The 172,302-nt window shown below is 51.2% G+C and carries 171 protein-coding genes, 1 other RNA gene, 4 pseudogenes and 2 other annotated features; of the genes and pseudogenes, 153 read left to right on the top strand and 23 right to left on the bottom strand.

Features of this window, described 5'->3' with window-relative positions; translation table 11 throughout:
- From EDM60_RS29130 to EDM60_RS12640, 3 genes are all read left to right on the top strand, one after another.
- On the top strand, positions 1-853 hold an 853-nt coding region (locus tag EDM60_RS29130; RefSeq protein WP_244226803.1), incomplete at its 5' end, for an RHS repeat-associated core domain-containing protein.
- A 501-nt stretch (positions 854-1,354) separates the two neighbouring features.
- Complete coding sequence (locus EDM60_RS12645) at positions 1,355-2,311, top strand: phage lytic cycle repressor MrpR family protein (protein WP_122964296.1); 957 nt, start codon at positions 1,355-1,357, stop codon at positions 2,309-2,311.
- A 163-nt stretch (positions 2,312-2,474) separates the two neighbouring features.
- Positions 2,475-3,389: a phage/plasmid replication domain-containing protein gene (locus EDM60_RS12640; protein WP_122964295.1), complete on the top strand. Its 915-nt coding sequence runs from the start codon at positions 2,475-2,477 to the stop codon at positions 3,387-3,389.
- Between the two features lie 283 nt (positions 3,390-3,672).
- Here EDM60_RS12640 and EDM60_RS12635 read toward each other — a convergent pair whose 3' ends face one another.
- A complete protein-coding gene (locus EDM60_RS12635) occupies positions 3,673-3,879 on the bottom strand; it encodes a helix-turn-helix domain-containing protein (protein WP_047071214.1) in 207 nt (68 codons plus the stop codon).
- Between the two features lie 159 nt (positions 3,880-4,038).
- On the opposite strand from EDM60_RS12635, the gene EDM60_RS12630 reads away from it, so the two are divergent.
- From EDM60_RS12630 to EDM60_RS29585, 9 genes and pseudogenes are all read left to right on the top strand, one after another.
- A complete protein-coding gene (locus tag EDM60_RS12630) occupies positions 4,039-4,824 on the top strand; it encodes a recombinase family protein (protein WP_122964294.1) in 786 nt (261 codons plus the stop codon).
- Between the two features lie 14 nt (positions 4,825-4,838).
- Entirely contained in the window at positions 4,839-5,072 is a 234-nt protein-coding gene (locus EDM60_RS12625; protein WP_122964293.1) for a hypothetical protein, read from the top strand.
- Between the two features lie 145 nt (positions 5,073-5,217).
- Entirely contained in the window at positions 5,218-6,441 is a 1,224-nt protein-coding gene (locus EDM60_RS12620) for an IS110 family RNA-guided transposase (protein ID WP_122964292.1), read from the top strand.
- 51 nt (positions 6,442-6,492) lie between these two features.
- Positions 6,493-6,603 (top strand): annotated as a pseudogene (locus tag EDM60_RS29590) (RHS repeat-associated core domain-containing protein); the annotation flags it as partial.
- A gap of 132 nt (positions 6,604-6,735) precedes the next feature.
- The gene (locus EDM60_RS12615; protein ID WP_425266755.1) at positions 6,736-7,242 is read left to right on the top strand and encodes a TreTu family toxin; all 507 of its coding nucleotides are present in this window, start codon (positions 6,736-6,738) and stop codon (positions 7,240-7,242) included.
- Positions 7,242-7,544: an immunity protein TriTu family protein gene (locus EDM60_RS12610; RefSeq protein ID WP_122964290.1), complete on the top strand. Its 303-nt coding sequence runs from the start codon at positions 7,242-7,244 to the stop codon at positions 7,542-7,544. The genes EDM60_RS12615 and EDM60_RS12610 overlap by 1 nt, the downstream gene beginning before the upstream one ends.
- A gap of 148 nt (positions 7,545-7,692) precedes the next feature.
- Positions 7,693-8,737, top strand: a pseudogene (locus EDM60_RS29660) (RHS repeat-associated core domain-containing protein); the annotation flags it as partial.
- 276 nt (positions 8,738-9,013) lie between these two features.
- Complete coding sequence (locus EDM60_RS28385; protein WP_141254306.1) at positions 9,014-9,505, top strand: hypothetical protein; 492 nt, start codon at positions 9,014-9,016, stop codon at positions 9,503-9,505.
- A gap of 241 nt (positions 9,506-9,746) precedes the next feature.
- The gene (locus EDM60_RS29585) at positions 9,747-10,118 is read left to right on the top strand and encodes a hypothetical protein (RefSeq protein WP_371736957.1); all 372 of its coding nucleotides are present in this window, start codon (positions 9,747-9,749) and stop codon (positions 10,116-10,118) included.
- A gap of 117 nt (positions 10,119-10,235) precedes the next feature.
- Here EDM60_RS29585 and EDM60_RS12595 read toward each other — a convergent pair whose 3' ends face one another.
- The gene (locus EDM60_RS12595; protein ID WP_122964288.1) at positions 10,236-10,700 is read right to left on the bottom strand and encodes a VOC family protein; all 465 of its coding nucleotides are present in this window, start codon (positions 10,698-10,700) and stop codon (positions 10,236-10,238) included.
- 129 nt (positions 10,701-10,829) lie between these two features.
- On the opposite strand from EDM60_RS12595, the gene EDM60_RS12590 reads away from it, so the two are divergent.
- The 15 genes and pseudogenes from EDM60_RS12590 to EDM60_RS12525 all read left to right on the top strand — a co-directional run bounded on the left by EDM60_RS12590 (position 10,830) and on the right by EDM60_RS12525 (position 20,043).
- Positions 10,830-11,741 carry a helix-turn-helix transcriptional regulator gene (locus EDM60_RS12590; protein ID WP_122964287.1) on the top strand — a complete coding sequence of 304 codons (912 nt, stop codon included), beginning with the start codon at positions 10,830-10,832 and terminating at the stop codon, positions 11,739-11,741.
- A 221-nt stretch (positions 11,742-11,962) separates the two neighbouring features.
- Positions 11,963-12,175, top strand: coding sequence for a hypothetical protein (locus EDM60_RS28585; protein ID WP_167470279.1), 213 nt, complete (start codon positions 11,963-11,965; stop codon positions 12,173-12,175).
- Positions 12,150-12,260 (top strand): annotated as a pseudogene (locus EDM60_RS29580) (RHS repeat-associated core domain-containing protein); the annotation flags it as partial. The gene EDM60_RS28585 and the pseudogene EDM60_RS29580, both read left to right, overlap by 26 nt.
- A 254-nt stretch (positions 12,261-12,514) precedes the next feature.
- Complete coding sequence (locus tag EDM60_RS12575; protein WP_122964284.1) at positions 12,515-12,919, top strand: DUF4279 domain-containing protein; 405 nt, start codon at positions 12,515-12,517, stop codon at positions 12,917-12,919.
- A gap of 425 nt (positions 12,920-13,344) precedes the next feature.
- Positions 13,345-13,920, top strand: a complete 576-nt coding sequence (locus EDM60_RS12570; protein ID WP_122964283.1) for a hypothetical protein — start codon at positions 13,345-13,347, stop codon at positions 13,918-13,920.
- Positions 13,890-14,276: a hypothetical protein gene (locus EDM60_RS12565; RefSeq protein ID WP_122964282.1), complete on the top strand. Its 387-nt coding sequence runs from the start codon at positions 13,890-13,892 to the stop codon at positions 14,274-14,276. Before EDM60_RS12570 ends, EDM60_RS12565 begins: the two co-directional genes overlap by 31 nt.
- A 150-nt stretch (positions 14,277-14,426) precedes the next feature.
- Positions 14,427-14,672 (top strand): hypothetical protein, encoded by a 246-nt coding sequence (locus EDM60_RS29115; protein ID WP_233454070.1) that lies wholly within the window; start codon positions 14,427-14,429, stop codon positions 14,670-14,672.
- Between the two features lie 42 nt (positions 14,673-14,714).
- Positions 14,715-14,951 carry an RHS repeat-associated core domain-containing protein gene (locus EDM60_RS29110; protein WP_233454071.1) on the top strand — a complete coding sequence of 79 codons (237 nt, stop codon included), beginning with the start codon at positions 14,715-14,717 and terminating at the stop codon, positions 14,949-14,951.
- 399 nt (positions 14,952-15,350) lie between these two features.
- Complete coding sequence (locus tag EDM60_RS12555) at positions 15,351-15,908, top strand: hypothetical protein (RefSeq protein ID WP_122964281.1); 558 nt, start codon at positions 15,351-15,353, stop codon at positions 15,906-15,908.
- Positions 15,909-16,202: 294 nt separating this feature from the next.
- A complete protein-coding gene (locus EDM60_RS12550) occupies positions 16,203-16,892 on the top strand; it encodes a hypothetical protein (RefSeq protein ID WP_122964280.1) in 690 nt (229 codons plus the stop codon).
- A 172-nt stretch (positions 16,893-17,064) separates the two neighbouring features.
- A complete protein-coding gene (locus tag EDM60_RS12545) occupies positions 17,065-17,355 on the top strand; it encodes a DUF3349 domain-containing protein (protein WP_167470287.1) in 291 nt (96 codons plus the stop codon).
- Positions 17,356-17,535: 180 nt separating this feature from the next.
- On the top strand, positions 17,536-17,844 hold the full coding sequence (locus EDM60_RS12540; protein WP_122964278.1) for a hypothetical protein: 309 nt from the start codon (positions 17,536-17,538) through the stop codon (positions 17,842-17,844).
- 339 nt (positions 17,845-18,183) lie between these two features.
- Complete coding sequence (locus EDM60_RS12535; RefSeq protein WP_122964277.1) at positions 18,184-18,438, top strand: hypothetical protein; 255 nt, start codon at positions 18,184-18,186, stop codon at positions 18,436-18,438.
- Positions 18,439-18,561: 123 nt separating this feature from the next.
- The gene (locus tag EDM60_RS12530; protein WP_122964276.1) at positions 18,562-19,188 is read left to right on the top strand and encodes a hypothetical protein; all 627 of its coding nucleotides are present in this window, start codon (positions 18,562-18,564) and stop codon (positions 19,186-19,188) included.
- A gap of 111 nt (positions 19,189-19,299) precedes the next feature.
- A complete protein-coding gene (locus tag EDM60_RS12525) occupies positions 19,300-20,043 on the top strand; it encodes a suppressor of fused domain protein (protein ID WP_122964275.1) in 744 nt (247 codons plus the stop codon).
- A 52-nt stretch (positions 20,044-20,095) separates the two neighbouring features.
- Here EDM60_RS12525 and EDM60_RS12520 read toward each other — a convergent pair whose 3' ends face one another.
- On the bottom strand, positions 20,096-21,166 hold the full coding sequence (locus EDM60_RS12520) for a hypothetical protein (protein ID WP_122964274.1): 1,071 nt from the start codon (positions 21,164-21,166) through the stop codon (positions 20,096-20,098).
- Positions 21,150-21,683, bottom strand: a complete 534-nt coding sequence (locus EDM60_RS12515; protein ID WP_122964273.1) for an RNA polymerase sigma factor — start codon at positions 21,681-21,683, stop codon at positions 21,150-21,152. The genes EDM60_RS12520 and EDM60_RS12515 overlap by 17 nt, the downstream gene beginning before the upstream one ends.
- Before the next feature lie 250 nt (positions 21,684-21,933).
- Here EDM60_RS12515 and EDM60_RS12510 point away from each other — a divergent pair, with 250 nt between their 5' ends.
- Positions 21,934-23,043, top strand: coding sequence for a peptidylprolyl isomerase (locus tag EDM60_RS12510; RefSeq protein WP_122964272.1), 1,110 nt, complete (start codon positions 21,934-21,936; stop codon positions 23,041-23,043).
- A gap of 88 nt (positions 23,044-23,131) precedes the next feature.
- Here EDM60_RS12510 and EDM60_RS12505 read toward each other — a convergent pair whose 3' ends face one another.
- Complete coding sequence (locus tag EDM60_RS12505; RefSeq protein ID WP_122964271.1) at positions 23,132-24,169, bottom strand: superoxide dismutase; 1,038 nt, start codon at positions 24,167-24,169, stop codon at positions 23,132-23,134.
- Between the two features lie 169 nt (positions 24,170-24,338).
- Here EDM60_RS12505 and racE point away from each other — a divergent pair, with 169 nt between their 5' ends.
- Positions 24,339-25,151, top strand: coding sequence for a glutamate racemase (gene racE / locus EDM60_RS12500; protein WP_063231179.1), 813 nt, complete (start codon positions 24,339-24,341; stop codon positions 25,149-25,151).
- A gap of 103 nt (positions 25,152-25,254) precedes the next feature.
- Positions 25,255-26,307: a GerMN domain-containing protein gene (locus EDM60_RS12495; RefSeq protein ID WP_122964270.1), complete on the top strand. Its 1,053-nt coding sequence runs from the start codon at positions 25,255-25,257 to the stop codon at positions 26,305-26,307.
- Positions 26,308-26,376: 69 nt separating this feature from the next.
- Here the strand turns inward: EDM60_RS12495 and EDM60_RS12490 are convergent, their stop codons facing one another.
- On the bottom strand, positions 26,377-27,648 hold the full coding sequence (locus EDM60_RS12490) for an MFS transporter (RefSeq protein WP_122964269.1): 1,272 nt from the start codon (positions 27,646-27,648) through the stop codon (positions 26,377-26,379).
- 237 nt (positions 27,649-27,885) lie between these two features.
- Here EDM60_RS12490 and rph point away from each other — a divergent pair, with 237 nt between their 5' ends.
- The 10 genes from rph (at position 27,886) to EDM60_RS12440 (ending at position 39,809) form a co-directional block, all read left to right on the top strand.
- Positions 27,886-28,647, top strand: coding sequence for a ribonuclease PH (gene rph / locus EDM60_RS12485; protein WP_063231181.1), 762 nt, complete (start codon positions 27,886-27,888; stop codon positions 28,645-28,647).
- 1 nt (position 28,648) lies between these two features.
- A complete protein-coding gene (locus tag EDM60_RS12480; protein ID WP_173597505.1) occupies positions 28,649-29,233 on the top strand; it encodes an XTP/dITP diphosphatase in 585 nt (194 codons plus the stop codon).
- Between the two features lie 46 nt (positions 29,234-29,279).
- Positions 29,280-29,804 (top strand): metallophosphoesterase family protein, encoded by a 525-nt coding sequence (locus EDM60_RS12475; protein WP_122964267.1) that lies wholly within the window; start codon positions 29,280-29,282, stop codon positions 29,802-29,804.
- 142 nt (positions 29,805-29,946) lie between these two features.
- Positions 29,947-31,239 (top strand): trigger factor, encoded by a 1,293-nt coding sequence (gene tig / locus EDM60_RS12470; RefSeq protein WP_063231184.1) that lies wholly within the window; start codon positions 29,947-29,949, stop codon positions 31,237-31,239.
- A 168-nt stretch (positions 31,240-31,407) separates the two neighbouring features.
- Positions 31,408-31,989 carry an ATP-dependent Clp endopeptidase proteolytic subunit ClpP gene (gene clpP, locus EDM60_RS12465; protein ID WP_122964266.1) on the top strand — a complete coding sequence of 194 codons (582 nt, stop codon included), beginning with the start codon at positions 31,408-31,410 and terminating at the stop codon, positions 31,987-31,989.
- 20 nt (positions 31,990-32,009) lie between these two features.
- Positions 32,010-33,275, top strand: coding sequence for an ATP-dependent protease ATP-binding subunit ClpX (gene clpX, locus EDM60_RS12460; RefSeq protein WP_063231186.1), 1,266 nt, complete (start codon positions 32,010-32,012; stop codon positions 33,273-33,275).
- Between the two features lie 176 nt (positions 33,276-33,451).
- Positions 33,452-35,149, top strand: a complete 1,698-nt coding sequence (gene lonB, locus EDM60_RS12455; RefSeq protein WP_122964265.1) for an ATP-dependent protease LonB — start codon at positions 33,452-33,454, stop codon at positions 35,147-35,149.
- A gap of 257 nt (positions 35,150-35,406) precedes the next feature.
- The gene (gene lon, locus EDM60_RS12450; RefSeq protein WP_122964264.1) at positions 35,407-37,749 is read left to right on the top strand and encodes an endopeptidase La; all 2,343 of its coding nucleotides are present in this window, start codon (positions 35,407-35,409) and stop codon (positions 37,747-37,749) included.
- Complete coding sequence (gene yihA / locus EDM60_RS12445) at positions 37,746-38,402, top strand: ribosome biogenesis GTP-binding protein YihA/YsxC (protein WP_122964263.1); 657 nt, start codon at positions 37,746-37,748, stop codon at positions 38,400-38,402. Before lon ends, yihA begins: the two co-directional genes overlap by 4 nt.
- 54 nt (positions 38,403-38,456) lie before the next feature.
- Positions 38,457-39,809 (top strand): protein O-GlcNAcase, encoded by a 1,353-nt coding sequence (locus tag EDM60_RS12440; protein ID WP_122964262.1) that lies wholly within the window; start codon positions 38,457-38,459, stop codon positions 39,807-39,809.
- Between the two features lie 119 nt (positions 39,810-39,928).
- Here the strand turns inward: EDM60_RS12440 and EDM60_RS12435 are convergent, their stop codons facing one another.
- A complete protein-coding gene (locus EDM60_RS12435) occupies positions 39,929-40,870 on the bottom strand; it encodes a DMT family transporter (protein WP_305852251.1) in 942 nt (313 codons plus the stop codon).
- A 281-nt stretch (positions 40,871-41,151) separates the two neighbouring features.
- On the opposite strand from EDM60_RS12435, the gene hemA reads away from it, so the two are divergent.
- The 19 genes from hemA (at position 41,152) to EDM60_RS12340 (ending at position 60,861) form a co-directional block, all read left to right on the top strand.
- A complete protein-coding gene (hemA, locus tag EDM60_RS12430) occupies positions 41,152-42,513 on the top strand; it encodes a glutamyl-tRNA reductase (protein WP_122964260.1) in 1,362 nt (453 codons plus the stop codon).
- Positions 42,514-42,579: 66 nt separating this feature from the next.
- Positions 42,580-43,398: a cytochrome C assembly family protein gene (locus tag EDM60_RS12425; protein ID WP_063230139.1), complete on the top strand. Its 819-nt coding sequence runs from the start codon at positions 42,580-42,582 to the stop codon at positions 43,396-43,398.
- 24 nt (positions 43,399-43,422) lie between these two features.
- The gene (gene hemC / locus EDM60_RS12420; protein ID WP_122964259.1) at positions 43,423-44,352 is read left to right on the top strand and encodes a hydroxymethylbilane synthase; all 930 of its coding nucleotides are present in this window, start codon (positions 43,423-43,425) and stop codon (positions 44,350-44,352) included.
- Complete coding sequence (locus EDM60_RS12415; protein WP_122964258.1) at positions 44,349-45,143, top strand: uroporphyrinogen-III synthase; 795 nt, start codon at positions 44,349-44,351, stop codon at positions 45,141-45,143. Before hemC ends, EDM60_RS12415 begins: the two co-directional genes overlap by 4 nt.
- A 1-nt stretch (position 45,144) precedes the next feature.
- The gene (hemB, locus tag EDM60_RS12410) at positions 45,145-46,119 is read left to right on the top strand and encodes a porphobilinogen synthase (RefSeq protein ID WP_063230142.1); all 975 of its coding nucleotides are present in this window, start codon (positions 45,145-45,147) and stop codon (positions 46,117-46,119) included.
- Positions 46,120-46,126: 7 nt separating this feature from the next.
- Positions 46,127-47,422: a glutamate-1-semialdehyde 2,1-aminomutase gene (gene hemL, locus EDM60_RS12405; protein WP_122964257.1), complete on the top strand. Its 1,296-nt coding sequence runs from the start codon at positions 46,127-46,129 to the stop codon at positions 47,420-47,422.
- 134 nt (positions 47,423-47,556) lie between these two features.
- Positions 47,557-48,033, top strand: a complete 477-nt coding sequence (locus EDM60_RS12400; RefSeq protein WP_122964256.1) for a GyrI-like domain-containing protein — start codon at positions 47,557-47,559, stop codon at positions 48,031-48,033.
- Between the two features lie 116 nt (positions 48,034-48,149).
- Positions 48,150-48,959: a HipA family kinase gene (locus EDM60_RS12395; RefSeq protein ID WP_233454072.1), complete on the top strand. Its 810-nt coding sequence runs from the start codon at positions 48,150-48,152 to the stop codon at positions 48,957-48,959.
- Between the two features lie 134 nt (positions 48,960-49,093).
- Positions 49,094-49,906 carry an alpha/beta fold hydrolase gene (locus tag EDM60_RS12390; protein ID WP_122964254.1) on the top strand — a complete coding sequence of 271 codons (813 nt, stop codon included), beginning with the start codon at positions 49,094-49,096 and terminating at the stop codon, positions 49,904-49,906.
- 66 nt (positions 49,907-49,972) lie between these two features.
- Positions 49,973-51,847, top strand: a complete 1,875-nt coding sequence (locus EDM60_RS12385; RefSeq protein WP_122964253.1) for a bifunctional metallophosphatase/5'-nucleotidase — start codon at positions 49,973-49,975, stop codon at positions 51,845-51,847.
- Positions 51,848-51,958: 111 nt separating this feature from the next.
- Complete coding sequence (locus EDM60_RS12380; protein WP_122964252.1) at positions 51,959-52,288, top strand: PadR family transcriptional regulator; 330 nt, start codon at positions 51,959-51,961, stop codon at positions 52,286-52,288.
- Positions 52,275-52,826, top strand: a complete 552-nt coding sequence (locus tag EDM60_RS12375) for an HAAS signaling domain-containing protein (RefSeq protein ID WP_122964251.1) — start codon at positions 52,275-52,277, stop codon at positions 52,824-52,826. The genes EDM60_RS12380 and EDM60_RS12375 overlap by 14 nt, the downstream gene beginning before the upstream one ends.
- Position 52,827: 1 nt before the next feature.
- Positions 52,828-53,676 carry a DUF4097 family beta strand repeat-containing protein gene (locus EDM60_RS12370; RefSeq protein WP_122964250.1) on the top strand — a complete coding sequence of 283 codons (849 nt, stop codon included), beginning with the start codon at positions 52,828-52,830 and terminating at the stop codon, positions 53,674-53,676.
- A gap of 138 nt (positions 53,677-53,814) precedes the next feature.
- Positions 53,815-54,852 carry a uroporphyrinogen decarboxylase gene (gene hemE / locus EDM60_RS12365; protein ID WP_122964249.1) on the top strand — a complete coding sequence of 346 codons (1,038 nt, stop codon included), beginning with the start codon at positions 53,815-53,817 and terminating at the stop codon, positions 54,850-54,852.
- 16 nt (positions 54,853-54,868) lie between these two features.
- A complete protein-coding gene (gene hemH, locus EDM60_RS12360) occupies positions 54,869-55,801 on the top strand; it encodes a ferrochelatase (RefSeq protein ID WP_122964248.1) in 933 nt (310 codons plus the stop codon).
- A 12-nt stretch (positions 55,802-55,813) separates the two neighbouring features.
- On the top strand, positions 55,814-57,223 hold the full coding sequence (hemY, locus tag EDM60_RS12355) for a protoporphyrinogen oxidase (RefSeq protein WP_122964247.1): 1,410 nt from the start codon (positions 55,814-55,816) through the stop codon (positions 57,221-57,223).
- A 176-nt stretch (positions 57,224-57,399) separates the two neighbouring features.
- Positions 57,400-58,866 carry a LysM peptidoglycan-binding domain-containing protein gene (locus tag EDM60_RS12350; protein ID WP_122964246.1) on the top strand — a complete coding sequence of 489 codons (1,467 nt, stop codon included), beginning with the start codon at positions 57,400-57,402 and terminating at the stop codon, positions 58,864-58,866.
- Between the two features lie 14 nt (positions 58,867-58,880).
- Complete coding sequence (locus EDM60_RS12345) at positions 58,881-59,879, top strand: phosphotransferase (RefSeq protein ID WP_122964245.1); 999 nt, start codon at positions 58,881-58,883, stop codon at positions 59,877-59,879.
- Positions 59,866-60,861, top strand: a complete 996-nt coding sequence (locus EDM60_RS12340) for a protein kinase family protein (RefSeq protein ID WP_122964244.1) — start codon at positions 59,866-59,868, stop codon at positions 60,859-60,861. Before EDM60_RS12345 ends, EDM60_RS12340 begins: the two co-directional genes overlap by 14 nt.
- Before the next feature lie 40 nt (positions 60,862-60,901).
- Here EDM60_RS12340 and EDM60_RS12335 read toward each other — a convergent pair whose 3' ends face one another.
- Positions 60,902-61,087, bottom strand: a complete 186-nt coding sequence (locus EDM60_RS12335) for a hypothetical protein (protein WP_063230156.1) — start codon at positions 61,085-61,087, stop codon at positions 60,902-60,904.
- A 176-nt stretch (positions 61,088-61,263) separates the two neighbouring features.
- Between EDM60_RS12335 and EDM60_RS12330 the strand changes: the two genes are divergently transcribed.
- The 21 genes from EDM60_RS12330 to EDM60_RS12230 all read left to right on the top strand — a co-directional run bounded on the left by EDM60_RS12330 (position 61,264) and on the right by EDM60_RS12230 (position 85,060).
- A complete protein-coding gene (locus EDM60_RS12330) occupies positions 61,264-63,078 on the top strand; it encodes a PP2C family protein-serine/threonine phosphatase (protein ID WP_233454073.1) in 1,815 nt (604 codons plus the stop codon).
- Between the two features lie 15 nt (positions 63,079-63,093).
- Positions 63,094-64,338: an ATP-binding protein gene (locus EDM60_RS12325; protein ID WP_122964243.1), complete on the top strand. Its 1,245-nt coding sequence runs from the start codon at positions 63,094-63,096 to the stop codon at positions 64,336-64,338.
- A gap of 105 nt (positions 64,339-64,443) precedes the next feature.
- A complete protein-coding gene (locus EDM60_RS12320) occupies positions 64,444-64,794 on the top strand; it encodes an STAS domain-containing protein (RefSeq protein WP_063230159.1) in 351 nt (116 codons plus the stop codon).
- A gap of 33 nt (positions 64,795-64,827) precedes the next feature.
- Positions 64,828-65,074 (top strand) — a binding site (T-box leader).
- 40 nt (positions 65,075-65,114) lie between these two features.
- Entirely contained in the window at positions 65,115-67,787 is a 2,673-nt protein-coding gene (locus EDM60_RS12315; RefSeq protein ID WP_122964242.1) for a valine--tRNA ligase, read from the top strand.
- A gap of 43 nt (positions 67,788-67,830) precedes the next feature.
- On the top strand, positions 67,831-69,204 hold the full coding sequence (locus EDM60_RS12310; protein WP_122964241.1) for a bifunctional folylpolyglutamate synthase/dihydrofolate synthase: 1,374 nt from the start codon (positions 67,831-67,833) through the stop codon (positions 69,202-69,204).
- Between the two features lies 1 nt (position 69,205).
- A complete protein-coding gene (gene murC / locus EDM60_RS12305) occupies positions 69,206-70,588 on the top strand; it encodes a UDP-N-acetylmuramate--L-alanine ligase (protein ID WP_122964240.1) in 1,383 nt (460 codons plus the stop codon).
- A 135-nt stretch (positions 70,589-70,723) separates the two neighbouring features.
- The gene (locus EDM60_RS12300) at positions 70,724-71,725 is read left to right on the top strand and encodes a ketoacyl-ACP synthase III (RefSeq protein WP_122964239.1); all 1,002 of its coding nucleotides are present in this window, start codon (positions 70,724-70,726) and stop codon (positions 71,723-71,725) included.
- Positions 71,726-71,869: 144 nt separating this feature from the next.
- Positions 71,870-73,153: a hypothetical protein gene (locus EDM60_RS12295; RefSeq protein ID WP_122964238.1), complete on the top strand. Its 1,284-nt coding sequence runs from the start codon at positions 71,870-71,872 to the stop codon at positions 73,151-73,153.
- Between the two features lie 170 nt (positions 73,154-73,323).
- Positions 73,324-73,563 carry a DUF4321 domain-containing protein gene (locus tag EDM60_RS29520; protein WP_122964237.1) on the top strand — a complete coding sequence of 80 codons (240 nt, stop codon included), beginning with the start codon at positions 73,324-73,326 and terminating at the stop codon, positions 73,561-73,563.
- Positions 73,564-73,571: 8 nt separating this feature from the next.
- Positions 73,572-74,162 (top strand): Maf family protein, encoded by a 591-nt coding sequence (locus tag EDM60_RS12285; RefSeq protein ID WP_122964236.1) that lies wholly within the window; start codon positions 73,572-73,574, stop codon positions 74,160-74,162.
- Positions 74,163-74,263: 101 nt separating this feature from the next.
- The gene (radC, locus tag EDM60_RS12280; protein WP_122964235.1) at positions 74,264-74,962 is read left to right on the top strand and encodes a RadC family protein; all 699 of its coding nucleotides are present in this window, start codon (positions 74,264-74,266) and stop codon (positions 74,960-74,962) included.
- Positions 74,963-75,009: 47 nt separating this feature from the next.
- A complete protein-coding gene (locus EDM60_RS12275) occupies positions 75,010-76,053 on the top strand; it encodes a rod shape-determining protein (protein WP_063230168.1) in 1,044 nt (347 codons plus the stop codon).
- Between the two features lie 15 nt (positions 76,054-76,068).
- Positions 76,069-77,055: a rod shape-determining protein MreC gene (mreC, locus tag EDM60_RS12270; RefSeq protein ID WP_122964234.1), complete on the top strand. Its 987-nt coding sequence runs from the start codon at positions 76,069-76,071 to the stop codon at positions 77,053-77,055.
- Complete coding sequence (mreD, locus tag EDM60_RS12265) at positions 77,056-77,580, top strand: rod shape-determining protein MreD (RefSeq protein ID WP_122964233.1); 525 nt, start codon at positions 77,056-77,058, stop codon at positions 77,578-77,580. It begins immediately after the preceding gene.
- Positions 77,581-77,620: 40 nt separating this feature from the next.
- A complete protein-coding gene (locus tag EDM60_RS12260) occupies positions 77,621-80,062 on the top strand; it encodes a peptidoglycan D,D-transpeptidase FtsI family protein (protein WP_122964232.1) in 2,442 nt (813 codons plus the stop codon).
- Between the two features lie 113 nt (positions 80,063-80,175).
- On the top strand, positions 80,176-80,853 hold the full coding sequence (gene minC / locus EDM60_RS12255) for a septum site-determining protein MinC (RefSeq protein WP_122964231.1): 678 nt from the start codon (positions 80,176-80,178) through the stop codon (positions 80,851-80,853).
- A 20-nt stretch (positions 80,854-80,873) separates the two neighbouring features.
- A complete protein-coding gene (gene minD, locus EDM60_RS12250) occupies positions 80,874-81,668 on the top strand; it encodes a septum site-determining protein MinD (RefSeq protein ID WP_122964230.1) in 795 nt (264 codons plus the stop codon).
- A gap of 58 nt (positions 81,669-81,726) precedes the next feature.
- Positions 81,727-82,857 (top strand): FtsW/RodA/SpoVE family cell cycle protein, encoded by a 1,131-nt coding sequence (locus tag EDM60_RS12245; protein WP_122964229.1) that lies wholly within the window; start codon positions 81,727-81,729, stop codon positions 82,855-82,857.
- Between the two features lie 234 nt (positions 82,858-83,091).
- Entirely contained in the window at positions 83,092-83,292 is a 201-nt protein-coding gene (locus tag EDM60_RS12240; RefSeq protein ID WP_005832370.1) for a cold-shock protein, read from the top strand.
- A 159-nt stretch (positions 83,293-83,451) separates the two neighbouring features.
- Positions 83,452-84,231 (top strand): M23 family metallopeptidase, encoded by a 780-nt coding sequence (locus tag EDM60_RS12235; RefSeq protein WP_122964228.1) that lies wholly within the window; start codon positions 83,452-83,454, stop codon positions 84,229-84,231.
- Positions 84,224-85,060, top strand: a complete 837-nt coding sequence (locus EDM60_RS12230) for a M50 family metallopeptidase (protein ID WP_122964227.1) — start codon at positions 84,224-84,226, stop codon at positions 85,058-85,060. The genes EDM60_RS12235 and EDM60_RS12230 overlap by 8 nt, the downstream gene beginning before the upstream one ends.
- A 28-nt stretch (positions 85,061-85,088) precedes the next feature.
- Here the strand turns inward: EDM60_RS12230 and EDM60_RS12225 are convergent, their stop codons facing one another.
- The gene (locus EDM60_RS12225) at positions 85,089-85,547 is read right to left on the bottom strand and encodes a GNAT family N-acetyltransferase (protein ID WP_307723369.1); all 459 of its coding nucleotides are present in this window, start codon (positions 85,545-85,547) and stop codon (positions 85,089-85,091) included.
- Between the two features lie 151 nt (positions 85,548-85,698).
- Here EDM60_RS12225 and EDM60_RS12220 point away from each other — a divergent pair, with 151 nt between their 5' ends.
- The 9 genes from EDM60_RS12220 (at position 85,699) to EDM60_RS12180 (ending at position 92,998) form a co-directional block, all read left to right on the top strand.
- Positions 85,699-87,189, top strand: a complete 1,491-nt coding sequence (locus EDM60_RS12220) for an Rne/Rng family ribonuclease (RefSeq protein WP_122964226.1) — start codon at positions 85,699-85,701, stop codon at positions 87,187-87,189.
- 52 nt (positions 87,190-87,241) lie between these two features.
- Positions 87,242-87,320: a sequence feature (ribosomal protein L21 leader region), on the top strand.
- A 10-nt stretch (positions 87,321-87,330) separates the two neighbouring features.
- A complete protein-coding gene (gene rplU, locus EDM60_RS12215; RefSeq protein ID WP_063230179.1) occupies positions 87,331-87,642 on the top strand; it encodes a 50S ribosomal protein L21 in 312 nt (103 codons plus the stop codon).
- Positions 87,643-87,657: 15 nt separating this feature from the next.
- Complete coding sequence (locus EDM60_RS12210; RefSeq protein ID WP_122964225.1) at positions 87,658-88,008, top strand: ribosomal-processing cysteine protease Prp; 351 nt, start codon at positions 87,658-87,660, stop codon at positions 88,006-88,008.
- 7 nt (positions 88,009-88,015) lie between these two features.
- Positions 88,016-88,309, top strand: coding sequence for a 50S ribosomal protein L27 (gene rpmA / locus EDM60_RS12205; RefSeq protein ID WP_063230242.1), 294 nt, complete (start codon positions 88,016-88,018; stop codon positions 88,307-88,309).
- Between the two features lie 181 nt (positions 88,310-88,490).
- Positions 88,491-89,075, top strand: a complete 585-nt coding sequence (locus EDM60_RS12200; RefSeq protein ID WP_122964224.1) for a Spo0B C-terminal domain-containing protein — start codon at positions 88,491-88,493, stop codon at positions 89,073-89,075.
- A 13-nt stretch (positions 89,076-89,088) separates the two neighbouring features.
- Positions 89,089-90,366, top strand: coding sequence for a GTPase ObgE (gene obgE / locus EDM60_RS12195; protein ID WP_122964223.1), 1,278 nt, complete (start codon positions 89,089-89,091; stop codon positions 90,364-90,366).
- A gap of 8 nt (positions 90,367-90,374) precedes the next feature.
- Positions 90,375-91,040: a PilZ domain-containing protein gene (locus tag EDM60_RS12190; RefSeq protein ID WP_122964222.1), complete on the top strand. Its 666-nt coding sequence runs from the start codon at positions 90,375-90,377 to the stop codon at positions 91,038-91,040.
- Positions 91,041-91,330: 290 nt separating this feature from the next.
- Positions 91,331-91,780 (top strand): DUF1641 domain-containing protein, encoded by a 450-nt coding sequence (locus EDM60_RS12185; RefSeq protein WP_122964221.1) that lies wholly within the window; start codon positions 91,331-91,333, stop codon positions 91,778-91,780.
- 39 nt (positions 91,781-91,819) lie between these two features.
- A complete protein-coding gene (locus tag EDM60_RS12180; protein ID WP_122964220.1) occupies positions 91,820-92,998 on the top strand; it encodes an NAD(P)/FAD-dependent oxidoreductase in 1,179 nt (392 codons plus the stop codon).
- 163 nt (positions 92,999-93,161) lie between these two features.
- On the opposite strand, the gene EDM60_RS28580 is transcribed toward EDM60_RS12180, so the two are convergent.
- Complete coding sequence (locus tag EDM60_RS28580) at positions 93,162-93,314, bottom strand: hypothetical protein (RefSeq protein ID WP_167470286.1); 153 nt, start codon at positions 93,312-93,314, stop codon at positions 93,162-93,164.
- 187 nt (positions 93,315-93,501) lie between these two features.
- On the opposite strand from EDM60_RS28580, the gene EDM60_RS12175 reads away from it, so the two are divergent.
- The 7 genes from EDM60_RS12175 to EDM60_RS12145 all read left to right on the top strand — a co-directional run bounded on the left by EDM60_RS12175 (position 93,502) and on the right by EDM60_RS12145 (position 100,783).
- A complete protein-coding gene (locus tag EDM60_RS12175) occupies positions 93,502-93,945 on the top strand; it encodes an ACT domain-containing protein (RefSeq protein WP_122964219.1) in 444 nt (147 codons plus the stop codon).
- Positions 93,946-93,969: 24 nt separating this feature from the next.
- The gene (locus EDM60_RS12170) at positions 93,970-95,271 is read left to right on the top strand and encodes a homoserine dehydrogenase (protein WP_122964218.1); all 1,302 of its coding nucleotides are present in this window, start codon (positions 93,970-93,972) and stop codon (positions 95,269-95,271) included.
- Positions 95,271-96,353: a threonine synthase gene (thrC, locus tag EDM60_RS12165; RefSeq protein WP_122964217.1), complete on the top strand. Its 1,083-nt coding sequence runs from the start codon at positions 95,271-95,273 to the stop codon at positions 96,351-96,353. The genes EDM60_RS12170 and thrC overlap by 1 nt, the downstream gene beginning before the upstream one ends.
- Positions 96,350-97,279 (top strand): homoserine kinase, encoded by a 930-nt coding sequence (thrB, locus tag EDM60_RS12160; RefSeq protein ID WP_122964216.1) that lies wholly within the window; start codon positions 96,350-96,352, stop codon positions 97,277-97,279. The genes thrC and thrB overlap by 4 nt, the downstream gene beginning before the upstream one ends.
- Positions 97,280-97,302: 23 nt before the next feature.
- Entirely contained in the window at positions 97,303-98,178 is an 876-nt protein-coding gene (gene pheA, locus EDM60_RS12155; RefSeq protein WP_122964215.1) for a prephenate dehydratase, read from the top strand.
- Positions 98,179-98,294: 116 nt separating this feature from the next.
- Positions 98,295-99,743 (top strand): SafA/ExsA family spore coat assembly protein, encoded by a 1,449-nt coding sequence (gene safA / locus EDM60_RS12150; RefSeq protein WP_122964302.1) that lies wholly within the window; start codon positions 98,295-98,297, stop codon positions 99,741-99,743.
- Between the two features lie 11 nt (positions 99,744-99,754).
- Positions 99,755-100,783 carry a phosphotransferase gene (locus EDM60_RS12145; protein WP_122964214.1) on the top strand — a complete coding sequence of 343 codons (1,029 nt, stop codon included), beginning with the start codon at positions 99,755-99,757 and terminating at the stop codon, positions 100,781-100,783.
- Between the two features lie 60 nt (positions 100,784-100,843).
- Here the strand turns inward: EDM60_RS12145 and EDM60_RS12140 are convergent, their stop codons facing one another.
- Positions 100,844-102,832, bottom strand: a complete 1,989-nt coding sequence (locus EDM60_RS12140; RefSeq protein ID WP_122964213.1) for a bifunctional 2',3'-cyclic-nucleotide 2'-phosphodiesterase/3'-nucleotidase — start codon at positions 102,830-102,832, stop codon at positions 100,844-100,846.
- A 256-nt stretch (positions 102,833-103,088) separates the two neighbouring features.
- On the opposite strand from EDM60_RS12140, the gene EDM60_RS12135 reads away from it, so the two are divergent.
- Entirely contained in the window at positions 103,089-103,658 is a 570-nt protein-coding gene (locus EDM60_RS12135; protein ID WP_122964212.1) for a BofC C-terminal domain-containing protein, read from the top strand.
- 57 nt (positions 103,659-103,715) lie between these two features.
- Here the strand turns inward: EDM60_RS12135 and EDM60_RS12130 are convergent, their stop codons facing one another.
- Complete coding sequence (locus EDM60_RS12130; protein WP_122964211.1) at positions 103,716-104,807, bottom strand: hypothetical protein; 1,092 nt, start codon at positions 104,805-104,807, stop codon at positions 103,716-103,718.
- Between the two features lie 134 nt (positions 104,808-104,941).
- Here EDM60_RS12130 and EDM60_RS12125 point away from each other — a divergent pair, with 134 nt between their 5' ends.
- The 9 genes from EDM60_RS12125 to yajC all read left to right on the top strand — a co-directional run bounded on the left by EDM60_RS12125 (position 104,942) and on the right by yajC (position 112,358).
- Positions 104,942-105,133 carry a hypothetical protein gene (locus tag EDM60_RS12125; protein ID WP_063230197.1) on the top strand — a complete coding sequence of 64 codons (192 nt, stop codon included), beginning with the start codon at positions 104,942-104,944 and terminating at the stop codon, positions 105,131-105,133.
- 124 nt (positions 105,134-105,257) lie between these two features.
- Positions 105,258-105,758, top strand: coding sequence for a crossover junction endodeoxyribonuclease RuvC (gene ruvC / locus EDM60_RS12120; protein WP_063230198.1), 501 nt, complete (start codon positions 105,258-105,260; stop codon positions 105,756-105,758).
- A complete protein-coding gene (gene ruvA / locus EDM60_RS12115) occupies positions 105,755-106,372 on the top strand; it encodes a Holliday junction branch migration protein RuvA (RefSeq protein ID WP_122964210.1) in 618 nt (205 codons plus the stop codon). Before ruvC ends, ruvA begins: the two co-directional genes overlap by 4 nt.
- 4 nt (positions 106,373-106,376) lie before the next feature.
- Positions 106,377-107,375: a Holliday junction branch migration DNA helicase RuvB gene (gene ruvB, locus EDM60_RS12110; protein ID WP_122964209.1), complete on the top strand. Its 999-nt coding sequence runs from the start codon at positions 106,377-106,379 to the stop codon at positions 107,373-107,375.
- Positions 107,372-107,590, top strand: coding sequence for a DUF2905 domain-containing protein (locus tag EDM60_RS12105; RefSeq protein ID WP_063230201.1), 219 nt, complete (start codon positions 107,372-107,374; stop codon positions 107,588-107,590). Before ruvB ends, EDM60_RS12105 begins: the two co-directional genes overlap by 4 nt.
- A gap of 183 nt (positions 107,591-107,773) precedes the next feature.
- A complete protein-coding gene (locus EDM60_RS12100; RefSeq protein ID WP_122964301.1) occupies positions 107,774-109,702 on the top strand; it encodes a SpoIID/LytB domain-containing protein in 1,929 nt (642 codons plus the stop codon).
- 43 nt (positions 109,703-109,745) lie between these two features.
- Complete coding sequence (gene queA / locus EDM60_RS12095) at positions 109,746-110,774, top strand: tRNA preQ1(34) S-adenosylmethionine ribosyltransferase-isomerase QueA (protein WP_122964208.1); 1,029 nt, start codon at positions 109,746-109,748, stop codon at positions 110,772-110,774.
- Between the two features lie 117 nt (positions 110,775-110,891).
- Positions 110,892-112,022 (top strand): tRNA guanosine(34) transglycosylase Tgt, encoded by a 1,131-nt coding sequence (tgt, locus tag EDM60_RS12090; protein ID WP_063230203.1) that lies wholly within the window; start codon positions 110,892-110,894, stop codon positions 112,020-112,022.
- 15 nt (positions 112,023-112,037) lie between these two features.
- The gene (gene yajC / locus EDM60_RS12085) at positions 112,038-112,358 is read left to right on the top strand and encodes a preprotein translocase subunit YajC (RefSeq protein WP_063230204.1); all 321 of its coding nucleotides are present in this window, start codon (positions 112,038-112,040) and stop codon (positions 112,356-112,358) included.
- 60 nt (positions 112,359-112,418) lie between these two features.
- Here the strand turns inward: yajC and EDM60_RS12080 are convergent, their stop codons facing one another.
- Complete coding sequence (locus tag EDM60_RS12080) at positions 112,419-112,820, bottom strand: TIGR04086 family membrane protein (protein ID WP_122964207.1); 402 nt, start codon at positions 112,818-112,820, stop codon at positions 112,419-112,421.
- Positions 112,821-112,953: 133 nt separating this feature from the next.
- On the opposite strand from EDM60_RS12080, the gene corA reads away from it, so the two are divergent.
- On the top strand, positions 112,954-113,931 hold the full coding sequence (gene corA / locus EDM60_RS12075; protein WP_063230206.1) for a magnesium/cobalt transporter CorA: 978 nt from the start codon (positions 112,954-112,956) through the stop codon (positions 113,929-113,931).
- Positions 113,932-114,020: 89 nt separating this feature from the next.
- A complete protein-coding gene (locus EDM60_RS12070) occupies positions 114,021-114,713 on the top strand; it encodes a DUF421 domain-containing protein (protein WP_254456891.1) in 693 nt (230 codons plus the stop codon).
- A gap of 3 nt (positions 114,714-114,716) precedes the next feature.
- Here EDM60_RS12070 and spoVB read toward each other — a convergent pair whose 3' ends face one another.
- Complete coding sequence (spoVB, locus tag EDM60_RS12065) at positions 114,717-116,303, bottom strand: stage V sporulation protein B (RefSeq protein WP_122964205.1); 1,587 nt, start codon at positions 116,301-116,303, stop codon at positions 114,717-114,719.
- Between the two features lie 87 nt (positions 116,304-116,390).
- Here spoVB and EDM60_RS12060 point away from each other — a divergent pair, with 87 nt between their 5' ends.
- From EDM60_RS12060 to EDM60_RS12020, 9 genes are all read left to right on the top strand, one after another.
- The gene (locus tag EDM60_RS12060; protein ID WP_122964204.1) at positions 116,391-116,627 is read left to right on the top strand and encodes a post-transcriptional regulator; all 237 of its coding nucleotides are present in this window, start codon (positions 116,391-116,393) and stop codon (positions 116,625-116,627) included.
- Positions 116,628-116,805: 178 nt separating this feature from the next.
- Positions 116,806-118,044, top strand: a complete 1,239-nt coding sequence (gene secD, locus EDM60_RS12055; RefSeq protein ID WP_122964203.1) for a protein translocase subunit SecD — start codon at positions 116,806-116,808, stop codon at positions 118,042-118,044.
- Positions 118,034-118,948, top strand: a complete 915-nt coding sequence (gene secF, locus EDM60_RS12050) for a protein translocase subunit SecF (protein ID WP_122964202.1) — start codon at positions 118,034-118,036, stop codon at positions 118,946-118,948. The genes secD and secF overlap by 11 nt, the downstream gene beginning before the upstream one ends.
- Before the next feature lie 113 nt (positions 118,949-119,061).
- Complete coding sequence (locus EDM60_RS12045; protein ID WP_122964201.1) at positions 119,062-119,970, top strand: cation diffusion facilitator family transporter; 909 nt, start codon at positions 119,062-119,064, stop codon at positions 119,968-119,970.
- Positions 119,971-120,043: 73 nt separating this feature from the next.
- Positions 120,044-122,398 carry a single-stranded-DNA-specific exonuclease RecJ gene (gene recJ / locus EDM60_RS12040; protein WP_122964200.1) on the top strand — a complete coding sequence of 785 codons (2,355 nt, stop codon included), beginning with the start codon at positions 120,044-120,046 and terminating at the stop codon, positions 122,396-122,398.
- Between the two features lie 12 nt (positions 122,399-122,410).
- The gene (locus EDM60_RS12035) at positions 122,411-122,923 is read left to right on the top strand and encodes an adenine phosphoribosyltransferase (protein WP_063230212.1); all 513 of its coding nucleotides are present in this window, start codon (positions 122,411-122,413) and stop codon (positions 122,921-122,923) included.
- 358 nt (positions 122,924-123,281) lie between these two features.
- Positions 123,282-125,453: a RelA/SpoT family protein gene (locus EDM60_RS12030; protein ID WP_063230213.1), complete on the top strand. Its 2,172-nt coding sequence runs from the start codon at positions 123,282-123,284 to the stop codon at positions 125,451-125,453.
- A gap of 84 nt (positions 125,454-125,537) precedes the next feature.
- Complete coding sequence (gene dtd / locus EDM60_RS12025; protein WP_122964199.1) at positions 125,538-125,975, top strand: D-aminoacyl-tRNA deacylase; 438 nt, start codon at positions 125,538-125,540, stop codon at positions 125,973-125,975.
- Positions 125,976-126,000: 25 nt separating this feature from the next.
- Positions 126,001-126,180 (top strand): Rossmann-fold NAD(P)-binding domain-containing protein, encoded by a 180-nt coding sequence (locus EDM60_RS12020; protein WP_233454075.1) that lies wholly within the window; start codon positions 126,001-126,003, stop codon positions 126,178-126,180.
- 223 nt (positions 126,181-126,403) lie between these two features.
- Here the strand turns inward: EDM60_RS12020 and EDM60_RS12015 are convergent, their stop codons facing one another.
- On the bottom strand, positions 126,404-128,260 hold the full coding sequence (locus EDM60_RS12015) for an N-acetylmuramoyl-L-alanine amidase family protein (protein WP_122964198.1): 1,857 nt from the start codon (positions 128,258-128,260) through the stop codon (positions 126,404-126,406).
- Between the two features lie 202 nt (positions 128,261-128,462).
- Here EDM60_RS12015 and EDM60_RS28575 point away from each other — a divergent pair, with 202 nt between their 5' ends.
- The 7 genes from EDM60_RS28575 to EDM60_RS11985 all read left to right on the top strand — a co-directional run bounded on the left by EDM60_RS28575 (position 128,463) and on the right by EDM60_RS11985 (position 136,267).
- A complete protein-coding gene (locus EDM60_RS28575) occupies positions 128,463-128,633 on the top strand; it encodes a hypothetical protein (RefSeq protein WP_167470285.1) in 171 nt (56 codons plus the stop codon).
- Positions 128,634-128,726: 93 nt separating this feature from the next.
- A complete protein-coding gene (locus tag EDM60_RS12010) occupies positions 128,727-130,232 on the top strand; it encodes a coproporphyrinogen III oxidase (protein ID WP_122964197.1) in 1,506 nt (501 codons plus the stop codon).
- Between the two features lie 507 nt (positions 130,233-130,739).
- Entirely contained in the window at positions 130,740-132,020 is a 1,281-nt protein-coding gene (hisS, locus tag EDM60_RS12005) for a histidine--tRNA ligase (RefSeq protein ID WP_122964196.1), read from the top strand.
- A gap of 34 nt (positions 132,021-132,054) precedes the next feature.
- The gene (gene aspS, locus EDM60_RS12000; protein WP_122964300.1) at positions 132,055-133,845 is read left to right on the top strand and encodes an aspartate--tRNA ligase; all 1,791 of its coding nucleotides are present in this window, start codon (positions 132,055-132,057) and stop codon (positions 133,843-133,845) included.
- Between the two features lie 50 nt (positions 133,846-133,895).
- Positions 133,896-134,077: non-coding RNA, 6S RNA (ssrS, locus tag EDM60_RS11995), on the top strand.
- Between the two features lie 69 nt (positions 134,078-134,146).
- Positions 134,147-134,902 carry a tRNA threonylcarbamoyladenosine dehydratase gene (locus tag EDM60_RS11990; RefSeq protein ID WP_122964195.1) on the top strand — a complete coding sequence of 252 codons (756 nt, stop codon included), beginning with the start codon at positions 134,147-134,149 and terminating at the stop codon, positions 134,900-134,902.
- Positions 134,903-134,908: 6 nt separating this feature from the next.
- On the top strand, positions 134,909-136,267 hold the full coding sequence (locus tag EDM60_RS11985) for an AAA family ATPase (protein WP_122964194.1): 1,359 nt from the start codon (positions 134,909-134,911) through the stop codon (positions 136,265-136,267).
- 15 nt (positions 136,268-136,282) lie between these two features.
- Here EDM60_RS11985 and EDM60_RS28570 read toward each other — a convergent pair whose 3' ends face one another.
- A complete protein-coding gene (locus tag EDM60_RS28570; protein ID WP_167470284.1) occupies positions 136,283-136,456 on the bottom strand; it encodes a hypothetical protein in 174 nt (57 codons plus the stop codon).
- A gap of 98 nt (positions 136,457-136,554) precedes the next feature.
- Here EDM60_RS28570 and cymR point away from each other — a divergent pair, with 98 nt between their 5' ends.
- The 9 genes from cymR (at position 136,555) to EDM60_RS11940 (ending at position 144,442) form a co-directional block, all read left to right on the top strand.
- The gene (gene cymR / locus EDM60_RS11980) at positions 136,555-136,974 is read left to right on the top strand and encodes a cysteine metabolism transcriptional regulator CymR (RefSeq protein WP_063230222.1); all 420 of its coding nucleotides are present in this window, start codon (positions 136,555-136,557) and stop codon (positions 136,972-136,974) included.
- Between the two features lie 33 nt (positions 136,975-137,007).
- Complete coding sequence (locus tag EDM60_RS11975; RefSeq protein WP_122964193.1) at positions 137,008-138,156, top strand: cysteine desulfurase family protein; 1,149 nt, start codon at positions 137,008-137,010, stop codon at positions 138,154-138,156.
- A 136-nt stretch (positions 138,157-138,292) separates the two neighbouring features.
- Positions 138,293-138,673, top strand: a complete 381-nt coding sequence (locus EDM60_RS11970) for a DUF4183 domain-containing protein (RefSeq protein WP_167470283.1) — start codon at positions 138,293-138,295, stop codon at positions 138,671-138,673.
- Between the two features lie 105 nt (positions 138,674-138,778).
- Positions 138,779-139,156, top strand: coding sequence for a DUF4183 domain-containing protein (locus EDM60_RS11965; RefSeq protein WP_122964191.1), 378 nt, complete (start codon positions 138,779-138,781; stop codon positions 139,154-139,156).
- Positions 139,157-139,390: 234 nt separating this feature from the next.
- Complete coding sequence (locus EDM60_RS11960) at positions 139,391-141,055, top strand: methyl-accepting chemotaxis protein (protein WP_122964190.1); 1,665 nt, start codon at positions 139,391-139,393, stop codon at positions 141,053-141,055.
- 102 nt (positions 141,056-141,157) lie between these two features.
- On the top strand, positions 141,158-143,419 hold the full coding sequence (recD2, locus tag EDM60_RS11955) for an SF1B family DNA helicase RecD2 (RefSeq protein ID WP_122964189.1): 2,262 nt from the start codon (positions 141,158-141,160) through the stop codon (positions 143,417-143,419).
- 75 nt (positions 143,420-143,494) lie between these two features.
- Entirely contained in the window at positions 143,495-143,992 is a 498-nt protein-coding gene (locus EDM60_RS11950; RefSeq protein ID WP_122964188.1) for a PRC-barrel domain-containing protein, read from the top strand.
- An 18-nt stretch (positions 143,993-144,010) separates the two neighbouring features.
- Complete coding sequence (locus tag EDM60_RS11945; protein ID WP_005832479.1) at positions 144,011-144,217, top strand: hypothetical protein; 207 nt, start codon at positions 144,011-144,013, stop codon at positions 144,215-144,217.
- A 30-nt stretch (positions 144,218-144,247) separates the two neighbouring features.
- Complete coding sequence (locus tag EDM60_RS11940) at positions 144,248-144,442, top strand: hypothetical protein (RefSeq protein WP_229049892.1); 195 nt, start codon at positions 144,248-144,250, stop codon at positions 144,440-144,442.
- A gap of 120 nt (positions 144,443-144,562) precedes the next feature.
- Here the strand turns inward: EDM60_RS11940 and EDM60_RS11935 are convergent, their stop codons facing one another.
- Positions 144,563-145,249, bottom strand: a complete 687-nt coding sequence (locus EDM60_RS11935; RefSeq protein ID WP_122964299.1) for a TerC family protein — start codon at positions 145,247-145,249, stop codon at positions 144,563-144,565.
- Between the two features lie 372 nt (positions 145,250-145,621).
- Here EDM60_RS11935 and EDM60_RS11930 point away from each other — a divergent pair, with 372 nt between their 5' ends.
- From EDM60_RS11930 to udk, 11 genes are all read left to right on the top strand, one after another.
- The gene (locus tag EDM60_RS11930) at positions 145,622-146,686 is read left to right on the top strand and encodes an AI-2E family transporter (protein ID WP_122964186.1); all 1,065 of its coding nucleotides are present in this window, start codon (positions 145,622-145,624) and stop codon (positions 146,684-146,686) included.
- Between the two features lie 321 nt (positions 146,687-147,007).
- The gene (gene alaS / locus EDM60_RS11925; protein ID WP_122964185.1) at positions 147,008-149,656 is read left to right on the top strand and encodes an alanine--tRNA ligase; all 2,649 of its coding nucleotides are present in this window, start codon (positions 147,008-147,010) and stop codon (positions 149,654-149,656) included.
- 123 nt (positions 149,657-149,779) lie between these two features.
- The gene (locus EDM60_RS11920) at positions 149,780-150,040 is read left to right on the top strand and encodes an IreB family regulatory phosphoprotein (protein WP_063230247.1); all 261 of its coding nucleotides are present in this window, start codon (positions 149,780-149,782) and stop codon (positions 150,038-150,040) included.
- A 9-nt stretch (positions 150,041-150,049) separates the two neighbouring features.
- Complete coding sequence (ruvX, locus tag EDM60_RS11915) at positions 150,050-150,466, top strand: Holliday junction resolvase RuvX (protein WP_122964184.1); 417 nt, start codon at positions 150,050-150,052, stop codon at positions 150,464-150,466.
- A gap of 6 nt (positions 150,467-150,472) precedes the next feature.
- On the top strand, positions 150,473-150,763 hold the full coding sequence (locus tag EDM60_RS11910) for a DUF1292 domain-containing protein (RefSeq protein WP_005832492.1): 291 nt from the start codon (positions 150,473-150,475) through the stop codon (positions 150,761-150,763).
- A gap of 82 nt (positions 150,764-150,845) precedes the next feature.
- Positions 150,846-152,324, top strand: a complete 1,479-nt coding sequence (locus tag EDM60_RS11905) for a sigma-54 interaction domain-containing protein (protein ID WP_122964183.1) — start codon at positions 150,846-150,848, stop codon at positions 152,322-152,324.
- Positions 152,325-152,854: 530 nt separating this feature from the next.
- The gene (locus EDM60_RS11900; RefSeq protein ID WP_167470288.1) at positions 152,855-153,745 is read left to right on the top strand and encodes an NAD(P)-dependent oxidoreductase; all 891 of its coding nucleotides are present in this window, start codon (positions 152,855-152,857) and stop codon (positions 153,743-153,745) included.
- A gap of 24 nt (positions 153,746-153,769) precedes the next feature.
- The gene (locus EDM60_RS11895; protein ID WP_122964181.1) at positions 153,770-155,227 is read left to right on the top strand and encodes a CoA-acylating methylmalonate-semialdehyde dehydrogenase; all 1,458 of its coding nucleotides are present in this window, start codon (positions 153,770-153,772) and stop codon (positions 155,225-155,227) included.
- Between the two features lie 130 nt (positions 155,228-155,357).
- Positions 155,358-156,458, top strand: coding sequence for an endolytic transglycosylase MltG (gene mltG, locus EDM60_RS11890; protein ID WP_173597451.1), 1,101 nt, complete (start codon positions 155,358-155,360; stop codon positions 156,456-156,458).
- Positions 156,459-156,529: 71 nt separating this feature from the next.
- On the top strand, positions 156,530-157,174 hold the full coding sequence (locus EDM60_RS11885; RefSeq protein WP_122964179.1) for an O-methyltransferase: 645 nt from the start codon (positions 156,530-156,532) through the stop codon (positions 157,172-157,174).
- A gap of 43 nt (positions 157,175-157,217) precedes the next feature.
- The gene (udk, locus tag EDM60_RS11880; RefSeq protein WP_122964178.1) at positions 157,218-157,859 is read left to right on the top strand and encodes a uridine kinase; all 642 of its coding nucleotides are present in this window, start codon (positions 157,218-157,220) and stop codon (positions 157,857-157,859) included.
- A 196-nt stretch (positions 157,860-158,055) separates the two neighbouring features.
- Here the strand turns inward: udk and EDM60_RS11875 are convergent, their stop codons facing one another.
- Positions 158,056-158,619, bottom strand: coding sequence for a DUF3221 domain-containing protein (locus tag EDM60_RS11875; protein WP_167470282.1), 564 nt, complete (start codon positions 158,617-158,619; stop codon positions 158,056-158,058).
- Positions 158,620-158,650: 31 nt separating this feature from the next.
- Entirely contained in the window at positions 158,651-160,012 is a 1,362-nt protein-coding gene (locus tag EDM60_RS11870) for a S1 family peptidase (protein WP_122964176.1), read from the bottom strand.
- A 353-nt stretch (positions 160,013-160,365) separates the two neighbouring features.
- Here EDM60_RS11870 and EDM60_RS11865 point away from each other — a divergent pair, with 353 nt between their 5' ends.
- Positions 160,366-162,195, top strand: a complete 1,830-nt coding sequence (locus EDM60_RS11865) for a peptidoglycan D,D-transpeptidase FtsI family protein (protein ID WP_122964175.1) — start codon at positions 160,366-160,368, stop codon at positions 162,193-162,195.
- Positions 162,196-162,286: 91 nt separating this feature from the next.
- Here EDM60_RS11865 and EDM60_RS29100 read toward each other — a convergent pair.
- Positions 162,287-162,511, bottom strand: a pseudogene (locus EDM60_RS29100) (Mov34/MPN/PAD-1 family protein); the annotation flags it as partial.
- 257 nt (positions 162,512-162,768) lie between these two features.
- Between EDM60_RS29100 and EDM60_RS11855 the strand changes: the two are divergent.
- The 7 genes from EDM60_RS11855 to sigK all read left to right on the top strand — a co-directional run bounded on the left by EDM60_RS11855 (position 162,769) and on the right by sigK (position 168,521).
- The gene (locus EDM60_RS11855) at positions 162,769-163,833 is read left to right on the top strand and encodes an HD-GYP domain-containing protein (RefSeq protein WP_122964174.1); all 1,065 of its coding nucleotides are present in this window, start codon (positions 162,769-162,771) and stop codon (positions 163,831-163,833) included.
- A gap of 212 nt (positions 163,834-164,045) precedes the next feature.
- Positions 164,046-164,612, top strand: coding sequence for a GNAT family N-acetyltransferase (locus tag EDM60_RS11850; RefSeq protein ID WP_122964173.1), 567 nt, complete (start codon positions 164,046-164,048; stop codon positions 164,610-164,612).
- A gap of 240 nt (positions 164,613-164,852) precedes the next feature.
- Positions 164,853-166,169, top strand: a complete 1,317-nt coding sequence (locus tag EDM60_RS11845; protein ID WP_122964172.1) for an SMI1/KNR4 family protein — start codon at positions 164,853-164,855, stop codon at positions 166,167-166,169.
- A 36-nt stretch (positions 166,170-166,205) separates the two neighbouring features.
- Positions 166,206-166,625, top strand: a complete 420-nt coding sequence (locus tag EDM60_RS11840; RefSeq protein ID WP_122964171.1) for an immunity 22 family protein — start codon at positions 166,206-166,208, stop codon at positions 166,623-166,625.
- 277 nt (positions 166,626-166,902) lie between these two features.
- Positions 166,903-167,187: a DUF4183 domain-containing protein gene (locus EDM60_RS11835; protein ID WP_122964170.1), complete on the top strand. Its 285-nt coding sequence runs from the start codon at positions 166,903-166,905 to the stop codon at positions 167,185-167,187.
- 86 nt (positions 167,188-167,273) lie between these two features.
- Positions 167,274-167,681, top strand: coding sequence for a DUF4183 domain-containing protein (locus EDM60_RS11830; protein ID WP_122964169.1), 408 nt, complete (start codon positions 167,274-167,276; stop codon positions 167,679-167,681).
- A gap of 129 nt (positions 167,682-167,810) precedes the next feature.
- On the top strand, positions 167,811-168,521 hold the full coding sequence (gene sigK, locus EDM60_RS11825; protein WP_122964168.1) for an RNA polymerase sporulation sigma factor SigK: 711 nt from the start codon (positions 167,811-167,813) through the stop codon (positions 168,519-168,521).
- 461 nt (positions 168,522-168,982) lie between these two features.
- Here sigK and EDM60_RS11820 read toward each other — a convergent pair whose 3' ends face one another.
- Entirely contained in the window at positions 168,983-169,582 is a 600-nt protein-coding gene (locus EDM60_RS11820) for a hypothetical protein (RefSeq protein ID WP_122964167.1), read from the bottom strand.
- 391 nt (positions 169,583-169,973) lie between these two features.
- On the opposite strand from EDM60_RS11820, the gene EDM60_RS11810 reads away from it, so the two are divergent.
- Entirely contained in the window at positions 169,974-170,387 is a 414-nt protein-coding gene (locus EDM60_RS11810; protein ID WP_122964166.1) for a hypothetical protein, read from the top strand.
- A gap of 108 nt (positions 170,388-170,495) precedes the next feature.
- Here the strand turns inward: EDM60_RS11810 and EDM60_RS11805 are convergent, their stop codons facing one another.
- Complete coding sequence (locus tag EDM60_RS11805) at positions 170,496-171,347, bottom strand: hypothetical protein (protein WP_122964165.1); 852 nt, start codon at positions 171,345-171,347, stop codon at positions 170,496-170,498.
- A 91-nt stretch (positions 171,348-171,438) separates the two neighbouring features.
- Entirely contained in the window at positions 171,439-171,819 is a 381-nt protein-coding gene (locus EDM60_RS11800) for a hypothetical protein (RefSeq protein WP_233454076.1), read from the bottom strand.
- Between the last annotated feature and the right edge of the window lie 483 nt (positions 171,820-172,302).

The raw sequence follows: 172,302 nt of genomic DNA, 5'->3' as shown, positions 1-172,302 counted from the left end.
CCTGAATACGTATGAGTACGACATCTGGGGCAACCTGCTCGCGGACAAGGTCAAGGAAGCGATGCCCAACCCGTTTACGTATGCGGGGGAGATGTACGACAAGGAGAGCGGGTTTTACTACTTGCGGGCGCGGTACTATGATCCGAAGATGGGAAGGTTTGTGTCGGAGGATACGTATAAGGGGCAGGTGGATAATCCGTTGACGTTGAATCGATATACGTATGTGCATAATAATCCGTTGAGGTTCATTGATCCAAGTGGACAAAAACCACAATATGTTTATGATAAAACGGATGGTAGATACTATTATTCATCTTCTATTGAATTTTTTGATGGAACTTTAACTGCATTTGGATATGTTCCATTTGGTTCATTAGTAGCTGAAGGTACGAAACAATTCCATGAAGAAATGAGAAATTATTCAAGAGGGGATATTAAAGTCTTAAGCTTATCTGAAAGCGAAGAGTTCATAAGAGGTTATGAGTTTGCTACACTCTTGGACCTGACTGGGGATAAGGGCAAGTATGTTTCACCATTCCTTAAGAATTTTACGGGTTATTTAGGAATGGCAATTACTACAGGCAATTTATTTGAGCTTTGGGCTAATGAGACCGAAATGGACGATTTAGTTGGAGACCTTTTCATGAAAGAATTGATTAGCGCTAAATCAGAAGAGATTATTTCAGAAAAATACTATATAGCTACTGCGTATCTTCAATCACAAATTCATTCAGGGAAGCTAGTTTATAAGTATGAGGGGACACTAAAGCATAACTTATCAAAGAATGACCTGATCCAAATGCACGCGGATTTAATACAAATATTTGATAAGATGGGCATTTTAGATAAGTAATGGTAATTGGTATTGGAAGAATGTTTTTATTAAATTGAGTGAGTGTATTTTAGTCAAATATACTCACTCTGATAGAAGTATAAAGTTCCATTACTTATAGAGGAGTGAGATATTATTGAATTATTTTACCGAGAATCTTCGTACAGTAATTGGCTTCCTATTTGGCTTATACATGATTTATTCAGGGATAGTTGGTCTAATTTCAGGAGAAGTATACATTGGGGGAAGAGGGATTTCTTCTGGAGCGATATTTACTCACCCAGAATCTATGTATGCGTCTATTGCCTTTATTCTAATTGGATGTTTTGCTGTTCTCTTGTTCATTAAAAGTATTCTTGAATATAAAAAAGGAAGGTAAATAAGTATAAGTTGGTAATGCCCTAAACGAGTAATCAACAACTCTCGTCTAGGGTTTCTTTTTTTACTCATAAAAGATGTAAATAACTCTTGATTTAAAATGCAAATTTATAGTATGCGTGTTTCAAAGAAAGGTGTGTAACCATGTTTAACCCCGAAACAAAAACAGCCTTTCTTCAAGGATACAAAGAAAATACCCAAAAAGCTTATTCAAGAGTTTTCAACCTGACGATGAAGTTCGAAGTGGAAAAGGATAAGGATTTGCTCCACTTTACACTAGATGAGATTGAAACTGCCCTACACAGCTTCCATGCTTCTACAGGAGACTCTCTTAATACGGCTGGGAGAACGATATCTGCTTACTTGAATTGGGCAAGGGCAGAGGGGCTTAGAGAGGACACCAATCCACTGGAGTCCGTTTCAAAAGAATGGTTTAAGAACATGGTAGGAAACACCCATCAACAATTTACTACGAAGCAAGAAATCGATGCAATTATTGACCAATGTAATAACGATCAGGATTCTGTGATTCTCTCCCTGTTATTTGAAGGTGCGGGTGGAAAAGAGGTAAGTGAACTACGCAATCTAAAACGTGAACAAGTCAATGTTGAGAAACGAACCGTGATATTGATCAACGATATAGAAGAAACAAGAGAAATTTCAATATCGGAACAGTGTCTGAAATTAATAAATGGTGCAATCAAGCAAAAGGATTATCTCAAAGGTAATGGGGAGATGAGACGAGATCATCTCAAAGAAACAAGTGAATTAATTGAAACAGGCTTTGTAATCAGGCCAGCCAAGACAAGAAATGTTCATATGGAACAAGTCAGTCCTCATCTGATTTATGGGAGATTACATGCATTAGAAGAATACTTTGGTTTGGACAATTTACGAGTGAAAACGATTCAACGTAGCGGGATGATCTGGATGGGAAAACAACTGCTAGAACGTGATGGTCAACTCAGAAAAGAGCAGTATTATGAGATCTGTGCACGGTTCGGCGTAAGCAAAGTAACGAATGGCAACAAGCTAGAGTATATGTGGTGGGGATTAAAAGACTTTATAAATCCAGACATGATTGCTGCATTGTACGAGTAACGCACCTAGAGGATTTAATTCCTCTGGGGAAACAAGATAAAACTAAAAATTTATTGTAAATCGATAAGGGAGGTGATCAAACGTATGAGTTGCTATCTTTTGTTATAACATGCCAAATTATATTCAATATATTAAAATTTATAGTAAAAAGGAGAGAATATAATTGTTTGATTCCATCAAAATGAAAGTAAGTTCCGTATTTATTCAACCTGAAATATTACGAGAATATAACCTTGCATCTTTTTCATACCGTAATCAGAAAACAGGTGTCATAACCACATATAAAATGCAAGACGAGATCATTCCATATATGAAATATCAGGATGGGAGCAGAACCCTAACGATTCAAGTTTCCATTCCTAAGCTGCTTTATGGAAATAATGTCAAAGCAATCAACGAATCAGATATTCCTATCTTCTTTCAACGAGTACAAGAACGATTACAGCAATTATTCGGTATCCATATTGCCTATGAAGATTGGAGAATTACCCGTTTAGATGTATGCTGCAATTTCCATGTTGGGAATCGAACAGGGGAGTATGTTCGTCAGTTGAGCAAAGGGAAAATGCCCTATAAAGATACACGAAATTTTAATCATGACGAAACAGTAGAATTTTATAACAAGAGTAGCAGAGTCATTCTGTATGATAAATACAAGCAATGTAAGCGAGCTAAGGAACCGAAGGAGATCGTTGAACAGTCCAAGGGAATTTTACGATTAGAAATTAGACCGAGCGACAATGACATGAAGAGATATACCAAAGAGAAGAGAGCCATTCATCTCGTCACTCATTCCTTTTTTACCTACATAACCCAAAAGACACTGGAGGGATTGCCATACACAGAAAATGTGGAAACGATTGACTATGAATGGCTTTTGGAAAACAAGGAGGAAATATCAAAGATTGAGACCTATCTAGGTTTCACTATGATCAAAAACTTGTTCCAAGAAAGTGGAATAAGAGCAATTTATACAACATCCACTCTTCCTAATCGTAGGAGTTTGGCAAAGCAAATAACCATCCCGAAAAAGGAAGGGTTAAAAAGGTTAGAGATTATTGATTCAGTTCAGGGATGAAGACATCCACTCATACCGTATTGTTGTTAACACGATAACGATAAAAATTATAGAACTTTGGATAAATTTTAAATGGACAGAGCCTACTAATAAAGAAAAATAAGCAAATAGAGCAGTCCTTACAAAGAATATGTGTCTCCCTACGATACCGTATCGATACAACCTGCTGCCATTCGGGGGTATTTTACATCTCTATATAGTGAATGGACATGGAATAGGGGCATTACACATCTAGTCCCGTAGGTAGGTTGGATTTTAGGCGATTAAGTTTTGAGGTGGAAAATTACTCCCCCTCCAACACCAGCAATTCATGCAACTCAATATCTAATGTCTTACAGATCGTTTCAAATGTACTAAGGTGAACCCTATCTACTTGGCTGGAACAGAGATGGCTGATTGTATTCGGTCTAAGACCAGTGAGTCTTGCCAATTCTCGTTGAGACATATTTCTCTGATCAAGAATTTCTTTTAACTTTACAATTATAGGCATTTTGAGTCCTTCTTTCCCGTGAACATTCTTTATCCATTATACGTGCAATTTTAGCACGAGGAAAAGGTCGTTGATTGTATCTGCTAAGCGATATATAATTATTTTGTATCTACTAGGCGTTGCAATGATTCAAATTCCTGTAACGGGAAGGGGAATAGTATGGAAAAAGTAGTGGGATATGTCAGAGTATCGACAAAAGGACAAGTTAAAGATGGGTATAGTCTAGCCTACCAAGTAGAGGAGATTCAGTGTTATTGTCAGGATAATAATCTAGAATTACTGAACATCTACAAGGATGAGGGGATAAGTGGAGCAAAAGTGGATGAGGATGGATTGACCATTGAACGGGAAGGTTTACAAGAACTGTTATCCAGTTTTACTTATCAAAAAGTAAGCCATATTATCGTTCTCAACACTTCCCGATTGTGGAGAGCCGACATGGTGAAAGTCCTCATTCAAAGAGAATTAAAACGGCACAGCGTAGACGTAAAAGCAATTGAACAGCCCAACTATAGTATTTACGCCCATGACCCGAATGATTTTCTGATCAATGGCATGATGGAATTACTCGATCAATACCAACGTTTGGAAATCGCACTCAAACTAGGGAGGGGGAGAAAAAAGAAAGCGCAACAAGGAGGATATGCAGGAGGTGGCGTTGCTTTCGGATATACGGCAACGAAAGGACAAAAAGCCATTCAGATAGATGAGAGACAGGCGGAGATTGTGCGGAGATTGTTTTCCTTACGTGAAACGCATCCCACTTGGTCACTCTCCCAATTGGCTGTCCAACTGAATACAGAGGGGTATACTACGACACACGATAAATCCTTTACCAATACCAAGGTACAGGTCAAACGAATCATTGATCGTGAAGCATTCTACAAGGGTGCCTACCGCTATGGTCAGATTGAAGCAAATGGACTTCACGAAGCCATTATGTAGCGGGAGGAACGAACGTGGAAGCGCAATTCACTCACTATCAACAGGAAGAGATACGCTCTCTTGAAAAGATTCAGACGTGTGAAATAGGTACGCAATTAATTTTTGACTATGTTCAACAGGAAAACGCTGTATTTAACGTCGCTACGCTAGAGGAAATCATCAAAGTCATTTTTCAGGTGGAAGTGGATCAACGAGAATATTTGCTGCAAATCCGTTTAGCGAAGGCATTGTCTAGCACGAAATTATAACCGTAATGATAGAACGATAATGACATGAAAAGAATGTACGAGCTAACGTATCCGTGCGTGTTCATCCTTGAATAATGCTTGTTCGGAGGGTGCTGGCATTCTTTTCTCTACATCATTACTCATCAAAGATAGGGGTGAAGTCTTTTTGCATCATAAACTGAAGTACCTGTACATCGGCATAGACTTACATAAACGTCATCATACAGCGGTGATGATGACCTGTTTCCATGAAAAGAGAGACGAAATCCAATTCGAAAACAAGCCGTCAGCGTTTCCTAAGTTTCTGCACCAAGTAGAAAAACTAGCCAAGAAGGAAGGCTTGACCCCTATGTTTGGCTTAGAAGATGTGGGGGGCTACGGAAGAGGATTGGCTATGTTTCTAATTGAAAATAAATATGAAGTAAAAGCAGTTAATCCTGCCCTTACGGTATCCATGCGCAGAAGCAGTCCGAACAACAAGAAAACAGATGCGTGGGATGCAGAGTCTGTGGCTCGCATTCTGATTTCCAACTTGGATACACTGCCGACTGCGAATCCACATGACCTTTATTATGCAATCTCACAGCTTGTCACAAGAAGAGAGAACATTGTGAGTGTTGTAACAGGAATCAAGTTACAGCTTCATCAATTGCTAGGTTATCACTATCCAAGTTACAAGAAATTCTTCTCACAAGTAGATGGGAAAACAGCATTAGCTTTCTGGCTGAAGTATCCTTCTCCAAGTTGTTTGAGCGGGGTGAATGTGGGTGAATTGGCTAACTTCTTATACAAGAAGAGCAATCGCTACATGTCTACCAAGAAGGCAGAGGACATTCTATCTCTCGTACAGCAAGATGGAGACACATCGAAAGACTATCAAGGAGTCAATGATTTTCTTGTTAAAAATGTGGTTCGGGACTTGATCGCCAGAGACCATCAGCTTGAGCAAATTGATACAGAGTTGGCGAAGCATCTTGCATTATTGGATTACAAATTAGAGACCATGCACGGAATTAGTACGGTCACTGCGGCGGAATTAATTGCGGAGATTGGCGATGTTTCACGTTTTTCCAGTGCTGACAAGTTAGCTAATTTCGCTGGAATTGCACCCGTTCAGCATAGTTCAGGGAACAAGCAAAAGAGCAAGTTAGGCAACCGTAGCCTGTATGATATCTTCTATAACCTTGCCATTCGTCAACTGGGTGTATCAAGGGCAAAGAAACCCAATCATCCTGTTTACCATGCATACTACGAAAAAAAGCTGGCAGAAGGGAAAACCAAGTGGCAAGCGATTATTTGCGTCATGCGTAAATTGGTCAATGTCATATACAGCATGATGAAGAACAAGACGGAATATAAAATGCCAGTCCTTACAGAACAGGCGGCGTAGTAGCAGGGTGGTAGCGGAAATGTTGCCACCTAACCTTTATCCATTGAGTGCTTTATCATGGAGGATACGTATAAGGGGCAAGTGGAGAATCCGCTGAGTTTGAATCGGTATACGTATGTGAGTAATAATCCAATAAAGTACATTGATCCAAGTGGACATATCAATGTAGGAGTTGGTGAAGGAAATTCTGGAACCTATTATTATTTTGATAATGAGGGAGTCCGGAGAATACATGGAACAAAGGAAATTGATTGGCAGTATTATCGTGAGTGGTTCGAAAAAGATCAAGCCGGCATGCAAGATGCACTGAGAGGTACAAACAAAATTAAAAATAGCATAGCAGCTCAGGTTACATGGGACTGGGCAATGGAAAATGGCGTTCCCATGGATGGTGGAGGTGCAGGCTATTCAGTAAAAGCTCCCGGAGTTAAGTTAGGCACTAAAAATACAATTACCAATACTATTAAGGGGACAGGAAATGTTGCGACTACTCGAGTAGGTCGATGGATGTCCAGAGAAGAATACGATACCATGGTCAAAACAGGTAAAGTACCTGAAAGTTATACCGGGACGACCCATGTTGCTAATCCTGCGGATGCTAATGCCTTTGGGAAGCAAGCAAAGCCGGGATCAATATATGTCGAATTTGATGTTCCCACGTCGTCGCTAAAGCAAACAAATGAGTGTTGGGCCAAGAGTGTTGGGCCAAATTCACTTGAAGGTAGACTGGCAGCTAAAAAAGGTCAACAAATACCTCAGATGCCATCTGCCACTAACATAAGAATAGTAGGTGAAAAATAATGCTTGATAATTTTCAAATTTGGACTAGAGAGATAAAGGGGTGGTTACAAGCTAAGGGAGTTGAGACGGAAGAAATAAATATTGTAGACTCAATCATTTCTGATAATCCTAGTATCACTGTACATCACTATTCTCCTGAAAAATTCATTGGTTTGATTACACTATGGGAAACTAATGCCGCTTATGTTGAGATACTCGAATATTCAAGTGGCGAAACGGTGATATCCGAACATCTACAGATACAAGCAAATTCGGATTTTAATGAGGTTTTCAAAGGTTATCTTTCTACAATTTCACAATAAGTTTAATACCATATTCCCTGATTAAAAATATCAGGGATTTCTTTTATGGCGGGACAGTCAGTGAAATTGCCCGCTGGTAGAAAGCGAGTTTACCCCGGACGGCATGCAGATCAGCCGCACGATCCCATACGGGAACCAGGCGCAGAGCACCACCTATGCCTACGACTGGGACGGCTTTGTCTACCAAACGACGAACGCTCTCGGAACCACCCGCTCCCATCGCAACAACGCCTACCGCGACGGCAGCAGCTACTTGCCGCGCCTGACCGAACAAACGGTGGCACCAAACGGCTACATCGTCACGACCTACCGCGACCTGTACGGCCAGGTAGAGAGCACCGAGGAAACCGCGCAACAAGACGGAAAGCGCCGTGTCACGAATATCCAGACAGACCGTTTCGGAAAAGTGACAGACAAAGAAGTAACCGACGGCAGCACCTCCCAACGCTGGACCTTGCGCTACGATGCCAACGGCCAACTCGTCTACCTGCGCGACCCGGAGAACAACGTCAACGAATACGGCTACGACGGACTCGGCAACCTCGTCACCGTTGTCGAAAACGGCACGACCTCCGCCGTGTACACGTATCATGCGCTGTCCTGGAAGCTATCAGAAAAGAACCTGGAAACCCAAGCCGAGCAGTAGCACGACTTGTTTAACCGCCTGACCGAATACAAGGACAACAAAGGCACGCCGACCTATACGTACTACCCAGCGGATTGCGTGCTACCAAACAGCAGACCGGAACGGTAACCGACACTACCTACTACGTGTACCTGAACGGACCAGTGATTGAGGAACTAAACCAGGATGATCGCGTCAAGGCCCGCAACGTCTTCGGCAACCAACTGATCTGGCGCAAAGACTACACGACGAACCAGGAAGGCACCTACTACTACAACAGCCACGGCGATGTCGTGAAGATCAAGGGGTCAAGCGGCAACGTCCTGAATACGTATGAGTACGACATCTGGGGCAACCTGCTCGCGGACAAGGTCAAGGAAAGGAAACGATGCCCAACCCGTTTGCGTATGCGGGGGAGATGTACGACAAGGAGAGCGGGTTTTACTACCTGCGGGCGAGGTACTATGATCCGAAGATGGGAAGGTTTATTTCGGAGGATACGGTTAAGGGGCAAGTGGATAATCCACTGAGTTTGAATCGGTATACGTATGTACATAATAATCCGTTGTTAGCCCTTTTGAATATAACCCGTTAACATCTGATGCATTCAGAATCTTAAAAGAAGGGGGCACATTTACTATTGTGGGTACCTATAATAACAAGTATTTTAAGAATGTATTTAACGCATCAGAGCAAGAACTTAGTAGTGCGGGTTTTGGATTGTTATATAAAGGTAAACCAGTTGAAGGTTTATGAACTAGTTTTCAAACTAATGGTCAACCAATCAAATCAGATACATTAAAACAGATTACACTGTATAAATTACATTTTGACTAAGAAATGGGTGAGTAAAATTAGAAACGTCCTTGATGTTACTGGTAAGCTATTTGATCAAGTAGATTTTACAGAAGCGACATTATTTTTCCACGGTCATAGAGAATTACCCGAATCAATAGCAATCGAAGTATGGGGTCTTTCATTTATAGAAACACAACAGACAAAAGATTACTATGTATCAGGAATTGCGACTATCAGCTTTGAAGGAGTGACATCGGGTCTATTAGAGGTTTCGTTATACCAAACAAATGAAGATGATTTCATTAAAATCAAAAATGAGAAATATTTAACGTTAACAAAAAGCTGGGGGAAGCCTCTAGGTTTTGAAGAGTATCAATATCATCTAGGGGGAGTATTAGACTGGCCAAGAGGTTATTCTCAATTAGGTATTAACGCAACTGGAAAAGTGACAGTGTCATTTGAAACAAATAATTGTGTATTAACTAGCGACTATGTAAGAAATCCAGAGAAATATACGTACAAGGGGAATAGAGACTAATCTACGCAAAAAGCGTAACACCCCAAACGAGTAACCAACTACTGGGACTGACCCCGTAACGTGAGACAAATCAAAACACCTTCAAGAGAACACGCCCATGTCGTAAGTAGGGGGACAACCTTGGAGGTGTTTTTGTGTTGGCAACTAGAGTTAGTTATCCCATAGAAATTAAAATGAAAGCAATTGAAATGCGCCTTGCAGGCGTCACCATTGAGATCATCTCAAAGAAACAAGTGAATTAATTGAAACAGGCTATGTAATCAGGCCAGCCAAGACAAGAAATGTTCATAGGAAACAAGTCAGTCCTCATCTGATTTATGAGAGATTACATGCATTAGAAGAATACTTTGGTTTGGACAATTTACGAGTGAAAACGATTCAACGTAGCGGGATGATCTGGATGGGAAAACAACTGCTAGAACGTGATGGTCAACTCGGAAAAGAGCAGTATTATGAGATCTGTGCACGGTTCGGCGTAAACAAAGTCATGAATGGCAACAAGCTAGAGTATATGTGGTGGGGATTAAAAGACTTCGTAAATCCAGACATGATTGCTGCATTGTACAAGAGTAACGAACCTAGGGGATGTAATTCCTCTGGGGAAGCAATATAAAACTAAAAATTTATTGTAAATTGATGGAGAAGGTGAACAAACAAACGATTCCCGTTCTTAGCGGGAAAATAAAAAATGGTCTTCTCTTCGGTAGCAAGACCATTTTTTTGAATGATTTTACCGCTTGTCTGCAATTACCCTGTCCAGGAAAATATCCGCGTCGCTGTTGAACTTCCAGGCTACCCCGAATTTGTCAACCAGCATCCCGAAACACGATGACCAAGGCATATTGCCTAACGGTATGATCACATGGCCGCCAACGGACAAAGCGGTGAAGTATTCCTGCAGTTTTGATTTGTCGTTCATGACGAGCGTAATCAGCATGTTATTGCCTTGAACGACTTCCCCCGTTACCTTCTTCATCGAAGGCAGGACATCCGACATCATGATTTTTCCACCTTCGAAGGCTATAGACGACTCCATAATCATGTTCAACTCATTTTCCGGCAACGGGTAGTTCGGGTCTTGAGGAATATCCTTGAACTTCACTGCTTTCACTTCACTTGCGCTCAAAGCCTCTGCATAAAACGCAATGGCTTGCTCTGCAACCCCATCGAAATTCATATACACAACTGCCGCCATAAAATGAATACCTCCTCCTTGTTCTAGCTACATATTAAGCTATAATAGGTGACATCTTATGTGTCGCTTATTCGTATTGCGTTAAAAAGAAATTTCATTGTTGAGCGCAAGGCAAACGGGAGGCTTTAAATGAACAAAGTGGAGCGGCTGATTTCGATTGTGATGATTTTGTTGCAAAAAGAGGTCATGTCGGCGGGAGCCTTCGCCAGCCTGTTTGGCGTCAGCAAAAGAACCATTCTGCGCGACATGGAAACGCTGGGACTTTCCAACATTCCGATCTATGCGGTTCACGGGGTTCATGGCGGCTATGCGATAATGAATACGTACAAATTGGACAAGCGTCTTTTGAATCAAACGGATCTGGAAAATGTGTTGACGGCGCTGAACGGGCTGGGGCAGTTGATGGTGAGCAAAGAAGTGGAAGCCACTATTCAAAAGATCGCGTCCATGGTCGGCACCGCATCTCGCAATAGCATGATTCAACTCTCCTTTTACGATTGGGAAGGACGCTCGGATCTCCTCCCCATCTTGAACGAATGCCAGCAAGCCATTGTACAAAACAGGCTGGTTGCCTTCGACTATCTGGATCGCAAGGGGATTGCCACGCACCGAAGGGTGGAACCGCATCGCCTTCATTTTAGTGAAAGAAGCTGGTATCTCAGAGGGTTCTGTTTGGAGCGCCAGACTTTTCGAACCTTCAAGCTGTCCAGGACAGACCGGTTCAGGATGGAAGAGGCCCGATTTGTGCCTAGAGACGATAGCGAGGACCACATAACGGAACTTGATTATCAAAGCCCGCTTGTTGCGATTAAAGCACGGATCTCTCCCCGCGTGAAGGAACAATTCATTGAGCGCTATGGACGAAAATGCATGGATGCCTCTGATCCGGAATACCTGATTGCCTCGATCAGCATTCCTCAAAACGAGGACGGTTTTCGCTTTTTAGCCGGTTTTGGTACGGACGTGAGGATCATGGAGCCTTCGTCGTATGTCGAACAATTCAAAGCATTTTTAGCTGCCATGAAGGACGCCTACTCGTAATATTGTATCTTCCATTACATCAGCTATGTAGATATTTATGAAATGCTATTGGCGGACATTCAGCGCCATGCGCGGACAGCCGAGGAAAAGCTCTTTTGTGGAGATGCTGGTCGACGTAAGCCAGAAGCAACAAGAGAAAGAATGGGGGGCAGCTCTCAAGGAACGGGACAAGCTGACCAAGCGGGAGAGCGAACTGCAAACGATTCAGCGCAAGCAATGCATTGGGGCGAATTACAGATCAGCATTATGTGGCGCTGTTACGAGATTTTACAGCAGAGCAAGCGCAAATCAAAGAGCGCTTAAAGCTGCTGGAAGAACTGCTTAGCCAGGCAGAAAGCAAATGTGGGCCTCTTTTCACCGTAAAGATGGTTGCAGCAGAACTGTTGTCACGTTTCTCTTTCCATCTTCCGCTTTATCATGGAGGATACGTATAAAGGGCAAGTGGATAATTCGCTTAGTTTGAATCGGTATACGTATGCGGAGAATAATCCAATTATGTTCATTGACCCTACGGGAAATATAACGTTTAAGGAAGGATGGGGCACTTTTACTGATCCTGCCAGTTATGAAAAAGCCATTAATACCGTTACGAGTATTGAGAACTACAAGCCTGCACTGGAAGCACTCGCAGACTACTAAGTCTTGGACAATAAAGACTTTAGAAGATTTTTGGATTAGCAACACTTAAACTGGTCAAAGTATTTTTTTGAAAAGAGAGGGTTAGGCAATGGTATACCTACTGAGGAATTTATTGATAATTAGGGAGGGGAAGAATGAATAAGACTAGCGTAATGGTAGAGTTTACTCTAACTGGAGACCAGTTTAACCCAGACTTTATTGCAGAGAGATTGGAAATTAAACCAAATGAAATCTATTATAAAGGCGAGCAAGCAAAGCATAGAAAAGCTGTGAGAAAGGAGACTTGCTGGTCAATTAATACGGGATATCAAGAGTCTCTTGATGTTAATATTCAACTTAGAGATGTTATTGAAAAAATAAGGCCCAAAAAAAATGATCTTAAAGAGTTGCAGGTAGAGAACAACCTCGAAATCAAATTTTGTATCGTTATTAAAATTGAGGAAAATCAAACACCTGCTATATATTTAGATAGTGATATAATAGCATTTGCGCATGAAATAAAAGCAGAATTTGACTTTGATTTGTACATCTACTCATAAGTAGTTCACGAAGGTATTTCAGTAATTTCGTGTAAATTATGCTCAGTTTATATTGTTTAAAGAGATGGCTTCTTACTTAATTATAGAGGTCATCTTTTTTGTTTCCCATTGTATGAGCATACCATTGAGAAATAGAATGTGGCTCAGCACAGAGTGTCACAATGTTTAGGGGTAGCATCATCAGTTGCTTATCGCACTTATTTGAACAAAATTCGGTGCCAAAAAGCTATAGTGTGTACCTGTACGAATGGGTAAAAAAGACTGTGATTAACCTAGATACTACGCAAGGCAGCTACTGCCGCATATCGAATTTCTAAACAGATCGTTTGGGACGAAAAAGTTTCTGGCAAGGCACTGGATCGCTCGCTTCGATATCAACGATCAGGGAAGTCACTAAGTGATTTTTAGAGGAAGGACTAAAATAAATGAGAGTGATTACATCTGTTATCATACTCCTTGTAGCCCTAGTTATCTGCACAGCTTGCGAAGAACAAAACAACATCTTTACCCCAAATTATAATAATGAACCTACTTCCAGTGTAAATTCAGAAGAGCTCCATACTAGGGTTACTAATTCAAACCATGAGGCGATACTACCAGATTCCATTAAAAACATATTGGGTGAATGGAAGAGTGAGCGTATATTTGCTCTTGGTAAAGTGACAAAGTATACGGATAAGGAAATTAAAGATTTGTTTTTAGGAAAGACTGTCATATTATCAATAGATTCAATGAAACTGGGTGAGGAAGAGACCTTGAAACCGATTTACTATCGTGTATCAGAACATCTAAAGTTGCACAATCAGATAAGTAATTATGAATATTTAGACCTTCCTGCTATAGATAATGATACTTTGAAATTGATTACGATGCATAAATATGATGAAGAACAAGAAGGAATACAAGGCAATGGGGGCTCTACTAGTAGTAAAAGCAATCGATTCACTAGACAAAAGGGCGAAATGAACAGATGCTTTATGAACAACCTAAGCTCAAATTAATCGATTCATTTAATAGCATCGAGAGCATTCTAAATGATAAGTCTTTAACAATACATGAGAAGTTCACATTTATTAAGAAAATAAATGACGAGAACATAAAAGAATTTTCAGATAGTAACATTGTTTTTCAAAAAATTTATTACTTTTATGTTGTGAAACACATGATTAATGCTGAGATAGAGCTATTTGAAAATATTAAGGTGACATTAGATCTTGATGCCGCAATATTAGAATATGTAAGTGATAGAAACAGGCGCATTGAAATTTGGTTTTTGGATCAAAAAATTAGTGAATATTGGGGAGAGGAGAAGGATTATAACAATATAAAAGCGTTAATTCTGGATTCTTTTATATAGTCCTTGACGTCCAGATGAGAACGTAATACTCGTTTAAAACGGAAATGTTTCAGATAGCTAACCATGAATGGCCTCTATCCTAGCCAATCGAAGCGATGTAGAAAACGATTAGCTCTTTATCGGGGCCACCGGGATGAGTCACAACAATGGATGAAAGCAACCAACGGCTACGATTTGTTCGGCAGCATTCCGCGGGGAAGCTACTTACGACAAGCAGAAAGAAACGGTCCAGAACAACACAGCTCAATATGGCTTAGGCCCCATGGAACCGCCAAGTCTGTCAATGTGCCAGCAGAATCGACGAGCTCGTACAAACTGAATGATTTGCTCAACCGCCTGACTGAATACAAGGATGACAAAGGAACCACGACCTACAAGCGGATTGGGTGCTACTAAACAGCAGACCGGAACGGTAACCGACACCACCGGAACGGGCAAGTGATTGAGGAACTAACCCAAGACGGCCAGGTCAAAGCCCGCAACGCGTCTTCGGCAACAACTGATCTGGAGCAAAGACTACAAGAAGAACCAGAAAGGTACCTACTATTACAACGGCCATGGCGAGGTGGTGAAGATCAAGGGGAGATACATGACAAGGAGAGCGGTTTTTACTACCTGCGGGCGCGGTACTATGATCCGAAGATGGGAAGGTTTGTGTCGGAGGATGCGCATTAAAGGACAAGTGGATAATCCGTTGAAGTTTGTTGACCTAGATGGTCATAAGTCGAGAGGATTAGATTTTTCATGGGCGGGTTTTTTACTACGTTATAGCAAAGATATGTGTCTAGCAAATTCGTTAGAAGACAGATGGAACGATGTGATGATTGAAAACGATAAGAAAGAGAGTAAAGCCGCACATACCTAATGATGATGGGACAAGATGTTACTACATTGAATACTAAAAATAATCTCGGTTAAAACAGTACAAGAACGTCTGATTTTTTTGTTGATGGAGTGCTTACTGAATTAAAGATACTCTTTGGAGCTGAGTTAAATCGCAATACCGCACCTGGGCAAATGAGTAGTGGTTTAAGACAAGGAGCACAAGCAGTTATATGAGGAGTGAGGAGTATAATGGGGAGTGATTTTACTGCCGTATTCGGACATAAATTCAAAGATTATGAAGATATTGTTTTTTTTAAAAAAGAATTGGATGATTCGGTACATTTAAAAAAATTACTCGTTTCTCTTACTGGGGGAAATATAAATGCGATAAACCATCTTAAGTGGAAATGGGGTTATACAAATGGGCACTTTCATTCAAACGCTGAACTAACTCCGGGCTTATTTGTCACACTAATGTTTGATAATAGGTATAAATTAATTATAGGGAAATGCCTTTGTGAATTCAGTTGCTTAATTGGGTGGTTGGCTTTTTTGGAAGACGACTCTATACAAAAAGCACTCAGGAAAATTTGTTTGGAGTTATCGAAATACTTAGGCAATCCCGTTTATTTACCGGATAGTTACAGTTACACGGATTATGTTTATGAAGGTAGCTGTATCCATGATGTCCTACAATCATTAAAAAAGAAATATGGATTACCAAATTTAAATATAGCGTCTATGTATGACGAACAAGGGACTTCATGGGAGTCGAAAGGATACTATATTGATCTTTTTAATGACTGAAACACAAAATAAACCTAGAACTCTGGTTAGTTCGCGGTATTAACCAAAAGCTTTTCGGTATCAATTGAGTAAGGGAGCGTGAACATGGGATGCATGTATTGTAGAAGGAGTAGCGATTAGTTATGGTGTGTACTTAGCAGCGGCAGGAATAGGCGTAACTGCTGCGGGTATCTATGAATTTTTCGTTGGCAGTGACAAGTTGCCCAGCATCAGAAAATTATGGGATCCCCACCAGTGCTGCTCAAGCTAACAAACTTGCTGATACAATGACTGCTGAATTAGCTGGTGATTATGATGAAAAGAGCATTTAAACTAAAAAAGATCAAGGTGTTTCATATGTATACTGAGAAAACTACATTGCGTAAATTAGTTACTTTTGATGAGGAAAATCTGAGCGATTATTTAGGAATGTTTGATGCTCTAAAATATCACTTCAACGCTCATGATCCTTGCGTCGATAAAATTGTAGTTTTTCTAACTGCTAAGAATGAAAAGCTACTAAATCCACTTGCAACTTACTTTACTGCAAAGTTTGATTGTAATGATAATCATGAGTATATTCCTTTTCTTTTTTACCACATGGACAATGAACAATTGAACATGTTTGAAGAAGCACTTATTGAAACAGCGATGAATGCAACCGAAAAATACCATCTAAATCTTGAAGTTGTTAGACAATTATTAGAGAAAGGTACCACCAAAAGAGAAGAATGGATCGAATTGTTGCAAAATGCCAAAAACTGGGTTGGTTCTTGGGTTGAGGCTTTCTTGAATGGTGATACAAAAATGGATTATCAAACTTTTATAAACTTCACAAGTTTAGCTTTAATGGCTATGCCGGCGTATTTAAATGATAAATACTCAGTTGATTCTACAAATTTTTATAAGTGGAGTTCAGAAAACGAAGAATATGTAAATCTGATAGGAAAAGCGAAAAATAGTTATTTTAGGACAATTGATCAATTCATTAGTTTCATAAAATAGGTTTTCAAAAAGGATTCTATTCTTTGCTGGACAAAGGGTAACATCTTTCCGTCTGTTTTTTGAGAATCTGACCCACAAGCTGTAAAAAAACGACGTCCTGACCTTCTCGCTGGATAACGATGAGCAAAGCCAGGTCAAAAGTCAAATGTAGCCGATCCAAAGGAGAATAACGGTGAGCGAGAAACACGCATCGTCTCTGAAAAGTACATATATATTGCTAGACAAAGCTTTTCCAAATGGCATTGATGAAAGGCACTACTTTTCTTTGCTGAAAGTACTATACGAACACCTTTCAGATCGGAATTTAGCAGAAGTTATTTCAAAAGTATCGGGTAAAGCAGAGAGTATTGTTCTAAATGATATTTATAAAGTTGCTGCTAACATTGTTACCTGTGAAGAAGTGCCAACAGTAATTGAAATGCTTAACTTTTGCGGGTTCAGTAAATGGATTGAAGAGGAATAAGGAAGGAACAAGCATGCTATCAAAGGGAATCTTAGAGGGTATCAAAAAATTCTGTGTAAATGTGCTCAAGTAATAGTGTTAAAAAGATGCCTTCTTTATCTGTATCAGAAGTCATCTTTTACTGTTCCAGGAAAAAATGAGTCAAGTTATCAATCTAACAAATAGGAAGGTGAGGGGGGAATGGAATCACTCGGGCAATATTTCTTGGAAGAGGAAATTGAAGAAATATCGTTATTAAAAGAATTGTGCGATGGGATGCTGATAGATGGCAAGCAAGTGGTGTGTTTTGAGATTTTGGACGATATTCTTAATTCGCGATGTGAAATTAAAAAATTGTCAGAAGCAGATTTACTGGTAACGCTTGAGCAATTAAAGGGATTTCATGCATTCTGGGAAGATATAGAGTGGTACGATAATGAGAAACTTAGAACTTTATTACCAAAGTTCAAAAAAATCATCAAACAAGAATGGAAAGCAAGAAAAAGATAAAAGCTGGAGACGGGTATGCAACAACAATGCAGATCCTTTGCGAAGGATGGATTTTGTCCGTCACATTTTAAAAGTCGCTGGAGGAGATATAGTGGGAATGGAGTTACTGCCTATTTGGGCATGAATCAGGTTAATGTCTAAAATTATGATTTTGAAGTAAACGGGTGGCTACGGAGGTGCTTCATTATGAGGAGTTTTGGAGATAAAAACATATTTGCAATGCAGTATGAGTTCGGGGTCAATCCTTTTAATGAAGCCAGTTTGACTGGTGAAACATGGGGCAGCTTAAGTTATTTGTTCACGGTATAGATGTTTGTCGATTTAAAAGAGGGGGATCGCGTGACTGCCTTTGAATGGAATTTGATATACATGGTTGAATGGCTCAGCGAAAATGTAAAGTATATTTTGAGAGACGAACCTTTCCCCCTTCCTGTTAAAGGACAACATTCACTTGAACTGTTGAAACATTGTCTGTTGTTTGAATCAGACGATGATGTGGATGTGATGCGTGGTTTGATGCAAAGCAAGAAGGGGAGTTTAAGCACTCATGGTTTTCAAATAGAGCAGGCTTTTTTTGCCGGATGTATTTTTTAGAAGAGTTGGCGGTGACATCGAGATAGCTTGGAATAATGAATCAACGTACTCTTCAAAGGGAATCTCATTTATGAATCCATCTTCCCGCGAAACCTGATTAATTAGCAAGAGGGGGAACACCCAGTGCGACTGTGGTTGAAAGTAATGTGGGTCATCACTATACTCGTTAATTTATCAGGTGTTATCTGGTTTGTACTGGGTTCGACTGCAAATTTTCAACGGGGTATAGACTTAATTTCCACAGTAATACTTGTGTATCTAGGTATACCCTCCATTTTATTGATAGTCGTTTCTAGTTTTCTATTATTGAAAAAGTGGAGTCCATCTAGGTGGTGGGAGGTCATTGGGGTTTTCATGATCATGACTGCCATGCTTGTACTGACTCCACATTTGTATAAAAACGTAGAGACGAGCGGATGGTTAACAGAGAAACTAGAGACGGATTCCATCCAGCAAACCTCAGATCAGCGCTATATGTACTGTTTAGAACTTATTAATTTGTTTCAGCAAAATGGCTCAGCTCGTTTGTATTTAAAAAATGCGAATACACGGGAGGAACTTAGAATCGCTGTAGACCTACCGTTAACCAAGATTCAAGGAATATCTTGGGGTGAAGTGCCCCGCTTTATTAAGCTTGAGCCAACAAACGACGCAAATATATACATCCTGCATACAACCGAGAGCTTTCCTATTCCAAATGAAAAGTTTGAAATTCATATACAAGAGAAAACATCAGTAAAAATAGGCTAAGAGCATGTCATAAATGAGAGCGATTCAAATTTTAACCTCTATCCCCCACCTAAAACAACCGATGTAATAAAAGGATAAAAAATCCAAAGTCCAAGAAAGCGAGGCACCACCATGAACTTTTTCAAGAAATTGTTTGGCGGCGTGGAAACCGACGAAAAAGCAAAGGACGGCACTGCGATTTATACCTACAACCAGCAAGCTGGCTTTGAACCGCCGGCTCCGATGAAATATGTAGACGATGTCGTGAACCACTTCCAAACGGTTTTTGCCGGGAGAGAGAGCAGCGTTTTCCATGAGATCATTTCCGATACCATCCATATTGATGTCAACGTCATGAGCCCGACAGAAGAAGAGCCATTCTGGGTGCTGTACACAAACGGGATGAGCGATTTGCCGATGACGATTCCGGATGAAGTGCAGGAGCAGATGGAGGAAGTGATCGATCGGGCGGAAGTGATGATATTTTTGCCAGCCTCCTGGGAGCTGACGGAAGAGTCGCTGAAGGATGAAAATCTGTACTGGCCGATCCGGCTGATGAAGCAGATGGCGCGTTTTCCGCACCAGTACAATACGTGGCTCGGTTACGGACATACGATTCCGAATTATGCGGAATATGAGCCGTATGCGGATGGGACTGGACTGAATGGTGTCATTATGTTCCAGCTCTCTGAGGAACTCAGCGTCATTTCTGCCAAGGACGGAACGCAGATTCACGCCTACTTCTTGCTTCCACTGTATAAAGAAGAGATGGACTACAAGCTGGAGCACGGCATGGATGCCTTGTTGGACAAATTGTTTGAACTGGGCGATGAGGCGCTCATTTTAAATCCGAACAGAAAAAATACGTGCAAGTAAAATGCGAAAAAGCTGCTGACCATGACCTGAGTCAAGTCGGCAGCTTTTCCTTTTATTTTTCCATGCGGATGCTGTAAATATTGCCGACGTCCAAATTGTAAAGGTGGATGGAAAAGCTTGGTTTCCCTGGGCTTCTCAGCACGTAGCCGCCCCAATCTTTGCCGCCGTGCGCTGTATATCCGCTGATGTCCATGCCAAAAATGTCTTGAATGAGCGGCTTGGTAACAGGAATGACTTCATCCAGTGCTTTGATTTTGTACATATCTGTTACATAGTCCACCTTGTACACTTGACCTGTCGTTGCTCCGACTGTCACCGCATAGTTCGCTTGTTTGTTGTCGAGCTGCCAAGTAGCTTCGCCCGTCTCTTTCCTTTTTTTGGCTTCGGTAAAGGCAAACTGTTTTTCGTGGGAGAGGCGCGTCAAGGCTGTTTGTGCGATGGAGATTGCCTTTTGATCCACGTCTTTTGGGTTGTAATTCAATGCGAAACCAGCGACTTTGTTTGTGGCAAAATCGACTTGGACGTGCTGATTGCCCGCAAGCTCGAAGGAAAAATAGTGTTCGCCCATGCCTTTAAAAAACCAGCTTTTCTGGAAGGCAACCTGCTGGGAAGCCTCCTTGAAGGCGTTCTGCGCCGTTTCTACATATTTTTGATAGGGCGGGATCAGTTCGTTTGTGGCAAATTCAGCGGCAACACTGCGAACTTCTGTCGTGCCAGGCTTGAACGTTACGATGGCTTGGTAATCTTTTGCCCGGACAATCGTGTATTCCGCGTCTTTTTCGATCTCGTCAAAAGGAAAGGTTTTCTGAATGCCGCTCGCTGCTTGTACGGCTTTTTGGGCAGCGGCAAAATACGTCTGCTCCTCAGGAGTCAAAGCTGCCTGACTCGTTGTTTCTGCCGGAACAGCAAATGGTTTCAGCCAGAAAAAGCCGAGCAACAAGCCGCAGGTGATCAGTCCTTTGGCCATCCAGCCGTAATACGCTTTTCGTTTGTTCACTTTTTGCAGTCTGCCTCCTTCTTTTCGTACGCCTTCCAAGATCGCCTGGCTGCGTTCCCGGGAAAGGCTTTGCTGCGGGAATTGGTTCAATTCCTCCAGGATGATCTGCTCATCTTGTGATGGCATCGTGCATCACCTCCGCAATCGAAACATGCATTTTGTTTTGAATCGCCTTCATCGCTCTGTGCAACGTGAGATTGACCTTGGCTTCCGTCCAGCCCAAAACCTCCGCCGTCTCCTTGCTCGATAACCCCTTGATTCCGCGCAGGATCAAAACGTCCCGATACGAACGCTTCAACTGATTGATCAGCTCGTACAGCATGCGCTTGTTTTCGCTTAACTCCAGCGACTCCTCGGGTGTTTTATCGCGCGAAACGAGATGCTGCAAAAACACATCCGGCAGCCAGTTGATCAGCTTGGCTCGGCGCTTTTCATCAATGGCTACGTTTCGCGCAATGGCAAACAGCCACGTTTTTGGATTCTCGATCTCTGTTTGCTGTGCAGCTCTCAGGGCACGAATAAAGGTCTCTTGAACCAGATCGTCGATATCTTTTCGCCCGGTGTAATAGACGAGAAACCGATAGACATCCTGGCTGTATAAATGAAACCATTGCTCGATTCGCGAGCCAGTATCTTGATTCAAAAGGGTTTCACCTCCTTGTCCCTGTAAAGACGAATAAGGGCTTGGCAATCTTTCACTTGTCCGAATAAAAATATGAACCTTTCAAAAGGAGCAGTCAAATGCTTTCAGCCAGAAAAACTTGCTCCCGGCGAGAGCAAGAGTGGCGGATGAAAAGTAGAAATATTCCAAAAACAACTACCTTCCAGACAAGCTTTACGCTATACTACCTTCATGGAAATATTTTCAAAAGCACATTTAGGGGGCGAATCTATTGAAAAAGCTTGTTTCCTTCCTGGTAGTCGCAAGTATGGCTATCCCGCTGTTCAGTCCGGTTGCTGTCCAACAAGCAGCTGCGAGCACCACTCATAATTATCGAACAGAAGTCCAGACACACCAATTTCGCCCGCATGGTGGAGACAAGCAGGAAGTGGCGGATTTCGCCCAGGCTTTGGTGAAGCATCGCACCAATCCGGCCGAGCTGGACAAGCTGTTGGCAAAAGACTCCCTGAATTACTATGCGATGCAGGAGTATGTAAAAACGTTGGCCCAGTTCCAGAAGATTGAAGTGGTGGAAGCGGTGCCGCAAAAGCTGTACACCGTGGAAAAAGAGGACGCTTACAACAGCTATCGTTCCATTGTGAAATTTAAATATATCGGGTACACAGCGGACAATAAGGCAATCGAAAAAACAGATTTGATCGGCCTCGTCAAACGCGGCAACAAAGACGGGGCCGTCTGGCAGGCGTGGGGCACGGTGTGGCAGGATACAGGCATCGACGTCTCCAACGTGAAGCTGTTTCAGCTTGAAAAGCCGCGCAAAGGGGAAGAAATCGTCGTCATGACTACCGATGCGGGAGTGATCAAGCTGAGGCTGTTCCCGGACAAAGCTCCGAAAGCGGTCGAGAACTTCAAGGGGCTCGCCAAAAAAGGCGTCTACAACAACATGATTTTCCACCGCGTCATCAACGACTTCATGATTCAGGCGGGAGAGCTTACTGGCCCGGATGGCAAGGAGCTGCCGAGCATTTACGGCAAAGATTTTGCAGATGAGTTCAACCACGACTTGTTCAACTTCCGCGGGGCGCTGTCCATGGGCAACGCAGGACCGAACACGAACAGCACGCATTTTTATATCGTCCAAAGTCCGAATGTAGATCAGGAGTACCTCGATCTGTCCGCGCTCCCGCTGAATGCAGAAGCCAAGTACAAGGAAATTGGTGGGCGGGCGTACCTGGACAACCGCCATACCGTTTTTGGTCAAGTGTTTGAGGGGATGGAAGTCGTAGACAAGATTGCCGCCCAAAAAACCGATGAAAACGCCAAGCCGCTCACAAATCCGGTCAAGGTGAAAAAGATCGAGTTCGTCATTTACAATCCGTAACGAACAGGAAACAGGACCCAGAAGCCTTATACCCCCTTTCATCCCGACGTCTTGGGAGAACAGGGGGTTTTTTTGCGGGGAAAATGGCTCAAAACGGCTCCCAGCGCAGCTTGCGCGCTTGCTGAAAACGCTCCTGGACATAGGGCCAATGGACGATGTTCCACCAGTTTTCCACGTATTTGTCGCGCTGGTTTTGATAAGACAGGAAGTACGCGTGTTCCCAGACGTCCAGAGCGAGGAGCGGAATCGCATCCCATTGGGCGAGATTTTGGTGTTTTTCCGCCGTCAGTATTTCCAGGTGGTGCGCCCGGGGAGACCAGACGAGGATCGCCCAGCCAGGGCCTTCCACTTTGACAGCGGCCTGGGAAAATTGCTGCTGGAATGCGCCAAAAGACCCGAAATACCGCTGGATCGCTTCGGCCAGCTCTCCCGTAGGAGCACCACCGCCCTCTGGACTCATGGACGGCCAGAAAATGGTATGCAAATAATGGCCAGCCCCATTGAAGGCAAGCTCGCGTTCCCAGTGGCGAACCAGATCGTAGTTGCCGCTTTGCCGGGCTTCGACCAGTTTTTTCTCCGCCGTGTTCAGGTCGTCGACATATTTTTGATGCAGCTTTTCGTGGTGAATGCGCATCGTATGTTCGTCAATGTATGGCTCAAGAGCGTTGTGCGCGTATGGCAGCGGGGGCAGAGTGTGGCGTCCGGCAGCGACAGGGCGGGTTGCGCGAACAGGTTCCCGGGCTGTTGGATACGACACGGGCGTGGGGGCGCCGACAGGATCGACCTCTGCGAGAGTTGCTGTGTGGACCAACTGAGTTTCGGGGAAATCTTCCTGAATGGTGATTGCCTCGTCTTGCTGCTCCTCTTCGGTCAGTTGCGCCAGTCGCAAAAAGTGGTGGAATTGCTCCTGAACTTGTTCGGCCCGCGCAATTAACGTCGGCAATGTCTCCTCGGCAGCCAACTTATCCAGGCGCGAAGCCTGTCTTCCTATTTTCGTAAAAGACTCTTCGAATTTGTGCAGATGCCGTTCCAGCTCGCGGTTTATTGGTTTTTGTTTTCGCAGATGGTCGATCCACTGACGGCCCCACTGACTCCAATCCAGCAGTTGCTTGGCTTGCTCCTCCACAAACATTCCTCCTCACATGGGCGCATCTCTCCCACAGATTATGAACGCAGCCCAGAGAAGGTGCGACATTCGCGGAGTACAAGAAAATTAAACTCAGCATATGGTAGTAGCACAAATGTTTGAGTGGTATGCTGTACTATATTCATTTCAACAGGGGAGACACATTTGCATGAGTAGAGATGGAGCGATTGCTGTCATTGATTCAGGAGTGGGAGGGTTGACTGTAGCCAAAGAGATCATGCGTCAACTGCCCGAAGAAAGGATCATATACGTAGGAGACAACGCGCGGTGCCCGTACGGCTCCAAGTCCCCGGAAGAGATTCGGACATACAGTTTTCAAATGATTGATTATGTAATGACCACACCGCTTAAAGCGCTGGTGATTGCTTGCAATACAGCAACTGCTGTCGTTTTGGAAGAAGCGATCTCTTATTTGCCGCTGCCGGTAATCGGGGTGATTGAGCCGGGAGCGCGTGCTGCCGTTTCAGTGACGAAAAATGGACGGGTCGGAGTGATCGGTACGGAGACGACGATTCGCACGAAGGCGTATGAGCGCGCTCTGCTGCGGGCGGAGCCGGATTTATACGTGGTGGGAAAGGCTTGTCCTGCGTTTGTGCCATTGGTGGAAAGTCATCAGGCAAGCTCGGAAGAGGCACGCCAAGTCGTCAAAGAATCACTGGCGTCGTTGCAGGGCGAGAATCTGGATACGTTGATTCTCGGCTGTACGCATTATCCGTTGCTTGCGCCCGTGATCCAGGAAGTCATGGGAGATGGCGTCCGGCTGATCAACTCAGCGGAGGAAACCGCCCGTGAGCTGTCGCTGCAAATCGTCTCCACAGAAGCTGGCAAGAAGCTGGAACAAGTACAGCATCTGTTTGTCACAAGCGGCGAGACAGAGCGTTTCCGGCTGATTGCGGAGGAATGGCTGGGCAGCAAGGTGGACGTCATTCACCACACGCTGGAAAAATCTGTGCAGCCTTAAAACGGCGGAAGGCCGTCCATTTTGCCAGACAAACTTTCAACGCATAAACCCAAGCCCTGCTCGTATACATGGTAGTACAAAGTGTCTGGAGGAGGCTGGGGAAATGAAGATGCGACACATAGGCAAAATGACGGCTGTCCTGGGGGTAAGCGCCGTGCTTTTGTCGGGCTGCGGTCTTTTTGGCCCGGAACAGGAAACGAGCAGTATCGACGCACCGCCACAGTCACAGGTGTCGGCCAATCAGCCAAATGGCACCGTGTCACCGGATGTCGCGGTGCAAGGAAAAGAGCAGGCGGTTCAAGAGACAAACGAGAAGACCGTTTATTTGCTCGATGCAAACGGCTATGTCGTGCCCGTGTCCTTGACGATTCCCAAATCGGAGGGGCCTGCCAAGCAAGTCTTGAACTACATGGTCAAAGGCGGTCCTGTGGAAAGCTTGCTGCAAGGAGGGTTCACGGCTGTGCTGCCAACCGGGACAGAAGTGAAAGGACTCGTAATCAAAGACGGCGTGGCGACGGTGGACTTTTCCAAAGAGTTCAAAGCGTATGAGGAAAAGGACGAGAAAAAAATTCTCGACGCTGTGACGCGGGCGCTGACGGAATTTCCCAATGTCAAAACGGTGCAAATCTGGGTGAACGGAACACCGTTGACCGAGATGCCGACAGCAAGTACGCCGATTACGCAGCTGGACCGCAATCATGGGGTGAATCTGGAGCTGGCAGACGGAGCCGTGCCGGGCAACACGTCAGCGGTCACCGTGTACTTTCAGGGGCAACTGAATGACACCCGTACGTATTACGTTCCGGTCACGCGACTCGTTCCAGAGACAGCCGACATCGCCAAGGCGACAGTGGAAGAGCTGATCAAGGGGCCGAAGCAAGGCTCGCAGCTATTCAGCTCGCTGCTCAGAACGACCCGCGTACTGGACGTGAAGCAGGAAAAAGACTTGGTCACCGTCAATTTGAGCAGCGATATTCTCAAATACGACGATGGCAAGGAAGCCAGTCCCGAGGCGCTGCAATCCCTTGTGCTTTCCTTGACCGATTCGACCGGAGCCAAGCAGGTGCAGCTTCTCGTCGAGGGCAAACCGCTTGCCAGCGGAGATTTCACCAAGCCGGTATCCCGGCCGTTGCAGCTCAACCCGCTCGCTTTTTAAATCAACCAGCGCAATGCCACGCCCGCCAGTTTTCGAGCGTGGTTTTTTCTTTTGCACGACAGTTCACGGCTATATGCTGCGGGATGGCGCTGGCTGGTCGTCAGCCGTTTCAGCCATCTCAGCTGTTCGCGCTGCTCGCCAGATCAGAAGGCCGAGACAAATCGAGCAAGTGGTGACGAACGCCCCAGCGGCAAAACCGACAATCCGCGGATCGGCAAAAGTCAAAATCCAGCCGCCAGCGAGCATGGACAGGCCGAGCAGGACGTTTGAGAGCGTGGCTTCCAGAGCGAAGACCCGGCCCAAATAATCAGGTTTGACGTACTTCATCAGCAAGGTGTTCAGGCTGGCATTCCCCATTCCGCCTGCTACAGTCGAGCAAGCGTAGCATGCGGCTGTGACAAAAATCGACGGCGACACGCTCGTCAGCAGGACGAAAAATCCTTCGAAAGCGAAGCTGACCGAAGCGATCGCCCGCGTATGCCGCTGGAACTGCTGGGCTACGATCCCGCCAGCGATGAAGCCTACCCCGATTGCCCCGTACAAAAGCCCGATGCCCCATTGCCCCGCAGCGAATACTTGATAGGCGTAGACGGAAATCAGCACATTGATCAAGCCGCCGCCAATCGGCCACAGCGCTGTCAGCAACAAAATCACCAGCACAACCGGAGTTGCTTTGATCTGTTGCCAAGCTTTTTTGTAGGAAGCGCTGTCTGTTGCCTGTGATTCCACTTGTCGCTGCTTGGCGGGTGCAGTCGTGCCGTCGGTCGTAGTAGCGACAGTCAACCGCTGCAAAAGGAGAGCGGAGACGAAAAACGACAGCGAATTGAACCAAAAAGCCACTTCGCTCCCCCAGAGCGCGACGAAAAATCCGCCGACAAGCGAGCCGATCGCCATCACAACTCCGAAGACGCTCTGATCGAGGGCGTTGGCGGAAGCAAGCCCGCTTTTGTCCACGATGTCGGGGAGAATAGCCAGGCGGGACGGATTGTAGAGCGAAGAAAACGCGACGAGCAAAAAAGTGCCCGCATACACGAGCCATACGTCGGCATCACTTGCGACGAATAAAAAACAGAGCGCGATGAGTCCGCGAGCGAGATCGCAAACGATCATCACTGATTTGCGGGAAAAACGATCCGCCAAGTATCCGCCCAGCGGCCCGAACAGCAAGTGCGGCAACGTCCGCAGGGCAAGCGTAATTCCGACTGCCAGCGCTTCGCCCGTTATTTGCAAAAGCAGGCTGAGAACCGCGACGCTGTTGAACCAGTCGCCGATTCCGCTGAGCAGATTGGCTGATACGAGCCGCCGCATGTTCGGATTTTTCAACAAGAAAAGAAAGTTCATTTTTCACCATCCTCTAATTAATTAAATATCTAATTAGGTGTCATTCTAATTTAAGGCATCTGTTTTTCGCAAGCGCTTTTTCTTGCTTCGCGGGGGAAGAAAGCATCCCGTCGCGCAAGTCATTGGAAAATTGCCAATTGAGGCAAATAGCCCAGAGCGGTTTGGGCAGTGGCAGATCGTTTCGTGCCTCTGGTATAATGAGCGGAGTGTAACAAAGCGATTTAGGAGGAACTTGGAATGAGAGTGGATGGCCGTGCCCATGACCAGTTGCGCCCAGTAACGATTACGCGCAATTACATTAAACACGCAGAAGGATCATGCCTGATCGAAGTCGGAGATACGAAGGTGATTTGTACGGCGACTCTGGAGGATCGGGTACCGCCTTTCATGCGTGGCGGCGGGAAGGGCTGGATCACAGCCGAGTATTCCATGCTTCCCCGAGCGACAGCGACCCGCAACGCGCGTGAGTCTTCCAAAGGAAAAGTCGGAGGACGGACGATGGAAATCCAGCGGCTGATCGGCCGTGCGCTTCGTTCGGTGGTGCATCTCGAAGCGATGGGAGAACGTACAATCTGGCTGGATTGCGACGTGATCCAGGCGGACGGAGGGACGCGCACAGCTTCCATTACGGGAGCGTACGTGGCGATGGTCGATGCCATGCATAAGCTGGTGGAGAACGGCGTATGGAAGCAACTGCCGCTCAACGATTTTCTGGCGGCGACATCCGTTGGCGTGATCGGCGAGGAGACCGTGCTCGATTTGAACTACAAGGAAGACTCGACTGCAACGGTTGACATGAACGTTGTCATGACAGGCAAAGGCAAATTCGTCGAGCTGCAAGGCACAGGCGAGGACGCACCGTTTTCTCCTGAGCAACTGCAAGAGATGATCGCCTTGGCGAAAATCGGGATCGGCAATCTGATTCAAAACCAGAAGCAGGCGCTCTCGGATGTTCCCCTGACATTTGCAGAATCGGTAGCGGAGGAAAGTCATGTCTGATCTGAAAAAAGTCGTGCTTGCGACGCGCAACCAAGGGAAAGTAAAAGAATTTAACCGACTGTTTGCCGAGTACGGCTGGGAAGGAATCAGCCTGGCCGAGTATGAAGGCGTTCCGGAAGTGGTGGAGGACGGAGAGACGTTTGAAGCCAATGCCCTGAAAAAGGCAATCGAAATTTCTACATACTTGAATCTGCCGGCTCTCGGTGACGATTCCGGACTGGAAGTAGACGCGCTGGATGGCCGTCCAGGCGTCTACTCCGCCAGATACGCCGGAGAGGAAGCGACTGACGAACAAAACTGGCGCAAGCTTTTGACCGAGCTTGACAGTGTGCCGATGGAGCAGCGCACGGCGCGTTTTCGCTGCACGCTGGCGCTGGTGATTCCGGGCGAAGAGCCGATCATCGCGACAGGCGCCTGCGAAGGCATGATCGCGCGCGAGCCAAAAGGCGCAAACGGTTTTGGCTACGATCCGGTCTTCTACATCCCTGAGCTGAACAAACAGATGGCAGAGCTTTTGCCGGAAGAAAAAAATCAGATCAGCCACCGGGCGAAAGCGATGCAGAAGCTTTTGGAGCTGCTGAAATAACGGGCCGTACAGCCTGACAGAAAGACAACACGGGAGAGTGAGTGCGATGGGAATCCTCGTCGTAAGTGACAGCCACGGCCTGGTCAGAGAAGTCGCTCAGGTGGTCAAGAGACACCCTGTCGACAAAATTTTGCACTGCGGCGATTTTTGTGTCGATCACAAGCGTGAGCCGTTCGCCGGGATGACTTTGGTGAGAGGAAACTGCGATGCGACATCAGAGGTTCCGACCGAGCAACAGACCAAATGGCGCGATCTCCACATCCTGCAAACCCACGGACACCTGTTCGGAGTAAAAAGCTCGCTGCTTCGCCTGCACTACCGGGCAGAGGAAGTCGGTGCGAATGTAGTCGTTTTCGGTCATTCGCACGTCCCGGCCTGTGGCGTGGAACGGGATATTTTGTTTGTAAATCCTGGCAGCCTTCAGATGCCCCGCGGCTTCGCTGTGCCGACCTATGCGATCATCGAGGAGACAGGAGTCACCCCGCAAACGGTCCAGGTGGCAGTTGCGTTTTACGACTATCAGGGCAATCCGGTAAGGGAGCTGGGAGGAAGCTATTCGATTCGGCGCTGAAGCGAGTGGCTTCTTGTAAAATAAAAGATTTATGCTATACTAGAATGGTTATAATGGCTAGAATATTATCATCCGAGCCTGCGAAGATACCATGGCGCGGCTGGCGATGTTCTGTTGATTCGATTTAGGAGGGGAAGTTTACGTGGCAGCAAATTGGGAAAAGGTAGAGAATAACCAGGGAGTCCTGACGGTTGAAGTAGATGCTTCGCAAGTAGACGCAGCATTGGATCAAGCGTTTAAAAAAGTTGTGCAAAAGGTTCAAGTTCCAGGATTCCGCAAAGGAAAAGTACCTCGCAAAATGTTCGAATCCCGTTTTGGTGTAGAATCTCTGTACCAAGACGCACTCGATATTCTGCTTCCAACCGCTTACGGACAGGCTGTTCGTGAAGCTGGCATCGAGCCGGTAGATCGTCCAGAAGTAGACGTTGAGCAAATGGAAAAAGGGAAAAACCTGATCTTCAAAGCTACGGTAACCGTTAAGCCTGAAGTGAAACTCGGCGACTACAAAGGTCTGGCTATCGAAGAAAAAGACTTCGCAGTGACTGACGAGAGCGTGGATGCTGAACTGAAGCGCATGCAAGAGCGTCACGCTGAGCTGGTATCCGTAGAAGAAGGCGCTGCACAAGAAGGCGACATCGCGGTTATCGATTTCGAAGGCTTCCAAGACGGTGTTGCATTCGAAGGCGGAAAAGCAGAAGACTACTCTCTGGAACTGGGTTCCGGCACTTTCATCGCTGGTTTCGAAGAGCAACTCGTAGGTCTTGCAATCGGCGAAGAAAAAGAAATCAAGGTTACCTTCCCAGAAGAGTACCACTCTCCTAACCTCGCTGGTAAAGAAGCGGTATTCCAAGTGAAATTGAACAGCCTGAAGCGCAAAAACCTGCCAGTTCTGGACGACGAGTTCGCAAAAGACGTAAGCGAGTTCGACACACTGGAAGAGCTGAAAGCTGACACCAAGAAAAAGCTCGAAGAAAAATCCGCGCAAGAAAAAGAACAGTATGTTCGTGAACAACTGGTTCTGAAAGCTGCGGAAAACGCGGAAATCGATTTGCCAGCAGTAATGGTTGAGCATGAGCTGGACCAAATGGTGAACGAGTTTGGCCAACGCCTCCAATACCAAGGAATGACTCTGGAGCTGTACTACCAGTTCTCCGGTATGGATGAAAGCCAACTGCGCGACCAACTGCGTGCAGACGCTACTTCCCGCGTTCGCACATCCTTGACTTTGGAAGCAATCGGCAAAGCGGAAAAAATCGAAGTGACAGAAGAAGATGTAACAGAAGAGCTGAACAAGCTGGCTGGCGTATACGGCCGTCCTGCTGACGAGCTGCGCAAAATCTTCACTGCTCAAGACAACCTCTTGGCACTGTACCGCGACGTTCAAATTCGCAAAACGGTTGATTTCCTGGTTGCAGAAAGCAAAGTAAGCGCATAAGCTTAGGAAGACGCATGATTGGTTAGTGGTCAGGCTCTCTTGACCACTGGCTGTACCAACCACAAGGCACGATGCACTCGTGCCTTGTTTTTCCACCATCGACTTTTTGGTAAAATCCTTCTCACTTAAAGGGCCATCCCTTTTACCGCAAAGGAGGAAAGATACATAATGCTGATCCCTATGGTCATCGAGCAAACCAGCAGAGGCGAGCGTTCCTACGATATTTACTCGCGCCTCTTGAAAGACCGGATTATTCTGCTCGGCACCGAGATTGACGACGAGGTAGCCAATCTGGTGGTCGCGCAACTGCTCTTTTTGCAGGCAGAAGATCCGGACAAAGACATTTCGCTATACATAAACTCTCCAGGCGGTTCTGTTACAGCAGGTATGGCTATCTATGACACCATGCAGTACATCAAGCCGGATGTGTCCACGATTTGCGTGGGCATGGCTGCCAGCATGGGAGCATTTCTCCTGGCTGCTGGCGCAAAAGGCAAGCGCTTTGCTTTGCCAAACAGCGAAGTGATGATCCATCAGCCGCTCGGCGGCGTGCGCGGACAGGCAGAAGACATTCGCATTCATGCCGAATGGATTTTGAAAACGAAGCGCCAGCTGAACCAGATTTTGTCTGAGCGTACAGGCCAGCCGTACGAACGTGTTGAGCTTGATACGGATCGCGACAACTTCATGAGTGCAGAAGAAGCCAAGGCTTACGGATTGATTGACACGATTATCGAACGCAAAAACTGACCCGTTGTGAGGTGAAGCGCATGTTTAAGTTTAACGACGACAAAGGCCAACTGAAGTGCTCCTTCTGCGGCAAGTCCCAGGAACAGGTGCGCAAGCTGGTAGCCGGTCCTGGCGTTTACATTTGTGACGAGTGTATCGAACTGTGCAACGAAATTGTGCAGGAAGAGCTGGGCACGGAAGAAGAAATTGACATGAAGGAAATTCCAAAGCCTGTGGAAATCCGCAAAATCCTGGACGACTATGTCATCGGTCAGGACCTGGCGAAGAAATCTTTGTCGGTAGCGGTGTACAACCACTACAAGCGGATTAATTCCGGAGCGAAGATCGAAGATGTGGAGCTGCAAAAATCCAACATTTTGCTGATCGGACCTACAGGTAGCGGGAAAACGTTGCTCGCCCAAACGCTGGCGCGTATCTTGAACGTGCCGTTTGCGATCGCAGATGCCACCTCGCTGACTGAGGCTGGTTATGTGGGCGAAGACGTGGAAAACATTTTGCTCAAACTGATCCAGGCTGCTGACTACGATGTAGAAAAAGCCGAAAAAGGCATCATCTACATCGATGAGATCGATAAAGTTGCGCGCAAATCGGAAAACCCTTCGATCACACGCGATGTTTCCGGTGAAGGTGTGCAGCAGGCTCTCCTGAAAATTTTGGAGGGAACTGTTGCCAGCGTGCCACCGCAAGGCGGACGCAAGCATCCTCATCAAGAATTTATCCAGATCGACACGTCGAACATCCTGTTCATCTGTGGCGGTGCTTTCGATGGCGTAGAGCAAATCATCAAGCGCCGTTTGGGTAAAAAAGTGATTGGCTTCGGCGCTGATTTTGGCGATGGAGTCAAAGGCGATCTGAAAGCAGGCGAGTACCTGAAGTACATCCTGCCGGAAGACTTGCTGAAATTCGGTCTGATTCCGGAGTTCGTCGGCCGTTTGCCAGTTCTGGCGACATTGGAGCCTTTGGACGAGGAAACATTGGTGCGCATCCTGACAGAACCGAAAAACTCCCTGGTGAAGCAGTATCAAAAACTGCTCAGCCTGGACGGTGTTGAACTGGAGTTCGACGCTGGCGCCCTCTTGCAAATTGCCAAAGAGGCAATCAAGCGCAATACAGGGGCTCGCGGACTGCGTGCGATCATCGAGCAAATCATGCTCGATATGATGTATGAGCTGCCTTCCCGTGAAGACGTGACCAAATGCGTCATCACAGAAGAAACGGTGCGCGACAAAGTGAAGCCGCGTCTCATGACCAAAGAAGGTCAAGAGCTGCACGGCGAAACGGCATAAAGACGCTTCAAGCAAAACCATCCCGTTTTTCGGGGTGGTTTTTTTCCATATTCATCCTGTGCGCTTTGCGGGTTTATGGTTTACGTATACGGATGCGGGGCAATACTACTTGATATCGCTGAAGAGATTTTACATATGCGTAAATAAGCTGCATGGACGCATGGGAGGGACTGCATATGGACTATACCACACTGGTCATTGCTGTCATTGAAGTGGTCGTTGGGATTGTCATCGGCACCTACTTCTGGAATTTGCTGCGAGCGCAGAGAAACACGAAAACTTCCACGGAAAAAGAATCGCGAAAAGATCTGGACTCGATTCGCAAAATGAGAATGATTGCATTGACGGAGCCTTTGTCGGAAAAAACACGTCCGGCTACTTTGGAAGAAATCGTCGGCCAAGAAGACGGACTGCGCGCTTTACGAGCCGCGCTGTGCGGGCCGAATCCGCAGCACGTCATCATTTACGGTCCGCCGGGAGTGGGCAAAACGGCTGCTGCCCGGGTCGTGCTGGAAGAAGCGAAGAAAAACCAACTGTCGCCTTTTAATGCAGACGCCAAGTTTATCGAGATTGACGCCACGATCGCCCGGTTTGACGAGCGCGGCATCGCCGACCCGCTCATCGGCTCTGTTCACGATCCGATTTACCAGGGGGCAGGTTCGCTCGGGCAGGCGGGTATCCCGCAACCGAAGCCGGGTGCTGTCACGAAAGCACATGGCGGGATGCTGTTCCTTGACGAGATCGGGGAGTTGCATCCTGTACAGATGAACAAACTGTTAAAAGTGCTCGAAGACCGCAAAGTCATGCTGGAAAGCGCTTATTACAGCGAGGAAAACAACCAGATTCCTTCGCATATTCATGATGTATTCAAGTATGGACTGCCAGCGGATTTCCGCTTGGTCGGGGCAACGACGCGGCTGCCGGATGAATTGCCAGCGGCTTTGCGCTCCCGCTGCCTGGAAATTTTCTTTCGCCCGTTGAAAGGGGCGGAAATCGGCAGCATCGTGCGCACAGCCGTTCCGAAAATGCATATGAACATTGATGAGGACGCGGTGTCCGTCATCGAGCGGTATGCCACCAACGGCCGCGAAGCGATCAATACATTGCAAATCGCCGCCGGAATTGCCTTGACCGAGGAACGCAAAAACATCATCGCGCAAGATGTGGAGTGGGTCGTGCACAGCAGCCAGAAGTCGCCGCGCCCTGAAAAACAGGTGCATGATACGCCACAAGTCGGTCTGGTGAACGGGCTTGCCGTTTACGGGCCGAACATGGGCAGCGTCATGGAGCTGGAAGTGACCGCTACGCCTGCTGCTGTGCCCGGACAAGGCCGGATGGCCATGACAGGGATGGCAGAGGAAGAGGAGATGGGCAGCCGCAGTCGCACCATCCGCAGGAAGTCGATGGCAAAAGGTTCGATTGAAAACGTCCTGACCGTCCTCAGCCGCATGGGTGTTCGCCCGTACGATTACGATCTGCACATCAATTTTCCGGGCGGTGTTCCGGTCGACGGGCCATCAGCGGGAATTACCATCGCGACCGCCATTTACTCCGCGATCACGGAAGTGCCGGTCGACAATTTGCTCGCCATGACTGGAGAGGTAAGCATTCACGGCAAAGTGAAGCCTGTCGGCGGAGTCGTCGCCAAAGTAGAGGCAGCCAAACAAGCGGGAGCCACACGCGTGTTGATCCCCGAGGAAAATTGGCAGAGCATTTTTGCCGACATGAAAGGCATTGAGGTCATTCCTGTCTCAACGGTGTCGCAAGTCATTGAACTGGCTGTTCCGCAAGTCGCTGTACAGGAGGAAGAAGCGCCCGGCTTTACGCTCCAGCTTCCGGCGGAGGATCTGGCTTCCTCGCCTATGACCCTGTAGCAGTCGCGTGCGCCCGCAGATTAGACATCGGATTGTGTTTGCGCTACAATGGTAAAAAGCTTCTGCTTGCAAAGAGCCCGGGGCCCTACCCGGCCTGTTACGGGCTCCCCAAATGGCGGGAAGATCAGTTTTTCTCGCGCTTGCTTTTGGGGTGATTCGGATATGCCGGGTGGGCAAAAAACGGCTTTGGGAGCCGTTTTTGTCTGTTATCAGGCTCTTGGTAAGAGGGATAGATCAACAAGGAGAGGTGCATCCGCTTGGGCGAACGTTCCGGTAAACGAGAATTACCGCTTCTCCCGTTGCGAGGATTGCTTGTGTATCCGACCATGGTACTCCACCTGGACGTTGGACGGGAAAAGTCCATCCGCGCGCTGGAGCAAGCCATGGTGGACGACAACAAGATTTTGCTTGCAACACAGGAAGAAGTCCACATAGAGGAGCCAGATGCAGAGCAAATCTACAGCATCGGTACCGTTGCGCGTGTCAAACAAATGCTAAAGCTGCCAAACGGCACAATCCGTGTATTGGTGGAAGGGCTGCAACGCGCGAAGATTGAGGAATATCTTCAACAGGAAGATTATTTCGTCGTGTCTATTACATACTTGCAAGAAGAAAAAACGGAGGAAAACGAAGTAGAAGCCTTGATGCGCTCGCTGTTGAACCATTTCGAGCAATACATCAAGCTTTCCAAAAAGGTTTCTCCCGAGACGCTGACATCCGTGACAGACATTGAAGAGCCAGGCCGACTGGCTGACGTGATTGCTTCCCATTTGCCGCTGAAAATGAAGGACAAACAGGAAATTTTGGAGACGGTCAACATCAAGGAGCGGCTCGAAATTTTGCTGGATATCCTGAACAACGAGCGCGAGGTTCTGGAGCTGGAGCGCAAGATCGGCAACCGGGTGAAAAAGCAGATGGAGCGCACGCAAAAGGAATACTACTTGCGTGAGCAAATGAAAGCGATCCAGAAAGAACTGGGCGACAAGGACGGCCGTCAGGGAGAAGTGGATGAGTTGCGCTCGCAGTTGGAGAAGTCCGACGCTCCCGAGCGAATCAAGACGAAAATCGAAAAAGAGCTGGAGCGCCTGGAAAAAATGCCGGCGACTTCCGCAGAAGGCTCTGTCATTCGCACGTATATCGACACCCTTTTGGCGCTGCCATGGACGAAAACGACCGAGGACAATTTGGATATCCATCACGCGCAGGAAGTTCTGGACGAGGATCACTACGGACTGGAAAAGCCGAAAGAACGCGTGCTGGAGTATTTGGCTGTGCAAAAGCTGGTCAATTCCATGCGCGGGCCGATTCTCTGTCTGGTTGGACCTCCGGGGGTAGGGAAAACTTCCCTCGCCCGTTCGATCGCACGCGCACTGGAGCGCAACTTCGTGCGGATTTCGCTCGGAGGCGTGCGCGATGAAGCGGAAATTCGCGGTCATCGCCGCACGTATGTAGGTGCTCTGCCAGGGCGAATCATCCAGGGAATGAAGCAGGCTGGCACGATCAATCCGGTCTTTTTGCTCGATGAGATCGACAAGCTGGCATCCGATTTCCGCGGAGATCCTGCTTCCGCGCTTCTCGAAGTGCTGGACCCGAACCAGAACGACAAGTTCAGCGACCACTATATTGAAGAGACGTACGATCTGACGAATGTCATGTTCATCACGACGGCGAACAGTCTCGATACGATTCCGCGTCCGCTTCTCGACCGGATGGAGGTCATCTCGATCTCCGGCTACACCGAGCTGGAAAAGCTCAACATCATGCGCGGGTACTTGCTGCCCAAACAGATGGAGGAGCACGGTCTTGGCAAGGATAAGCTGCAAGTGCACGAAGATGCCATGCTGAAGCTCATCCGCCTGTATACGCGTGAAGCAGGCGTGCGCAACTTGAACCGGGAATCCGCCAATGTATGCCGCAAAGCAGCGAAGCTGATCGTCAGCGGAGAAAAGAAGCGTGTCGTGGTCACGGCCAAAACATTGGAGACGCTGCTCGGAAAACCGCGCTTCCGCTACGGATTGGCAGAGCAAAAAGACCAGATCGGCTCCGTAACAGGTCTTGCCTGGACACAGGCAGGCGGGGATACGTTGAACGTAGAGGTCAGCATTTTGCCTGGAAAAGGCAAGCTCACCCTGACCGGAAAACTCGGCGATGTGATGAAGGAATCGGCGCAGGCTGCGTTCAGCTACATTCGCTCGCGCGCGGACCAGTGGGGAATTGATCCGGCCTTCCATGAGAAGAACGACATTCACATTCACGTTCCAGAAGGCGCGATTCCGAAAGACGGTCCGTCCGCAGGGATTACGATGGCGACCGCGCTTGTCTCGGCTCTGACCCAGGTTCCTGTGAAAAAAGAAGTGGGCATGACCGGGGAAATCACGCTCCGCGGCAAAGTGCTGCCGATTGGCGGCCTGAAAGAAAAGTGCATGTCAGCCCATCGCGCTGGCTTGACGACGATTATTTTGCCAAAAGACAACGAGAAAGACATTGAAGATATTCCGGAGAGCGTGCGAAAAGAACTGACTTTTTATCCGGTCGAGCACCTGGATGAAGTATTGCGCCACGCTCTGACCAAACAGCCGACAGCAGGTGACAAAGCATGAAAGTAACATCATCCGAGTTCGTCATCAGCGCTGTCGGACCGAAACAATACCCGGAGGACGGCCTGCACGAGATTGCGCTGGTAGGCCGCTCCAACGTGGGCAAGTCTTCCTTGCTCAACAAAATGATGAACCGCAAAGGGCTTGCCCGCATCAGCTCGCGGCCCGGCAAGACCCAGACGCTGAACTACTTCCGCGTCAATCAGATGCTCTATTTCGTCGATTTCCCCGGCTACGGCTACGCCAAGGTCGCGAAGACGATCAAGGAACAATGGGGAAAAATGATCGAAGGCTACCTGAAAAACCGCGAACAGCTGCGGTTTGTCATCCAGCTGGTTGACATTCGCCACGCACCGTCCAAGGACGACGTGGCGATGTACGACTGGTGCAAACAGATCGGCATTCCTACAGTGATCGTGGCGACCAAGGGCGACAAAATTGCCCGTGGACGCTGGCTGCAACATACAAAAATCATTCGTCAGACTTTGAACATGCGTGGCGGCGATACGATCATCGTGTTTTCTTCGGAAACAGGACAAGGCAAAGATGAGCTGTGGGGAGAAATCATGCGCCGTCTGCGCGAAAGCAACGAGTCTGCACAGGAAGCGGGAGCAGCAGCTTCGGTTCCGGCAGCGACCTCAAGCGAGTCAGAGTAAGGGAAGAGAAAAAGTCCAAGACCCAATCCGCAACTGGGAAGGGGAGGCATTCTTGTGAGCAAACTGGCTTGCTTTGCCGTACGCGGTGTGATCGAAGGCTTCTACGGAACGCCCTGGACGCATGCAGAGCGGCTGGACATGATTGATTTTTTGCATCGGCACGATTACAATGCCTATTTCTACTCGCCAAAAGACGATCTGTTTTTGCGGGAGCGCTGGATGGAGCCGCACCCGACAGAAGCGATGCGTCAGCTGGACGAACTGATTGACAGCACAAGGCAGCGCCAGATGCAGTTCGTCTACTGTTTAAGCCCCGGCCTTAGCATGGAATATGCGAATCCGGTCCATATCAAGCAGCTTGTTCAAAAATATCGGACGATGTACGACAAAGGCGTCCGGTATTTTTCCTTGTTGTTTGACGACATTCCCATGCACTTGCTGCATGAGCAAGACATTGCGCAGTTCGCTCACCTGGCAGACGCTCACGTGCAAACGGCCAGCCGGGTATGGGAGATGATGCAAGGATGGGGCGAGCCGGTCAGGCTGTTTGTTTGTCCGACCCAGTACAAAGGGATTGGCAAAGAGCCGTATATCCAGCATCTCGGCCAGCATTTGTCCGAAGAGATGGATTTGTTCTGGACGGGACGCTTCGTCTGTTCTCCGTACTTGACAGATGGGGATGCTGTACGCTTTGCCGAGTACACGCGCCACAAGCCGTTTTACTGGGACAACTACCCAGTGAACGATCTGGCTATGGCAAACGAGCTGCACATCGGCCCCTTGCGCCATCGCGACCCCGACTTGTGGCAACACGCCTCGGGTTATGTGGCGAATGCGATGTCGCTGCCGGAGTGTTCCAAGATTCCGTTGATGACGACGGCTGCGTATTTGCGCGATCCGTACGGCTACGATCCGCACATCGCCTGGAAACAGGCGGTGGCAGAGGTAGCGGGTGATGCCGATGCCGATGCTTTTTTCGCGTTTGCCGATAATGTGCAAAGCTCGTTTTTGTGTGAAGTCGAGTCGCCGCGTCTGCTCGAAGCGTTTCTGTCCTTTCGCTTTCAGTTTTTGCAGGGGGATCGGAACAAAGCAGTCTCTGAGCTGAACTTGCTTTTCCGCGAGATGGAGCAGACCGCCCACCAGCTGCTGGGAGGAATGAGCAACTACAAGCTCGCGAAGGAAGCGCGGCCGTGGATTGAAAAATACCGCCATTGGGCAAAAGTGGGGCAATCGGCTGTCGCCTTGATCGACCACGGAACGAGCGGTCGAGTGCCGCATGCGGCTTTCCACCTGATGCGGCTGCGGCAGTGGCTCAAGCGGACGGAGCGATTGCCGCAAAAAGTGTGCGGGCAAGTCATGCAGCTGTTTGTCGATGCCATTTTGCAGGAAGTGAAAAAAAGCTCCTGACGCGCGATCCAGGCGCGTCGGAGCTTGTTGGCCGCAAGCGGTCACAGCCAATTTCATGGAAAAAGGTTCCTTTTCCAGCGGGGAGAAGGAACCTTTTTTCTGTCATTTTTGCCACTCAGTCAGGCCGATTCGCGGCCTGCTTTTGTTTTGTCTTTTCGCTCGCGAGCTTGCTGGAGCCATTGGGCGATCGGCAGCTCTGCCAGGATCATTCCGGTAAAAATCATCAAGCAGCCAGTCAGCTGTCGTCCGTTCAATACTTCATGAATGAAGATGTACGAAGTAAGGGCGGCAAACACAGGCTCAAGGGCGAAAATGAGTGCCACTCGCGTCGAGCTGGTTTGCTTTTGCAAAGCCGTCTGGGCCAAAAAGGCAAGCGCGGTCGCAAAGATCGACGTGACGATCAGGCCCATTGCCACTTCGGGGATGAACAAGATCGCCGGATCAAACGCACGGCTCCAGTCTTCGAAGAAAAAAGCGTAGAGCCAGCTCATGACCGCGACGGTGCCCAGTTGAACGATGGCGAGCGGCAAGGCCGAGAAGTGTGGCGCGTACTTTCCGGTAAAAACGATCTGCATGGCGAAGCAAATCGCACAGCCGAACACGAGCGCATCACCCAGGTTGAACGAAAACTCCTGATTTTGGGTCAGCAAATACAAGCCTGCTGCTGCGAGAATCACGCCAATGACGGCGACAACCTTGATTCTGTCGCGCAAAAGCAAAAAAGAGAACAGCGGCACGAGCACGACAGACAAGCCTGTAATAAATCCGGCTTTGGAAGGCGTCGTGTAAAGCAGGCCGACTGTTTGCAGAGCGTAGCCAAGACAGAGCCAGAAGCCGAGAATGATGCCAGCGCGAATGATCGGACCGCGGAACTCGGTAAGCTGGCGACGATTGCGAATCAATAGAATGACGAGCAAAAACAGAGCGGCTACTGTGAAGCGCACAGCATTGAACGTGTTGGGGGGCAGTGAGGCGATCGCCTGCTGTACGATTAAAAATGTGGTTCCCCAGACCAAAGCGATAAGAAGCAGCGTTATGTCTGCCATCCATGGTTTTCTCAATGCTTCTTTTCTCTCCTCCCGGCTTGTTTACGAAATTTTATATTTATAGACGTATAGCCAGCATCATACGGTATCGGCAATGGGATTTCAAGCGGATTTATGCGCCATTTGTCGCTTTTTGCCGCGGTTTGCACCCTAGCGATTCGACTCTATGAGCGCCCAAAAGTGCGTTCAGTTAATAAACTTTTCACAATTACTCATGTCCGTTTACGGGCATAATGTTATAATAATAGTGCATTTTACATATGGCGTATGCAAGTATGTCATTCTGGGAGGACATTATGGATATTCTTTTGCTGGGCTTAAATTATAAAACGGCACCTGTCGAAGTTCGCGAAAAGTTTACATTCAGCGATGATGGGACTGTGCGCGCTCTTCATCTTCTCTCCCAGACGAAGAGTATTGCAGAATGTGTCATCTTGGGGACATGCAACCGTACGGAAATTTACGTCGTTTGCGATCAGGCGAATATCGGCCGGGACTATTCGCGTCGTTTTTTGGCGGAATGGTTCGGTGTGGAAAAAGAACGATTCAAGGATCACCTCTATATAAAAGAGAACGAACAGGCAATCGACCATCTGTTTAGAGTGTCTGCTGGTCTTGATTCGATGGTGATGGGAGAGACGCAAATTCTCGGTCAGGTGCGCGATGCCTTTTTGATGGCGCAAGAGCAGAAAACGACGGGAACCGTGTTCAACACGCTGTTCAAGCAAGCGATTACGTTCGCGAAGCGTGCCCATACGGAGACGGCTATCGGACAAAACGCCGTTTCGGTCAGCTATGCGGCGGTTGAACTGGGCAAAAAAATATTCGGCTCTTTCGCCGGGAAGTCCGTCCTGATTGTCGGAGCGGGCAAAATGAGCGAGCTGACTGCCAAACATTTGCACGCCAACGGTTCCGAACGCGTCACGGTAGCAAACCGCACGCTGGAGAGAGCGCAGCTTTTGGCGGAAAAATTCAAAGGGGATTCCTGTACGATGGAGCAGTTGCCTGAGGCGCTGCTCACCGCAGACATCGTCATCAGCTCGACGGGAGCGACCGGGTACGTCCTCGGCAAGCAAGATTTGGCGCCGATCATGAAGCAGCGGAAGCACCGCCCGCTGTTCATGGTGGATATTGCGGTTCCCCGTGACCTGAACCCTGATCTGCACGATCTGGATAACGTCTTTTTGTACGATATCGATGATCTGGAAGGCATCGTCGCAAGCAACGTCGCAGAGCGCTCGCGGGAAGCGGAGCGACTGGAGGCTATGATCGAAGAGGAAATCATGGCGTTTACCGCCTGGTACCAGACGCTCGGAGTAGCGCCGCTGATCGCTGCCCTGCGTGAAAAAACGCTCACCATTCAAGGCGAAGCGATGCGCAAGATTGAAAACAAGCTGCCAAACTTGACGGAGCGCGAGATGCACATCATCCGCAAGACGACAAAAGGGATCGTCAATCAGCTAATGCATGATCCGGTTGTCCGTCTGAAGGAGATGGCAGCTACCAAATCCGGAGAAGAAGTGCTGGACATTTTCACCAAGATGTTTGCTCTGGAAGAAATCCTGGAACGCAAAGAGCAGGAGGCGATCTGGGCAGACGATAAAACAAAACAACCAGCAGCTCGTGAAAAGGTATTGGCTTCCCGCCTGCCGGACTAACAACCTTCTTTGCAAAAACGATACTGCCATCGATAGAAACCGATAGGGAAAGAGGGGAGAGAGTGCATGGCCGAGGTGAGATGGATCTACGACCTGACGATCTTTCTCTACGCTGCAAGTGTTCTCTTCTATTTTAACGACTTCTTGCAAAGCAACCGGAAAGTCAATCGTTTGGCTTTCGGGTTGCTTATTGTCGTTTGGGCCTTGCAAACCGCTTTTTTTGTGTCGCAAACGGTGATGAAAGCTTATTTTCCTGTCATTACACTGTTTGAGACGCTGTTTTTTTACTCATGGGTGCTGGTAAGTCTGTCGCTTGCCATTCACTATTTTTTTCGCATTGATTTACTGGTTTTTTTTACAAATATCATCGGATTTGTCGTCCTGGTCATGTCGATGTTTTTGCCAGAGACGCCCATCGTCGCTGTATCCAGTGTGCTGACCTCTGAGCTTCTGTTGACACATGTGACGCTGGCGATGTTCAGCTACGGAGCTTTCTCTCTGTCGATGATCTTTTCAGCGATGTACCTGTTGCAGCATAAGATGCTCAAGGAGCGCCGCTGGACTCCGCTTTTGCGCAGATTGCCCAGTCTCGATCAATTGGAGGGCTACGCTTACCGGATGAATATGCTCGGTGTGCCGATGCTGCTGCTCTCGATTGTGCTGGGGATCATTTGGGGAAAAATGGTACTGCCGGAGAAATTTTTGCTGGATTCCAAAGTCGTGCTCTCTTTGCTCGTCTTGGCCAGCTATTCGTTCTGGCTGTACAAGCGATTTCGCGATACGATGCAAATGCGCAGGATGGCGCAATGGAACGTCTTGGCGTTTTTGCTTTTGCTCATCAATTTCTTAGGAATCACGACATCTACATTTCACAGCTGGTGGTAGCGGCTGTTCATCAAGGAGGCTGTCATGGGAAAATGGAAAGTGGGTACGCGGCGCAGCAAGCTGGCGCTCACCCAGACGAAGTGGGTTGTAGCGAAACTGCAGGAAATCGCGCCGGAAGCTGATTTTGAACTGCATGAGATTGTGACAAAAGGCGACCGGATTCTCGATGTTACTCTGTCCAAGGTGGGCGGAAAAGGCTTGTTCGTCAAAGAAATCGAACAGTCTTTGTACGACAAGGAAACGGATTTGGCGGTGCACAGCTTGAAAGACATGCCAGCCGAATTGCCGGAAGGACTCGTGATCGGAGCGATTCCGAAGCGCGTTGACCCGCGGGACGTTCTGCTTTCCCTGGATGGAAAAACGCTTGATGAGCTGCGGGAGGGGGCGCTGGTCGGAACCAGCAGCCTGCGCCGCAGTGCGCAAATTCTCGCGCATCGCCCGGACATTCAGATCGAGTCGCTGCGTGGAAACATTGATACGCGCATCCGCAAGCTGGAAGAAGGCAACTTCGATGCGATCATTTTGGCGGCAGCGGGTCTGGAGCGCGTCCAGTATGCGGGAAACATTTCGCAATATTTGCCCGTGGAAATCAGCCTGCCAGCTGTCGGACAGGGTGCGCTCGCCATCGAATGCCGCGCAGATGATGAAGAGACGCTGGCCCTGTTGAAACAGCTTGATGATGAGCCTACGCGTCTGGCTGTTACAGCCGAGCGCAGCTTCCTGCACAAGCTGCAAGGCGGCTGTCAAGTTCCGATCGGGGCGTATGCGACCGTGGATGAGGCGAAGCAGATCACTTTGACAGGCATGGTCGGCTCGCCGGATGGAAAACAGCTGTTCAAAAACACGGCGACAGGCACGGATGCGCTGGCGCTCGGCGTTCAGGTGGCGGAAGCGCTGCTCGCGCAAGGAGCGGGCGAGGTGCTCGCACAAGTTTTGCGGGAGAACCAGGAATGACAGCCGTCGGATCGCGCGGGCCGCTGACAGGCAAGCAGATCATGGTGACGCGCGCCAAAAGCCAGGTTCAGGAACTGGTGGACAAAATCGAACATTTGGGCGGAGAGGCTTATGCCTTTCCGCTTCTGAAAATGATCCCGCCTGCGGACAATGCGAGGCTGGATGAAGCCATCGCCGAGTTGTCCAGCTATGAGTGGGTCATTTTTACGAGTGTCAATGGCGTGCGTTTTTTTCTGGATCGGATGCAGCAGCTGGAAGTCGGTCTTCAAGCATTCGCAGGGAGGATTGCCGCAGTCGGTCCCAAGACGGCTCAGGCTCTGACCAGCCACGGTCTTGAGGTTGCCGTGATCCCTTCCGACTACGTAGCCGAGGGATTGCTCGCCAGTTTGCACGAACAGCTGCGTCCTGGCCAGCGTGTTTTGCTGCCGCGAGCGGACATTGCCCGCAAAGCGCTGCCAGCCGAATTGCAAGAACGGGGACTTGCGGTGACAGAGGTGGACGTTTATCATACGGTCATCGACGCATCGCTTGCGCCGGAAGCGGCAAAAGAGTTGCAGCAAGGTCGCATTGATGTCATCTTGTTTACCAGCTCGTCTACCGTGACTCACTTCATCCAGGCGATGTCGCCTTATGCGACGCCAGGCTGGCTCGATCAGGTGCGGATCGCCTGCATCGGTCCGATCACAGCTGATACAGCCAGACAGAACGGGCTTGTTGTCGATGTGGTCGCGAGCGAGTACACGGTGGATGGACTGTTAGAAGCTTTACTAGAGAATCTGGGAGGGAATTGACATGGCACTTACATTTGACCGTCATCGCCGTCTGCGCCAAAGCGCGGCTATGCGCAATCTGGTACGAGAAAATCACATTCACCTGGAAGATCTGATTTATCCTTTGTTTGTCGTGGAAGGAACCGGCATCAAAAATGAAATTGCTTCGATGCCAGGCGTGTACCAGTTCTCTCTGGATGTTTTGGCGGAAGAAATGAAAGAGATTGTGGCGCTGGGAATCCAGTCCGTGCTGATGTTCGGGGTGCCGGAGCACAAGGATGCTTGCGGGACAGAGGCGTACAACGACGATGCGGTTACGCAGCAAGCCATCCGTCAGATCAAGGAAGCCCACCCGGAAATGATCGTGATTGCCGATACGTGCCTGTGTGAGTACACGGACCACGGTCATTGCGGCGTCATTCACAATGGCGAAGTCGTCAACGACGAGACGCTTGAGCTTTTGGCAAAAACAGCGGTCTCCCAGGCAAAAGCGGGCGCTGACATCATCGCTCCGTCCAACATGATGGACGGATTTGTCGTTGCGATCCGCGAAGCTTTGGATGAAGCAGGCTTTTCCCATATTCCGATCATGTCCTACGCAGTGAAATACGCTTCCGCCTTCTACGGCCCATTCCGCGATGCCGCTGGTTCGACACCGCAATTCGGCGATCGCAAAAGCTACCAGATGGACGCGGCAAACGCACGGGAAGGACTGCGGGAAGCGGCTTCTGATGTAAAAGAAGGGGCAGACTTTTTGATCGTGAAGCCAGGTCTGGCTTTCATGGACATGGTGCTGCGCCTGCGCGAGAACTTCAACCTGCCGATCGTCGCCTACAACGTGAGTGCCGAATACTCCATGGTCAAAGCGGCAGCCCTCAACGGCTGGATTGATGAAGAGCGCATCGTAATGGAGGCGCTGCTTGGCTTCAAACGGGCTGGTGCAGACTTGATTATTACGTATCATGCCAAAGATGTAGCAAAATGGCTGGCGAGGTGAGCAAAAGATGATGAGAGAAAAATCGACTCAGTTGTTTGCAGAAGCACAGCATTACATACCTGGTGGAGTGAACAGCCCGGTGCGGGCGTTCAAGAGTGTGGGCGGCAATCCTGTCTACATTGAAAAAGGGGAAGGCTCCCGCATTTTTGATGTGGACGGCAACACCTACATCGACTATATCGGCTCGTGGGGACCGCTGATTCTCGGTCATGCGCATCCGCGCGTGCTGGCGGCGATTACGGAAGTCGCTGCGCTCGGAACCAGCTTCGGTGCTCCGACAGAGCGCGAAACCGAGATGGCGAAGCTCGTATGTGAGCTGGTTCCATCCGTGGAAGTTGTGCGCATGGTCAACTCGGGTACAGAAGCGACGATGAGCGCTCTGCGTCTCGCCCGCGGCTACACGAAGCGCAACAAAATCATGAAGTTCGAAGGCTGTTACCACGGCCATGCCGACAGTCTGCTGATCAAAGCCGGTTCTGGCGTAGCGACGCTCGGTTTGCCGGATAGTCCGGGCGTGCCAGAAGGAACCGCTGTGAATACAATCACAGTGCCATACAACGATTTGGACAGCGTCAAGCTCGCTTTCGAGCACTTTGGCGACGATCTGGCTGCGGTCATTGTCGAGCCAATCGGAGGCAACATGGGCGTAGTGCCGCCACAGCCCGGTTTTTTGGAGGGGCTGCGTGAAATCACCAAGCAATACGGCGCGTTGCTCATTTTCGATGAAGTCATGACAGGCTTCCGTGTAGCGCTTGGCGGCGCTCAACAACTGTACGGCATCACGCCTGACCTGACCACGATGGGCAAAGTCATCGGCGGCGGTCTTCCGGTGGGAGCGTACGGCGGCAAACGGGAAATCATGCAGCAGATTGCCCCGGCAGGACCGATCTATCAGGCGGGAACGCTGTCCGGCAACCCGCTGGCAATGGCGGCAGGCTTGACTACCTTGCAAGAGCTGAGCAAGCCAGGTGCTTACGAGTATTTGGAAAAGCTGTCTGTGCGACTGGGTGAGGGACTGGCAGAAAATGCTCGCAAGCTGGGTATCCCGCACACGCTCAACCGGGTTGGCTCCATGGTATGCCTGTTCTTTACCGATACGCCAGTCATCAACTACGAGACGGCGAAAACAGCTGATTTGGACCGTTTCTCGGCTTACTTCAGCTATTTGCTGGAAGAAGGCGTCATGATCCCGCCGTCCCAGTTTGAAGGGATGTTCGTTTCCTTGGCACATACGGAAGAGGACATTGAACGGACGATTGAAGCGAGCTACCGCGCTATGAAAAAGGCGCTGGAAGCTGAATAAACAAGAGAGCGACACCTTCTGCAACTGCGCAGGAGGTGTTTTTTTAGTTTTTTTGTAAAGATCGGCTGGAAGAAGCAGGATATTGCCGTAACGGATGAGAATACGAGGGGAGCAAAAAAGAGCGAGGTGGAGTCATGGAAGGAACAATTGTACAGGTGCCAGAAAAACACGTGGTAGGACTCAGCTTTTCCGGCTCGTTTTCCATGTTGATCGAGCACATGCCCAAGCTGTGGGAAACGTTTTTGCAGCGACAAGGGGAGATTCCGCTTATGGTGCAGCCCGACGTGCGCTATGACATCAGTGACGAGAACCAGACGTACCAAATGTATACCGAGTATATCGTGGTAGAGGTAGAAGGCTTTGAAAAAATTCCTCCTGGCATGGTCGGGTTCACGCTTCCAGCCAGAACGTACGCCCGCTTCACCCATGCAGGACCGATGGAGACGGTGCAGGACACGTACCGTCAGTTGTTTGGCTGGCTTGACGCACACGGCCACCAGGTCGATCCGCAAGCTTTGCGCATGGAACGGTACGACCAGCGCTTCATTCCTTCCGTGCATCCCCGGCAAAGAGCGGAGAACACGTACGAAATTTTCATTCCGCTCCGCTAAGCGACAAGGGAACAACACCTCTTTTTGCTTTTTGGCGAGGAGATGTTCCTTTTGATTTCACCATTCTGCACCCAAATTCGTATACTGTTAAAAAACAGGGACGAGGTGTACAGGTGGTGAGATTGAGATGGCGTTATCGGAAGCGCCTGCGTAAACGGTACGGCCGACTGATCTGGAAGGTCAAAAGCCGCAAAGGACGCAAGGGATACTTCAAATCGACGGTATATCGGCATCATCGCAAAAATTACCGCATTCTCGTAGCAAACGAGTACATCGCCGCGCATTTGGCGAAAAGCCTCGGGGTGCCTGTCGCAAAAGTGATGCAAGCCCAAGTGCGCGGGCCAAACGGCCGGATCAAGCGTGGAATTATTTCCATCAAGGGCAAAGGCAGCAAAGTGATCCACTGGAAAAAAGTCAAAAAGAAATGGCTGAAAAAACCGCACAAGCACATCAAAGGGGCCAAAAAGCTGGCGCGGCTCGTCGCTTTTGACGCCTGGATTCTCAACCCGGATCGCTCCAACCGCAACCTGATTCTGCACAAGAAAAAGTCGTGGAAGAAGTACAAATGGTACGGAATCGATCATGGGATTTCCTTGTTTGGTAATCCTACTAAATGGAATCTGCGCCGCGCCAGGAAAAAGTTTTCCTGCAAAAAAGCCTACAAGTTTTGCCTGCATTCCGGCGAAAAGAAAAAACAGCGCATTCCCAAAGGGCTGAAGCGCTTTACCCGCGACAACCGCAAGCAACTGGAAAAAATGGTCAAGAAAATCCAGTCCTTGCCCAAAGGAAAGCTCAAAAAAGCGATTCGCCGAGTACCCAAGGGCTTGTTGACACGGGCAGAAAAACGGTTTATCGAAAAAGTGCTGCTGTGTCGTCGCAAGCATTTGAAAAAGGCATTGAAGCGGATTTCCAAGCATTTCGGGTAGCGTTGGAGTGCTTGACCCATCTAGTAAATGAAGTGGAACAGATGGCCTGGAGGAGGCTGTTTTTTCAAGCGTTGCAGTCAGCGCTGGCAACTGGCACGCGGGCAGGCTGAACCAATCACCAAGGAGCGATGCACATGCGAAAAGAAATTCAACTGACAAACGGAGTCAAGCTCGCCTATGTAGAGGAGGGCACAGGGGAAGCGGTCGTTCTCTTGCACGGCTTCTGCGGCAGCTCGCGCTACTGGGACAAGCTGATCCCGTTGTTGTCCCGCACTCACCGTGTATTGGCTGTTGATTTGCGGGGACACGGCCACAGCGCTGCTCCGGACGAGCCTTATTCCATGGAACGGTTTGCCGAGGACATCGCGCTTTGGGCGGAAGCAGCAGGGCTTGCGAAATTCCATCTGTTCGGCCATTCGCTCGGCGGCTATGTGACACTCGCTTTTGCTGAAAAGCACGCGGACAAGCTGGCAAGCTTCGGGCTGATTCACTCCACGCCGTTCCCGGATGACGAAGCGGCCAAGGCGAATCGCAACAAAGGAGCCGACAGCATTCGCGAAAACGGGATGGAGCCGTTTATCAAAGCGCTTGTGCCCAAGCTGTTTGCACCTGATCACGTCGCTTCACTCACGCAAGAGGTCCAAACCGCAAAAGACATCGGGTTCGCCACCAGTCCGGTTGGCGCGATTCAAACGCTTTATGCGATGCGAGATCGCCCGGACCGCAATCACGTTTTGCAAGAGACAGCGCTGCCTGTGCTTTTGGTTGCAGGGGCAAAAGACCAGATCATTCCGGTAGAAAAAACGTTCACTGTGGAACGAAGTCATGTGGTTCATAGGTTGTTGCCTGATGCCGGACACATGGGGATGCTGGAAGCGCCGGAGCAACTGTCAGAAGCCATAGCCGATTTTGTCGGAAAAAACAGCAAATCTGCACCATCAGCCTAGCAAATTTTGCTATAATGGAAGCGTTATCCTATCTTTTTGCATACATAGATGAGAGGGGAATTTCCTATGAAAAAAGCACGTCGCATTACCATGATGGCGTTTGCATCGGTTGTCTTCGCATCGTTGCTGTCGTCCTCCGCACTCGCAGCTCCACTGCATCCTGTCAAACACGTGGACTGGATGGTGAAAAAAGCGATCGTAACAGCAGGCCAAAACGGCGACCTGGCTCTGGATCGTACCGTAACGCTCGCAGAGGCAACCGTTGTATTCTCCAAACTCAAAGGCGCTCAAATCGGTGCGGCAGCAAAAGGCGCGCACTGGGCAACTCCTTACCTGGACTGGGCAAAAGGCCAAGGGGCAGTATCCCAGGACGACTTCAAAAATCCGACGCAAGTGGTCACTTCTGCAAAACTGACGCAAATGGCTGAAAAGCTGGGCTACAAAGTCACTTTCGGAAACAAGGCGAACGTGACGCGCGGAGAGTTTTTCCAGGCGTTGGGTGACGCTGCGACGACACACGTAACCATCGCTCACACAAACGATACGCACGGACACATTCAGGAAGACAAAAGCCAAAAAGAATTTGGCTTCGCTAAAATCGCCACCTTGCTGAAAGAATGGCGTGCGGAAAACAACAACTTCCTTTTGCTGGATGCAGGTGATACGTTCCAAGGAACCGTATTCGTCAACCAGTTCAAGGGCGAATCCGTCGTTCCAATCCTGAACAGCCTCGACTACAATGTGATGGCAGCGGGCAACCACGAGTTTGACTTCGGCTACGAGCAATTGCTGAAACTGCGCGACATGCTGGAACATCCGGTCATTTCCGCGAACGTGTTCAAAGCGGATGGCAAAGAGCTGTTGCTGCCAACCTTCAAGGCTGAAATCGGCGGCAAAAAATTCGCGTTTGTCGGCTTTGTGGCTGAAGACACTCCTGTTTTGACTCACCCTGACAACGTGAAGGGTCTGACCTTCAAGAACCCGGTTGAAGTGGCAAAAGCAGTTGTGCCGCAACTGAAAAAAGAAGTCGATCACGTCATCGTCGTCTCCCATATCGGGGTAGATGTGGACCGCGAAATCGCGAAAAACGTTCCTGGCATCGACCTGATCGTCGGCGGCCACTCCCATACGCCACTGAAAGAGCCTGAGCTGGTCAACGGCACATACATCGTTCAGGACTGGGAATACGGCAAGTCTTTGGGACGCGCTGACCTGTACTACCTGGGCAAAGAGCTGGTTGCATTCAGCGGCGGCTTGAAAGAATACGATGAAACTGTCGTTGCCGATCCGGAAGTTGACAAAATGGTTCAGGAAATTGTGAAGAAAATTGATTCCGTCATGAATGTGGTCATTGCAAAATCCGAGGTTCCACTGGACGGCGACCGCACGCTTGTACGCGCGAAGGAAACCAACGTAGGTAACCTGATTACCGATATCATGCTGGAGCGCACGAAGTCGATCAAAGGACATGAAGCGGATGTAGCGCTGGCAAACGGCGGCGGTATCCGTACACAGCTTCCGGCTGGAGACATTACAAAGAAAAACCTGTACACGCTGCTCCCGTTTGAAAACAACACACTGTCTGTTGTGGAAGTGACGGGAGAAGAGCTGAAGCAGGCGCTGGAAAACGGCGTGAGCCAAGTGGGCACAGGAGCAGGACGCTTCCCGCAAATCAGCGGCATGAGCTTTACTTACAACCCGACAAAACCGGTTGGCGAGCGCGTCCTGGAAGTGAAGGTAGGCGACAAGCCGCTTGACCTGACCAAAACTTACAAAGTAGCGACCATCGACTTCCTGGCAGCTGGCGGCGATGGCTACGAGTCCTTTAAAAAGCCGTTCTTCAACACAGGCTTGTCCATGTACAGCATCGTGGAAGAAGGATTGATGAAGCGCAAAGTGGTCAATCCGAAAGTAGAAGGACGTATTGTCGAAGTAAAATAAAGGTTGTGACGGATCAGACAGGGAAGATGTTCACTTCCCTGTCTTTTCTATCATAAAGTACCTTGCAATATACAGTAGCAATTTGGTAAGCTTTGACATGGGTGATGGACAATGAACGTACAGTTTAAAAAAGGTGTCCTGGAGCTGTGTGTTCTCGTGTTGACCGCCAAACGCGACAGATACGGATATGAACTGGTCGCGAGCATCTCCGAGAAGTTTCATATTGCGGAAGGGACCGTCTACCCTTTGCTGCGCCGATTGACCCTGGAAGGCTTTTTTGAAACCTATCTGACAGAATCGCAAGAAGGGCCGCCACGAAAATATTATCGGCTGACCGAGCAGGGAAGACGCTACATGAATGATCTCGTGCTGGAGTGGCGCATATTCAACCGCGGGGTCAACGAAATGATAGAGGAGGGACTGGGGTATGACAAGACGTGAGTTTATGGATGAGCTGGGCGCGTTGCTTGGCGATTTGCCTGACAAAGAGCGTCTGGACATCCTGGCTGATTATACCGAACATTTTTTGATCGGGATCAAGCAAGGAAAAAGTGAGCATGAAATTGCGGAAAGCCTGGGCAGCCCAAAAACGATTGCCAGAGAGCTTTTGGCCGGCTACCGGATTGATCAGGCGCAGTCCAACGCATCGGTAAGCAATATGTCCAGAGCCATTCTCGCCACGATCAGTCTGGGCTTTTTCAATCTGCTGTTTGTCCTCGGGCCGTTTTTTGGCTTGATCGGCGTGCTGATCGCCTGCTATGCCGTCTCCTTCTCGCTTCTGGTGGCACCGTTTGGCATTTTGATGGAATACGGGTATCCCGAACCGTCGCAGGAACGGCTCTTGCTCTTGTTTGGCAGCCTTGTATCGGTCGGACTGGGAGGAATGCTCACGGTAGGCTTGCTGCGCTTCACCAAGTGGATTTACAGCATGTTCCTAAAGTATCTGCAATTTAACGTGCAGATGATCAGGGGGAAATAAGATGAAAAATTGGGGAAAAAAGCTGTTCGGCATCAGCTTTCTGCTGTTTATCATCGGGGTGTGCGGGCTTGTTTGGCTGTTTTCCAAGCAAGAATATTTCGCCTTCTCGCTAAAAAAAGTCGAGCAGCAGCAAACGATTGAGCAAGATTTCAAGGCAGTGGATGTGAGCACAGGAACCGCAGATTTGGTCATTACGCCGGCAAAAGTAGAGAAAGCGACTGTGCGGCTCGTCGGAGAAGTTGCCGAGATGCAAAAAGATCGCCTGCAATTTACGAGCGAAGTAAGGCCGGACGGGACGCTTGTGGTGTACGTTCAGGAAAAGCTGCGCGTGAGCCTTTTCTATATAGGCAACGACGACTTGAAGCTGGAAGTGACGTTGCCGGAAAAGCAGTATGAGAGCATTCGCTTGAAAACCGACACAGGCAATATCACCAGCGGGGCGTTGACTGCGAGAAAAGCCGACATCGCGTCTCACACGGGTGATTTGGAGTTGAACGGCTTCGCGGGTGAGCGGCTGGACATACAGACCGACACGGGGGATATGCAGCTTGCCGGAATCCGCGCCGCTGTAACGATCGACACGGCCACAGGAGACATCGACAAGCTGATTTTGCCTGAGTTGACGCAAAATACGACAATTCGGACCGATACGGGCGATGTGCGGATGGAAGTGGAAAAGCAGCCGGAAAAGGCGCAACTGGAACTTTCCACAGATACGGGAACGATCGAGGCTGGCTGGCAAGGGATGTCCTACGAGGAAAAAGACAGGTATTACATGAAAGGAACGCTCGGAACAGCGGGGCCGAAGGTGTATGTCAAGACTTCTACGGGAGATATCCGCATTCAATAGAAGAAGTTTGGCAACAATGGTGGATAGGATTGGAAAGCGCGAAACGAAAAGATTTTGACACAAAAGAGTCATTACTTGTCGAATGCCCAGTGGTATCATATTGATGGGACAGATTATTGTGCAAAGAGAGGATTATTCATGACTTCAAAACCATTTAACGATACGTTTTTGAAAGCATGCCGCGGGGAGGCGACAGAGCATGTCCCTGTCTGGTACATGCGCCAGGCGGGACGATACCAGCCCGAATACCGCGCAATTCGCGCGAAGTATACCTTTTTTGAGATGAATTACATACCGGAAGTGTGCGCAGAAGTGACACGCCTGCCTGTAGACCAGTTGGGCGTAGATGCCGCCATTTTGTTCGCGGACATCATGACCCCGCTAAAACCGATTGGTGTCGACGTGAACATCGAGTCGGGAATTGGCCCGGTGATTGCCAATCCGATTGAGTCATTGGCGGATGTGCAGCGCCTGCTCGACCTGGAGCCGGAAACGCACGTGCCGTATATTTTGGAATCGATCAAGCTGTTGCGCGAGCAGTTGTCTGTTCCGCTGATCGGTTTTGCGGGAGCGCCGTTCACCCTTGCCAGCTACATGATCGAGGGCGGCCCTTCCAAGCATTACCACAAGACCAAAGCTTTCATGTACACGGAACCAGCAGCTTGGCAGGCGCTGATGGAGAAGCTCGGCGACTTGACGATCACGTACCTGAAGGCGCAAATCAAGGCCGGGGCGCAAGCGGTTCAAGTGTTTGACTCATGGGTAGGCGCGTTGAACGACGAAGATTATCGCGAGTACATAACGCCTGTCATGACCCGGATTTTTCAAGCGCTGAAAGAAACAGGAGTGCCGACCATCTACTTCGGAATCGGTGCGGGTCATCTTTTGCTGGATTGGAACCGCTTGCCTGTGGATGTCGTCGGTCTGGACTGGCGCACTTCCATCACGACAGCGCGCAATATGGGTGTGACCAAAACGCTCCAGGGCAACCTCGACCCGACGCTGCTGCTTGCTCCTTGGGAGAAGCTCGAAGCAAAAGCGAAAGAGATTCTCGACGAAGGTACAAAACAGCCAGGTTTCATTTTCAATCTGGGGCACGGTGTATTCCCTGACGCCAAGGTAGAAACGCTGCAAAAATTGACCGCGTTCATTCATAGCTACAAACGGGACGTGTGACCAGGAGGGGTTGGAAATGTCGAAGCCAAAAACAGGGCTTTTGCTGATGGCGTATGGAACGCCGCGCAGCCCTGAGCAAATCGAACCATACTACACGCACATTCGCCGCGGCCGCAAACCGCCGCAAGAACTGCTTGACGACTTGAGAGCCCGCTATGAGGCGGTAGATGGGCTGAACCGTTTTGCGGATATTACGGACGAGCAGGTGCGAGCGCTGACTGCGGAACTGAACAAGCGTTATCCCGATCGGGAGTTTGTCGGATACTTGGGGTTGAAGCATATTGCCCCGTTCATCGAGGATGCTGTCGAGCAGATGAAGCGAGACGGTATTGAAGAGGCGGTAAGTCTGGTTCTCGCTCCGCATTACTCCAGCTACAGCGTAAAAGAGTACAACGGCAGAGCGCAGGAGCATTCCGAATCGATCCAAGGCCCGAAAATCGAGAGCATCGAGAGCTGGTATTTGGAACCGGGCTTCATTGAATACTGGGCGAAAGCGATTGCGGGTACGTTTGCCTCGATGCCGGAAGAAGAACGCGGACAAGCCGTCGTCATCTTCTCTGCCCACAGTCTCCCGGAAAAAATCTTGAAGTCTGGCGATCCTTATCCGCAGCAACTGGAGGATACAGCCAAGCTGATTGCCGAGCAGGCCGGAATTTCCCGCTATGCTATCGGCTGGCAGAGTGCGGGCAACACGCCAGAGCCGTGGCTTGGGCCAGACGTTCAAGATTTGACGAGAGACTTGTACAAAGAGCACGGCTACCAGTCGTTCGTCTATTGTCCGGTCGGGTTCGTAGCCGAGCACCTCGAAGTGTTGTTTGACAATGATATGGAATGCAAGGCAGTAACGGAAGAGCTGGGTGTTCACTACCATCGCCCTCCGATGCCTAACGCCAGGCCTGCGTTTATTTCCTGTCTGGCTGATGCGATCGGGAAAAAGCTGGCGAACTAGGGGATTGATCACATGAGCGAGAAATCTTATCATGTAACGATTGTTGGCGGCGGCATCACCGGATTGACCGCTGCTTTTTACTTGCAAAAAGAGATCGAAGCAAAAGGGCTGCCGATTTCCTATCAGCTGCTCGAACAGCAGGATCACCTGGGCGGAAAGATCAAGACGTGGCGGCACGAAGGCTTTGTCATCGAGCTGGGACCGGATTCGTTTTTGGAGCGGAAAACGAGCGCAGGCGAGCTGGCAGCCGATTTGGGGCTTGCGCATGAACTGGTGCGCAACAGCACCGGACAGGCTTACATTTGGCACAAAAATCGCTTGCAGCCGATTCCGGAAGGCGCCGTGATGGGGGTGCCGACCAAGCTGATGCCGTTTGTGACGACAGACCTGATCTCGTGGCCAGGCAAAATCCGCGCAGCAGCCGACTTGATTTTGCCTGCCTCCAAAGGCGATGCGGATATTTCCGTAGGCGAATTTTTCCGGCGCAGGCTGGGGGATGAAGTGATCGACAACCTCATTTCTCCGCTTCTGTCAGGCGTCTACTCCGGGGATCTCGACCACCTCAGCTTGCTGGCGAGCTTTCCGCAGTTCGCGCAAATGGAAAAGCAGCACCGCAGCCTGATTCTCGCGATGAAGCATTCGCGCCCGCAGTCGAAAGCACCTGGCAAGCCAAAAGGCATTTTCCTGACGCTTGCGAACGGATTGCAATCGTTGGTGGAAGGCATTGAAAAAAGCTTGCCTAGTGAAGTGTTGCTGAAAGGCACAGGGGTCACCAAGCTGGAAAAACGGCCAGACGGCAAGTATGCGCTCGCTTTGACAAACGGTCAGCTGCTTGAGACGGACGCCGTTTTGTTCACCGTACCCCACGCTGTCTCGGAGCCTTTGCTGCGGCCTTTTGCCAATGTTGCGACACTGGAGAACGCCAAGCCGCACATGGTAGCGACGATTGCCATGGCTTTTCCGGAGAGCGGGATCGAGCTGGGGATGGAAGGGACAGGCTTCATCGTGCCGCGCCACTCCGGTGCGACGATTACGGCGTGTACGTGGGCGCATCGGAAATGGCCGCACATGGTGCCGAACAACAAGGCGCTCTTGAGAAGCTTCGTCGGGCGAGCGACAGAGCAAGCCTTTATGCAGATGACCGACGAAGAGATTCTGGACGTTGTGCTGCGCGATTTGCGCAAGATCATGACCATCCGTCAAGAGCCGGAGTTTTACAGTGTCACCCGTCTGCAAAACGCGATTCCATATGTGGTCGGACATCAGGCGTGGGTGCGGGACGTGAAACAAAAGCTGAAAGCCAGCCTGCCGGGGGTCATGGTGGCAGGGGCATCCTACAACGGTGTAGGTGTGCCGGATTGTATTGCCCAAGGAAAAAAAGCCATATTGGAATGGATCGCATCTGTGCAACCGGGGAGCTAACCCCGGTTTTTCCTTTTTTCGGTGCTAAACGGCTCGTCCTGTCCATATAGTATAGGGAAATGTCCTGCACTCGGTCGATCGGATGCCTGTACAACTCGTATCGACCTTGGCGCATCAAAGGCATCGCCCAAAAAAAAGCTTGGCGGAGCCCAAGTTTTCGAAAAGGAGGAGCACGAATGGCGTTACAGGATGGGCTGCTTTCGTTTGCCATCAAGGAGACCATTTTCCTCTCATCCGATAGAGCCGGAATCGGCGAATTGCAAGAGCTGGAACTGGTGCCTGATGTCGAGGTTCTGGAAAACGATTCGTATGTCTCGATCACGGGTTGCTTGCAATTGGTAGGAAAATACGAGCCGATCAGGGAGGCCGCAGAAGCGAACAGCGGCGGAACGGAAACTCTGGTTGAGGCAGTAACTTTTCCGCCGTTTCGTCAGGAAGCGTCGGAAGAGGTGCAGTACGGCTGGGAGGAGCAAATCGGCCATCGCATCCCGTTGAACATTACGATTCCGTTGGACCGGATTGCGGAAATTGGCGACATTTACGCGATTGTAGACAGCTTTGATTACAAGCTGGAATCTCCGCATCAAATGCTGATTGATGCAGATTTGAAAATCATGGGGATTCTTTTGGGCGAACAACAGGCTGCCCAGCCAGCGTCAGCCGATCAGGAACCGGCTGCAGAGGAAGCGAGAGCCTGGGAATACGCCCATGCGACGGACGAATCGTATCAGGAGTACGCTTCACCTGCCTCTCTGGACGAAATCGAGGAAAAGCTGAGTGCGCTCGAAGCAGAACTGGAACGGCAGGCATTGCCAGCTTCTTATGACTCGACTGAATCGCCGTCCGTTTTCGACGCTCCCGCGATTGCCTACAGCGATCCTGAGGATATCCCGTCGCAATACGGGGAAGTGCAGGAACATTATGGCGAGGTGCAGGAGGTGGCGCAAAGTGAGCCGCAAAAAGCGTGGATGGCCGATCCTGCCGCTTACGAAACGCACGGTCAGGCTGAGGCTCAGTACGACTCCCCTGCGTACGATGTGCTTGCCTATCAGGATGTTCAGGCCCGCGAGCAGGAGAGAAAACAGCATGACGCGGATGAACCTGTGCTTGCCATCCACGAACAGAACGAGATTGATTACGCTCCGGTAGCGAGTGAGCCTGACGAGTCTGCCTACGATGCGAATGCCGTACAAGAAGTGCATGCCGACCTCGAGGAAGAGGAAGCAGAGCCAGTGATTGCGCAGCCAGAAGTGGTGGAAGAGACAGAGCTGAAAGTAGCCATTTCCGGCAAGGCTTCCCGCGAAGAGAAGGCCAATGTCAACATCACCACCATCTTTTCGCAAGCCAGTCGCGCCAAACAGGAAGCGCAAGCCAGCGAAGCGGAGTCCTCGTCCAGCACCTCCCGCCACGGCTCTTCAGTGGGGGCGAGTCCCGGGACGATGGAGGCGATGCATAATCTCACCTCGTTCGTGCGGCGCAAGGAAGAGAGCACAAGTCAGTTGAAGATGTGCATCATTCAGCGTGACGAGACGCTGGAGCATATTTCCCAGCGCTATTCGTTGCCAGTGTCCAAAATCGTGGAAGTGAACAGGCTCGCTTCCGAACAGGTTGTCGCGGGACAAATTTTGTACATCCCGCAATAAAGGAGTGGGGGACCGTGGATAAGATCGATCTCTCCGAAGTTTGCCAGCATTATCGGGCGCGCGTGATTCGAATCACGCCGCTCGATGACTGCTATTTACTGGAGACTAACCGGGGCCCCAAGGAACTCCACGTCTGGCCGCGTGTGGATGTGATGCGCTGGTCGTTTGCCTGGCGCGAGCGATTGGCTCGTCAGGGGTTTCGCGTAGTGGAAAGGTTCATACGTACGCGAGAGACTAAGCCGTTTCTGGTTGTAGGCAAGCGTGGCGTCACCATGACCGACCACGCCCGGCACATCGAAGCGTGCGAGCCTGGGACGGAATGGGCTTACAGGTGTGGCCGAGTCATTGGCATGATGCACTTGTCTCAACAGGAAAGTCCCATCTTGTCGGGGATCGATTACTTGAAGCAAGAACAAATCGGTGCAGATGCCAAATGGACGAAGGCCAAGGCGTTCGCAGAAGCGTTTCGGAACAAGCACGGACGCGAGCCGGGAGAAAAAAGATGGGTAGCAGAGTTGATGCAGCCGATGCTTCAGCGAATGGAGCGCTCTTCGGCCATGCTCACTCATCCGAGTATTACGCCGGAAACCGTCAGTGTGTCGCATCGGGAGCTGCTGCGGGACAATTGGGGCATGGTGAAAGGAGAGCTGTACCTGAGGGGCTTTTTCCGGCCAGCCTTGTCCGTTCAGCAAAGAGACGTGGCGAGTTTTCTGCGGGATCATTACTTGACGCATAAAGATCTGGGGCAAATTGACGCTTTTCTCGACGGATACGAGGAGGTCAAGCCGCTCACCTACGGAGATTACACCGTCATGCTCGCTTTTATGGCTCGTCCTCGCGAAGTGTACAAAAGCATGGAAGCCTACACCAGACGGATTGCGAACAGGGAAGAAGCATCGGTAAAAGCGATCGAGCAGGCGCTGCGCATTCAAGAGTCGGTAGACCAGTTGCTTCAGCACATTGCGTATCGGGCTGAGCAGACGAGGAGGGAGGGAGTAGATGAGCCGATATGACGATGTTTATCCGTTGTTTCAAGAGTACGATATGTACGCGCAGAGCATCGATCTTCTAAAAGAACCAAACGTATTCAAGGCGACGACTCCCTACGGCTCTTACGTCTGCAAGCGGGCGAACGTGTCTGCCAAGCGGCTCGTTTTCGTAAGCGACATGCTGCGCCAGCTGCAGCAGCGAGGCTGGGATGGAGCGGTTCCTTTTACGTATACGAAATTCGATGATCCGTTTATTGTGCTGGGGGATGCGGTGTACTATGTGACGCCCTGGCAGCCGGGGAGCGAGGAGTGGACAGAGCAGCCGCTGGCGTGGGCAACTCCAGCCATCGAGCGGCTGGCCGAGCTTCATCATCTGACGCAAAACTATCGCTTCGATGATCCGAGACAGGTAGAGCCGCTGATCGACTCGCTGCTGAATCGCTGGCAGTATTGGCAAGGCCAGATGGAAAAGGCGGCGGAAGTGGCGGGAGGGCGGCAGTATCCTTCTCCGTTCGACCTCGTCTTTTTGGCAAACAAAGCGTTTGTGACGGAGATGAGCCAGACAGCCACCGACCTTTTGACCGACTGGAAAGAACGGCATGAGACACACGCGCATTTTCGCCTGTCGCTGATTCACGGCTATCCGCACCCCGCGCATATCGTGCCGGATCGCTCGGGGAAGGGAAAGCTGCTCAATTTTGACCGAGCCAGCTTTGACACGCCTGTGCGCGACCTCACCCTGTTTTACCGGACGTATTTCCAACTGGCGGGAGATGAAGCAGGCGCCTCCCAGCTGTACCATCGCTACGCAGCCATTTTTCCCTTGCGACCGGAAGAAATCGAGCTGTTGGCAGCGTTCCTGTCGTACCCGGAACGAATCATGAGGGACATCGACGTCTATTACCACAATCGCAAAGATTGGAGTGAGCTGTACGCGGTGAAGCGCCTGGAAAAAGATATGGACCGTCTGATGCGATTGCACCGTTGGGTCCAGCAAGCTTTTTGACGAGCAACGTCTCACAAAGGTGGGGCGTTGCTTTTTGCATTTACAGCCACTCCAGTACGATCGCCACGTACAAAAGGGCGAGCAGGCCGAGAAGGATCACGTCAAACGAGGTGGGAAACAGGACGGTGCGGATGAACTGAAAAATCATCAAGGGAATCAACACTTGCTTGCATCCATATTTGATTCGCAGGTAGGTAGGGTTGTACTTCCAGCGAAAATTCATCATCGTTATCACCTCATTTCAGCATATGCGAGGTGGGCTGGGTCAGTGCCTAGATTTCCGCGACGAAAAAACGAGATTTCTTTCTTGTTTACGTATATTTGAACATATGGGTTTGAGAATGGGAGGAAACGGGAACGTATAGGGCAGGAAGGCTAGGACGAACGTGTAAAGGTGAGCGAATGATCTGGAAAATAGCACTCTACTTGTCAGGGATAGGTATAGGTGTGTATTTGATTTTCTTATCGTGCGGCTTGCAGCGGCAACCGCATAGATGGTTTGACATTTCTTTTTTGCAAGGGATCGGACTGATTGCCTGGGGACTTGGCAGTTTGCTCGTTCTTGCTTTCGCCTGGATCGGTCACGGGCTAGGGGTGCCGTTTTGTTCAGGGACTTATCTGGCGGGCATCGTTTCCTTGCTCTTTTTGCTTTTGACGCACAGACCGCTGCGCGCGAAAACGCAAATCAAGGGTGCCCAGCTTTTAATGGACTGGCAAATGAGCACAAGGCAGCACACAGGCATCGTGCAGGTGATTCTTCTGGTCATCACCGCTTCCTTGCTTGCGCTGCCGGAAATGCCGTTTTATGCTAAAGTAGGGTTGGCTATAGCTGTTGGCTATACGAGCGTTCGGACATACTTAAACAATAGGGACAACCAGCATCTCATGTCGGAGACGCTATCGTCGGTCAGCTCTCTGGAATCGAGGCTTACCCAGCAACTCGCCCATACGGAGTGGATGAACAATCAGCTGTCTCTCGTTGAGGAACTCAAGCAAAATTACGAGGAATTGCTGATTGCGAGCAACAAAATCAGCGTGAGCGACGTCCATTACGATAGCATTCACCGCATAACGACTGAGCTTGTAGATGTCTGGTTTCATCAAATCAAAACACTTGCTTACATTGGCATCAGTTGGGAGTCCGAGCACGGGGATGTTTATTTTCACATGGAGCGGGGCAGACGCGACGACCGTGGCGCTGCGCACTTCGTCGAGGAGCGGATTGTCGTCTCGGAGCAGTGGGACACCGCCAAGACACCCCGCTATGTCAGGCTGTTGGCTCAGACTGTATGCAACGAGTACGATATGGAAACAAAAGAGCTGGAGCAATCGTTTTTCCAACTGCTGCTCGTGACCGTGCGGGGATTGATCTTGCGCTGCCTGCATGAGCACCAGTCGTCAGAGCTGAAAGAGCTTGAGCTGGAGATGGGCTTGGCTCGCAGAATCCAGTCTATGCTGATTCCGAAAGAGGAATGGCGGGTGGACGGATTGCGCGCCAGAACCGTTTTTGTTCCGGTCACTTACGTAGGCGGAGATTACATTGATTTTGTCCCGATTGATGAACGCTACACTTGTTTTATTGTAGCGGACGTATCCGGGCACGGTCTGCCTGCGAGCATTTGGGCGACAGGCATTCGCATTGCCGTAAGGGCGGTGCTGCAAAACAACGCGTCGCCGGACGACATTTTGCAGCGGTTGAATCAGCTGCTGTATACCGATTTGGCCAAAACGCGCTCGTACATTACCATGCTGGTCGCCGTCTACGACTCTGTCCAGCACAAAATTTTGCTTGCCAGGGCAGGCCATCCGCAGCCGCTCTATTTGTCGGCGACGAAAAAAGCGGTTCTGCGCTGCAACGGGGGCGTAGGACTAGGGCTTTTGGCGGATAGCACCTATCAGCTTGAGGAAGTACCCTTGAAAGAAGAGGGTATACTACTACTATACACAGATGGATTATTGGATACGGGAAGAAAAGATGTGCTGCGAAGCTCTCACGGTTTGCTCGAAGAACTTGCTGTTCTTTTGGACGAGCACGAGCCGGGCAGTGAAGAGACGATTGAGCGTGTGGAATCGTACCTGTGGGCGATGATGCGCCAAGGCCAGCAAACCGATGACATATCCGTTTTGATTTTGCAGTTTCAGTCCGGCTCTTCTGCCGGACATAGAGGAAAGGAAACTCCTGTACTGTTGGGAGTACCCGAGCTGAAGCGCCCGTGAATAGGAGGATGAACGGTGATTCTGTGTGAACAGTGTCCGGACAATCCCTCTTGTCGCAACTGTCTTCTGGAGCTCCGTTCTGGCGGGTCCGCTCAAAAAGTGCTGCCGCCGCGCAAGGTAAAAGTGACGGAGCTTGCGACAATGGAAACAAGTCAAGCGCAATTGATAGCAGTCAGCCGGACAGCTATCGGCCTGCTTAGTCCGTCCAAACAATTGCATGGACGCATGGAGGTCGAGCTCGCTTTCGATTTTCGCATTATCGGCAGCGGGCTGCAGGGAATCAACGGTGTTCCTTACTATGTCGTTGATATCGAGAAGGTTTTGCGCAAAGAAGAAGTTCTGGAGCGATTGCTTCTGGAAGAATTTCACACCTGGCATTTGCGTGGCGAATTGGACCCTACAGACGTATTAACTAATTGGAAAGATCGCGACGACGAGCGAGGACGGCTGATTAAACAGGAGCTGCAAAAGCTGTCGATCCTGCGGCAAATCGAATCGATCTTCCTCTATCTTTTTGATGACGGAAACATCCGCCCGCTTGGATCGAGTCGGGCAGATCCGGATGTCGAGACACAGATGCAGCGTCTGATCAACGAAGCGGCTGTTCGTGGCGCAGGCGAATCGCTGCGGGAGCAGATCGTCAGCGGCGACGGGAAAAAAGTATTCGAGATGTATGTTTCCGATCTCCCGGACCGTACCTGTGGGATTGCCCTGATCGATGTCACGGCAGCTATCGCGGAAGAACGGATGAGAAAGCGGCGCGAATGGGAGATTTACCGCGATATTTTAGGGGTGGTTACCGCCGGAAAGCTGCTGCTGCTAAGCGACGAAGAGCTGTTTTTTTTGCTGCGGGAGGGCCGGAAATCGCTGGCGATGGACATCAAGGAGCCAGGCGATCTGGCTTTGCTCAGGCGAGCGTTCAAGCGTGCTCTTGAGCCGTTGGGGCTTGTTGCCAACCGATTGCTGCAATTTTTGGTGGCGGTTAACGAAGCGGCTTCGAATACACTCAAGCATGGAAGCGGTGGAACGATTACTTTGTACATAGCAAACGATCTTGGGCTTTGCCGGGTTGTCATTCACGACCAGGGGCAGGGGATTTTGCTGGAGGACTTGCCGCGAGCGACGCTGCAGCAAGGATTTTCGACGCGAAATTCCCTCGGTGCGGGCTTTCATGTCATGCTGCAATACTGCGATCGTATTTATTTGAGCAGCACAGCACAAGGGACCAAGCTTATTTTGGAGAGTGCGTTGCCAAGCTGATGAACATTGGGGAAAATACCAAATGTTTGCAAGTGGAGTGAACCGGGTAACATGAGAGAGAGAAAAGAATCAGGTGTACCGATACCTATTGAGAGGAGTTTGAGCATGGACTACCGAGCAACAGAGACGAACGGACAGGCTACGCTGTTTTTCGCTGGAGAGCTGGACATGGCGGTGGGAGATCGAGTGGGTGAACTGCTCCAGCAATACGGAGGGCGAAACCATTCCGTGACTGTCGATTTTCATGGTGTATCCTTTGTAGATTCTTCCGGTATTGGCAGTCTGTATTTCACAACGAAAGAATTGCTTGCCTCTGGCAAACAGGTAGAGATTGTCAATGTCCGGGAAGAAATTTTGGACATTTTAAGTGTACTGGGCTTTACCGAGGCGCTGGGCATTACGGTCGGAAAAGTAGGCGAAACCGGGTTTGACGCCAAACAGCGTGATTGTATATAATAAGCAAAGGCAATGATCCCACAACTACATATCGTATCAATGATGATCGGGAAGAGTAGGTCAGGAGCCCTTTTACAGAGAGGAGAATCAGTTGCTGGAAGATTCTCTAAGGAGACAATGGACTGAAGGTCGCCCGGGAGTTGTTTTTGGTGAACACGATGTGTCTAGCCGAAAGCGGTTCGCAGCCGTTATCTTGTTTGAGGGAACTTGCGATGGGCAGTTTTGCCTGTCGTCTGTTAACAAAGGTGGTACCGCGAAATGAAATCCTTTCGTCCTTTGGATGAAGGGTTTTTTTATTTTTTCTAGAGGAGGACCTAACTATGTCAAATCAGCCAACAACCGACATCGACCAATTGCTGCCGAAGAACTACGATCCGAAGGCAGCAGAGAGCAAATGGTATCCGTACTGGATCGAAAAGCAGTTTTTCAAGGCGGAACGCGACCCGGCGAAGCGTCCGTTCACAATCGTCATCCCGCCTCCGAACGTAACAGGCAAGCTGCATTTGGGCCACGCGCTTGATACGACGCTTCAAGATATCATCACGCGCGCCAAACGGATGCAAGGGTACAGCACGCTGTTCTTGCCAGGGATGGACCACGCAGGGATCGCCACACAAGCCCGTGTAGAAGCGACTTTGCGCGAAGAAGGAATCTCCCGCCACGACCTCGGCCGTGACAAGTTCATCGAAAAAGTATGGGAATGGAAGCATATTTACGCTTCGCACATTCGCGAGCAGTGGGAAAAGCTCGGTCTTGCCCTGGATTACTCCCGCGAGCGTTTCACGATGGATGAAGGCTTGTCCAAAGCGGTGCGCGAAGTATTCGTCCGCCTGTACGAAAAAGGGCTGATCTACCGCGGCAACCGCATCATCAACTGGGACCCGGCTGCCCGTACGGCTCTGTCCGATATCGAAGTTATTTACAAAGAAGTAAAAGGCGCGCTTCACCACATGCGTTATCCGCTGGCTGACGGTACTGGCTACATCGAAGTAGCGACCACTCGTCCGGAAACGATGCTCGGTGATACGGCAGTCGCTGTCCATCCGGAAGACGAGCGCTACAAGCATTTGATCGGAAAAATGGTCATTTTGCCGATTGTCGGCCGGGAAATCCCGATCGTAGCAGACACGTATGTCGATCCCGAGTTCGGTTCCGGCGCGGTAAAAATCACGCCTGCGCACGATCCGAACGACTTTGAACTGGGACTTCGCCATCAGTTGCCGCAAATCGTCGTCATGGACGAAACCGGAACGATGAACGAACAGGCAGGCATTTACAAAGGTCTGGACCGTTTTGCGTGCCGCAAGCAAATCATTAAAGATTTGACAGAGCAAGGCGTAATGTTCAAGGTAGAGGAGCACATTCACCAGGTAGGTCACAGTGAGCGCAGCGATGCTGTCGTGGAACCGTACCTGTCTACCCAGTGGTTTGTAAAAATGCAGCCATTGGCTGACCTGGCGCTTGCCAACTCCAACAGCGAAGAAAGCGTCAAGTTCGTTCCGGAGCGTTTCAAAACGAACTACTTGCGCTGGATCGAAAACATTCGCGACTGGTGCATTTCCCGCCAGCTCTGGTGGGGTCACCGCATTCCTGCCTGGTATTGCGCAGATTGCGGAGAAACCGTCGTATCTCGTGACGATGTAAGCGAATGTCCGAGCTGCCACAGCCACAAGCTGGAGCAAGACAACGACGTTCTCGATACGTGGTTCTCGTCAGGTCTGTGGCCGTTCTCCACGCTCGGCTGGCCGGAAGAATCCGAGGACATGAAGTATTTCTACCCGACCAATGTACTGGTTACCGGATATGACATCATTTTCTTCTGGGTAGCGCGCATGATGTTCTCCGGTCTTGAATTTACCGGAAAAAGTCCGTTTGAATCTGTGCTGATTCACGGCATTATCCGCGACTCCGAAGGCCGCAAAATGTCCAAGTCGCTCGGAAACGGTGTCGATCCGATGGAAGTGATCGAAAAATACGGCGCGGACGCTCTGCGTTTCACACTGGCAACAGGAAACTCGCCAGGGAACGACCAGCGCTTTTACTGGGAAAAGGTGGAGGCAAACCGCAACTTCGCGAACAAGATTTGGAACGCCTCCCGTTTTGCCCTGATGAACTTGACCGGATTCACTTACGACGATATTGATCTCAGCGGCGAGCTGTCGACGCCAGACAAGTGGATTCTCTCCCGTCTGCAAGCGACGATTACTGATGTGACGCGCCTGTCCGACGCATTTGAGTTTGGCGAAGCGGGCCGCGTGCTGTACAACTTCATCTGGGATGACCTGTGCGACTGGTACATCGAGATGGCGAAGCTGCCGCTCTACGGAAACGACGAAGCAGCGAAGAAAACGACCCAATCGGTACTCGTTACCGTGCTGGATCAAACACTCAAACTGCTGCACCCGTTCATGCCGTTCATCACCGAGGAAATTTGGCAGGCGTTGCCGCACCAAGGCGAGAGCATTACCGTAGCTCCTTGGCCTGCGGTCAATGAGCAGTGGATTTTCGCTGAGGCAGAGGGCGAAATGAACTTGCTGATGGAAATTATCCGCAGCGTGCGCAACATCCGTGCGGAAGTAAACGTGCCGATGTCCAAGAAAATCGAGCTGATGATCAAGCCGAGCGATGCGATCTCGGCAGAGCGTCTGGCTCGCGGCGAGGAGTATATCGCGCGTTTCTGCAACCCGGAGACATTGACGATCAGTCAGGACCTGGCGACGCCGGAGAAGGCAATGTCTGCGGTTGTGACAGGAGCAGAGCTGTTCTTGCCGCTGGCTGGGCTGATTGACATCGAGCAGGAGCTGAAGCGCCTCGACAAAGAGGTGGCTACCTTGAACGGTGAAGTGGAGCGAATCGAGAAAAAGCTGAACAACGCTGGCTTCATGGCGAAAGCGCCGGAAAAAGTAGTGGAAGAGGAAAAGGCGAAGATGGCCGACTACATGGAGAAGCGCGATAAGGTCATTGCGCGACTTGCCGAACTGAAAGGCGAATGATCCGCCGTACCAACGCATATTTTTGAGAATGGAGCATTGTAGTATGCATGCAGAAGCATCATTTGTTGAATACAAAGAAGCGCTCGACTGGCTGCATGGACTGCTTCGCTTCGGCCAGCGGCCGGGGCTTGAGAGAATGCAGTGGGTACTTGAGCAACTGGGTCATCCGGAACGGAGAATCCCGTTTATTCATGTGGCAGGCACCAACGGAAAAGGCTCGACATGCGCATTCCTGACGCAAATGCTGATGGAGGCGGGTTACAGTGTCGGGACGTTCACTTCGCCGTATTTGCTAGATTTCCGCGAGCGCATTCGCTACAACGGGAGCATGATCAGCGAGGCTGATCTGCTCTCGCTGGTGAATGAAGTGAAAGTCTTGAGCGAGCGCTGCGAGCAGGAGACGGACTTTGGCTCGCCTACCGAATTTGAAGTCATTACGCTGATCGCCATTCTCTATTTTTCGAGAGTGGCGAGACCAGCTGTCGTCGTATGGGAAACAGGGCTTGGCGGTCGGCTCGATTCGACCAATGTCGTCCTGCCGCTCGTTTCTGTCATCACGAATATCGGCATGGATCATACACAAGTTTTGGGCGATACGCTGCAGGACATCGCCCGTGAAAAAGCTGGCATCATCAAGCCGGGCGTGCCTGTTATCACTGGCGAGACACGAGAGGAAATTCTCGCTGTGTTCAAGGAGCGGGCTCGCGAGACGCGAAGCACGCTGTACAGCCTGCACGAGCATTTTTTTGCCGAACAGGTAGAAGAAGAGCTGGGACAGCAGCGTTTCCGCTACGGCAGCATCCATCGGCGCGATGAATCTATCTATCGTTTGACGATGAACGGCATTCACCAGACGACGAATGCAGCGATTGCTCTGATGACCATTGATGTCTTGCGCAACTATTTTTCGTTCTTGCTGGAAGAAGAAGAAATATCGCGTGGCTTGCAACAAACACGCTGGCCTGGTCGTCTAGAAGTCGTCTCGCCAAGACCGCTTGTGATTTTGGACGGGGCGCACAATCAGGAGGGAATGGAAGCGCTGGCCAAAAGTCTGGAGCGGCTTTTGCCGAACGATGCGGGTCTGCACCTGCTCTTTTCCGGCTTGGCTGATAAACCGCTATCCGAGATGGCGAAAGCACTCGCTCCCCTCAAGGAGCGAATCCAATCCTTATACGTAACGGAATTTGACTTTCCGCGTGCAGCAGATGCAAGCACGCTGCGCGAGGCGTTTTTGCAAGGCGGATGGGCAGAGGAAAACCTCGAAGCCGTCCCGGACTGGCAAACGTTTCTCCTTTCTTGGATGCGGGAGAAGCAATCAGCGAAAGCGGATGACTGGCTGGTCGTCTGCGGTTCGCTCTACTTCATCGCCCAAGTGCGCGCATTCTTTCCCACTACAGTAGAAGAGGCAGGTGAATAGGGTGGATCAGGCTAGGCACGTCCACTTTGTGGGCATCGGCGGATATGGCATGAGTGCCATTGCCCGCGTCTTGATCGACCTTGGATACAAGGTAACCGGCTCCGATGTCGCCATGAACGATTTGGCGAAGAAGCTGGAAGCGAGAGGGGCGGTCGTTCATATTGGCCACAATGCTGCCCATGTAGAGGGAGCAGACAGTATTGTTTACTCTACCAGCATATCCCCGGATAATCCGGAGGTAGTCGCTGCGGAAGCGCTGGGGATTCCGGTCATGCACCGCTCCCAAATGCTTGCCCAGATTTTAAATGAACGAACAGGCGTAGCTGTTGCAGGCGCGCACGGGAAAACGACTACGACGTCCATGATTTCGCATGTACTGGAAGAGTGCGGCGTCGATCCGACCTTTATTATCGGCGGCGAGCTGATGAACGCAGGCACGAACGCCAAGGCTGGCACGAGTGATTTTGTCATTGCGGAAGCGGATGAAAGCGACGGTTCTTTTCTGGAATACCGACCGATGTACGAGATTGTGACCAGCATCGAACCGGATCACCTTGAGCACTTCGGTGGCGATTTCAACAACTTGAAAAAGGCGTACGTCCAGTTTTTGAGCCATCTCAAGCCGGGCGGCAAAGCCATTTTGTGCATCGACGACGCGCATGTGCGCGAGGTGCTGCCTTCCGTTGCAGGTACAGTGGTAACGTATGCAATTGATCCGTCGTTTGCAACGCAAGCCGAGTTTCGTGCCGAGGCAATCGAGTGCGGAGATCGCTGCAGCACATGCCAGGTGTACCACCAGGAAAAGCTGCTCGGCACGCTCTCGCTTACCGTACCGGGCAAACACAATATCGCCAATGCGCTCGCTGCCATCATCGTCTGCCTGGACGCCGGGCTTTCGTTTGAGCAGATCGCAGGAGCTTTGACATCTTTTCGCGGGGCGAAGCGGCGGTTCCAGATCATCGGGGAAGCGCGCGACATTTTGGTAGTCGATGACTATGCGCACCATCCGACAGAGATCATCGCGACACTGAATGGGGCGAAAGCATCCGGCCGTCGGGTCATTGCGGTGTTCCAGCCGCAGCGCTACACGCGAACGTATTTCCTCATGGATGAGTTCAGTCGCGCTTTTGCCCAGGCTGATGAAGTAATTGTCACAGACATCTACTCTCCGGCCGGAGAAGCCAAAATCGAAGGGGTAACTTCCGAGGTGCTCGTCCAAAAAATCAGGACCAACAGCCATCCGCGCGCGCAATATATTCCGACCAAGGAACAGATGCAGGAAAAACTGTTCAAGGAATTGCAAGCAGGTGACCTGGTGCTGACCATGGGAGCGGGAGATATTTGGAAGTCTGCCTACTGGTTGGCGGAAAAGCTGGAAAAATAAGAAGCATACGCAGTGAAAGACCTGGTTTCGCAAAGAGCCAGGTCTTTTTTTTGTGGACAAAAACATAAAAATTAGTACCAGATAATAATATCTAGTGTTATGATGTGATTATAATAAACCGAGGTGATGATCGATATGATGAACACAAGTGTTGTACCATCCCGTCTCACAGCGATTGGAACTTATGTGCCAAGCCGTGTGCTTCGCAATGCCGATCTGGAAAAAATGGTCGAGACTTCGGACGAGTGGATTTTGCAGCGCACCGGAATACATGAGCGGCGAATGGCGGCAGACGATGAATTTACGAGCGACTTGGCGATCGCCGCTGTGCAAAATATGGCGGACACCTATCAAAAAGAGCTGACGGACGTCGATCTGATTCTGGTTGCGACCAGCACCCCGGACTATCCGTTCCCCAGCGTCGCGAGCCAAATCCAGGCTCATTTTGGCATCGCCCAGGCGGGGGCCATGGATCTTGCCGCTACGTGCGCAGGCTTTACTTATGCACTGCACACAGCGAATGCCATGATCAGCTCCGGACTGCATCGCAAAGTGCTGGTAGTAGCTGCCGAAACATTGACCAAAGTGACGGATTACACTGACCGGACGACTTGCATCCTGTTTGGCGACGGTGCAGGCGCTGTCCTCGTGGAGGCGGACGAGGAGGCTCCCGGTTTCCATGCAGCTTATTTAGGCTCCAAAGGAGATGGCGGAATCCACGTGTACCGCTCCGGGCTGTCGACAAACATGGATGGCAAACAACTGACGGGCGGGGGCTGCATCGTCCAAAACGGCAGGGAAGTGTACAAGTGGGCAGTCACGACAGTGCCAGTCGGCATGCAAGTCGTCGTTGACCGCGCGGGAATCACGCTGGACGAGGTGGACTGGTTCATTCCGCACAGCGCCAATCTGCGCATGATCGAATCGATTTGCGAGCGCAGCGGCTTTTCGATCGAGAAAACGTTGTACAGTCTGTCCTATTACGGCAATACATCGGCGGCTACCATTCCGCTGGCGCTCGGGCTTGGCATTCAGGAGGGCAAGGTAAAAGCGGGAGACAAAATTTTGCTGTACGGATTTGGCGGAGGGCTTGTCCACGCCGGGCTGTTGCTGACCTGGGACCCGAAAAAGGCGTAACTGCCGAGCAGCTTTTCCGCTTTTTGGAAAGAGCTAGATTTTAAACTGCTAGAGAATTTGCTAGATTTGCTAGATCATAGTCATAACCCGTCCCGCCCAGACGTAAGCTAGTACAAAGAGCCTGCAAGCTGGGAGGGCATGAGCGTGAACGGAGAAAAGAAAAATCATGTAACCGTCAAGATGAATGGAAGGTTTTGGGACGAAAAACGCGAGACACAAAAGCAGGAAGCAAGCGCAAAACGTACGCCAAAAGACGACACGCCGCGCGTGAAAATTCAGGGTCCAACCGTGATTCCGCCACAGAAAAAGGAAAACGACGCCTGGGAACGAATGATGCAGCTCAGAGGCGCAGCCCAGCGGGAGACGAGCAGGGATGTGACGCCAATTGCAGTCGAGTCATCGGAAGAGATCCCGTGGCAGGAAGAGGTTACAGAAACAACAGAAACATACGGCAGCTACAGTCACACGCCTGCCAAACGGCTCCTGTCGTTCTGGCCCAAGGCACCGATCTGGCGCACGGCTTTGACGACGGGCGGGGCTGTCGCAATCGGACTTCTTTTCGGATTTTTGGTGCTGAACATTTTTTCGCAGGAACAATTTTCGCAATCGTATGGAAGTGTGTTGAGCGATACCGTGCAAACGTTGACGGCCCAAGACACCGAAAGCGATTCGAGCGAGGAGCAGAAGCCGCCTGCTTCGTCTGAGGAGGCAGGTACAGGTGCAAAAACGTCTGGCGAGAATGCGCCTGCTGGCGAACAGCGCGATGTTTCGTTACAGGTGCCGCAAATCAGCATGTTCGTCGCACAGGCAGGTGTCTTCCAACCGGACGCCTCCAAGCAATCCGCAGTGGAGCCGCTGGCCAAGGCGGGGATTCCGCACCTGCTGTACAAAGATACAGACGGAGGCAAACAGTATATGTTCGCTGCTGCTGCCCCCACCAGAGACGCCGTACTGGGCTTTGCCAGCAGTTTGAAAAACAAAGGAATGGATGTATACGTCAAAGAATTTGCGTTTCCCGCTTTTCAGGGAGCAGTTCCGGTGAGCAAATCTGCTGCTGATGCAGAAGGACAGAAAGTGCAGGCGTTTTTTGACAACGGCGTGAAGCTCGCCAAGACGCTTTCGGCGCAATCGGGAATGATCATTACGTCGGGACAACTGTCTGCCACTCCGCAGGAAACAGCCGATCTGAAAGAGTGGCATCGCCAATTTTTGGAGGACAGCCGACTGATTCAGGTGCAGACTGCGTGGAAGCCGCTTTTTGAAGGAATGGTAAACGGGATCAATCAGGCACTGGCAGCCCGCGACAAGATGGCGGAAGCGAGTGCGGGAAAAAAAGGAGAAAGCGCCGAATCGTATGCGTGGCAAGTGCAGGCGGGCGTGCTCGGTTATTTGGAAAACTACGCGAGTTGGGTGCAATTGGCGCGTTGAGAGAAACGATGAGGTGGCGATCAGGCTTTCGCAAGATTTCTTGCAGGAGGCCTTTTCTTTTTATACAGTAACTACCAAGAGCAATCAGGGATTGTTTCACCCCTTCCCATTTGCTAAACTTATGGTTGGCAAAAAGAGAATCCCTTCTAAAAAGGGAGTTGGGAAAAGGAATGGGGAAAGAAACGCTTACACTCGTGTTTCTACTGGTAAGTGGTCTACTGTTTGGCAGCATCGTCGGGGAAATTCTCGGTCCCTGGGTGCCTTTTTTGACCAAAAGCAAGATGATCACATGGTCACCTGCGGCAGATTTAGAAATTTTGAAGTACGACCTGAACTTTCAGGTAAAACTAAATCTAGCCAGTATCGGGGGACTTGCCCTCGCGTTTTGGATACATCGACGGATAAAGTAGGTTGAAAAATGACGACGAAAAAACAGGATACTCTCATTCTTGCTTCATCATCGCCTCGCCGCAGAGAGCTGTTGCAGGCGCTGGGGATTCCGTTTACGGTAATGACGAGCGATGTCGACGAGACGACTGCGCCAGGCTTGTCTCCAAAAGAAGTAGTGGAAGAACTGTCTCTGCGCAAGGCAAATGCAGTGGCCGATCGCTTGACAGAAGGCGTCGTTCTCGGGTCCGACACGATTGTCGTCCTGGATGGACAAATACTGGGCAAGCCAGAAGACGAAGCGGACGCGTTTCGCATGCTGTCCATGCTTCAGGGGCGAGAACATACCGTTTACAGCGGAGTGGCCCTGATTGACGCAGCGATTGGACGCTCTGAGGTGGCGCATAGCCATACCCAAGTGAAGATTCGCCCGTTGAGCGAAGCAGAGATCAAGTCGTACATTGCAACGAAGGAGCCGATGGACAAGGCAGGCTCCTATGCGATTCAAGGAATCGGAGCCACGATTGTGGAGGGGATCACCGGAGATTACTTTACGGTAGTCGGATTGCCGCTGTGCTTGACCTCCAATCTGCTTGCGCGTTTCGGGATGTCCATTTTGTAAAGTTGTTTCGCTTTATTGAAAAGTGACAACGGCCAACCGCCCCATGACCTTCATCAGAGTCAGCCGTTGACGAATTTGAAAGAGGCTGGAGGCGGCGAAAAATGGCAGCAAATACCTGTAACAAAACAGACGTCAAAAACGTCCCTTACTATGACCGTCCACGTGAACGACTGCTTCGCGAAGGAGCGGTCCATCTGTCTGATACAGAACTTCTTGCCATTTTGCTGAGGACAGGCAGCGAGCGGGAGACAGCCTATCAGTTGGCGCAGCGCTTGTTAGCCAAATTTGGTGACTTGCGTGGATTGGCGCAAGCCTCTCACGCTGAGCTGAGAGAACTGAAGGGGATCGGCCAGGTAAAAGCGGTTGAACTGCATGCCGCTTTTGAACTCGGACGCCGCTTGGTGGGCATACCGCGGATAAGCCGTGCCTCCATCCGTTTGCCGCGCGATGTAGCTGACCTGATGTCGCCTGAGCTTGCTCATCTGACACAGGAGCACTTTGTCTGCCTCTTTCTAAATACGAAGAACCACGTGATTGGCAAGCAGACTATTTTTGTAGGCAGTCTGGACGCTTCCATCGTACACCCTAGAGAAGTCTTTAAAGAAGCGATCCGTCGTAGCAGCGCATCGGTGATTTGCCTACATAACCATCCGAGTGGAGATCCGACACCTAGCAGGGAAGATATCGCGATTACGCACACATTGCGTGAAGCGGGCGAACTGGTAGGGATTTCATTGTTGGATCATGTGATTATCGGGGATGGCAGGTACGTCAGCTTAAAAGAGCAAGGGTACTTGTAGGAGTTAATAATGCTTGTCATTTGTATATTATTGGAAGGAGTTTTTTTATGTTTGGTGGATTTACACGTGACTTGGGGATTGACCTCGGCACTGCCAATACACTTGTTTTCGTCAAGGGAAAAGGAATTGTCGTGCGTGAACCTTCTGTAGTAGCGATTCGCACGAACAACAATTCTATTGAAGCGGTGGGAAATGCGGCCAAAAGCATGATCGGCCGTACACCTGGAAACATCGTGGCTGTTCGTCCGATGAAGGACGGAGTGATCGCAGATTTTGACACGACAGCAACGATGATGCGTTATTTCATTAATCAGGCTCAAAAAAACCAGGGCCTGTTCAGCCGTCGCCCGAATGTAATGGTTTGTGTGCCTTCTGGCATTACCGCTGTAGAGAAGCGCGCCGTTGAGGATGCGACGAAGCAGGCTGGTGCGCGCGAGGCTTACACGATTGAAGAACCGTTCGCAGCGGCTATCGGAGCTGATCTGCCTGTTTGGGAGCCTACTGGAAGCATGGTTGTCGACATCGGTGGGGGTACGACAGAAGTAGCGATCATTTCTTTGGGCGGGATTGTTACTTCCCGTTCCATCCGCGTGGCTGGAGATGAGATGGACGAGGCGATCATCCAGTACATCAAGCGTCGCTACAACCTGATGATCGGGGAGCGCACAGCAGAGACCTTGAAGCTGGAGATTGGCTCCGCCATCGCACCGGAAGAACCGGAGAACGTCGATATTCGCGGTCGCGACCTCGTAACAGGCTTGCCTAAGACGCTCTCTGTCAGCAGCACGGAAATTGCCGAAGCCCTGGCAGAGACAGTCGCAGCGATTATCGAAGCCGTGAAGGTGACTTTGGAGAAGAGTCCGCCGGAACTTGCGGCAGATATTATGGATCGCGGGATCGTGTTGACAGGTGGTGGCGCGCTTCTGCGCAACATGGATCGTCTGCTCAGCAAGGAAACAGGTATGCCCGTGCACGTTGCGGAAAATGCGCTGGATTGCGTAGCGATCGGAACAGGTCGGGCATTGGAAAATATCCACCTGTTCAAATCGAAACAAGGCATCACCTCTTCCCGACAAAAACGGGGTAAATAAACGGAGGTTTCGGGCATGTCGTTTTTCGGGAATAAGCGGCTAATTATTGTACTTGTAGGCTTGGTCCTCTTAATCTCCGTCGTTGGCTTCACTTCTCGTGAACGGGATAACCTGACATGGCCAGAAATGTTTTTCAAAGATACGTTCAGCGTGGTGCAGGGCTTGTTTTATCGCCCTGCCCAAGCTGTTTCTGGCTTTTTTCAGGAAATTGAAGAAGCGTACAGTGTATATGAGGAAAATAAGGCATTGAAGGCGGGACTGGATCAATACGCCCGTTTGACAGCAGAGTTGCACGACCTCAAAGCGCAAAATGAACGTCTGCGCAAAGACCTGGAAGCGAAAAATACGCTGAAATCTTCGTATAATCTCCGGTTTGCGGAAGTCGTGGCTCGCAATCCCGATACGTGGAACAACGTGATTACGATCGATCTGGGACTGAAGAGCGGCATTAAAAAAGATATGGCGGTCATTACGGCAAAAGGGATGATCGGGCGTGTACAAAGTGTTGCCAACTTTTCCGCTACGGTTGAACTGTTGACAAGCTATGAGCGGCGCGATCACATTTCAGCGGATATTCAAGCCACGCAGGTTGTGGACGGCAAAACGATTTATGAGCCTATCAGCGGCGTCATCGAGGAATACGACCCGCAGGAGCGCTTGCTCGTCATGCGCAAAATTCCTTGGGGCAAAAAAATCGAACCGAAGCAACAAGTCATCACCTCTGGGCGCGGGGGAGTCGTTCCGCGGAATTTGCCGCTTGGCTATATTGTTCGGATCGTCCCGGATGACTACGGGCTGACTCAAACGGCTTACATACAGCCAAGCGCAGATTTTTCGCAATTGAGCGAAGTGATGGTGGTAGAGCGTGACTTTACCATTTCCCCGAACGGAGAGCTGATTCCGAAGCAGCCAACTGGAGAGGCGCCTGCGACAGGAGGAAAAACGGCAACGCCCAATTCGACGGGAACACCTTCCACTGGAACTGGCGGAGGTGGACAGTAGATGGCGAGGTTTTTATTGACACTGGGTGTCGTGGTCTTGTTTGTTCTGGAAGGGACAGTCATGCAGGTCCTCTCACCTGATCTATGGGGACTGTCATGGATGACAGTCCCTCGCTTCGCGCTCGTATGCTGTATTTTCATTTCCATGTATCTCGGCAGACGGGAAGGGCTGTACTACGGGTTGGCATTCGGATTTTTGCAGGATGTTTTGTTTGGACAAGTCATCGGCATTTATACGATGTCGATGATGGTTGCCAGCTATTTTGCCGGCTTGATTGTCTTGCTGTTCCAAAGGGGCATCGGAATGGTGTTCGTGACAAGCTTTTTGATTTTGTTTGGACACGAGTGGCTCTTGTACTCTCTGTACCGTCTGTTCTCGGTCGCTCCTTACGATGTGCAGTGGATTCTCACTCATCAAATTTTGCCAAGTGTATTGTTGAATCTCGTTTTTGGCCTGATTGTGTACGTGCCGATCAAGAACGGATGCAACAAGGTACTCGCCAAAAAGGAAATGCACATGGACTGAAATGGAGACGGGGAATTTCCCGGAAAGGAGAGGATCACTCGTGGAAGAAACCAAAGAACCCAAATCGCACATACCCGTGCGTCTTAATATTTTGTTTCTGATCGTCTTCCTGTTTTTTGCTGCGATCATTTTGCGGCTCGCTTTCGTCCAACTGGTTGAAGGGGAGCAGTATCGGCATGAACTGGAAAAATTCAGTATCCGCGAGTTGCCAATTCCTGCTCCGCGCGGACGAATCATGGACAAAAACGGCGAGGTGCTCGTATCCAACAAGCCTGTTTACACTGTTCAATACGTCGAAGAGCAAGGACAAGACATCGATGAAGAAAAAGTCGCTGACCGACTCGCGAAAATCCTGATTCCTGATATCGGAAAAACGGGAACGGACAAAGAGTTGCTCAAAAAGACGATCGACTTGGGCTCCACTTTGCCGATTGCTTTTAACAATGAGGAAACAAACGCGTTGAAAAGCAGAGTAGCTGCCAAGCTGCAAGCTGTTCCCAAGCAGGAAGCGGTGGACAGCATGTCCGATTTCGAGCTGGTGAAGACGGCTCTGTATGTAGGGTTGCGCGTACGTTCGCCATTTGATGACAAGCAGCGAAAAGACGTGATCAAAAAGCTCAATGCCAACAACAAGAGCGCAGAGAAAGCCTTGACGGAAGACAACGTTTCCGATTTTGAGCTGCTGAAGATGGCGATCAGCGCCAACATGCAGCTGACGCTCACGTTGGACAAGGAAGATCGCGATGCCCTCAGCAAGGAAGTGAAGGCGCAAATTCGCAAACTGCCTGCCCCCAACGGACTGTCTGACAAATCCGACATGGAGCTGTTGCGTTACGCCTCGCTGTTTGAACTGGATGTACAACTTCCGCTCAAACCGGAGCAGCGGCAATTTCAATGGCACAAGCTCTCACTTTTGCAGGAGATGCGCTCGCCGCAGATGGCGAGCTATATCCCGCGGCGTGTGAAGGTAAACATCACAGACAATGAGATGTTTCAAATCGAAGAACGCCGTACAGAGCTGCCTGGGATTAGCGTTGTGCTGGAGCCTGTCCGGCAAATTTTCCGGGACCCGGATGGCTCTGCTTTCGGAACGCACTTTCTCGGCTACATCAACGCGATTCGCCCCGAGAGCCTGAAAGAGTATCAGGCGCAAGGCTACAATGCGATTGACCGCGTTGGTGTCACCGGACTGGAAAGCTCCTATGAGAGATATTTGCGCGGCAAGGACGGCGTCATGGATGTCTTCGTAAACAAAAACTCGGAGACGGTGAAAAAGGAAATGCGGCCGGGAAGAGAGCCGGAGCCGGGCAACGACCTCGTGCTCGCGATGGACTGGCGCTACCAGAGCAAGGTGGAAGCGATCCTGAAAGAAGAGGTAGAGGCGTTTAAAAAGCGGCCTACTACACCAAAAGAGTTCAAGGATGCGCACGTTTTGGTAATGAATCCGAATACGGGCGAGATTTTGGCGATGGCCAGCTACCCGGATTACGATTTGAACCTGTACTACGATCGCAAGGCGTTCAACGAAAACTACACCTCGCTCATTTTGCCGAACGAGTCCAACCGGTTCATTTATACACCGTACCCTCCTGCCTCTACTTACAAGCCGTTGTCAGTCATGATCGCGTTGCAGGAAGGGCTGACGACGCCAAGCGAACCGATTAATGACCGTGGGGGCTTGAATGTCGGTACTTCTTACAAGCGCAACTGGAAGGCTGGCGGACACGGTATCGTCAACGCGCGCCGCGCTTTGCAAGTTTCGAACAATACGTACATGTACGAAATGGCGATCCGCTTGGCGAGAAAAGGTAAAGAAGGCTGGGAGAAACAATTTTCCGTGCTGGATTACTACAATGCCCAGTTCGGACTTGGCGTCAAAACAGGCATTGACCTGCCGGGCGAGAAGACAGGCTGGGAAAACCCGAACCTGTACTACGGGAACTTGGCTGACGCGATGATCGGTCAGTACGATTTGTTTACACCGATACAGATCGGGCAATATGTCTCGACGATTGCCAATGGCGGGTACCGGGTTCGTCCGCACCTGGTCAAGGAAATACGCAAAGGCACGACCGATCCGAAGCAAAAAGGACAGACGCTTGCACAAATTGAGCCGCAAGTTTTGAATCGGGTCAACATCGATCCCAAGTACATCCAGGTCGTAAAAGAAGGGATGCGCATGGTTACGCAGCCAGGCGGTACGGTTCAGCGTTTTAACGGGTTGCCGTTTGCCGTGGCGGCGAAATCCGGTACAGCGCAGACCGGAAAAAGTGCGGAAAACGCGCTGGTTGTAGGCTTTGCGCCGTATGAGAAGCCTCAGCTCGTGTTTGTCGTCGTCGCACCAAACAGTTTGCGGGACGGGACATCCAGTTCGGATGCGACTGGTCCGATCGCGCGCCGTTTGCTGGAAGCTTACAACGAATTGAATCCGGGAGTTTTGACAAACGGAGTACCGATTCCAAATCCGCCCTCCTCTAAATAAATAACGGGACGAGACCTTCGCCCAGCAGCATTTGACCCGATTCGGCAAATTTTTCATGCAGAGCAGGAGAAATCTTTCTGTATGGCGAATGGTATCGGTCGAGGTGAAACCGGGTGACGACTGTGAAAAGCAAGGTCACAATCAAAGGGACTAAAGAAGGTCTCGTCTTCTTTATGGATGATGCCTGTTCCTTCGACGAACTGCTGGCCGATGTGCGTGAAAAAATAGAGCATAGCCACCAACAGATATTGTCGGGGCCACTGATACGGGTATCCATAAAATTGGGGAAACGTTACTGCACTCCTGAACAACAGGAGCAGTTGACACAAATTATCCGGCAAAAAGGAAACCTGGTGATTCACACGATCGAAGCCGACGTGATCACACGGGAGGAAGCTTTTGCTGAACGCCTAAAAACCCATTTTTCCATACAGGTAAACACCGTTCGCTCTGGTCAAGTATTGGAGTTTGACGGAGATTTGCTTTTATTGGGGGATGTCAATCCCGGGGGAACGGTTCGCAGTACAGGAAGCATTTATGTGCTAGGTCATCTGCGTGGTTACGCCCATGCAGGTATTTCCGGCGATGCACAGGTGATTATAGCGGCTGCGGTCATGAGTCCTACCCAGTTGCGGATTGCCGATGTGATCAGCAAGCCTGGAGAAGAATGGACGAATCATTCCGGAGGGACAGAGTTTGCCTATCTGGACAATGAGACCATGCTCGTAGCAAAAATGAACTACTTGTCGCGAATACGCCCGGATCTTGGCGCGAACAAGCGTGAGGGTTGAGGGAAAGAGGAGGAACGGACGTGGGTATTGGAATAGTCGTAACTTCAGGAAAAGGCGGCGTGGGCAAGACGACCACATCCGCGAATTTGGGAACAGCACTTGCATTGCTGGGCCAAAAGGTGTGCATGGTAGATACTGATATCGGTTTGCGCAATCTCGACGTGGTCATGGGTCTTGAGAACCGGATCATCTACGATCTGGTGGACGTGGCAGAAGGCGCTTGCCGACTTCCGCAAGCGCTGATCAAGGACAAGCGCTTCGAGAACCTTTCCCTGCTGCCTGCTGCCCAGACAAAGGACAAATCGGCAGTCTCGCCTGAGCAGATGGAGGAAATCATCACGCAGCTCAAGCGTGAATTTGATTACGTGATTATCGACTGCCCGGCAGGCATCGAGCAAGGTTTCCGCAACGCAGTAGCGGGAGCCGATCAGGCCATCGTCGTGACGACTCCAGAAAAGGCGGCTGTCCGTGACGCGGACCGCATTATCGGCCTTTTGGAGCGGGAAAAAGTGGGGATGCCAAAGCTCGTCATCAATCGCGTGCGCTCTCACATGGTAAAAAACGGCGACATGCTTGACGTGGAAGATATTTTGGATTTGCTTGCCATTGACTTGATCGGTGTCGTGCCTGATGATGATCATGTCATCAAATCGGCCAATCAGGGCGAGCCTGCTGTCATGAATCATGAATCGCGTGCGTCGATCGCGTATCGCAATGTGGCGCGCCGCTTGCTCGGAGAAGCCGTTCCTCTGCAACCGCTGGAGGAAAAGGCTGGGGTCTTCACGAAAATGCGCAAATTTTTTGGGTTAAAATAGGGTATACTTGGCTCCCCTTCTGTTAAAGAGGGGAGTCACGTTTTCTAGGAGGAAAAACATGGACCTGGAAAAACGACATTTAAAATCGATTGACTGGACCATTATCTTGATTTTGGCCGGGCTTGGCATCTTCAGTTACTTGGGCATTTCCGGATCAGCTGCCGGATTGGACACGGCCCATCGACAGGTGATGTGGTACGTCATCGGATTTATCGTGCTCGGAGGGGTATTGCTTTTTGACTATCGGCTCTTTCACAACTTCTCCTACGTCTTGTACACGTTGGGGCTGATTTTGCTGATCGGAGTCTTTAAGACAACGCCGATCAACAACACGACGAGCTGGTATAACTTGGGGCCTGTGTTGTTCCAGCCTTCAGAACCGATGAAGCTGTTTACGATTTTGACGGTCGCCCGCTTCATGTCCAAACGGGCGGAGGACCCGGATCGTTTTTACTATTTTTACAAGCTGATTCCGGTAGCGGCTCTCGTAGGCGTTCCTTTGCTTTTGATTTTGGTGCAGCCTGACCTGGGAACAGCGATGGTCTTTACAGGGATGCTTGCTACCATGCTGATCGTCGGTGGAATCCGGATGAAGCATGTATTGTACTTGGGCGGCATTATCGGTAGCTTTTTTGCGGCGATGACGCTTTTGTACGAGTACAAGCAAGATGTTTTTTTCAAGATCATCAAGCCGTACCAGTGGGATCGCGTCGTCTTTTGGATGGACCCCGATCTGGACCCGATGGGAAAAGGCTTTCAGTTGAAGCAGGCACTGATCTCGATTGGTTCGGGCCAACTGTTCGGAAAAGGTATTAACACGCCGACACAGGCGAGCTTTGGCTGGGTGCCTGTCGGGGAAAGCGATTTTATTTTCACGGTCATTGCCGAAAAGCTCGGCTTCATGGGCGCAGGGCTGTTGATGATTTTGTTCTTCGCCTTGATTTACCGCATGATTCGCATCGCGATGGAAGCGAAAGATCCGTTCGGCTCCTACGTGGTGGCGGGCGTGGTGGGGATGCTCACCTTCCAGATTTTTGAGAATATCGGCATGACGATCCAGTTGATGCCGATTACAGGGATTCCGTTGCCCTTTATCAGTTACGGGGGGAGCTCGTTGATCACCAACTTTTTGATCATCGGGGTTGTCCTCAATATTGGCATGCGCAAGGATAAGTTGCGATTTGACTAAATGCGTGACAAATCGGAAAGTATATGATAAAATCATCCTAAGTTAACCATTTTTACAAGTTATAGTGGTTTGGATGATTGGTTATGGAGTCGTACGGTTGTGAGAGACGTCACCATTGGTCAATCGCAATTTGTCCGACTTTTTTCCTTGACGCAAAAGGCTTATCTGTAAAAAAGGGGTTAACGCTACACTCTTTCGCCTCATGGGGCGTAATGTTCAGGGAGGTTTTGTTTCATGCAACAAGGTATCGTAAAATGGTTTAACGCAGAAAAAGGATACGGTTTCATCCAAGTTGAAGGTGGAGACGACGTATTCGTTCACTACAGCGCGATCCAGTCTGAAGGTTTCAAATCTCTGGACGAAGGTCAAAAAGTTGAGTTCGAAATCGTTCAAGGTAGCCGTGGACCACAAGCTGCTAGTGTAACTAAACTGTAAACTTCGACAGATTCAGAGACAGTCTCTCAACAGGGAGACTGTCTTTTTTGCATTTTCGCCATACGCGAGAGCAACGAAGAACGCACGAGGAGACGACGGCATAAAGCGGGTAGACAAGTCATAAGATGGAACAAAGGCTTGGCCTGCGGAGGGATGGACATGTTTGGTGGAGCAAATCGTGTAAAAGAAAGACGGCGGGAGCGACTGGAGCGAATCCGTACACAATCACGAGACAGTTTCTCTCCTTACGTGGATGATTGGAAAGATCCCATTGATGTGCAGTCTGATCCATACGATTTTCCCCTCAGGGAAAATGATGAGGAAAACAAGCCGCCTTCTCACGAAAAATGGGGGCTGCAAGTGTTTGCTTCCATTCTTTTGCTGGGAACGGCCTATTTATTGTTCCAGACGTCCTTGATTCCTGCCAACTGGAAAGACTCTGCGCGCGAGGTCATGACCCGGGATTTCAATTTCACTGGCGTAGCGGATTGGTACGAGGCGCGTTTTGGACCGATCCCCACCTTGTTGCCTGCGATGCAGGGACCGAGTGCGGTTCCTGCAACCAGCACAGCCAAAGATGTCGCTGTCTGGCGGCTGCCGGCAAGCTGGAAAATCGTGAAGCCGTTTGAACTGCAAAACGCCAAGGTCGTATTGGATACGGGCTTAGGGGAGCAAGTGAAGATCGGGGAGGCCGGGTGGGTTACGTACGTCGGAGAGCAGTCTGGCTTTGGAACGACTGTGATCGTCCGGCTGACAAAAGGCCGGGAAGTGTGGCTCGGCAATCTGGACAGCGTCGGGGTGACAAAAGACGAGGTGCTATCACCCGGTCAAGTGATCGGCACAGCGCGGGTGGTGAACGGAAAAGAGCGTCACCTGTACTTTGCGGCCAGGGCAGAGGAAGAGTTCGTCGATCCGCTGGAAGTGATCCCGTTTGAATAGAGGGGGATGGCTGGACATACGCTTTCGCATTCACCTGCTCTTCTGGGCGGTAATCGGTGTGTCTGTGCTGACAGGCCACTTTTTGGAAGTAATTACGCTGTTCGTGATCGTGCTCATACACGAATTGGGACATGTGGCAATGGCTCGGGAGTTGGGGTGGAGAGTGCATGAAGTCCAGCTGCTCCCTTTTGGCGGAGTGGCGACAGTAGAAAACAGCTATGCGACAGACCCGATGGATGAGATTGTCGTAGCGTTGGCCGGGCCGTTCATGAATGTAGTGATGATGGCGGCATCGTACCTGTTTTGGTATACAGGTGTCTGGACGGAGGACTGGTCCCGGTTTTTTCTCGTCAGCAACGCCACGATTGCTTTGTTCAATCTGCTGCCGATTTGGCCGCTGGATGGCGGGAGGATCGTGCTTGGGGTGCTGTGCTGTTTTTTGTCTTATCGGCAGGCAGCGATCGTCTCCATGACGGGCAGCACCCTTTTGGCTGGCATCCTGGTCGGAGTGTCCGGCTTTGATCTGAAGCTCAACCTGATCATCATCGGGCTGTATTTGCTGGCGATGAACATTCAGGCATTCGTCCGCTTTCCTTACCAGTTTTTTCGCTTTCTGGTGGAAAAGTACGGGCGCAGGCAAGAGGAAACAAACGTACAGGCTATCCGCGTCCGTCCAGAGGAGACGGTGTTGGCTGTATCCCACAAGCTGCGGCGTGGCCGCTCTCACCTTTTTTACGTACAGGGGGCGGGGCTGTTGGCAGAGGAGCAGCTGCTGCACGCCTTGTTATTCGAACAGAAACACGATGCTGCGGTCGGCAAGCTCCTCTAGTTTTCAGCGGGAGATGGGCGCCACTCCATCAGCAGGCAATCGCGCAAGCTTCCTTCGTGCCACTCGTGCCGGGGAAGCTTTTTCTTTTGGCGAAAACCGCATTTTTCATAGCAGCGGATCGCCCGTTTGTTCCATTCTTGCGGTCCATGACAACGACCGCTGCTCCCAACTGGTGAACATAGCGGATTACAGCCTGTACCAAGTCAGCACCTATCCCGCGATTCCAGTAGGCCGGCTCGCCGATAAACTGATCCATGCCGTAGACGATCGTGTATTTGGCGTAACCGTAGGCTTCCTTGGTCGCAGGATCGAGCGGATAAAACTGGAGGTAGCCGACAGGGACCGCTTCATGGCAGACGAGACAGCGCGTCACGCCTTCATCATCGTCTGTGGAATAAAAATGCTCCTGGACAAGTGCGGCGTCATGGGGGCGGTCACGGCCTTCGTAAAAAGCGAGAACCTGCTCGTCCGAGAGCCATTTGAGCAAATGGACGGCATCGTCAGGCACAAGCTGTCTGATGGATTACTCCGCTGCGATGACTTTTCTTTTACGGCAGGCTATGATAGATTACTTCCTGTATGTCCGGCAATCCTGCCTGGGTGCCGGAAAAAGGACGGAAGTGCGGAGAGTGAGCGTAATGAGACAATTGGCAATCAGCGGCAGAAGCGGCGTGCAGATCGCGTATTTGGCAGACGGACAGCTGATCGAATGGCGGACGCAGGAGACGGACGGGCTTGTCAGCGCCGGGGAGATTTACTACGGGCGGATCGCGGACGTAAAACCGGGCATCCAGTCTGCCTTTGTCGACATCGGCTGTGGACAAAACGCGTATTTGTACGTAGATGATACGCTGAACAAAGGAACGGCGGGAAAAGGGAAGCCGAACATTTCCGAGCGGGTGCAAGTTGGTCAAGCGGTTATTTGTCAGGTGACAAAAGAAGCCTCTGAATGGAAGGCTCCAAAAATCTCGTTGAAAGTCAGTCTCCAGGGACGTTACCTCGTGTATCTGCCACAAGAAGCGGGGATATCTATATCGCGAAAAATCAGCCAGCCGGAAGAACGGGCACGACTGGGAGAAACCATCGCGCCGCTGCTCGTTGAAGGGGAAGGCGTCATTGTGCGGACGGAAGCGGCTGGCGTGGACGGACAGCAGCTGACAAACGAACTGGCCTATTTGCGCAAGCGCTGGGAAGGCATCTGCCAGCAAGCGGAGGCGAAAAAGACGCCGGGTCGGGTCGGTCATGACCTCGATGGAATCGAAGCGATATTGCGCGAAGCTTTGGCGGAAGGGCTTGATGAGGTGATCGTGGAGGATGCTGCCACGTATCGGCAAATCAAAGACATGCTGACGGTCTTTTCTGCCGACGCGGAAAGTCTGCTGCGCAAGCATACAGGCAAGGAGCCGCTGTTTGACGCGCTGCGCTTGGAGGCCAAGCTGGAACAGGCGCTCAGGCGTCAGGTGCCGCTGGCAAACGGCGGACATCTGGTGTTTGACAAGACAGAAGCCATGACCGTGATCGATGTCAATACCGGCTCTTTTACCGGAGCGGGCGGCCAGCAAAGGGAGCAGGCAGTCACGGCAACCAACGTGGAGGCGGCCAAAGAAATAGCCAGACAGCTCAGATTGCGCGACATTGGCGGGATCGTTGTCATCGATTTTATCGATATGAAAGAGCCGGCCAACAAAGAACGCGTGCTGTCGACGCTGAAAAGAGAGCTTGCCCGCGATGCGACACCTTCTACAGTCCATGGCATGACAGCGCTTGGACTGGTCGAATTGACGCGCAAGCGGGTGAGAGCGAGTCTCTCTGAGCGGCTGATGGAAACGTGCGCGGTGTGTGATGGGCGCGGGCGAATTTTGCGCGGGGATGAGAGCATCCGGCGGTTGCAAAACGAACTTGCAGGATTGGCCCGTTCGCAGCAAGCGGAGGCAGCTGTGGTGGAGCTTTCCGGCAGATTGTTCCAACTCGTTGAGCAGTTGGAGACGACAGGGGATGAAAAAAGCTGGCCGCTACGCGTCTTCAAGCGTGAGGAGCTGCGGCTCGCTCCGGACGAGTACCGGATTGCATATGCGGGAAATACAGCGGAAGCAAAGCGTCTGTACGAAAAACAGTGGAAAATAACTTGACTGGGCAATTGCAGCTATGATAACCTAATGGTTGTCATGCAGCTATGCCCCGTGCATACTGTAACCGCACGAATCGGGTACATAAGTCGCCGCCAGACGGCGCACCTGTAGAGGCGAGTCTGAGTATAGGAGGTGCACACAGTGTACGCAATTATCGAAACCGGTGGAAAGCAATACAAAGTTGAAGAGGGTTCCGTTCTCTTCATCGAGAAATTGGCTGGCAACGAAGGAGAAGCTGTTACTTTTGACAAAGTTCTCTTCGTAAGCAAAGACGGCAAAGTTACTGCAGGAGCTCCTACAGTAGCTGGTGCAACGGTAACTGGTAAAGTAGAAAAACACGGTAAAGCTGCAAAAATTATCGTGTACAAATACAAAGCCAAGAAAAACTACCGTCGCAAACAAGGTCACCGTCAACCGTTCACCAAAGTTGTGATCGAAAAGATCAACGCTTAATTTTGGTGACCTGATATGATTGAAGTGATCGTGAGCCGTGCGCAGCACGGTATCCATGAAATTTGTATTTCCGGACATGCCAATGCGGGTGCCTATGGGGCGGACATCGTTTGTTCTGCCGTGTCAGGCATCAGCTTTGGTATATTAAACAGCGTGCAGCCGTTGACAGGACTGACACCGCAAGTATCAGTCGCCCAAGAAGGCGGCGGCTTTCTAAAATGGACGCTGGCTTCGCAAGAAGCGGCGGACATACTAGAAAAGCAGCAGCTTTTGGCTGAGAGCATGGTGATCGCTCTGTTATCGGTAGAAGCGCAGTACGGGAAATACGTAAAAGTGAATGACCATAAATGGCAGGGAGGTGTCTGATATGAACATGCTGTTTAATTTGGACCTTCAGTTTTTCGCATCGAAAAAAGGGGTAGGTTCCACTAAAAACGGACGCGATTCCATTTCCAAACGTCTGGGCGTGAAACGTGGTGACGGTCAATTCGTTACTGCCGGAAACATCCTCGTTCGCCAACGCGGAACGAAGATCTACCCAGGTACGAACGTAATGAAAGGCGGAGACGACACTCTGTTTGCAACTGCAGATGGTGTTGTTCGTTTCAAGCGTCTGGGCCGCGATCGCAAACAAGTTGTGATCGAGCCAGTTGCTTCCGAAGCGTAAATATTTTTCCAAAAGAAAACCCAGCATCGGTGCTGGGTTTTCTTTTTGGTTTCGGGTAGGCGGATTTTGGGAATAAGACTTGTGTCAAAATAGTTGGGCGCAGCCAAGTTTTCTCATTGTCTGGCCCCCTTTTATGGTACAATAGTTAAGAAAGAAATTCTTATCGACTTGGGTGAATGTGATGGGGGACGAGCGGAGACTGCTTACGCATCAGACAGACCAGCTGTTGGCCGTACTGAACCGGCAGCGGCATGACTGGTTGAACCACGTTCAGGTTCTGCTCGGCTATTTGCATATGAACCGTACTGAGCAGGGAGAGGCGCATTTGAAGCGCATCGCGCAGATGGCGATGCAGGAATCGATGGTCGCCCGTTTGAACAACTCCCTGTTGTCCGTCTTCTTCTTGACATTCAATGCGCTGAACAAGGAAATGCTTTTGGAAGTAGACGTGTGCAATGACGTGGATCTCACGCGAATAGCATTAGGCGAGCAGCACTTGTTTCAGTTGGTGTCAGAGATATTATGCACAGTGAACGATCATGTAGACCAAAGCGGCTACGAACCAGCCAGTATGCAAGTAAGCTTGCAGGCGGATCAACGAGGCGTTCATTTTCGTTTTGACCTGGCCGGAGAGCTGAATGCATCCGGAATGGAAAAATTGGAAAAGCTGATACGGAATAGCGAGCAAAGTACGGTGGAGGTCACCGAGTGGATACATACGGAAGACGAATGGGTCCTGGATTTGCTGGTTCCATTCGCGCAATGAAAGAGGTGGCACCATGTTTGTCGATCAGGTAAAAGTTTATGTCAAAGGTGGAGACGGCGGTAACGGAGCCGTTTCTTTCCGCAGAGAGAAGTACGTGCCACTGGGCGGGCCAGCAGGTGGCGATGGTGGAAAAGGCGGAGATGTCATATTCGAGGTGGACGAAGGACTGCGCACGCTCGTAGACTTCCGCTACCAAAGACACTTCAAGGCGACACGCGGCGAGCACGGCCGCAACAAGTCGCAGCACGGAGCAGGCGCGGAGGATATGGTTGTTCGCGTACCGCCGGGAACGACTGTGATCGATGACGATACAAAAGAAGTCATCGCCGATCTGATCGAGCATGGTCAGCGTGCTGTGATCGCCAAAGGCGGACGCGGTGGACGGGGTAATATCCGTTTTGCCAATTCGTCGAATCCGGCGCCGCATATTTCCGAGAACGGCGAGCCTGGCCAAGAGCGCTACATCGTCATGGAGCTGAAGCTGATTGCCGACGTCGGTCTGGTTGGTTATCCGAGCGTAGGGAAGTCTACGCTGCTCTCCAGTGTGACCGCAGCGAAGCCAAAAATTGCTGCCTATCACTTTACTACATTGACTCCGAATCTCGGTGTCGTGGATTTGGGCGAACAGAGCTTCGTCATGGCTGACTTGCCAGGGCTGATTGAGGGAGCGCACGAAGGTGTGGGGCTTGGTCATCAATTCCTGCGCCACGTAGAGCGCACTCGTCTGATTGTCCATGTCATTGACATGGCGGGAGTGGATGGACGCGATCCGTACGAAGACTATTTGCAGATCAACCGCGAGCTGAAGCTGTACAACCTGAAGCTCGAAGATCGTCCGCAAATCGTTGCTGCCAACAAGATGGACGTGCCGGAAGCGGCCGAAAATTTGCAGCGCTTCAAAGAAAAAGTGCCAGGTGTTCAAGTTTTCGAAATCTCGGCAGCGACCCAGCAAGGTGTCAAGGAACTGATGTACGCAGTAGGCGAGACATTGTCCACAATTCCGGACAAGCCGACAGTCGAAGAAGTACAAGAAGTGGAAGAGCGCGTGATGTTCCGTGCGGAGAAAGAGCCGGAGCCGTTTGAAATCACTCGCGACAACGAAGTATTCGTGATCAGCGGGGAAAAAATCGAGAAGCTGGTGCGCATGACGAACCTCAACAGCTATGACGCAGCTCAGCGCTTCGCGAGACAGATGCGCAGCATGGGTGTGGACGAGGCATTGCGCAAACACGGTGCAAGAGACGGGGATACCGTTCGGATTGGCAAATTAGAGTTTGACTTTGTGGAGTGACAAATAGAATGATTGATATCCCATCCCTCACCCCTTTTATGGCGGACAAACGCCTTCAACGCGGTGCTTCATTGCCGATGATGATCTCTAGACAGGTCAAATCGCCCATTCAAGTAATGGTTGAGCATGTCAAAAGTAGTTATCTCGTCGTTTCTCTTGAGATGAAGGCCGATGCAAAGGCCGAGCTGCTCGGATCAACGGTGCGTGTTCGGTGGGAATCGGATGCGGCGATTAACACGATTGATCTGGAAGTGATTTCGGAAGAAACGATATGGCCTATCAAGCTGTTGGCGATGGTTCCGGTCAGCGTCGGCGTCGAGATTGCCACAGGCCGCAAGCAGGAACCCATTCCGCCCGGGATTGACATTCGCGTCCCGTACAAGGTGATGGGCGCAAGACCGATCGAGGAAAAAGGGGAGGCTGTGCTGCTGAAATTTTCCCCTACACGACTGATACTCGCAACAGAAGGTTATGTGGCAAAAGGGGAGTTTCTCCACCTTTCTTTCACGGTTCCTTCGACTGGGCAAGAAATCGTCATGATGGCAAAAATCGTGGAAAAGACCTTCGAAGACAAGCAGACAGTAATCGAGTTAATTTTTACGGATATCAATGAAAAACATCACCAAGTCATCAAAGATTACTATAAAAAGCTCTCAACTGCCGCTTCTTCCTAAGGAAGCGGTTTTTTTCCTTTGCTGTTCCCGCGAAGAAGGTATATAGTAGAGTACATAGAGTTCTAAATCGAGCCTGTTCACCTGATGGATTTGTTCTGTGCTTTTTCCTGAATATCACTTTGTGAAATCATGCACTTTTGATCATTCGACGTAGCTGTATCATTCGCTTTGTGAAAAATATTACAAGCACACGTGCTTTTCGGTATTTTGGGAGAATAGCGGCCGTAACTCGTATGAACAGGCATCGAGAATGAAGGCCTCTATTCCAAAGCAAAGGAGGACGTTTTTCCATGTCTCAAACAACCACGCAACAAGCTCAAGCAGAAGTAGCAAGCACAGCTACTCTGGCACCTGAGCAACAAATGGATGTACTCGATCAGTTGATGAAACCAGAAATTCAAGAATCCCTGAATGTATTGGTGGCAAACTTGCCAAAACTGGCCGAGATGACAACTATCCTCACCAAAACGTACGACCTGGTAAACACCGTAGCTAACGATCATGTACTCATCGACGACATCAAGGGCGGTATGGAAGAGTTCGTCAAACCGATTTCCGACAAGGCAAAAGGCATCGCGCAAGCGGCTATTGAAGCAAACGACCGCGCGCACACTGAGGAAACGACCGTTGGCTTGTTTGGCATGCTCAAAATGCTGAAAGATCCGCAAGTGCAAAAAACATTGCGTTTTGCACAAGCATTCCTCGAAGTTTTGGCTGAGCGCCAACAACAAAAACGCTAATTACGATAACCTACGAGAGACAAGGACGGAGGATTAGGCATGGCGAAGCATATTCTCATTCTGGGCGGCGGCTACGGCGGTTTGCTGTCCGCTTTGACTGCACGCAAATACATGACGGCGGAAGAGGCGACGATCACGGTTGTGAACCGTTTCCCTACGCACCAAATCATCACGGAGCTGCACCGTTTGGCAGTAGGCAACCTGTCTGAACAAAACGTGGCACTGCCATTGGAAAGACTGCTGCGTGGAAAAGACATCAACCTGGTGATCGACACTGTTGAAAAAATCGGTCTGGAATCGCAACGCGTCACTTTGACGAGCGGCGAGAGCATCAAATACGATGCACTCGTAGTTGCTCTGGGCAGCGAAACCGCATTCTTCGGTATCCCTGGCTTGCAAGAGTACAGCTTTACGCTGAAATCCGTAGAGGAAGCAAACCGTCTGCGCGCGCACCTCGAAGAGCGCGTAGTGGAATACAGCAAGAGCAAAAACAAAGCCGATGCAACCTTCGTGGTCGGTGGCGGCGGTCTGACCGGAATCGAGCTGATTGGCGAATTTGCTGACATGCTGCCTGATCTTTGCCGCAAGTACGGCGTAGATTTTGCAGACCTGTCCATCTATTGCGTAGAGGCAGGACCATCGATCCTCGCGGGCTTTGCTCCTGACCTGGTAGAGCGTGCAAAAACTAGCCTGGAAAAACGTGGCGTTCAGTTCCTGACTGGCGTTCCTGTAACCGAAATGAAAGAAACAACCGTTTGCCTGAAAGACGGCAACACCATCGAAACCAAAACAATGGTTTGGACTGGTGGCGTTCAAGGAAATCGCGTAGTGGCTGAGTGCGGCATCGAAGTAAACCGCGGTCGCGCAACTGTGACTGAGTTCCTGCAATCCACTTCTCATCCGGAAGTATTCCTCGCGGGAGACAGTGCAGTGGTTATGGGGCCAGAAGGCCGTCCATACCCGCCAACTGCTCAATTGGCATGGCAAATGGGTGAAGTGGTTGGCTACAACTTGTTCGCTCACTTCAACGGCTCCAAAATGGACACGTTCAAGCCAGTCTTTTCCGGTACTCTCGGAAGCTTGGGCCGCAAAGATGCCATCGGAACCATCGGTGCAAGCCAGTTGAAGCTGAAAGGCTTGCCAGCTACGCTGATGAAGGAAGCGAGCAACGTGCGCTACCTGACTCACATCAACGGCTTGTCTTCGCTCGCGTACTAAACCAAAAACAACCATACGAACAAGCGTCAAACCCCGGGATACACAAATCCCGGGGTTTTTTTCTTTACAAAACAGCTCGCTCGCTTTTAGCAAGGGAAATGCGCCTGCTTGCGCCTGACCATACGCCTGTGGCCGTTTGCTGAAAAAGCTTGGCCGTTGACGGCTATTTATTGCCGCTCGGGTCCTCGATGATGTTAGGCGATTGCGCCATTTTTTTGCCCCGAAGATCAGAACCGAACTGCTCCAGGCTGCTCGGTTTTCCAGCCGGATGATTGTTGCGGCGCTCCGATTTGTCTGACTTTCCGCGTCCTGCCATTCGTGCTTCACCTCCTCTTTTTCTTGCCGCTTTTAGTGTGTACGAAGATCGACATAGCCATGTAACCCAGGTGAACCGAATATGGTTCCATGAAAAAAGTTGGCGATGAAGGATTGTCACAGCGAGTACTATCCGTTATAATGTCCTCTATGAAGAAACAACTGTTTTTCTCAGGAGGACACAACACGTGAAACGGGAAGAGAAGTTCTACTTGATACGATCTGACATCTTACCAGAATCAATCGTCAAGACGATCGAAGCGAAAAAGATGCTGGAATCCGGCGAAGTGGACACCGTGAATGAGGCAGTAGATCGAGTGGGACTGAGCCGGAGTGCATTTTACAAATACAAGGACGGGATATTTCCCTTCAATGCCATGATGAGCGAAAAGATCATGACGATCACGTTTTCGCTGGAGCACATGTCCGGTTATTTGTCGAAGGTGCTCACGTATGTTGCAGAACAAGGCGGGAACGTCCTGACGATCAATCAGACGATTCCGCTGCAAGGGATTGCCAATATTTCCATGTCTGTCGATATGGCCAATCTGCGCGTATCCAGCACGGAATTTCTGGAAAGCTTGCAAGAAATCCCCGGCGTTCGCAAAGCGATGATCGTCGGTAGAGGGTAAAAGAAGGGTAGGAGGAGAGAAACAATGGAGAAGCAAAGCATCAAGCTGGGGTTAATGGGGTTTGGAACAGTCGGGACTGGGGTTGTCCGCATCATTTCTGCTCATCAGGACGATTTGCAAAAGCAGACCGGACTGGGGATTGAGATCACGAAGATTCTCGTGCAGGATGCCGAGAAGTCGCGCAATATCGCCGCCATGGAAAATTTGCTGACGACAGAGCCTGCCGAGCTTCTGGATGATCCGGACATCGAGGTAATCGTCGAGGTGATTGGCGGCATCCACCCGGCCAAAGAATACATCCTCCAGGCGCTGGAGCGCGGCAAGCACGTAGTCACTGCCAACAAAGATTTGATGGCCTTGCATGGGGCTGAAATCTTGAACAAGGCGCAAGAAAAAGGCTGTGACGTGTTTTATGAAGCGAGCGTAGCGGGCGGGATTCCGATTTTGCGCGCTTTGGTGGAAGGCTTTTCCTCCGATCGCATTACGAAAATGATGGGGATCGTCAACGGGACGACCAACTATATTTTGACCAAAATGAGCCAAGAGGGCGCAGACTACAGCGACGTCCTCAAAGAAGCGCAAGCGCTGGGCTACGCGGAAGCGAATCCTACCTCCGATGTCGAAGGTTTTGACGCAGCCCGCAAGATGGCGATTCTCGCCACACTAGGTTTCCGCGTGCCGATGAAGCTGGAAGATGTGGACGTCAAAGGAATCAGTGCGGTAAGCAAGCAAGACATCGCATACGGCAAGCAGTTGGGCTATGAGATCAAGCTGTTGGGTCTGGCCCGCCGCGACGAGGAAGCGATTGAGGTAAGCGTACAGCCGACGATGGTGCCGAAATCGCATCCGCTTGCTTCTGTCAACGGCGTGTTCAATGCGGTGTACGTACACGGGGAAGCCGTAGGTGAGACGATGTTTTACGGCCCGGGCGCAGGCGAGCTTCCGACCGCAACCGCAGTCGTGTCCGATCTGGTCACGGTTGTGAAAAACCGAAAGCTCGGCGTAAACGGACGCGGGATGGTTGCGCCGTACAAGGAAAAAGTGCTTAAAGACGACAGCCAAAAGCTGTCCAAATATTTCCTGCGAATCGTGGTGGCGGACAAACGCGGCGTTTTGGCAAAGATTACCCAGTTGCTGGCGGACAAAAACATTTCGCTGGAGCAAGTCATTCAGCAGCCGTACAACAATGGCGGCGAAGCGGAGATCATCATGGTGACGCACCAATCGTCCAAGAGCGACATGGATGGGGTCATCGCCTATATGGAACAAATGGACATCATCTCCAAAGTGGAGAGCTGCTACCGTGTAGAAGGGGGAGACAAGTAATGAGTTTTGATCGTCAATCTGGCATTATTGCGCGCTACCGGGAGTTTCTTCCGGTTACGGACAAGACACCGTTGGTCAGTCTGCACGAAGGAAACACTCCGCTGATCCATGCGGCGAACTTGTCCAAGAAGCTGGGAGTCGAGCTGTATGTAAAATATGAAGGACTGAATCCGACAGGCTCGTTCAAAGACAGAGGCATGGTCATGGCTGTTGCCAAAGCAGTGGAGGAAGGCAGCAAAACGATCATGTGCGCTTCCACCGGAAATACGTCTGCGGCAGCAGCGGCGTATGCAGCGCGTTCCGGTCTGCGCTGCATCGTCCTGATTCCGAGCGGCAACATCGCGCTGGGCAAGCTGGCGCAAGCGATCGCATACGGTGCCGAGGTCATCGCCATCGACGGCAACTTTGACGAAGCGCTGAATATCGTGCGCGACATTACGGCGAAAGAGCCGATTACGCTGGTGAACTCCGTCAACCCTTACCGGATCGAAGGACAAAAGACAGCAGCGTTTGAAGTGTGCGACGCTCTGGCCGATGCACCGGACATTTTGGCGATTCCCGTAGGAAATGCCGGAAACATCACCGCCTACTGGAAAGGCTTCAAGGAGTATAAGGAAGCAGGCAAATCAAGCCGTTTGCCGCACATGTACGGCTTCCAGGCGGCGGGGGCCGCTCCGCTGGTGCTCGGACAGCCTGTACCCAATCCGGAAACAATCGCGACTGCGATCCGCATCGGAAACCCTGCGAGCAAGGACGGCGCTTTACATGCGATTTCTGAATCGAACGGTCTTGTTGACAGCGTGACAGACGATGAAATTTTGCAGGCATACCAGCTGCTGGCCAAAGAAGAGGGCGTTTTCTGCGAACCGGCTTCTGCTGCCTCCCTGGCCGGAATTATCAAGTTGCATCGAGCAAACAAACTGCCGCAAGGTGTCAAGGTTGCGTGCGTTTTGACAGGAAACGGCTTGAAAGATCCAAACATCGCCCTGAAGCTCGTTGGAGAAGAGCCACGCTCAGTGCCTGCGACACATGAAGCCGTCATGGAGCTGGTTCGCCAGAGCGGGAGAGAAGTCGTCTCATGAGCAGTCAGCGTGTAAAAGTAACGATTCCCGCAAGCACAGCCAATCTGGGGCCAGGCTTTGATGCTTTAGGAATGGCATTTCAATTGTATTCCGTAGTAGAAATGGAAATCAGTGACCGGACCACCGTCGAGCTGGTTGGCAAAGAGCTGGAAGGCACACCTGCGGACAAAAGCAACTTGTTGTATCAAGTAGCAGCGAGTCTGTTTCAGGAAGCAGGGCTTGCCGTGCCGGAGCTTGCCATACGCGCATCGAGTGAAGCTCCCCTGACCCGCGGGCTGGGGAGCAGTGCGGCTGCGATTGTCGGAGCATTGGTGGCGGCCAATCAACTCGCTGGCGAGCCATTTAGCCACGAGCAGCTTTTCGCCCGCGCCACAGCACTGGAAGGACATCCAGACAACGTCGGAGCCTCCCTGTTTGGCGGGATCATCGTGGCGACTATGCCAGAGACGATCGAAGAACCTGTTCCTTACGTTCGATTTTCCCCTCCCGCCGGATTGCAGACACTCGTCGTGATCCCGGATTTCATGCTGGAGACGACAAAAGCGCGGAACGTCCTGCCACAGGTGTACAGCAAAGAAGATGTTGTATATAATGTGGGACATAGCAGTTTGCTTGTTGCCGCTTTGGCACAAGGCAGACTAGACCTGATGGGACGGGCCATGTCAGATCGGCTGCATCAGCCGTACCGCGCTAAACTTGTACCTGGCTTGAACGAAATCCTGGACAAAGCGACTGAGCACGGTGCCGTAGGCGCTGCCTTGAGCGGCGCGGGACCAACCATCCTGTGCTTCTTTTCTTCCGCGGAAGAGGAGGGGCAACTGCGCGCATTCGTGGACAGAGTGATGAAAGGACACGGCATTGCCTACCGTGTAATGATTTTGCAGCCGGACGAAAATGGCGTACAAGTAGAAATCCATCAGAGATAGAGCATAGTGGATAGGAGAACGCCATGGAGAAGAAACTTGCTTTTCTCGGACCACGCGGAACATTCACAGAAGAGGCGGCGCGGACTTTGACGCAACGCCAGCCGCTCTCGCTCGTTCCGTATCCGAGCATCATCGATGTGCTTGATGCTGTTTCCAACAAGGAAGTGGCATTCGGGGTCGTGCCGATGGAAAATTCCATCGAGGGTACCGTCAACTCGACTTTGGACTGGCTCATTCACGAGGTCGATTTGCCGATCCTGGCTGAGCTGGCGCTGCCGATTGCGCAAAACTTGCTGGTAGCCAAAAGAGAGCAAGCCTTGCCTTTGTCTGCAATCACAAAAGTGTTGTCACACCCGCAAGCGATTGCCCAGAGCCACAATTTCTTGCGGGAAAACTTGCCGCACGCCAAGATCGAGTACATGAACAGCACGGCACTGGCTGCAAAAACGGTGAGCGAGCATCCCGAGGAGCCGTGGGCTGCTGTTGGCACGAAGCTGAATGTGGAGATTTACCCGCTGGAGTTCGCCCGCGAACAAATTCAAGATTATTCGAATAACTACACGCGTTTTGTGCTGGTCGGCACGGAGCCGTTGGAGTTGCAGGCGTCCTCACGCGAGAAAACGACGATACTTGTCACGCTGCCGGAAGATTTCCCTGGTGCGCTGTATCAAGTGTTGGCCGCGTTTGCCTGGAGAAAGGTCAACCTGTCGCGGATTGAGTCCCGGCCGACGAAAAAAGCGCTGGGAAGCTACTATTTTGTCATCGATATCGAGCAAAAGATGGACGATGTCCTCTTGCCGGGCGCATTTGCCGAGATTGAAGCTATCGGTTGTCAGGTGCGTCAGCTGGGAACGTATCCGTTTTATATGCAAGGAGCCAAGCTGGAAGCCAATTTGTAAAAATTGGCTTCTTTCTTTTTTCTCCCCTGCAAGCGTAAAAGCGAAGGCCGCCAAGGAGCAAAAAGCCCATGGGTGCATACCATGGTAGGGAGTTTTTACGCAAGGGAGGAGAAACATTGAGGATTCACATCGTACAAAAGGGCGACAGCATGTGGAAGATCGCCAAAAGATATGGCGTCGATTACAAGGAACTGCTTCGCTTAAACAGCCAGGTCAAAACTCCCGACACGCTCTATCCAGGAGCAAGAATCAAAATTCCGACGAAGAGCGTTCCTGTCAGGCCCCAGCCACGAACAACGCCTCATCCGATGAGTGAGGCAGCTCCATATGTAAAAGAACGTCCGCGGACAGAAGCAGAGTCGGAGGAAGTGCCGAGACAAATTGAGCGGCGGCCGATTGAGCCTGAGGAAGAAGTGCAAATCGAATCGGAAACGAGAATCACGCAGGAAGCGCCGTCTACACCTCCGGCAAAAGAGCGGCCGCCAGCGTCTCCAGGCCCACTCGTGTCTCCGGAGACGATCCAGCCCACACCAACGCCTGCACCTACACCTACACCTACACCTACACCTACACCTGTGCCGACTTTGCAGCCGCAAAGGGTGCTTCCGCCTGCGCCTTCAGCGCCGAATATCATGTCGGAGCCTACGAGTCCACCGGCACTGCCGACACCTACACGGCCGTTCGTTCCGCCTGCGCCGCCAACACAGGTCAGTCCGTACATTTACCAGCCGCCTAGTCCGCCAAACATCGGGATGCCGAACATACCGCCGATGCCGCCAACACAGATCAGCCCATTTCAGCCGCAAACACCGCCAGCTATCATGTGCCCGCCATGCCCGCCTGTGCAGGTGCAACCAACCCGACCGCCAGCCCAAGTGAGGCCGTTTACACAAATGCCGCCCGCACAGGTTCGTCCGATGCAACCAATGCCGCCCATGCAGCAGCGTCCTATGCCGCCATTCATGCCGCCTGCGCCGCAGCTTAGGCCATGCCCGCCCGTGCGACCATGCCCACCGTGTGCCGCACCGAGGATGCAACAGCCAATGCCTCCTGGCAGGCAGCAGCAGCTACTAAGCCCTCAACAGATGGGGCCAATGCCATCCCAAAGACCGTTTGGCGGCCCTGGTCAGCCGATGTTTCCTTATCGGCCATTTATGGGTCCGGGGCAAATGATGCCGCCATTTCCGGGGATGGGCATGATGCCATTCGGACCGCCACCACCAATGCCACCAATGATGCCGCCGATGATGCGACCAATGCCGTTCCCTATGCCGCTCTATCCGATGCCCATGCCGTTTCCGCCGCCACCGCCACCGCATCCGCCAAGACGGCCGCATCCGCAGTTGCCTGTATGCCCAGAACCAGTGGAATCATCGTCTTCATCATGTGAGTGTTCCTCGGACAGCCCGGAATTGAGAAGGCGCAGAAGCGCGAAAAGCAGCCGTGGCCCGCAGCCGTTTCACAACAACATGATGTTCCCTCCTTCCCAATGTGTCGCTTCCATGCCGGAACAAGGCGCATGGCCTAACTGGGGAGACGGACTCGATGAATCCTCTTCGTACTGAGAGGGACGGTTATGAACAAAGGACTCATACCAGCGATCGAAAAAGCTTTTCGTTGTGAGGTGCACGGGGTTAAGCCTAAGAGGAATGTCAATCTGCTCAAAACAGACCGGGGACACTGGATCATCAAAGGGTATAAGCAGTTGGAAAAAGCAGTATGGGTCACGGAGTTAGCCGACGCCTTGAGGCAAAAAGGCTTTGTTCACACAGTTCACTACGTATCAACTACCGAGGGTGCCAAAATATTTCCTTTCGAGGATCGCTATTACACCATCATGAAGCTGATTGATGGCGAGGAAGCGGATAACGCGTCACTCTTTGATGTGAAAAAGACAGCAGAGACGTTGGCGCGGTTTCATGTCGCGGCTCAAGGCTTCCCTGTCGTTCATTCCTATGCCTACGAGGGCAAGCCAGCCTTGCTCGACAAGTGGGAGAGTCGGATGGAATACTTTGAACGACTGACGTGGATGATTGAGCAAAACGGCCCGCAAAACAAACTGGAGCAAGTCATTGCCCACGCTGCCGATGAGGTGCTGCGTGACGGTCAGCAACTGCTGCAATCCGCCCACAAGCTTCCGCTGATTCCGGAAATGTATATGGCGATGGAAAGAGGCACATTGGCGCATCGCGACGTCGCCAGCCACAATTTTTTGCTGACGCAGCGAGGGAATTGCTATCTGATCGATCTGGATACGGTCGGACACGACATCCAGCTTGTCGATCTCGTCCAGCTGATGTCGCGCATGCTGTTGATGCAGGAATATCGGATGGAATCGTTCGTAGAGGCGATGGAGGCATACAGTAAAATCAATTACTTGAGCGACACCCAGATTTGGGCGGTTCATCAATTGCTCCGTTATCCGGACAATTTTTTGCGCGAGGTGACCGGGCTGTATAGCAGGCGTCCCGGTTATCATATGCGCGGCGTTTTGCAGCTGGTGATGCTGGAGGGAAGACTTGCCCAAAATCGCCAACAATTTTTGAACGATGGGGAGCGCATCTTCCAGCGTTCGCCCTGGGGTGAATATCATTTTGTCGGATAACCGATTTTGGCAAGAAAAAACATCCCTCGATCATGAGGGATGTTTGTCTTGCGTCGAAGCTTATTTGGAAGCTGGTTTGGACAAGTCGATGGAGAATTTGGCGAAACCGGATTCCAGTTGGCTGATGAATTTCAGGTTGGAGATTTTTTCTGCAAATGGCTTCGCATCTGGCGAAGAAGTGAAGGTTACGTTCACTTTTTCTTTGATTGGCGCAAATGTCCAGTTGTTGTCAGCCGCAGGGTTGATGTCTTTTTGGCTCAAGATGTAGTCGATGACAACTTGACGGTTTTCGTCTGGAGAATCGATGATGATGTTTTTGCCGTCCAGACCTGGGAAGCTTCCGCCGCCGCTTGCACGGTAGTTGTTCGTTACGACGATGAACTTGTCTTCCGGTTTGACAGGCTTGCCGTTGTAGGACAGGTTTTTGATGCGGTTGGCATCTTTGTTAGCCAGCTTGCCGTCTACAGCGTATTTGGATGGTTGAGTCACATCGATTTGATAGGTTACGCCATCGATTACATCGTAGTTGTAAGTTGGGAATGCTTCGTTTACGAGCGGTTGCTCTTCTGTTTTCTTCACATCGATCTGGTTGAATTGGCCAGCGGAGCGCTCCAGCCATTCTTGCAGCTGGGAACCGTTGATCAGGACAGCTTTCAACGTGTTTGGATAGATGTACAGGTCAGATACGTTTTTGATGGCGATTGTGCCGGCAGGGATGTTCGTGTAGTAAGTTGCGCCGTTGCGGCCGCCCGCTTTGAACGGTGCTCCTGCGGACAGCACTGGAATGCCGTCGTATTCGGTACCTTTCACGTTTTTCTCAACGAACCATTTTTGTGCATTGGTCACGATCTGGATGGATGGGTCATCTTGCACCAGCGCGAAGTAGCTGAAGATAGGGGAAGATGTTTTCCCTACTGCGGAACGCACCCATTCCACTGTGTGATCATGATCTTCTTTTACAGCGTCCAGTACGGCCTTGTCTGCATCAGCCAGGGACGCTTTGTTTGTTTTGTCGTAGATTGGAACGGTTTTGGTAACGGATTCCGTTACTTTCCATTTGCCGTTTTCTTGGGTGAGTGTCAGGTCGATCACGCCCAGGTTGTTGCCCCAGTAGCCAGGCATTACAGCCGGTTTGCCGTTGATGGTGCCTTTTGTACCGTCAACGCCAGGGATGTTTTCAAAGCCAGGACCCGGGAATACCAGGTGGGAGTGGCCGAACAGGATGGCGTCGATGCCATCGATTTTGCTCAATTGGTAGCTGGCGTTCTCCAGGTTCGCTCCGCCTTCAACAGGACCGATGCCAGAGTGAGGAACCGCGACGATGATGTCTGCTCCCTTTTTCTTCATTTCAGGGATGAATTTGTTGGCGCTTTCCACGATGTCTTTGGCGATGACTTTGCCTTCCAGGTTCGCTTTGTCCCACTGCATGATTTGCGGAGGTACAAATCCGATTACGCCGACTTTCAGCGTCACTTCTTTTCCGCTCTCATCCTTGAATTTGCGCTCCAGGATTTGGTAAGGGGTGAACATGTTTTTATCGTTGTCCGGATTTTTATCCTTGTCGTCAATGTAGACGTTGGAGTTGATGTAAGGGAATTTTGCACCTTTCAGGCTGCGATCGAGGTGCTCCAAACCGAAGTTGAACTCGTGGTTTCCGATGTTGCCCAGATCGTAGTTCAACAGGTTCATCGCTTTGTAAACCGGGTGAGTTTCTCCGTCTTTCAAAGGATCGATTTTAGCAACATAGTCGCCGAGCGGGTTTCCTTGCAACAGGTCGCCGTTGTCGATGAGAATGCTGTTTTTCGCTTCGTCTCTCGCTTTTTTGATCAACGTCGCTGTTTTGGCGAAACCAAATTCATCTGTGGACTTGTCTTGATAGTAGTCGTAGTTCACGATGTTGGTGTGGATGTCAGTTGTTTCGAGCAAGCGGAGTTTCAGGGTGGAACTAGCTGCGGCGCTCACAGGCGTAGTAGAGAAAGTGAGAGCGCTGACAACTAAAGAAGTGCTGAGGAGAAAAGCGGTCAGCATTTTTTTGTTTGCCTTTTTCATGTTTTGATTGACCTCCATAAGTTCACAATGAATACCAAGCAAAAATAGTTTATCACTAGAATCAATAGATTGGTAGATAATTGCAGGTTAAGATTATTAAATTTTGGCTATTGACAAAAATCATAAAATGTTTCCTCGTTTTGTCGTTTCGTGGAAGTGAATTTCTAGCCAATTACGAATGTTGAGTGATTCATGTATGGCCCCGATCCAACATGGCGACACTAGAAAAAAAGCTTGTGAAGGGGTTCATCGAACAATGCGAAAAAAATGGATGGTGTACGCATCGTGGAGCGCGGCGCTTCTCACAGGTGTCGTATTGGGCATCCTGCTGGCAGGCAGCGGAAGCAAAGGGACGGGGCTTTCGCAGTTGATGTACACGGGCATAGGCAGGACGGCCGAGGTGACAGGGAAGCCATATGAGCTTGTATTGACGCGAAGCTATTTGTGTGGTGTCCGAGACGAAGAGCGGCGTCCTGTCGGCACGGGATATCTCCCTCAAGCGATGGGAGAATACAAAGGCTGGGAGATCGTGACTTCCGATGCCGCCAAGATGATCCTGATGAAAAGGGAGCAGGACATTTCTCCTGCCTGCAAAGAAAACGGTCATTTCGGACTGTCAGCGGACGGCATGCTGACTTTGTTTCACGGTGTGCCAACGGAACAGGACGTCATCCAGACTTTTTACCGGATCAATACGGAGAAAATGGAAGCGAATCTGCCCAAAGAAGAGCTGGAGAACTTAAAGCGGGGCATTCGCATCCGCAATCTGGCGGAGTACAACAGCATTCTTTCCACGTATGGGGAGTTTCAACTGGATGCGCCATGATCATCAGGGAAGGGAAAAGCCGGAGAGCGATTCCGGCTTTTTTCTATATTTATAGCCTTATAGCTCTACCGCGATGACGCGCCATCTGTCCCACGGAACCGGGCGATGGAGGACAAACGTCCACTTTTCCTTGCGCTCGTCGTTGTTCCGCGTGAAGTAGGTCAGATGAACGGGCACTTCTAACAGCAAGGGACCTTTTTCATCGGAAGGGATGACCATCTCGGTTTTGCGAATCGATGCTACTTGCGCCAGGCGATCTGGCAGCGGAAAGCCGTCTGTCGTCATCCGCAGCGAATGAATGTCCTGTTCGTGCAGGGCGGTCAAAAAATAGCCGACCAGCTCTTCGGCAGATGCCCCGATCAAGTTCGCGGCCAGAGAGCCGGAAGCTTTTTGGATCATCAGGCTGTGGCTCGGGTCAGGCTCCTTGCGTTTGTGGGTAGAGCTGCCAAAAAAGTGGATGCAAAAGTGTCCGGGAAAGTCGTTTCCGGCGATAGCCCCCGCACCGTGAGGCATGCCGTGCATCGAGGCGGCGAAATAAACGCCGTTGACCTCCACGAGAATCGCCCTGCGCTTCCAGCTCCATTTGCCCTGATAAATTTTTTTCATCGTTTGGGTATCCGTACGTGTCAATGGCTGCACATCGGCATGGCGACTGCCCGCCCGGCGCTGGACGTGAAACCGTTCCCCTGTTTCCAGGTCGATGACGGTTGCGTATTCCATGCGCCCGAAAGTCTGCTTGACTTGTTCCCACGGAGTTGCTTTGGCGTAGTGCACACTTTCCACTTTTGCTACCAGATCTTCGATTTTTTGTTTCAAGTTTGCGCCCAGCATGTATTGCAGCGGGCGTTCCTTTTCAAACAAATTCCCGTCGTGATCGTACAAGAAATAGCGATTGTGCACGACAAGAGTCGCGCGGACCCAGTATGGATTCACATAGGCCGCGACTGTCTTTGCACGCAGCAGCTGCTTCACAAACGAGTGCTGGGCGCGAAACGTCAACGTGGAGTGAAAGGAAGAAGCGGGTGAGACCGAGACAGATACCGTGATTTCTTCTTTGCTTTTGGCATGGGCAGATTGGGCGGATGGCTCCGGGATCAACAGCGTCAGGAGAAGACAGATGAATACGAAAGCAAATCGTAAGTGTCGCACCGGATGAAAGCACCTCCACCAGTTATGTTGTCTTGACAAAAGCAGGGCAATGAGGTGTAAATCTTGGCATCATAAGCGTTGTGGTCGCACGCCATACTGTAGGCATACGGTGATCGAAGGAGGAGTCTTTTCATATGTCTACCATGCCAAGAGGTAGCTACAAAGACCAGTTCCATCAGCGTTTGTACGTTCAGTTGAATCAGGGACACAACAAGCTCAATTACCAGCAGATCAACAAAATCCAGGAGCAAATGCAGAGCGGTGTGGATGAATATGCCCACATGCAGCATGATGTGTCAGATACACTCGGGATGAACAAACACTAAAGCGACGCCGTATGGCCCGTTCCTCGCAAGCAGGAGCGGGCTTTTGCATGGAAATACACGTTCGCTTTTCGGGCGCTTTGTGATACAGTAGAGAGTAGAAACTTAAGCCTACGGAGAGTGGACTATGCGCATTTTAGGAATCGACCCTGGCATTGCGATCGTTGGGTTTGGGGTTCTGGATAAGCAGGGTAGCCAATTGCGTCCCGTCCAGTATGGAAGCATTCAGACAGAGGCAGGCTTGCCTGTTCCGCTTCGCCTGAAACAAATTTTTGAAGCGATGCAAAGCTTGCTGGAAACGTATCGACCAGATGAAATGTCAGTAGAAAAGCTGTTTTTCAATAAAAACGTGACAACCGCCTTCACCGTCGGGCAAGCGCGCGGCGTCATCCTGCTCGCGGCAGAGCTTGCCGGGGTGCCCGTGTACGAATACACGCCGATGCAAGTCAAGCAGGCGGTGACCGGGTACGGTGGGGCAGAGAAGAAGCAAATCCAGGAAATGACCAAGCTGCTCTTGCGGCTGAAAGAAGTGCCAAAGCCGGATGACGTGGCGGATGCGTTGGGGATTGCGATTACGCACGCACAGTTTAAGGCGTTTATCTCCATCTCGGAAGGAGTTCAAAAATGATTGATTTTGTGGAAGGGACACTTTGTTACCTGGATTCAGAATACATAGTCGTAGAGACTGGAGGGATCGGGTATCGCCTGTTCTGTCCCAATCCGTACCAGTTCGTTCGCTACGAGGGCAGCAAGACGAAGCTGTATACGCACCATCATGTCCGCGAAGACGCGATATTGCTCTACGGCTTTGCGACCCGCGACGAACGCGATTTGTTCCGCAAGCTGCTCGACGTGAGCGGCATCGGGCCAAAAGGCGGCCTGGCGATTCTCGCGGCTGCTACACCTGAGCAGCTCGTGATGGCCGTGCAACAAGAAAATGTGACATACTTGACCAAGTTCCCCGGGATCGGCAAAAAGACGGCACAGCGCATTATTCTCGATCTCAAGGACAAGTTGGTCGGCTATACGCCATCGGCGATTTTGACTGTCGCAGCCGGCGATCTGACGGCAGGCGAGCAGGCGGTATCCGCGTTGAACGAAGCGCTCGACGCCTTGACGGCGCTCGGCTATTCGGATGGCGAGCTGCAAAAAATCAGAAACGCGCTGTCGGAGAAATCCAAAGAGGGCGAGAGTGTAGAAAAGCTCATCAAGCAAGGGCTTGCCCTGCTCATGAGGGGGTAGGATTTTGGATCAGCGAATTATTACGACGCACATGAACTGGGAAGAGGATGCTGCGGAACTGAGCCTCCGTCCCCGTTATTTGAATGAGTACATCGGACAGCAGCATGTGAAGGAAAACTTGAAAATTTTCATCGAAGCGGCGAAAATGCGCAAAGAGTCGCTGGACCACGTCTTGCTGTACGGGCCGCCCGGATTGGGAAAAACGACGCTTTCGCAAATTATCGCCAACGAGCTTGGCGTCAACATCCGCACGACATCCGGGCCAGCCATCGAACGCCCTGGTGATCTGGCGGCGATTTTGACCAACTTGCAAGAGGGCGACGTGCTGTTTATCGACGAGATACACCGACTGAACCGGAGCGTCGAGGAAGTGCTGTACCCGGCCATGGAGGACTTTGCGCTCGACATCATCATCGGAAAAGGGCCAAGTGCGCGCAGCGTTCGCCTCGACTTGCCGCCGTTTACACTGGTGGGAGCGACGACGAGAGCAGGGATGCTTTCCGCTCCGCTCCGCGACCGATTCGGCGTGGTCAACCGGCTGGAGTTTTATACGGTTCCCGAGCTGACGTTTATCGTGTCGCGGGCTGCTGACATTTTGCAAGTCATCATTCGTGAGGGCGGGGCAGAGGAGATTGCCAGACGCTCGCGTGGCACCCCGCGCGTGGCGAATCGTCTGTTGAAGCGCGTGCGCGATTTTGCTCAGGTCAAGGGCGAGGGCGTCATCACGACAGAGATTGCGCAAGAAGCGCTGGAGCGGCTGCAAGTAGATGCATGCGGACTGGATCATATCGATCACAAGCTGCTGCTTGCGATTATCGAGCGCTTTGACGGCGGTCCGGTCGGACTGGATACGATTGCCGCCACCATCGGGGAAGAGGCGCAAACGGTAGAAGACGTGTGCGAACCGTATTTGATGCAGATCGGCTTTATGCAGCGGACGCCGCGGGGACGTGTGCTCACCCCGAGTGCGTACCAGCATTTTGGGCGGGAGATGAAATCGTGAATCCAATAGCCAAGCTACTCGTCATCGGCGGGGCCGTCCTGATCGTCATCGGCTTGTTGTGGCAGGTAGGCGGACGCTTCTTGCCTTTGGGGCGCCTGCCGGGAGATATCGTCGTGGAAAAGGAAAACGTCAAGTTTTATTTTCCGATTGTGACGTGTATTGTGATTAGCGTCGTCCTGTCGCTTCTGATGTATGTCATCCGGCTTTTCAAGTGAGAGCGCTTCTCTTTTGCACATGTAGAACAAAGCTTACGCCATCGGAGCTGGGTGCCCGATGGCTTTTTGCATGCAAGCGGATTGGTCCCATTTTGGGAAAAAGGGCAGGAAAATCTCCAGTGATTGTCGAAAAAGATGGGAGCGCATGCCAATTTTCGACGAAATCAGGAGAAAGGAAGGACGTTGGACGACATGAAAAAGAAGTGGATGGGGAAAGTCCTTTCGGCGGGTCTGATCACAGTGGCTCTCCTGGGAGGAACAGTACCGACTCAGGCGGCTGGCGACAACAATATCCGGGTAGCACTTTTTGTGGATATCGGAAAAGGATACAGGGGAGTAGTCCCTTCTGTTACACTTACGGCTGAAAAAGGGATGGAAGTGACGTTGACAGGCCCGGAAGGCAAAATAGAGCTGCCTGAATTAGATGGAGACGCTGTCCGCTACCGGGTGGACGAGTACCATCTGGTTGTAGCGCAGACTTCTGACTGGAATCAGGCGCAGCAAATCGCTCAACTCATGAGCCAGAAAAAATACGAAGGCTCGATTCAAGTGGTCAATCGGGGCGGACAAACGCTTTATCAAATCGTAAGCGGCACGTACGATACGTATCAGGCCGCAGCTGCACAGGTGGCGGCAGTAGCACAAGCGACAGGCCAGAAGCCGATCGTTCAAGGCCCTCTTCGCTTGGAAGCTGGTCAGTTCAAGAGCTTGAGCGAAGCGCAGAAGTGGCAAGAAGCTTTTGAACAAAAAGGAATCGCGGCTTATCCCGTGCTTTTGTCAAACGGCGAGAAGGTCAAATACGCGGTATGGATCGGCGACGAAGTCAGTCAGGAAGCGCTCTCGTCCCTGGCGCGCAAAGCGAGCAATGCGCTGCCGAACTTTTCTTACTCGGCACCTTCGAGCCAATCTTACGTCGTGCTGAAGCAAGACGTATTCGGATCGCCGGACGAGCCGATCTGGAAGTATGTGTTCTCGCCGCAAGCCAAGCTGACAGTAGAAGCGAAAAAGGCGGACGGCGAATCATTGCTCGGGGTTGTGGAGCGCGATCAGCGTACATACCGGGGAGAGATGGAGCTGTCGGAATACAACGGTCATTTGACGGTTGTGAATGAACTGCCGATGGAACAATACTTGTATGGGGTTGTCGGTTCGGAAATGGCTCCGGGCTGGCCGCTCGAAGCGCTGAAAACACAAGCGGTGCTGTCGCGCACTCGCGCCTTGTGGCAAGGAAACAAATACGGGATTGCCAATGTCTCCGATACGGTGATGGAGCAAGCCTATTACGGATATGGAAAAGAGTCGGAAGACGTTCGCGAGGCGGTCGATGAGACAAAAGGAGAAGCCATTTATTACCAAGGTAACCTGGTCGAATCGTTGTTTTATTCCAATGCAGGCGGGATGACAGCGGACGGTACGGAAGTATGGGGCAATCCTGTTCCGTATTTGCGTTCGGTGGAAAGCGATGACGCGCTGCCTGTAGACGGTGTGAATGCGTGGTATCGCGTGCAGCTTGCAGATGGCTCGATCGGCTATGTCCGCGGCGACCTGATCAGAGAAAGCGGCACAGATGACACGGGAGCGAGGATGGCTGTCATTACGACAGAAAATACGAATCTGCGTCTGGGACCAAGCACGGCGACCCGGGTTTTGTCTACGTTGCCGAACGGAGCGGAAGTGACGATTCTCTCCCAAGAGGCAGAAGAGAATGCCTACGCGTGGACGCGCGGGCCTTTTACCTCGGCTGAATTGACGGCGATGATCAATGCGAATCAGGACAAAAACAAGGCTCCCCGCATTCCCGGGAACGTCACCAGTCTGAAAGTGACGAAGCGAGGACCATCGGGACGTGTCATCGCGATGGAGGCAAACGGCATTCCGATCAAGGTAACGGCACCGGATGCTTTCCGTTCGATCTTTTCCCAGGGCGGTACGGCATTGCGCAGTACAAAATTTGACGTAGAGGTAGTCAAGGGTGGACAGTTCCTGTTCCGCGGAAACGGTTTCGGACATGGACTGGGTGTATCGCAATACGGCGCTCGTGCCATGGCACAGGGCGGGTATGACTATCAGCAGATTTTGCAACACTATTACCAGGATGTGACAATCGACTAGCAAGCTTTTGCCACATGAACTGTCATTAAAGGAGTAACGAGTCGTGGACGTGCAACAATTTGATTTTGATTTGCCGGAGCATCTGATTGCCCAGCATCCTTTGGAAGACCGGACATCATCGCGGCTGCTTGTTTTGGACAAACAGACGGGGGCGATTGCGCATCGGCGGTTTACCGATCTGATCGACCATTTGCAGCCCGGAGATGTACTGGTTATGAACGACAGCCGTGTGCTTCCGGCCAGACTGATCGGGGAAAAGGCCGAGACGGGAGCGAAAATCGAGATCCTGTTGTTGAAATCGCTGGGAGACGATCGCTGGGAAACGCTGGTGAAGCCTGGAAAGCGAATGAAGCCGGGAACCGAGGTCGTTTTCGGAAACGGTCTTTTGCGTTGCGTATGCGAGGAAGCGACGGAAACGGGTGGACGGATTGTTCGTTTTTTGTACGAGGGAATTTTTTACGAGATTCTCGATCAACTGGGATCAATGCCGCTGCCGCCGTACATCCATGCGCAGCTCGAAGACAGCGAGCGCTACCAGACCGTTTACGCGAGAGAGCGGGGATCGGCGGCAGCTCCGACTGCTGGCTTGCACTTTACGAAGCCGTACTTGGAACAAATTGCGGCCAAAGGCGTACAGCTTGCTTACGTGACGCTGCATGTGGGGCTGGGAACGTTCCGGCCTGTATCGGCTGATTCTGTCGAGGAGCACGTCATGCATGCCGAGTATTACGAGATTCCCGAAGAAACTGTGGAGCTGGTGAACAAGGCAAAAGCGGAAGGGAGAAGGGTCATCGCCGTCGGGACGACTTCATGCCGGACGCTGGAAACGGTCGGCCGGGCCAACGAAGGCAAGCTGGTGGCTGCGTCCGGCTGGACGGACATTTTCATCTATCCGGGCTATACGTTCTCGATACTGGACGGACTTTTGACGAATTTCCACTTGCCCAAATCGACACTCGTCATGCTGGTCAGCGCGCTGGCAGGCAAAGAACATGTCATGAATGCGTACAAGACGGCAGTTCGTGAGGAATACCGCTTCTTCAGTTTCGGAGACGCCATGCTGATTGTCTAAAAAACGCCACATCCCACCCGCATAAGTGTATACTTATAAGTCGGGTGGGTTTACTTCACTCTCAAGTTTTCTTATAATAGGAAAGACTTACATACATAGCTTGAGGAGTGCGACAATTTGGCTGTACGTTACGAATTAATCAAAACATGCAAGCAAACAGGCGCCAGGCTCGGTAAGCTGCACACTCCGCATGGGACGATCGACACTCCTGTCTTTATGCCAGTCGGCACGCAGGCAACAGTCAAGACGATGAGTCCCGAAGAGTTGAAGGCGATCGGAGCGGGCATTATCCTCAGTAATACCTACCATCTGTTTCTCCGTCCAGGGCATGAAATTGTCCGGGAAGCTGGCGGACTGCACGGCTTCATGAACTGGGACCGTGCCATCCTGACCGATTCTGGCGGATTTCAAGTATTCAGCTTGAGCAACCTACGCAAGATTACGGAGGAAGGGGTTTCCTTCCGTTCACATCTTAACGGAGAAAAGCTGTTTATCGGCCCTGAGGAGGCCACACAGATCCAAAACGCGCTCGGAGCCGATATTTTTATGGCATTTGACGAGTGCGCCCCTTATCCTGCGGAGTACGATTACGTGAAAAAGTCGATGGAGCGCACAACCAGATGGGCAGAACGCTGCCTCAAGGCACATGCGCGGCCAAACGACCAGGCCCTTTTCGGAATCGTGCAAGGCGGGATGTTCAACGACCTGCGCGAGCAGAGCGCCAAAGATCTCATTTCCATGGATTTTCCAGGTTATGCGATTGGCGGTTTGAGCGTGGGAGAGCCGTTCCCCTTGATGTACGAAGTGCTGGAACATACGGTTCCGCTGCTTCCTGCAAACAAGCCTCGCTACCTCATGGGAGTAGGATCACCTGACGCTCTCATCGACGGAGCGATCCGCGGCATCGACATGTTTGACTGCGTACTGCCGACGCGGATTGCCCGCAACGGGACATGCATGACAAGCCAGGGAAGACTGGTGATCCGCAATGCGAAGTTCGCGCGAGATTTTACTCCGCTCGACCCGAATTGCGATTGCTACACCTGCAAGAATTACACCCGCGCTTACATCCGCCATCTCATCAAGGCGGAGGAGACCTTTGGCATTCGTTTGACCACCTACCACAATCTGCATTTCCTTGTGAAGCTGATGGAGCAGGTGCGCCAAGCGATTGCGGAAGACCGCTTGCAAGATTTCCGGGACCAGTTTTTCGCTCAATATGGATTGGGTGAAGATAGATCTTTTTAATCGAGGGGGATTTTCATGGAAGGCTTGACACAGTTTTTACCGATTATCATCATGTTTGCGATTTTCTACTTCTTGCTGATTCGCCCGCAACAAAAGAAAGCAAAACAACGCAACGCCATGCTGGCTGCTGTCAAAAAAGGCGACAAGATCGTAACAATCGGCGGCATGCACGGCACCATTCAAGAGTTGACTGACGATACAGTGACTCTGCGCATTGCCCACAACGTAAACGTTACATTCGATCGCGGTGCGATCAACAGCGTGACATCCGCAAGCAATGAGCCGGCGAAAAGCGAACCAGCTAAAGTCGAATTGGAAAAAGAAGAATCCAAATAAAGCAAAGAAAAAGCAGGTGGGGAAAATCCCGCCTGCTTTTTTCTTGGACGCATAAGCTTGTTAGCGTCTGGGCTTGAAATTTTTCGGCTTTTGGCTGGAGTTGGCGGAATTGACGCCGAGAATGCCGCCCAATGCTGCAACTCCGAACGCACCGAGCAAAAAGAGGAACGTTCCCCATTGCATCGGGGCATCGAATCCCAGAAAACCGATCAAGAGAATCAGGAGAAAATAAGAAAATCCGGTCAGACCCCCGTAGTACCAGCCTTTGCCGCCACAGCGCTTTCCGGTGACGAAGCCGCCGACCAGAAGAGCAACCGCATTGATGATGTACGTAAAATAAGGCAAAGAGCCTTCGCGCATGCTGGTGAAGCTCAGAAGCAAGGTTGCGAGCAATGCCCCGAACAAAACAAGTCCTGTCGTGTACAATAGACCTGTCAGCACAGAGGTGGATGCACTCCGCACAATGTTTACCCCCTCACTGATCAACTGTTTGTACCATCTATATGAATGGCCTGGCCGCTCTATTCATCTTCGCGTTGAACATTAGGAGGAATTTTCGTATGATGGATGGGGAACGAGACGGGGGTGAGGAAGGTTGATCAAAACGTACTTTTATAACCACTCAGAGCAGAAGATGTTTCATGATGTTGATCTGGCGACAAAAGATCAATGGTTGAAATCTCCGGAGGATTTGCTCTGGATCGATCTGTATGATGTGGGGAACAATGAACTGCCCTATATTGCCAAGATCTTCGACTTTCACCCACTGGCAATTGAGGACTGCCTGCACGTCAGTCCACGTGCCAAGGTAGACAAGTACGATGATTACTATTTCTTCGTTTTTCACGCCCTGCGTTACAATGAAGAAAGCGATGACGAGATTACCACGGTAGAACTGAACGTTTTTCTCGGCCCTAATTACATCGTGACGATCCACAAATCCCCGATGAACACGATCGGGCGGATCGCAGCCATGTGTCACCGCAACAATTCCTATCTGAACCGGGGTCCCGACTATTTGCTGTATGCGATTGTCGACGGGATTACCGACGAGTATTTTCCGATTATCGATCGGATTAGTGTGCGGATTGACGAGCTGGAGGACGAGATTTACGAGCATCAGATGGAGGAAATTACAGAGGAGTTCCTGGCGCTGAAGCGGACGATTATTTTGATCAGGCGTGTCATCATGCCGCAAAAACGAATCTTCGCCAATGTGAATGGCCGCTTCTCTTTCGATATTTCCGAGGAAAACGTTCCGTTCTACAGCGACTTGACCGACCACCTGGAGCGGATCTCCGACTCGACAGAGACTTTCCGCGACCTGGTGAACGGTGCGCTCGATACGTATTACACGATCATCAGCGCCAAGACGACCGAGACGATGCGTGTACTCACGATCATCTCCACCATCATCCTGCCGCTTACGTTTATCACCGGGCTTTTCGGGATGAACACATTCGCCTGGCTGGGTGAGGAGGCAGAGCCTTACATGCTGATCGTAGCGCTTGTGATCATGCTGGCGATGACCTTCTTCATGCTGCACATTTTCCGCAAACGAAAGTGGTTGTAATTGGAGCTAATAGTTGCAAGCTCCCTGCCGAACAATAATATCAAATGTTCGATAGGGGGCGGCGGGAAGTGGAAGATATTTCAACTGTCATGTTGCGCACCCTTTTCTCGTATTTTTTCCTCCTGATCTTGCTCCGCATCATGGGCAAGCGAGAACTGGGAAAGTTGTCCGTTTTTGATGTGGTGATTTCCATTATGCTGGCTGAAATGGCGGCTCTGGCGATTGAGGATGTAGAAAAGCCTGGGTTGCGCTTTTATTTGCCGATGCTGTTGATTGCCGTTCTGGAAATCGCCATGGCGTATCTCTCGTTAAAGAGCAAGAAATTTCGCGATGTGGTCGACGGTTCAGCCGATATGATCATTGAAAACGGGCAAATCCGAGAACAGGCGATGCGCCGCAATCAGTTGAACATGGATGACCTGATGGTACATCTGCGGCAAAAAAACGTGAAAAATATTGCGGATGTCGAGTTCGCCCTGCTGGAGCCTACCGGGCAGATGAGCGTCTTTTTGAAGCCGGAAAAAGAGCATCTCACCCGTGGGGATATCGAACTGGCTAAAGAAGAACATATCGGGCCGGTTTCATACAAAGGCTTGCCCATTCCGTTGATTCTGGACGGCAAAGTCAGGCAGGAAGCTTTGCAAAAGATCGGGCAAAATCAACTGTGGCTCAAGCGGGAAATTCGCAAATACGGGATCAAGGACATCCGGGAAGTTTCCTTTTGCAGCATTGACGAGCGAGGAATTATGTACCTGGATAAAAAAGACAAGCCGCTACACTAGGTGTTAGCGGCGAGGGAAGAAGATGGCGAGCTGCTCTCCGATCCAGGGAATCCGGCGGACGTCCTGTTTGCCCAGGACGCGCATGGCGACCAGAAGGAGCAAATACAGCAAGCTGCTGATGGACGCGCTGGCGAGAAGCAGCTTGGCCGTCGAGGAATGCAAGAACAGGTGATCCGCCATGTATGAGCCGAGGTAACCCATGGCCAGCATGGCGATCCCAATTTTTCCGAACTCCCATACATCGACGGTAAATCCGATTTTTTTGATCAGGCTGGCAAAGTGCAAAAGGGTGCCCAATGTGATGCCAATATTGGTCGCAATGACGGCGCCGTGAATGCCGAAGGTCGGTTGGGCTGTAAAGACGAACATGGCGGCTGTTTTGATTACAGCGCTGATCAGCGTATTTCGGAAAACGACCTGGGCGTAGTCAAGACCTTGCAAGGCCGCTGCGAGCGGGGCCTGGAAAAAGAGGAACACGGAAAACGGAGCCAGCTCCTTGAGCAAGACGCCGACCTCTCGATATTCGCTGCCGTAGAGCAGTGTACATAACGGCTCCGCAAAAATAGTAAGCAGGACAGTACATGGTGCTCCGATTACGAGTGTGATGCGCATCGCTTGATAGATGCGCCGATGCACGAGAGGAGCATTTTTTTGATAGGCGGCCTCTGCTACGGCAGGAACGAGTGAAACGGACAAGGAATAGGTTAAAAAAGTGGGAAAAAGCAGCAGAGGTACGGCCATACCGGCAAACTGTCCGTACAATCCCGTTGCCGTGGCAGTCGTATACCCCGCGATGACGAGCGCCAGCGGTACGAGCATCGGTTCCAGGACGTAGGCGATCGAACCGATGATGCGGCTCAACGTGACGGGCAGAGCGACGTGAATCAGTTGGGAGATGTTTGTCTTGCTGGCAGAGACAGCTTGCAGAAACGGTCTTTCCAGAAGTTGCGCAGCAGCTTTTTTGCTTCCTTTGCGATATTGCCAGAGAATGTAGAGGAGTCCGGCGGCTTCCCCGAAAATAATGCTGGCGACTGCACCGGCTGTGGCATACTCGATCCCTGCGGACAAAAACGACATGGTCATGACGACGACCAGCGCCATGCGGGCCACTTGCTCCAGCAACTGGGAGATGGCGGTGGGGATCATGTTTTGCTTTCCCTGGAAGTATCCGCGCAGCACGAGTGAAATACTGGAGATCGGAATGACCGGGATGGCGGCGAGCATGACGATATGGGCGCGAGGGTCCGCGAATAGAGCGCCCGCAATCCAGTGGGAAAACAGCAGGAGCAGCGTGCAAACCAGCAAGCTGATGCCGCCAGCGACTGCGAGGGCGAGCAGCAAGTAGCGGCGGGTCATGCGCGGATTGTTAGCTGCCTCGGTTTCCGCCACTTGCTTGGCGATGGCGACAGGCAGACCGAATGTCGTCACCGTGATCAGAAAGTACAACAGGGGCACGACCATTTGATACAGCCCCATTCCTTCCGCTCCGATGATGCGTGAAAGCACGATCCTGTGAGCAAAGCCAAACACTTTGGTGATGCCGCCAGCAATGATGAGGATAACCGTTCCGTAAAAGAATGACTGTCTCATGGAAGGCTCCTTTGCAAGGAAAAATTCACTCAGTAAAGAATATGGACGTGCCGCTGTCGGCATGACTACTTTGAGGGGGACACGGGGATGGACCAAGCGCAAAAACAGGAATGGTATGGGCAAGTAGCAAGTCTTTGCCAGAGCAAGGCCGAGGAATTTGCCTTGTTGGGCTACGAAAACGTGGATGCCAAGGACATATGGGAATGCGTCACGAACGGGTACAAGGAATTTCCCCCGATGCACCGTCTCGTCAACGATATTTTGTCTCTGAAACCGAACAAGTACATGAACTATCTCATGATTCAAATGTATAAAAATTCTTAGTGAAACTTCCAGCCTCCCTATTCGTATAAGTAGCATGCTCATTATAGATAAGGGGTTGGTTACCATGGTTCGCTCTTCCAGCAATAATTGACACGTTTTTTCATACTTCGCTATAATGGGCATATTGGTTTCTCGCTTAGGGGCGGGACCCTGTTTATGAAAGAGGGGTATTACAACGATGATAAAATGGGGAAGATTTCTCCTGTTCCTGGTTGTTGTAGGGCTTTTGGCGACACTTGTGTCAACTACGACCAAACAGGTGGCAGGAAACATCACTCTCGGTCTTGACCTGCAAGGCGGGTTTGAGATTTTGTATGAGGTAGAGCCTCTTGAGGCTGGGCACAAGGTTGATATCGAGCTGTTGAAATCAACTGCACACATGATTGAGAAACGGATTAACATCGGCGGCGTGGCAGAACCTGTCATTTCTACCGAGCTGCCAAACCGGATTCGCGTGCAAATCGCTTCGCAATCCGCTGATCAGGACAAGCTGCGTGAACTGATCGGAAAACCTGCTGTACTGACGTTCCGCGACGAGTCGGGCAAGGTCATCCTGCAAGGTAGCGACTTGGCGCCAAACGGGGCAGCGGTCGGCTATGATGACCTGAAACGCCCTCTCGTAACCGTGAAATTCTCGGATGCAAAAAAATTGGAGGATGTAACTCGCGCCAACCTGCATAAGCGCATGGCGATTTTCCTGGACGAAAACCTCCAAACCAATCCTACGATCCAATCCGTGATCTCGGGCGGCAGCGCTCAAATCACAGGAGACTATACCCAAGAATCGGCTCAGGAACTGGCTGACTTGCTGAACTCCGGTGCGATGCCAGCGAAGCTGATTGAGAAGCAGGTAACATCTGTGGGAGCGTCTCTGGGTGCCCTGGCATTGGAGAAGACGCTTTATGCCGGCTATATCGGCGCTGCGCTGATTTTCGTGTTCATGCTGCTCGTCTATCGCATGCCGGGCATGATTGCGAATATTACATTGGCTGGATTTACTTACTTTTGTATGGTCGTTCTCGACTGGATGGACGCAACGCTGACTCTCCCAGGTATCGCCGGTTTCATTTTGGCGGTAGGGATGGCTGTCGATGCGAACATCATTACGTATGAGCGTATCCAAGAAGAAATTCGCTCGGGCAAAACGATTTTGTCAGCGTTCCGCTCCGGCGAACGCCGTTCTTTGATCACCATTATTGATGCGCACGTGACGACGCTGATCGCGACAGGCGTATTGTTCTACTTCGGAACAAGCTCCGTTCAAGGTTTTGCTGTCGTACTGGCTATGACAATCATCGTAAGTATTATCACCAACGTGTTCGGGTCTCGTTTCCTCCTTTGGCTGGTGGTCCGTGCCAACATGTTTAAAAAGCCGTTCTGGTTCGGAGTAAAGGAGAGTGAGATCGGTGAGCTTTGATCGCGAGCATACCGTAGTGCGGTTTGATATCGTTAAAAATCGCCGGAAGTTCTTCATTTTCTCTTCCGCGATTATCATCATCGGTTTTTTGTTTATGATGTTCCAAGGGCTGCACCTTGGGGTTGACTTCAAGGCAGGTACGCGCCTGGACATTTACGTAGGAAAAGAGTTCAAGCCGGAAGACGTCGAAGCCGTTCTCAAACAGGAGATTCCGAATGTCGCTTTCTCCAAGGTAACGCCGTACGGGCAAAATCAAGCCTATACTCGCTTTGACCAAACCATTTCTTCGGATACCTTGATGAAGACAGAAGAAGCGCTGAAGAAAAAGTTCGGCGATCAGGTCACAAAACAAGTATCGTCCGTTGATCCGAGCATTGCTCAGGAGATGGTGAAAAAGGCAGCCATCGCGGTAGGGATCGCTTCCCTCGGGATCGTCATTTACATCGCGATTCGCTTCCAGGTGCTGTTCGGGATTGCCTGCGTCGTGGGACTTTTGCATGACGTGATTATCCCGATCGCGCTGTTCTCCGTGTTTGATCTGGAAGTAGACATTACTTTCATCGCAGCGCTTTTGACCATTCTCGGTTACTCGATCAACGATAAAATCGTTATTTTTGACCGTATCCGCGAAAACTTGCGTACCATGAAGTCCAAGACGATTCCGGATCTGGAGCATCTGGTGAACGTTTCGCTTTGGCAGACGATGCGCCGTTCCGTATACACAGTAGCTACCGTATTTTTTACCGCTTTGGCTATTGCGGTACTCGGAAGCGAGAGCATTCGCAACTTCTCGCTGGCTCTGTTGTTCGGTCTGGTGAGCGGTACGTACTCCTCCATCTTTATTGCTGCTCAAGTTTGGGTAAACTTGAAGGAGCGGAATATGAGAAAGAAGAAAGAAGCATAAGCGGTTCGCTTTTCGCTTCGTCAAAGAGCTTTCGCTATGTAGACCGCAGGGGTTATTCCCTGCGGTTTTCTACTCTTGAAGACAAGTAGGCTGATAGAGGAGGAGAGGCAGGAATGGGCGATGATCGGTTGGCACAAGCGCAGTTTGGGGCATGGGTAGGCATTGTGGGCAACCTTGCTTTGGCAGGGGTGAAGCTGTTGATCGGGCTGATGGCGAAGTCACAGGCATTGATTGCCGATTCTGTGCATTCCGCATCGGATGTAGTCGGTTCCGTGGCGGTTCTGATCGGCTTGCGAGCGGCAGAGCGTCCGCCTGACGCAGATCATCCGTACGGTCATGGAAAAGCCGAATCGATCGCAGCGATTATTGTCGCAGTTTTGTTGGCGGTTGTCGGCTTCGAAATTGCGATGTCTTCGATTAAAGCGTTTTTTGCCCCTGTGGAAGCGCCAGGCATGCTGGCAGTTTGGGCTGCCATCGGTTCCATGATCGTCAAGGAATGGATGTTCCGCTACAAGTTCAAGCTCGGCAAAAAACTGAACAGCCAGTCGTTGATCGCCAACGCCTATGAGCATCGCTCGGACGTATACTCTTCGTTTGCCGCACTGGTAGGCATCGGCGGCGCGATTGTGGGCGAGCGGCTGGGTGTTCCTTGGATGCTGTATCTGGACCCGGCAGCCGGGATATTCGTATCTGTGCTCGTTTTGAAAATGGCTTATAACATCATGATGGAATCGATCCACAGCACGCTGGATCACGTCTTGCACGAGGAAGATACCAAGCAGCTCAGACAGGCGATTGCCGAGGTCGATGGCGTGTTGCGCATCGATTCGCTGCGGGCCAGGGAGCACGGGCATTACCAGATCGTCGATGTGAAAATCGGGGTGGACCCGGCGATTACCGTCCTTGCCGGGCATCAAATTGGCAAGCGCGTCAAGCATATGCTGCTGGAAACATTTCCTGATATTCGCGATGTTTTGGTCCATGTAAACCCATTTGATCCCACTTCACAGCCAAAACGGTAAAAACGGCATGTTTTATGCTGTTGTCAGTCTCCCTCTCCATCCACTATAATGAATGAGGATTGGAGGAGAGCCTATGCTGAAAGCGAAAACACGCTGGAAACTGGCCACCTACGATGAACAGATTGCGGCCAGTATAGCTGAGGAGTGCCAGCTAACTCCGCTCGTGTCTAAGCTGCTGGTGATTCGCGGCGTCGACACAGCGCAGAAGGCCCGTGATTTTTTGCAAGCTGGCCCGGAGTTGTTTCATGACCCTTATTTGCTTGATGGAATGGAACAGAGCGTGCATCGCATTCAACAAGCGATAGAGAGGCAAGAGCCGATCTGTATTTACGGAGACTATGACGCGGATGGGGTCAGTTCGACATCGTTAATGGTACACCTGTTGCGCCAACTGGGCGCTGTTTTTGACTATTACATTCCCAACCGATTTACTGAAGGGTATGGGTTACATAAAGACGCCTTGGCGCATCTGCATAAAAGCGGTTACAAGCTGATCATTACAGTCGATACAGGAATCAGTGCAGTAGAGCAGGTAGCGTATGCCACGCAGTTAGGTCTTGACGTCATTGTAACCGACCACCACGAACCTCCGGCTGTGATTCCGGAGGCATTTGCTGTGATCAACCCTAAAAAGCCTGGCTGTACGTATCCGTTTGACATGCTCGCGGGAGTCGGGGTCGCCTTCAAGCTGGGGCATGCCTTGCTAAAGGAGCCTCCTTTGCATTTGGCTGACCTGGCAGCACTCGGGACGATCGCCGATTTGGTGCCTTTGGTAGATGAAAACCGCATCCTCGCCAGAGCGGGCTTGAAGCGTCTGAATCAGACCCGCAATATCGGATTGCAGGCGCTGATCCGCGTGTGTGGACTGTCTGACAGCGAACTGTCGGCCGGACATGTCGGATTCGCGCTCGGGCCGCGTCTGAACGCAAGTGGACGGCTGGAGACGGCAGAGTCCGCCGTCAAGCTGCTGACGACCGAGGATATGGCGGAAGCAGAGCAGTGCGCACAAGCTTTGGACGATTTGAATCGCGAGCGTCAGGAGCTTGTAGCGACGATGACGGAAGAAGCCGTGCAGATGGTGAAGGAGCAGTATCCACCCGAGGAAAACAACGTCCTCGTTCTGGCGAAGGAAGGCTGGAACGTCGGGGTTGTAGGAATCGTAGCGTCACGGCTGGTAGAGCTGTTTTACCGTCCGACGATCGTGCTTGGCATCGATCCGGAAAAAGGGACAGCCAAAGGCTCGGCGAGAAGCATCGCTGGCTTTGACATGTACGAAGGTTTGACAGCATGCAAGGAGTGGCTCCCGCATTACGGGGGGCATACGATGGCCGCAGGAATGACACTCCCGGTGGAAAACCTCGATCTCTTGCGCAGCAGGCTGAACGAGCTGGCAGGGGAATGGCTGACGCCGGAAGATTTTACCCCTCTGACCAAAGTAGATGTGTCGATGAGCATGGACGAAATCAGCCTGGAGGCAGCCGAGCAGCTGGAACGGCTCGCTCCTTACGGGATGGGCAATCCGACTCCGCTCGTCATGCTGGATGAAGTCGAGACACAGGGAATGCGCACAATCGGGCGCGATGACAATCATTTGAAATGCACACTCGTCAGGTCAGGCCAAACGTTGGATGCCATCGGCTTCAACTGGGCGCACGTGACGAAAAAGGTGACCCCAAAAGCGCGTTTTCAGGTGCTGGGCGAGCTTTCAGTCAATGAATGGAATGGCAACCGCAAGCCGCAGCTGACGATCCGGGACTTGTCCGTTCCGCATCAGCAAGTGTTCGACTGGCGGGGAAGTCGGGACAAAATAGAGAAATGGCAGCAGTTGATAGCGGAGTCCGGGACGATGACCGTTGTGTTTCGGGCGGAAAGCTATGAACAGCTCGTGCCAAAGACAAGCGTGGACGGGCAGGCTTCTCTCTTTTTCCTGGGCAATGCTGTCGCGCTTGACAGGCAGGAGCCGCAGCAAGCGGTTGTGCTCTACGACTTGCCGAAGCGTCGTGCCGATTTGCTGCAAATCAGTCCGCTGCTGCAACAGGCTGAGCGCATCTACTGTCTGTTTGGCGACCCGGATTTGGGCATGGAGCGGCTATCCTGTCCGAGCCGCGATCATTTCAAGCAGTTGTACCAGTTTTTTGTGCAAGTGCCGGTAGTGAAGCGCATACATTTGGATGCGCTCGCCCGCAAGCTGCAATGGAAAAGAAGCTTGCTGGACGGCATGCTTGCGATCTTTTTGGAGTTGCAGTTTTTGCAGGAGGATGCCGAACAGTATCGCCTGCAAGAGTCGGCAGAAAAAAGGCCGCTGGAAAGCTCCGTCATTTATACGGAGTGGAAGGAAGAAGCGCAACTCGCTACGGATTTGCTGCTCTCATCCTCGGAATCATTGATCCAAACGTTTCATCAGCTGGTGACACCAGTCACCGTATAGGAGGAATTTTTCATGGATTACAAACAATACATTCGCGTCATTCCGGACTTCCCGCAACCGGGGATTCGTTTCAAAGATATCACGACTTTGCTGAAAGACGGTCCTGCTTATCGCGCAGCGATTCAAGACTTGGCTGAATTTGCCCGCGAAGTGCAGGCTGACGTGATTGCAGGTCCGGAAGCACGCGGATTTGTCGTAGGAGCGCCTCTGTCTTACGAAATGGGAATCGGCTTTGTGCCGATCCGCAAATCCGGCAAGCTGCCTTACGAGTCGATCAAGGCAGATTACGACCTGGAGTACGGCAAAGACGCGCTCGCTGTGCACGTAGATGCCGTTACGCCAGGCCAGCGCGTGCTGATTGCGGACGACCTTCTGGCGACCGGAGGAACCATCGAAACGACGATCAATCTGATCGAGCAACTCGGCGGAAAAGTAGTAGGCGCTGCCTTCTTCATCGAGCTGTCCTATCTGGAAGGACGCAAAAAAATCGGGGATGTTCCGATCAAATCCTTGGTGCAATATTAATTGATGCTTCAACGAAAAACGGGTCATGTACCCGTTTTTTTCTTTTTTCCACGCATGGATCATACTTTACAGGGGAAACAGCTTTACAATACGAACGACATAAAAGATAATAGTATGAAATAGACATGACGCTTTTTTTCATCCAGACAGACAACCGATAATGTTCGTCTGCCGCTTCCAAGGAAGAGCAGGCTGCCAGCGTCCGCACGCAGGACGCACCAAAATCATCCGCTACAGAAGAACTACTTGTTCGAAAGGGCTTCTATAGATGATTTTTTTTATACGCTCAAAGCCTTCGCCTGTGACATAAGGCTTGGCAAAGCCAAGTTTTCCAATGAGAGGATAAGGGAAGGGAACTATGATTACCGGCATTGATGAGGTAGTAAAAAAAGCAAGCACCTATTTGTCACAATCGGATCTGGACCTGATTACTCGCGCCTATCAGCTGGCTGAAAAAGCTCACGAAGGGCAGATAAGAAAATCAGGCGTTCCGTACATCATGCACCCGATCGCAGTAGCGGGGATTCTCGCTAACCTGCACATGGACGCGGTTACGATCGCTGCCGGATTTTTGCATGATGTAGTGGAAGACACCGACATTACGCTTGACGATCTCCGCCAACAGTTCGGTCCTGACGTGGCTCTGCTGGTAGACGGGGTAACCAAGCTGGAAAAAATCAAATACAAGTCCAAGGAAGAGCAGCTTGCTGAAAACCACCGCAAGATGCTGGTTGCCATGGCGCAGGACATTCGTGTCATCATGATCAAGCTGGCAGACCGTTTGCACAACATGCGGACATTGCGCCACATGTCCGAAGAGAAGCAGCGGGAAATATCCGATGAGACGCTGGAGATTTTCGCGCCCCTGGCTCATCGGCTGGGGATTGCCTCCGTCAAATGGGAGCTGGAAGATACGGCGCTGCGCTATTTGAATCCGCAGCAGTATTACCGGATCGTCAACCTGATGCAAAAGAAGCGGGTGGAGCGCGAGGCTTACCTGAACGAAGCATCGGATACGATCAGGGAGAAGCTTGGCGAGCTGAACATCGAGGCGGAAATATCGGGGCGGCCCAAGCATATATACAGCATCTTTAAAAAGATGACCAAGCAAAACAAGCAGTTCAACGAAATTTATGACTTGCTGGCTTTGCGGATCATTGTGAACGACATTCGCGATTGCTACGCGGTGCTTGGCATTGTCCATACACTGTGGAAGCCGATGCCTGGCAGATTCAAGGACTATATCGCGATGCCGAAGACCAACATGTACCAATCGCTGCATACGACGGTGATCGGGCCTAAAGGCGAACCGTTGGAAGTGCAGATTCGCACGTGGGATATGCATCAGACGGCAGAGATCGGGATCGCGGCCCACTGGGCGTACAAGGAAGGCCAGAGTGTCGTGCAAGGATCGTTTGCCGAGAAGCTGGGCAGCTTGCGCGAGATTATCGAAGGCGGGTCAGAGGAAGCGCCCAATGCGCAGGAGTTCATGGAAAGCCTCAAGCAGGATTTGTTCTCGGACACGGTCTTTGTGTTCACGCCAAAAGGAGATGTAGTCGAACTGCCAAAAGGCTCCGTGCCGCTGGACTTTTCCTATCGCATTCACTCGGCGGTAGGAAACCGGACGATTGGGGCAAAGGTAAACGGCAAGATCGTTCCGCTTGATTACGCCATGAAAACGGGCGATATCGTCGAAATCCTTACTTCCAAGCATTCGTACGGGCCAAGCCAGGACTGGCTGAAAATGGCCAAGTCCGCCCATGCCCGCAACAAAATCAAGCAGTGGTTCAAAAAAGAAAAGCGGGAAGAGAACGTTGCCAAAGGCCAACAGATGGTGGAAGCGGAGATCAAATCGCGCAGCTTCGACGTGAAGGAAGCGATGACGGACACCAACCTGAAGGAAGCGGCGGCGCGATTCAACTTCCAGGGGGCCGAGGACATGTTTGCCGCAGTCGGCTACGGCGGCATTACGGCTTCCCAGATTGCCACACGTCTGCTCGACAAGCTTCGCCGCGAGCGGGAGGAGCAAAATCCGGTCATCCCGGAGATCAAGCAAAATCCGGCTCACCGTGCGCAAAAGAGCGAGTCCGGGGTAAAAGTGCGCGGCGTAGACAACCTGTTGGTGCGTATCTCGCGTTGCTGTACACCAGTTCCGGGCGATCAGATCATCGGCTTTATTACAAGAGGGCGCGGTGTGTCTGTGCACCGGAAAGACTGTCCGAATGTGCTCGCAGATGAATGCTCAGAGCGTTTGATCGACGTCGAATGGGATACCGATCAGAAGCACAACTTCAACGTGGAAATCGAGATCACGGGCAACGATCGCAGCGGACTGTTGAACGACGTGTTGCAAGTCGTCGCAGAGACGAAGACGAATATTGCTGCCGTCAGTGGCAAAGCAGATAAAAATCGGGTGGCGACGATTCATATGACCATCTCGATCAGCAATGTGGATCATCTCTTGAAAGTTGTGGAACGAATCAAGCGGATTAAAGATATTTATTCGGTTCGCCGCATATTGAGCACCTGATCCGTTTTTGGATCGGGTGTTTTGTTTAGGTCAGCCGTGCGTCATTGTGAGCGGCGAGCTTCCAAACGAAAGGAATGGATCGACGTGAGAGTTGTCGTACAGAGAACGAAAGAAGCAAGCGTGACCGTTGCTGGCGAGGTAGTCGGGCAAATCGAGCACGGGCTGTTGCTGTTAGTCGGAATCACCCACGAGGACAGCGAAAAGGAAGTAGACTTTGTCGCGGATAAAATCGCCAATCTGCGAATTTTTGAAGACGAAGCAGGAAAAATGAACTTTTCCGTCCTGGAGACGGGCGGGCAGATTTTATCGGTGTCCCAGTTCACGCTGTACGGAGACTGCCGCAAAGGGAGAAGGCCGAACTTCATGGCAGCCGCTCGCCCTGAGCAGGCTGAACCGCTGTACGAGCTGTTTAATGCCAAGCTGCGGGAAAAAGGGCTGGTCGTGGAGACGGGGCGTTTTGGCGCGATGATGGACGTACGTCTGCTCAACGACGGACCTGTCACCCTGATCGTAGAATCGTAAGCGAAAAGACGGGGAGGCGGGGAAAATGGCACAGGAAGCGCTGGTGATCGGGGCGAGCGGCATGCTGACAGAGGTAGCTCGCTGGCTTGCCAAAGAAGGCTATCGAGTGACAGTGGTGGGACGCGAGCGGCAAAAGCTTGCCCGCGTGCGGGACGGTTCCGGCAATCCGGCAAAAAGCAGCACAGGCGATTGTCGGACAGGTTGAGCCGTGGGAGCGGCGTCCGAGTTACTGAGACTGTGAGATATCTGAAGAACGGCTGCTGCGGCAACCGTTTTTTCTTTTGCGTGAAACTGCTTATTACCAAAAAATGAAAACACCCCCGCCCAAGGAGGGGACGCACTGGTGATTCGCGCGAGCAGTGTGTCCGTCTCTCGTGGTACGGGGGTTTTGTTTTGGAACCCGTTGTTACGCAGTCTGGCAGCCGGAATCAGCCGCCCTGAGGGTTCAGCGTATTGAAGTATTGGACGATCCCTTTGTACAAGCCGTCTGCGGCGAGATCCTGCTGTTTTTCCGAGCGCACGCGCAGCTCCTCGTTGTAGTTGGACAGGAACCCGATCTCGGCCAGGATGGACGGAACGGAGTTTTCCCGCAGCACGAAGTAATCGCCAAAACGGGATTGCAAATCTTTGTAGCTCGTCGCTTTCACCAGTTCGTTTTGCACGAGGGACGCGAGCTTGCTGGAATTGCCTTGGTAGTAAAAAAACACGATGGAGCCGTTGGTTGCCGTGTTTGGATGTGTATTGTGGTGAATGCTGACAAAAATATCCGCTTTGTTCATGATGGCGACATCCACGCGCTGCTGCAAGGTGAGCTTGCGGTCATCCGCTCTCGTCATGATGACTTTGGCCCCGGAAGCCTCCAGCTTGTTTTTCAGCAGCAGGGCAACTTGCAGGTTGACGGTTTTTTCCAGTGTAGAAAAGCTTTTGCCGGTTGCGCCGTTGTCGTTGCCGCCGTGTCCTGCGTCGACGACGATCAGCTTTCCGGCGAGATCCTGACTGCGAATTACGGCAGGCACGCCGCTTGCCGATACGAGCCACCCGGCAATATAGCCTGTCGAGCCATCGCTGAGCGTTACTTTGAACCAGTCGCCCTCTTTGGACACGACGCTGTATTTTTCCCCTGCCTGCACTTGGCGAATCAAACCGTGCTCGGCACCGGGACCTGAGCGAACGTTCGTATTCGGATTGATGACCGTGACATACGGCCCGCTTGGTGTCGGCACATTCGGCCCGGAGACACTGACCAGCCATCCGGCTACCCAGCCTGTCTGTCCGGCTGATGTCTGCACCCGATACCACTCGCCTTGCTTCTCCAGCACCTTCAGCTTGCTGCCGACAGGCAACGTAGCGAGAATCGCACTGGATGTATTGGACTGGCTGCGCAGGTTCAGCCCGTCCGTTTGCACGGTAGCTGTCTGTTCGGCAGGTGTGGCAGGCTGACTCGGCTGGCTTGCCGAGCCGGAATTGGCATCGGTGTTTGGCCCGGGAGACGTGGTCGTGTCTTGCGCGGGCTTGTTGCTGTCCGTTGATATCCAGGCGTTGACGCCATCGTAAGGGAATTGAATCCAGCCGTTTTGCTGCGATAAAACCGTGATCGTCTCGCCAGCGTGAAGCTGCCCGATGGCAGGAGCGCTGGCATCCGGCGTAGGGTACACGTAGGGAGCGAACTCCAGTGTCAGGCTTGCTCCTTGAACGGCTGTCGGCTTCGGCGGGGTGACGACACTCCCGGAATTGCCGGAGCCTCCTGGCTGTTGTGGTGCAGTAGTTCCGCTTCCCGGCGTGGAACCTGGCGACGCTGGGGATGAGCTGTCCTTGACCAGCCAGGCTGCCACCCAGCCTTTGCTTGTCCCATTTAGCTGAATCATGATCCAGTCGCCGTTTTTTTGCACGATCGGGTATTTGGTTCCCGGATTGATCGTCGTCACAACCGGGTATGTTTGACCGGGACCGGAGCGGACGTTGAGATTGGTAGTCGTGCTCTCTGCCGTACTCGCCGGAGCTTGTGCAGGCTGCTGGTTTTGCGAGACGAGCCAGTTTGCCACCCAGCCGCTCTGACCATTAGGCAGCTTGACTTGAATCCAGTCGTTTTTGGTAGAGATGACAGGCAGCACGGTCTTGTTTGGCAGCGTGGTGACGACAGCGTCCTGAAGGCTCGGCCCGGAGCGGACATTGAGCTTGTCCACGCTGACCTGAACAGAACCGGCGGCCCAGGCAGTTGAAACGGGGAGGGAGATGGCGCAAGCGATAGCCAGGAGCGACCCCAGGATTTTTTGACGTAACAGCACGTTTTTGACATCCTTTCCAGATAAAATGCGAGGAGGCGAAGCGTCGATTCTTTCATGTTTTTGCCAACACAATCACTTCGCGCCAGTTTCTCGTTTTTCCTGCAAGAAGCGACAAAGCTTTTGCCAGGTGCCGCTGGTTGCAATTTGTTGCAAAAGGCCATACTAGAACAGATAGAGCCACAAAAACGCAGGAGGAATTGCAGTGAGGCAGTCAAACAAGGAAACGTTTGCGCAAGGCTTGAATCGACAATTTTTTTCCGTCGACTTTCATGACGATTTGGCGAAAGAATCGTCACGGCAAAATGTAGAAATGTCCCAAGATTTTTATGTCAATATGCGAGACTTGCCGCAATCACACCCGAAAAGGAAGTAATCGCCTGAGATGCCGCCCATCCGCTCTGTTGACCGCGATTGCGCCTGTCAGCTATGATGGAGTGTGGCATTTTAAATAAGCAGGTGAGCACATATGATTCAAATAAAATGCGAGGGACACGCGTTTGAACGCGAACTCTCCTTAATTCTTGCGCTGTTTTACGAAGACCCTGCGTTAGCTTTTGTCTCGGAGTGGGATGGCGCTGCCGATATGCAAATCAGGCTCGCGCTTGCCACTGACAGCTCGGGTGTAGTGGCGTCGGGAGAACTGGATGACAAAATCACTCGACTCAGCCGCCAGGTCAGGCGGGAGTACGTTTCCCGCGATGAAAAGGCGATGCGCAAAACAGCGAAGCAGGCATTGTGCTACACGCTGTTGCTCATGCTGGAACAATATACGGGAATCGAACAAGGCTGGGGGATTTTGACGGGAATCCGTCCGACCAAACTGCTCCATCAGCTGAACGTGGCAGGTGTCGAGAAAGCAGAGGCGCACAAGCGGCTGCAACAGGATGTCATTTTGCGTCCGTACAAACTGGAGCTGCTCCAGGAGATCGTCGACAAGCAGCTTCACGTCGTGCCTGATCTGTACCAGATCGACCGCGAGCTGTCGGTGTACATCGGCATCCCTTTCTGTCCGACGAAGTGCGCCTACTGTACGTTTCCTGCCTACGCGATCCGCAGTCATACGGCTTCGGTCAATCCGTTTCTCGAAGGACTGCATTACGAGATCGAAAAGATGGGCGAGTGGCTGACGAGAAACGACCAGCGAATTACTTCGATCTACTTCGGGGGAGGAACGCCGACGAGCATTACCGCCGATGATATGAACCAGCTGTTCGAGACGATGCACCGCAGCTTCCCGCACATGGACGGCGTGCGCGAGTTGACTGTCGAAGCGGGCAGGCCGGATACGATTACGGCAGAAAAGCTCGATGTGATGAAACGGTGGGAAGTCGACCGGATCAGCATCAATCCCCAATCGTTTACACAAGAGACGCTCAAAGCAATCGGGCGGCACCATACCGTGGAGGAGACGATCGAGAAGTACCATCTCGCCATGGAAATGGGCCTGACCAATATCAACATGGACTTGATTATCGGGCTGCCGAACGAGGGCGTAGCCGAGCTGGCGCACAGTCTGGAAGAAGTGGAAAAGCTGATGCCTGCGTCGCTTACCGTGCACACGCTCTCCTTCAAGAGAGCTTCGGAAATGACCCAGAACAAGGAGCGTTACAAGGTAGCCAGTCGCGACGAAATCGGCAAAATGATGGAAATGGCGTCTGCCTGGACGAAAGCAAACGGCTACGATCCGTATTATTTGTATCGCCAAAAAAACATTTTGGGTAACCTGGAGAATGTCGGCTATGCGAAACCGGGGCAGGAAAGCATCTACAACATCATGATCATGGAAGAAGTGCAGACGATTCTCGGCCTTGGCTGCGGGGCGGTTTCCAAGCTGATGGCGCCGGGCAGCGGCAAGCTGAAGCGTTTTCCGAATCCGAAGGACCCGAAAACCTACAACGACACGTACAAAACATTGGTGGAAAACAAGCTGCGCGATCTGGATGAAGTCTACGCAGGGGCAACGACTACGTAAAAAAGCAGCGCAGGTGCAGGCTGAACGCGCGGCAAACCATAGTAAAAAAAGTTTTATGGAGCGCCTGTTGACGCCTGCTGGCTGGTTTGCTATGATTCACATTAAGCTTTTGGATACAATCAGATCTGATGACGGGAACAAGTACCCAACGAACCGGATAACCAGAGAGAAAGCGCCGTGGCTGAGAGTGCTTTCGTATCACGACTTGGTGAATGACATCCCTGAAGACCGCAGTGAACGAGCGAGGAGCAATCCTCTCCCTTCAGTAACTGGCAGGCGTGCGCCGGCGTTAACGGCTTAATCAAGTGGGATGGCCTTTGATACACAAGGCTGTTCAAACAGGGTGGCACCACGGGAGTATAACCAGTCTCTCGTCCCTGACATGTGGCGAATTGCTAAATGTCAGGAGGCGAGGGGCTTTTTTATTTGGCTAAATAGAAAAGGTCCTTTGATCCTGGAGGTTTGGCGTAGCCCAAGTTTTTCAAAAGACATGGAGGTTCGAGAGGAATGACGAGAATCCAGATTCCCCGCGGTACGCAGGATATCATGCCAGGTACCGTAGAGTTGTGGCACTACGTAGAGGCAAAAGCCCGCGATTTGTGCCGCCGCTTTAACTACGCGGAGATTCGCACGCCGCTGTTCGAGAGCACGGAGTTGTTCCAGCGAGGCGTTGGCGAGACGACGGACATCGTGGAAAAGGAAATGTACAGCGTAGCAAATCCGCGCAGCAACGACGCGCTCACGCTGCGTCCGGAAGGGACGGCTGGCGTCGTACGCTCTTACGTGGAAAACAAGCTGTACGGATCGCCCAACCAGCCTACCAAGCTGTACTACCTGGGGCCGATGTTCCGCCACGAGCGCCCGCAAGCAGGACGCTACCGCCAATTCGTTCAATTCGGGGCAGAAGCGATCGGTTCGAGCGACCCGGCGATTGATGCAGAAGTGATCGGCCTCGCCATTCGCCTGTATCAGGAGCTTGGCCTGACAGGGCTGTCTGTCGAGCTGAACAGCGTCGGCACCGTAGAAGACCGCGCTCGCCACCGCGAGCATTTGCTGGCGCATCTGAACGGCGTACGCTCCGAGCTGTGCGAGGATTGCCAATCCCGGATTGATCGCAATCCGCTGCGCGTGCTCGATTGCAAAAACGAAAAATGCAAAACATTGACCAAAGACGCACCTTCCATTCTGGATTACTTGAGCGAAGCATCGGCAGCTCACTTCGAAGCAGTGAAAGGCTACCTGACTGCTCTCGACATTCCGTACCATGTCAATCCGCGTCTGGTTCGTGGATTGGACTACTACACGCTGACGGCTTTCGAGATCAAAATGGCGGAAATCGGCGCGGTGGAAACGCTTTGCGGCGGCGGACGCTACAACGGTCTGGTTGCAGAGCTGGGCGGCGACGATATGCCAGGCATCGGTTTCGCACTGAGCATCGAGCGCTTGCTGCTCGCTCTGGAGAAACAAGGGGTGCAGCTGCCGATTAGCGGCGGTATTGACTGCTTCGTCGTCGTACAGACAACGGAAGCCAAGCAAGGCGCCTTTATTCTCGTCGACCAACTGCGTCAAGCAGGCGTGGCTGCCGAACTGGACTACCTCGACCGGAAAATGAAAGCGCAGCTGAAACAGGCTGATCGCCTCTCGGCCCGCTTTACGGCCATCATCGGAGAATCCGAGCTGGCAAACGGTACCGTCGTTCTGAAAGAAATGGCAACAGGCGAACAGCAGGAGCTGAAACAGGCTGATTTCGTAGCTGCGCTTGCCGCAAAAGTACAAGGCAACAACTAACAAACAAAACAAAGCAAAAGTGGGGGAAATCATCATGTCTTGGCAATATCGCACCGTACACTGCGGTGAAGTGACAACTGCACACGTAGGACAGGAAATCGTATTGAACGGCTGGGTACAAAAGCGCCGCGACCTCGGCGGAGTTATTTTCATCGACTTCCGCGACCGTACGGGAATCGTGCAGATCGTATTCAACCCGGAGCACAACAAAGCGGCTTGGGAAGCGGCTGACAAAGTGCGTAGCGAGTACGTTCTGGTCGTAAAAGGAACAGTAGTCAACCGCGCGCCTGAAGCAATCAATCCGAAGCTGAAAACAGGCGAAGTCGAAGTTCATATTTCCGACATTCAAATCTTGAACGACGCGAAAACGCCTCCGTTCCAAATCGAAGACGACATCGAAGTAGATGAGCAAGTTCGCCTGAAATACCGCTACCTCGACCTGCGCCGTCCGGAAATGCAACGTTCCCTGTTCCTGCGCAGCAAAGCGGCGAAAGCATTCCGCGACTTCCTGGACGAGAACGGCTTCCTGGAAGTGGAGACACCGATTTTGAACAAGAGCACGCCAGAGGGCGCCCGCGATTACCTCGTGCCGTCCCGTGTGCATCCAGGCGAGTTTTACGCCCTGCCGCAATCCCCTCAGCTGTTCAAGCAGCTTTTGATGGTGTCCGGTCTGGAGCGCTACTACCAGATCGCCCGCTGCTTCCGCGACGAAGACTTGCGCGCTGACCGCCAGCCTGAGTTTACCCAGGTGGACATCGAGACGTCGTTCTTATCGATGGACGAAATTTTGCCGATGATGGAAAAAATGGTCGCTCACGTGTTCAAGCAAACGATCGGCGTGGATGTCGTGACGCCATTCCCTCGTCTGACTTACGCGGAAGCGATGGGACGCTACGGCTCTGACAAACCGGACGTGCGCTTCGGCATGGAGCTGACAGATGTATCCGACCTCGTAGTCAACAGCGACTTTAAAGTGTTCGCTTCTGTCGTATCTGGCGGCGGTCAAGTAAAAGGGATCAATGCAAAAGGCTGCGGTCACTACTCCCGCAAAGAAGCAGACGATCTGGGCAAATTCGCTTCCCGCTACGGAGCAAAAGGCTTGGCTTGGATGGGCTTCAAAGATGGCGAAGTAAAAGGACCGATTGCCAAGTTCTTTAAAGAAGAAGAAATTACCGAGCTGAAAAAGCGCCTCCAAGCGGAAGAAGGCGACCTGCTTCTGTTCGTAGCCGACAAGCCGAAAGTGGTTGCAGACGCATTGGGAGCACTGCGCTCCAAGCTGGGCGCGGAGCTTGGCCTGATCGACCACAGCAAGTTCGCATTCCTCTGGGTTGTAGACTTCCCGCTGGTAGAGTGGGATGAGGATGCCAAACGTTACGTGGCTCTGCACCATCCGTTCACTCGTCCAAAAGACGAAGACCTGCACCTGTTCGACACCGATCCGGGCCAAATCCGTGCGCAAGCGTACGACATGGTGCTCAACGGCTACGAGCTGGGCGGCGGTTCCATGCGGATTTTCAAACGCGACGTGCAAGAAAAAATGTTCAAGGCGCTCGGCTTCACACTGGAAGAAGCGCATGAGCAATTCGGCTTCCTCCTCGATGCATTCGAGTACGGTACACCTCCACACGGCGGAATCGCCCTCGGTCTGGACCGTCTGATCATGCTCCTGGCTGGCCGTACCAACCTGCGTGAAGTGATCGCGTTCCCGAAAACGGCAAGTGCGAGCGACCTGATGGTCAATGCACCGGATGTAGTAGCTCCGAAACAACTGCAAGAGCTGTCGATTGCAACAATCGTGACAGAAGAAGAAAAGGTAGAAGCGTAATCGACTTGCGCAACTGCATTGCTGTTTGATACATTGGTAATACTATCTACAAAGCCCTGCGATGTTCGTGACATCCGATAGTTTTGAGCCACAAAGTTTGTTCAGGGAGTTTTTCGTCCGCAATTGTAAAGGCATGCCTCCGTCGAGTGGACGTCTGTAACAGTTGGGCAAGACACCCACCTGCGATTAGCAGGTTCAAAACTAAGGAGCTACACGGCATAATGGGGCTCCTTTTTTCTTTGTGATTCCTACTTTTCCGATTGACAATTATCTTACTTGCGAATGAAAGGTGAAACGAACGATGCTTCATCAATTTTCCCGTTGCGAATTGGCCTTCGGTCCCGAAGGTTTGGAAAAAATGAAAAATAGCTGCGTCGCGGTTCTCGGAGTCGGCGGTGTCGGTTCCTTTACAGTGGAAGCGCTGGCGCGTACAGGTGTAGGCAAGCTTGTGCTGGTGGACAAGGACGCCGTTGACATCACGAACATTAATCGGCAAATTCATGCGACACTGAACACGATTGGACAAAAAAAGGCAGAACTGATGAAGGAGCGCATCGCTTCGATCAATCCCGAGTGCGAAGTCGTGACGCTCAACATGTTTTACAACGAGGAGACATATGAGCAGTTGTTTGCCCATGAACTCGACTATATCGTAGACGCCATGGATACGATGTCTGCCAAGCTGCATCTGATCCAGGAAGCCAAACGCCGCAACATCCCGGTTATCTCCAGCATGGGCGCTGCCAACAAAATGGACCCGACCCGGTTTGAAGTAGCGGATATTTCCCAGACGAGCTACGATCCGATCGCCAAGGTCATTCGCCGCGAGCTGCGCAAAAAAGGCATCTACAAAGGCGTCAAGGTCGTCTATTCAAGAGAGATTCCTGTAAACGTGCGCACGGATGTGCGTGAGAAAATCGTTTCCAACCCGGATTCACCGATTAGCAAAGTGCGGCAGCCTCCAGCGAGCAACGCGTTTGTTCCGTCCGTAGCGGGCCTGATTTTGGCCAGCGTCGTCGTGCGTGACTTGCTGGACTGGCAGCCGATAAAAGGATAGGGTAGCATGAACGATCTGTTTTCGTTTGCTTATGAAGAAGAGGGCGGCAGCAAGCAAAAGCCGCTCGCTGCACGCATGCGTCCAAAGACGATCCAGGAAGTGATCGGCCAATCCCACATTCTCGCGCCAGGCAAGCTCCTGCGCCGGGCGATTGAAGCCGATCAAGTATCGTCGCTCATTTTTTACGGGCCGCCCGGGACGGGAAAAACGACCTTGGCAAAAGTGATTGCCCGGACGACCCGCACGCATTTTTCCGAGTTGAACGCCGTAACGGCAGGAGTGGCGGACATTCGCAAAGTCGTTGAGGCGGCCAAGGAAAGACTCGTGATGGACAACCAGCGCACGACTTTGTTCGTCGATGAGATTCATCGCTTCAACAAGTCCCAGCAAGATGCGCTGCTTCCTTATGTAGAGGAAGGCACGATCATTTTGATCGGGGCGACGACGGAGAATCCTTTTTTCGAGGTCAATCCGGCGCTCTTGTCGCGTTCGCAAGTGTTTTCGCTCCAGTCGCTTTCGCACGAGGAATTGCAGCAGGTCATGGATCGCGCGCTCGCAGATGAAGAGAACGGATTGGCGGAACTGTCTGTCAACGTGACGAAGGAAGCGGCGGAGCATTTGATCCAGTACGCAGAAGGAGACGCCAGACGTTTGCTGAACGCCTTGGAGCTGGCTGTGATGACGACGCCGCCCGGAGCGGACGGGAGAGTGACCGTAACGCTCGATGTAGCGGTCGAGTCGATCCAACGCCGCGCCGTGCGCTATGACAAAAGCGGCGACAACCACTACGACACGATTTCCGCTTTTATCAAGTCGATACGCGGTTCCGATCCCGATGCTGCGCTGTACTGGTTGGCGAGGATGATCGATGCCGGAGAAGACCCGCGGTTTATTTCGCGCCGACTGGTCATCTCGGCTTCCGAGGATATTGGAAATGCCGATCCGCAGGCGATCTCGGTTGCGGTAGCCTGCTTCCAAGCGGTAGAATTGGTGGGGATGCCTGAAGGACGAATCCCGCTGGCGCAAGCGACGACGTATTTGGCTACAGCTCCGAAAAGCAATGCCGCATACAACGGGATCAACTCTGCGCTGGACCGGATTCGCACCGACGGCCACAAGCAGGTTCCTATCCACTTGCGAGACTCGGCTTACAAGGGCGCAGCCAAGCTGGGACACGGTCAGGGATATCTGTATCCGCACGACTATCCGTACGGTTATGTGCCCCAACAGTATCTGCCTGACGGTGTACATTATTCGTTTTACCAGCCAAAGGACTTTGGCTACGAGCGTCATATCCGGCGTTTTCAGGAAGAGAGACAAAAGCTGGATAACCGTGGATTGCCGAAGAAAAACTCCCCCGAATAAAGGGGGAGGGTGAAGTTAGGTGCGGACGTCTCCGCCGGGTTTGTTCGGCAAGTCACCGTTTTCGTTCGGCTGTTTGCTCTGTTCGCTCGCCCCGTAGCGGGCTTTGTGGGCAATGGTGCCCGCAGGCTGTTCGTACAACGTGTCGGACGGGTGGTTGCGTCCTCGTTCTGAGCGTTTGTTTGTCGCCATTTTGCTTTCACCCCCTAAGATGCTAGTGTGTCCCAGGACGCTCAAGTCATGTAAGCTAAGGGAGTGGGTAAACCCAAGAATAAGAGGAGAGTTGCTACGTGAAGATTTCTACGAAAGGACGCTACGGACTGACGATCATGATGGAACTGGCCAACCGTGTTGGGGAAGGGCCGACTTCCTTGCGCAGCATTGCCCAGAAGCACGACCTGTCCGAGCATTATTTGGAGCAGTTGATCGCGCCTTTGCGCAACGCAGGATTGGTGAAAAGTATTCGCGGAGCTTACGGCGGCTACGTGCTGGCGAAACAGCCGGACGAAATATCCGCAGGCGACGTCATCCGCGTACTGGAAGGACCGATCAGTCCGGTCGAGTTTGCAGAAGAAGAAGATCCGGCCAAACGCCATCTGTGGCTGCGCATTCGCGACAGCATCTCTGCGGTGCTGGACGCGACTTCGCTTCAGGATTTGATCAGCTTCGAAGACGACGGGCATTCCGATAACTATATGTTTTACATTTAAGCAACAGCTACCAAGCTAGTAGAAGGTGACACAGTGTCTGACATGTTGTATTTTGACCACGCTGCCACGACTCCGGTACATCCGCGAGTGCTGGAAGCGATGACTCCGTATTTGACGCAAGTATTCGGCAACCCGTCCAGTGTCCACGGTGCCGGTCGCGAGGCGCGCAAAGCATTGGAGCAAGCGCGGGATGCGATTGCCAGCTTCATGGGTGCCGAAGCGCAATCGCTCATTTTTACGAGCGGCGGCACGGAAGCGGACAATATGGCGATTATCGGCGGGGCGATGGCCCAGCGCGAACGCGGCCGCCATGTCATTACGACGCAAATCGAGCATCATGCCGTCCTGCACGCTTGCGAGTATTTGGAGCAGGCAGGGTTTGACGTCACGTATTTGCCCGTAGATGAGACAGGCTCTGTCCGGATGGAAGACTTGCAGCAGGCTGTTCGTCCCGATACGGTGCTTGTGTCGATCATGTACGGCAACAACGAAGTGGGAACGATTCAACCCATCGTAGAGATCGGGAACTTCCTCCGGGAAAAAGGCATTATTTTTCATACAGACGCCGTTCAGGCATTTGGCGTGCTGCCGTTTCAAGTGAGCGAGTTGCCTGTGGACATGCTGTCCGTGTCCGCGCATAAAATCAACGGGCCAAAAGGCGTTGGCGCCCTGTACCTCGGACGCAAGATTCCGGTGTCTCCGATTTTGCACGGCGGCTCCCAAGAGCGCAAGCGCCGGGCGGGAACGGAGAATTTGGCGGGAATCGTCGGCTTTGCAGAAGCGACGAAGGTTGCCGCAGAGGAGAGGGCGGACCGGGTAGCCAAATACGAGCAGATGAAGGCAGTCATGCTCGCGGTTTGGCAAGAGGCGAACATCGCTTACCATGTAAACGGTCATCCCGAGCATGTGCTCCCGCATATTTTGAATGTCAGCTTCCCTGGCGTTCACACCGAGACGATGCTGATGAACCTCGACTTGGTTGGCATCGCAGCTGCAAGTGGCTCTGCCTGCACGTCCGGGTCGCTGGAACTGTCGCATGTACTCGTGGCGATGAAGCTTGCCGATGAGATTGCCCGATCCGCCATCCGCTTCAGCTTTGGCATTACCAACACGGTAGACGAAGCAAAACAGGCGGCGCAGGCCGTGGCGCAAATCGTGAGCCGTCTCGCCCGAAGCAAATAGCCTTCAACGACAAACGAACCGCTTGGGTTATGTCCCTGAGCGGTTTTTTCCTGTCCAAAAAATGGTTGCCTGCCGGATTCCAACGGCTTTTCGCAAACATACGCTACTACTGACGTCGGTTGAAAAAGGTGAGAGTATGTTCACGGACAAAGCATCTGAGGCAAAAGCGAAAAAAATCGAAGCAGAGAAGGCGACCAGACTTTGTGCGGAGCCAGAGCTGGAAAAGCAAGAAAGGCAGCAAAAGCAAACGCATCTGAAAGCGGACTGTCATTACTTTTGTGCGATCGCGGATGGGACAAAGCGGGTCTACACCGACGAGGACGCCTGGTTGCCGTACACGACCAGCGGGATTCTTGATCCAGACTGCGTTTCGTTGGTGAACTTGTTTATCAACGGGATGATCCAGCCTCCTGTCCTCTATGAAGTAGCCAAAGGCAGACTGCGGCTGCTGACAAAAGAGCCTCCAGGCAAAGATGTGAGCATCGTCCTGCAATTCATTGCCATTGCCGCATCGTAGCGTTCGTTCGCGACGGAAAATAAGGCGGATGATTACGTCACTTGTCCAACACTTCTTCGCAGCTTGCTCAATAAAATAGAGTAGCAACGAAAAGGAGGACGGATGATGGCGCTTGAGATACTGAAGATCGTGGTCACAGCTACGACGACAACGAATGCGGTTCCGACCGTGACGCGCTTTTTTCGCAGAACATTGGCTCTTGTCGTCGGACCGGCGACGTTGACCATAAATGTAGGGGACTTTCAAACGGATGCGGGTACAACGGCTACCTCTCTCCCGACACTTCCGGCAAACAATAGCTACTATAACGTCTACATTAACGGGATCATGCAAATGGGCGGGCTTACCACTTATACTCCGGGTGGATCGGGAGTAGGGAAGCTGGACATTACCGTGCCGTCGGGGCAAACGATCGCACTCAGTACCGTCATTGTACTGGAAATTGTCAGCTATGCCCCTACGTCGTCGACAACAGTGAGCTGACGGCGCAGCGTACCACAGCACACATGGAAAATGAGGAAATAAAAGGAAAAAAATCAGATAACAGTTCGGTGCAGATTGCAAGCAAAAAAAGCAATCTGCTTTTGTTTTTCGCTCCAAATTTTCTAATTGTGTGGCAATTGTGGTTAATAGTGGATAACAATGTTAGAATGATTCCGTAGAACCAGGCCGGAAGAACGAAAGCGCTTTCGTCCAGCAAAAGGAGAGGAATTATTCATGATTGCCAGACGTATCTCGATTCGCTACAAACTGGTGCTTACCATTCTCTTCCTGACCATGCTTCCATTGATGGTAGTCGGGTACATCCAGTTTGAAAACGCACGGAATGCGGTTTACAGACTGACCGTTTCCGATTTGCAATACATAACCCAAATGAAGGCCCGGGAGCTGGTTCCCTACACCCAGGACACAACGATCAGCGACAGCAATAGACAAAAAATTGACGAGATCATTCGCGAGGTGGCAGAGAGCTACTATAAGCCGAATGGCATGGTTGGCTATGCCTATATCGCGGATGCCAGCGGAGTCCCGATCTTCCACCCGGACCCGAACGTGCAAAACAAATCGCTCGCGGGCGAAGCGTTCATGCAAGAGATGCTGGCGAAAAAGAGCGGCTGGCTGGAGTATGAGTTCCAGGGAGCTACGAAGTTGACCGTGTACGAAGAGTTGCCGAACGGCTGGATTCTCGCGATTGGCAGCTACCAGAACGATTTGCTGGCGACGATCGAGAGCAGCCGTCCGATGATGTTCCTTTTGAACCTGATTAGTGCAATCGTGGCTCTGGCTACCGGAATTTTTATCGTCAGCAGGCTGGTTCGTCCGCTGAAAGAGCTGGTCGCAGCGATGAAAATGGCCGAGACGGGAGATTTGACCAAGCGTGCGAAAATCCGTTCGGGGGACGAGCTTGGCGAGCTGTCAGCTATGTACAACGAGATGATGGAAGTGTTTTGTAAAATGCTGAGTGAAGTGCAGCGTGTCTCCCAGCAGGTTGCGGCGGCATCCGAGGAGTTGACAGCGAGTGCAGCAGAGAGTGCCAGGGCTGCCGAGCAAATCTCGCTTGCTTCAACCGAGATCGCCATGGGCTCGGAGCAGCAGAAACAGACCGTATCGGATACCACTCGATCTTTGTCGCACATCGGCGGCGATATCCAAGAAATCGCCTCTTCCACGGAGCGGGTCAATGCGGATGCGACGCAGGCGTTCCTTTTGGCGCAAGATGGCGAAGGCAAGCTGAAAGAACTTGTTCAGGAAATGGATCAGATCACAAATCATGCGAGAAATACAGAGCAAGTCATCCGGGAACTGGGAATGCAATCGGAAAAAATTATTGGAATTATTACGATCATCCGGCAAATTTCTGATCAAACCAATCTGCTTGCGCTGAATGCAGCGATTGAAGCTGCCCGCGCAGGTGAACAAGGAAAAAGCTTTGCAGTCGTTGCGCAAGAGGTACGCAAGCTGGCAGAACAGTCAGGACATGCGGCAGAAGAAATTGCTTCGCTGATCCATGCGATTCATACCGATATTTTGGATGCGGTGCAGGCGATGGGAACGACAACCGAAGCCGTCCAGGAAGGCAGAGGCGGAGTAGCCATCGCCGGAGAAAGCTTCCAGCAAATTTTGGTGGCCGTCCAGGATGTCAGTCAGCAAGTGTACCGGATGAACGAGGCGGCCCAAGGGATTCATCGCGATACGGTCAAACTGGTTGCGCACTCGGATAAAATTGCGGAGTTGGCTGACACGGCGGCACGAGATACGCAAGAGGTAGCGGCAGCGTCCGAACAACAGACCGCGACGACGCAAGAGATGACGGCGGCTGCGGAAACATTGGCGCAAATGGCTGAACAGTTGTCAGACCAAGTAAAACGCTTTACAATTTAAAACGTATGACTGCGAGAAAAATCCACTTTCCCTGTTAAAGTGGATTTTTCTGTTCGTGCCACTTTGAACGTGCTTGGAGCAAGCAAGAGAGGAGAAGGTGAGATGGAAGAACAACAATCAATCTCCCTGTTTGCGGAAAACTATATTCGCGGATTTATTTCACAAGAAATTTTTTACAATGAAGAAACATGGTACGGAGTTATTCGTCTAAAGATAGAGGAGACTACTGAAGCGATCAAGGAATCAGAAGTCATTATTGTCGGCAACTTCCCTCGTCCTCATCCGGATGAGCTATACACCTTCTACGGCGAGTGGAAAACGCATGCTCGCTTCGGGCAGCAGTACGTGGCGAAGCGATACGAGCGAGAGACGCCGAAGACATTGTCGGGCGTGGAGCGGTATTTGGCCAGTGGACTGTTTCAGGGCATCGGGAAAAAAATGGCCAAACGAATCGTGGAACATCTCGGCGTAGATGCCTTGACGATTATCGCCGATTATCCGGAGCGGCTCGCAGAAATTCAAGGGATTTCCGAATCGCGCGCCAAAATCATTTACGAGTCTGTGCTGGAGCATCGTTCGCTGGAAAGCGCGATGGTATTTTTGTACGACTTCGGAATTGGCGTGAACATGGCGTTGCGAATTTACCAGACGTACAAGCTGGAGACGATGACCGTGCTCAAGGAAGAACCGTACCGGCTGATTGAAGATATCGTCGGGATCGGCTTCAAGCGGGCGGACGATATTGCGCGTGCTACCGGGATAGCCGCATCTTCGGAAGAGCGTGTCAAGGCAGCGGCGCTGTTTGTGCTCCAGGAAGCGTCTTATTCGGAAGGCCATGTTTATTTGCCGATCGAAGAGCTTTGCGAAAGAACATTGGCACTGCTTTTGGAATGCGGCGGACATCTGTTTGTCGCAGAAGACATTACCCGTGCGGTCGAGGACATGTTTGTCGCGAGCAAAATTGCCTGGGAAGACGAGCGCGTGTACTTGCCCTCCTTGTTTTTTGCCGAGCTTGGGTTGGCCAAAAGGCTGCGTCATTTCGCGCAGCGGGACTCATTCGGCTCGTTTCCTACCTCTGAATTTTACCGTGCGCTGGGAGCCGTGGAAGATGAACTGGGCATCACGTACGCCCAGACGCAGCGAGACGCGATCGAGCAGGCGATTACATCCGGGCTGATGCTTTTGACGGGGGGACCGGGAACGGGGAAAACAACGGTAATTCGCGGGATTTGCCGCGTCTTTTCGCAGCTGCACGGCCTGTCACTCGACCTGAAAAAATACAACGAAGAAAATCCTTTTCCGATCTTGCTCGTTGCGCCAACCGGACGGGCTGCCAAGCGGATGACGGAGACGACTGGCTTGCCAGCCATGACGATTCATCGCCTGCTCGGCTACAAAGGGGAGAGCTTCGAGCACGACGCCGAGCATCCGATTCGCGGCAGGCTGTTGATTGTGGACGAAATGTCGATGGTCGATATTTGGCTGGCGAACCAGTTGTTCCGCGCCGTACCGGATGAGATGCAAATTATTATGGTCGGCGATCCCGACCAGCTGCCGTCCGTCGGCCCGGGAAACGTCCTGCTCGATATGATCCGCTCCGGCTTGTTGCCGCTGGCCCAGCTTACGGAGATTTATCGGCAGGCGGAGGAGTCGACGATTATCCGGCTCGCCCACGATGTGCGCAAAGGCAACGTTCCGGCAGATTTGCTCTATACGACACCGGATCGGCGATTTTTCACAAGTTCGCCACAAGAAGTTCCGGAAGCAGTGAAACAAATTTGCTCCGGAGCCGTAAAAAAAGGATATACGGCAAAAGATGTACAGGTTTTGGCACCTATTTATAAAGGAAATGCCGGGGTGAACCGGCTGAATGAAGAGTTGCAGGAGCTGTTTAATCCAAAGACGCCGCAAAAACGGGAAGTGACCTTCGGGGACACGACGTTTCGCACTGGCGACAAAGTCCTGCAACTGGTGAATAATGCTGAGGAACAGGTGTTCAACGGCGATATGGGTGAAATTGTTGCGATTTTTTTCCCGAATGAGAACGCAGAAAACCAGGAAATGCTGGTCGCTGCCTTCGACAATCGGGAAGTGGTGTACAAGCGTTCCGATTACCATCAGTTGACGCTTGCCTACTGCTGTTCCGTACACAAATCGCAGGGGAGCGAATTTCCGATCGTAGTCATGCCGTTTGTCAAAAGCTATTACCGGATGCTGCGGCGCAAGCTCGTTTATACGGGCATTACCCGGAGCAAGTCTTTCCTCATTATGTGCGGGGAGCCAGATGCTTTTCGCGCAGCCGTGGAAACGGACGAGGAAGGCGTGCGGTACAGCTTTTTGGAAGAACGGCTCAAGCAGGATTGAAAGCTGGAACCATTTGCGCCGAATGGACATGTCCGTTTCGCCCGATACTAAAGGAGCGGAAGGGGGATGTCCCACATGCGCAAGGCAATGGATGCAGTCGGTTTGCCAGTAGTTTGCCTCCAGACGGGAGAGACGCTCGGCACCGTTCGTGACATTCTTTGCGACTCCACTTGGCATGTACGAGGAGTCTTGCTGAGCGAACAGGGTTGGTTCCATTCTGGCACCTACATTCCTACCGAACAGATTCATGCGGTAGGGGAATCCTGCCTTACCGTATCGGGTAAAAACGCAATCACGCCCTTGCCTCATCTCGCCGGATTTGAGCCTGTCGGCATCGTGACGGGAAAATCAAAGCTAAAAGGAAAAGCGGTCATTACCGCTTCCGGAGAACTCCTTGGCAGGCTGGAAGATGTTTACTTTTCAGCGAACTGGGAGAAACTTGTAGGGTACGAACTGTCCAATGGCTGGTTTGCGGACGTGACAGAAGGTCGCAAGCGTTTGTCTGCCCCAGCTTCCGTCATCATCGGGGAAGAAAACCTGATCGTGCCGGACTTTGTTCGTATCCAGGCGTGATAAGGGAGGAAAAGCGTGATGCGTGTCATTTGCCCGAACTGCAGTTCCAAAGACGTAGGGAAGATTGGAACCAATCAATACTACTGCTGGAATTGCTTTATAGAAATGAGCGTTTCCAACGAGCAGATTGCTTCTGTCTACCAGGTGGAAGAAGACGGTTCTTTGCATTCGCTCAACGATCTGTTTATTGAAGATCAAACTGTCTCTGCTCAACTGAACATGTAGCAACTGCTTACGCAGGAAAAACAACTGGAGGTGGCACGCTTGTTTACACGAAGCCTTTTGCGCGTCCTTGCCACAAGCGGAATTGTGGCTGTCATTGGCTATTTGATGGCTCCGCGCCGCCGCAGTCGGTTTTCACTGAATTGGAATCAGCTGCCGTTTTCCATGCGTGATGTGACGCGCATGCTGAAGACAGGGCGCAAGCTGATGCGCGCCGTAACCCGTTAACGGGGGATGACGCTCACAGGAACGTTCATAAGCACCTGAACATAGTATGAGTTCGGGTGCTTTTTTTTGTGCAGAAAAAAGCTCCGTCGCACGGATGGCGACGGAGCCTACGTTTATTGGTCAGTTTTGTTCGGCGAGTCGTTTTTGCTGCTGGCTTTTCATGCGTCCAATCAGCAGGACGCCGACGACAGCGGCAACGATGAACACCCATTTGACCCACGGATAAGCGGTAAAGAACGGGGCCAAAAACTTCTCGCTCGTTACCATGCTTGCAGCCGTGTAAGCGAGGACGCCCGCACCGACGTAAATCACGACAGGGAAACGCTCCATGAATTTCAAAATCATCGTGCTTCCCCAGACCATGATCGGAACGCTAATGATCAGTCCGATGATCACCAGAAGAAAGTCGCCATGTGCGGCACCGGCAACAGCGATAACGTTGTCCAGACCCATTACGGTATCCGCCACGATAATCGTCCAGATCGCTGCGCCAAGACTTCCGCTTGCCTTCATATTCTCGTGACCGTCATCGGAGACGAGCAGTTTGAGGGCGATCCACAACAGAATCAAGCCACCTACGAGCAGCAAGCCCGGAATTTTCAGCAGCCACACTACTGCGAGTGTTGCCAAAGCCCGGATAATAATCGCGCCCACCGTTCCCCAGATGATCGCTTTTTTCTGCTGATGGGCTGGAAGGTTGCGTGCAGCCATCCCGATGACAATCGCGTTGTCTCCGGCCAAGACCAGGTCGATGACGATGATCGCAAGCAGCGCCGACCAAAATTCAGGTTGTAACAATAGTTCCATGTTCAATTCCTCCTCCTCTTCCTGTTTGGAAAAATGAGTCATCCACCGGGCCGTTTTCTAGATACCTCCCATATTGTATGTAAAGGGGCACAAAAGAAAACGACCTTTCCCTGGACAGGCAAAGGTCGTTTGAAAACAGAAAAAGACCTTTTACCTGTTAGGCAAAGGTCTTGCTTACAACATTAGAAAAATGTTGCCAACATAGCCGGGGATTTCTCCCGTAATGACGACTATGTTGCGAAAAAGCTACTCCCCTTTGGAGATATCCTCTTGTAACTCCATACTACTATCGATGCTTGGAAGGTGTCAATAGGTTACATGAATTTTGTACGAAGAACACACCCTAATGGAAATGGAGAGGAGGTGTCCTTCGTGGATGAATTGCGGCGTAGCCGCCTTTTTGCGGCTGCTCTCTGGTTGATTGCGCTGCTCGTCATCGGCAATCTGCTGTGGATGCTCCGTTCGGTCCTCGGGCAGTTGTTCGCCCTTTTGGAGGAAGTGCTGATTCCCATTATATTGGGTCTGGTCATTGCGTATTTGCTTCATCCGGTCGTGCAGCTGCTGGAAAAGCGCAGAGTCCCGCGGCTGATGGCCGTTCTGCTGATTTACGCTTCCTTTGTACTGGTGATTACGATTGCGGTCATCAACGCGATTCCCGTCTTTACCAATCAACTCGTGGAGCTGTCCGATGACTTGCCGCGGCTGATGGACTGGTACTACACGTGGATGAGCGAATGGGAGGCGCACAAATACTTTTTGCCAGACAGTATCTCCCACGGGGTGGATCGGGTAATTATCCAGTCGCAGGAAGGGATGTCCCACTCTGTAACGAAGCTTGTCAACAATGCCCGCCAGTCGCTTGGCAAGCTGTTTGCCTTTGCGATCGTCCCGTTTATTGCCTTCTATTTTTTAAAAGACATGAAGGAACTGCACGAAACAGGCATGTCTATCGTTCCGAAGCCGTACCGCAAACAAGTGCTGGTCGTCCTGCGGGACATTAATGAATCGCTCGGGAATTACATACACGGCCAGATGATCGTTGCGTTGGTCGTCGGGGTGCTGGCTTATCTCGGCTACTGGCTGATCGGCATGCCGTATCCGTTCGTGCTCGCCGCTGTGGTATGTTTGACGAACATCATTCCTTACATCGGGCCATTGATCGGGGCGGCGCCTGCGATTGTCGTCGCGCTGACGATTTCGACCAAAATGCTGTTGTTCGTGCTCGCCGTCAATCTCGTCATCCAGGTGCTGGAAGGCAACATCCTGTCGCCGAATATCGTGGGGCGCTCTTTGCAGTTGCATCCGCTGACGATTATCGTGGCCTTGCTTGTCGGGGAGACGATCGGAGGGATTATCGGGTTGATCGTGGCTGTGCCCGTACTCGCCGTTTGCAAAGTTGTCATCAGCCGAATTGCTGTGATGATGCATGAAAGTTGACATGGGTCAGGAAAAAAATTTATAATACGAACAGATGAGTACAGGCTTGATCAATGAGGGAACGAGTACGCTGCAAACCTTCTACAGAGAGGGCGCTTCACGGTTGAGAGGGCGCTCAGAAGAAGTGCAACGGAAGGCTACTCCTAAGACCGGGCAAAAACCGGCGGGTTGGCACCGTTAGATGCCCATAAAGCGACAGGCTGTCGCGCCGTTTGGCGTGCAAGAGAGCCTGTAAGCAGGGTGGTACCGCGAGAAAAACAGTTCTCGTCCCTGAGGGGATGGGAGCTTTTTTATTTATTTTCAGAATAGAGGAGAATGCAGATGAAGAAGCTGACAGGCAATCAAATTCGCCAGATGTTCCTTGACTTTTTTGTGGAAAAAGGACATCGCATTGAGCCGAGTGCTCCCCTGGTGCCAATCGACGATCCTTCCTTGCTGTGGATCAACAGTGGTGTAGCGACGCTCAAAAAGTATTTTGACGGACGCATCATCCCGGACAATCCGCGCATCACCAATTCGCAAAAGTCAATTCGTACCAACGATATTGAAAACGTTGGCCGGACGGCTCGCCACCATACCTTCTTCGAGATGCTGGGCAACTTCTCCATCGGGGAGTATTTTAAAGAAGAAGCGATCGAGTGGGCGTGGGAGTTTTTGACCAGCCCGAAATGGATCGGCTTCGATCCAGAGCTGCTTTCCGTCACGATCCACCCGGAAGACGAGGAAGCGTTTGAGCTGTGGAACAAAAAAATCGGAGTTCCCGAGGAGCGCATCGTTCGTCTGGAAGGCAACTTCTGGGATATCGGCGAAGGTCCGAGCGGTCCGAACACGGAGATTTTCTACGATCGCGGCGAAGCGTTTGGCAACGATCCAAGCGACCCGGAACTGTACCCGGGCGGCGAGAACGAGCGTTATCTGGAAGTGTGGAACCTGGTGTTCTCCCAGTTCAACCACAACCCGGATGGCACCTACACGCCACTGCCTAAGAAAAACATCGATACCGGCATGGGGCTGGAGCGGATGGCGTCGATCATCCAAGGTGTCGACAACAACTTTGAAACAGACCTGCTGTTCCCGCTGATCGAGCAAACGAGCGCGATTTCGGGTGTGAAATACAAGACGAGCCCTGAGCTTGACGTAGCGTTGAAAGTCATCGCTGACCACGCGCGTACGGTCGTGTTTGCCATCGGGGATGGAGCGCTTCCTTCCAATGAAGGCCGCGGCTACGTCATCCGCCGTCTGCTGCGCCGCGCTGTGCGGATGGGCAAAAAGCTGGGTGTGGAAAAGCCGTTCCTGTACAGCCTGACAGAAACAGTCGGCACGATGATGGGCGAGTTCTACCCAGAGGTTGTAGAAAAACGCGCGTTTATCGAAAAAGTCATCCGTGCCGAGGAAGAGCGCTTCCACGAAACGTTGAACGATGGCCTGGCTATTTTGTCTGACATGGTGAAGGCAGCAAAGGAAAGCGGTCAAACGCAACTGTCCGGCCAAGACGTATTCAAAATGTACGACACGTACGGATTCCCGGTTGACTTGACCGAAGACTTCGCGAACGAGCAAGGCTTGAGCGTAGATCGCGACGGTTTCGATAAAGCGATGGAGGAACAACGCGAGCGTGCCCGCGCTGCCCGTCAAGACGTGGACAGCATGCAAATCCAGGGCGGTCCATTGTCCGAATTGACGGTTACAAGCCAGTTTGTTGGTTATACTGAATTGGTAGCAACAGGAAAAGTCGAAGCGATCATTTTCGACAACCAATTGGCTGAACAAGCGGAAGAAGGCCAGACTGTACAAGTGATTCTCGACCAGACGCCATTTTATGCAGAGAGCGGCGGTCAGATCAACGACGAAGGATACTTGGTGTCCGACTCCGTCAAAGCCCGTGTGACAGATGTGCAAAAAGGTCCAATGGGCCAAAACGTGCACTCGGTCATCGTCGAAGCAGGAACGCTGCGCAAAGGCGATACGGTCCGCGCGGAAGTAAACCGCGAAGCGCGCCTGGCGATTACGAAAAACCATACAGCTACCCACTTGCTGCACCAAGCGCTGAAAGACGTACTGGGCACGCATGTCAACCAGGCAGGTTCTTTGGTAGCACCGGAGCGTCTGCGCTTTGACTTCACCCACATCAGTGCGATCACAGCAGAAGAGCTTGAGCGCATCGAGGCAATCGTCAATGAAAAAGTGTGGGAGAACCTGACTGTCGAAATCTCCAACAAAGCTTTGGCAGAAGCAAAAGCAATGGGCGCCATGGCGTTGTTCGGCGAGAAGTACGGCGATGTCGTGCGCGTTGTCAAAGTGGGCGACTACAGCCTTGAGCTTTGCGGCGGCTGCCATGTCAACAACACAGCGGAAATCGGACTGTTCAAGCTGGTCAGCGAAAGCGGCATCGGCGCAGGGACACGCCGGATTGAAGCCGTGACAGGACGCGGGGCTTACCAGTTCCTGAACCAGCAGTTCACGACGCTCAAAGAAGTGGCTCACGCACTGAAAGCACCTGTGCTGGCAGAAGCGCCTGCACGCGTGGAAGGCTTGCAGCAGCAGCTGAAAGAAGTTCAGCGCGAAAACGAATCGTTGCGCGCGAAACTGGGCAACATCGAAGCGGCATCGCTGACCGATCAGCTGAAGCAGGTAGACGGCATGAACGTGCTCGCTGCACGCGTATCCGCTTCTGACATGGACAACCTGCGCGGCATGGTAGACGAGCTGAAGAACAAGCTTGGCTCTGCTGTCATCGTGCTTGGCTCTGTTGATGGCGAGAAAGTCAACCTGGTAGCAGGTGTCACCAAAGATTTGATGGATCAAGGCGTTCACGCCGGAAAAATTATCAAGGAAGTGGCTACTCGTTGCGGCGGTGGTGGCGGCGGTCGTCCTGACATGGCGCAAGCGGGCGGAAAAGATCCTTCCAAGCTGCAAGAAGCATTGGATGCGGTAGTGGAGCTTGTCAAAAGCCAGGCAGTAACGAAATAACGAAAATCCCGCCAACAATTTTTGCAAAATCGACAAGGAGTAGGTTCCATCCGGGTCGAATAAAGTATGGAAGCGAAAAGCCAATACAACCTTTAAGTCTTGAAGGAAATCGAGGTGTTGATTGTGAGTTCGTTGGATAATACCATGAAGTTTACGGTGCCCAAGGAAGCGAATGCGGCGGAAGTGCAGGCAACATTGACAGAGGTTTACCAAGCCCTGCAAGAAAAAGGATACAACCCGATCACCCAGATCGTCGGTTACTTGCTTTCTGGCGACCCGGCGTTTATCCCTCGCCACAACAACGCGCGCAGCCTGATTGGCAAACTGGAACGGGACAAAATCATAGAAGAGTTGGTGACCGTTTACTTGTCCGAGCGCAAGTAGACCTTGAACATGACACGATTGATGGGATTGGATGTAGGCGACAAGACGATTGGAATTGCTGTCAGCGATGAGCTGGGATGGACCGCCCAAGGGGTGGAGACCATCAAGCGGCAGTCCAAGGAAAAAGATTTTGCCCGCATTCAGGAATTGGTAGCGCAATATCAAGTAGGTGCTTTCGTAGTAGGCTTGCCGAAAAACATGAATGGCACAATCGGGCCGCGCGCCGAGATGTGCCAGGCATTTGGCAAGCTTTTGGAGGAACGGACATCTCTTCCTGTCCACATGTGGGACGAGCGTTTGACGACGATGGCAGCAGAGCGTATGCTGATTTCTGCGGACGTCAGTCGCCAAAAGCGCAAAACAGTAATTGACAAAATGGCGGCCACATTGATCCTGCAAGGATTTTTGGACGCGAAATCGAGGTGACCCTAAGTGAGTGAAGAGATGATGGAAGAATTTGAAGTAGGCGACGTGATTGCCCTGACAGAAGAGGGAACAGAGGAGCCGCGAGATTTTCGGATCATGTATATTTTTGATATCGAAGACCGCAGCTATCTGGTGCTCGTTCCAGTCGATCAGGAGGAAGAAGAAGAGTACGAGGTTCACTTCCTGCGCTATGACGGTACAGACATGCTTCAGCCAATCGAAGACGACGAAGAGTGGGAGCAAGTAGAAGCTACCTTCGAAACATTGATTGCTGATTTGGAGAAAGACGGGATTTAACAACGAGAGAGGGCAGATGCCCTCTCTTTTTTTATCGGCAAGGCTGTTTGCTTCCGAAGTCAAACAGAGAGGAGAAAGCGAGATGGATGGCCTAATCGAGTCCGGCTCCGAACTGATTTGGGAAAAGTACAAGGAAGCCGAAAAACGGATACAGGAGTTGGAAAATTCAATCGAATGGTTCAAGGTGTGCTTCGATACAGCGTACGAGGGCATTACGATCGTGGATGAGCACGGCTACATTCGCATGATGAACGATGCGTACTGCCGATTTATCAGCGTGCGAAAAGAAGATGTCATCGGCCGTTACGTGGAAGAGGTGATCGAAAATACGCGTTTGCCTGTCGTGCTGCAAACCGGAATACCGGAAAGAAACCAGGCGCACAGACTGCTCGGGCAGGATATGGTCGTTCACCGCATCCCGATCTGGAAAGAAAACCGGGTCATTGGCGCCGTTGGCATGCTGATTTTTGAAGGGGTGTCGGAGCTGTACCAAATTTTTGACCGCATGCAAGTGCTGCACGAGAATATCGGAGACAGCCGAATTGTGATCGAGGCGCCTAGGCCGAAAAGCAACAAAGTGACATTTGACCAGATTATCGGGGAGAGCGAAGCGATCGCAGAGGCGAAAAAAGTCGCGCGGCGAGCGGCCCAGACGTCTGCCACGATTTTGCTGAACGGGGAGAGCGGAGTGGGCAAGGAGCTGTTCGCCAAAGCGATTCACTCGCTAAGTCCGTTCCAAAATGGCCCGCTCGTAATTGTCAACTGTGCCTCCATCCCGGAAAATTTGCTGGAGTCGGAGCTGTTCGGCTACGAGGAAGGCGCTTTTACCGGCTCGAAAAAAGACGGAAAGCCGGGCAAGTTCGAGCTGGCAAACAAAGGAACGCTTTTTCTGGACGAGATTGGCGACATGCCGCTGCACATGCAAGCGAAAATTTTGCGGGTCTTGCAGGAGCGCGAGGTGGAACGCGTCGGGGGAGTCAAGAGCATTCCCGTCGACTTTCGGCTGGTTGCGGCTACACACCATTCATTGGAAGACAGGGTGCGGGAGGGGACTTTTCGCAAAGATTTGTATTACCGCCTGAACGTCATTCCGCTTGTCATTCCTCCATTGGCGCAAAGAAGAACGGACATTCCTTTGTTGATCGCGGCGCAGTTGCAGGCGCTCAGCAAGAAAAACAACATGCCGCCAAAAGACATCGACAAAGAAGCCATGTCACTGTTGATCAACTACGATTGGCCGGGCAACATACGCGAGCTGGTCAACACGGTTGAGCGCCTTGTCACCTTGTCGGAGGACCATCGGATACGGACGAGTGACCTGCCTGCGGTCTTTTTCGGGGGAACAGGCTTTGCCGAAGCAGTCTTGCCCCAGCGTGATCGGCAAGCCGGGACGCCGCTGAGTCAGGCTGATGGAGGCGGAGCAGAGGGGGCTTTGGCGGAAAAGAAGCGTATTCTGGAAGCGCTGCATGAAGTGAAAGGGAACAAGTCGAAAGCAGCCAAAAAGCTCGGCATTTCCCGGGCAACGCTTTACAACAAGCTGAGCAAGTATCAAATTAGCTGATAGGTAGCAGAACGGGGGCGGCGATTAAAAAGTGTCTAGACGATTCGGTGTAATTGTCTAGACACTTTTTGTGTTTTTTGGACAGTTGGTCGAAAGAAAGCAAGGATGAAGCGGTGAAAACGTCGTGGCACGGAGTTTGCTTTCTGGAGGGGGGAGAGGCGGGATGTCGCTGCGATTTAGGGAAGAGGTAGAGAGCGCCTTGGGTTTGGAGATGCGGATGTGTCTGCGAACTAGGAAGAGGCAAAGAGCGTCCGGGACATAGGGAGGCGGGGCGTGCCTGCGATTTTAGGAGAGGGAGAAAGCGCCTTGGACTTGGCGAGGCGGATGTGTCTGCGACCTAGGAAGAGGCAAATAGCGTCCTGAACTTAGGAGGGGCGGGTGTGCCTACGATTAGGAGAAGTAAAGAGCGCCTTTGATTTAGGGATAGGCGGAGTGACCGCTAGACTCAGGAACAGACAGAGGCATCTGCCGTAGTGCATCCGTCTAACCCCTCATCTTTTAGAAAAAAGGAGGAGTTCACTATGTCGAGTTTGCCTGCAATTGGCATGATTGGTCTGGGCAATATGGGGATGCCTATGTCCAAAAACTTGCTTGGCAGCGGGTATGCGGTATATGGCTTCGACGTCAATCCAGACGCGGAAAAGGAGTTTGCGGCCGCTGGCGGAGTTGCGGGACTGACGATTGAAGAGGTGGTGAAACAGACAGAGGTCGTTTTGACGAGCTTGCCCTCGCCTGGAATTGTTGAGAGCGTTTACACCGGAGCGGGCGGCATTCTGGAGCATGCGAGAGCAGGGCAGATTCTCATGGATACGAGCACGGTGACACCTGGGCTGAATGAGCGCTTGGCAGTGGCTTGCGCAGGAAAAGGCGTCGGCTATTTGGCTGCTCCTGTCAGCGGCGGAGTCATTGGGGCGAAAAATCGGACGTTGACCATCATGGTGGGCGGACCAAAGAACTTGTTCGACCAGATGCAGCCGATATTCGCTGCGCTCGGTCAAAATATTTTTCACGTCGGGGCGAGGGTCGACAGCGGAACGGCGGTCAAGCTGATCAACAACTTGCTGATCGGGTTTTATACATCTGCGGTCAGTGAAGGCGTAACATTGGCGGCGCAAATGGGGCTCGACCTCGACCAGCTGTTCGAGATATTGAATGTCAGCTACGGACAGAGTCGCATCTACGAGCGCAACTATAAAAGCTTTATCGCAACCAACGACTTTGCGCCGCACTTTTCCTTGAATTTGCTGCTGAAAGACTTGAAAATCGCCCAGGAGATGGCTCATCAGGCTGGTCTGGATTTGCCGATCACAGCCGAGCTGATCAGCCTGTACGAGAAGTCGCAGCAAGCGGGCTTCGGTGAGCAGGACATGGCGGCGCTGTATTCCTACGTGCAAGCCGCACAGCGAAAAATTCAGGCGTAGTGCCACAGGGGAGGAGAATGATTCATGGCTACAGCAGTGAAAGAGGTAAAAAACTTCATCAACGGAGAGTGGGTGCAAAGCAGCTCCGGCAAATCGGAAGCCGTCATCAATCCAGCCACAGGCGAAGTCATCGCGCAGGTTCCGCTGTCTTCCCGGGAAGAACTCGATCAGGCTGTGAAGGCGGCGAGCGAAGCGTTTTCCTGGTGGCGCAAAACGCCCGTGCCCAATCGCACGCGGATTTTGTACCGCTATCATCAACTGCTTGTGCAGGAAGCGGAAGAGCTGGCTGTCATTATTACGCAAGAAAACGGCAAAAACATCAAAGACTCCCGTGGCGAGGTACAGCGCGGGATCGAGGCGTTGGAGGTTGCGACAGCCACTCCTACACTGATGATGGGACAATCGCTGCCGGAAATCGCGACAGGAATCGAGGGCGTCATGTACCGCTATCCGCTCGGAGTCGTGGCAGGAATTACTCCGTTCAATTTTCCGATGATGATCCCGCTCTGGATGTTTCCGCTGGCGCTGGCGTGCGGCAACACGTTTGTGCTGAAGCCATCCGAGCGCACGCCGCTGCTTGCGGAAAGACTGGTTGAGCTGATGATGGAGGCTGGATTGCCAAAAGGCGTGCTGAACATGGTGCACGGCGCCCACGACGTCGTGAACGGCATGCTGGTCCATCCGCTCGTCAAAGCGGTTTCGTTCGTCGGTTCCCAGCCGGTGGCCGAGTATGTCTACAAAACCGGAGCAGCTCATGGCAAGCGGGTTCAAGCGCTGGCGGGAGCGAAAAACCACGCGGTCGTCATGGCAGACTGCCACATGGAGAAAACCGTGCAGGGAATCATCAACGGCGCTTTCGGCAGCGCGGGAGAGCGGTGCATGGCGACGTCTGTCGTATGTGTCATGGAAGACATCGCGGATGAATTTACCGCAAAGCTGCTGGAAGCCGCGCAGGAGCTGAAAGCAGGAGATACGCAAGACGAGGAGGCGTTCGTTGCTCCGCTGATTCGGGACGCCCATCGCCAGCGTGTGCTCGGATACATTGAGAGCGGGGAGGCGCAGCGAGCGCGTTTGCTGCTGGACGGCAGAAGCGTGATGCAGGAGCTGCCGGACGGCTACTATTTGGGGCCGACCGTTTTTGACGGGGTGACGCCGGAGATGAAAATCTGGCAGGACGAAATTTTCGCTCCCGTTTTAAGCATTGTTCGTGTCAAAAGCCTGGATGAAGCAATCGAGCTGGCGAACCGCTCGGATTTTGCCAATGGAGCCGTGCTTTACACAACATCGGGAGAGCATGTGCGGCATTTCCGTGAAAATATCGACGCGGGAATGATCGGGGTGAACGTGAATGTTCCGGCTCCGATGGCGTTTTTCTCTTTTGCAGGCAACAAGGCGTCGTTTTACGGCGATTTGGGCACAAACGGAACGGATGGGGTGCAGTTCTACACCCGCAAAAAAACAGTGACGGCCCGCTGGTTCTAATCGGGTCTTGAGCAGAAATCCTCCCAATTCTTCTCTTTTCGCCAAAAAATCGTATACAGTGACAGCGAAAGTCAGCTCTTGTATAATAGACGGGATGGAGAGAAGAGACCCTAAAGGGAGGATTTCTAGCTTGAAACCAATGTCAGCGAAGTCTGATTTCAGATCGGAAAGACCTGCCACGTATCGGCGCAGACGGGGCGGACGAATTGTCATGTGGCTCGTCGCCTTGTTTCTCATTGGCTTGTTGGCCGCAGGAGGGGCAGCGTGGTACGTGTACAACGGGCTGCAACCCGTAGATGGTCCGCAAGAAGCCAAAAACGTGACGATCCCCACCGGTTCTTCCGCGCGGGAAATCGGCAGACTGCTGGAAGAGCAAGGGCTTATCCGCAATGCCGATCTGTTCCAGTATTACGTGAAGTACAAAGGCGTGGGACCGCAGCTGAAAGCGGGAGAATACCAGTTTACAACAGGACAAGCCATTGACGATATGCTCACGGCGATGGCCGAGGGAAAAACGGTCGTCAACGCCGAGCGTTTTACGATCCCGGAAGGCTGGAATATTGAGCAGATTGCCGAGCATCTGGACAAGGAAGGAATTGTGGAAAAAGCAGCCTTCCTGAAAGAAGTGAATGAAGGAGAGTTCCCCGAGTTTGCTTTTGTAGCGGAAATTCCGAAAGATAAAAACCGGAAGCACCGCCTCGAAGGATACCTTTTCCCGGAGACGTACGAAGTGAAAAAAGATTCGACGGCCCATGATGTCGTGTCCCGCATGCTGGCTCAGTTTGCCAAGGAATGGCAGCCGGAATGGAACGAGCTGATCAAGCAGCGTGGGCTGACCATGGACGAAGTGGTCAATCTTGCGTCCATCGTCGAGCGGGAAGTGACCGTGGACAAAGAACGTCCGCTCGTCGCGGGTGTTTATTTCAACCGCATCCGGGACAAGTGGCCGTTGCAGGCAGACGCTACCGTGCAGTTTATACTGGGCAAGCAACGTGATCGGCTGACGTATGACGACTTGAAGGTAAAAAGTCCGTACAATACGTACACGAACCCTGGATTGCCGCCGGGACCAATCGCAAACCCGGGTCGGGCATCGCTTGCGGCGGTTGTCAATCCAGCGAAGCACGACTTCTTTTTCTACGTGACGAAAAAAGACGGAACCTCGGAACATTACTTTTCCAAAACACTTTCCGAGCACAACGCAAATGATGCAAAAAGCAGGGGAAACTAACCAGGTTTCCCCTGTTCTTTTTTGCAAGGTATGCTATAATAATGCGGTTGTAACGAAAGAGGAGTGAAAGCATGATAACCAATCCCGCAATTGACGACTACGTGTCGGGCCTGGTTCCGGAACGTTCTTCGCTGCTCGCGCGGCTGGAACAGGAAGCGGCCGAGGAAAATATTCCGATCGTTCAGCTCGCTTCCGCTCAGGTGATGAGAATGCTGCTTTTGCTGCATCGCCCCGCAGCGATTCTGGAGGTGGGGACAGCAATCGGCTATTCGACCATTTGGCTTGCCGAAGCGGCACCACAGGCGCGGATTGTCACGATGGACATAGATGAAGACCGATTGACCCGGGCACGGGCAAATGTACAGGAAGCAGGCTGCGCAGAACGGATTGAAATTCTTTCCCGCGACGCGACGCTCGGCTTGCCTGATTCTTATCAGTTTGACTGTCTGTTTATCGACGCGGCAAAAGGACAGTATCGGGCGTTTCTCGATTTGTATTTGCCGCTGCTGAAAGAAGGCGGGCTGGTGATCAGCGATAACGTGCTGTTCCGCGGTTTGGTGGCGACACCGGAAGAGGCTGGAAAGAGACAGAAGCCGATGGTGGACAAGCTGATCGCATTCAACGCCCATTTGGCGGAGCGACCGGATTTGGAGACGACGTTCATTCCGGTAGGAGACGGATTGGCTGTCAGCCTGAAGAAAAAGATACAGCCGTAGGGCAAAAAAGGATGGACGCAGCATGAGGAAGGGGACATGTGGCATGGGTAACCCTGTATTGATTGGCGTGGCAGGGGGCAGTGGTTCCGGAAAAACCACTGTGGCAAGGGAGTTGTATCATCAGTTCCGCAACGATAGCGTGACGATGATCGAGCAAGATTCTTATTACAAAGATCAAAGCCATCTGAGTGTGGAAGACCGGGCTTTGACCAATTACGACCATCCGTTCGCTTTTGACAACGATCTGCTTTTGCAGCATTTGCAGGAGCTTTTGCAAGGAAAGGCGATCCAGAAGCCGATCTACGACTTCAAGGTGCACAACCGCAAGAGCGAGCAAGTCCAGGTAGACCCGAAAGACGTCATCATTTTGGAAGGAATGCTGATTCTTGAAGATGAGCGCATTCGCAACCTCATGGACATCAAAGTGTTCGTCGACACGGATGCAGACGTCCGCATCGTTCGCCGGATCGTACGCGATATCGAGGAGCGCGGCCGTTCCCTGGACTCCGTGGTCAACCAGTATTTGAACGTCGTCCGCCCGATGCATCTGCAATTTATCGAGCCGACCAAACGCTACGCCGACGTCATCATCCCAGAGGGCGGATACAACCGGGTGGCGCTCGATCTGCTGTCCACCAAAATCAAAAACATTTTGTTGGAAAAACAGGAGCCAGCCAAGCTGTAGCATTCTGATGGATACAAAAGAAGGCAAGCACGATGGGCTGTCCCAAAAGGGGAGTCCTGAATGACGGAAACCCTAAAAAGGAATAAAAACATCCCGTTTCACTATCAAAAGTGGAGCGGGATGTTTTTATTCAATAAGTTGTTCTTCTGATTTTAATTTAGCAAGATAAGGGGGTGACTCAATTGCAGTTTGGGGCTTAAGAGACTTCAGCAGTCTCTGGATTAACTCTTAATTCATAACTCTTCCCTAAATCAAAATTATATATATGAATGAGCCATTCAGTTTTTTTCATTTCTATCTTTTGCACGATTAGTGTTGCTGGTTTGTCAGAAAGATTTTTTGCAAAATTTAAAGCCGCTTGAATGGCTTTCTTTTGTGACATATCAGAATTAGGGTGCTTCACATCATCTGCAACTACTAGCTTACTCAAGTCTGTTTTAGCTGGATATGACTCTAACGAAGGTGAAGTTGACCATGTTTCTACCTCTGAACCCACTTCAATATCTGTAAACAAAATCTTACTATTCTTACTATCAAGCAGAATAGCATCGTCATTTAACGAATACCATTCAACACCATATTTTCCTTCTGTAGCAGATGTTTTGTCACTTTCTGCAACAAGTAGCGCTCTTTTTTCATAGTTCGCCTCAATGACAAATCCCGTTAGTCCTTTATGTTCATTTTTAGGTTTTTCCTCTGAGCAACCTACTGTTAAGAGAACCATGGTAGACAAGGTAATGAACTTTAGATATTTATTCATTTTACCTATTCTCCCTCGTATAAAAAATATCTTAGTCTCCAATATAGATGTCATCAATATCAAAATGATTAACAGCTCTAGTTATATGAGTGTAAATACCATCCCCTGCGTTATGAATGCCTATAGCTGTACCCCCTAGAAAGATTGGAGCGCCACTATCCCCACTCTGGCTTGAATATGACGCTTGTCTCAAGCCTGTAAAGTAAACTTTACCGTCACTGGTGGTTAGGTAGCCACTCCAATTCTTTGATTCTAATGTCCCGCATTTGACGCTTCTTGTTGTAGCACCAGAAATGCATACGGCATCTCCAACTGTTTCATTTTTTGTTTTTTGAACCTCATCAATGTTATTTAATTTTGACTTATCGTTACCAAAAAGATAATAAGTGGCGTCATCAGATCCTTCATCTAACTCAATGATTGCAGCATCAACATTTCCCCCGAAGTTATAATCCTCAACTCTACCAAATCTCTCCCCGCCTTGAGAGAATTTATCTCCAGTAGACTCGACACAATGACCAGCAGTAAGCACATAAGAATCTGTTCCAATTTGAGCAGAGAATGCAGATGTGCAGTTACCACCCGTCTCCACATTAGTAATCCTTAAACCGGCTTGAATTGGCCTGAATTTACTGGATGGGCTAGCTTGAACTTCATGCACATCTTCTTCAAATATATTAATGAGATTGCCATCAACGCCTAGATCTAAATCACTAACAATGACTGAATCTAAAAGAAGACTTCTGGAAGCAGCAGTCTTTTTCTTTACTCCAATATCAATTTTTTGTTCAGGAATATTAACACTGACAGAAGAAATATCCAGTCCCCGCTGTGCTAATACATCCCTTTTTTCGGATACAGACTCTGCAATTTCATCCAGTTGCTGTTCAGTATAATCTGTGTAGTATAACTCAAGCATGTCTTTTGAATAAAGGTTCTTCAGTTCTTCCTCAAATTTTTTGACCTTTTCTTCAGATCCAGTTTTAAATCCAATACGAACTATGCCCCCTAGTTTTTGATCAATATACATGCTAGCAAATTCTTCTTGCAGATTTTCTGCAATGAAGTCCTTGATTGGCGGAATGAGCTTTTTTTGTTCCTCTAGCCTTGCATCTAGCTCTTTTTCCTCTTTTTTCGTGAGAAATACCCCGTATTTTTCTGAGAAATTTTGGGGGTCTTTGGACAATGTTTTTAAGTTTTTAGTATTGGAGGACAAGCCCATTTCCTCTCTAAATCTTTCACTTTCTTTGAGTGCATCATTAGACTCGAGATATTGCTGTATCTCTGGGCTGTGTTTTGGTGCTGCCAATGTTGACGTTGCCGGAATTGAGAATGTAGTTACTGTGGTAGCTAATAGTGCTGCGACCAAAAGTGACGCTCCTAGTTTCTTCATTAGTTCTTACCTCTTTTGTATGATAATGGTAAATTATAACATTTTTTAGGTTAAAAAACCTCATTTCATATTAATTGATAAAATTTCATTTTTTTACATTATTTGAGTTTTAAACACTTTATATTACGAACCGAAATGCTACCTATCACGTGTAATGAATTGGATATTTGCCAATGAAAATGGTGCTAGCCTTAAACATTTGGCACGAAAAAACGGTAGTGTGCTTAGAATTTTTGTGGAACAAATGCACCATCAGCACAAGCCGCTTGGAGTGTCAAGTTTTCGCACCGGATCGTTTTTCGCCCGGCTATTCTGGCAATACTGGGAAGAAAAGGGCGAGGAGGGGAAGCTTCATGCAACTGGATCGCCGAATCAAAAGACGGCATTTTTTGGTGCTGATGGTGATGTCGCTTGTCTGGCTGGGGCTGATCGCCCGTCTGTGGTGGATACAGCTCGGAGCGCCTCACCGCTTTTCCAGACGCGGGATCGACTTGGTGAAAGCATCGGTGAAGCAGCGGCAGCAAAGTATCGTGCTGCACAGCGGGCGCGGAGATATTTTGGATCGGGGAGGCTATGCGTTCACGGGCGTGGAGCATTTGGCGCTGATTTTGTTTCCGCTCGCTCGTGGCAGCATGGAAGGCACAGATGGGCTTGTCAGACTGGCGAAGATCACCGGACAGCCGAGTGAGCGATTGTCGCGGGCGATGGAGCAGGCGAAGGTGCCGCAGCTTTTGCGCAATGACGCAGGCAAGCTGATCGAGCTAACCAAACAGCAGGCAGAGGAGATCAACGCGCTGGCGATACCGGGCGTGGTGGCGCTGGCGGTGACAGAGCGCTATCGCACGGAAGAAGTAGCGAAGCACCTCATCGGCTTTATTCATAAAAACCCCGGCATGGTCGAGTCCCTGTATCCCGATGAATGGGCAAACGGCAAAATGAACGCCGAATCGACCGTGGGCGCGTCTGGTCTGGAGCGGAGCTTCGACCGCTTTTTGCAAGGCGTGGAGCCATCTGTCTTGTCCTACTATGTGGACGGTCAAGGAAAGCCGCTGCGTGGTCTGGATATTCGCTATACGAAGCCAAGCAATCAATACTATCCGCTGTCGTTGTCCACTACGCTCGATGTGGACATTCAGCGGCGCATGGAAGCAGCGGCTGAGCAGGTCGGGCTTCGGGAAGGCAGCTTGATTGTTCTGGATGCGCAAAATGCCGATATCATCGCGGCTGTCAGTCGCCCGGCCTACGACCAGACGAATGTGAGCGGGCTTGCGACAGAGTGGAAAAACAGAGCGTTCAAACAGTTGCCGCCAGGTTCCGTCTTCAAGACGGTAGTCGCTGCCGCCGCTCTGGCAGAGGGCGTCGTTTCCCCGACAGATCGGTTTACATGCAGCGGAGAGTATGGCAAGTACCATTTTTCTTGCTGGAAAAAAGAGGGGCACGGCAGCGTCACGTTGGAAGAGGCGTATGCGCAGTCGTGCAATATCGCTTTTGCCGAGATTGCGAAAAGGGTCGGCGGGGAAAAGCTTGCAGAATACGCCCGCCGGCTGGGCTTGACGACAGAGGTTGGGCACGCCACGGCCCACTTGTTCAAGCTCGATGGTTTCAAGCAGCTCGACGGCGAAGAAAGCGGGCGTGTATTTGCCGAGGGCGTGTCCCACAATGACGAAGGCGTGCTGATCCAAAGCGCCATCGGCCAGCGCGATGTGCGGATAACGCCGTTGCAGGCAGCGAATTTGATGGTGACGATCCTGCGCGGAGGTGAACCCGCGCAGGCGCGTCTGGTCAAGGAAATCGCCTACCGGAACGGTCAGTCTTTTTACTCGTTTCCGGAGCAAAAGCTTGCAGCCGACGGCATCGACTACGTGACAGCCAGCAAGCTGCGAAAAATGATGCGCAAGGTCGTCACAGATGGGACCGGCCAGATGCTGCTGAACTCTTCCTGGCAGGTGGCCGGGAAGAGCGGGACCGCGCAGACAGGGAGTACAACCGATGCCAAAAATCACCTTTGGTTCGTCGGTTACGCTCCTTTGGAACAACCGCGCTTTGCGATCTGTGTCGTATCAGAGAACCAGCCAAGCTGGGGGAAGAACCAGGCACTGGAGCTTTTTCGGCGTGCGGTCGATGAACTTGCCGATTATACAGCTCGATCTTCCCGACCTCCTGGAGCGTATTCCCGAGAATGAAGCCGCGCGCCTGAAGCTGGTTGCGCTTGCCCAGCCCGACAATCAGCATGAGCGGCGAGGAAGACATGTACATGGATTGCGAAGCTTTTGTCCAGATCGTCCGTTTGTCTCCTTTGCTTGGAGACAGGCGCTTGATCGTGTGGCTGTGCCAATCCCCGATGTATTGCGACTGGCTGTTTCTGCTCATTTTGCGAACGAGCCGTTTGAGATAGTCATCGTCGAAAAAGATCGAATTGGGCTGGTGAATCGCTCGTGGCCCAGGGTCGCTGGCAAATGTCACGACCCACTTTTCATCACCGAGCGGATACCCCATCATTACCCCTCCTGTTTCCACCGAGGGTTTTTTTCGTACAGCCTGCTCGATCTGCCTCCATGCCTTTGGCGTGATGTACAGTGTTGTCATGAAACGAGGTCCCTCCTTGAGTTCACCGCTAGCATTCGCTCTATATCGTATGTGCGCAGGCGGCAGAAGGTCCCGCTCAGGAAATCATGGCAATTGTCGAAAAAAAGATTGTAACTCTCCTCCTTCCTTTCTATAATTTAGAAAAAGACATGACTGGAAAGGTTGATTGTATGCCTACGGCCCCCGTTGATCACACTCTGATTGGGCAAGAACTAGCAGATGACCTTTACTCGGATAGCGGTGTACTGCTGCTGGGGAAGAATACGACCATAACAGCTGCACATGTGCACATTCTCCTGAAACAGCGCGTACGGGAAGTCAACATCGTACGAACATGGTCAGAGGGAACTGGAGAGCATGTCACTACGCAATTATTCCAATTGGAGGCGGACGGGGAAACGGTTGCCGCCTATGTACAGGCTTTGGACCAGACGAGGTTGATTTTCGATCAGCTCAAGCAGGGGAAAGTAGCCAGCTTGGATCAGTTTTCGCAAGTTTTTGAGAATGTACTGGAAAAGTCCACGAAGGATTTGGGGCTTTTTCGCTCCCTTTACGTCCTGGAAGGGGCGGACAGTTATACATATCGGCATTCGTTGAACGTAGGCATTCTCTGTTCGCTAATTGCCCGTTTGCTGAAATGGGACGAGCAGCAGGTGACGTTTATGGGAACGGCTGGCTTCTTGCATGATGTGGGGAAAATGCGCATCCCGACAGAAATTTTGTTAAAGCCGGGCAAGCTGACAGACGAAGAGTTCGCGATTATGAAAAAACATACGACATACGGCTACGAAATGATCAAGGAGATGGAAGGCGGATCAGAGCGGCTTGCCTTGTGCGCCCTGCTCCATCATGAGCGACTGGACGGCTCCGGCTATCCTGAGCAGCGCAAAGGCCATGAGATTCCTTTGGACTGCCAGGTGTTGGCGGTTGCCGACATGTTCGACGCCATCTGCTCGGATCGGGTGTACAAAGGCCGCACCTCGCCTTTCGAAGCGGCGCAGCTTTTATGGAAAGAAGCTTGCAACGGGCTGTTGAGTATTGAAATAGTCTCTGTGTTCGTGCGTTACATTGCCTTGCTGTACGTCGGAGCGAGAGCGCGCCTGAGCAGCGGCGAAGAAGTCGAAGTGATCCTGATTCACCAGGACGAGCCGATGCGGCCATTGGTGCGGCGCAGCGGGGAGTTTCTCGATTTGCGCTACGAGCGCAAGCTGACGATCGAAAAGATGATTGGATAGAGCCGCTTTGATGCGACTGCGACCGCTCTCGTTTATGAGAGCGGTTTCTTTGTTGCCAATTTGTGACGGATGTCCCGGTTGCTCGACCTTGGGTGTAAAGTGTGACACAATAAAGCGGAAGCATGATCGTACAGGCAACAAAAAAACGTGTCCACGGACGATTTTCCGATTGGAGATGACGGGTGGACGCTTACATGCAGGGAGAGAGTAACATGATACGTAAAGCGGAACCTCAAGATGCAGCTTTTGCGGCACCGCTGATTTATGAAGCGATTGGCGACATCGCCCACACATTGACCGGAGCGACAGAGCAGGAAGAAGCGCTCTTGCTGCTGGAGCAGTTTTTTGCCCAAAAAGGCAATCGGCTCAGCTATGAAAATGCGGTTATCGCCATGCGTGAAGGCGTGCCGGTCGGCGTAGCGCTTTTCTACCACGGCAGTCAGACAGAGCAGCTGGATCGCCCGTTTGTCGAGTATGTTCAAAAGCGGACAGGAGTTGCGCCCACGCTGGTGAAGGAAGCGCGCGACGATGAATTTTATTTGGACTCGGTCGCCGTTCGGGCCGATCAGCGCGGCAAAGGAATCGGAAAAATGCTGCTTTCGGCATTCGAAGAAGAGGCAATCCGGCGCAAACACGACCGCATCGCCCTTTTGGTAGACGAGGAAAACCCGCGTGCCCGTCAACTCTACGAATCAATGGGCTATCGTCAGGACGGGAATGTGACGGTGAGCGGACATCAATTCCGCCATATGGTAAAAAGCGTATTAGTGACGGTGTAGCGACAAACGTTTCTCTCGGGCCAGCGATGACAGGTCCGGGAGAGGCGTTTTTTTGTGGTGTCGGCTGGGGGGAGGGACTTTTACGTAAACGTTAGCCCAGCGTGAACGCAGAAGCGGTGTTTTGGTGTATATGTTGGATAAAAATGGTTCTTTAGAAGGTTGAAAGTCGCGAGCTATATTCGCAACAATGAAAAAAGAAGGATTGTGATAAACGAGCAGAGTGGAAGGAGCGCTGTAGCTATGCGCCAACAAATAGAAAAATGGGTTTCTGCGTGGAGAGCGCTGATCGCGGATATGGACAGGCAGGGCGCGCACACCTGGCCGCTGATCATCGCTGATCCTGCGCAGCCGTGGCAAGTGGACGAAGCAGAGCAGCGACTGGGGATCAGTCTGCCGCTTGCGCTTCGACGTCTTTTTCTGGAAGGGACAAGCGAAGTTCAAATATACTGGTCGCTTCCTACTAGGACCGTCGAGCCATTTTCCCTCGGCGGGGATATCGGCTGGAGCCTGGACAGTTTGGAGTGGCCTTATTTCGGTCACGACGACGAAAGCGCCGACGAGCGACAGTACCTTTGCTTCCACGTCGGCGGCAATGGCGACATGTTGCTCTTGGATTTGCGAGCATGCGCGGACGATCCGCCTGTTTACGCCTGGGGGCATGAGACAGACGAATATATTTTGCTCGGGCACAGCTTCACAGCGTTTGTCGAGCGGGTGACCGAGCTGGGCTGTATTGGAGCGGAAGTGTGGAACTACGAGCCTTTTGCTGGCGCAGATGGACTCGATGTGCATGGGGAAAATGCGGTTCGCTGGAAAAAATGGCTGCAAACGTACCGGGAGCTGACGCTGGAAACCGCAGCAACCGATTTTGCGCAGCTCGTCGAGTACGCTGCCTTGCATGGCGCAGACGACGAGCGTGTGCGAAAAGCGTTCGATCAGTATGACGCAAAAGTCGTCCAGCAGGCTTGGGTGGCGAAAATCAGCCAGGCGCCGAACTTTGCTGCAAAAGAGCCATGGTGCCAACTGCTGGTTGAAACGTTGGGGATGAAGGCGGCGAATTGGGTTCGCTCGCTGTGGGAATCAGCTGGGCAGGAAAAGCTTGTTTCAGATGTCCAGCGGGCGTACTTGTCAGCGGTTTGCCTGCCAAAAGAGGAAGGCTTGCCGCTGGTGCTGGCCGAGCTGGACAACGAGGCGAACAGCGAGACGATGAGCGGCTATACAGCCTATGGCCGCCTCAAGCATTTTCGTGCCAGGGAAGTCATCGCCTGGATGGAAGCATATGCGGCGTACCCGCTCGAAGGATGGGACAAGCTGTTTGCCGTGTCTGCTCCCGAATGGCATGATCTCGCACATTGGCTGGCAGGCAGTGAGGCACAGCGCCAGATTGCGCTCATGGCTTGGGGGCGGATGCTGGACAAGGGGGATGTTCCAACAGGCGAGCCGGATTGGACAAAGCTGGGCAGCTTATTGGACTTGGCAGCGGAGAAGGCCGTTTTGCGCAAGGAACGGGAGCGGGTCGAGCGCATTCGTGCTGCCTATGGTGAGCATGCACGCTAAACCGATGAGTCAGTAAGAAAAGGAGATGAGGTGTCCATGAAGCATGTCGTGGTGGTGTGGGGAACAGACTTGCAAACAGAGGATGAGCTGCAAGCTTTTCTGGAGCCAGTATATACGGAAGATGGAGACATGTATCCATCGGAATTTATGAAAGCGACAGGACTCACATGGGTAGATGAAGACTTTTTTGAAGTACACGCCGTGGCGAAGGCAGAGGAGCGAGCAGATTTTTTGGAGTATTTGCGACAGGAGTGCGTTTCGGATGGGGAAATTTTTGCCGAGAAGCTGCCAGCTGCGTTTTCCGAGGAATTGACTGGCTACCCGACCGTGCTGCTGTTGTACGGGCAACAAACGGCTTACGGCACGGTTAATGAAGAGCTGTTTTCACTCGCGGGCGAACCAGAGGCAGAGCATGAGCGAGTGAAGCTGCTGGCGAAAATTGAATATGAGGCTTGAAAGGGAAAGGCGTCCGCGGGAAGTGGACGCTTTTTTTGATTACTCCGTCAGTAGTTGTTGACGAGACGCTGCATAATCATTTTCCATCCAGGTTGGCAGGTTGGAGCACGGCTTTGCTATCAGACAAGGATAGATTTCTAGCATAAAGGCAGCGGGAGCCACCAAGAAAATATGCTTTCTCCCAAATGATGTTTGTCCGTTTCGGGAAAGCCGATTCCTTCATTTGATATGTAATGTAAGGTTCATCCTTACTACTTTTCACGAGGAGTTGGTGTACATGCCAATCATCAAACCATTCATGACGTCTCTGCGCTTCAACTCGACAATTGGAGCAGGAACAGGCACAGGAGCGACTTTTGCGATTGCGGCCACAGCATTCAGCACGGACGCGGGTACTGCTGCGACAGCATTCCCATCCACTTTTGCCTACTACAACCTCTATATCAACGGTGTTTTGCAGCCAGGAGGCACGTCTACTGTCACCACATCCACGCTGACGATTCCTGACGGAGACGCTGAAAACGATGGTGTATCTGTCTTGGTTGAGTTTGTCGTCAACTAAAAGAACAACCAAGTGCAAGGGAGGCCCCAGGCGATTGTACATGCCTGGGGTAATCCCATTCCAGCGCAAGAGAGGAGTGAATCGTTTTGCAGCATAGAAACATACAGCGAAGCGGAGGGCAGCGAATTTATACGGTCAATGTGCGTTCGCAAGTCATGCCGCCCTATGGCTGCCCGGACATTTTCCCCGGTCAGCCGTGCCCAACCTGTCCTCCTTGTCCGTGCACTCCTGGCTTGCTTGCGACCACGATCTACCAATACACGACGTTTTCAGACGGACAAAAAAATATGTATACAGATGCTGACGCCACGCCGCAGCTCAGCACTTCAGGGATTATCGGGCAGCAAACCGTGTCCATCGTCAACTTGTTTATCAATGGCATTTTGCAGCCTCCCAATAGCTACTTGGTTCAGCCCGGAGTTTTGGTTTTGAGCGAAGTGCCTGCGCAGGGCGCCCCGATCATTTTGCAATTCATCCAGATCACGACGTCCTGAAGCACACAGGCTGGAGAGCAGAAGCAAGCCCCGCAACATACAACAGCTGTTTTCGGGTGGTACTTGCACATCTGGGTATTCGCCCACATAAGGATAGGAGTAAGCTATATAGACGTGGAGGTGGCAGCCATGTCCAGCATCATTGCGGCGCTTTCCCTTGTGTTTAAAGAACTGGTTATGTTTGTTGCTTATGTCAAGAACAATGCGTTTCCCCAGCCTCTTCAGGATACGGAAGAAGAAAAGTACCTCCGCCTCATGGCAAAAGGCGACCCGTATGCCCGCAACAAGCTGATCGAGCACAATTTGCGGCTGGTGGCGCATATTGTGAAGAAATTCGAAAACACCGGAGAAGACAGTGAAGACCTGATTTCCATCGGCACGATCGGCCTCATCAAGGCAATCGAGAGCTACCAGGTGGAAAAGGGCACCAAGCTGGCTACGTATGCAGCGCGTTGTATTGAAAATGAAATCCTGATGCATTTGCGAAGCCTGAAAAAAACGAAAAAAGACGTTTCCCTGCACGATCCGATTGGGACCGATAAAGAAGGGAACGAAATTACGCTGATCGACGTGCTCGGCACAGAAACCGACGAAGTGGTCGATGCTGTGCAGCTCAAACTGGAATCAAACAAGATTTATCAGCACATCCATATTCTCGATGAGCGCGAAAAAGAAGTCATCATCGGCAGGTTTGGTCTGGATCAGGACAAAGAAAAGACACAGCGCGAAATTGCCCGCGAGTTGGGGATTTCTCGCTCATACGTATCCCGCATCGAGAAGCGGGCGCTGATGAAGCTGTTCAATGAGTTTTACCGGACGAAGCAGACGCAAAATCGCTGAATGGATTGTCGAGCGGGGAAAGCAAATAGGTGCGTTCGCCCGCAAGCTGGACACAGGGAGAAAGGTGTCCGGCTTGCGGGTATTTTTGTTTGGAGTGGAGGAGAGTGGGCGCTTTTGGAGCGGTGCTTTTTTACCAAAGCTAAGAGATAATCGAATCAGGCACCTTCGCTTGTTCGTTTGCCTCGCCTATGCACGGTTGTCTTTCATCTTCCTCGCTCTCCAGCCGCCAATAACGCAAGCCTGTCCTTCATCTTTGCAACATCTTTTGGCAACTGAGCAAACCCCTCTTTGCAGTTTTACTTTCGGAATTTCCGGCATCATTGGCTTTTTTGCAGAGAATCAGTCACCGTCTAAAAAGACTACAGATCGCAGATAGATAGAAAGATAAAAAAAGAACGGATGGCCAGTAATACTTGATCCATCAGTTCTTTTTCTCTGATATGCTTGATCAGAATTGTTTTCTATTTATTCATGTTTTTAATGTACATGCCAGTAACCTGTTGGCCATTGTAAACCCATCCTGCCGGAATCGGTGAATATTTGCTCACAAGCAGTACGGTTCCATAAGGAGCGCCGTTGGCATTCATGATTGTTTTGCTGTCATAGTTCTCGCGCAGGACAACCCAGCCGGTTGGAATCGGAGAGAACTTGGTCACAGTGAACTCCTGACGATAAGAAGCCCCTGTTGTACATTTGATCGTCCTGCCAGCCAGTTCATCTCGCAAAACGACCCACCCTACCGGAACGGGAGAGTATTTGCTGACTCGCAATTCCGCGCCAAAGGGCGCGCCTGCTGTATTTTTGATCAGTTTTGAACCGAGATCTTCGCGAATGACGACCCAACCTTGCGGGACAGCAGAAGATTTTTTGATCCATTTCTCCTCGGAACTCCATCCTTTCGCTTTAGCAGCAAATGAGGAGTCTGCCTGCCAACGAACGGTAGTTGGTGCACTTTTGCCATCGTTTGCCGGCAAGTTTACTTCTGCGGCTTGAACCTGGGATGTCAGGATGGTAGCAAATAACGCTACGCCTAATGCTGAAAAAACACTGTTTTTGAACATAGTGATTCCCCTGCCTCTCCTATCGGTAACATCTGTTTGAATGTACCATATTTTTCCAATCATATACAGTTTTATTTTATGAATAAAATGTCATAAGTTTGTGAGTATGGAAGTTCTGTTAAAGATTTTTCATGAAAGATTGGGAGATGACTTCCAACGAATGGTAACGATGCAGCGAATAAGACATTTAAATCGAAGTCCTAATGCACCTGTGTAGGCTGACAAAACCGGGACAGATAAAGAGGGGAACGAAATTACGCTGATTGACGTACTCATGGCAGCGACTGGCGAAGTGGCGGACGCTGTGTTGTTCAGGCTGGAATCGATCAAGATTTGGCGGTTTTTTAGGGAATATTGTAAGCTGGATTTGTAAAAGGGGAGGAGGTATAAAGTGAAAAAGCTCGTATTCGTTTGTTTTTTGATTTTAACCGCTTGCAATTCTGACCAGAAAAACATCCCGTTCCAGGCACAACACGACATTTTGCATGGGGAGAAAGACTTGGTAGATTTTCAGAGTAGCTCTGCTGTAGTGGAGTGGGCTCCAGCGGCACTGACGGAGATCGACGCCCTATTCGATGATCTGCTTCCTACGATTCAAATAACAGGGGAAATGAGCGAGTATGATGCCTATACTTCCAACAATCTAATAGGGTCTTACGAGGATGCTGTCGTGATCGTTCCACTTGACAGTAACCAGCATGCAATCAATTATTTGATTGTGGAAATAAACGGTAAGTATTACTCTGCCACCGCGGATGAAGAGGCAATGAAGAAAATACGTGCATTGGAAAGGAATATGAGATGATCTGCCAGTCAGGTGAGCGAGAGCTAGAGAGCAAAGAGGTGGTTACCAGCAAGCATTACCACACAAAGCAAACAGACCAGAAGCCCAACCCCCTGGTCTGCCAAAATCTTACCCGCAAATTCTTCCGCCGTTTTTTATGAGCCATTCGCCCGTCTCCCAATCGGACAGCCCCTCTCCTTCCGCTTTGTAGTACAAATCAAAGCGGAAGCCCAGCCCATGATCCCACGGGCTTTTGATGACGACGCAGCGAAAAATCTCTTCCAGTCCCGGTATGGCAAATCCGTTGGGGGCGGGAAATAGCGCCTCCATTTCTTCGCGCGATATATTTGTTTCCAAGGCAAACTGAAAAAGCGGCTTGGCGGTATACGAATCGTAGACCAGTTCAAACTTCGGCGTTCGTTTCACCGAGAAATCCGTGATGTTTGTCGCATGTTCCTCCGCTTCCGCCGGGATAATGAACGGCCAGTCTTCATCCGGGTAGCGGTACAAGTTGCAAACGGTGGAAAGCGTGGTGAGGAATTCATCCCATTCTGGACGTGGCATGAGCGTAACCGGGATATTGACTCCCGTATGATCGACTCCTGTCAGCCTGCCTTTCAGTTGATGATACAGCTGGGAAATGTCGATGCCAGCAGACTGTTCCGGCGTCTGGGGTAGCTCCGCGTGCAAACGGTTCAAGCTAGTCAGCTCGATACCCGCAGATTTGCGATCGGAAATAAGCAAATCTGCCACTTTCAGCTTGAACGCTATTGGCGAATGAAACAGTATGGCGGGAAATGCTGCATTTCCCGTGCGAAAATCTGTTGCCGGCATTGCCGAGCCGGAAAATAAAGGACGGAGCTGGTCGATCTCCTGGAAGTGGGGAACCTCTTTTAGCAATTGGGAAAAGTAATAGCACCATTCTTTTTCAGCAGCATGCTTGTTAGGAAAAACGTACGAGATCAAATCCAGACGGTTCATGTTTCGTCTCCTTTGCTCCAGGGGATAGGGAAGAGCGGAATCGCTTCGATTCATAGACTCCTGAACCGAAGCGATTTTGACAAAAAACTGTCTACAGAGACAAAACAGCCGCCGCCGCTTTCTTTTTCCAGCAAGACAAAGCAAGATAGCCAAACGCCAGACCGCAAATAATCGAAGCCTGGCTTCCGTATTCAGCGAAGAAAGACAACGGTATGTCTATTTCTACGGGATAGAAGTAAACGAGAAAAATCAGATCCATGAGAAGAGCAGGAATGCCGAGCACGGTAAAAGGCAGCCAATCGAATGTCCAGCTTCCTTTCGTCACGCATGTCTGGATAAAGGTCGGCAGGGCAAAAACCAGCCCGATGAGAACAGGGTATAAAGTGGTGAACAAGAGAAACGGCAAGCGTTCGAAAGTAAGCGCCGCCTCTTCTTTCAACAGCTGCTCGCAGTACAGAATAACATCGAGCATGAATACTGCAATGATCAGAAAAACAATATACATGAACAACCGTTTACGTGTAGAAATAAGAATCTCCTCCTAAGTGTTGTGCGCCAAACTTATGGCTTAAAATGTGGGCAAAGCAGTTGTGTCCAGCTGCGGCAAAGCCAGGTGTTGCCGCGACTTCAGCGTGAGGGCCAAGCCATGTGCTAAGATGGTCTTTTTCCTGTTCATACTTCCTCCTATGTTTTTACAAATGGCATACATTGAGTATGTCGTATGAACAGGAAAAAAGTAACGGGTTTTTGGTGAATATGCTAAAATTTAGGCAAAAACGCCCGTGAGGAGTTGGATAGCAAGCCCGGGCGAGCTGCAATCCGTTCGTATCCAGCAGGGGACCAACTGCAAGCTGCAAGTTGCAAGTGACGTTCAAACCGGGAACGGGAATCGGGAGCAGTAACCGATCAAAGGGGAAATGCAGCGGCAAGTTCGGCCCTCTCAGTCGCTTTTCAT

Source organism: Brevibacillus parabrevis (genome assembly GCF_003710905.1).
Taxonomy (GTDB): Bacteria; Bacillota; Bacilli; order Brevibacillales; family Brevibacillaceae; genus Brevibacillus; species Brevibacillus parabrevis.
Note: the sequence above shows the minus strand (reverse complement) of the source record. Positions and strands in the feature narration are given on the sequence as shown.

Bases quoted from the DNA above. Each gene is read 5' to 3' on its own strand.
- EDM60_RS12645 (WP_122964296.1), top strand. From the start codon at position 1,355: ATGTTTAACCCCGAAACAAAAACAGCCTTTCTTCAAGGATACAAAGAA.
- EDM60_RS12635 (WP_047071214.1), bottom strand. From the start codon at position 3,879: ATGCCTATAATTGTAAAGTTAAAAGAAATTCTTGATCAGAGAAATATG.
- EDM60_RS12630 (WP_122964294.1), top strand. From the start codon at position 4,039: ATGGAAAAAGTAGTGGGATATGTCAGAGTATCGACAAAAGGACAAGTT.
- EDM60_RS12615 (WP_425266755.1), top strand. From the start codon at position 6,736: ATGCAAGATGCACTGAGAGGTACAAACAAAATTAAAAATAGCATAGCA.
- EDM60_RS12610 (WP_122964290.1), top strand. From the start codon at position 7,242: ATGCTTGATAATTTTCAAATTTGGACTAGAGAGATAAAGGGGTGGTTA.
- EDM60_RS12595 (WP_122964288.1), bottom strand. From the start codon at position 10,700: ATGGCGGCAGTTGTGTATATGAATTTCGATGGGGTTGCAGAGCAAGCC.
- EDM60_RS12590 (WP_122964287.1), top strand. From the start codon at position 10,830: ATGAACAAAGTGGAGCGGCTGATTTCGATTGTGATGATTTTGTTGCAA.
- EDM60_RS12575 (WP_122964284.1), top strand. From the start codon at position 12,515: ATGAATAAGACTAGCGTAATGGTAGAGTTTACTCTAACTGGAGACCAG.
- EDM60_RS12570 (WP_122964283.1), top strand. From the start codon at position 13,345: ATGAGAGTGATTACATCTGTTATCATACTCCTTGTAGCCCTAGTTATC.
- EDM60_RS12565 (WP_122964282.1), top strand. From the start codon at position 13,890: ATGCTTTATGAACAACCTAAGCTCAAATTAATCGATTCATTTAATAGC.
- EDM60_RS29115 (WP_233454070.1), top strand. From the start codon at position 14,427: ATGAAAGCAACCAACGGCTACGATTTGTTCGGCAGCATTCCGCGGGGA.
- EDM60_RS12555 (WP_122964281.1), top strand. From the start codon at position 15,351: ATGGGGAGTGATTTTACTGCCGTATTCGGACATAAATTCAAAGATTAT.
- EDM60_RS12550 (WP_122964280.1), top strand. From the start codon at position 16,203: ATGAAAAGAGCATTTAAACTAAAAAAGATCAAGGTGTTTCATATGTAT.
- EDM60_RS12540 (WP_122964278.1), top strand. From the start codon at position 17,536: ATGGAATCACTCGGGCAATATTTCTTGGAAGAGGAAATTGAAGAAATA.
- EDM60_RS12525 (WP_122964275.1), top strand. From the start codon at position 19,300: ATGAACTTTTTCAAGAAATTGTTTGGCGGCGTGGAAACCGACGAAAAA.
- EDM60_RS12520 (WP_122964274.1), bottom strand. From the start codon at position 21,166: ATGCCATCACAAGATGAGCAGATCATCCTGGAGGAATTGAACCAATTC.
- racE (WP_063231179.1), top strand. From the start codon at position 24,339: ATGAGTAGAGATGGAGCGATTGCTGTCATTGATTCAGGAGTGGGAGGG.
- EDM60_RS12495 (WP_122964270.1), top strand. From the start codon at position 25,255: ATGAAGATGCGACACATAGGCAAAATGACGGCTGTCCTGGGGGTAAGC.
- EDM60_RS12490 (WP_122964269.1), bottom strand. From the start codon at position 27,648: ATGAACTTTCTTTTCTTGTTGAAAAATCCGAACATGCGGCGGCTCGTA.
- rph (WP_063231181.1), top strand. From the start codon at position 27,886: ATGAGAGTGGATGGCCGTGCCCATGACCAGTTGCGCCCAGTAACGATT.
- EDM60_RS12475 (WP_122964267.1), top strand. From the start codon at position 29,280: ATGGGAATCCTCGTCGTAAGTGACAGCCACGGCCTGGTCAGAGAAGTC.
- clpP (WP_122964266.1), top strand. From the start codon at position 31,408: ATGCTGATCCCTATGGTCATCGAGCAAACCAGCAGAGGCGAGCGTTCC.
- clpX (WP_063231186.1), top strand. From the start codon at position 32,010: ATGTTTAAGTTTAACGACGACAAAGGCCAACTGAAGTGCTCCTTCTGC.
- lonB (WP_122964265.1), top strand. From the start codon at position 33,452: ATGGACTATACCACACTGGTCATTGCTGTCATTGAAGTGGTCGTTGGG.
- yihA (WP_122964263.1), top strand. From the start codon at position 37,746: ATGAAAGTAACATCATCCGAGTTCGTCATCAGCGCTGTCGGACCGAAA.
- hemA (WP_122964260.1), top strand. From the start codon at position 41,152: ATGGATATTCTTTTGCTGGGCTTAAATTATAAAACGGCACCTGTCGAA.
- EDM60_RS12425 (WP_063230139.1), top strand. From the start codon at position 42,580: ATGGCCGAGGTGAGATGGATCTACGACCTGACGATCTTTCTCTACGCT.
- hemC (WP_122964259.1), top strand. From the start codon at position 43,423: ATGGGAAAATGGAAAGTGGGTACGCGGCGCAGCAAGCTGGCGCTCACC.
- EDM60_RS12415 (WP_122964258.1), top strand. From the start codon at position 44,349: ATGACAGCCGTCGGATCGCGCGGGCCGCTGACAGGCAAGCAGATCATG.
- hemB (WP_063230142.1), top strand. From the start codon at position 45,145: ATGGCACTTACATTTGACCGTCATCGCCGTCTGCGCCAAAGCGCGGCT.
- hemL (WP_122964257.1), top strand. From the start codon at position 46,127: ATGATGAGAGAAAAATCGACTCAGTTGTTTGCAGAAGCACAGCATTAC.
- EDM60_RS12400 (WP_122964256.1), top strand. From the start codon at position 47,557: ATGGAAGGAACAATTGTACAGGTGCCAGAAAAACACGTGGTAGGACTC.
- EDM60_RS12390 (WP_122964254.1), top strand. From the start codon at position 49,094: ATGCGAAAAGAAATTCAACTGACAAACGGAGTCAAGCTCGCCTATGTA.
- EDM60_RS12385 (WP_122964253.1), top strand. From the start codon at position 49,973: ATGAAAAAAGCACGTCGCATTACCATGATGGCGTTTGCATCGGTTGTC.
- EDM60_RS12380 (WP_122964252.1), top strand. From the start codon at position 51,959: ATGAACGTACAGTTTAAAAAAGGTGTCCTGGAGCTGTGTGTTCTCGTG.
- EDM60_RS12375 (WP_122964251.1), top strand. From the start codon at position 52,275: ATGACAAGACGTGAGTTTATGGATGAGCTGGGCGCGTTGCTTGGCGAT.
- EDM60_RS12370 (WP_122964250.1), top strand. From the start codon at position 52,828: ATGAAAAATTGGGGAAAAAAGCTGTTCGGCATCAGCTTTCTGCTGTTT.
- hemE (WP_122964249.1), top strand. From the start codon at position 53,815: ATGACTTCAAAACCATTTAACGATACGTTTTTGAAAGCATGCCGCGGG.
- hemH (WP_122964248.1), top strand. From the start codon at position 54,869: ATGTCGAAGCCAAAAACAGGGCTTTTGCTGATGGCGTATGGAACGCCG.
- hemY (WP_122964247.1), top strand. From the start codon at position 55,814: ATGAGCGAGAAATCTTATCATGTAACGATTGTTGGCGGCGGCATCACC.
- EDM60_RS12350 (WP_122964246.1), top strand. From the start codon at position 57,400: ATGGCGTTACAGGATGGGCTGCTTTCGTTTGCCATCAAGGAGACCATT.
- EDM60_RS12340 (WP_122964244.1), top strand. From the start codon at position 59,866: ATGAGCCGATATGACGATGTTTATCCGTTGTTTCAAGAGTACGATATG.
- EDM60_RS12335 (WP_063230156.1), bottom strand. From the start codon at position 61,087: ATGATGAATTTTCGCTGGAAGTACAACCCTACCTACCTGCGAATCAAA.
- EDM60_RS12330 (WP_233454073.1), top strand. From the start codon at position 61,264: ATGATCTGGAAAATAGCACTCTACTTGTCAGGGATAGGTATAGGTGTG.
- EDM60_RS12320 (WP_063230159.1), top strand. From the start codon at position 64,444: ATGGACTACCGAGCAACAGAGACGAACGGACAGGCTACGCTGTTTTTC.
- EDM60_RS12315 (WP_122964242.1), top strand. From the start codon at position 65,115: ATGTCAAATCAGCCAACAACCGACATCGACCAATTGCTGCCGAAGAAC.
- EDM60_RS12310 (WP_122964241.1), top strand. From the start codon at position 67,831: ATGCATGCAGAAGCATCATTTGTTGAATACAAAGAAGCGCTCGACTGG.
- EDM60_RS12300 (WP_122964239.1), top strand. From the start codon at position 70,724: ATGATGAACACAAGTGTTGTACCATCCCGTCTCACAGCGATTGGAACT.
- EDM60_RS29520 (WP_122964237.1), top strand. From the start codon at position 73,324: ATGGGGAAAGAAACGCTTACACTCGTGTTTCTACTGGTAAGTGGTCTA.
- EDM60_RS12285 (WP_122964236.1), top strand. From the start codon at position 73,572: ATGACGACGAAAAAACAGGATACTCTCATTCTTGCTTCATCATCGCCT.
- radC (WP_122964235.1), top strand. From the start codon at position 74,264: ATGGCAGCAAATACCTGTAACAAAACAGACGTCAAAAACGTCCCTTAC.
- EDM60_RS12275 (WP_063230168.1), top strand. From the start codon at position 75,010: ATGTTTGGTGGATTTACACGTGACTTGGGGATTGACCTCGGCACTGCC.
- mreC (WP_122964234.1), top strand. From the start codon at position 76,069: ATGTCGTTTTTCGGGAATAAGCGGCTAATTATTGTACTTGTAGGCTTG.
- mreD (WP_122964233.1), top strand. From the start codon at position 77,056: ATGGCGAGGTTTTTATTGACACTGGGTGTCGTGGTCTTGTTTGTTCTG.
- EDM60_RS12245 (WP_122964229.1), top strand. From the start codon at position 81,727: ATGGACCTGGAAAAACGACATTTAAAATCGATTGACTGGACCATTATC.
- EDM60_RS12240 (WP_005832370.1), top strand. From the start codon at position 83,092: ATGCAACAAGGTATCGTAAAATGGTTTAACGCAGAAAAAGGATACGGT.
- EDM60_RS12235 (WP_122964228.1), top strand. From the start codon at position 83,452: ATGTTTGGTGGAGCAAATCGTGTAAAAGAAAGACGGCGGGAGCGACTG.
- EDM60_RS12220 (WP_122964226.1), top strand. From the start codon at position 85,699: ATGAGACAATTGGCAATCAGCGGCAGAAGCGGCGTGCAGATCGCGTAT.
- EDM60_RS12210 (WP_122964225.1), top strand. From the start codon at position 87,658: ATGATTGAAGTGATCGTGAGCCGTGCGCAGCACGGTATCCATGAAATT.
- rpmA (WP_063230242.1), top strand. From the start codon at position 88,016: ATGCTGTTTAATTTGGACCTTCAGTTTTTCGCATCGAAAAAAGGGGTA.
- EDM60_RS12200 (WP_122964224.1), top strand. From the start codon at position 88,491: ATGGGGGACGAGCGGAGACTGCTTACGCATCAGACAGACCAGCTGTTG.
- obgE (WP_122964223.1), top strand. From the start codon at position 89,089: ATGTTTGTCGATCAGGTAAAAGTTTATGTCAAAGGTGGAGACGGCGGT.
- EDM60_RS12190 (WP_122964222.1), top strand. From the start codon at position 90,375: ATGATTGATATCCCATCCCTCACCCCTTTTATGGCGGACAAACGCCTT.
- EDM60_RS12185 (WP_122964221.1), top strand. From the start codon at position 91,331: ATGTCTCAAACAACCACGCAACAAGCTCAAGCAGAAGTAGCAAGCACA.
- EDM60_RS12180 (WP_122964220.1), top strand. From the start codon at position 91,820: ATGGCGAAGCATATTCTCATTCTGGGCGGCGGCTACGGCGGTTTGCTG.
- EDM60_RS28580 (WP_167470286.1), bottom strand. From the start codon at position 93,314: ATGGCAGGACGCGGAAAGTCAGACAAATCGGAGCGCCGCAACAATCAT.
- EDM60_RS12170 (WP_122964218.1), top strand. From the start codon at position 93,970: ATGGAGAAGCAAAGCATCAAGCTGGGGTTAATGGGGTTTGGAACAGTC.
- thrC (WP_122964217.1), top strand. From the start codon at position 95,271: ATGAGTTTTGATCGTCAATCTGGCATTATTGCGCGCTACCGGGAGTTT.
- thrB (WP_122964216.1), top strand. From the start codon at position 96,350: ATGAGCAGTCAGCGTGTAAAAGTAACGATTCCCGCAAGCACAGCCAAT.
- pheA (WP_122964215.1), top strand. From the start codon at position 97,303: ATGGAGAAGAAACTTGCTTTTCTCGGACCACGCGGAACATTCACAGAA.
- EDM60_RS12145 (WP_122964214.1), top strand. From the start codon at position 99,755: ATGAACAAAGGACTCATACCAGCGATCGAAAAAGCTTTTCGTTGTGAG.
- EDM60_RS12140 (WP_122964213.1), bottom strand. From the start codon at position 102,832: ATGAAAAAGGCAAACAAAAAAATGCTGACCGCTTTTCTCCTCAGCACT.
- EDM60_RS12135 (WP_122964212.1), top strand. From the start codon at position 103,089: ATGCGAAAAAAATGGATGGTGTACGCATCGTGGAGCGCGGCGCTTCTC.
- EDM60_RS12125 (WP_063230197.1), top strand. From the start codon at position 104,942: ATGTCTACCATGCCAAGAGGTAGCTACAAAGACCAGTTCCATCAGCGT.
- ruvC (WP_063230198.1), top strand. From the start codon at position 105,258: ATGCGCATTTTAGGAATCGACCCTGGCATTGCGATCGTTGGGTTTGGG.
- ruvA (WP_122964210.1), top strand. From the start codon at position 105,755: ATGATTGATTTTGTGGAAGGGACACTTTGTTACCTGGATTCAGAATAC.
- yajC (WP_063230204.1), top strand. From the start codon at position 112,038: ATGGAAGGCTTGACACAGTTTTTACCGATTATCATCATGTTTGCGATT.
- EDM60_RS12070 (WP_254456891.1), top strand. From the start codon at position 114,021: ATGTTGCGCACCCTTTTCTCGTATTTTTTCCTCCTGATCTTGCTCCGC.
- spoVB (WP_122964205.1), bottom strand. From the start codon at position 116,303: ATGAGACAGTCATTCTTTTACGGAACGGTTATCCTCATCATTGCTGGC.
- EDM60_RS12060 (WP_122964204.1), top strand. From the start codon at position 116,391: ATGGACCAAGCGCAAAAACAGGAATGGTATGGGCAAGTAGCAAGTCTT.
- secD (WP_122964203.1), top strand. From the start codon at position 116,806: ATGATAAAATGGGGAAGATTTCTCCTGTTCCTGGTTGTTGTAGGGCTT.
- EDM60_RS12045 (WP_122964201.1), top strand. From the start codon at position 119,062: ATGGGCGATGATCGGTTGGCACAAGCGCAGTTTGGGGCATGGGTAGGC.
- recJ (WP_122964200.1), top strand. From the start codon at position 120,044: ATGCTGAAAGCGAAAACACGCTGGAAACTGGCCACCTACGATGAACAG.
- EDM60_RS12035 (WP_063230212.1), top strand. From the start codon at position 122,411: ATGGATTACAAACAATACATTCGCGTCATTCCGGACTTCCCGCAACCG.
- EDM60_RS12030 (WP_063230213.1), top strand. From the start codon at position 123,282: ATGATTACCGGCATTGATGAGGTAGTAAAAAAAGCAAGCACCTATTTG.
- EDM60_RS12020 (WP_233454075.1), top strand. From the start codon at position 126,001: ATGGCACAGGAAGCGCTGGTGATCGGGGCGAGCGGCATGCTGACAGAG.
- EDM60_RS12010 (WP_122964197.1), top strand. From the start codon at position 128,727: ATGATTCAAATAAAATGCGAGGGACACGCGTTTGAACGCGAACTCTCC.
- hisS (WP_122964196.1), top strand. From the start codon at position 130,740: ATGACGAGAATCCAGATTCCCCGCGGTACGCAGGATATCATGCCAGGT.
- aspS (WP_122964300.1), top strand. From the start codon at position 132,055: ATGTCTTGGCAATATCGCACCGTACACTGCGGTGAAGTGACAACTGCA.
- EDM60_RS11990 (WP_122964195.1), top strand. From the start codon at position 134,147: ATGCTTCATCAATTTTCCCGTTGCGAATTGGCCTTCGGTCCCGAAGGT.
- EDM60_RS11985 (WP_122964194.1), top strand. From the start codon at position 134,909: ATGAACGATCTGTTTTCGTTTGCTTATGAAGAAGAGGGCGGCAGCAAG.
- EDM60_RS28570 (WP_167470284.1), bottom strand. From the start codon at position 136,456: ATGGCGACAAACAAACGCTCAGAACGAGGACGCAACCACCCGTCCGAC.
- EDM60_RS11970 (WP_167470283.1), top strand. From the start codon at position 138,293: ATGTTCACGGACAAAGCATCTGAGGCAAAAGCGAAAAAAATCGAAGCA.
- EDM60_RS11965 (WP_122964191.1), top strand. From the start codon at position 138,779: ATGGCGCTTGAGATACTGAAGATCGTGGTCACAGCTACGACGACAACG.
- EDM60_RS11960 (WP_122964190.1), top strand. From the start codon at position 139,391: ATGATTGCCAGACGTATCTCGATTCGCTACAAACTGGTGCTTACCATT.
- recD2 (WP_122964189.1), top strand. From the start codon at position 141,158: ATGGAAGAACAACAATCAATCTCCCTGTTTGCGGAAAACTATATTCGC.
- EDM60_RS11950 (WP_122964188.1), top strand. From the start codon at position 143,495: ATGCGCAAGGCAATGGATGCAGTCGGTTTGCCAGTAGTTTGCCTCCAG.
- EDM60_RS11945 (WP_005832479.1), top strand. From the start codon at position 144,011: ATGCGTGTCATTTGCCCGAACTGCAGTTCCAAAGACGTAGGGAAGATT.
- EDM60_RS11935 (WP_122964299.1), bottom strand. From the start codon at position 145,249: ATGGAACTATTGTTACAACCTGAATTTTGGTCGGCGCTGCTTGCGATC.
- alaS (WP_122964185.1), top strand. From the start codon at position 147,008: ATGAAGAAGCTGACAGGCAATCAAATTCGCCAGATGTTCCTTGACTTT.
- ruvX (WP_122964184.1), top strand. From the start codon at position 150,050: ATGACACGATTGATGGGATTGGATGTAGGCGACAAGACGATTGGAATT.
- EDM60_RS11905 (WP_122964183.1), top strand. From the start codon at position 150,846: ATGGATGGCCTAATCGAGTCCGGCTCCGAACTGATTTGGGAAAAGTAC.
- EDM60_RS11895 (WP_122964181.1), top strand. From the start codon at position 153,770: ATGGCTACAGCAGTGAAAGAGGTAAAAAACTTCATCAACGGAGAGTGG.
- EDM60_RS11885 (WP_122964179.1), top strand. From the start codon at position 156,530: ATGATAACCAATCCCGCAATTGACGACTACGTGTCGGGCCTGGTTCCG.
- udk (WP_122964178.1), top strand. From the start codon at position 157,218: ATGGGTAACCCTGTATTGATTGGCGTGGCAGGGGGCAGTGGTTCCGGA.
- EDM60_RS11875 (WP_167470282.1), bottom strand. From the start codon at position 158,619: ATGAATAAATATCTAAAGTTCATTACCTTGTCTACCATGGTTCTCTTA.
- EDM60_RS11870 (WP_122964176.1), bottom strand. From the start codon at position 160,012: ATGAAGAAACTAGGAGCGTCACTTTTGGTCGCAGCACTATTAGCTACC.
- EDM60_RS11865 (WP_122964175.1), top strand. From the start codon at position 160,366: ATGCAACTGGATCGCCGAATCAAAAGACGGCATTTTTTGGTGCTGATG.
- EDM60_RS11855 (WP_122964174.1), top strand. From the start codon at position 162,769: ATGCCTACGGCCCCCGTTGATCACACTCTGATTGGGCAAGAACTAGCA.
- EDM60_RS11850 (WP_122964173.1), top strand. From the start codon at position 164,046: ATGATACGTAAAGCGGAACCTCAAGATGCAGCTTTTGCGGCACCGCTG.
- EDM60_RS11845 (WP_122964172.1), top strand. From the start codon at position 164,853: ATGCGCCAACAAATAGAAAAATGGGTTTCTGCGTGGAGAGCGCTGATC.
- EDM60_RS11840 (WP_122964171.1), top strand. From the start codon at position 166,206: ATGAAGCATGTCGTGGTGGTGTGGGGAACAGACTTGCAAACAGAGGAT.
- EDM60_RS11835 (WP_122964170.1), top strand. From the start codon at position 166,903: ATGCCAATCATCAAACCATTCATGACGTCTCTGCGCTTCAACTCGACA.
- sigK (WP_122964168.1), top strand. From the start codon at position 167,811: ATGTCCAGCATCATTGCGGCGCTTTCCCTTGTGTTTAAAGAACTGGTT.
- EDM60_RS11820 (WP_122964167.1), bottom strand. From the start codon at position 169,582: ATGTTCAAAAACAGTGTTTTTTCAGCATTAGGCGTAGCGTTATTTGCT.
- EDM60_RS11805 (WP_122964165.1), bottom strand. From the start codon at position 171,347: ATGAACCGTCTGGATTTGATCTCGTACGTTTTTCCTAACAAGCATGCT.
- EDM60_RS11800 (WP_233454076.1), bottom strand. From the start codon at position 171,819: ATGCTCGATGTTATTCTGTACTGCGAGCAGCTGTTGAAAGAAGAGGCG.